Raw genomic sequence first — 230,686 nt, 5'->3', positions numbered from 1 at the left:
GATCAACAAAAACATTACTGGTTTATAGAAGCTAATGTTCGCCCAACCTTTAAAGGATTTAAAACATTGGATGATGACATCTACCGGCGGATATGTTACGAACCCATTCTTTATTCAACTTCTATTGCCGGTTTTGGCTGGGAGGATAGCGATGAATCCGAAATATAAAATCATTCCGGACCTGCAGGCTCAAGACTGTTTGACGATCCATCCGAACACCGCGAAACAAAAAAATATTTCCGCCCTAAAAAAATGGTTTCTTCGTTTTGGCATCCAAGCGTTAGAAATTAAGCTGAAAATATCTTCTAGGTTAAACGAAAACGAAATGAAATTATCGATTGGGGTGATTGAGTCCTTAAGGATTCCTCTCAGCGGCCGTTACGAAATCCGGCGGGAGGGAAATGAAATTCTAATCGGGCCTTATATAGGTATTCTGACCGCATCAAAGAAGAGCATTTTGGATGATACCGTGCAATATTTATCCAACTACTTATACGATTATGACCGCATTGGCGGAGCGATTGTTGCTTTTTCGCTGGAAGGCATGGATCCTTTCAAATATACAATAGAGGGATATATGTTTAACCCGGACACGAAAGAATGGGAACAAGGCGTTTATTCGTATCCAGCCGCCGTGTTTAAAACGATTTATCTTAACAAAAGCTGGAGAAATCATTTTCAAACGATTTTCGGCAACCGGCTATTTAACAGTTATGTATTCAATAAGTGGGAAATGTATAAATGGTTAAGTCAAGCATCTCACTTAAAGCAGTATTTGCCTGAGACGATTCTCTACAAAAAGCCAGAGGATCTTGAATCTTTTTTGAACCTTCACCGGCAAATTTATGTAAAACCGCTTCATGGCAGCATGGGTGAGAGAATTTTCAAGGTTTCCAAAAGTGAGGAACATGGCCTGAAATTGCAGTATCATCAAGATGGCATCCCTTATGAGATGATCTTTTCCAATCTCTTTAGCCTGGCTGATTTCTTCAAAAGCCAATTCAAGGGGAAAAAGTATATTTTGCAGCAAGCTCTTGACCTGATATCGTTCGAAGAAAAGAAAATCGATTTCCGCATCGTGATGGTAAAAGACCAGGCAGGTGTGTGGAATGATATGTGCATGGTGGCCAAATATGGCCAGCAAGGCAGCATTGTGACAAATATTTTAGCGGGCGGCACTGCCGAAATTGGAGAAATTACGCTGCAAAAAATATTTGGCCTTTCCACTGAAGAGGTCTTTAAATGGCGAAAAGAAATATCGCGCATCGTACATGAAGCCGCACAAATTATTGAACAATGTGGGGTGCATTGCGGAAATTTAGGCATTGATATCGGCATAGACACCCAAAGAAGGATGTGGATCATCGAAATGAACAATCTAAACCCTAGTCCGTTGTTTGCTCTTGATATCAATGATCGTCCGCTGTTTTATCGAATAAAGCTTCTGAATATGCTTTATGCCAAGAGACTTGCTGGGTTTCCGGAGGGGGTATTATGAAGCGGTATATTCAATGGATTCCAGAGAAAAAATCCAACACGATTTTTCTTCCCGAATCAATCATAGAAGAAAGGGAAGTTATACCTCGGCGGATGATCTTACAAGTTGGCATATGGAAACAGGAAGTCGAAGTGGAGATTCATAGCAGCATACCTGAAAATACGGTTGGCTTATCAAGCGCAATAAAACTGCCTTTCCAATTGCCGGAACACCTTCCATATGAAATAGAAATGAAAGGAAGAAAACTGCATCTCGGCCCGGTGATTGCCTTTATGGCCTTCAAGGAAGAACGGGATATCACGCCTGAGTCATTAAATGCATATAAGGAATACTTAAGCAGCTACTCAGACATAGGGGGACTTATTTATATTTGTGCAGCCAATAGAATCCATTCATCCGCCCAAACTGTTGAAGGTTATTACTATGACCCAGCTGCGAAAGAAGATGAAACTCCATGGAAGTATGGTTTCTTTCCGTATCCGGATGTCATCTACCGGAAAATAGATGTAAAAAAGCCAGTATATGATCAAATTATCTCTAAAGTTGGTGAGAATATGTTTAATTCCCATTTATTTAATAAATGGGAATTATGGCAATGGCTCTCCCCATATCCTTATTTGCGCGAACACTTGCCATATACCCAGCAGTTGGAAAACGTTCAAAGCTTGGATCATATGTTGTCTTTGTATGGAGAAGTCTATTTAAAACCGATAGAAACAAAAAATGAAAAGGGACTTTTCAAAGTGGATCAAACATGCGGCGGATATCGTTTTCTTGACGAATCTGCGGGGGAAAGATGTTTTCATTCCAAAGAAGAAGCAGCGGAATTTCTTAACAGCTTAATAACGCATGAGGACTATCTTATACAACAGGCAGTTTCGGCCATGAGATATGGAGATCGCCGCCTTGATTTCCGAGTCATTCTGCAAAAAAACAGTTCTAAACATTGGAGCTGCTCGGGCATCATTGCCCGTTTGGGAGACACAACAGGAATTACTGCCAACTTTGACCGGTCAGGAATCTTTTTAACCGGAAGGGAAGCATTAAGGAAAGTTTTTCAAATGAACGAAAGGGAAGTATTTTTAAAAGAACAGGAAATGATTGATCTTTGCATCTCAGCCGGTAAAACCCTTGATCAATGTGGAGGGGATTATGCGGATTTGGCTATTGATATGATCATCGATGAAAACTTAAAAGTATGGCTAATAGAAATCGATCCACTGCATGACCACAAATTGCCTCTCTATTCGATCCAAGATAGGCAAATGTATTTAAAAGTAGTCACCACTCCCTTCGAATATGCGAAATCTCTGGCTGGTTTCAGTTAATGAAGGCCGCTCCCTTGCATGCTTGACGGCGGTGCGGCAACTGTCATTGTTAAACTGGGGAAAGTTGGCGGTAAATCCTATCCGGATGAAACTGGCACCTGTTATATCAGTATTTTTAAACTAAAGTTGTTATAATCCGAAGTTATCTTTCTACCTTGACAGGAGAGAGGCCGATCACTTCGTTCAACCGGAACATCAATGTAACAGAAGCCTGTAACTCTTATTTATCAAGGGTTGAAGGATTTTGGTATTTTATGAAACAGATTCACTTTAACACTTTTCCCGAGAAATCTCCCTTTCTCTAAACGGAGTGAAGGGGGGGAGATGAATCGGGAAGTTTTTGATCCCTAAAAACGAACATATATTCTATAATCAAGCCATCCATAGACAAAGTAAAGAAGTATCTCACTTTTCTTCTTGTGTAGGAATATTGCCTGCGATGAATGTTTTTTTAACGATAATGCGCCAAATGGGAAGCTGTAATAAAAATATTGTCAATTTTGTTTTATTATATCATACGCTTTACTAAACCACTATTCATGCTTCCAAAAGCCGAAAAGAGGGGGAGCTTATGTACAAACATATTGTCAAACGAGGAGAAACCATCTCTTCCATTGCGATGGATTATCGCACCTCCGTGCAAGCGTTGTTAAGCGCCAATCGTTTAACCATATCTTCTATCCTCGTTCCCGGCCAGGCGATTATTATTCCTCATCTTCCCACAAAAGGTTCTATTCCATATACAATCCATATTTCTGTCAGCCGCCGGCAGTTAACGTTAAAAAGGGAGGAAAGAGTCATTCGTACGTATCCGATTGGTGTTGGAAAAATGGTGACCGCAACACCTGTTGGCGACTTTGTCATTGTCAATCGCCAACCAAATCCTGGTGGGCCTTTTGGCGCTATGTGGTTAAGTTTATCGAAGATTCATTATGGTATTCACGGCACAAATAATCCATCTTCCATCGGAAAATATGTATCAAAAGGATGCATCCGAATGTACAACAAAGATGTATTAGAATTAGCTTCGATGGTGCCAAACGGAACAGAAGTTTTCATCCGGCCATAAGATCAAGAAAGAAAGTAAGATTAATAGGAAAAATTTACAAGATATTTATCCTATCTTAGCAATAGGTAAATAAAAAAATGTTATCTTAATAATCGTTGATGGGATGGCTATCCCAATAATACAGAAATCAGGAGGGGAGCAATGCAATGAAAAACTTGAAAAAGAAACTAGGTTTATCTCTAGCTGTTGTTTTGTCTTCATTAACGATTGCCACAGCGTATGCCACAACTTTCACCAATGTGGTTTATTTAGATTATCCATCTATAGAAGAAGCACACAAAGTATCGAAAGATGAAATGCTTGTGATCTACCGTGACCTGTTTAGAGTTTCTGGAATTTGGCAATATCCTGGACTTCAAAGATAAACGAAAATTACGAATCTGCAATCAAAAAACCTCGGATCTATTCCATCCGAGGTTTTTTAACGCTAATAACAAGATATCGCCACAGTCATAAATAAATACAACCCACGTTTTTGTAATGCCCAAATTTTAGAGGTGTTGCACGAGACCCTTTTTTTTCTTGTTATATTCGCTGTTTTTTTCTCTTTCGTTTCTATTCATGAAAGAAAATGTGGCAAGCAGCAATAATATGGCAAGGCAAACGGCAGAACCGATTATATTATTTTTATTAAATATAAAAGAGATGAAGATAATCAGTAAAGATACAATGGCTAATATCGTTGTGTATGGGAACCATTTTACCTGGAAGAACGGTTTCTCCTTATATTGGGAACGGAGCTTTAGCTGAGCTAAACAAATGCTCATCCAAACCAAAAGAACCGTAAAACCAGGTATCGTCATTAAATAGCTGATGACTTGTTCCGGAGTCATATAAGCTAAAAATACCCCACACAATATACATATTGCTGTTATGATAATACCGTTTATCGGTATTCCTTGTTTGGAAATCTTTAATAGCCTTTTTGGAGCTTCACCGCTTTGGGCCATTGAATATAACATTCTGGAAGTCGCATATATCCCAGAGTTTGCCGCTGATAAAACGGCTGTTAAAAGAACAAAATTCATGATATGAGCTGCTCCGGGCAGCCCAGTGATGTTCAATACCTGAACAAATGGGCTTTCTTCCCCCGAAACTTTATTCCATGGCATTAAACCGCATATAATAAGAATAGGAAGAATATAAAAAAGAATGACTCTCCATACGGTTCCCTTGATTACTTTGGGCAATACCTTCTCTGCGTCTTTTGTTTCTGTAACAGTGACACCAATTAACTCCGCCCCGCCATATGAAAACATGACGACTAAAAAGGCGCTCAACATTCCTCCGATTCCATGAGGAAAGAACCCGCCGTGTTCCGTGTAGTTAGACAAAGGATCATCAATCGTGCTTGGAATGATGCCTGATAAAATACAAAAACCTAAAATAATAAAAACGGTTAATGCGATAATTTTAATTCCCGCGAACCAAAACTCAATCTCCCCATAGTACTTTACTTGAAACAAGTTAATTCCGATGATCAAGCCGGCGCAAAGGAGACTTAAAAGCCATAATGGTACGGATGAAAACCAATATTTGAGGAAGCTTCCTGCCGCTAAAATTTCGACAATGATGACAATAGTCCAATTGATCCAATAAAGCCATCCTACGATAAAGGATATATGAAATCCAAAAGCTTTATATACAAGATGCTGGACGTTTAAGTTGGGATAGACAATAGCCATCTCAGCCAATGCCGTCATCACAATAAATAATAATAGGCCTCCTAATAAATAAGCAAAAACGACACTTGGCCCCGCTATATTTAACGTGTCTGAACTTCCTTTAAAAATACCTGTCCCAATCATGCCTGCTAGAGCAATAAACTGGACATGCCTAGGTAATAAACCTTTCTTTAAATTTTGATGATTTTTTTCCATGTTGCTCCTGCCTTCCTGTCGTAATATTAATAGAGTTATAAAACTAAAATAAACTTACTAGCGAGAAAAGGTAAAATAATGACCAAAGATGGTTAAGATGAAAGCGGCTTTTTTATTTTAATAAATTTCCTTTTGAAACTTTTCTGCTTAAACGCTTTTAAGCTTTTGTGCTTTTACGCTTTTGTGTAGTTAAGTATTAAAATACATTTTTAAAATATAATGATTTTCTTCTGTTTGTCAATAGCGTGTCGCAAAACTCATTGTTATACAAAAATGTATTGTCGAAATCGGAGCGACGATTATGGGAAGCGCTATATAAAACAACGAAACAGTTTGTCGACTGGTGCCTCGCTTAATCGATGTCTGACTTGTACATCGGGAAGGTCAAGGGAGTTCAGTGAAATACAACAAAGAAAAAGCGAACGAACCGCAACCAAACCCAACGTTAACACCTAAAGGATTCCCAGTCATTAAAAACAGGAGGAACAAAATTTGCTGAACCTACTACACTTACAAGCAAATTGTTATTCGCATCAACTGCTTCTTGATTAACATTATTTCGATATATTAACTTTCTATCGTTATCGGAAACAACGCATATTTCGTTCGATTATACACAGTGCCTGGACACACCATGCAAGGAAATGTCCGCGTTAAAGATCTATCGCGTTTTGGATGTATGCAAAGTAAAAATCACACAAAGAAAGATTGTGGCATATTATTTATTAATAAGAGTTTTTCTTTTTTACAAAAATTTTTCACAAAAAGAAAGATTTTAAGATGGAAACATGTTGTAAAATATAGTTGTTGTTGTACAATAAACATCTTTTGGGCAAAGGAGAGATAGTAGATGAAAGCAGCGGTTATGGAGGATTTTGGAAAACCTTTAGTAATCCACGAAAACTTTCAAGATCCGGATTGCGGTCCAAATGATGTTATCGTAAAGGTGGAAGCGAATGGAGTTTGCCGAAGTGACTGGCATGCGTGGGTCGGAGATTGGGAATGGATCGGATTGAAGCCTGAACTCCCTCACATTCTCGGGCATGAATTTGCTGGTGTTATCGAAGAAGTAGGAAAAGATGTCAAGCGGTTCAAAAAAGGAGACCGAGTTGTAGTTCCTTTTAATTTGGGTTGCGGACACTGTGAGCATTGTCAAACAGGACACCAAAACGTATGTGAAAACTTAATAATCTTCGGATTTAATTGTAACGGGGCTTATGCCCAATATGCGAGAGTGCCGTTTGCGAACCAAAATCTAGTTCATTTGCCTGATTCTATCGATTTTACAACGGCTGCCTCCCTCGGATGTCGATTTATGACGAGTTTTCATGCCGTTGCCGATCAATCCGGGGTACAAGCAGGTGATTTCTTTACCGTTTACGGTGCGGGCGGCGTCGGTTTAGCAGCGATTCAAATTGCAAATGCACTTGGAGCTAGGGTCATCGCTGTTGATATCGATGATGCCAAACTGGAAAAAGCGAAAGAACTAGGCGCTTTTGCAACCGTGAATTCAAAAAGGGACAATCCTGTTGAAGCAGTCATGGAAATCACCAAAGGCGGCAGCGATATTACGTTAGATGCACTAGGTATTGCTGAAACATGTCGTAATGCGATTCTTAGCTTGCGAAACCGCGGAACACATGTGCAAGTTGGATTAACGTCGCAAGAAGAGGGCGGGATGATTCCTCTTCCAACGGATTTGATCGTAGCAAAAGAGCTGCAAATTAGAGGATCGCTTGGTATGCAGCCACATCGATATAAGGATTTATTGGCGATGGTGGAAAGTGGGAAGTTACATCCGGAAAAATTGATATCAAAAACGATTTCTCTTGAAGAAGCGAGCGGAGTGCTTGAATCGATGTCTCAATATGGTACGTTAGGATCCATTGTTATTAACCGTTTCTAACAGCAATTGAAAAATAAAAGCAGAGAGAAGATTTCCCGTGTGGAATATTTTGCTAGATACTGGGATTAAGGCGGATACAAAATGGAGCAAGAAATAAATATGTTCATCTCAAAAAGTAGGCCGATTGAGGGCTCTAAAAAATGAATAAAGTCAATGTTCAAAAAGAGGCTGACTCAGAAACAAAGTGTCAGACCCCACACGCAATATATGGGAGCATGAACATTAGATTCATATGTGAAACGCGTGTGTGGTCAGACATTTGTGGGTCAGCCCCTTTTGTTTTTTCATTGATGGGAGAGGTTTAATGCTGAGAGTGGTATTAAGTAAATGAAGTAGATAGATAGAGTTTTTACTCGGGGGAGTATGATAGAGTTGTTCATCCATTTAATAGTGATGGATGATTGAGTAATAGAAGACAGGAAGAAGTCATGATTCGCTGAATCTCCTATGTTGAACGGAGCATGCGATGTATAAGAGGACGGGGGATTATCCCTCGTCCTCTTTTTCATTCGAATATTTTTACCTTTTTTAATAATGATAAAAGTCCCCACTTTTTGTTTTCTAAATCTTCTTCAACAGATTCATCTTCTGCTTTAAGAAAGGTTGTTTCATTTTTTAGAACCTTATCCTGCGTTTGGGAAGATGTTTTTGGAGGTTCGTCATGAAAGGTTGGTTCTGCTGACGGATGTGGAGGTGCTGCTTGAATTTCTTGGCTAGAAGAATCATTTGTTTCTATCTCTAGTGTTTCTTGCACATTCTCTACCATTATGGAAACAGCGGCGCTCTCTATTGGAGATGATACGTTTGTTTCGTCTAAACCCTCGCTTTCTGTTTCTGGATTTTCAGATTTTATCTCTTCAAAAATTTCGCGGTCGTCAATATTTTCGCTTTTTTCTTCTTGTTGAACAGCAGTGGGATTTTCATGTTCGATAAGAATTATATCATCATGAATTTCTTCTTCAGCCTGTTTGGACATAACTGGATGTGTTATCCATTGCTCAGCTGCCTTTTCCTCTATATGTGTGATTGGCTCTTCCTCTGTTGCTGCTTTCAGTTTGGTAGTTGATTCAAGTATATCGTCACTAACTAATGTATGGGTAAGGCTTTGGATGTCTGAAAGATCATCTTGAGGGTCTGGGTATAATAGTGTTGGTGTTACTGGATTGGGTGATTTATCATCATCCTTTCCCGACTGCTTATGTTGAAATGGTTGGCGAGTGCTTTGGAAAGGTTGTTCAACTCGTACATTTTTAATCTGGCTGGATTTCTGAGGATATACATTGGACGTTTGCGGATTCATTTGGTTTTGACCTTTCTTTTTAACCGGGGATACAACGATTGATTGCTGTGTTTCATCAATGAATTCCTGTAATTTTAGAAAGCTATTGGTAGGTGGTGGTGTGGCGTTTTCTATCTGTTTCTTTATAACAAGACTTTTTTGCGAAGGAGTTATTTCTTTTGGTTTCTCTTTAACAGGAGGAACTTCTTGTTGAGTTGCTAACAGTTGTACTAATTGTGACAACATTTCTTTCATTTCGTTCGTTTCTGAGTTTGGAGAATCCTCGTTTTTCTGTTCCACTATTTCTGTTAACTCGGAAAGCTGCTTTGATATTTTTTCTATCTCTGTCGCAAAATGAGATGTCTTTTCGAGAAGGGTTTCAATTTCAACATATTGATGTAAAATATGTTTTTGTAAAACCGCCATATCTTTTTGTTTTTCCGTGTCTAACTCTGATAACATTTCTTCGATTGTATGAAATTTTTTGGTTAATACACGGACTTCTTCTTTTAAATCTTCTGTTTCTTGTTTTTGTGTAAAGAAAACGTCTTTCAACTCTTCAAAATCCCTTAAAACCTTATCGATGTTTTCTTTCAAAAAATCGTCATTTTTTTCCATCGTCTTGATCCTTTCTGTCCAAGATGCAAATGATTCTAATTGTGATTTGAATGAAAGATATTCATTCATAAGAGCGCGGTGGGAAGAGAGTTCTCTCTCCAATGCCTGTGTTTTCTCCCCCATGATCTCTTTTTCTTTTTCCAGTTCAGCTTGCCTTTGTTTATAGTTAGATAAGTCACTTAATAAGGATTGGATTTTTTCTTCATTTGCTTCTACTTTTTGCTGAAGAACGAGATTTTCATTTTTTAATTCTTGAATCTCATTATGCAATAAGCGATTTTCTTTTTTTGTTTCCTCCAACTCTGTGGATAAGCGGTCAATCTCATGATTTTGAGTGGAAATCGTTTCTTCATAATCATGGCATTTCTCTTTAAGCTGGGCGTTTTCGGTTGTTAACTGTTCCATTTGTTCTTGGAGATGGTTCCGTTGTTGATCAGATTGAAACGAAGCAAGCAAGGTTTTGTATTTTTCCAGTTCTGATTTGAGGTGGATAATTTTTTGTTCCAACTGAATGCTTTTATGTTCTTCGTTCACGACCTCACCACCTTTTTTTGGCGATTTTTCACATAGGAAATGCCCATTTCTTTACAATTGTATGCAAGAGCCTAATAAAGGTTGACATGGAAAACCATTTGCACATATTAGGAAATTTAGGCATTGATACTGTCACTCATGATGGCGAATTACATAGTATAGAGTAGCCTGAAAAAATCATGAAAGGAAGGTTGCTCGATGGCAATTAACTTAGAGCAGTTTGCCCAAGAATTTCGCCCTGAGTGTATTCAAGTATGTAAAGTATATGACTGGACAACAAACGTTGTGGCGATCACACGAGATATCACATTTACTTTCCCTGCTGGTTCTCTTGCTGGTCTAACAAATCTTACAGCTGATTGTTCACTGACGCTTTTAGAATGTACGGAAGAGGGTCGCCGTGATATTGAATGTATGGTAGGAGATGAAACAGTCGAACTTCAAGCCGTTACATTAACCAAAACGATTTCCGTTACTTTAGAAGTGACAGGAACAAACGCAGCTGGCGCACAAGTGACTGTAACCAGCAGCCCAGTAACGATTACAATAACTGAAGAAGTGATTCTTTGCGCACCAGAAGGCACAACCGTATGTTGTACATCTACATCAGATACTTTCAACGGCTGCCGAGTGATTTCATTTACACCGCCAACAGCAGGTGTGGATACGATTACTGCGACAATTTTTGCGAGAGTTTGTCAAAATATTGTCGTCACATTTGAAGTTATTTTAGAAGTGTTTGCGAAGTTTTGCCAACCTCGTCCGCAAATTATTTGTGAGGACGAATGTCCAGTCGATGTATTTCCACCGCAATGTCCAACTATCTTTCCGCTTAACCACGAATAATTTTGCAAATGAGGAGAGTTCCAAACTCCTCGCTATTTGGAAAAAGAGGGGATTTCCTCCTCTTTTTTTCATACATATAACATGGAAAGAAATCTTTATTTCGCAAGGAGGAAGAAAATGAGCGATCAGCTTTTGGACGTGGAAAAAAAAGTTCGCGCGCTGGAACGTGACGTTCAGGCGGTCAAACAAACGTTAAACGAGATAAAAAAAGCAAAAGAACGGGGGAAAGGGATTGATCAAATAAGTATCATTCCCTATTTCACGTATTCGCTATTATTGCCGAAAACGGAAGAGCAAAAGGGAACTGTCGTCGGAAACTTTGTCATTTACAATACCGGTTCGGTTCCGCTCGAAAACCCTATTATATGTCTGAAAGTGATGCCAAAAGAACGTGCCATATTGTCCGCTAAGCTTGGTGAGGATGTCCAATATGACCGCCATTTGAATCCATTAGTGATGGAACCGTGGCAATATATTGATGAGGAGGCGAATAAAATCGTGGAGGAAAAAGGAGAATTTTGGTTAAAGCCTGTCCACATTTCAAAGATCGAAGCTGGACATAAGTTATCTTTTTCTAATTTCCAGCTAAAGTTTGATATCGGTGAAGAACAAACGACTTATAAAGTGGAAGGGTTTTTTTATTGCAAACAACTTCCAAATGGCATTCGGGCTTTGAACAATATTGTCATTCATGCGTAGCAAAAATGATTTGACCGAAATTGGAATGTTCATAGAAAAATGAAGACGAGAGAAGTGAAATGGATTTGCTAGCAACGTTAGTGAATGGAAAATGACATGTTTTCCATTAGATAAGGAAGGCTGACTCAATATCTACTTTGTCCTGTTTGAGTCAGCCATTGTTTATTTATGCTTCTCGAACGACAAGAGCGTTTAATGCGCGAGTTTCTGCACTAAAAGTAATGCCAGCTATAGTTGGAACGTTTATAACGACACGGTAAGTGTGTGTTCCGACGCCTGGTACGTCTACCCAAGTAAGGTTCGGATATAAAGTAACCGTAGCAACACCAGTTATTTGAGTGTCTATATCAAGCTGAGCCAAATCCACGAACGCTCCTCCGTTTGTAGAGCGCTGTAGAATATAAGTTGCACCTGTTACGTTAGTTGTTTCTGCGTTAGCGGATGTAATTGCTAATTCAACGATCGAATCTAATTTTACCTCATCTCCGCTAAGGGTAACGATTGGCCCAAGAGTAAGCACTACATTTGGATTAGTAGCAGCTGTTAGCGCTTGAGGGGTTAATGATTGTGTAAAAAACAATTGCGGAAATAAGCCTCCATTACATAAGCAAGCCATTATGCATCTCTTCCTTTCAGATGGTTTTATGCTTTCGCACCTATTGTATTAAATGAAAAAAATAGAAAAATGTTTCGGACGAATAACTATTTCTTTCACCTGTTTTGATAAATAGGAGAGTAACCAGAAATTTAGTTAAAAAAAGTGGACACACCAAAAGAAACGTTATTATAAAACAAATTGCATGGAGGGAGCGCCAACGTGGGAAAACGTGTGATAAAGAACGGAAATTTCATGCAGTCAAACTTTTCGTGGAAAGAGGAAATACCAGCTAAAAAGGCTCAACCATTGGTTGATCACCGATCTTTCCTTCAGAGAAGCCCTATTTATCTTACATTTAAACAAAATTCTTGACGGTACTATAGTTTTTGTTTATATATTGTCATAAAATTATAATAATTAAGTTTTTATGAGCGTTTTTATCGTTTTTTATAACCGCAATATGATAAGTTATAATTAATCACTTGTTAGGGGGAAACAAAATGAAGTTTTTGTACATTCTTTTAGCCTTGTTGGGCGGGATGATGGCGGGGATTCAGGCGCCTATAAACGGAAGTCTCGGCAAAAAAATTGGCAGCGTTGAAGGAGCGTTTACTTCCTTTTTTATCGGAACGCTGTTTTTAACATTTTTCGTCTTGTTTTTTGGAAAAGGGCAGATCGCTCATTTGTTTCAAGTGCCTAAATGGAATTTGCTTGGCGGCTTGTTAGGGGCCCTTTTTGTGACGTTTGTCATTCTTTGTGTACCGAATGTAGGGGTGGCCTTAACGATTTTCGCGGCAATCGTTGGCCAAATGGTCATCAGCATTATCATTGACCATTTTGGTTTGTTCGGTGTGGAAAAAATTCCGATGAATGCAAGCCGCTTGCTTGGTCTAGGACTTATGTTGGCGGCTCTGTTCTTTATTTATCGGGGCAGTGTTTCATCATAGAATACGTGCTGCCTGAAGCTTGCTGAAAGATGAATAGGATAAAAAAGGAGAACCTGAACGCCGAAAGAAAACAGCCCTCCTTTTTTCTTTATCGCAAATAAAACGCTCTCTTATCATAATTTTTATACGAAAACCGCCATTCTAATGATCGTAAGAAGAGTGTAAAGATAAATTTACAATAAATTTATGATAAATTCAATTGTTTGATTTTCTATGAATAAAATGTAATAATTTTTGTTACAGAAGGCGTGTTCCCAGTTGCGAGTCTTTTTTAAAAGATATTACAACACTTTAAGTGGTGGTGAATTCAATGGATAGAATAAGTAATTCGCCAGTGGAAGTAGGGGATTGGGTAAAAGGGAAAACAAAAAATGGAGAGTTGATATACGGCTATATTGAAGCAGTAAATTCATTACAAGGAACTGTCAAAATAAAGGTGATGGATTGTGATAATGAGCAAATCATTGGAAAAACCGTTGAAACACTAAAACACTGGGTGAAAAAACTGCCGATGTCGACCTTTGATGGCGAGGAACCGATTAAGGCATTAATTGATTTGGCTTTATTAACTAAGGATGAAAGCTGGTTTATGGAGCTGTCCGCCAAATTAAAATCAATAAGACAAGTTGCAAAAGAAAATGAAAGGAAGAATACTGCCCATCCTTCTAAAAACAGATTGGGAACATGCGGCATGAGAGATGAATGATGAAAATGCTCATGATGCGCGTCAAAATCGAATAACGTATGTTATTCATCTAAACAAAAGAATGGAATCAAGATGAAAATGATCGGTTAACATGAAAAAACGCTTCATCTGTTTCCTTTTCGGCGATCCATCGTGGAAACTCATGTAATCAGTTGTTTGCGCAAGCAAGAGAGAGTCCTTGTTTTAATAACTCTTTATCTGCTAAAGCAGAGAAATCTCGTGTATATAATGAAGGTGCTCTTGCATGGGAAATCTCTCCTCATGTAGAATGACATTTTCATCTTGATGAGATTTCTTGTGCAAGGGCTATTTTGTGTTCCACAAAAGAATAAAGAAGCGACCTGTCAAATACCAAGTCGATATTATGGCTGATGAAGGAACCGATGCTGGAAAGTTTCATTTACATAAACAAGGGGTTCCATCTATTGTAATTGGCGTAGCCGCTCGATATATTCACAGCCGCGTGCAAGTAAAAAAGGACATCGATAACGCAGTAGCATTGCTGCTAGAGGCAATCAAATCCTTGGACAAACAGGCGCTACAAAAAATAATTGACTTTTAAAACAGAAATTGACCGATCCCGCCATCTGGATCGGTCAATTTTTAATTTAGGCTGTTAATGAGGAAAAAGGATAGCTGGTGGAAAATGGCCAAAATCTAAATAAATTGGCTTACGTCGTCTTTTTTCAATGCCCAAATAAATTCTCTAAAGGAGAATGCAAAACCGGAAGCGATTCATCCGATGTTCTCTGTTTTACTTTTTTTGCTTTCGGGAGCCTGGATATGGATAGTTTATTTCTTTAGCCACACGTTTAATCGCTCTCGATCATCTACTTATTGCCTGCTTTGCGGCTTGAAAATAGAATGGGCCGCTGGGCTGGGGGTGAGCACCAGTATAACCAGGCTTTGCTCTAAGGCTTTGAGCGAGTGCTCTACGTTTTTTTCCAGGCTTGCCATGTCTCCCGCTTGCAATGTCACTTCTTCATTTGCGGAAAACTGAATTCGACCTTGCAGGACAAACACGAGAATATCACTAGATGTCTTATGTTTTTGCAATACCTTGCCTTTGGGAAAGGAGAATTGAACTACTTTTGACACGCTGTTATCCAAAATAGGCTTTACAAATTGTTCTTCGAATTTTAATGGATATACCTTCACTTGAATTCTCTCCTTAACGGTTGGTCTGCGGATGGTTATTTTGCATGGGTCTCGTTTTCCTCGGCATAATGCAATGGTTCATCAGTGAGAGACCAGCCGGTTTTGAGGCCAAGGATAAACCAGCCGAGTACCAGCGCGCCAATCGCAAAAATAGTGTCACCAATCACCCGCAGCCATACGAAGTTGTGAATGATCTCCTGCGACATGAACTCGGCTGAACGTGCGTACCACATACCGTGCTTCACGCTTGCCCATGTCTGCATCAGGCCAATCGGAAGCAGGCTCAGCAGAACCATTAATGCCAGTCCGATATTGATCGCCCAAAACGAGAATGAGAGAGCCTTTGTTTTCCACTTGCGCCGTTTGGTCAACCCCCGCAAGCAAAACAGCATGAGCCCAATTCCCAACATGCCGTATACTCCGAACAGCGCTGTATGTCCATGTACTGGCGTGGTGTTAAGCCCTTGCATGTAGTAAAGCGCAATCGGAGGATTGATAAAAAATCCGAACAATCCAGCACCTACAAGGTTCCAAAATGCAACCGCTATAAAATAGTAAATCGGCCACTAGTAAGCCGCTACCCAAGGACGGGCACGGGAAAGGGTCAAATTCTCGTACGCTTCGAATCCGACTAGCACCAACGGAACGACCTCAAGTGCACTGAAAGTAGCGCCGAAGGCTAACACCCCGATCGGAGTTCCGCTGAAGTATAAATGGTGGAACGTGCCGATAATCCCGCCAAACAGAAAGATAATGGTCGAAAAAAGAACCGAAGTGGTTGCCGTTGATATTCGCAGCAATCCCATACGTGTGAACAGGAATGCGATTACCACAGTCGCAAATACTTCAAAGAATCCTTCTACCCACAGGTGCACCACCCACCAGCGCCAGTATTCAGCAATGGCAAGATGTGTATGCTGCCCCCATAATAGTCCCGGAATATAAAACACCGGAATCGCGGTAGAAGCGATCAAAAACAGAATGAGCAAGTGTCTGTCGTCTTTTGCCTTCCTTAGCGCAGGCCAAATCCCCCGTACCATCAGGAACAGCCAGAGGAAAAGCCCGACAGTCAGGAACAACTGCCAGAATCGTCCAAGATCCGTATACTCATACCCCTGGTGCCCAAACCAGAAGTTTGTGTCCAATCCGAGACGCTGCCGTACGGCAAACCACTGGCCTGCCATGGAACCGACAATGATAATCAGCAAACACACAAAGAGAACGTTTACGAAAAATCGTTGGTATTTCGGTTCATGGCCGGAGACTGCCGGAGCTACAAACAACCCGGTGGCAATCCAGGCAGTAGCAATCCATAAGATCCCTAATTGAGTATGCCACGTACGTGTTATCGAATAAGGCAACCATTCTGCAAGTGGTATTCCGTAGAAACCGCTTCCTTCCACTTGATAATGAGCGGTGACTGCTCCCAGGCCAACCTGCACCACCCACAAAGCGGCGACTACCCAGAAATACTTGAGTGTTGCCTTCATGGAAGGTGTGGGTGACAAGGCAAGCAACGGGTCTTTTTCAGGATAGGTTTCCTCCAATTCGACGTGTTTTTGTTTGGCATAATACCAAGCCAAAGCTCCAATGCCGGCCAATAGCAGAACAAAGCTGACCACAGACCAGACAACCATAGATCCAGTCGCTACATTATCAATTAAAGGTTCATGCGGCCAGTTGTTCGTGTATGTGATGTCGCTGCCTGGACGATTGGTCGCACAGGCCCAAGTTGTCCAGAACAAAAAGGCGTTAAGGGCTTTCATCCGCGCTGGATCCTTGATGGTTCCGCGAGGGATCGCGTATTTATCACGCAAATCATCCATTTTTGGATCGTTGCCAAATAAAGCGGAGTAATGCTGGCTGATGGCTGCAATTGCCTGCGCTCGTATAGGGGAAACCACCAAATCTCCCGTGTCCGGCTGATAAGTATTCGTTCTGATTTCTTTTTTCAATCTCGTTCGCAACATTGCTTTTTTTTCCTCATCGAGCTCATCGTAAGATTTTCCAAATTGATCGGCTGCATATTTGTTGAGAATCCATATAGCTTCCCGATGCAGCCAGTCGGCGTTCCAGTCTGGAGCTACATATGCGCCATGTCCCCAGACGGATCCAACCTCCTGCCCGCCCATTGACTGCCAAACATTTTGGCCTTCCTTAATCTCTTTTTCGGTAAACAGTACGGTACCCGTACTAGTCACCACACGTTTGGGAATAGGGGGCATCGTTTGGTAAATCTCTCCCCCATAATATCCCAAAATGGCAAATGAAATGACGAACACGAGTGTTAAGCTTACCCAAAGCCTAGTAAGACGCATAATTAGACCTCCCACTTTTTCTATTATAAGGATATTTTTGTCTGCGCTATCGTTTTCTATTCAGAATTTACATAATCACAATGGGAAAATAAAAGAGGAGGGCAGATGTTGTTATATTACGTATAGGGACATGGAGCATCTAGGTAGAAAGTACGGGAAGAATAGTTGCGGATAAACGGGCAGGGTGTCTTTTTAAACTGAAATGGAGCATGCTGTTAGCGCTCCATTTCGTTTGTTCATTGTCAATTTTTTTTTGAAAAATATTCATATAACGTTCAAGAACATGACGGGTTCATAATCGTTTATTTTCTTACAATAATCTAGTGGCGTTGTATACAGCCAGAATGGTCAAAAGGATGTGTGTCATGTGATATACGTAACAGACAAGAGGCTTCTTTCCTTATATGATTTTACAAAAAGGGTGTAGGACGATGAGTAACATGAAATGGTTTCCATCTCGATTTAATGCGATTTCACAAACAGAAAGCGGTGAACTCATTCTTTACAATAGTTATACAGGGGCGATCGGCGTTGTGGCAGAGGAAGAGAAAAAAGCCGTGTTGCAAGCATTAAAACGGAGCGGCATTGATCATGATTTATCGCCTATCGAAAAAACGCTTGCCGAGTGCGGGTTTCTTGTCTCAGAGCAAACAAACGAGGAAAAGCGTGCCCAATTTTTGCACCAAACTTTACATCGAACGGATACGATGCATCTTATCGTACTTCCTACAGAGGCATGTAATTTTCGCTGTACATACTGTTATCAAGATTTTTTGAGCGGAAACATGAGCCGCGATGTTATCAACGGGTTAAAGCATTTTTTAAAAAATAAAATTCCTAAACTGGAACATCTTACTGTCAGCTGGTTTGGTGGAGAACCGTTATTAGCGTATAACATCATCGAAGAATTAAGCGAAACGATCGTACAATGGGCCGATCGTCATGGCGTAACCTACCAAGCGGAAATGTCGACGAACGGCTATTTTTTATCTAAAAAAACATTTCAAAATTTGTTGAAATATAAAGTGAACCGCTTTATGGTGACACTTGACGGAAGCAAAGACGTGCATGATTCGCGTCGGGCTCTTACGAATCGAGGAGCTACATACGAGACGATCATAAGCCATTTGCTCGATATACAAACATTAGATGATTCTTTTGAAATTTACATCCGTATTAATTTCGATGAAGATAATCTTTCACACATTCCGCGTTTTTTAGAAGAGTTAGCTGGTTATTTTGCTGGAGACTCGCGCTTTCAAATTTTCTGCCGTCCTGTTGGAAAATGGGGCGGAGCGAACGATGAAAATTTACCGATATGCGATCATCGTACAGCGGAAACGAAAATATGGGAGTTTACGGAATTTGGCATTCATCGTGGGCTAAATATGAGTTCGATCATTGAGTCGATGTTAATGCCAAGCGGGGCGGTTTGTTATGCGGCTAAGCCGCATTCGTTTGTCATTGGCGCCAACGGCCAAGTGTATAAATGTACTTGTTTCCTTCATGAGGAATATAACCATGTTGGCTGGCTTCATGCCGATGGAACAATGGAAGTCGATTTCGATAAATTAGCCTTATGGGTCACTTCGGGAGAAGAACAAGACGAACATTGCCAAGCTTGTTTTTTTCGCCCCGCATGTCAAGGAAATCATTGTCCATTGTATCGCATACGTAAAGGAAAGCGTCCTTGTCCTTATGAAAAACGAAAAATTAAAAAAGTATTGCGCTTAATTCATGCCCAACAATCTAAAATAAAGTAACGGTGTTGCGATGATTTGGCGATACAAAACAGATGATGTTCGGCTTAGAGTAGCGTAACACCAACAATGGGAGGAGGTGATTGGTATGCGGATTTTACGTCCAGCTGTATCTCCAGTCGCAGCGTCTAACTCGGGGAGACTTTCTAAATCTGTTCCGGGCAACTTAAAATAATGTATTAAACAAGTTTTCTATCACTTGCCGATTTTGCCTTCAAATCGGTTTGCCAAATTGCCGATTCCTCGAAAGATGTGCGTGTAACCTGTCTTTTGCCGATAAAATGAAGGAGGGGCTGAGTCCCATAGTTTGGGATCAGCCCCTTCATCATTGTTTGGAGCAAACCTCAAGATCGCTTTGGTGCGAAGGCGGTTGATTCCCTTTTAATTAGTTTAGAGGAGAGCAGGATTTCTTGGAACGGTTCATTTTTGTTTTCCATTCTCCAGAAAAGCAGTTCGACCGCTCTTTTCCCGTAAAGTTCCAAGTCAATGTCAACCGTCGTTGTTTTCGGTGTAGAGATTTTCGATAATTGACCATTACCGTAACTGCATATGGATGCTTGATCGGGAACTTGAATGCCTTGCTGCCTTAAGCATGAGTTGACTAAAAATCCTAATGCATCATTGACACAAAACCAAGCAGTCGGTTGCCGCTCTAATTGCTTAATGTACTGAAGTATCAATTCTTCTTTTTCTTCCGCATTTTTGAAAATAAACTCTTCATTTGGTTCAATGCCATATTCCCGCAATGCGAGCAAATATCCTTCATAGCGTTCTTCATAGCTAGGAGAATATTCCACATTGCCGACAAAAGCAATGTCGCGATGATTTAATTCAATTAAATGCTGTACGGCCAAGTAAGCGCCAAAGCGATTATTCGTTAATACGGCATCCGCGTGGATATTAGGATGATGATGGTCAACAAGAATGGTTGGAATGCCAGTTGAAATCACTTTATTAATGTATTCCGTACTGATGTGAGAAAGAATTAAGATTCCGTCTACCATCTTATTTTCGATAAATGAAGGCAAAATAAGCTGTTCTTTTTGTTCTTGATTAACCGATTGGATGTGTAAGTTCATGCCTCGTTTTACGACTTCTTTTTCGATGCTCAAGTAAATTTCGCCAAAAAAATTTTTTAAGGAAAATGTTAAATCCGAAGCGATTAATCCGATGTTCCCCGTTCTTCCTTGTTTCTTTTTCTTGCGCGCTCCTGGATATTGATACCCCATTTCTTCGGCCACACGTTTAATTCGCTCGCGAGTTTCTTCGCTCACCCCTTCTTTTCCTCTTAAAGCTTGGGATACCGAGTTTTTTGATATATTTAATCGATCGGCAATATCTTGCATTGTTACTTTCTTTTTCATATTCCACACCCATTATTCATTTTTAGGAAAGCATTAAAATATCAAACATTTGTATCACAAAAACAAGTCATATGAATAAGTTGGCATGATTACAATTGTATAAAATCTAATGAAAAAGGAAAAGAAGGTACTTTGAAATACTGTGATTGATAATGCCATAAAATCTGGGGAAGAGTGACAATTAATATTGTAATATGAAATGAACAGAATTGGAATGATAATGGACTTGTTGAATTTTTTAGGTAAAGTCCTTTTTATTCAGTAGAGGGGCAAATTTCATTACATTATTTTTTCATTTTAAAAATAGAAAATCAAGGTCTTTTTTTAATGTTACAAAAATTAAATAATGTATGTAATTTTTGGTTAACATAAGCTTTTTACATGTGAGAAAAAGTTTTTAATGAAAAATTCTTCTTCACTATTTTCTATGATTCCTGCCCAATCCTAGGATTATGATAGCTGGAGGGAAATACCCATCAGATGAATTTTTTCTTTCGCTTACAAAGCATTACATCCAAGCATTATTTCTGGGGGGTGTAAGCGTTTTTTTCTAAATTATAAATGTGATGATGAACCTAACAAATCTATTGACTATAAAAATGAAAGATGGAATAATTTACTTGTAAAGATTACAAATTGATAATTAAAAATGATATGTAACGTTACAAATATATTTGGTTTTTACATAAATAATCTTAAAATGTTTTCGCTGGGATGTACATCTAATCAGAGTTTTCCGACATTATTGGAAATACATTAAAAAGATAAAGCCGCAATCTTTTCTAAGTAACTGATGAGGTAATTAGCTTTCGTTCCATTATTCTAGTGAAAAAAGAGGGAATTATTATGGAATGCATATTAGAAGTTGGAGGAGATTTACTGTGAAAGTCAAGCGGTTTCCGGAAAATCCGTTAATTACTCCTGGCGATGTAAAACCATTTCATCAAGATCATGAAGTGATAGGAGTTTTTAACGCTGGTGTCGCTCAATACAATGGTGAAATTTTATTATTGCTTCGTGTAGCTGAACGTCCCATTAGTGAAGATCCGAATATTGTCAGAACGTCTGTTATTGATTTTTCAAGAGGAGAAGGAAAGCTGAAAATTATTGATTTACATAAAGATGATTCGAGATTTGATTTTTCTGATCCGCGAGTCATTTTTTACAACGATTCTAATCGAAGAGTCGCGTATCTTACGTCTATATCTTATATTCGTATTGCACGCAGCAAAGATGGACGCAACTTCACCATTGATGAGAAACCTTTTATTTATCCCGAAACGAAACGTGAAGCATGGGGGGTTGAAGACCCGCGCGTAACTCAAATTGATGATACTTATTATATTCAATATAGTGCAGCATCAGCAGAAGGCATTGGTGTAGGACTTATATCAACAAAAGATTTTGTGACTTACGAACGCCTTGGTTTAATTTTTCCTCCTGAAAATAAAGATGTGGCAATTTTCCCTGAAAAAATTAATGGAAAATACTATGCGTTACATCGTCCTGTGCCAAAAGGAGTTGGCAAGCCTGAAATTTGGATTGCAGAATCAGATAATCTTCGTTATTGGGGGAATCATCAATATTTGTTAGGCCTTAGTGAAAAGGGTTGGGAAAGCGGGCGAATTGGCGGAGGTGCTGTTCCGTTTAAAACGGATAAAGGCTGGTTAGAAATTTATCATGCTGCTGATAAAAATGATCGCTACTGCTTGGGAGCCGTTCTTTTGGATCTCAATAACCCCGCCAAAATTCTGGCCAAAACGGAAGAGCCTATTTTAGAGCCTGAGGAAGATTATGAAAAAAGCGGCTTCTTCGGTAATGTTGTTTTTACTTGTGGTTTAGTTGTAGAAGGAGATACCGTTAGAATCTACTATGGCGCGGCAGATGAATCTATTGCCGGCGCGGAACTTAGTCTGCAGGAAATCATGTCAAAATTAAAGTATTTATAAATTAAATTAATGTGGGAGGGAGTAAACATGAAAAAGAAAGGTTTTGCGAAACTCATCGCCTTATTGCTGGCAGCCGTTCTTGTTGTTACTGGTTGTCAAGGGCAAAATGGGAATCAAGAGAAAAACGCAAAAGATGATGAAGCTGGCAAAGTTGTTCAATTTGAGTTCTGGGCTGCGCCAAACCCTACACAACAAGCTTTCTGGAAAAAGATGGCCGAGGCTTATATGAAAGAAAATAAAAACGTTAAAATTAAGGTTACGCCAATGCCGGAAAGCCCTACTTCTGAAGCAGGGATTCAATCAGCGATTGCATCAGGGAAAGCGCCTGCGGTCTCTGAAAACATTTCCCGCGGTTTTGCAGCTCAGTTAGCGGCGAGCCGCGCTATTGTGCCATTGGATGAATTTGAAGGTTTTGATGAGTTAATTGATAAACGTCAAATGAAGAAAACCATTTCAAGCTGGAAGTTTGCAGATAACCATCAATATGTTTTGCCGATTTATTCTAATGCCATGTTGTTTGGTTGGAGAATCGATATTCTAAAAGAACTTGGATACGATGCACCGCCAAAAACATATAGTGAAGTCATTGAAGTTGGAAAGAAATTGAAAGAAAAATATCCTGATAAGTTTCTTTGGGCGAGAGCTGATTTAGTAAAACCGACATGGTGGGCAAGATGGTTTGACTTCTTTATGTTGTACAATGCAGCGTCGAATGGAAATAACTTTATTAAAGGAAACAAATTTATTGCGGATGACGAAGCCGGTGTAAAAACACTCCAATTCTTTAATGATTTAAGCAAGAATAAATTGCTTTTGACTCGAGAAGCGACTGACCCGTTTGAAACAGGTACATCCATTATGGTGGATCTTGGGCCATGGACATTCCCATACTGGGCTGAGAAATTCCCGGAAATGAAGTTTAATGAAACTTATGTATTATCGTTGCCGCCTGTGCCTGACGGCGTAGATCCAGCAAATTCTAAAACATTTGCAGATACAAAAGGTCTTGTCATCTATGCTTCTGCAAGCAAAGAACAACAACAAGCAGCCTTTGACTTTATTAAATGGGTATTTTCAGATGCGAAAAATGATTTAGCTTGGTTCAAACAAACAAACTTGCCACCTGCACGTGATGATTTATCAACTAATGAAGCTTTTGCATCCTATCTTGAAGAAAACCCTCAATTAAAACAGTACGCGGAAAACATTCCAAACGCAATCCCACCTGTTGATAACGAAAAAACGGTAGAAATTCAAGAATTGATTGGTAAAGAGGCCTTAAATCCTGTTGTCAAAGGCCAAAAAGATCCTGAAACAGCTTGGAAAGATATGAAAAAGGCTGTTAACGGGGTGTTAAAGTAAATGAATAAAAAGACAACATGGTTGGGGTGGCTTTTTGCCAGCCCCTACCTTATCTATACACTCATATTCTTTCTGTTTCCTTTGCTATGGGCTGTTTATTTAGCTTTTACAAATTGGAACATCATTGCTCCTGATTATGAAATGGTCGGATTTCAAAATTTTATCGAAGCTTTTTTTAGCAAAAGCGTACGGGCCGCATTTTTGGTAACTTATAAATTTATGCTCATGTTTGTTCCCATCGTTATTGCGGGTTCACTCCTTTTAGCTTTAATTGTTCATTCTTTGCCTAGACTTAAAGGGTTGTTTGCTGTAGGATATTTCCTACCTTACTTGGCATCAGGAGTGGCTTCTTCCATTGTTGTCAATGGGGTGTTATCTTATAACAGTCCATTAAACGTTTTTTTTCGTAAGCATTTAGGTTTAGATATTGATTGGTTAGGTTCTCCAATTTTAGCGCCACTAATCATTGCCCTTATGATGGCGTGGAAATTTGTGGGCTATTATGCGCTGCTGTTTTTATCAGGTTTAGAAAGTATACCTAAAGAAATCTATGAAGCAGCCGAAATGGATGGTGCTGTTGGTTGGAAAAGATTTTGGTACGTCACCATACCGATGTTGCATCCAGCGTTTTATACCGTCACCATTTTAGCAGTAGGTCTAATGTTTGGGATTTTTACTGAACCATATGTATTAACTGGTGGAGGACCAGATTATTCCACGCATACATGGCAGTTAGAAATTTATAACCAGGCATTTGAAAGATTAAATGCAGGATATGGAACGGCAATAGCAATCATAAACTCTGTTGTCACATTCGTTTCTATTCTAGTGTTTCGAAAGCTTTTGGAAAAGTGGGGTGCCAGACATGGTTGGGAGTAAGAAATTAAAGACCACGCTGTTGTATATTTTGGCTTTTGTTATCCTTATCATCATGGTGTTTCCTTATTTATATATGGTCTTAAGTTCTCTGGCCCCATGGGATCAAGTGGACCGTAAAATGATTCCAACTAAGTTGACCTTGCGTTCATATGAGTGGTTATTTACTGGTGGGGATGATGTTGTTCCTAGACCGTGGCTCCGAGCCTTTTTTAACAGCTTTGTTGTGACTTTATCTTCCACTTTGCTAATGATGGTGACAGCGATCCTAGTAGGATACGCTTTAGCTAAATTAAAGTTTAAAGGCAGCCGTTTGATCAACAATATTATTTTGTTTCAAATGTTTTATCCAGCGGTTATCCTATTAATTCCACTTTTTTTAATCATCCGCTACTTTGGGATGTACGACACCTATTGGGCTATGATTTTGCCAAAGGCCGTTAATTTGTGGGCGATATTTATGTACACTAACTTTTTCCGCAGTATACCTGATGAATTAATTGAAGCTGCCAAAATGGATGGAGCAGGACAATTAACCATTATTGCTAGAATTGTCTTGCCAATGTCTAAGTCGATTACAACCATTATATTCCTATTCCTTTTTATGGAAAGATGGGTAGAACTTTTATGGGATATGCTGGTGGTTAACAGTGAAAATATGTTAACGTTAAACGTATTGCTCGCTCAAATGTTTGGTCCATATGGAGCGTTTCCAGGACCGATGTATGCGGCTTCGGTATTACTGACATTGCCAATTCTCGTCCTATTCATTATCTTTAGCAAAAACTTTAAAGAGGGAATGCAGTTTGTATTGAAGTGATGGTTTGTTGGAAAAATATAACTGATGCCGAAAAAAGTTTTTTATAGAGACCGCCTGTGAACGATATGAAACAAGGTTTGGTCTCTTTTTCTTTACAGGAAGGAGGAATGAAGAATGTTGATCAATAAAAATTGGAAGATACAGCATTTTGATGTAGGACAGGTAAGGGATTTAACGATTGCAGATCCAAACTATATTGATCACTTTTGGATACCAGCAAAGGTGCCAGGAGATGTACATTCGATTTTGCTAGAAAAGAAATTGATTGATGATCCCTTTTTCGGCTACAATGATTTGAAATCGAAATGGGTGGAAGAAAAGGTTTGGTGGTATCGTACGGAATTTACATTTGATAAAAACAATCTAGACAAAGATGAACGGTTAGAGTTGATTTTTGAAGGCTTAGATACCTTTGCGACTGTTTATTTAAACGGAGTGGAATTAGGGACTACGGAAAATATGTTCATTTCTCATACTTTTGATGTTACTAGAGAAATAGTGGATGGAAGAAATGTTTTGGCAGTGAAATTTAATCCCGTTTCCTATCAGTTAAAGGAGAAAGAGAAAAATTATTGGGCTGGATTTGGAAAAGATCGCATATGGGCGCGCAAGGCTCAATATCATTTTGGCTGGGACTGGGGTCCGCAAATTCTAACGGTAGGAATTTGGAAAGAGGTGCGTTTAGAAAAAAGAAAAATTGCCAAAATCGAAAGTGTTTACGCAAGAACACTTGACTTGAAAGATTCTCGGGCCGTTGTTCAAATCGATATTTACACCAAAAACTTTGTTAAGGGAAAAAGTTTACAGGCGGAAGTGACGTTAAAAGATCGAGAACAACAATTTTTCCAAACCGTAAATATTGATCAAAATCGAGCAACACTCACTTTCAACATCGACAATCCAAACCTTTGGTGGACGCATGATTTAGGAGAACCGAATCTTTATCAGCTATCTGTCATTTTAAAATGTGAAGGTGAAGTTCTAGACACATATCAAACAGAAATTGGGATTCGTACGGTGGAAGTAATGAAAAGAGATCGCAAAGGGAATCCGCGGTTTACCTTTGTTTTAAATGGTGTAGAGATATTTGCGAAAGGAGCGAACTGGATTCCTATTGACAGCTTTTTAGGATCTGTACCGGAATCACGCTATCGTCATCTTATTCAGCTTGCGAAAGAAGCAAATATGAATATGCTGCGTGTATGGGGTGGTGGGATTTATGAAAAAGACTTTTTCTATCAGGAATGCAATCGCCAAGGGATTTTAGTTTGGCAGGACTTTATGTTTGCCTGTGCGTTATACCCGGATTACAACCGCGATTATATGGAAAACGTCCGCGAAGAAGTGATTTCGGTGATTAAGCGGCTTCGTAATCATCCTTGCATCGCTTTATGGTGCGGAAATAACGAAAACGATTGGTTGTATGAAGTGGAGCATGCTGCTGGAAAAATTCACACTCCTTTTTATGGGGAAAAAATATATCATGAGTTAATTCCTGAACTACTGGAAGAATTAGATCCTTCCCGTCCATATTGGCCAAGTTCGCCATATGGCGGCAATGATCACAACTCACAAGAGGAAGGCGACCGCCATAATTGGCAAGTTTGGCACGGGAATGTAGAACCTCGAAAATTCGGGGAGAATTTAGGACAGAACATCAGTGTGGAGGGGCTTTCTTTTCGAAATTATAAAAAAGATCGCACCCGGTTTTGCAGCGAGTTTGGCATACATGCATCTGCCAATCGTTATACGCTGGAAAAAAATCTGCCTGACGGAACTTTTTCTTGGGGCAGCGATGAATTGGCATATCGCAATAAAGATTTTCATCATGAAAAAGGGCTCTTATTAATGGAAGGGTATACCGGCATTCCCAAAAATGTTGAGGAATACGTGAATTATTCGATGCTTACGCAGGCGGAAGGTTTAAAGTATGGAATGGAACATTACCGCCGCAATAAACCGCAAACAAGCGGAGCTTTAATCTGGCAATTGAATGATTGCTGGCCTGGCACGAGTTGGTCGATGATCGATTATTACTTGTTGCCAAAGGCTTCATATTATTATAGTAAAAAATTTAATGCCCCTCTTTTATATACGCTTGAACATGACCCTGGCGATGATTTACATCTATGGGTTGTGAATGACCGATTAGAAGATGTGAAAGATACGCTGGTATTCGAAGTGTTTCGATTTAATGGCGAGTTAGTGTATTCGAAAGAATTTTTGATCCATGTGAAAGGAAATGCTTCGGTTCAAATTGCTTCCTTAACAGAAGCGGAGGTTTTACAAGGCAATCCTGCTGAACAAGTTGTCGTCCGCTTAAAATCGTTGAATAAAAAAGCAGAGGAAAACTATTATTACCTAAGAAATCATAAGGATCTTCAGCTGCCTAAGGCGAAATTGCAAGTAAAAGTGATGCCGGAAAAACAAGAAGTAGAAATTCGGACGGATTGTTTTGCGCGTTTTGTTAAACTGGAACTTCCAGCAGAAAAGATTATTTTTTCTGATAATTTCTTTGACTTACTTCCATCGGAGCGAAAGATCATCAAGATTAGACATTTAGATGGCAAGACCATTTCTTTAGACGGTTTAAGCGTATCAGCCATCAACGGAAGTGCTTGATCGGATGATTTTTTATCTAAAAAAGTATGATGGAGGGAAAATCATGAAAGCGGCGGTTTTATTAAAAAAGGGGAAAATCGAAATACAAGAAAAAGAAGTTCCGATTCCGGCTTCTGGAGAAGTTTTAGTGAAAGTAAAAGCGTGCGGCATTTGTGGAACAGACCAACATATTTTTCATGGACATCCAGGTTCAGCGGATGTGGTCACTCCGATTGTATTGGGACATGAATTATCAGGTGAGGTAGCCGCAGTTGGAGATCGTGTTCCATTTTTAAAGCCAGGAGACCGTGTGACGATTGACCCTAACATTTATTGCGGAATTTGCGAGTATTGCCGGCAAGGCCGCCGGCATTTATGTGACCATCTCGAAGCGATTGGGGTCACTCGCGATGGCGGAATGGCTGAATATGTTACAGTCCCGGCAGAAAACTGTTACTTATTGCCTGACTCTTTAACGTATGAAGAAGGAGCGCTTGTAGAGCCGTTAGGTTGTGTCATCCATGGGATTGAGCAAATAAAAATATGGCCAGGCGCTTCCGTGTGTATTATTGGGGGCGGATTTATTGGTCAAATCATGCTTCAGCTTGTCAAAATGTATGGGGCATCCCCAGTTATCGTGAGTGAACCAGATGAAAGCAAGCATCAAACATTGCTTGATTTTCAAGCTGATTTCGTGATTAATCCGCTGAAAAAAGATCTGAAGCAAACGATTGCGGGCGGTGTTGATATTGTCATTGAGTGCGTCGGCCGCCAGGAAACAATGGAGCAAGCGGTTGCGCTAGCTAAGAAAGGCGGGCAAATTTTGCTTTTTGGCGTATCTTCCCCGCATGTAAAGATTCAAGTCTCGCCTTATGAGGTGTTTTCGAAAGAACTAGTGATTCGCGGTTCGTTTATTAACCCGAACACTCATCCAATGGCCATTTCCTTGATTGAAAAAGGAAAAGTGAAAGTACAACCTTTAATTAGCCATTATTTTACTTTGCAAGACATTCCGAAGATTATGCCGAAATATGGAGAATTAAAAGTAACAAAAGGGATATTGAAGTTTGAATAGGGGAATAAGCATTGCCAATCCCCTTTCTCTTTTAAAAACTATGGTGTAAATTCCCGTGATTTGATATATCTTTCTGATTTATGTGGCATCCATAGTGAAGAAATAAGCGCCCTTAGCTTGACTGAAAAGCTAAGGGCGCTTGGCATGAAGAGATCAGCTGACAACAAACTCAAAACTTCCGAATATTTTTACTTCTTTTCCGATAAGAAATCCTCCTGTTTCAAGGGCCGCGTTCCATGTTAAGCCATAATCTTCGCGATTAATTTTTCCTTCTACGTCAAAGCCGGCTACGATGCTTCCGGTTATCGGATTTTTGGATTGTCCGTTAAATTCGACTTTGAACGTCTCTGTTTTTGTAACATCTTTAATCGTTAATTGACCTGTTACTTCATATTCATCATCTGAAACCTTTTTAACAGAATCGCTGATAAACGTGATGGTTGGATAATGTTCTACATCGAAAAAGTCGGCTGAGCGAAGGTGGTTGTCTCTGTCTTCGTTTTTTGTATCAATGGAAGCTGCTTGGATGGTCACTTTCACTTTGGAAGATTCCAGCTGATTGACGTCGCCTTCCACTTCAATATCAAATTCGTTGAACTCTCCTTTTGCCTTAGCAATCATCATATGTTTTACTTGAAAAGATATGGAACTATGAATTTTGTCTAATTGAAAATTTGTCATGGTTCCTTTTTCCTCCTTTTGTTTTGATATAATCATAACCGAAAAATATTTTGAATTCAAATATTTTTATTTAAATTTAAACATGGAGAATGATTGGCTCATTCTTTAAAGGCAAAAGGAAAGCGTGCGTGATTTGATTATGAAGAATGCCGCAGGTGCTTAGAAATTGAAAAGAAACATTGGCAGCAATCTCAAATCAATGGAAGGAGATTCATTCTCCTGGTTCATAATGTTCAACGATCTAGATGGAACTCATCCATCGATAGAACTTCCAAACGATGATCATAAAAAGCAAATACCCAAAAAAGGAATAAATATGTTCCCACTGATTACTGTGAGTAAACCACCCGATTGCTTCTGCCAGATTTTCGCCAAGCGCCATCACGAGGCTAGCTGTGACGATGAAAACGACTTTTTTCCAAGCTTGCATTTTTTCCATAAGATAAAGAAACAGAGTGGTTAGGATTGGCAGTATGATCAGTGTAAACAAAATGTTAATGGTGAAGATATCCGGATATGGTATTTCCAGAAATATATACCATTGTTTTCCTGTAAAATAAAGATCCAAATAAGTTCCAATCCATGAGGCAAATAAGGCAGTAGAAATATAAGCAGAAATATGTTGTTTACTTTGAATGGAAAATAGCTTTTTTCGCGATGACCGCAAGTTCGATTTTTTCGAGTGTTTCACAATATTCATTGACAATCTCTCCATTTATCTCTTCCTCTTGTTTGTTGAAGTAATCGGTAACCGTCCAGTCATTGAACCAATCACCTATGTCTGCTTCTTCATGTGTAACGTTTTTCCATGCGTACTCTAATCTTGGACTATATATTCGGGGGACTCCTTGTTGTATTTGACAATTTTTGATGCGGCGTCTATAGGGGCGCCCTGGCACCGATTCATAAACGTCATTAAATAGGTGAGGCCAGTAATCTTTGCGTGATCCAGTATGAGAGCAAGAAGCGGCCCATCGCACCACCTTAGCTAACATATCTTTTTTATGAAAAAGCAAGGAATATAACCTCTTTCCTAACAATATGCGTTCATGAAGCGAACCAAAATGATGCAGCGTCTGTCCGATCAGTCCTATCCTGCGCTTCTCATGTTCGTCATAGTAAGGAAAAAGAATATGATTTAAAGAGAGAAGATCTTGAAGCTTAAACTCAATGGTATGAAATACTTTCTCTTGAAAAAGAGGATTTTGTATGACTCGTTTTTCTAAATAGCTTTGTTCATTAATTACAAGAGCAATGGCAAGTATATAAGGATCGCCATATTTCCAAAAGTGGTTCCAGATGGTTTCCATAAATGTGGATACATGAAAAACAGGAAGAAGGTAAAAAAGCGGTCTTTTTCTTTTCAAGCTTTCTTCATAAAGTAAAAATTGCGGATATACATCCTGAAAAATAAGCCAATTTCCGCGCTCTAAAAAGGAAAAGAAAGACTGCTGTTCTTGTTCGGTTAACAAATTGGATAGCATCTCTCCTTTTAAGTCGGTCATATTCCAGCCGCCATTTCTTGATACCATATGCCCCAAAAGCGCCCAGTGAATTTTGGGATGACGCCGGTAAAAATCAAAGTACGCTTTTGTTCTTGTGACATTGTTTTCATTCTTCATTTTTGTTTGAGCGAGTATTTGTTGGGTTAGATTTTTTTCCTCTTTGGTTAAATCGGATTGTTTCATTGCTTCTATATTGTAGCCTTTGCACTTTCTCTTTAACTCCTCATTTATTTCATGAAGAAATGGAGGCATAACCACTTTTTTCTTTTTCTTTATTAGCCAAAAAATGCCTACCACTCCCTTAATGAATCGTTTTCCATATATGTGAATAAGTATTAGGTAAGTGCTCATTTTTTAAATGAAAGGAATGGCGAGCGTGAGGTTTAGCATCCAAAACGAAATCAACCGAATTGTGAATAAATTGAAAAATGAGCAATCTCCGGATGGATCATGGCGTTACCCTTTTGAAACCGGCATTTCAACAGATGCTTATATGATCATCTTATTACGTACGTTGGAAATAAATGATGAAGACTTAATCAAAGCGTTAGTGGAAAGAATCGAAAGCAAGCAGCAAAGTAACGGAGCATGGAAACTCTTCTATGATGAAGGTGAAGGAAATTTAACGGCAACGGTTGAAGCATATTATGCGCTTCTTTATTCGGGATATCGCAAGAAAAGCGATAAAAACATGCAAGTTGCAAAACGGAAGATTTTGGAAATGGGTGGGATAGAACGTGTGCATATGTTTGCGAAATTTATGCTTTCTTTAACAGGGCAATATCCATGGCCAAAATTTTTTCCTATCCCTGTTGAAATCATTCTTTTGCCGCTTTCGTTTCCTATCAACTTTTGGGATTTCTCCGTCTATGGAAGGGCAAATCTTACACCGATTCTCATTCTGGCTGACAACAAATATCGTACCAAAACGAGAAGAAGTCCAGATCTTTCCGATTTATTTGTTTCAAGATGTAAAGACGATGATTATTGGAGATGGCTGCAAACAGATCGGCCTTTTTTTTCTTATATAAAGCAGGGACTCAAAAGTTTCATTGGTTTATCGCAATATATTCACTCTGCGGCCATTCATCATGCCAAACAATATATGTTAAACCGTATAGAACCAGACGGAACATTATATAGTTATTTTAGTTCTACTTTCCTTATGATTTTTGCTTTATTATCGCTTGGATATCCAAAAAACCATCCCATCATTATAAAAGCGGTTGACGGATTAAAGTCTTTTGCTTGCCGAATTAATGGCTACCCTCACATGCAATATACCACTGCAACCGTTTGGAACACTTCCTTAGTGAGCTATGCTTTACAAGAAACGGGAGTCCCCTCTACAGATCCCGTCATTGAAAAAGCAAACCGCTTTCTCCTTTTACGGCAGCATGATCGATATGGCGATTGGGCAGTTCGCAATCCGTACAGCTTGCCGGGAGGATGGGGATTTTCCAACATGAATACAATCAATCCCGATGTCGATGACACAACCGCTTCTTTAAGAGCGATTCATAAATTTGCTATAAAAGAACCTTTATTCCGTCAGGCATGGGATAGAGGGCTAAATTGGCTGCTTTCTATGCAAAATGATGATGGAGGTTACGCGGCATTTGAAAAGAATGTCAATAAGCGCATTTTACGCCATATTCCGATTCAAGGGGCTGAGTTTATACTGACAGATCCATCTGCCGCAGATTTAACAGGAAGAACTTTGGAGTTTTTTGGTAAATTTACTAATTTGTCTAAACACCATCCAACTATTCAACGCGGAGTAAAGTGGCTAGTAAATCATCAGGAGAAAAACGGGTCTTGGTACGGCAGATGGGGTATTTGCTATATATATGGAACGTGGGCTGCCGTTACGGGAATGATTTCGGTGGGAGTCACCCCGAAACATCCGGCCATTCAAAAAGCGGTGAAATGGCTGTTAAAAATCCAAAACAACGATGGTGGATGGGGAGAATCGTGTAAAAGTGATATCGAGAAAACGTATGTTCCGTTAGGAGTAAGTACGTTAATACATACATCTTGGGCATTGGATGCACTCATTGCTATCTTTGATGAACCGATACCGGAAATTCAAGCTGGAATCCAATTTATTCTCCGATCTGCTGAAAGGAAAGACTGGACAACTTCTTATCCAACAGGGCAAGGAATGGCAGGAGGGTTTTATATTCATTATCACAGTTACCAGTACGTATTTCCTTTACTAACATTAAGTCATTATCAAAAGAAATTTGAAAATTTCTATGTGTGAATTTATATCCATACCCATTCTTCTCTTTTCTTTTCGCTGCATTGCGAAATGATGATTCGAAAGAAAAGCGAAATGGATCATAAACACGTGCATTTCGCTTTTTGTTGTTGAATGTTAATTGATATCAATGAAACATATCGCTGCCAATCCTTTTTTATTATTTTTAAGATGATGGTATGATTGATTTAATGGGATTGGTAAAGACAGCGAGGAAGGGGAAAGTGGGATGAAGCAGTTAAGTATTCTATCAAAAATTCAAAACCATATGGAGCGATTTTCACCAGCGGAAAAAAAGATTGCCACGTATATTATGGAACATGCGGAGCTTGTGCCAAATATGACGACGAAGGAACTGTCGAAAAATGCAGGATCTAGTGAGGCGAGTGTCGTTCGCTTTTGCAAAACGATCGGCATTGGCAGCTTTACCGCCTTAAAATTGGCGCTTGTCCGTGAATTGACGATTGTCGATATGAACATTAACGATTTTTCGATTATTGAAAAACAAGATGCTCCGTATGATTTATTTAATAAAGTGACCTATGTCAACAAAGCGGCGATCGAAGCGACAACAACGACGATTGATAAACGGGAATTGGAAAAAGCAGCGGAAGTGATTGCCAATGCGAAAAAAATTTTATTTTACGGAGTCGGAGGATCAGCTTCTTCGGCGATGGATGCATGCTATAAATTTACAAAGCTAGGCTATGTGTCGATGATGTCTCCTGATTTTCATACGATGCTTCCGCTTGCGGCAAACTTAGAGAAACATGATGTATTTGTCGCGGTTTCCACATCGGGAAGAACAAAGGATGTGTTGGAAATTGCCCGGTTTGCGAAAAAACAAGGCGCCACGGTGATTGCAATTACAAAACTCGATCCATCTTCGCCATTGTATAAGGAAGCAGATATCAAACTATGTCTTCCAGATGTCGAGCAAGATCATCGGATCGGAAGCATGGCATCGCGAATGACGCAGCTGAATATCATTGATGCGCTTTATTTAATTACGTTCCATCAAGTGGGAAGCCGTGTGCTGGAAAAATTTCATGAAACGAGAGAAGAAGTAGTTCGGTTGCGGAGATAAGTATTTATGGAAGCGAGCAGTCAATGCTTGCTTTTCTCTTTTTATGGAACTTTTTTTGAAAATGGAAGAATAAAATTGATATTTTATTTCATATATATATAATTAAAATAAGAAATAAAATTTCAAATCTATAAGAAGGTGACAAGATTGCTAGAACGTTTAACAACCGAACAACGAAACAACAAAACGCAGAACTTAGATGAAATGACGACGAAAGAAATTTTACAGGTGATGAACGAAGAAGACCAAACAGTGGCCATTGCTGTTTCGAAAGAATTAGAACACATCGAAAGGCTTGTGCAAAAAGTGATTGCGTCTTTCCGGCAAGGCGGTCGGCTCATTTATATAGGGGCTGGTACAAGCGGTCGTCTCGGAATTTTAGATGCGGTGGAGTGTCCGCCGACATTTGGGACGGAAAAGGAGATGGTGCAAGGATTAATTGCGGGCGGTTTGGAAGCGTTTACAAACGCGGTGGAAGGAGCGGAAGATAACGAAGAACTTGCAGTAAAAGATTTACAGTCAATTGGGCTGACGGCAAAAGATACGGTCATTGGCATTGCGGCGAGCGGGCGAACACCGTATGTGATCAGCGGGCTCCGATACGCAAAGCAAATCGGTGCCACAACTGGGAGCATTGCTTGCAATAAGGGAGCGGAAATTAGCAAATACGCTGATGTCAGCGTTGAAGTGGAAACAGGCCCGGAAATCTTAACAGGTTCCACGCGCTTAAAAGCAGGAACAGCACAAAAGATGGTATTAAATATGATTTCCACCGCTTCCATGATTGGAATCGGAAAAGTATATAAAAACTTAATGGTCGATGTGCAGGCGACAAACTTTAAACTAAAAGAACGAGCTAAACGAATTATTATGGAGGCAACCGATGTAGATGATAAGACGGCGGCGCGTTATTACGAAGCGGCGCGGGGACATGTGAAAACGGCGATTGTCATGATTTTATTGCAATGCAGCTATGAAGAAGCGGCAGAGCGTCTGCAAAAAGCGAATGGATTTGTTCGCCAGGCGCTTCAATAAAATATGTGAATAAGGGGAGAGGTTGAAATGAAAAGGGAACAACAAATGGCCGTTGAAATATTGGAACGGCTCGGAGGGAAAGAAAACATTGCACGTATTGCTCATTGTATGACGAGGGTGAGAGTGTCATTGCGCGCTCATCAAAAAGCCGATATCGCAGGTCTTAAAAATATTGAAGGTGTCATGGGCGTTATTGAAGATGAAACATTGCAAATCGTTGTCGGCCCTGGAGTCGTTAACAAGGTAGCTGCTGCGCTTTGCGAATTAACAGGGCTACAACTTGGGGAAGTGATCGAAGATACTGCAACACAGAAAAAAGCCGAGATTCAACAACGCAACCAAACGCCATTTAAACGATTGCTGCGCAAAATCGGCAGCATTTTTATCCCGCTTATTCCAGGTCTTGTCGCATCGGGAATCATTAACGGAATCGCTAACTTTGCGAAAAACGCCGGGGTCGATCCAACAGAAACATGGCTGCAGCTATTATTGCTCATTGGCGGCGGCATTTTCGCTTCGCTCGGCGTTTTAGTCGGATACAATACGGCAAAAGAGTTTGGCGGTACACCTGTGTTAGGAGCGATTGCTGGAATTTTAGTATTTAACCCAGCGCTTGCCGATATTAAACTGTTCGGGGAAGCGTTGACGCCGGGACGGGGCGGATTGTTTGCGGTGATGTTGGCCGCATGGCTCATGGCGGTCATGGAAAAGCGTGTCCGCAAATTCGTTCCGAATGCGATTGATATTATTGTGACGCCGCTTTTAACCGTGTTAATGGTATGTTTATTTACGCTCATCGCCGTTCAGCCGATTGCCGGATGGTTATCTTTAGGTATTACAAGTGGAATCAAAGCAGTGTTGGATATTGGCGGTGCGGTTGCTGGCGCCATTTTGGCAGGTACGTTTTTACCGCTTGTGATGGTTGGATTGCATCACGGTCTGACACCAATTCATATGGAGTTTATTAATAAAATCGGTTCAACTCCAATTCTTCCGATTTTAGCGATGGCAGGGGCAGGCCAAGTAGGAGCGGCGATTGCGATTTTCGTCAAAACGAAAAACAAACGGCTTCGCAACATTATTAAAGGGGCGTTGCCAGTTGGATTTTTAGGAATTGGAGAGCCGTTGTTGTATGGGGTAACGCTGCCGTTAGGAAGACCATTTTTAACCGCGTGTCTCGGCGCGGCAGTCGGCGGTGCGTTTCAGGCAGTTGTGAAAACAGCCGCGCTCGGAATTGGCGTATCTGGTTTATCGCTCATTCCGTTAATCGCTGACAATAAATATATTCTTTATTTCTTGGGATTGGTCATTTCGTACACGTTTGGTTTCCTTTTTACGTATTTCTTTGGCTTTAAAGAAGAAATGGCGGAAAACATTTAATTCTAGGTGGTTTCGATGTTCTATCTATCTTTCTACTTATCAGAACAAACGGATCAAATCGAAAAAAGATTTGCACAGGCAAATTTGTTCGGATGTCGGGAACTATTTACATCGCTTCATATTCCAGAAGACGATCTTACCTTTTATCGCAAGCGATTACAGGAGATCGGGCAGTTAGCGAGAAAATACGAAGTCGGGATCATCGCTGACGTTACCCCGGCTTCTTTATCCAAAATTGGGGTGAATGGAGACAATCTTGATTTGCTTTTTGATGGGGGAATTATTGGACTGCGGCTTGATGATGGATTTTCTATGAAAGAAGCAGCAACGTTTTCTCACCGGATGAAGGTTGTTTTCAATGCGAGCACGATGACGGAAGAAGAATGCGACGATCTTGCTTTTTGTGACGTGAACTGGAATCAAATTGAAGCGTGGCATAATTTTTATCCACGTCCAGAAACAGGATTATCAAAAGAATTAGTCATTCAAAAAAACAAGATTTTACGCCGAAAAGGAATTCGAACGATTGCCGCGTTTATTCCGGGAAATAAAGAAAAACGAGGTCCGCTCCATCAAGGGCTTCCTACGCTAGAGGCTCATCGGTATATGGATCCGCTTTGCGCGTACGTGGAATTAGTGCAGGATTGTGAGGTAGATAAAGTATTTGTGGGCGATGGCGGGATGACAGATGATGTGCTTGCGCGAATGAAGGAGTTTCGGGATGGGGTTATTCCGCTGCGCTATCGGCCGCTTGTGCAACAACATGAACTGCTTTCCATGGTGGAAACAGTTCAAACGAATCGGCGTGACGTGGCAAGGGATGTCATTCGATCACTGGAATCCCGCTTATCTTTCTCATGGCCAAAGCATTTATTAGCACCAGCATGTACGATAGAGAGACAAAAGGGAAGTGTTACGATTGATAATATTAGATATGGAAGATATGCCGGCGAACTGCAAATCACATTAACCGATTTGCCAGCAGATGAGAAAGTCAATGTGATTGGACGAATTTTCGAAGACGATCTTCCTCTTCTTGCGTATGTCAAAGGAGGACAACAGTTTCGCCTTGTGCGGATCACATAAAGCCTATGGCCACCGAATTCGGTGGCGTTTTATTTATCTGTTTATGATAAAATTACATAATAGTAAAAAGTTTACAGTTAACGTTAAACAATGGATGCGAAAGAAAGGAACGTTTGATGCACCAACGATCAGAGTAAGCGTTACGCTTTTTTTAATTCCATATAAAAAGCGGTTAAAAATTTTCTTACATTAATGCGGCATTTAGTTGTTTTTTCTCCTGCTTCGAGCTCTTTCATACGTTTTCGGACTTCTTCAAAATCAAAAAGACGGGGAGCGAAGTGTTCGAACGTGGGATTGGTATAGTCCGTGAGCCCGAGAGAAGATAAATGGGTAAATGCTTGTAACACCATACGGCGAATGCGTTGTTCCATGGCACGCACTTCTTTTTGAATGGTGGATTCATGATGATGGTGTGTTTGTCGCACAAGCTCGGTGTATAATTCTTTTAAAGACGGCAATTCGTGAATCGTCTGTCCCAATTTCTCTTTTTCTGCTAAGTGGCGCATGATCAGTAATAAATCTGCCGCTCCTGCTTCTCCAGCAATGCCTAATAGAAGAAGAAGATGTTGCACTTGGTGTTCCAGTTGCGTTTGTTCCTTTTGATGTAAAGGGGAAGCGGTTGTTGCAGTTTGATCTAATGCTTTCAGCAGCTGGCGAATTGAATCAAGGGAATGGGAGATAGAGATATGTTCCGCTACTCGCCTCAATACTGCCACCACTTCGTAACGATTAATTGGCTTTTGAATGTATGTATCGACGCCGTGAAGGTATGCCTGTCCAATCATTTCTTTATTTTCCACCTGGGAAATCATCACAAATTGCCCTTTAAACCCTTCTTCTCTTAATTTTTTCATCGTTTGAATCCCATCGCGACCGGGCATCAATAAGTCAATGAGCACCACATCGACCGAATACAATTGGTCTGCAGTAACGTTTAAGCCGTCTTCTGCTTCTCCAACAACCTCGCCGAGCTGGTTTTCTGTAATAATTTTTTCAAGCATTTTTCGTACGACGGCGTCGTCCTCAATAAGAAAAAAACGAAGCGGCATGAATTACATTTCCTCCTTTCGCAGCAACTGGCTGGTAGGAATGGTTAGCCGAAACGTTGTTTGTCCTGGATTGCTGCTTACAAGTTGTATATGTCCATGAAGACTTTGTACGATATCCCGCGCGTGGGTAAGGCCGATTCCTGTCGACGGATTTCCTTGTTGATCGTATTTTGTGGTAAAGCCGGGTTGAAAAATCCAGTCGGCATCTTCCTTGGCAATGCCTATCCCAGAGTCTGTCACCTCTACAATGAGATTGCTTTGTTGCAATTCTACTTGCAGATGAATCGAACCGGATGTCGGAATGGCTTCCACGGCGTTCGCCACTAAGTTGTTTAGTACAGAGAGTAAGGCATAGACATGGTCGGTCGACAAATCGACATGGCACGTTTGGGCAAATTGAATCTTTTTTCCTAATAGCTCGGCGTATTTTTCATTAGCGCGTACCACCATTCCACAAAGTTCATTGATAGGAAGCCTCCGCCGCAACGGTTGTTGCCCGATTAATTTCGATAAGCCTGCAAAAATACGCTGTACATCTTTTTTGACTTCATGAATATGTTCGGCGATATAAAGCGCGGCATGTGGCTTCACTTTTTCTCCTTCCATCAAATGCGAATATAGCTCATAACTTTTTCGTGTAATCTCTTCTAAGTATGTCATCGATTTTTGCAAGTAAAATGTTTCCTCATACAGCCCCGTATTAATCATCATTAGACGTTCCAACTCTTGTTGTCGCGCTTCCCCTAAGGTGCGAAGATGTTTCATTACGAAAATATTATATAATCCGATGACGCAGAAACTTCGTAAAATAGCGAATAACAACATTACCATCATCACTTGGTATGTCACGATGAACGACTCACCAAGGAGATAACGAAAGAGCAATTCGCATGAATTAGACGAAAAATCAAGAACTGCGCCGAGCAGGCCAGCGCGGATGGGAAATTCCAGCAAGCGGCGGAAGCGAGTGATTTGTACGATCAAGGCAAAATTAATATAGTAACACGCGGCTGGAGCATGCGTAAAAAAACTATCTAATAACGCAGCTTGCCCAGTCAGCATGTCAAGGGCGATACGGAATACGACGACAAAACACCCCGCGCAAATTCCGATAAAAAGCGGGGAAATCATCTCAAATGAAATAAGTCCGAAAAAAAAGATAGCACTCCCTAATGAGAAGCGGAACGGGCTATTAAACGGATTAATTTTCATTTCCCCAAAAAAAGCGGTAGCCAATATTAGAATGGTCACGATCAACAGGCGTTCACGCATCGTTTTTCCTTTTTTCACACACCTTTTCACCACCCTAGTTTCTATTATATAACAGATGGGGTGGAAATAGTTTCATATTTTTCAAGAAAAGAATCATTATATGAGTCTAACGTTGTCGATATTCGAGCCTTCTAGAAACAAGAGATAACGAATAATTGACAACAAAATACATAAGCGCAACAAGAATAAAAATCGGTATCACATAATTGACATTTCTTCCGTTAATAATTTGTGCGTGGTTCATCAATTCTGGGAGGGAGATCACGATCGCTAGCGATGTATCTTTCAGCAATGAAATAAATTGGCTGACAATCGGCGGCACCATTCGGCGCAATGCTTGTGGCAAGATAATATACCATAATGTTTGTATATAGGTTAGTCCGGACGAACGCGCCGCTTCGATTTGGCCTTTGTCAATCGAGTTTAATCCGCTGCGAACGATTTCCGAAAGCATCGCCGATTCAAAGACAACTAGGGCGACAATAGCGGCATAAAATTTATCCAGTTTTAATCCCACTTCCGGCAGCGCGAAATACGTAAAGAAAATGATCAAGAGCAGCGGGAGGTTACGAATCGTTTCCACCATAACGGCAAAAATTTGTGAAATGCCAGGGATTTTTGTATAGCGTATTACACCAATGATAATTCCAAAGATAAAACTAAAAATAATGGATATAAACGCAACTTCCAACGTGACCAAAAATCCTTGCAGTAAAAAGGAGAGATGTGCTGGAGCGTATGCGCCGATAAAGTCCATATGTCCTTACCTCCTCGATTACCGACTTTTTGCCAAACGTTGTTCCAAATATCCAACACCTAAACTTAACGGTATAGTTAGCACAAGGTAAAACAACGCGACGAAGATATAAACATCAAATGTAACAAACGTTTCGGATGAAATTAAATCACCGAAATACATTAGGTCAAGCCCGGCGATGACCCCTAAAACGGACGAGTTTTTCACAAGGTTAATAAATTGGTTGCCAAGCGGCGGAATAACAATTTTGATCGCTTGCGGCAAGATGATATAGCGCATGGTTTGCAAGTATGTCAATCCAGAGGAACGCGCCGCTTCCATTTGGCCTTTTGGAACAGCAAGGATTCCAGATCGGATTACTTCCGCAATAAATGCAGCGGTATATACCATAAGGCCTAATGTTCCTGCTGTAAAGGAATCAAAACGTATACCGATAGCGGGAAAGCCGACAAAGAATACAAAGACGATTAAAATAAGCGGAATGTTGCGAATAAATTCTACATAGACAGTTCCGATCCAGTTTAGCGGGCGAATTGGCGCGATGCGGAAGATCGCGATAATGATGCCAATGACCAAGCTGCCGATAAGAGCTAGAACGCTTGCTTTTAACGTGTTGGCAAACCCTTGCAAATACATATCCCAATGTTCTAGCAAAATCGAATATCTTAACATGATGATTCCACCTCTTTCTTAACCTAAGATGAAACAGATGAGCGAAACAGGCTTCGCTCATCTGTTCTTTCATGATTTATTGTTGCGGTTTTTTCCCAATCCATTTTTCATAAATTTTGTCGTATTCGCCGTTTTCTTTAATTTCTTTTAAGTATTCGTTAATGACTTGCAAAAATTCTTTGTCTCCTTTGCGGACGGCGATGCCGTATGGTTCTTCGGTAAACGTTTCGTCAAGAACGCGGTAGTTTGGATCTTGTTTTGCCATTCCCCAAAGCAAAGCATTGTCCGTTGTGAGCGCATCGCCTTGTCCAGCTTTTAGCGCTGTAAACGCTTCAGCATAGTTTTCAAATTCTAATACATTGACTTCTGGCGCTACTTTGCGGATGTTTTGCGCAGATGTAGAACCTTTTGCTGTTAACACGGTCATTCCTTTTTTCAAATCTTTTACGCTGTTAATTTTGCTGTCTTTTTTGACAAGTAACGATTGTCCGGCCATGAAATACACATCGGAGAAATCAACCTCTTTTTTCCGCTCTTCCGTAATGGTCATCGTCGCGATAATCGCGTCGATTTCTCCGTTATTGAGCATTGGGATGCGTGTTTTGGATGTCACTTCTTTTAGTTCGATTTTATTTTCATCACCAAGAATTTTTTTCGCTAATCCTTTGGCAATGTCAATATCAAACCCTTCTACTTTTCCGGTTTCTGGATTTTTTAAACCGAACAAGTTCAAGTCATACTTTACTCCAACAACGAGTTTGCCGCGTTTTTTAATTTTTTCTAACGTGTTCGTTCCGCCCGACGTTTCCGTCGATTTTGCCCCATCCCCTTTGTTGGATGTTGACGATTCGCTGCTGCATCCGGCTAAAGCAGTGATGCTTAATAGTGCGATAAGCGCAAGCGTGATCCACATTTTCCAAACTGTTTTTCCTTTCATGAAAAAACCCCCTTTGTTTGATTTAAAACATTTTTTGCTTATTAATGGTTGAGAATGCGGCTCAGAAATACTTTCGCCCGCTCTTCTTTTGGATTGGCGAAAAATTCCTCTGGTGGCGCTTCTTCCAAAATACGGCCTTGGTCCATAAAGACGATGCGGTCCGCGACTTCACGGGCAAATCCCATTTCGTGTGTCACAACGACCATCGTCATTCCTTCTTTTGCCAATTGTTTCATGACATCAAGCACTTCCCCAATGGTTTCTGGATCGAGCGCCGATGTCGGTTCGTCAAATAGCATAATTTTCGGCTTCATCGCCAGTCCTCTGGCGATAGCAACGCGCTGCTGCTGCCCGCCGGATAGCTCGGACGGATAGGCGTTCGCTTTGTCCGGAATTCCTACTTTCTCTAAATAGTACATCGCGGTTTCTTTCGCTTCTTTTTCCGGAATGCGAAGCACTTTCATCGGTGCTAACGTAATGTTTTGCAATACAGTCATGTGTGGGTATAAATTGAAATGCTGGAACACCATACCGATATTGCGCCGCAATTGGTTAATGTCGATGTTTTTGTCATTGACTTTGACGTTATCCACGATTAATTCGCCGCTTGAAATCGTTTCCAAACGATTGATGCAACGAACTAACGTGCTTTTCCCAGAACCGGATGGACCAATAATGACGACAACTTCCCCTTGATGAATGGTTAAATTGATATCTTTTAGTACGTGGAAATCGCCGTAATATTTGTTCACTTGATGAAAATAAATCAATGAACCCCCTCCTTCCCGAATAATATGAATAGTTTGTTTTTTTTAAGATTTATTGTAAACATTATCTACTGAAATCTACTGAAATCGACGATAATTTTTTCATACAGATATAATGTAATATTAGGAGGTAAGTGGATGGAAAGATATATTTTAGTGAATAGTATTAATTATTTTTTTAAACGAATATAGAACTAACCAATCTCTTAACCAAGAAGCTACTTTAGAAGGGTTTATAATTAGGAAAGAAGGCGAAGTATATTTAGTTGAAGATCCAGATTTTGTTCAGGAAGACGCGAACAAATTAACAATACAGGAATTAAGAAGAAAATATAATATGGAGTAAATTATTAATTAAGGGGGTGGTACTTTAAGGGGAATAGAAAATGGACAAAAAGTAAAAGTTTGGTATTCAGAGATTTTAGAATCGTATCTAGGTAAAGTCGAAGTTTTAAAGATTGAACCTATGTAATTTATGTGTTTGTCATGAATTAAAAGGAAAATCGGCCATTGCCAGCGAAGATATGGAAGAGAAAGACTACTTCCTTGGGCGGGTAGTCTTTCTCTATTTTCTGTTAAGGGAGAGATAGCATCAAGCTCCAAACGCGGCTCATTATCATTTTTTATTTCAGAACATACCCGGAACAAATTTTGTAATAAAAAGATAGGAGGAGGGGAAGTGGATATTTTTCTTCTTATTTTACTCCATGTGATACTGCCATTATTTTTTCTTGTCGGCCTTGGGGCGCTTTTGCATCGCATTTTCCATTTTGACATGAATACCTTGTCCAAATTAAATGTCTATGTGCTACTACCGGCTGTTGGGTTTACAAATATTTATGAAAGCAACATGAACGGCGATATTCTGTTGGGCGTACTCGCGTTTTTACTGCTGCAAAATGGAGTGCTAATCGCCATTAGCAAAGTCATGGCAAAATTCATGAAGCTGGACCGTAGTTTAGCGGCAACGTTTCAAAATACAATCGTTCTTAATAATTCCGGTAATTTCGGCATTCCAGTAAGCCAACTTGTGTTTCACCAGCAGCCGTTAGGGCTGTCGATTCAAATTGTCGTGACGATTTTCCAAAATTTCCTTACGAATACATACGGTGTGTTTAATTTTATATCTGCTAGTGAAAAGAAGGGGAAAATGACGGCAGAATTTTTGAAAAACCCGATTATATACGCACTGTTGCTTGGATTGCTTTTTCGGTCGGTGCATATTCCGGTTCCATCGTTTATTTGGAATCCTCTTCAAAATGTCGCCAATGCATTTTTGGCCATTGCTTTACTGACGCTGGGAGCGCAAGTGGCTTATATTAATCTGAGACAGCTGCCGCCGTTGTTGTATCTTAGCGTTTTCAGCCGTCTGCTTCTTTCACCGGCGGTTGCCGCTGTTATTATTTTTGCGCTGCATCTTGAGGGAGTGACCGCTCAAGCTTTATTCATCGCAAGTTCGTATCCTTGTTCGAGAAACACCGCGCTTTATGCGCTCGAATACGGCCACCATCCGGATTATGCCGCCCAAGCGGTATTTGTGTCAACGCTGCTTAGTTCGGTGACGGTGACGATGATCGTGTATCTTTCCAAGATTTTATTCTAAAAATCAAAAGGCGCGAATGATTGTTTCGCGCCTTTTGATATACTATCGAATTTGTTGAAAGAGCTTGATCGCATGTTTTGGAACCCAAAACTGGTCCGCGCTGTAAACGACAAGTCCTTCTAATTCATACGTTTTGTTTCCAACGGTCATGATGTTTTTGTTTACAGGGAGTTTCGCCGTCGTATTTCCTTTCTTTACGATGAGGGCAGGATTTTGTGCGTCCGTTTGGTCAATCGTAACGGTTGCCCCTATTGCTTCGAATTCTTTTTTGGCGTTGACAAATAACCGTTTATTTAAATCTTTCAAGTCAAAGCCCATCGCTTTTGCCATGATGCGGGCTAAATCCGTATTTTCAAAGGTGCCAATTGGACGATTCGGACCGTAAGCATAGAGAAATACATCTTCCCCTGTATGTCCGCCTGTTGTAAATCCGAGATTAGCACGCGCGGCAAGCAATTCCGAGAATGTTTTGCGAAGATTCGTCGATTCGCTTAATCTTTTCTTCTCTTCGGCTGTTAATGAATCTAATCCGTATAAACGAGCAACTTCTTCTAGGTTTGATTTGTCTGCCTTTAATTGACTCATTGCTCCGTCTAATGTCATTTTCGCTTTTTTCAGCGGGTCGATATATGCGGAAACAGGGGTTTCAGGATATGATTGATCGGTGTTGCGGTTTCCGATTGTAATACCGCTGTTGCCATGGTCTGTCACAGCAATTACAAGCGTGTCGTTGCGTTTTTTCGCAAAGGAAAGCGCTTCTTTGACCGCTTTGTCAAACGCTAACACTTCGCTGATGATGCCGACAGGATCGTTCGCATGCGCGGCCCAGTCGACTTGGCTTCCTTCGACAAAAAGGAAAAATCCATCTTTATCTTTTGACAGAGTATCGATTGCTTTTTTCGTCATTTCCGCTAATGTCGGTTCATTTGGTCTTATATATGGACGGTTCATATCTTGCGCAAGCGCGTCATCCGCAAACACGCCCCAAATTTTGTTCGATTTTGAACGAAGCAGCTCTTCGCGCGTTTCTACGATGTCATATCCTTTTTTCTTAATAACTTCTAGCATGTTTTCGTTGTCTTTTCGGTTGTTTGTTTTGTTTCCAGGGAGCAATGCATCCTTTCCTCCGCCTAAGACAACTTCTATATTTTGGTGCACTTGTTGTTCAGCGATGTCTGGAAACAAGTTTCGGTGTGGAACATGTGCGGAGAAACCAGCTGGCGTCGCATGTTGAATGGCGGATGTTGCGATAATTCCCGTTGCTTTTCCCACTAGTTCGGCTCCTTCGAGTACATTGGCTGCCGGCTTAAGCGCTTGTTCTTTCGGAATCGGCTGTAATCCAGGTGAATTGACGACACTTGGGAGGATCCCGATATACTTATCATTTGATTTGAATCCGGTAGCCATTGCTGTTGCGGCCGGAGCTGAATCGGTAATTGCCGATTCCGCTGAGTACGTACGGACAGCGCCGCTTGCCATTTCGTCTAAAGCGAGCGGTTCCCCTTTGTACCATCTTGCTAATGTCGTAGCTCCGGCGCTTGTCCCATCCATCACCATCATAATGACATTTTTAATCGGTTTTTGTTTTTTCTCTTGTTTTGCTTCCTCGCGCGCAGCGAAAGCAAAAGAGCCAGCTGTGAGGGATCCGATTAACGCAAAACTGATAATTTTCTGGCCAATATTTTTCAATTTTGCTTCCTCCTTACAATAATTATTAATTATGTGCTTATTATGATCATAAAATTGATTTGTTAATATATTTTTTAAATAATATAAATATTTTGTTAAATATGTTTACTTTTTCTTTTAAAATATAGTTGTAAAACGTTTTCAATTTGTTTTATAATTCTACTAAACCGGTTTATGAAAGCGTTTCTAAATACTAAATCGATTTAGTAATGAAAGGGGGATCCCCTTGAAGAAAGTAACGATGGCCGACGTTGCGAAGTTAGCCAATGTTTCGAAAAGCACCGTATCGCAATATTTAAATAAACGTTATGAATATATGAGCGAAGAAACGAGAAAACGAATTGCTCGAGCAATTGAAGAGCTAGGATATCAACCGAATATTATTGCTCGCAGCTTAAAACAGAAAACAACAATGACAATAGGAGTCATTGTCTTCAATATTTTGCACATGCTTACGACGCAGGTGCTGCATGCCATTGAGGAAGCATGTCAAGAGCGCGGCTTTCATGTCATTGTCTGCAATTCCGATGACAATCCGGAAAAAGAGAAAAAATATATTGAGATGTTGCGCGCGAAACAAGTCGATGGCTTGATCGTTTTCCCAACAGGAAAAAATGCCGATATATATCAAAAAATGGTCAAAGAGCGATTTCCGCTCGTGTTTGTGGACCGGATGGTTCCGGGGATTGAAGCGGATGCGATCTTGCTTGATAATAAAAAAGCTGCCGCTTTAGCGGTCGAATATTTTGCCGACCGTGGCTACCAACGCATCGGAGTCGTTGCTCCTCCGCTTGTTTCCCATGTCATTCCAAGGGTGGAGCGCATTGAAGGATTCCGGCAAGCGTTAATGGAAAAAGGGCTTCCAGTTGTTGATGATTATTTTATCACAATGAAAATCACATCTATTCAGAATGGATTAGCGAAATTATTTGCTTCTAGTCGTCCTCCGGAAGCGTTGTTTGCGATTAATGACTTAACGTTGATGGAAGTTTTATATTTTATTAAAGATAATCATATTAAAGTTCCTGATGAACTGGCCATCATTAGCATCGACGATGTTCCGTTTGCCCATGTCTATACACCGACGCTGACGACAATCGCACAACCGACGTTTGCGATGGGAAAAAAAGCGGCAGAGCGCTTGTTTCTGCAAATCACAAAAGAAAAAAAGCATCAACCGCAAATTTTTCGCTTTCCGCCTACGTTTATCGAACGAGGATCGGTAAAAGAAAAAACGTAATAGGAAAGAGGGAATAAACATGAAAGAAGGACAACGAATTGTGATTGGCGTCGATATCGGAACGACGAGCACAAAAGCGGTAGCGTTTGGAGAACAGGGACGAGTGCTTGCCTCCCATGCGATTGATTATCCGATTGTACAGCCCCATCCAGGCTGGGCGGAACAAGATCCAGAGGCGATTTTCTCGGCTGTTGTCCAAACTGTAAACGCTGTCATATCCAGATTGAATATTGCTTCTAATCAGGTGAAAGCGATCGGATTTAGCGCGGCGATGCATTCTCTAATGGCGCTTGATGCCTCAGGATGCCCGCTTACCCGCTGCATCATCTGGGCGGATAATCGCAGTGTTGAACAGGCAGATCGTCTTTTGAATGAAATGAATGGATTGGATATTTATAAGCGGACAGGAACGCCGATTCATCCGATGTCCCCGCTTCCGAAATTGCTTTGGCTAAAAGAAGAACAGCCGGATTTATTTCATCAAGCACATAAATTTGTGTCCATGAAAGAATATGTGTTGTACCGATTATACGGTCAATACGTTGTCGACTATTCGATCGCTTCAGCAACGGGGCTGTTTCGTTTAGATACGCTTGACTGGGATGCGGATGTTCTCGAGTTTCTCGGTATCACAAGAGCGCAGTTGTCAAGCTTAGTACCAACGACACACATATTGCGAGGGATGAAAAAAGAATGGGCGCAGCAAATGGGCTTGGATCCGGACGTACCTGTCGTTGTCGGGGCTAGTGACGGGGTGCTGGCCAACGTTGGTGTCGGGGCGATTTTACCGGGGGAAGCGGCGATTACGATCGGAACGAGCGGTGCGGTGCGTACGATTTCTTCTGTTCAGAAAACAGATGAAAAAGGGAGAACGTTTTGTTACGCGCTGACACCAAACCATTGGGTCGTCGGTGGACCGACGAATAATGGCGGTATTTTGCTAAGATGGCTCCGTGATGAATTTGGCGGCCAGGAACGTGAAGTGGCGAAAAAGCTCGGCATTGATCCGTACGATTTGCTTACAAAATATGCGGAACGGGTTCCGGCAGGTTCGGAAGGGCTTTTGTTTCTGCCGTTTTTATCCGGTGAACGGGCGCCGTACTGGAATGCGAACGCAAGAGGGACATTTTTCGGCATCAGTCTTCATCACAAGCGGGAACATTTTATTCGCGCGGTGATGGAAGGAGTGTGCATGAGCGTCTTTTCTGTTGCCTTGGCGATTCGTGATGTTACGGGACCGCTGTCAGAAATTCGTGTATCAGGCGGTTTTGCGAAATCACCGTTCTGGCGGCAAATGCTTGCGGATATGATGGGGAAAGAGCTGCTTGTCCCAGAAACGCACGAAGCTTCCGCATTAGGAGCCGCAGCGCTTGCTTTGTATGCGCTTGGCGACATTCCATCACTAGATACGGTGAAAACTTGGATTCAAATTACATCACGCCATGTGCCAAATCAAGAAAATACTCTTATTTATTCAGAACTGTTTGATATGTATATGCGGTTATACGATCGATTAAAAGATGAATTTGATGTTATTGCATCGTTTCAACGGAAGGATTCATAGCTATGTATCATTACTAAATCGGTTTAGTTCACATCAAGAACAACAGAGGGGGAACAAACATGGGAATTGCTATTGTCATTGCAGCCATTGTTGTATTGCTGCTATTGATTACGGTTGCGAAAATGCATCCGTTTGTCGCCTTAATTTTAACGTCCGTTGGTGTCGGGCTTGCGATGGGCATGCCGCTGATCGCGCCATCACCGGAAACGCCGGGAATTATTGATTCGATTAAAACCGGTCTTGGAAATACGCTTGGCTTTTTAGCGATTGTTTTGGCGCTCGGGACGATGCTTGGAAAAATGATGGCAGAGTCCGGAGGTGCGGAACGAATCGCGAAAACGTTGATTGATCGTTTTGGGAAAAAACGCGTCCATTGGGCAATGATGGTCGTCGCGTTTTTAGTAGGTATCCCTGTATTTTTCCAAGTAGGGTTCGTACTGTTAATTCCGCTTGTATTTACGATTGCAATGGAGACGGGGATTTCGCTCGTGACGATTGGAATTCCGCTTGTTGCTGGATTGTCGGTTGTACATGGGCTTGTGCCGCCTCATCCAGCTGCGATGGCCGCAGTCGGTATATTTAAAGCAGATGTTGGAATGACGATTCTTTACTCGATTATTGTCGGGCTGCCGACAGCGATTATCGCCGGCCCGCTCTTTGGAAAATGGATTGGGTCGCGCATGCATAAAAAAGTGCCGGCAGAAATTGCCGAACAGCTTGTACAGCATAAAGAAACGAAAGATTTGCCTGGCTTCGGAAACACATTATTCACCATCTTGCTTCCGGTTATTTTGATGTTAATCGCTTCTGTTGCCAATGTAACGTTGGATCAAACGTCACAAGCGTCTAAAGTGTTGCGCTTTATCGGGGATCCGATTGTTGCATTGTTAATCGCAACGATTTATTCATTCTTCAGCCTTGGGTATGCGCGCGGATTTAATCGCGATAAAGTGTTAAAATTTGCGAACGACTGCCTTGGTCCAGTTGCGAATATTTTACTAGTTATCGGCGCTGGGGGAGCGTTCAATAAAGTGCTCCTTGACTCAGGCATTGGCGAGCAAATCGCCGATTTAGCGAAGCATTCCCATTTGTCTCCGCTCCTATTAGGATGGGGGATTGCCGCGCTTATCCGGATCGCGACAGGTTCTGCGACGGTATCGATGATGACTGCAGCTGGCATTGTCGCCCCAATTGCCGCTAGCATGCCTGGTACGAACACAGAATTGCTCGTATTAGCGACGGGAGCTGGATCTCTCATTCTATCACATGTCAATGACTCTGGCTTCTGGATGATTAAAGAGTATTTCGGAATGACTGTCAAAGAAACGTTGATGACATGGACCGTGATGGAAACGATTATTTCTGTAGTGGCATTTATCTTCATTCTATTGTTAAATGTAATTGTTTAACATATTTACCGAGAAGTCTCCCACCTCTTAACAGAGTGTAGGTGGGAGATGAATCGGTTGTTTTTCTTCCAAAAACAGAACATATGTGCTATACTATTCTTATCCATGATTTGGTGAAAGGAGGATCCACCATGCTTCGTGGGCAAAAAGTGGCCTTCCGGGCATCGAAGGCGAACCTCGAGCGGCTTCGGGCCTGCAACCGGGAGTCGGCTCGTGTCTGGAATGAGTGCCTCCGATTGGCCAAAGAGCATTTCCTTCCACACGGCCGCTGGATCTCGAAAAGCGAGCTGCAAAAACAAACGAAAGGGCGATTCCATCTTCACAGCCAATCGATTCAGGCCGTCTGCCACAAATACCTCTTCGCTAGACAATCTGCTCACCACGCGATCCAACAAGGACATCCTGCCCGCTACCCCTACAAGAAAAAGAAGTACTTCCCAACGAAATGGGCGAAAGACGGTTTCAAGGTTTACGAAAACGGAAAAATCGAACTGTCGATGGGCATTCATCACGGAAAACGGGAAAAGCCAATTGTCGTGTATGCGTCTCATCTGCCCAAGGGAACGATCAAAGAAATCGAATGCTGCTGGGATCAAGGTCTTTATTTGGCCGTGACGTATGAAGATGGACAAAAGGAAAAAGCGTATAAACCGGGGAAGGAAGTTGGAGTCGATCTTGGGGAAGTACACACCATCAGCGCGTTTTGCGAAAACGGGCAAGCCCTCCTCATCACGGGAAGAAAAATACGCTCCCTTCACCGGCTGCGGAATAAAAAACTGGCAGAAATCCAGCGGCATCAATCGAAGTGTCAAAAAGGATCACGCCGATGGAAAAAGTACGAACGGGCGAAACAATACGTGCTATCGAAATCCGAAAGACAACTGCGGGATGCGCTCCATAAAACGACCAAACAATTTGTCGACTGGTGTCTGAAGCAGTCCGCCTCCGATGTGTATATCGGAAACGTCGAAGGAGTGCAGCGGAACACGAGAAAGAAAAAACGGGCAAGCCGCAAACAAGCGCAAAAACTCTCGAATTGGTCATTCGGGAAAGTGAAGCAGTATCTCACTTATAAGCTGGCCCAACATGGCGTTCGCTTGCATGAAATCGAGGAGTCATATACGAGTCAGACATGTCCTGTCTGCCAAAAGAGAAAAAAAGTATCTTCCCGACTGTTTGTGTGCCGGTGTGGGTATGAGGAACATCGTGATGTTCACGGCGCAAGAAATATCTTAAGCAAGGCGCTGCATGGTACCTTTGTTCATTGGGACGTACAAACGAAGCTGACGTATCTACGGATTGCGTAAGCAAGAAGTAGTAGAAGGGTTGGACCGCCCCACCGGACGAAAAGCCGGTGTTGCTTACCAAATCGCCTAGGAAGACTTCCGATGCGTGCATCGAGCCAAAGAAGCCAACCTTCTTCGGCGCCGAAGCTTCTTCGGGCGAGTGGTAAGAAACTCCCACCTCTTAACGGAGTGTAGGTGGGAGAGGTTCATCAATCTGGTAACCTCATTTTTGATAAAAGCGCAATGCGTGCAAATTATCGTTCGTCGTGATTAAGCGGATTGTGACACATCCATGCTGCGCGGCGAATGTTTCCGTTTGTTTCAAAAGAGCACTGCCGATTCCGTGGTTTTCGATTACGCTGTCTAGCGAAACAATCTCGCATTCCTCACCACGGATGGCAAAGGTGATTATATTTCCCCGTTGTCTTGGAGAGCGGCAAAACCGCCCAGCTCGCTGCAATCATACACTCCCGTTGAAACAGCCATTTGCGGACTTCCCCAATGGGCAATAAAAAACTTCTGAGCTGTCGAACGGTCAGCAAGGTGAGTAGGATAATGTTTATATTAATCTACCTTTCATGTCTGATTGATGTATATCCTAATCTTCAAACTCTATGGCGACCGCTCTTACTGGAGAACCATCACTTTCCGGCAAATAAAGGGGAAGCGCAATAATGTACGGATCGGCAAAGTCGATTTTATCAAAGTTCGTAAAATTTTCCCCGATCACTCCATTTACAGTGGTAATCGCTTCATGCGCAGGGAAGGAAGAGCCATCAGGCGGATCGATATTTAACGCATCGATGAAAAACGTGCGGATTCCTCTTCCCAACATTGCCTGGATGACGTCCAAGGCAATGTACGGGTGGCGAAAATAGCGCTCCGTTTTTGCGTATTGGGACCAGCCGGTATAAAATAAAACAATCATTCCCGGTTTGAGCCGCGGCAAGTGAGCATTGACATCGTCTAGTGTAACCGCTTCTCCATCGTTTTTTCCCGTCACATCAATGACAATTCCTTTGCCAAGAAAATACGTTAACGGAACCTCATCGATTCGCAGTCCATCTTCACGAAAATGAAAAGGGGCGTCCACATGTGTGCCGGTATGTGAACTAAGAACAAGCCGGCTGACATGATAGCCGTTTTCGGCGAATGTTGCCGCCGACTCGATATGCGGTTTTGGATCTCCCGGGTAAATCGGGGTTTGCGCGGTAATGGGCATCGATAGGTCAATGATTTTTTTGATGTTCACGTTTATTCCACTCCTTCGCTACGGTTTGACCAACTTTATCATACAGGCAATTTCATTTCTTTGTCCTCTCTTTCTATGATTCAAGTACATATGATGATGAACGAAGCCGCAAAAAGAAATGATAAAGTTTAGTGTTTTTAATATAGTCTATGTTTCGGCACAATGGTGCTTTTGCGCGTTTAGTCCAAACGAATTTTGCAGATAAGAAGACGCTGGTGATGAAGATGAACGTGTTTTTTCTTATAATAATATAAAAGCGACATACCATTTCATAGGAATATGCGTTCTGTTTTTGTGTGCAATGAAATGTAAGCAGCGTAAGTTTTTCAAGGAAATAGGAAGCCCTTGGAACTGGATGCCATATAATTTGGAGAGGATTCCGTAACAAAATGCCGAATTAATAGTTTTGTGTATCATCAAGATGGAGTGTGCGGTATATACGGTAAATACCGCCTGTTTGCTAGTCTTGTTGTCATTATGGATAGCTACGGCGAAAGCGATTGCCAATTAGCGCCATGTTACAAAGGAGAGACAAGAAGAAAGGATGGGAAAAATGATGAAAACAATGGTGGATAAAAAGAAACTCTATATTAATGGTGAATGGGTGGAAGCAAAATCGTATACCACATTAACATCTCCTTATTCGGGTGAAGCGTTGGCAGAAATTCCTGTGGCGACGGAAGAGGAAGTCGAAGAGGCGATTGCTGCAGCGTATGAAGCGAGAAAAGAAATGGCCAGCATGCCGGCATACAAACGGGCGGAGATTTTAGAAAAAGTAGTCGCACAGCTGCAAGAACGAGCAGAAGAAGCAGCGCGGATCATTGCTCTCGAAGCGGCAAAACCGATTACGACGGCAAAAGGAGAAATAGCGCGGACGATTCAAACGTATAAATTTGCCGCGGAAGAAGCAAAACGAATTCACGGAGAAACAATTCCGCTTGACGCTGCGCCAGGCGGGGAAAATCGCGTTGCTTTCACCGTTAGAGAACCGATTGGGGTTATCGGCGCGATTACGCCATTTAACTTTCCAATGAACCTTGTTGCCCACAAACTAGGTCCAGCGATTGCTTCCGGAAATACCGTTGTGTTAAAGCCGGCAAGCCAAACGCCGCTTTCCGCGTACTTTATCGCGGAACTATTTGAAAACGCAGGGCTTCCAAAAGGAGCATTAAACGTCGTAACGGGAAGCGGAAAAACCGTTGGAGATAAAATGGTGACAGACCCGCGCATCAGCATGATTACCTTTACCGGCAGCCCGGAAGTGGGAATCGGCATTCGCAATAAAGCGGGGTTAAAGCGGGTAACACTCGAACTTGGCTCCAATTCCGCGGTCATTGTCGATGAACAAGTGGACATCGATCGAATAATTCCACGTTGCGTCTTTGGTGCATTTTCGTTCCAAGGGCAAGTATGTATTTCGCTTCAGCGCATTTACGTGCATGAAAAGCGGTATGAGGAGTTTGTCGAAAAATTTATCGCTGCGGCGAAACAATTGAAAGTGGGCGACCCATTGGATCCAAACACCGATGTTTCGGCATTAATTACGCCAAAAGACGTCGAGAGGGCATTAGAATGGATCGAGGAGGCTAAACAAGGCGGAGCGACCGTTGCGCTTGGTGGCGAACGGGATGGAAACATCTTGCTTCCAACGGTGATTTTAGACGCAAAACCAACGATGAAAGTATCGTGCCAGGAAGTATTCGCGCCAATCGTTCTCATTAACCGCGTTCGTTCGATCGAAGAGGCGATTGAGCTCGTCAATGATTCACGCTACGGATTGCAGGCAGGTGTATATACGGATAACGTACATGTCGCATGGGAAGCGGCAGAAAAATTGCATGTCGGCGGTGTACTCATCAACGATATTCCGACCTTCCGTGTCGATCATATGCCATACGGCGGCGTCAAGGAAAGCGGAGTCGGCCGCGAAGGGCTTCGTTATGCAATTGAAGAAATGACGGAATTGAAACTCGTTATTTTCAATCGCAATCGTTAATCATCATCCGTATCACCTTCGATGGTGGTACGGTTTTTTTCTGAAAAAAAGGAATTTTAGGATGCAGTGAGGAATTTAATAAAGGGAAATTGGTCAAACAAGGGGGATGAACATGGAAACAGTAGTACTTTCGTTTTCAGGAAATGTAGCCGTATTGGAACTAAATCGCCCAGATTCGTTAAACGCGATGAATGAGCAAATGCTAAATGAATTACTAGAAGCGCTGCGTGAAATTGAACAAAGCGATGCGTTGATTGTTCTCATTCGCGGAAAAGGGAGAGGATTTTCCGCCGGTGGCGATATTAAAACGATGCTAAGTGTAGATGACCCAGAAAAATTTCCTGAAATTATGAACACCATTCAAGAAGTCATTATGACATTATACAACTTGCCGAAAATCGTCGTTTCCATTGTCCATGGGCCAGCGGCGGGGTTAGGACTAAGTTTTGCTTTGGCAAGCGACTATGTCATCGCGACAAAAGAAGCACGCTTAGCGATGAATTTTATCGGCATTGGTCTCATCCCAGACGGAGGCGGGCATTTTCATTTGGCGAAACGAGTCGGTGAAGTGAAAGCAAAACACATTATTTGGGAAGGAAAGCCAATGAACGCCGAAGAAGCGTACCAGCTTGGCATCGTTGACTTTGTTGCCGAAGATGAAAAACAAATCGAACAAAAAATCGCTGAATGGCAAGCAAAACCGCTTCAGGCAATGATCGCCACGAAAACGTTGTACGCCAAGTTGACAAAAGATGAATTGTTAAAAGTGCTTCAGCTTGAAACAGAGGCGCAGCAAAAAATGCGGCAAACCGAAGACCATCGCGAAGGCGTCCGCGCATTTTTAGAAAAACGGAATCCGAAGTTTCAGGGGAAATAATAGGGCTTGTCCTTGTCTAAAATCTTTTAGACAAGGGCTGTTTTCTGTTAAGAACGTCGCTTCATAAAATGATTAATGATGTAGAAGATTCATTGTTTTTTTGTAAGTATTTGAAAAATTATTGACGGTACGAGGCTATCATTTAGCTAAGAATATATACCTTGCCAGTAATGGAGTTGTTGTATAGGACAGAAAAAACCGGCCTGATATTAAGGTCGGCTCTTAATTTATTCATTTGAAAAGATCTTCTAAGTTGATTTGAAATCCTTTTAGCACCTCGGATCGAGCTATCCCTTTTTCCTTCAACGCATCCAGTTGTTGATATTGCCCCTCATCATTTAGGGAATAAATTTGAACAATATTTAGCATTGGATTGACGATCCAGTATTCGTTTACGCCATATTGCATATATAAGTTCAGTTTAAAAACGAGATCGTGGGATTGGTTAGAGGGGTTTAATATTTCGATGATGAGTGTTGGAACTCCAACAAATTTATTTTCCATCAATCCGCTTTTATCGCATATAACCGATAAATCAGGGACCACTATTTTCGTTCCTTCCATTTTATCGTTTTTTAGTTCTATGTCAAAAGGTGCGTGGAACACTTCACAATCTTTGCCTTCTAAAAAATTGAATACTTTAGCGTGAAGTCTTCCTGAAATTCGTTGATGTTTAGTAGAAGGCGATGGTGACATAAAGACAATGCCGTCAATATATTCTAATATCCTTTCAGTATTTTCTCTCATTTTGTAAAATTCTTCGAGAGAGACAAAATCTTGTTTGGGGAAGCTCATAACAACATCCACCCCTTTGTTTTTGCTTCTTGCTTATATTATAAACGACGATTATTCGTTTTAATTATGTTTTTTCAGAACATGGCATTGTTTTTTCAAAAAGTTGATCGCAAAAATGATTTACTAGCATTGAATCATGGATAAGACTCTTAGACATAATTTTTTCTGCAGGAATTTTGTGGATATATTGTGAAGACTTATATGAAGTTACTTTATGGAGAAAGGTGAGGAAAATGCTGCATACACTTTCAGTTCCCATTATCCAAGCACCAATGGCTGGAGGAGTTTCAACTCCAAAGCTAGCCGCGGCTGTATCGAATGCAGGTGGGCTCGGATTTTTAGCTGGAGGTTATAAAACGGCGGAAGAGATGCGAAAGGAGATTATGATGATTCGCACACTAACGGATGCCCCGTTTGGTGTCAATGTGTTTGTGCCAAATGAAGAGGATGTTGATATGGAAGCGCTTCTTCGCTATCAACAAGTATTGGAAAAAGAAGCAGAGCGTTTTAGTGTGACGCTTGGGGAAGCAAAATGGGATGATGACGATTGGGAAGCGAAACTCTCTGTTTTGTATGAAGAAAAAGTCCCTGTCGTTAGTTTCACATTTGGCTGCCCTTCGTCTGATATCATCGCAAAACTGAAAGACAATGGCTCCTTTGTCATTGTCACCGTTACCTCTAAAACCGAAGCGCAAATCGCGGCACAGGCAGGAGCGGACGCGTTATGTGTGCAAGGGCCGGAGGCGGGAGGACACCGCGCAACGTTTCGCAATAATGAAAAGGCAGATGAGAATGTAAGTTTGCTTGTGTTGCTGCAGCAAATTCGCGAGGCAGTAGACCTCCCGCTCATTGCCGCTGGCGGCATCATGCATGGACGCGATATTGCCGCGGTGCTTGCGGCCGGAGCGAGCGCTGCCCAATTGGGCACAGCATTTTTACGCTGCCCTGAAAGCGGGGCGAATCCGTTGCATAAAAACGCGCTCATTGACCCGCAATTTCAAGCAACTGCCGTCACCCGTGCGTTTACAGGACGTCCTGCGCGCGGATTAGTAAATCGTTTTCTGATCGAATATGATAAACTGGCCCCTGCGGCGTATCCGCACATTCATCATATGACAAAGCATCTTCGCAAAGCAGCCGCCCAAGCAAGCGATCCGCAAATGATGTCCTTATGGGCGGGACAAGGATATCGTTTGTCGAAAGATATGCCAGCTGGGGAGCTTGTGAGGTTGTTGATGGATCAAGTTAAAGAAGTTACGGAAGAGAAATGAGAGAGGGGAATTTGATATATAATATATTTTTATGGAATCACAACGAAACTACATGAAGATCATTTACTTAACGTTATTGTGATGGAAGAATGACAGATTTTTAACATAGTATCTTAAGCAGAATTAGGTTGATATTTAACAATCTAGCATATTATGTGTATAACATTTCTTATCTCATTAGCCCCCTAATGAATTTGGACACTCGATAAGGTTGTTTTTTATCATCCGAGTGACCAATGAAGGGGGCTTTTGATATAACATGAGACGGAGAAAACATTCTAAGGGATTTTAAGATGCAAAAAGAAGCATTAGAAGTTGGAAATAAAACATATAGAAATCAGATGATATATTGTTCCTATTTATAAACAGACTGAAATTTGTCATTTTTTAAAATTGACAAATTTTTGACATCTTTAACTTTAGTGTCATGTTTTTTGTCCTTATAATTAATTTAGGTTTAATATTCAGAAAATTCAAAGAAGGGAGAAGTTGATATGAAGCAGCGGATTAGGTTGAAGATTATGGCTCTTATTGGAATTGTATCAATGCTATTTGCAGGATGTTCCTCAAAAGAAACCCAACAGTCTGCTAAAACAAAAGAAACAAATGTTGATCCTAATGTGCAGGTGGAGGCACCTTTTGAAGGGTGGGTGGAAGGACTGCCGAAAATTACTGCTCCTAAAGGGTTCGATTGGAAGCAATTCCAAGGGGTCGAATTAAATGTAATTTCAGAAAATACACCTCCTTCATCGGCACTTGCTGCAAATATAGATCAATTTGAAAAAGTAACAGGAATTAAGGTGAACATTGAGCAAAGCGATTTAGGAACAGTTGTGGAGAAGGTGGGCCTTGATTTTAATGCAAAGTCTGCAAAATATCATGTTATTTACGCAGATCCATATCAGATTTTAGCAAAATACTCCCAACATTTTGTCAATCTATATGATTTTATTAATGATCCAACACTTCCGCCTATTCCAGGAGGACTGAAAGATTTTATCGAAAGTCAACTTGAAGTTGACGGATACATGGGAAGCAAAGATGCGTTATATGCTTTACCTTATGATGCTCCAACAATGGTATTAGCTTATCGTAAAGATGTTTTTGAAAAATACAAAAAACAATTTATGGCTGAAAAAGGATTTGATTGGACTCCAGGACCAAATCTAACGTGGGAACAATATTATGAGATTGCAAAATGGATTACGGAAAAAGCAAAAGAAGGTGTGATTAAGGAAGTCAAATATGGTACAGGACACCAAGCAAAGCAATACGACTCTCTGATGTGCGATTTTAGTAATATTCTTGCAGCAAATGGTGGAGATTATTTTAAAGCAACTGACTTGGGAAGCGTTGGGAAGACGAACCCTGGAAAATCTGCAATGAACTCTGATGTAGCGATTGAATCTGCAAAACTATATAAAAAGATTTTAGAAGTTGCCGCGCCGGGAAGTACTTCATGGGACTGGTCAGGATTAGCAGAAGCTTTTGCTGCAGGTGAGATTGCAATGGCGCCTGAATGGCATGAATTCTCATCTATGTTTGAGAATCCTGAAAAATCGAAAGTGGTAGGAAAAGTCGCTTGGTCAGTATTACCAAAAGGAAAAGTTAGAAACGCCCATATTTTCGGTGGAACAGGCATCGGTATAAACAAGTATGCGAGTGAAAAAGAGAAGAAAGCTGCATGGTTGTTCCTTGTATGGGCTACTTCACCACAATCCCAATATATGATCTTAAAATCTGAGTTAGGTGGTTCTACTCCAACCCGTCATTCTGTTTACGAATTACCAGATGTACAGAAAGGTATGAAACCGGGAACAGAAGAATCGAAACAAATGCCTAATTTGTTACCGATGGCAGCGACACTAGAAGCTTGGAAAAAAGAAAACGTATACATGCGTCCGAAAATTCCTCAATGGTCACAAATTGATACATTTATTTTTACTGAACTTTCCAAAATGTTAGCAGGCAAACAAAGCCCAGAGAAAACAGTAAAACGAATTGCAAAACAAAGTGATCAAGCAACAGGAAACTGAGTTTAGAAAAAAGAAAGGGAGGACCATCTCCCTTTCTTGTCTAACAATGGAAGGAGTGGTGTTGTGAATACGGAATACTCAAAAGTTTATGATAAAGAATCGTTACCTAAAACTAAAAGTTTTACCATTTTTTTTAATAGGAAGTTTAAGACAGAACATTGGATGTTATTACCTTCTATGATACTATTAGCACTCATTAGCATCTTTCCATTTATTTACTTAGTTTATGCTAGTTTTATGGATTTTATGTTGTCTATTGATCACCCTACTTTTAATGGGATTGTAAATTGGAAGAAAATCTTGTTTAGTGATACTTTTTGGCATTCTTGGGGAAGGACAGCAATTTATGCTATTGTAGGCTTATTAATTGAGCTTGTTATTGGAGTTGGAATGGCTTTATTGATTTATGAATTGCCCAAAGGCAAGAATTTGATTATTACACTTTGGATGCTCCCCCTGTTTGTTGCTCCGGTTGTCGCTGGGTTATTAGGCCGATTCCTTTTGAATTCCACTTACGGGCTATATGCTTGGTTATTAGGCCTTATTGGGATAGATGCCCAAATTTTAGGGAATGTAAAAACGGCATTGCCAGCTGTTATTTTAATGGATGTCTGGGAATGGACTCCTTTAATCACCTTAATCGTTCTTGCTGGTCTACAGTCGTTACCTATAGAGCCGCTTGAAGCAGCGCAGGTAGACGGTGCAGGATATTTTCAGAGATTATTTTACATTATATTTCCATTGTTATTACGAACAATTGTCGTTGCATTACTAATTCGTTCTATGGACATACTTCGTTTTGTTGACACAATTAAAATTACAACAGAGGGAGGCCCGGCAGACTCTACGAAGGTAATTGGCTACTATTTAATGGAGGTTGCTTTTAAATTTCAAGATTTTGGGGCGGCTGCAGCCCTTGGGTTAACTATGTTATTTGTAACTATTTTTCTAGGGAAAAACTTTGTGAAACTTATGACGAAGGGGGGAGAGTAGCGATGGGGAATTCAGGGAATTTAAAACATATTGTCAAATATTCAATTCTATACACAGTTGTAACTTTAGCATTAATTTGGGCTCTTCTACCAATTATTTGGATGGTTATGTCTTCTGTTAAAACAGAGGCGGGAATGTTCTCGATGCCACCTAAATTTCTTTTTAAACCAAATTTTGAAACGTTCAAATTTATGTTTTCTGAGAAAGGGAACTTTGTTAGCTACTTGATCAACAGTTTAATTGCGTCAGTTGCTTCTACAGGGATTTCCTTAATATTAGGAACATTGGGAGGTTATGCATTAGCGCGCGGAAAATTTAAAAATGAACAAGGGATATCTTTTTGGATTATTAGTACACGAATGGCGCCTGTGCCGGCTGTTATTCTGCCGCTTTATTTAATGTTTGCTAAGTTTGGCTTAATTGGTAAGATGTCGGGTTTGATTTTTGCTTACACTACTTTTAATCTTCCATTTGCATTGTGGATGATGATGGTATTTTTTAAGGAGGTGCCAGTTGCATTAGAAGAGGCAGCACTAATTGATGGTTGCAGTCGTTTTCAGGCTTTTTGGAAAATTGCTCTTCCTCCAGCTGCGCCAGGCCTAGTAGCAACAGGAATATTATGCTTAATGTTTTCTTGGAATGATTTCATGTTTGCATCTGTTTTTTCTGGCCACGATACCCAGACAATTCCAGTCGCTGCTTCTTTATTAATTACGCAAACAGGAGTTGCGTGGGGACAGGCGATGGCAACTGGTACAGTAATTATTACGCCAATGGTGATTGCCGGACTAGCGGTAAAAAAATATCTTGTTCGAGGTTTATCAATGGGGGCAGTTAAATAAGAGATATTGAGGAATTTATTCTGAGAAGGGAGAAAGTTTTATGGGTATTCAGGGTGAGAAATTGCAAACTAAGGTTAATGTTCCTACAATGATGAAAGCGGCGGTGCTGAATAAACCTTTTGATATTGAGATTACGGAAATTCCAGTTCCACAAATTGAAGATGATGAAGTTTTAGTAAAAGTAATGGCAGTAGGTATTTGTGGTTCAGATATTCATTACTATGAGCACGGGAGAATTGGTCGATATGTTGTTGAAAAGCCAATTATTTTAGGTCACGAGTGTTCTGGGATTGCAGTAGCAGTCGGTAAGAATGTCACAAGAATAAAAATTGGAGACCGCGTGGCGATCGAACCAGGGATCACCTGCGGTCGATGTGAATACTGTAAGGGAGGGCGTTATAATCTTTGTCCAGATGTGAAGTTTCTAGCTACCCCGCCTATAGATGGAGCATTTGTTCAATATATTAAGCACCGAGAGGATTTCTTATTTCCAATTCCGGACGAGTTATCATTTGAAGAGGCAGCATTAAATGAGCCATTTTCAGTGGGGATTCATGCATCTAAACGCGCGAACCTTCAACCAGGTTCTATCGTTGCCATTATGGGAATGGGGCCAATAGGATTAACAGCAGTTGCTGCTGTGAGGGCTTTCGGTGCTTCAACTATTATCGTGGCTGATCTAGAACAAAATCGATTAGATGCTGCAAAGAGACTAGGTGCAACTTATACCATTAATATTTTAGAAAATGACCCGATTGAAGAGATTAAACGGCTTACTGGTGGAAAAGGGGTGGATGTTGCTTTTGAAACTGCAGGAAATCCTAAAGCGCTGCAAACGGCGCTTCAAGTAGTAAAACGCGGAGGAAAATTGGCGATTGTTGGTCTTCCACCACAGGACGAAATAGGGCTTAATATTCCATTGATTGCTGATAATGAACTTGATATTTTCGGAGTTTTCCGATATTCCAACACCTATCCACTAGGAATAAAACTTTTAGCATCAAAATTTTGTGATTTTAAGAACTTGATTACTGATCGTTATTCTCTAGAGCAAACAAAAGAAGCAATGGAACGTGCGAGAACAAATAAGAAGGAAAGTTTAAAGGTCGTAGTGTATCCTAATGGCATTATTGAAGAATAAAAAGATAACAAGGAGGTTTTCCAATGTCTGTAACAAACAATGTAAAAACGATGAAAGCGGCTGTGTATAAAGGTCCTCACCATATGGCAGTCGAAGAGTTGCCTTATCCAAAACCAGGATACGGAGAAGTGACTATTCGAGTTCATTGTTGTGGCATATGTGGAACTGATTATCATATTTTAGAAGGTGATTTTATTTCACCATATCCTTTAGTCGGTGGCCATGAGTTTTCCGGAACAGTTTTTGAAGTAGGAGAAGGCGTAGAAGATTGGAAGATAGGTGACCGTGTTGCCGTTGATCCATCTGTTTATTGCGGAAAGTGTTATCACTGTCGAAATAATCAATTTAATCATTGTAAAAATTGGAATGCTATTGGGGTTACGATGAACGGTGCCTTCGCAGAATATGTAAAAGTTCCCGCCAAAAACCTTTATAAAATGAGAGATACGATGACGTTTGAAGAAGGCGCATTAGTTGAGCCGATGTCTTGCGTGGCATATGCTCTTGAACGAACAAACGTCAAATTTGGAGATAAGGTTGTTATTTTCGGCGGAGGTCCAATGGGAATAATGCTTGTTCAAGCAATGAGGATAAGCGGAGCTTCAGAAGTGGTGCTGGTAGATATTGCTGAACAAAAACTTGAGTTAGCAAAGCAATTTGGAGCAACTTCTGTATTCAAAAACGACAATCGTTTAGATAGTTTTATTGGAAAAGAAAAATATCCAAATGGATTTGATGTAGTCGTTGATGCGACAGGTATTCCAGCGGTGATTGAAGGAATGTTCAGATTTGCTGGGCCTGGCGCGAGAATATTACAGTTTGGTGTTGCACCTAATAATGCCAAAATTACAATTAGTCCTTTTGACATATATCATAAGGATTGGAACTATCTCGGTACGATGGCATTGAAATTTAATTTTAATCAAGCCCTATTTATGATAGAGGAAAAACGTGTAAATGTTGGATCATTAGTTACGAAAAAATTAGGGTTAGAAGAGTTTGTTACATACATGTCAAAACCAAAAAGTCCTGATGATTGCAAGGTATTGGTTTATCCTTCTTGGTAAATTCGGATGATGTAATTATATGTAATTATAAAAGATGTATGTATCTCAGCGCCGTTTCATGTAAAGGAAAAGAAGGGGGACTAGGAGCGGCTTTAATTACCGTGTTAGTTTAAGGAGAAAATTCCCTATCGTAAAGGAGAACCAAAAGTTACAGAACTAAATTCTACAAATATATATAACTCTTTTTCCCTTCCAGTTAGAGATTTTAATAATAGTTGTTTTATTCTAGGATTTTGCTATACAATAGTTTAATAGAATGAATATTCTGTATTTTGTTGTTTTAAGGAATGAAGGGGAAGAGGAGGAATTAATTTTGCATACTCCAATATTGAGTACAAGACAAGAAGAATTATTACGTACGCTTTTATTTTCCCCCAAACCAATTTCCTATAAGCAACTTTCTGATTTATTTAAATTAAGTACAAGAACAATCCGACGTGAAATAACCTCTTTAAAATCTATTTTAAAAAATTATAATTTGAAAATTACAAAAAAAATCGGTTCAGGGATTTTTATTGATGGGACAGTGGAGGAAAAAAGGAAACTTGAGAGAGACCTGAAGAGTTCTAAGGCGTTTGTAATTTTTTCTCAAGAAGAAAGACGGGATGGTATACTTTATGATTTATTAATGGCGAGTGAACCAATTAAGTATTTTTTTCTTAGTAATAAATACGGCGTAACAGAGGCAACAATCAGTAACGACTTGGAAAAACTGGAGCCATGGTGCAAAAACTTAGGATTAACTATTGTCAGAAAACCGGGAATGGGAATTTTTATTGAAGGACCTGAGCATAAGAAAAGAATGGCAATATCGAGACTTCTTCACAAAGATATAACGTTTGAAGAATGGTTCGAACTATTTCAGCTCTCAAAGCAGGAGGAATATACAATTGATACATGGAAATTAGGAAATATTATTCATAAGCGGTTGCGCAAATTTATCCATACTCCCAATATTTTAATAGTGGAACAAACCATTAAAGAAGTACTAGAGTCTCAAACAACAATAAATTTATCTGATCGAAACTATGTCAATTTGGTTATCCATCTTTTATTAGCGATAGAAAGAATTAAATTTAAGAAATCAGATAGGTTGGAAGAACACAATATTATTCCAAATATCGAAAACATTGAAGAATATGCCATTGCCAAAAAGATTGTACACAAGTTAGAAGAAAAACTGCAAATCTCGATTCCAAAAGTAGAAATTAGTTATATTACTTTGCATCTTTTAGGTTCTCGTTTTAATCGCCATTCTTTACTGAATGGTATAAACCAGACAGATATAGAATGGTTTGATCTAACAAAAAGTTTTATTCGAACAGTAGAACGTTATCTTTCTATTTCAATCAGAGAGGATTCGATATTGTTTGACGGTTTATTATCCCATCTTGTTCCCGCTATAAGTCGTTTAATGTTGGGATTGCAAATTCATAATCCAATGTTGGAAGAAATTAAAAAACACTATTCTCAGGTTTTTTTGGCTTGTCAAAAGGCAGCACAGGTTTTGTCTAATAAAATAGGAAGGGACATTCCTGAAGATGAAATAGGTTACCTAGCAATCCATGTAGGCGCTTCTATCATCCGCGTGAATGAAAATTCAAATAAAATTTATAAAGCAATAATCGTATGTGCCAGTGGAATGGGGACGTCGACTTTTTTATCATCTAAAATTAGTAAGGAAATTCCAAATTTAAAAATCGAAAAAGTTTTATCTGTAATAGAGTTAAAAAAATGGATAGAACGGAATAGAGAAAATAAATCAGTCGATATTGTTATTTCGACAGTCTCTTTGCCATTCATGGACCCTGATCAATATGTAGTTGTCAGTCCGTTTTTGCATGAGGATGAATTAAGATTCATTCAGAAAAAATTGAGTCAGTCGTACGAACTAAGAAAAGAAAATGTTGAAGAAAAGGATAACAATTTAAGTTCTATATCTACAATCGTATCTGCAATGCATGGTGAGGCAATGGTTCAGATTCTGCGTAACCTAGTTGTATTAAATCATGTCGAATTAGATCGTATCGAAGTTTCTTATTCAATCTTACAAACTTTAGTAGACCACATTAAGCATTTAGCAATTATAAATAACGAGAAACAGTTTCTCAATGATTTAGAAAAGCGGGAAAGGCAAGGACATTTTATTTACAATGGATTAGCAATGGTCCATGCAAAATCATCAGGAGTAGAGGAATTGTTGGTCTCTTTGTTTCGTTTAAACCATCCAATTGAATGGGGAGGACAACAAGTTTGCGCATTTTTACTATTGGCAGCCCCTATGGATGCACCGAAAGAACATATTGAAATGATTAGTGAAATAAGTTCCAATTTAATTGAAGAATCATTTCTTAATGTTTTGATAAATGGCACAGAACGAGAAGTAAAAAAACAACTCGAAAACCTTCTATCCGAAGCATATTTGTCAAAGGTGAGGGCGCTTTTAAAGGAGCCTGACATTTAATGAGGAAATTCGGACAACTATTAAGTGCAATGATTTACCAAAACATTGCAGTTATCATTGTAGTTGGGATTATACGTGGAATATTTGGTATATACGGTTATTTTTATAATGATCGAATCTTGCTTCTTGTTAATCCCATCTATCACACCCTTCTTCCGATTTTATTAGCTTATACAGGGGGGAGATTGCTAGGAGGACAACGCGGTGCTGTCATCTCAGCAGTTGTGACATATGGGTTTACGTTAGCAAGTTCTGTCCCAATCATCATTGGTGCAATGATGATTGGGCCGTTTGTAGGCTGGATGATTGACTATATAGAGAGGAAAATTAAGGACAAAATTCCGGTAGGATATGAGTTGTTGATTTTAAATATCTTAACTGCAATTGTAGGAGTAGTTTTAACAATTGTTTGCTTTTTATATGTTGGTCAGATACTATCATTTGCGATCAAATCAATAAACAATTTCATACAAACAATTATTAACTCTTGGTGGCTTCCTTTCTCAGCCTTTTTAATAGAACCAGGCAAGGTGTTGTTTTTTAACAATATAATAAACTATGGAATACTAAGCCCGTTAGGTATCCAACAAGCAAAAGAGATTGGAAAATCTATCTTTTTCCTGCTTGAATCAAATCCTGGTCCAGGGCTTGGAGTTTTGCTAGCGTATTGGTTAAAAACAAGGAATGAAAAGAGAAAAATAGTAGGACTTTCCATGTTCATTCATTTTATAGGCGGAATACATGAAATTTATTTTCCATTTGTATTACGAAATTGGAAGTTAATGCTTGCAGTAATAGGCGGGGGGATAACTGGAAACATAATATTCCAGTCGTTTGATGTTGGATTGGTTTCGCTGCCATCGCCAGGCAGTATTGTAACTATTATTGGAATGAGTCCTCAAGGAGATGTGCTATTTGTTCTTCTTGGAATCTTTGGCTCAGTGTTGGCTTCTTTTTTTCTCTCTTACTTTTTATTGGGAAGAGCGCCAATTGATGCGACAGAAAAAGAATATAAAAAACAGTTGGAGGTAATTAAGGAATTACAAAATATAGAAAAATTCCAATGGCTAAAGAAGCCTATACCCCAAGATCTCTCGCTGCAGGATAACATTAACAAAACAAAAGCAGAAGGATTCAATAGACCAGTCCGAAGCATTGTATTTGTCTGTGAAGCTGGTATGGGTTCTAGTGCTGTAGGGGCAGCGATGCTTAGAAAAAAATTAAAAGAGTTAAAATTAAATATTAAAGTAAGCAATTCCTCTTTACAGGAAATTCCTAAAGATGCTGATTTAATCATTTGCCATAAAACGTTTTTAAAAAGTGTGCAAGAAGCAGCTCCTAATAAGGTCTACTATCCTCTGCAGTCTTTTACAAACTTTCATGAATATGATGAGTTAGTTAATAAAATAAAAATATCTAAAGAGTTTACACAGTAATAAAATATGGTCGGTTTCCATATAAGCCACAAAAAGAATGAAAGCAAATAAAATTTGTCTCAAATTAACAGCACATGCTTTGCAACTAGGAGAAATCCAAAATCAATCTGATAGACAAGAGCGGCTAAAAACATTACTGAACCAATACTTGCTTGAAGTTTGCGCAACCCGTTAATGAAAAGAGGGATGGTCTTGGATCACGTCATTGGTGTGGATTTAGGGACAAGTGCGGTAAAGGTGCTGCTTGTGGATCGGAATGGGAATGTAAAGGGAGAGTGGGCAGAAACTTATCCCTTATATCAGCCCCATTCCGGATATAGTGAACAAAATCCCGAGGATTGGGTGAAAAAAACGATTGTTGCTTTAAGAAAGTTATTAGAGGTTTCCAATATTTCTCCTGACTCTGTTTGTGGATTGAGTTTTTCGGGCCAGATGCATGGGCTTGTGCTTTTAGATAAGGAACGGAACGTACTACGAAATGCCATTCTGTGGAATGATACGAGAACAACGGAAGAATGTCGGGAAATCGAGGAGAAAGTGGGAAAAGAAACGTTATTATCGATTACGAAAAACCGCGCGCTAGAAGGATTTACGCTACCAAAATTATTATGGGTGAAAAAGCATGAGCCACATCTTTACCAACAAGCATACACGTTTTTGTTGCCGAAAGATTATGTCCGGTTCCGTCTTACTGGACAAATTGCAATGGAGTATTCTGATGCGGCAGGGACGCTGTTGTTGGATATAGAAAAAAAGACGTGGAGCCAGCATATTTGTGATGTTCTCGGAATTGATATGCGCTTGTGCCCTCCTTTAGTCGAATCAACGGCATATGTCGGAACATTGCTTCCGGAAATCGCCGCAGAAACTGGATTATCTACAAATGTAAAAGTTTTTGCCGGCGGTGCCGACAATGCTTGCGGTGCAGTTGGCGCAGGAATTTTATCGGAAGGGCATATGATGTGCAGCATCGGTACATCCGGCGTCGTTTTGGCGTACGAGCAAACAGGAAATAAAGATTTTGCCGGGAAAGTCCACTATTTTAACCACGCCAAGCCGAACGCGTATTATATTATGGGTGTGACATTAGCCGCTGGATACAGCTTTGATTGGTGGAAACGTACGTTTATGACAGATGTATCGTTTGCCGATATTGTCAAACGGGCATATGAGTCGCCGATTGGCGCCAATGGATTGTTGTTTACTCCATATTTGGTAGGGGAACGAACTCCTTATGCCGATGCGGATATCCGTGCATCGTTTATCGGCATTGACTCGTCGCAAACGAAATGGGATTTTGCACGCGCGGTGATGGAAGGAATTACTTTTTCGTTAAATGAGTCTGTCGAGATTATTAAAGCAAGCGGGAAGTCAGTAAAGTCGGTCGTATCGATTGGCGGAGGAGCGAAAAGCATCGAATGGTTGCAATTGCAAGCGGATATATTCGCTACTCCGGTAGAAAAGTTAAAAAATGAGCAAGGTCCGGGAATGGGAGCGGCAATGATTGCCGCATATGGCTGCGGCTGGTTCAACTCGTTAGAGCAATGTTCGGACGTGTTTAAACAAGTAGAATTGGTTGTTGAACCAAGAAAAGAAGTCGTCGAACGTTATCAGGAGTTGTTTGCCATCTATCGAGAAATTTATCCGCAAACGAAAGAGATTACGAAAAAGTTAAAAGCATTTCGGAACTAATTTTTCTGTGCGCGCCGGTGCACTTCGTGCCGGCGCATTTGCTTTGAACGAAAACTCTCAGCGCATTCTTTTTTTATCATGCGAAGCATTTAGGCGGGGAATAAAACCCAATAGCCTTTGATGAAAAGCAAACCTCACTGTTCTATTTTTAGCAGGAATTTTACTGATATATTGTGAAATTTTTTATTAGGAAGCAAAAAATATACAAGGAAAGAGGAAAAGCGATGTTACACACCCTTTCTGTTCCTATTATTCAAGCGCCAATGGCCGGCGGGGTTTCGACGCCAGCATTAGCTGCGGCGGTATCTGAAGCAGGAGGACTTGGCTTTTTGGCCGGCGGTTATAAAACGGCGGAAGAAATGCGTCGGGAAATTGCCGCGTTTCGGGCGCTGACCGATCGGCAGTTTGGCGTAAATGTATTTGTACCGGGCGAGAATGATGTAGACGAGAAAGCGGTGCGCCGCTACAAAGAGGTGCTGGAAGAAGAGGCTAAGCGATTAGGAGTATCCCTTGGAGAGCCTAAATGGGACGATGATGACTGGAAAGCAAAACTTACGGTTTTATATGAAGAAAAAATTCCTGTCGTTAGTTTCACATTTGGCTGCCCTTCGTCTGATATCATCGCAAAACTGAAAGACAATGGTTCGTTTGTTATTGTGACTGTTACATCAACGGAAGAAGCATTGATAGCGGCACAGCAAGGAGCGGACGCGTTATGTGTGCAAGGACCGGAGGCGGGAGGACACCGCGCGACGTTTCGCAATGATGAAACGGCAGATGAGAATGTAAGTTTGCTTGTGTTGCTGCAGAAAATTCGCGAGGCAGTAGACCTCCCGCTCATTGCCGCTGGCGGCATCATGCATGGACGCGATATTGCCGCGGTGCTTGCGGCCGGAGCGAGCGCTGCCCAATTGGGCACAGCATTTTTACGCTGCCCGGAAAGTGGGGCGAATCCGTTGCATAAGAACGCGCTCATTGACCCGCAATTTCAAGCAACTGCCGTCACCCGTGCGTTTACAGGACGTCCTGCGCGCGGATTAGTAAATCGTTTTCTGATCGAATATGATAAACTGGCCCCTGCGGCGTATCCGCACATTCATCATATGACAAAGCATCTTCGCAAAGCAGCCGCCCAAGCAAGCGATCCGCAAATGATGTCCTTATGGGCGGGACAAGGATATCGTTTGGCGAAAGATATGCCAGCTGGGGAGCTTGTGAGGTTGTTGATGAAAGAGGTTAAGGAAGTGGTAGAGGGGATGAATAGATTGTTATGATGATTTATATGGATACAATTTAACATTTTTCCCGAGAAGCGGCAACGCGCCGGTGCATTAGCACCGGCGCAACGTTTTTTCATCTTTCTTCCACTTTTTAAGTTTTTTCACGAGTGTGGAATGATCGATTCCTAATTGTTTCGCTGCTTTACGCAGCGATGTATGTTTTCCAATTGCTTCTTGGATGAGGCGTCTTTCAAACTGTTCGACGCGTTCTTTGAGCGTGAGAGGGGGCGTATCTGTCGTTTGGTCATAAATGTGCAATGGAAGGTCGTGAGGTTCGATGAGTTGGGATGGGATGGAAACGACCATATTTTCCATAAGGTTTTTCAGCTCTCTTACATTTCCAGGCCAGTGATAACGTTGCAAAATCTCTTTTGTTTTAGGAGATAAATGTTTATTGATGCGATATAGTTTGCAATAAAATGAAAAGTAATGGTCAAGCAACGGCTCGATATCTTCAGGTCGTTCAGCCAATGGAGGAATATACATTTCGATGACCTGTAGCCGATAATATAAATCTTCACGAAATTTTCCTTGTGAAATAAGCTCTTTCAAATTTTGGTTTGTTGCGGCGATAATACGCACATCTAGTTTTTTTGTTTTATGGCTTCCGATTCGTTGAACTTGTTTTTCTTGCAATACTCTCAGCAGCTTTACTTGCAAGGATAATGGCATTTCCCCGATTTCATCAAGCATAATGGTTCCTTTGTCTGCTAGTTCCAGTAGGCCGATTTTTCCGTCTTGTCGCGCTCCTGTAAATGCTCCCTTTTCATAACCGAATAATTCGGATTCAAGTAATGGTTCTGGTATAGCCCCACAGTTTACTTTAATAAACGGTTTATTTTTTCGCGGACTTAGATGATGAATCAAGTTGGCAATGACTTCTTTCCCTACGCCAGATGGACCGGTTAGTAAAACAGTAGTAGGGTAAGGAGCAACTTGTTCGACTTTGTCAAAAAGCTGTTTCATAGACGGGCTGCGAAAGACGATTTGTTCCTTTGAGCCATCGACGGAAAAAGTATAGCGGTGTTGGCTCATTTCCGAGAAACTTTTTGCTTTTTCTAATTCTGCTTTCATTTGGATGAGATGAGAGATGTCCCGAACGCTTGTCACGACCATTTCAATATCTCCCTGCTCGTTGAAAACAGGGTTTCCAGTGACAATGACATCTTTTTTTCCACCTATTTTTTGCAAAATGGAAATTCGTTTTTTTTGTTGTAAAACGAGAAGAGAAACGGATTGATCAAAATATCCCTTTTTCACTAGATCATACATATGCTTCCCGACAAGCTCTTCTCGACGGAAACCTGTAATGGCTTCATAAGCAGAGTTTACCATTGTCGTTATACCGTTTTGGTCGACAACATAAATGCCATCTGTAGAAAATTCAATAATTGTTTCCATTTGCTTAAAAAGAGTATGGTAGTGTTCCATTTGCGATATATCTTCGAGGACACCGATCGCTCCAATTAGTTCGCCATTTCGGTACAACGGAGTTCGATTGACGAGACATTGGCGTCCCGCGATGTTCATCTTTACTCCAATCGAACTTGTTCCGTTCTCTAACACATGAGGAAGCTGAGTAGTTGGAATAAGATCTCGAATATCTTTTCCTTCCCAATTTTCGTTTTCTATCTGGAGAAGTTTTTTGGCAGAAGCGTTGATTAATAAAATTTTCCCGTTTCGATCTACAACAATGACCCCGTTATGGATAGAGAAAAAAATGCTCTCCCATATATGCGGATCGATGATTGTTTGTTTCATACAGAGGACCTCCTTATTTTTTGTTAATGGTGAAAAAATTCAACATGTGGTGAAAAAAATCACTACTAATCCTATTCGATGTTTTTTCAAGCTTTTCCTTTTTTACGGTGATTTTTTTCACCATATTTATTGTTTATATGTTAAAAAATTATTTATTTTATGGATATATTAAGTCTTGGCACGGTATTTGCATTATTATTGAATGAACAAAAACAAAGGAGGGGAAGCGAATGCTCGAAGAAACAAAAGGATTATTTATCGATGGAAAATGGGTAAAAAAGCAAAGAACGTATGAATTATGCGCTCCTTATGATGGACAATTATTAGCGCGCATCAGTATGGCAGATGCGGGCGATGTGGAAAAAGCGATTTCAGGGGCGTATCGAGCTTTTCAAACGATGAAGAATCTACCTGCCTATCAACGTTCGGAAATTTTATTCCGGGTTGCGCAGTTATTGAAAGAACGCAAGGAAGAGTTGGCGCGGATTGTTGCTAAGGAAGCAGGAAAGCCGATTCGTACTGCCCGAGGGGAACTGGAGAGAACGATTGTTACATACCAATTTGCGGCGGAAGAGGCAAAACGGATTTATGGGGAAACGATTCCAATGGATGCCGCTCCCGGTGGAGAAGGCAGGATAGGAATGACATGGCGTGAACCATTAGGGGTTGTCGTGGCCATTACTCCTTTCAACTTTCCTTTTAATCTAGTTGCTCATAAACTTGGTCCGGCGTTTGCCGCGGGGAATACGGTAGTATTAAAGCCGGCGGAACAAACCCCTTTAAGCGCGCTGGCGATCGCTGAAATTTTTCAAGAAGCAGGTCTCCCAGATGGGGCATTGCAGGTCATAACAGGCAGCGGTAGTGAACTTAGTGATGCCTTGTTAATGGATGAAAGAGTGAAAAAAATTACGTTTACCGGCAGTGCGTCAGTCGGAAAACTCATTAAACAAAAGGCAGGATTAAGAAAAGTGACGCTAGAGCTTGGCTCAAACGCGGCATTAATCGTGGAACCGGACGTTGCGTTAGACAAAATCATTCCGCGATGTGTAGAAGGGGCGTTTTCTTACGCCGGTCAAGTGTGTATTTCGCTCCAACGTATTTATGTACATGAAACAATTTATGTGGAATTTTGCAAACGTTTTATTGAACGTGCAAAGCAGCTAAAAGTCGGCGATCCTTTAGATGAAAATACGGACGTGAGCACAATGATTCATCGAAGGGAGGCGGAGCGAATTGAATCATGGGTAACAGAAGCGATTCAGTCCGGAGCGAAAATTGGATTAGGCGGCATACGAAATGGTTCAATCTATTCACCGACGGTGTTGCTTGACGTAAAAAAGGATATGGCAGTCTCGTGCCAGGAAGTTTTTGCGCCGGTTGTTTCGATCGTTCCGTATCGAGAATTGCAAGAGGCTATTGAAATGGTCAATGATTCTGTATACGGACTGAATATCGGGATTTACACAACCAATATTCATCGCGCTTTATATGCAGCGCGGAAGATTGAATCTGGTGCCGTGATTATCAATGACATCCCTACGTTCCGCGTCGACCATATGCCGTATGGAGGGGTAAAAGAGAGCAGTTACGGACGTGAGGGAGTTAAATATGCTGTACAAGAAATGACGGAATTAAAGTTTGTTTCAATAAAAACAGATTTTTAAATTAAAAAAAGAAAGGAGAGTTCCTATGTCCAACATGATAAAATCGCGCCCAAAGCTTTATGTAATGGATAACGGGAGAATGAGAATGGATAAAAACTGGATGATCGCTATGCATAATCCAGCGACGGTTCATAACCCGAATGCGCAAACGGAGTTTGTGGAGTTTCCGATTTATACAGTTTTAATTGATCATCCAGAAGGAAAAATCTTGTTTGATACAGCTTGTAATCCAAATTCGATGGGGCCTCAAGGGAGATGGGCGGAAGCGACTCAACAAATGTTTCCGTGGACGGCAAGCGAAGAATGCTATCTTCACAATCGGCTAGAGCAGTTAAAAGTAAGACCGGAAGATATTAAATATGTCGTTGCTTCGCATTTACATTTGGATCATGCAGGATGCCTAGAAATGTTTACAAACGCGACGATCATTGTACATGAAGACGAATTCAATGGCGCTCTTCAATGTTATGCTCGTAACCAAAAGGAAGGTGCATATATTTGGGCCGACATTGATGCATGGATTAAAAATAACCTCCAATGGCGCACAGTGAAACGTCATGAAGATAATATTATTCTCGCTGAGGGGGTCAAAATTTTAAACTTTGGAAGCGGCCATGCGTGGGGAATGCTTGGATTGCATGTGGAGCTTCCAGAGACGGGCGGGATCATTCTCGCTTCGGATGCGATTTATACGGCAGAAAGCTACGGGCCGCCAATTAAGCCGCCAGGCATTATTTATGACTCTCTTGGTTATATGAATACGGTTGAACGAATCCGGCGAATTGCACGGGAAACGAACTCGCAAGTATGGTTCGGTCATGATTCTGAGCAATTCAAAAAGTTCCGCAAATCTACGGAAGGCTATTACGAGTAAGAAAGGAGAGAAGTGAAATGAGTGTTTCGCGAATTGTATTTACATCGCTGAACTATGTCGGCTGGGGGGCATTGGATAACTTGCTTCCGGAAGTGGAGAGATTTTCTCCGAAGAAAATATTAGTCGTAACAGATCCAGCGTTAGAGAAAATCGGCCTTGTTCAACGTGTGACAGATCCGCTTGCACAACGTGGGTATGACGTTCAGCTTTATACAGATGTAGTGCCGGAACCTCCGCTGGAGACGGGAGAGAAATTAGTTTCCTTTACGAGGGAAGGAAAGTTTGACCTCATTATCGGCGTCGGCGGCGGAAGTGCGATGGATTTGGCGAAACTGGCGGCGGTTTTGGCTGCACATGAAGGGAAAGTAGCCGATTACCTTAATTTAACGGGAACGAAAAAAGTTGAGAAAAAAGGCCTGCCGAAAATATTAATTCCGACTACATCAGGGACCGGGTCAGAAGTGACAAATATTTCTGTGCTCTCTTTGGATACGACAAAAGATGTGGTGACACATGATTATTTATTAGCGGACGTAGCGATTGTCGACCCACAACTAACCATTTCTGTTCCACCGCGCGTCACAGCCGCGACAGGCATTGACGCACTGACTCATGCAGTAGAAGCATATGTGTCTGTCAACGCAAGCCCGACGTCAGACGGTTTAGCGCTACAGGCAATTCGTTTGATTGCGCGATCGCTGCGGAAAGCAGTGGAAAATGGCGCGGATAAACAAGCGCGGATCGACATGAGCAACGGCAGCTATTTGGCTGGATTGGCGTTTTTCAACGCGGGCGTCGCAGGAGTTCACGCGCTTGCCTATCCACTCGGTGGACAGTTTCATATCGCCCACGGCGAATCGAATGCGGTATTGCTTCCGTATGTGATGGGATATATCCGCAAAAGCTGCACGAAACGGATGGCTGATATTTTAAATGCGCTAGGGGGAAACTCAAGTTTTCTTTCCGAAGAAGAAGCTTCCTACCGGTGTGTCGAAGAGCTGGAGCGAATCGTCCGTGATGTCGGCATCCCGAGAACGCTTGGCGGATTTAACATTCCAGAGAGCGCATTGGAAAGCTTAACGAAAGATGCCGCTCAGCAGAAACGACTGCTTGCACGTAGTCCGCTTCCATTGCTTGAGGACGATATACGGACGATTTACCAATCCGCTTTTCAGGGTGTGGTAACAGAACCGAAATAATAGGGTGCGTTTGGATTTGCGTAAATACATGAGTATTCCACGCTTGTGAGCAGGTAAAGAAATTTTCTGCTCTATTTGGCGATTCGAGTTGAGAAAAAATAACTTGCTTGATATCGTTAAGCGGCGAAGGGAAGCAGACAGCTTCCCTTCGCTCTTATTTGAGCGTCATATGCGGTTTTGTATGAAACGCAGCACTTCATAAGCGCGCTCACCGATTAATTGAATCAGCTGCTCAAACATCGCGTCGCGCTGCAAATCAAGTTCTACGATCCGTCTGGCCAGTTCAAGAGCTTTTGGGTCCATGTTCATTCCCCCCGTTTCTTCATTCGTATTCCGTACTGTTCATATTCGCGCCGCAATTCACTCACCGTCCATTGTTTTAGTGCAGCAGAGTCGTGAAACAAGCCAGTTTGCAGCAGCTTATCAATATAAAATCGCTTTTGTTTCGTAATTGCTGCGTGCATCAGTTTTCCCATCTTTTTCCCTCCGCGTATTTATTTCTTTTAATATTACGATGTTTTTCTTCATACTACATTAATTTTGTTAAACCACTTTACAATAAAATTAAAAAATATGTTAATTTTCTTTACAAAAATAATTATGAATGGCGAAAAATCAGTATAATTATGTTAGAAGATATAACATAGCGGGGTGGAGAGGGTGACGAATAAAGATGATTCCTATAAATTTAAAAAAGTGATCTCTATCGGCATCGTTAGTGAATTAACCGGGTTATCGCAGCGGCAAATCCGCTATTATGAAGAGCGGAAGTTGATTTTTCCTGATCGTTCGAAAGGAATTCGCAAATATTCGTTCGCCGATGTCGAACAGTTAATGCAGATTGCCAATAAGCGGGAAGAAGGGGTTTCGACATGGGAAATCCGCCAAGAAATGACAAAAGAACTGCGGGAAAAAATGTTAAAAGGACAGATGAACGCCCATTTCCGTTTTCGTCCGTAAAACCATCCCCCTCTTTTTGTAAAGGAGAGGGATTTTTTAAACAATGATTAAAAAACTAACAAAATATCCTTGTAATATTCGGCGATAAAAAAGCTTGTCATATCGAGGTGTCCCCTTGAATCATTCTTTGTTGTCGAAAGAAGCCAGCTTCGAGTAAAGCAATGTTGCCGGACGATCCGGAGAGAGCTGGCGGTGGTATTCCTCCACTTGGTTGAAATAATGTTCGATCTGCGGAGAGTGAAGAATATGAAGGAGCTTATAAGAAATATTAGAGAAGGCTTTCCAATTTAAAAAATTGAAAATGAGATCGTATTGTTTCAATATACGAAAATTCATTTCCTCTTGTCCAGGAAGAGTATCATAGATAAAAATAGGCAATCTTTTGTATAAACATTCGCTAATGGTAACACCGCCTGGCTTTGTTAAAATAAAATCTACTTGATCATAAAGATCGTTCATCTCCTGACGCGACGAAATATAAGGAAGAGGGATGAAGCGCGGGTGGTTTTCGTTTTGCAGTTGTTTGTATATTTGCTCATTTTTCCCGCAAAGAACGTAATAATCAATCGGATCGTTAGGAGAAATTTTTTTTAACAATTCGGTAAAAGCGCCAATTCCTAAACTGCCGCCGGATATAAGGCCGGAGTAGCGAAGACGCTCCGTCTGCCCTTTCCGTTTACTTATCGTTATGTATGGATGAATCGGAATTCCGGTCACAAAAATGCGGCTTTCCGGAACTCCTTTTTCCATTAGCTTCGTTTTCATATACGGATGGCCGACGAAATGGTAATCGATCGCTTCGATTCCCCATAAATGATGAATGAAATAATCGGTATATACGTTGACGACTGGATTGGCGATTTCTTTGTTTAATTTGAGCTTGTTTAATAAATAGGAAGGAAGGGCGTGGGTGCAAACAATGAGATCGGGCTGTATGCGTTGGACGACATTTTTTATGTGACGGCGAAAAAGAATTTCGTAATACCGGAATGATAGATGCGCCTTTTTTTGACGGATTACCGCTTGATCATACAATATGCTGTATGTCTTAGGAAAATGGCGAATCCATTGTAAGTAAACAGAAGAGATAAGTTTTTCCGCTTGTCCTAACCGCGATGATAGCAGCTCAACTTTATGGCATTGCCATTGCGGGGCCATCGCTAATAAATCTTCTTTCAATGCGTCTGCCGCTTGATGATGCCCCGATGGAATTTGTAACAAAGGAAGAAACAACACCGTTTTCACGTCGATCACCTAATGGATAAAGTTATTACCGAGTATATGTAAAGGATGAATTTTTATACGCTTTTGCTGATCTCCTTTTTTATCCATTTATAAACAACGGGCAAATGTCTCACAATGTAAATGTAAATGTAAATCAACAATAACCGGAAGAGGGGAGCATATGAAAGCGAAAGCGAGGCAGTATGCTTTGGCGGTTTGGGGCGCATTTGACCCGATTTATTATGCATGTTCAAGGCTTGAGTACGTTGAAGATACATGGAACGGCTTTCGGTCTATTTTTCGTGTTCGTGTAACGAAGTATAAAGGAAGAGAAGTTGTGCTATCAGATGGCACGAAAATTCAAAAAAACGACCTGCTACTAAAAATTCATTTGCATAATATTCGTTTAACTCGTGAACTTCTTCATTTAAACAGCGAAATTAAAAAAGGTCGTTACATTTATGAACAAGTGAAAGAAGGGCTTCCTTATATTGCAAATTACTTGCGCAATCATGAACAGTTTTCTGAAATTAAAGGAATTATTGGGATTACAATGTTAAACAAAGGGTGTGAGCGATTAGGTTTTGAAACATTTTCGATTGTGAATCCGTTTTACAAATGGTTTAAAACAATCGTATTTATTCCTATGATTGTCGTTTCTCAGCTCCGTTTTTCCTCCATCCGGCGGCCGCCTAAATATTTATTTATGTCAAAAGATAAACTGCTGACATTGTACGGTTACCAGCCAATCCATTAACTCCCTCTTTTTTCTCTCTTCCCATTTACTATAATGGTAAAGAGGGAGGAGAGACAGATGGTATTCTTTTTAACAATCATTGCTATAACTTTTGCGCTATTAGTCTATAAAGCGTACCGCAATACGTACAAAGCGGTTTTTCATAGAGTAGAAGTGCGTTGTAGTGGGAACGATCAAGATGTCGTCCGTATTTTGCATTTATCAGACCTTCATTTAGAAAACTTATCGATTTCCCCTGATTATTTATATAAGAATCTAAAAAATGAACAAATTGACTTGATTGCCTTAACCGGAGATTTCCTTGATCGTAAACGAAGTATTCCAAAGTTAGTTCCGTACTTGAAGGTATTTCAAAAGCTAAACCCAGCATATGGCATTTATGCCGTGTTCGGCAATCATGATTATGTGTTAAAAGGGGAACATTTCCAAGCTTTAAAAACAACTTTGGAAAAACATGGGTGCATTGTATTGCAAAACGAAGCAAAAACGATTTCTATTAAAGGAAAAACCGTGAATGTGATTGGCATTGATGATTTTTGCACAGGACGAAGCGACTTAGAAAAAGCATATGCTCATATAAAAGATGGTTTAAATCTGGTGCTGACGCACGACCCGAATATCGTTTTGCATATGCGCCGTTATCATTTTGATTATTTGCTTTCCGGTCATTTTCACGGCGGACAAATTCATTGGCCAAAGCCGTATCATCTGGTGAAAATGGGAAAATTAGTACGAATGAATATCATTAAAGGCTACCACGAACTGGACGGCAAGCCGTTTTACATTAGTGAAGGGTTAGGACAAACGGGAGTAAACATCCGCGTTGGCACCAAACCGGAAATTACGCTTCACACATTGTCATTAACGCCATTACAACGTGAAACGGAGAAGGCTGTCTGAATAGAGACAGACTTTCTTTTTTAGAAGAAGTTATTTATGAAGAGAGTTCATCGTCTTTTATAATCCCTTTGCTCGTTCCAATTAATACTTCTTTACCGTGCTGATTTCGATATACGGTTTTCATCGCTACTCTTTTATATCCGTCCATGGGAGTGACATCGGTAATCGTCAGTTCACATGTAATCGTGTCACCTGTAAACACAGGGCGAATAAATTCAACATTCATTTCTCGAACTAATTTAAATCACCACCGATTTTTGTGCCGATGCTAGCGGTAAATAACCCGTGAACCATAAGTCGCACTTTCTCATCGCGTTCCATATGATGTCTTCCCTTGTCGCCAGATAATTGGGTGAATTGCAATATTTCTTCTTCTGTGAACGTGCGCTGCCAAGTAAATACATTTTCAGGCTTCAAATTTATTTCTTATTCCCCTTTCATTTATTCATTGTTTTGGATTATATTTTGTTTAATTTTCTGAATAATATAAATAATACAGTGGCCTTATGCACGATTTTGGGTTTGCAGGTGATGAAATATGCGCGTACAAAATTAGTCCCTGCGTTTATGCGGCAGGGATGGCTGCTGTTCTTTTTGCGTCATGTTGTTTGTGATGTGCGGTAAGCTTCATTAAAAAAGTTCGCCGAAATAAAAAGGGAGAACTTTATTTTTTGGATAACCAAACGAAAGCGTCCATGGTAAACTGTATACAAAAAGAGAAAAGGAACAGGGAGAGGAAGTAGGGTGGAACGGTGGAAATACGGAAACAGTTGGAAGAACTCCAGCAATGGCAAGGAGATGACCGTAGTGAACAAATAGCGATATTGCAAGAAAACCAGCAATATATCGAAGTTAATGAGAATGTGTATTATGATGAACAAGAAGATCGCCAAGTGATGGAGCGATATTATCGTCGTGTACCTGTAGATGGGGATGGACTAACGTTATTTGTTATGTATCATAGGCTGGTGTCACGGACGCATAAGCGAAGGCTGCCTTACTTTTTCAGCAAAGATGAATATTTGTATACATGGGTTGATTTGCATCCAGATGGGTCAGTAAGAAGCATATATTCGGGGGAGAGAAAAGATCCGAAGATATTAATTATTCAAGATTACGACACGATGAAAAAACGACATGACGAATTTCGGAAATTACTGAAAAAAGCGAGAGAATGGGAACAAATAGAAATTAGGCGAATAAAAAAAATCGAACAGCAATGGAAGTTTAACGCTGAACATGTCGTTCCGCAATCGTGGTTTGGAGCAAGAGAGCCGATGAAAGGGGATTTGCACCATCTCTTTGTCTGCCATCCTAAATGCAATACGTTACGCTCTAACTTTCCATACGCCGATTTTTCGTTTTACAAGCCGGAGTCACCGGAAGAAAAGATTCAAAACCGCTGCGGCGTTGCGGAAAACGGTTATTTCGAACCAGAATACGGAAAAGGAACGGTGGCGCGGGCAATGCTGTATTTTCTGCTTCGCTATCCAAACACAATCGCAAAAGCGTTTCGCCACAAAATTGACGTTCCCCTTCTTGTTCGCTGGCATCAGGAATTTCCCGTTACCATTTATGAGAAGCATCGCAACCGCGCTATTTTTCTCATTCAAGGAAATCGCAATCCGTTCATTGATATCCCATCGCTTGCGGAACGAATTGTGTTTCCGATCAAATTGGTGCCATAAAAAACGGTTCCCCGTGGGGAACCAGTTTTTATGCCGAAAACGTCGATTGTTCCGCTTCTTCCTTCTCGCTTTTTTTACGGAAATAGGTTGCGGCAATCGGACCGGAAATGTTATGCCAGACGCTGAAAATAGCGCTTGGAACAGCAGCAAGCGGTGAAAAATGAGCGGTCGCTAACGCCGCGCCAAGCCCGGAATTTTGCATGCCGACTTCAATGGAAATCGCTTTTTGCTTTGGCGCTGACAAACGAAATAATTTTGCAAACCAATAGCCAAGCAATAATCCAAGCCCGTTATGAATGACGACGATTAAGAAGATGGCAAGCCCGCTTTTTGCAATTGCCTGCTGGTTTTGCCCGACGACAGCCGCGACAATGGCGACAATCGCAATGACAGAAACGAGTGGCAGGACTGGGATGAACGTTTTCACTTGCTTTTGGAAAAGGGTTTGTACAATCAACCCCAAAATAATCGGAATTAGGACAACTTTTACAATTGACCAAAACAATGCCGCGGCAGAAACGGACAGCCATTTTCCGGCAAGTAGCAACATCAGCGACGGCGTCAAAATCGGTGCCAGTATCGTAGAAACGGATGTCACGGCGACCGACAGCGCGGTATCTCCTTTGGCCAAATAGGTCATCACGTTAGATGCTGTTCCACCCGGACAACAGCCGACGAGAAGAATGCCAAGAGCGACTTCCCGCGAAACCGGCAAATAACGAGCAAGCAAAAAAGCGACAAGCGGCATAATGAGAAATTGGGCGGCTACACCGATCAGCACCTCTACCGGGCGTTTGAATACTTCTTTAAAATCATTGGGTGATAAGGTAAGACCCATGCCAAACATGACAACGCCAAGCAGCGGGACTATGTATGGAGCGATCCATGTAAAAGCGTTTGGATCATAAAAAGCAAGAGCAGCAAAAAGAAGCACCCAGACAGCAAAGGTGTTTCCAACAAAATTGCTGAATTTAGCTAATGTTTCCATTGTTTGTCCTCCTTTATGTAGTGAGTATAAAAATATTATATATATTATTCTGAAAAATTCAATTATAAACAATTTTTTGTTTAGTGTAATTAGCCTCCTCCTTCCTCTAGACAGGTACATACATCTCATTGTATTTATGAATTTATTGTGACGAGTGTGAAAAAAATCACTTCTAAAATTTCAAATTGTGATATTATATCAATTGAGAAAAATAATCATTATTGTTCTATACAAAACACCACTTTATTAAATATTGCTGATTGAAAAAAAGAATCATTGTTGTCTGGGGGACGGAAAAAATGGTTTTGACTGATCTTCAACAAGGGGAACGGGCCGTTATTACAAATCTGGCAGTAACCAATGAAGTAGTGAGACAACGTCTTCTTCATATGGGGATGCGTGAAGGAGAAAAAGTTTGTGTCAAATGCATGATGCCGTTTGGCGGCCCAGTAATGGTAGAAGTAGATGGCCAGTATATTTGTCTTCGACGTAAAGAGGCGGCTTGTATTGGGGTGAAATAATCGATGTCATCATCTATCGCGTTATTTGGCAATCCAAATACAGGGAAAACTTCACTATTTAATAATTTAACAGGATCTTATGAATATGTCGGAAATTGGAGCGGGGTAACGGTAGAAAAAAAGGTTGGCATGCTTCGCCAGCACGGTATTCCCGTCGTTGATCTCCCAGGGATATACTCGTTGCAACCGCTTTCACGTGATGAGGGCGTAGCGACCGAATTTTTATTAACGGAATCGTTTTCAGTGATTGTCAACATTGTGGACGCTTCCCAATTAAAGCGGAATTTGCATTTGACTGTTCAGCTGCTTGAGTTTGGCAAACCGTTGATTATGGCATTAAATATGATTGACGTGGCAGAAAAGCGCGGAATAAAAGTAGATGCAAAAAAGCTTTCTCAATGCATCAGCGCCCCGGTGATTCCGGTTATTGCGCGGACGGGAAAAGGGACAAAAGAGCTTGTTCGCGCTATTTTGTCTGCATCCGAACAAAACGAACATCAATTTTCTATTGATTACGGGGTCGATGTTGAGGTTGCTGTTCAAAAAATAGGCGAACAACTTCCTGATAATTTACCGGTTTCGAAGCGATGGCTTGCGTTGCAATTTTTAGAAGGAAATAAGCGAGTTCATGAATATTTACAGACATATGTAGATATTGCTCCGCTTATATTGATTCGCGATGACGTACAACAAACGCTTGGCTGCACTTTAGCAGAGCATATTTATAAAGTGCGCGACAAATGGATTACGAATGTGATCAAAAAATCGACGGTTGCTATTAAACAAAATCCGCTTACATTAACGGAGAAAATCGATGCAATTGTAACGAATAAATATTTAGGTTTGCCGATTTTCTTATTATTTATGTATATCATGTTTATGCTAACGTTTGACTGGCTTGGCACACCGCTTGCCGATTTGCTTGATCAGTTTTTTTCCGGCCCATTAACCGATTGGCTGTCAAAACTGTTATCGCTTATAGGAGCATCGCCATTTATTAAAGAGCTTATACTTAGCGGAATTGTCTCCGGTGTTGGCGGGGTGCTTGTATTTGTACCGCAAATTTTCATTTTATTCTTTTTCATTTCTCTATTAGAGGATTCCGGATATATGGCGCGTGTCGCAATGGTAATGGACCGCTTTATGGAAACGATCGGTTTAAATGGAAAATCGTTTATTCCGATGATTATCGGTTTTGGTTGTAACGTCCCGGGCGTGATGGCAGCGCGGACGATTGAGCAGCCGAAAGAACGGTTGTTGACGATTTTATTATTGCCTTTTATGTCTTGCTCAGCGCGCCTGCCGGTATATGCGTTATTTGCTGGTACATTTTTTGCAAAAAACCAAGCCATTGTCGTGTTTTCGCTATATGTATTAGGAATTGTTGTCGCACTCGGTCTTGCAAAAATATTTTCTTCCACCTTATTCAAAAATGAAAGTTCTATTTTCGTTATTGAACTGCCGCCGTATCGAATGCCGCAAGCATTGACGTTGTGGCGGAGCACATGGGATAAAGGAAAAGGATTTATACGAAAAGCGGGGACGTTTATTTTCGGAGGATCGGTTGCGATTTGGTTATTGACGTATGTTGGGCCAAAAGGAATTGGTGTTTCCATGGATGATAGTTATCTCGCGGTGATAGGAGGTGTGATTGCACCGATTTTAGCGCCGCTTGGTTTTGGAACATGGCAAGCCGGTTCATCGCTTATAACGGGATTTTTAGCAAAAGAAGTCGTTGTTTCGACGATGAATATTATTTATCATGCGAAAGATATGAACTTGTTACAAGGAGTAATGGCACAACATTTTACGCCATTATCTGCGCTTAGCTTTATGACGTTTGTTCTTCTTTATGTTCCTTGTTTAGCAACCGTTGCGACCATTCGCAAAGAAACAGGGTCGCGAAAATGGACGTTTATTTCGATCGGTTGCGCGTTAAGTATTGCGTACGTGATTTCTTTCGTTATTTACCAAGGTGGAACGTTGCTTGGATTTTCATGAGTCTATAGTCTTGAAGACTAGTAATATTATTTGGAAAAAGAGGCGAGAACGATGATCGCAAATATTGTAATCGGTGGTGTTATTTTTAGTTATGCCGGTTGGATGCTTGTCCGCCATATTAAGAAAAGTTCAAAGGGAAAATGTGCTAGTTGCTCTCTTGCTGATAATTGTCAAGGTTCTTGCGTTCCTTACAAACAAGAAAATCGTATATAAAATATATGAGGATTCTCTATTAATAGTATAGAGAATCCTCATTTTTATGCTTGCAGATAAGAGTGTCGAATTTAGTTGGAAAGAGCATCTAATAACCACGAATTTTAGGGGAAATAGAAAAAAATTACTATAAATAGTCAAAAAGTACTATTTACATTGTCGAAAAAAATCGATATTAATGAAGTATAGAAGAAAATGGTTTTGAAAACATAGAATCTTCTGTGTATGCAATAATGAGGAGAAAACATAATGGTTTATGATGGCATTTTATTATCGCTTGTGATCGGTTTTTTTCGTGGAGGAAGTTTGAAAGGGCTTGCGCATATGAAGCTGCGCGGGGGATGGCTGTTTCCATTATTGTTGGTGGTACAGTTCGTTATTTTTGCCTTGCAAGATAAAGTTGCGATTATTGCCAAACTAAGCAACGCCTTATTTCTTCTCGTATATGTGATTGGTCTTCTTTTTCTTTGGCTTAACCGAAACCAGCCTGGATTTATTGTTATTTTTGCGGGAGTTCTATTAAATTTTATCGTCATGGCTGTAAACGGCGGAAGGATGCCTGTGTCGGTTGAGGCTGCACAATTTCTCGGTCGTGAATACATAGATGCATTGCAAGCGGGAGTATATGGCAAACATCAGGCGATTACGCGAGAGACGTTGTTGCCGTTTCTAGGTGATATTATTCCGCTTTCACCGCCATATCCGCGCCAGCAAGTCATCAGCATTGGCGATGTTGTGATAAATGTCGGGGCGTTTTTATTTATCCAGCATCTGATGCTTAGCGCACCTAACAAAAACACATCTACCGCTCCTGCGAGTAGATAAATTATAATATTATAAGGAGGAAAAAGCATGAGTGTGAAAGTAAAACAAGTACTTATTAATCTATTTATTATCGGTTCTGTTATTGTTGCGTTGACGTCAGGATTTAGACTAGGAGGCTAAATGTTTTTTGTGTTAGGGGGGTATGCATTAAGCTTCTCCCCAAAATTATATAAAATGAGAGTGATTATCCAATGTTTTTAAAGCCAAAACTATATGCAAAGATATATTTAACAATTATTTCTTTCATTGGGATTTTTATATTTTTGGTAGAGAGTGATTTTACTGCTCAATCCTTAGAGGATTGGGTTTTCATTTATATGCTATCCGCCTCGATTCTTCTATTAAGTTATTTTTCCATCAACCTTCCGCCTAAGGATAACTCATTTTCAATGGATTCGGCGATTTATTTAGCCGTGACGTTCTTATACGGCATTGATTTAGCAATGAATGTCTTATTTATTAGTATTTTAATTGAATCTTTATATAAACGTAAAATGTTGTGGTGGAAGCACTTATTTAATTTTTCTATGTATTCCATTATGATTGTCGGTGCCTATTATTCATTTTTATTTTCCGGTGGGCATGTTGGTGAAATAAATACTCAAAATTTGCTTCCGTATATGATTAGTCTAGTTGTGTATTTTAGTTTGAACATTGCTTTAATGTTTTTGTTTTTTGTCTTCTTTAATCGTATATTTAAAGGCACATTTAACATAGGAGTACTCAAAGAAGCTTGTATCAGCTATTCCGTTACGTTACTACTATCGCTTGTTTTAGCGATTTTATTAAATGAACAACGGTATTTCGGTCTGTTTTTATTCACTGTGTTAGTCGTTATTTTATCGGTGGTGTTTCGCAAATTTCTTTATTTATATCAGGAAGTATCAGAGCGTGCCAATAAGGATCATTTAACAGGGCTTTATAATCATGGTTATTTTAAAGAGACATTGCAAGAACAGTTTGCCGACGCGAAAAAATTAAAACAACCATTCAGTTTAGCATTATTGGATTTAGATGATTTTAAAAAATATAATGACCGCAATGGACATTTACAAGGAGATAAGCTGTTGCAGTTTTTTGGTGAGATGCTGAAAAAAGCGGTAGACGGAACAGACTTTGTAGCGGCGCGGTATGGCGGTGAGGAGTTTGCCATTTTAATGCCCAGTACAACAAAGGAAGAAGCATTTTTGTTTTTAGACCGATTGCGGAAAGAAATAAATGATACATACTTTTCAGGGGTGGAGCATGTTCCTTACCGCTGTCTTTCGTTTTCTTGCGGAATTGCTGAGATGGAAAGGAGCATGTATGACAGCGGTGAACTAATTCATAAAGCAGACCAGGCGCTTTATTACGCAAAAGCACAAGGAAAAAATAATGTACAAGTATACGAAGAACATAACCTTTGCTTTGATGAAATAAAATTTAAAGAAAATCTGGATATGCTTGAGCAGCAAGTAAAGTTTTTTTTATCGAAAGATGTTTATACATATCGTCATAGTAAACGGGTATTCAAATATGCATCCGAATTCAGCCAAATGCTTGATTTAACCGACCATGAAAGACAAACGCTTGTTTTAGGAGCGTTAATTCACGATATTGGAAAAATCGAAGTGCCAAGGGATATTCTAAACAAAGAAGAAAAATTGGAACGGCATGAATGGGAGATTGTGAAGAAACATGTAACATGGGGAAAAGAAATTATCGCAGCGGAAAAACAGTTTGATGATTTAATTCCCCTTGTCGAACTTCACCATGAGCGCTATGATGGAAAAGGATATCCATATGGACTTAAAGGAGAAGAAATTCCAAAACTTGCTCGTATTTTATGTATTATTGATTCGTTTGATGCGATGACGACAGAACGGCCGTACCAACGTACGAAAACGTTTGAAGAGGCAGTATCCGAAATTATGCGTTGCGCAGGCACTCAGTTCGATCCCTTTTACGCTAAATTATTTACAAAGTTTATTCAAGAAAAATATTTATCGCGTGTTCATGAACAATCGGAGAAATATCATGATAACAAAGCTGTCCAATGAGGCAGCTTTTCATTTTTGCGAAAATGATTGAATTTGAATGTTTTTTGATTATATATGACTTAATTTGAAAGATTTTGATTGAAAATGATTGATTTTTAAACCGCTTTCGTTTATGATAAAAGTATAAAATGATCATTTCCATCCGAGGAGGTGGAATAGTTGCTCACAGAAGAACGTCACCGCATTATATTGGAGCTTCTTGCAGAAAAAGAAGTAGTGAAGCTGCAAGAGCTAGTCGAGGCGACCAATTCATCAGAGTCAACGATTCGCCGAGATTTAACGCAGTTGGAAAAAGAGAAAAAATTGCGGCGTATTCATGGTGGAGCAACACTGCTTCAAAAGAAGCGGGAAGAATTAAGCGTCTTAGAAAAATCAACAAAACATATACAAGAAAAGAAGCGGATTGCTGAGTATGCGGCAAGTCTTGTGCAAAACGGTGATTGCATTTATTTAGACGCTGGGACGACGACGTTCCAAATGATTCCGCATCTGCATGGCAAAGATATCGTTGTCGTGACGAATGGTATTATGCATTTGGATATGCTTCTGGAATATGACGTTCCGACATATTTACTTGGCGGTTTTATGAAAAAGAAAACGAAAGCGCTCATTGGCCGCGGCGCATTGCAATCATTAAAAAGCTATAGTTTTGACAAATGTTTTATCGGCGCCAACGGCGTTCACTACGAATATGGGTACACAACGCCTGATCCGGAAGAGGCGATGGTAAAATATACAGCAATGCAGCTATCCCAAAAAGCGTATGTGCTTGCCGATCATTCAAAACTTAATGAAAGCGCGTTTGCCAAAATCGCTGAACTGCATGAAGCGACGCTGATTACGAATGAATTAGCTGAAGAATGGCTAGAACCATATAAAGCAAAAACAGCAGTAGAGGTTGTGACAAAATGATCTATACATGTACATTAAATCCATCTGTTGATTATATTGTGCACGTGGACGAGCTTCGCATTGGCGAATTAAACCGTGCTGTGAAAACGTTGACATTTCCCGGTGGAAAAGGGATCAATGTCTCCCGTGTTCTTAAGAGGCTTGGTATAGAGAGCACGGCGTTAGGATTTATCGGCGGATTTACCGGTGCGTTCATTATCGAACAATTACAAAGCGAAAACATTACCTGTGATTTTGTCGAAGTGCCAGGGAATACGCGCATTAATGTGAAGCTAAAATCAGGAAAAGAAACGGAAATTAACGGTCAAGGGCCAATGATTCAGCCGGAACATGAAGCGGAATTCATGAAAAAAATTCGTGCATTAACGGAAAATGATATCGTCGTTTTGGCAGGAAGTATACCGTCTTCTTTGTCTCCGGACGTTTATGGGAAAATCATTGACGAAGCAAAAAAAGTGAAAGCAAAAGTCGTCGTAGATACAAGTGGTCCGGCATTAAAATCATTGCTCATGCGGAAACCATTTTTGGCAAAGCCAAATCATAAAGAATTAGCCGAGCTGTTTGATACGACCTTTCACTCGAAAGACGAGATCATGATGTATGGCCGCCGGTTAGTGGAATTAGGTGTAGAAAATGTCATCGTTTCGATGGCAGGAAATGGCGCTTTCTACTTTAATAGAGAAATGACATTATTTGCTGAGGCACCGAAGGGAACAGTAAAAAATTCCGTTGGTGCCGGTGATTCGATGGTGGCGGGATTTCTTGCGGCGTATACAAGCGGAAAAAGTTTGGAAGAAGCGTTTGCTTATAGTGTCGCATCTGGAAGTGCAACTGCATTTTCTGAAGATTTATGTACAAAAGACTGTGTCGAACAGCTAGTACATGAAGTAAATGTCATGCGTTTCTAAGGGCATATGAAAAAGGGGGACCATTTTGATGAAAATTACCGATTTGCTTACAAAGGAAACAATTATTCTCCATCTGAAAGCGAAAACAAAAGAAGAAGTAATTGACGAACTTGTCGCGAAACTGCAAGAAGCAGGAGTGTTGCGTGACGCACAAGCGTTCAAAGAAGCGATTTTTGCGCGTGAAGCACAAAGCACGACCGGTGTCGGTGATGGAATTGCCATTCCTCATGCGAAAACAGCCGCGGTAAAGCGGCCTGCCGTAGCGTTTGGCCGTTCTGAGAGCGGCATTGACTATGACGCGCTTGATGGAAAACCGAGCCACTTGTTTTTTATGATTGCGGCGCCAGAAGGAGCGAATAATACACATTTAGAAGCGCTTGCCCGCTTATCGTCTATGCTAATGGATTCCTCTTTCCGCGCGCGGATTGAAAGCGCTTCAAATGAAGAGGAATTTATTCGGTTGATTGCAGAAAAAGAGGCAGAGGAAACGAAAGAAGCAGAACATACGGCATCTTCAACTTCGAAGCGCAAAAAAGTCATTGCCGTTACTGCTTGCCCGACAGGAATCGCTCATACGTATATGGCGGCAGATGCTTTAAAAGCAAAAGCAGCGGAAATGGATGTGGATATAAAAGTAGAAACAAACGGTTCTAGCGGAGTGAAAAACGAATTAACCAAGCAAGATATTGAGGAAGCGGTTGCGGTCATCGTTGCGGCGGATAAGCAAGTGGAAATGGAGCGGTTCAAAGGAAAACATGTGATTCAAGTACCGGTTGCGCAAGCGATTCGTAAACCGAAAGAGCTAATCGAGCAAGCTCTCAGGCAGGATGCGCCGATTTATCAAGGAAGCGGCGCGAAAGAGGCGACAACGGTAGGAAAGCCGCGTACAGGATTTTATAAACATTTAATGAACGGAGTTTCCAACATGCTTCCGTTCGTTGTCGGCGGCGGTATTTTAATTGCCATATCGTTTATCTTCGGAATTAAAGCGTTTGATCCGAAAGATCCGTCGTATCATCCGATGGCGAAAGCACTCATGGATATCGGTGGGGGAAACGCCTTTGCGTTGATGATTCCAGTGCTTGCTGGTTTTATTGCCATGAGTATTGCGGACCGGCCTGGTTTTGCGCCAGGAATGGTAGGCGGTTTCATGGCGGCAAACGGCGGAGCCGGCTTTTTAGGCGGGTTAATCGCAGGCTTTCTTGCTGGGTATTTAGTGGTTGGGTTGAAAAAAGTATTTAGCCATCTGCCACAGCCACTTGAGGGAATTAAACCAGTGTTGCTTTATCCGCTTTTTGGCATTTTCATTACGGGACTTATTATGATGTATGTCGTTATCGATCCAGTGAAGGCATTAAATGAGGCAATGAAGCATTGGCTTGAAAATATGGGAACAGCAAATTTAGTTTTACTTGGTGCGATTCTTGGCGGCATGATGGCGGTTGATATGGGCGGTCCGATCAATAAAGCGGCATTTACGTTTGGAATTGCCATGATTGATGCTGGCAATTATGCTCCGCACGCGGCGATCATGGCCGGAGGAATGGTGCCGCCGTTAGGGCTGGCACTTGCGACGACATTCTTTAAAAAGAAATTTACAAAAGCGGAACGTGAAGCTGGAAAAACATGCTATATCATGGGAGCGACGTTCATTACAGAAGGGGCGATTCCGTTTGCGGCAGCCGACCCGGTGCGCGTCATTCCATCCATCATTGTCGGTTCTGCGGTCAGCGGGGCGCTGACGATGTTGTTTCACATTGGCCTTCCAGCTCCGCACGGTGGAATTTTCGTTATTCCAATTGTAAAAGGAAGTTCTTTATTATACGTATTAGCGATTTTGATCGGTTCGATCATTACTGCCTTGATGGTTGGTCTATGGAAAAAAGAAGTAGAAGAATAATGTAAAGAAAGCTGAGCGGCATTTGTCGCTCAGCTTTTTTGTAGAACGAAAAGGAGAGCCTATTGATATAGATAAATACGATATTCATTAGTATTTTATATATAATTAAGTTTTTTAGAAAAATTATAAATTTTTCTTTTGATATCGAAATATAGAAGAAAATGTGATACGTTATATCACAAAGGAGGATTGATATGAAAGCAAAATTTCAAAGTTTAAGTATGAAAATTTCTTTGTTAATTGTTAGCTTAATGATTTTTTTACTAACTTTTAGCGTTATTTTATTTTTGGAAATGATAAAACTTTCAGTAGAAAATACCATTTCCTCATACAGCATTGAAACTGCGAAAAATATGGTGAAACATATCGACGTTGAGGAATATCAAAAATTTTTACAGGAAAAGTCAGAAAACGATACATATTGGGCTTTGCGAAATAAATTAAATGATTTAAGAGAGAAAACGGGGGCGCTTTATGTTTATACGGTAGAAGTTGACGAAAAAGAAAAGCAGCCAAAAATTTTAATTGACGGACAACCAAAAGGATCGGATGTCGCGTCTGAACTTGGGCAACCGACTAGTACCACAACTTATGATGACGTGTTTCCGGTGTTAAAAGGAGGTACAAACAGCACGAAAATTCTACATGATTCCGAATATGGAGATTATCTCTCGGCTTTTGCTCCGATCAAGAATAATGGAAAAGTAATCGGGATTCTTGGAGTGGATATTGATGCAAAAAAGGTTGGTTTGATTCAGCAAAAAGTAGTAAAAGAACAATTAATGATGTTTATATTTTTATTTGTAATGGGAATCGGACTCATTAGCGGCATTTCCTTTTTCTACGTTCGTAAACGATTAAAATCTCTGGAAACATTAAATGAAGTGGCCGAAAAAATCGCTGCAGGGGAGCTGAATGAAGCGCAAAATCTATTAGAAAAAATACGAATAAAGGGGAAAGATGAGATTGCTAGTCTATCTTATTCATTTAAGCAAATGATGGCTGGAATGCGCGAGATGGTAACAGATATTACAGAAAGCACATATGAAATGCTGGAAACTTTTAAAGTATTAAGTCAAAATATTGAGAGTGCCAAACATTCTAGTGAGCAAATCACAATGGCCATTAGGACGGTGTCTTCGAACGCACAACAGCAGGAGACGAGTATAAATGAAACAGCTCATGCGGTCGAGGAAATGGCTATTGGCGTTCAAAAAATTGCCGAGTCATCGTCTCTTATTGCGGAATCATCAAATGATGTAATGAAACAAGTGGAAAGAGGAAATGAAGAAATTGAGAAAGCAATCAAGCAAATGGATGACATGCGACAGGCTGTTATGGAAACATCCATGAAAATCACGGAGTTAGGCAATCGGATTGAAGAGATTGAACAAATTCTTACGGCCATTACGGAGATTTCCGAACAGACAAACTTGCTTGCGTTAAATGCAAACATTGAAGCGGCACGTGCTGGAGAACATGGAAAAGGATTTGCCGTCGTTGCCAACGAAGTGAGAAAGCTTGCTGAGCAAACGAAGCATTCGGCACAAAAAATTGCTGAATTGATTCAACAGTTCCAAATCATGACGAAAGACGCGGTTCGTGAAATGGAGTCGGGAACCCAAGAAGTTGAAAAAGGGACAAAAGATGTCCATAAAGTAGGAGAAGTGTTCCGATCTATTTTTCATGCGGTTCACCAATCCAATAATGAGATTCAAGAAGTGTCTGCGATTACGGAGGAAATGGCCGCTGGATCTGAACAAATATCTGCTTCCGTTGAGCAAGCGGCCTTCTTAACTAAAGAGGCTGCATCAAACGCTGCGAAAGTCGTGGAATCTGTGGAAAAACAAATGAAAGCAATGGAAGAAATCGCTGCTTCGACGGAATTGTTAGGGGAAATATCAGAAAAACTTGAAAAATCGGTAAGAAAATTTAATTTATAAATATAAAGTTGTCTGGGGTCTCCGGACAACTTTTTTTGGTGCACTTGGCATGGGTGCTGTCTAAGGATGAAAGTCCCGAACTGCGAAGGCAGAAGTAGCAGTTAGCTTAACGCAAGGGTGTCCGTGGTGACGCGGAATCTGAAGGAAACAGACAGCAAACTTCCGGTCGGCAGTGTGCGAGGACGAGGGTTAATCATCCTCTCCTACTAGATTACATAAGAATTACCATAAAAATTTCATGAATAAAAGAGTAATTCATGGTACAATAAACGTTTGTAATGTTAGAAAAGGAGATTTTATCGATATGATGAAGACATTTCTTCAGCTCAATACGATATTTATTAGTATTTTAATAGAATCGTTGCCGTTTGTTGTACTTGGTGTGTTTATTTCAGGGATTATTCAAATGTTTGTAACGGAAGAAATGGTCGAAAAATGGGTGCCGAAAAATAAAGCGCTGGCCGTGATCTATTCAACGCTGATAGGGGCGCTATTTCCTGCCTGCGAATGCGGGATTGTGCCAATTACACGGAGATTGGTAGCAAAAGGAGTACCTTTGTATGCGGCGATACCGTTTATGTTAACAGGACCTGTCATTAATCCGATTGTATTGTTTTCAACGTATATTGCGTTTGGAAGCAGTTGGACAATGGTATTATATCGGTCTATTTTTGCTTGTATCATTGCCATCATCATTGGTTTCATCATATCCGTGCAATTTAAAGACAACCAGTTGCGAAAGGAAGAAACAATTCATACCGTTTTGCCGAAATCATGGAAAGAAAAATGGATCGGGACGTTGTAACATACGATTGATGAGTTTTTTACGACGGGCAAATATTTGATTATTGGCGCGTTTTTCGCATCGGCGATGCAAACATTTGTGAAAACGTCGACATTGCTTGCGGTTGGCCAAGGAAGTGTGTCTTCCATTCTTGTTATGATGGCGCTTGCCTTTGTGCTGTCATTATGTTCAGAAGCGGATGCATTTATTGCGGCGTCGTTTCAAAATACGTTCTCGTTTGGAGCGCTCGCCGCCTTTCTTGTGTACGGACCGATGCTGGATATAAAAAATACGTTGATGCTGTTGCAGTCGTTTAAGACTCGCTTTGTGCTTGTGCTTATTATGTATATTACGATATTCGTGTTTATCGGTTCCTTGTTCATTTAAAGGAGTGAAATAGGATGATACGAATGTATATTTTGCTTGGTTTTTCGTTTTTGTTTTTTCATTTACACATTACAGGAGAAATTAGCAAATATATTAATATGCGTTATTCCTATATATCGTTTAGCGCCATTTTCGTATTCGCTTTTTTGACCATTGTCCAGCTTTTTTTCGCCAGCCGGGAAGGGAAGCATGAACACTGCCATGATGATTCATGTTGCCGCCATCATGAAGAGCAAGCGCGATGGAAACGGGTCGTTAATTATATGATATTTATTTTTCCAGTTGTGTCCGTGTTGTTTCTTCCACCAGCAACGCTTGATTCGGATATGGTAAAAGCGAAGGGCTTTCACATACGGGGATTTACAACAAAAAGCGATGATCCATTTGTCCAACGGCAACTTTTGCGGCCGGATACGAGCATTTATTACGACGAAGATGACTACGATAACTTGATGAGAAAGGAACTGAATAAATTTTCAAAAACATCACATCTCGTATTGAATGAGGAAAATTATTTAAGTGCGATGGAAACGATATATCAATTCCCAGGACAGTTTGATGATCAAGTCATTGAATTTGACGGGTTTGTCTATCATGATGAGACGACGAAAAAAACACAGCTGTTTGTTCTGCGCTTTGGCATTATCCATTGTGTGGCCGATTCAGGAGTATTCGGGCTTTTAACGGAGTTCCCGGACAATCCTCATTTAGCGAATGATGAATGGATTCATGTGAAAGGAAAGCTTTCAACGATGTATTATCAGCCGTATAATGCGACAATTCCTTATGTAAAAGTAACATCATGGCATAGAATCGACGAACCAAAAGAACCGTATGTATTTCGAAAATATGACCAATAGAAAAAAGAAGGAGCCGATTGCCAAGGCTCCTTTTCTTATGAACGTATATCACAATCGAGCACTTCTCCAAGTTTTAGACATTTTAGCCTGCTCTCGTCCAGACCGCGCCGCTTCCATTCAGCAAGCAAACGGTCAAGCGCTTCCTTCGGAGTGTCATCGGCAAGACGAAACGCGCCATAATGCATTGGAATAAAGTAGTCTGCTTGACAGTCGACAAAGGCTTGTACCGCTTCTTCAGGAGTGACGTGCTGCGGACCCATAAACCATTCCGGCTCATACGCACCGATCGGAAGAAGCGCATAGTCAATCGAAAAGCGTTCGCCAATATCTCGGAATCCACGGAAATAGCCGCTATCGCCAGCAAAGTATATCGTCGGTTTTTCCTTTGCCTGCATGACCCAGCCGCCCCAGTGGGACGTATTCATATCCCATAACGTTCGTCTTGTCCAATGCTGCGCCGGAACGAACGTAAACGTGACGCCGTTAAACGATTGCTCTTCCCACCATTCGAATTCCGTCACTTGCTTATATCCTTTTCGCTCGAATAGACGGCCAAGCCCAACAGGAACGAATATGTGTGGTGTTCCTTTTAATTTGCGGATGCTTGGAAAATGTAAATGATCATAATGGCCATGAGAAATAAGCACGACATCGACTTCAGGCATTTCATTCAGTGAAATGCCAGGCTTCGTAAGCCGTTTTGCTGTTCCCATGCGCGTTGCCCATACTGGATCGGTGACGATGGTGATACCGTTTAGTTGAATCACAAACGTAGAATGCCCGACCCAAGAAAGCAATGTGCGAAAATGGTTCGCATGAAGAAGTGGATATTGCGGCGGGTCGGCATGTGGAACTTGGTAAGATAAATCTTTCTTTTTGTTTCTCCGTTCCTTTTGCCAGCGGCGAAAATCGGCAAATGTTTTGTTCGTTGATACTCCATCTAAGTTTTCGTATCTCTTCATCTGTTTTTCACCTTTTTTGCATACGTTATAATATAAGAGTAGCAAAAATGATTTTTCGGTAACAAACTTTTGCTTGGTGGTGAAAAAATATGTTGCAATCATTTACGATTCGAACAACAAAGCGGGATGAAATGGTTGACGTCACTTCATTCGTCGAACAAACGGTTCGTCAAGCTGGAGTGAGAGAAGGATTCGCGATTGTTTATTGTCCGCATACAACCGCCGGAATTACGATTAACGAAAATGCCGACCCTGATGTGAAGCGGGATATGATCCGGCGTTTTGATGAAACGTATCCGTGGGAGCATCCGCTTGATCGTCATATGGAAGGGAATACAGCGGCACATATGAAGGCAAGCACGGTCGGTGCGTCACAACATGTCATTATTACGCATGGAAAGCTGCTTTTAGGAACATGGCAAGGAATTTATTTTTGCGAATATGACGGCCCGCGCCAACGGACGTTTTATGTGAAAGTGGTCGAAGGGTAAACAACTGGCATCCTTCGTCACTAATATTTTTTAGATGCATGTAAAGGCCTAAGATCGATCGTCACGATGAGATTTTGTTTTCAATAGCTGGTTCATCGCATTGATGAAACTAACATAACTATAATAATATTATGTAAACTAAAATGCGCCGATTAGAAAAAGGACTAACGAAACCGTTAGTCCTTTTCTGTTTGGTGATTAGGAAAGAGCCGTTAAAATGAGCGGACCGTTTTTCGTAATGGCAATCGTATGCTCATATTGTGCGGAATAAGAACCGTCAACCGTTCTTGCCGTCCAGCCGTTTTGATCCATTTTGCTTTGCCATGCGCCGATGTTTACCATCGGTTCAATCGTAATCACCATTCCTTCTTTTAGGCGCAATCCTTTTCCCTTTTCACCAAAGTGAGGAATGTACGGTTCTTCGTGAATCGTTGGCCCAATTCCGTGTCCAGTAAAATCACGGACGACAGAAAAGCCGTTTGCTTCGACATATGTTTGGATCGCATGGCCAATATCCCCGATGCGATTGCCGATAACAGCCTGTTCAATCCCTTTATATAGAGATTGTTCTGTTACATAAAGCAATTTTTTCACTTCTTCGCTTACATCTCCAACCGCATATGTCCATGCGGAATCGGCAAGCGCTCCGTGCAAATTAACAACAAAATCGATCGTCACAATATCCCCGTTTTTTAATGGCTCATTACGAGGAAAACCATGGCAAATTTCGTCGTTGATCGAAGCGCACGTTGCGTAAGGATAGCCTCGATATCCTTTTTGTTCCGGTTTTGCGCCATGCTTTGCTAAAAATGTTTCTACAAAGCGGTCGATTTCCATTGTGGTAATTCCTGGCTTAATTAACTGGGCGATTTCTTGATGGCAAGCTGCCAATAATTTTCCTGCTTCGTGCATCAATTTAATTTCTCTTTCTGTTTTTACATGAATCATGGAAAATCTCCTTTTCATTAATGATTTTGAAATGAATATCATGATATATATGCCGTAATGCAACAAATCTAATGTGTATTGTAACAAAAAATAGTATAGAGATAAACGAAAGGGAGTCTCAGCAAGGTGATTTCCAATTTGCGTAATTTTCTGAAAAAATAACTCAAACACTCTGTTTTTGATGAAAAAAGAAAGTATGTAACAAATTGCACCGGCTTCTAGAGATAGAGCGTTCTTTAGGTCTTCGATCATGTTGACGTTTTATAATGCTGCAGAAACCTTTTTTTCTTCGTTTGTGAGATCGTGAGAATTTGATGAAGAAAGTGGAAGATAAATCGATACTTCAGTTCCTTTATGTATTTCACTTTTAATATGAATCGTCCCATTCATGGATTCAATAATGCGGTATACTACCATCATACCGAGGCCAGTGCCTTTAATTCCTTTTGTTGTAAAATACGGTTCTCCTAGCCGATCGATTTGTTCTTTTGTCATGCCGACTCCCGTGTCAGAGATTCGAATAAGCACGCGCTGTTTTTCAATAGAAACGTAAATTTGCAGCACACCGCCGTTTGGCATTGCCTCGATGGAGTTTTTCATAATATTGAGCAAACATTGGCGAAATTTTTCGCGCTCTCCAGTTATCGTAAACGGCGCTAATGTTGTTTTTACTTCCACACTGTTCATGTTAGCAAACGGGCGTAAAAGGTCGATCACGCGCTCAATTTCTGTTTTGACATTCAGCTTTTCTACCGATTCGGGGGCTGGTTTCGCAAAAGTTAAGTAATCGGTAATGATCGCTTCTGCACGATCTAACTCTTCAATGGCGATTTGTATGTATTGCTTCCGTTTTTCAGGAGAAAGATGGTGTTGCTCCAACAATTGCATAAACCCGCGCGCAGCGGTAAGCGGATTTCGTATTTCGTGGGAAATGGATGCTGCTAGATGACTCACTACTTCCATTTTTTCCGCACGGATAATTCGTTTCCGCAATTCCATATTTTTATATATCATTTCTTTTAATGAGCAGACAATCAGCATAAATATCGGTTGAACAAGCAAATAGGTAAGTGACATGATAGAGGACGATGATGAAATACCTTGAAACATTTGGGCCAGTTCGAGGGATAAAGATCCCGAAAACGCGCATAGTGCAGTGGCAAGCAATATACGATGCTTAGATGATAGCAGCAAAAATTTTTTCGATAAAGTCATGCTTGTTATCATAATAAATATTGAGGTAATGACCGTAACGAGAAATCCGGCCCCTCCAAACAACGAGCGGCAACCAATGGTTACTAAACATAAAAACAAGCTTGTTGCTGGCCCTTTATATAGACTCCCTAACCAAAGAGGTATTTGCCTCAAATCGAAAATGAAATCTGGATCCGAGCCGACAGGAATGGTGATACATAAAATAATGATGAGTGCCAAACAAACGGTGAACAAATGTTGTTTGATATGTCTAGGTATATTTCTTTCTTCCACCCATAAAGGAACGATAAAAATCGGAATAAGAATAAAGAACAAATTTAGTAAAAAATCTTTTAAAATAGCAAGCATAGCAGCACCTTCTTTCGTGTAATACGGTACATTAGAAGCAAATCAACAATGACTGCTAATATATTACATTGTAAACAAAAAACGTGTCGGATGTTAAGAGTGAATTCATAGTGTTTTTTTGACATAAATCTTTGTTTTTCAACAAAAAACAGATAGTTATTCTATACTATTTTTTAACTAAAAATATAACTTAAGAGAAATCGTTTGGAAAAAGAGGTCTATCTTTCAGCTGCACTGGCGTTGAAGAAGGGGATAGGGTTATGGAATGTGCTCAATGAAACAGCACCGAATGTGTGGACAAAAGAGCCAGCTGTACATACGGCAAAGAAAGGAGGATCTGTCGATTTAGAGATTGCAGGCGAAGAAAAGTTAGTAGAAAGCTTAAAAAAGCGGGAAAACGTCTGTAAATGCATACCAGCTGAAGCTGAAAAAGCTGTATGCGCCTTTCTAAAAGAGAAAGTGCCGCACTCCATCGAGTGAAACAGGAACAAACGTTAAACGGAAAAATTTATTATATCGTTAAAGGTTTAGGCATGAGCGCTTCTCATGTTTTTTTGTTGTCGACAAAATGTGATATGTAAAGATAACAAAAAGATAATAATTTGTTGATTTTTCTTCGTTCTTTCTCCCGCGGTTTATTTTTATAATGGTTAATGAAAGGGGGATTTTCCTATTATGCGGGAGTCATATAAGCAGTTAATGATTTGGATTGAGGAAAAACAGCCGGTAAAAATTAAAACTGATCAAGGAGAGGCTACGTTTTTGCCTGTCAAACTTTATAAAGATGTCCATAAGTTGTTTGCATATAATCGGAAAATGACGCTTATCAATATTTCTTTAGATAAGGTCATTTCCATTGAACCGACCCGAATTTATGGATCGTTTGATATAAGAGAAGAACAAGTTGTACATATGTATTAAGTGAAAAGGAAGGGAGCGGACTCATTAAAAAAGAGGACGCTCCCTTTTATGTATTGCAGAGCGGAAAGACGTTACCTTAAAATGAAGGTAATTCATATTGCGAGAGGGGGAGGAAACATGCGTGGCAAACGCATCGTCTTATGCGCGTCAAGAAAATTAGAAGAAATGACAACACTCATTGAAAAACAAGGTGGAATAGCGATCGTGCGCCCGGCGCAAGGGATATTATTTTCAAAGGAAGGGGAGCTGGAAGATGAAATTCGTGCTGTTATTGCAATGCGCCCGGACTGGTTTATTTTTACAACAGGCATAGGAGTGGAAACGTTACTAGAAGCGGCAGAGAGAGGGAAAGTAAAAGAGGAATGGCTGAAAACGATTCAGCATGCGAACGTAGCGGTTCGGGGGTATAAGACGGCTGCGGCATTAAAGAAAATTGGAGTTGCTCCTGTTGCTGCCAGTGATGATGGAACAACAAAGGGACTTATTCGCTCACTTAATGAATATTCCTTTGCGGGAAAAAAAGTGATTGTCCAATTGCACGGAACCACGTCTCCGACATTAAAGGAGTTTTTGGAAGAAAATCATGCGATATATACCGAGCTGCTTCCGTATCGCCATGTTGCCCCAGATCCCGAAGTGCTCGAAAAGCTGTACGAGGAAGTGATTCACCGAAAAGTAGATGCTGTTTGTTTTACGACGGAGGCGCAAGTTCGTTTTTTATTTTCATTTGTAAAAGAACAAAAAGATATTGAGTGGTTCCGGCAATCATTTAACGAACATGTTATTGCGTGTGCGGTCGGAAAAGTTACGGCTGAAGCGCTTTATGAAGAGGGGATTGTCCGCGTTGTTGCTCCGGAGCTAGAACGAATGGGCGCAATGATTGTTACGTTATCGCAATATTTTGAACACTAATGTTAAAAACACTTAGGGATATTGTTCCCTAGGTGTTTTTATGTTTATTCTGTTATAATACATATAAATATCTGTTATATAATTGATAGGTTTATTTTAATCCTATTAATTATAGGGGTGTTGGATTGTATCCATATGTGTACTATTAATAAAAATCTGAGTGTATGATTTTAATCACATCTCTTTTATTGTTTCTCTAGTAAAATATAGGAGATATAAGTTACTATTGTTAACTATGGGAGGGGTTACATGTCAATTTTACCAAAAACAAATGACTTAGGTTTTTTTGAAATACGTCTTGAGTCGATTGGAGGACTTGGCGCTAATTTAGCAGGAAAAATGCTCGCTGAAGCAGGAGTGCTGGGACATGGTTTAAATGGGTCGAACTTTTCGACATACGGCTCAGAGAAAAAAGGCACTCCTGTGAAAAGCTTTATACGTTTTTGTGAGCCAGATGTAGAGATTCGCGCCCATAGCCCGATTGAAGAACCGCATGTCATCGGGATATTTCATGAAGCGCTTTATAAAACGGTTGATGTTGTAAGTGGTTTAGTGCCTGATGGAATTGTTGTTGTTAATTCGACAAGAGATTTTGCAGATATTAGACGCGATTTACGTTTGGAATATGGGACGCTCGCTGTCGTAGATGCACTTGGGATTGCTGTAGAGGAAAAAACAAGGGTAAATACAGCCATGCTCGGGGCCTTATTCCGTGTTTGTGATTTTCTTGATCCTAACGCGATGAAAGAAGTAATTCGAAAAACGTTTTCAAAAAAATATCCACATCTAGTAGAACAGAATATTCGTACATTTGAACGAGGATATCATGAAGTTCGTTTTCAAACATATGAAGTATCGGAAAATGTTCGTGGAAAAGCATTTTCTCGCCCTGAGCCGCTTTTAGGATATGAAACACAAGAAATAGGTGGAATCATTGTTGCTAACGGAAATAGTATTTTCAAAGATTTAAGTGGGTCGCGTCAAGGATTTTTGCCGAAATGGGAAGCGGAAAAATGTATTCATTGTGTGGCCTGTGATAATGTTTGCCCTGATTTTTGTTTCGTTTGGGAAGAAGGCTTAGATAAAAAAGGCCGAAAACAAATGTTCTTAAAAGGTATCGATTACCAATATTGTAAAGGCTGTTTAAAATGCGTCGAAGCATGTCCGACAGATGCGTTAAGTGTTGAGAGAGAAACACTTGGGTTTGCTGATCAACATATGGTGAAACATAAATTCCCATTCGTAGCAGGGGGGACAAACTGATGGCAATGTTAGAAGAAAAAGTAGGAATGACAACAAAAGCAGAACAAGTGACAGCGTTTGAATCGGGGAATGAAATGGCGGCGCTTGCGGCTGCGCAAATTAACTATCATATTATGGGGTATTTTCCAATTACACCGTCTACAGAAATTGCTCAGCTATTAGATCAGATGAAATTACGAGGAGAGCATACGATTGAACTCATACCAGCCGATGGAGAACACGGTTCTGCCGGTATTTGTTATGGAGCGTCCATCATGGGGGCACGTGTGTTAAATGCAACGAGTGCAAACGGTTTAATGTACATGCTTGAGCAGTTGCCGGTACAGTCTGGGACGCGTTTTCCAATGGTGTTGAATTTAGTTACTCGCTCGATCAGCGGCCCGCTCGATATTCGTGGCGATCATTCTGATCTTTATTTTGCCTTAAATACTGGATGGGTTATTTTGCTCGCCCGCACTCCACAGGCGGTATATGACATGAATATTATGGCGTTGAAAATTGCTGAGCATGCCGATGTCCGTCTGCCTGTCATCGTCGCGTATGACGGCTTTTTCACATCACATCAAAAACGAAAAGTACAATATTTTAAAGACCGAAGCGTCGTACAATCCTTTATTGGTGAACGGCCAACGAATTTCCCAAATGCGTCCGACCCGAAAAAGCCGATTACCATCGGAGCTCATATGAACGGGGATGATTTAATCAATAATAACTATCAGCAATCAGAAGCTTTATACCGTGCAGGAGAGGTGTTCAAGCAAGTAGCGCGCGAGTATGCTGTGTTATCAGGCCGCGAATATCCGGTACTCGATTTATATAAAATGGAAGACGCGGAAGTAGCGTTATTTTTACTAAACTCAGCGGCAGAAACGGCAAAAGATGTCGTTGACAAGTTGCGGGCAAAAGGCATTAAAGCGGGAGTCATCAGCCCGAATATTATTCGTCCATTTCCAGTCGAAGAAATTCGCAAAGCATTAAAACATGTTAAAGCACTTCTTATCGGAGAACGGGCGGATTCGTACGGAGCACATGGGCCGAACATGACACATGAAGTGAAATCAGCTTTAAAAGAGGATAAAGAAAATAAAACGATCGTGTTAAGCCGCGTGTTTGGCGTTGGTGGGAAAGATTTTTATGCGGAAGATGCGGAAGCGTTTTTCCAAATGGCGATCGAGGCAATGGAAAAAGGATACGCAGAAAAGCCGTTTGATTATTTTGGACATGTGCCGGGCCGCCCTGAAAAGCGGCAAAAGCCAGTAATCGAGCCAATGCATGGAGATTCGTTTAAAACGGGATTAATTCAAGTTACTCAAGATGAAGAAACGAAGCGGCTAAAAGTAAAAATCCCTCCACTTCGTGCATTAACGGCGAAACCGAAACGACTTGCTCCGGGGCATGGCGCTTGTCCAGGATGTGGAATTTTCCCAGGGTTAGAGCTATTTTTTAAAGGAATTGAAGGCGATGTTGTCGTCTTATTCCAGACTGGGTGTGCTTACGTTGTAACGACTGCTTATCCATATAGCTCGCATAAACAAACGATGGTCCATAACTTATTCCAAAACGGGGCGGCAACCTTGTCAGGAATGGTGGAAGCATTTTTCGAAATGAAACGCCGCGGAGAACTCAATGTTTCTGATGATGTGACATTTGTGATGGTCACAGGCGACGGCGGCATGGACATCGGAATGGGATCCGCCATCGGAACTGCCCTGCGCAACCACAAATTAATTATTATCGAGTATGATAATGAAGGATATATGAACACCGGCTCCCAAATGTCCTATTCAACACCGATGGGACATATGACAAGCACGACGGGAGTTGGAAAAACGCAGCGCGGAAAGGCGTTTCATCATAAAGACACGCCGCAAATTATGGCGGCGACGAACATCCCTTACGTGTTTACGGGAGCAGAAGCGTTTCCGCAAGATTTAGTGAAAAAAGCGGCGAAAGCGCAATGGTATGCCCAGCATGAAGGAACGGTATACGGCAAGCTGCTTATTACATGCCCGCTAAACTGGAAATCGGAAGAACGATACGGAGAACAAATTTTGAAAGCGGCGGTAGATTCTTGTTTCTTCCCGCTATATGAAGTAGAACGTGGAAAAACAACTATTACGTATGATCCGGAAGAAAAAAATCGGCGCATTCCGTTAAGCGAATGGCTAAAATATATGGGAAAAGCGAAACATTTATTAAAAGAAGAAAACCGAGATCTTTTGATGGAACTGGAAGAAGAAGTTGAGCGAAGATGGCGCATACTAAAAGCAAAGCATGAACATCCGGATTTATAAAAAATGCGGAACAATCACGCAGGAGGTTTTCTTGTGTGATTGTTTCTTTATATTGGGGTGTGATATCGCTCACAACGTGTTTGCGAAAAACAAGGTACAATCATGACAAAGAAACAATAGGAGGGAATGGATAATGCATTCATTTTGTCATATGGTCGGGCACGAAGAAGTGGAGTTATGTTCAGGTTTAGAGCGTTTAAAGCAGGAGCATGAGCTATTGCGTGAACAAATGCATGATCTTTTTGAACTGGCACAGACTATTGGCAACAATGATGAAGTGCAAAATTGGAAAGAACGCTTGCTTGCATTACGGAAAAATGTTCTAGCATTTATTTATGAGTTAGATCCGCACTCAGAGCGGGAAGAAGGTGTGTTGTTTCCAATGATGGCTCGATATATCGGAAGAACATCCGGTCCGATTGCGGTCATGGAGTATGAACACGAACAAGCGAAACAACGAATCGCATCTTTTTTAACAAAAACAGCGGAGCTTCCAGAAGCGGTCGATCGGGAAAGCGCCATGGAGCTTGCCGATATGGTTAACCAAGCATATCACATTTTGTCGGAACACTTTATGAAAGAAGAAAATGTGTTATTCCCGATGGCTGAGCGGCTATTCTCGGATGAAGAAAAAGAAGAGCTGTCCGAAAAAATAAGCAAAATATAGAAAAAAAAAACGGGATATCTCCTCATAAAAATAGGAGTATCCCGTTTTTCTATTTATGCGAAAGGGGGAAGCATATTAATGAATGTTGTTTAGTTGTTCCGTTTGCTTAGGCATGCGTTTACGATAAACGACATAGTTTCGTTTAAGATAACGGAGCGGCAAGCTAAACACGTGCACCAATCTTGTAAATGGCCAAACGGCAAAAATGCCTAATGCTGCGATAATATGAATTTGAAACCAGATTGGCACTTGTTCCATATAAGCTGGATTTGGCTGGAACATTAGGATGCCGCGGAACCATGGACCGATTGTTGTTCGGTAGTCAAAGCCGTTAGAATCGATATTAAGCAGCGTAGAAGAAAATCCGGTTAGGATGACAATCGCGAGGAAAAGGAGAGCGATCCAATCTCCACGGCTGCTTGTTACTCTAACGCGTTTTACTGCTATGCGGCGGCGGATCAGAATGATTAGTCCGGTCAGAGCAGCCAATCCTGCCGGAATACCGCCAGCAAGGGCGATGAGGTGGTATGCTTCTTCCGAAATGCCCATCGTTTCGTAAACGGCTTCAGGAATCAGAATTCCCATGACATGTCCGATAAAAACAAATAAAATTCCCCAATGGAAAAGAAGGCTGCCGAGGCGCAACTGCTTTTTTTCCAATACTTCGCTTGATTTGGACGTCCAGCCAAACTGATCGTATTGATAACGCCAAATATGGCCGCCGATAAAAATCGTTAGGACAATGTAAGGCAAAATGACCCAAAGAAATTGTTCCAACATATCACACACTTCCTTTCGGGATTGGCTTCACACCAAGTTCTTCGAACGCCAGGAAAATAGCGTCGAAAATAGCGGTATAAGGACTTTCAATGGCTGCGAGCTGTTTTCGGATTTCATCGATATTGTTTGCATATGTTTCAAAGAGCGGAACAACATATTGTTGTTCCGCGTAGGCGGCAAACTCAAGCATTAGCGGCAAATAATCAGGGAGTTCTTGGTCGGTCGTATCAAAACCGGCCGCTTTATAACGCTGTTTTAGTTGCAAAAGCTCCAAACCGCGCTCGCGCTGCTCGCCTGTATTCATATAGGTAACATACAAATTTGTTTTTTTGCCGAAATCGAACGTTTCGACATATTGTTCCATGCGCTGCTGAGCAGGGATTGTTTGTATGTGATGAATAAAAGTCGAGATATTATTGACGATTGCATCATTTTGTACAGTATGGATTGCTTCTAGGCAGTCATCTAGCAAGTTTGCCCATTCTTCATCAGGATATGACAATAAATGGGATATGCATAAAAACACGGTTTGCATTTGTTCTTGATCCATCATTTATCACCTCGTATTAAGAGAGCGTGCCGCAAGCACCTGGACCGCCGGCAAATGATAAACCGCAGCTTCCTTGTTCCGCGTATAATTCGGCGACTTCTTCGCGATGGGATGCCGGAATCACGAAGCGGTCTTTATATTTGGCGATCGCTAATAAACGGTACATGTCTTCGATATCTTGTTCGCTTAAATCGAGCTCTTCTATCATGCTGATATCGGGTTGTTTGTTTGTTTGACGCGCGCGCATATAGGAACGCATCGCCGCCATTTTTTTCAACGTAATACGGATGTGTGTTTCATCTCCAGCTGTTAATAAATTTGCTAAATATTGAATTGGGATGCGCATTTCATCAATCGCTGGGAAAATGTCTTCCGCATTCGCTTTGCTTCCTTTTCCTTCAAACATGTTCATAATCGGGCTTAATGGCGGAATGTACCATACCATTGGCAATGTGCGGTATTCCGGGTGAAGCGGAAGCGCGATTTTCCAATCGACAATCATTTTATAAATCGGCGAACGCTGCGCCGCTTCGATCCATTCATCCGGAATACCTTCTTCTTTTGCTTTTGCGATCACTTCCGGATCGTGCGGATCGAGGAAAATGCCAAGCTGTGCATGATACAACTCTTTTTCGTCTTCTACGCTCGCCGCTTCTTTCACTTTGTCGGCATCGTAAAGCATGACGCCGATGTAACGAATGCGGCCGACACACGTTTCCGCGCAGATCGTCGGCATGCCCGCTTCAATGCGTGGGAAGCAGAGCGTGCATTTTTCCGCTTTATTTGTTTGCCAGTTGAAATATACTTTTTTATATGGACAGCTCGTTACGCAATAACGCCAGGCGCGGCATGCGTTTTGGTCAACGAGGACGATGCCATCCTCGTCGCGTTTATACATCGCTCCTGACGGGCAGCTCGAGACGCACGATGGATTGATGCAATGTTCGCAAATACGCGGCAAATACATCATAAAGACGTTTTCGAACTCCGCTTGAATCGACTGCTCCATTTTGACAACGTTTGGATCTCTCAATCCGGTAATATGGGCGCCGGCAAGGTCGTCTTCCCAGTTTGGCCCCCAAGATAGTTCCATAAACTCGCCGGTGATCGCCGATTTCGGGCGAGCAACCGGCTGATGGTGTTTTTCGGGGCTAGTGGTCAATGTTTCGTAATCGTAATTCCACGGTTCATAATAATCATCAATCGTTGGCTGGTATGGGTTGTAAAACAAGTTAAGCAGACGGGTTGCTTTCGAGCCGGATTTCAACTGGAGTTCCCCGTTTTTGAGCTCCCAGCCGCCTTTATATTTGTCTTGATCTTCCCACTGTTTCGGATAACCGATCCCTGGTTTTGTTTCGACGTTGTTGAAATACATATATTCTGCACCGGGACGATTTGTCCACGTATTTTTGCAAGTGACGCTGCACGTATGGCAGCCGATGCATTTATCTAAATTCATAACCATGCCGACTTGCGCTTTAATCTTCAAGCCAATCGACCTCCTCTAATTTGCGAATAATGACATACAAGTCGCGTTGGTTTCCAGTTGGACCGTAATAGTTAAATCCGTAGCTTAATTGCGCATACCCACCAATCATATGGGTCGGTTTCATATGAATGCGTGTCGGGCTGTTGTGCGTGCCTCCGCGGTTGTTTGTCAGTTTCGTACCAGGAACGTTAATGTGTCGGTCCTGGGCGTGGTGCATAAATGCCATACCGCGCGGCAAACGGTGAGAGACAACAGCGCGTGCGACAACGACGCCGTTGCGGTTGAAGCATTCAATCCAGTCGTTATCGCGAATGCCGGCTTCTTCGGCATCATCTTTGTTGATCCAGACGGTCGGACCGCCGCGGAACAGCGTAAGCATTGGCAGCGCATCAAAGTACATGCTGTGAATCGACCATTTGTTATGTGGTGTTAAATAATTCAGAACGATTTCTTTTCCTTTGACGTCCGGACGTTTTTTCGAAAATGGGCGATGCTGCAAGATTGGTTTAAACGTTGCCATTGCTTCGCCAAATTCATGCATTAATTCGTGATCCAAGTAATACGACTGACGTCCTGTCAATGTCCGCCAAGGAATGAGCCGTTCGACGTTCGTCGTAAACGGTGAATAACGTCTTCCGCCTTTTTCTGAGCCGCTAAACGCCGGTGAAGTGATGACTGTTTTTGGCTGTGCGGTAATTTGCTCGAACGTAAAGCATTCTTCTTCACGTTCTTTCGCTAAATCGACAAGCGACAAGTTCGTCTTTTTCTCGAGCGCTTCCCATGCTTTGACCGCAACTTTTCCGTTTGTTGTCGATGATAGCGCGAGGATCGCTTCCGCCGCATTTTTCGCATCGCTAATATCTGGGCAGCCGGCGGCAATCGACGAGCGTTTGATCGTGCCTAACGTCTTTTTCAATTTTTCGTACTCCTCTTTGACCGACCAAGCAATGCCTTTTGTGCCCATTGGTTGTTTGGCCACGTTCGGTCCAAGGGAGATCATTTTATCGTAAATAAGTGTATAGTCGCGCTCGACGACATGAATGTTCGGCATCGTTTTTCCTGGGATTGGTTCGCACTCGCCTTTACTCCAGTCACGTACTTTGCCGAAAGGCTGTGACAATTCTTGCGCCGTGTCATGAAGAAGAGGAGTCGCCACCACTTCTTTGACCGGCTTCATGCCGATTTGTTTTGCGACATCAGAAACGGCTTTTGCTAATGACTTGAAAATATCCCAGTCTGAGCGTGCTTCCCACGGCGAGGAAATCGCTGGATTAAATGGATGAACAAACGGATGCATATCCGTGCTGCTTAAGTCGTGTTTTTCGTACCATGTTGCAGCAGGAAGAACGATATCGGAATATAGCGCCGTTCCCGCCATGCGAAAATCTAAGTTGATTAATAAATCGAGCTTTCCTTCCGGTGCTTGTTCGCGCCACGTGATTTCTTGCGGACGCAAACTGTCTTGATCATCGTTCATCAATCCGTGTGTGGTGCCTAGCAAATGTTTTAAGAAATACTCATGGCCTTTGCCCGAGCTAGAAATTAAGTTTGCGCGCCAAACGATTAAATTTCTTGGGAAGTTGGCTTCATGATCCGGATCTTCAATCGCAAATCGCAGTGTTTTTTCTTTTAATTGTCGAGCGACATATTGCGCGATTTGTTCCGGTGTCGAAGCGCCGGCGGCAACGGCTTCTTCATACAAGTCAATGCCGTTTTTGTTAAATGTCGGATAAGAAGGCAGCCAGCCAAGCCGTGCTGCAAGAACGTTATAATCAGCATAATGTGAATAACGTGCTTTTTTCACAAGCGGAGAAACAAGTTCATCGACTGGTATTTCTTCATAGCGCCATTGGTCAGTCGCAAAGTAGAAGAACGATGTACCATTTTGCAATTTTGGCGGCATCGTCCAATCGCGCGCTGTCATAATCGTTTGCCATCCTTCTGCCGGACGCAGTTTTTCTTGTCCGACGTAGTGCGCCCATCCGCCGCCGTTGACTCCTTGCGCGCCGACGAACAAGACAAGATTTAATACGGCGCGGTAAATCGCATCGGAGTGGAACCAATGGTTAATGCCAGCGCCGACAATAATCATTGAGCGGCCGTTGGTGTCAATCGCGTTTTGCGCGAACTCGCGCGCGATTTTAATCGCTAGCTCGCGTTTGACGCCGGTAATCGTTTCTTGCCATGCTGGCGTGAATGGAACAAGATCATTGTACGTACGGGCGACGTTTCCACCAATCCCGCGGTCGACGCCGTAATTGGCAAGGACAAGATCATAGACGGTCGTTACATACGTTTCGCCATTTTCGGTTTGTATTTTTTTTGCCGGGACGACGCGTTCAATCGTTTCCCTTCCTTCATTAGTAAAGTACGGAATATGAATCGTAACGAGCTCATCTTCGCTCCCTAAAAACGATAGACAAGGTTCAATCGGCTGTTCCGTTTCTTCATCCACCATATGTAAATTCCATTTTCCTTGATCGTCCCAGCGCGAACCGATTGTTCCATGCGGAATCGTAAATGTTTTTTTATTTTCATCGTAAACGACCGGCTTCCATTCGGCGTTGGTGACGTTGCGGCCGAGATCTTTTGCCTGCAAGAAGCGGTCGGCCACCCATTTGTTGCCATCTTTTTTCAAAGTGACGACGAACGGAAAATCGGTGTATGTTTTGGCATATTGCTGGAAGTAAGGAACTTGCCGATCGACGTAATATTCTTTTAAAATGACATGGCCCATGGCCATGGCGAGCGCGCCATCTGTTCCTGGTTTCACGCTGAGCCAATCATCGGCAAACTTTGTCGATTCGGCATAGTCTGGGCTGATTGACACGACTTTTGTACCGCGGTAGCGAACTTCCGCTAAAAAGTGGGCGTCTGGCGTCCGGGTGAGCGGTACATTGGACCCCCATGTAATAATGTAGCCGGAGTTATACCAGTCACTCGATTCCGGAACGTCGGTTTGGTCGCCCCAAATTTGCGGCGATGCAGGCGGCAGGTCCGCATACCAGTCGTAAAAGCTAAGCATCGGTCCGCCTATCAGCTGCATAAAGCGTGAACCGGCCGCATGGCTGACCATCGACATCGCTGGAATTGGCGAAAAACCAACATTGCGGTCCGGACCGTATTTGATAACAGTATATAATAGTGATGTAGCGACAAGCGTTAACGCTTCATCCCAGCTGACGCGGACAAATCCTCCCTTTCCGCGCGCTTGTTTATACCGTTTTGCTTTTTCCGGATTTTCGACGATGCTTTTCCAAGCGTCAAGCGGATTTTTATGCTCTTGTAACGCTTCCCGCCACATATCCATCAACACGCCGCGCACGTATGGATATTTCACGCGGAGCGGGCTGTAAATGTACCAAGAAAAGCTTGCGCCGCGAGGACAACCGCGTGGTTCAAAATCAGGCATATCCGGTCCGGTTGACGGATAATCAATTTGTTGTCCTTCCCATGTGACGATTCCGTCTTTTACGTAAATGTTCCAGCTACATGAGCCAGTGCAGTTGACTCCATGGGTGGAACGGACGACTTTATCATGCTGCCAACGGCGGCGGTAAACATTTTCCCAATCGCGGTCGCCGTAGGTTACCTCACTATGGTCATTAGCATATCGTTCGATCGGTTTCATATATTTGAAACGATTCAATAACGGAGATCGTTTTCGTTTCATTTTGTTTCACTCCTTCATCAATTTGTGTAATTTTACTATAGCCATAATGAAAATAAAGGGATGTTAACTTTGTCACAATTGGTGCGTTTGTCACAAATCTGTCAAATGGTGATCGAAAACGAACAAACATTCTTTTCTTGTGTTATAATAGAGAAAAAGTTTTACATAATGAGGAGGTCGCATTGAGGTATCATAGTCATATTGTTACGTCATTATGTTTTGGGGCAGCGGTCGCTGCGCATACATCACTTTCGTTTAGTGTAAGCTATACGGCGGGAATTGTCGTCGGCAGCTTACTTCCCGACATTGATGAACCGAAGTCGTACGTTGGACGGCGCTCAATGGGGGTATCCAATAAAGTAAAAGAAGCGTTTGGCCATCGCGGCATGACCCATTCGCTTGTTGTATGGGGAATCATCGCTCTTGTTATGATGTGGGAATCGTCTTCGTTATTTGCCGCCGGTTTTGTGCTCGGCTATTTGTTTCATATTCTCGAAGACTTTTTCTCTGTCCAAGGTGTGCCGCTCTTTTGGCCGTTCACTTTAAAGCGATTTAAAATTCCCATCTATCGCACAGGCAATTTCATCGAAAAAGCGCTCTTTTACGCGGCGTTTGCCTTGCTTGTCTATATAGGCGCAAAAGAACAGCTGTTTTTCGAATGGTGGCGTTCTCTTGCTTTATTTCGATGAGAAAAAAAAGGAAAAAAGTTTGTCTGCGGCGAATTACAAAAAATAATTGATCGAATGAAAAGATTTGTTTCGGCGAGTGCCGGGCAAATCTTTTTTGTTAAAAAATAAAATTCATCATTTTTGTTCTTTTATCTATAAATCTATAGAGTTCAATTATAAATCCGTTTTACATTAGTGTTATATATTATGTTTGTCCACAAAGCGGGATTGTATGGCAAAACATTATGCTACGTGATATTTTGAAAGAAGAAAAGTAAAGGGGTTTCGCACATGAATATAGAACGAATCGCCACATATATCAAAGAAAAACGTATCATGAAGGCATTGAATGAAATCAAGCCGGTGCTTGCGGAAACAGAAAAGCGCTTGTTTTTTTATTGGAGAACACAGCTGCGTTCGTTTGAAACGGTAGAACCGTTTTATCATTTAATTCGTCTATTTGATTACGCATTAATGTATCGCCATAGCGCGGTGCTTGCGCGCTACGCCCACCGCCGTTTTTCCACATTGCAAACGTTAACGTGGGTATGTGATGAGTGGCTCGAAGAACGAAGACCGCTCGATATCGAGGAAGCACTGCGGCCGCGGTTGGAAGCGATCGAAGTAAGTGAGGAAAACCGGGAACATGTGGCGCGCGCCGCTTTTACTCTCGTACGAGCGTTGCTTGAAATGAGACGGATCGAAGAAGCTCGTGAATGGATGCAAGTGGTCGAGCAGTATGAAACATTGCCGATGTATGATAAGTGGGGATACTTTTACATAGAAGCCGGCGATCGTGACAAAGCGGAAGAAGTGTTGCGAAAAGGGCTAGCGGAATGGGAACGCGGCGATATGTGCCATTTGCTGCTTGCGGATTTATACGCGTTAAACGGGCAGCACCAAAAAGCGCTTGAAATCGTGGAACGTGGCATCGAACGGTTTCCACAAGTTCCCGCATTATATGTGGAAAAAGCGCGGCGTTTGCGAGATTTGCATGAGTACGAGGCAGCATTGGCAGCGATGGACGAGGTTGATCGGCTAGCTCCTTATCATGTACACCGCCGCTATTTTGCACATGCGCGCGCGCAAATGTACTATAAGCTCGGCAAAATGGACGAGCTTGCAGCGCTCGTTCAGACGGAGAAATCATTGGCTTCTTCGCCATACGCTAGCGTGTTTGAACGCGCCTCCGGTGCCCAGGTGATGTTACCGATTGTGCCTGTTGTGCAAAAGCATAATTATTGCGTGCCCGCGAGTTTAGAAATGATGCTTTATTTGTTGGGCAAACCGCTTACACAAGATGAAATCGCCGAGCATATTTTCGATGTGCGCGGCTCAAAATTATCGACGACCGTTCATTATTTGGAAACGCTTGGATTTTGGTGCCGATTTTTCATTGGCTCTGCGGAGCGGTGGAAACGGTTGATCGATGAAGGGCTTCCGGTGTTGTTAAGCGTCGATTACGAGCATTCGTCTCACGTTCAAGTGTTGTTTGGCTATGATGAGCGCCTTGGGGCGTTCTATGTGCAAGACCCAAACATGCTTGAGCCATTGGTTGTTGCTTATGATGAAGTCGAAAAATGGTATGCGGGAACACATTATTTGTCGATTGTTGCGATTCCCCGGGAAAAAGAAGCGATCGCTATATCGCTGCCGGAAGCGGAAGATCAATATTTCCGTCAGCTTCATGCCTTCGCCGAAAAAATGGATGAAGATGAGCAAGCGTATATGGCGCCGTTTCTCGCTTTTTTGCGCGAACATGGCCATATTCCGTATACATGGCTGTATGTCGTCAAACATTTTGGCACGGAAGAAGCAAAAGAGCTGCTTCTCGACTATACCGAGCGGGTGCTTGCCCAATACGGCGATATCAATGATTTGCTGCTTGTAGCAGCGAAAGCGTATGTGTATGTGAAAGAAATCGAACGTGCCGAAGCGGTGCTGGCGCGGGTGAAAGGAAAAGACCGCAGTCCGCTCTACCACTATTTGCGGGGACGGATTGCGTTTTACGAAAGCCGGTACAAAGAAGCAAGCAGACATTTCCGTTCTTCCCTTCAGCTTGACCCTGACCAGCCAGATGTATGGAGTTATATGGCACTTAGTGAAACGTATTACGGAAATGAAGCGAAAGGAGTTGAATTATCGAAAATCGCTTTATCCCTACAGCCTGATGGCCCATTTGTTTGCACCAATCACGGCATCATTTTATTCCACACGGAACAGTTTCAGGAGGCGCGAGCCTTTTTTGATCAGTTGTTGCGCCGTCACAAACGCGAAGCGCATTTATGGTATGAACGGGCAAGATGCGACGAAAAGTTGGGGAAAACTCGCAAAGCGGAGCGCGGTTTTCTCATTGCCAAAGCACTCGAAGAACAGGAGCCGTATCCGTATTTGGCGTTAGCTGATTTATATGAAGGACAATTAGATTGTCCGGAAAAAGCCGAAGCCATTTTATTAGAAGGAATCGAAAAAGCCGGACATGCGTCCATCTTATACGTCCGTCTCGGCGACTGGTATATGGAACAAGAGCAGATAGAAAAAGCGGAAGCGCAATATAAAAAAGCGCTCGCACAGGACGAGACAGATGTATTTGCCCATCTCGGCATGGCGTACGTGTGGGTGCAAAACGGGCAGGGTGATAAAGCAAAGCAGTATTTGTTTGAGAAAAAACAACTCTTTGCCCAAAATAGCGAGTTTTTATTAAACGCGGGGAAAATACTCTTTACAAATGGATTAGTAGCGGCATCGGAGGACCGAGACGTTACGTTTTCGTTTCTAGAAGACGGGCTGCGGTTTGCGCAATTTGATGCGGCCGAAGCGTACGAATTTTATATCGAACGACTGATTGACTATTCCCTTGTCGAACGGGGAATTGCCTTTCTGCAAAAGTTAGTAGTCGAGCGTCCAACCGATATCAACGCGCTTTGTTATCTCGGTGTACTCTATGAACAAATGGGCTTGTTTGCCAACGCCATCCGTTTATACGAACGAGCGAGCGAGGTTCGCAAAAGCACGTTTCCACTCTATCGTCTTGCCGAAACGTATCGTACGTTGGAACGGTTTGATGAAGCAAAACGATATTACGAAGCGTGTCTCGCGATAGACGAGACGTTTACGGTTGCTCATCTGCGGTTAGCCGTTCTTTATGAAATCGAAGAAAATGCGGACAAGCAGCGGTTTCATTTGAAAAAAGCGCTTGAGCACGATCCGCTTCACGTCCATGTAGAGAATGCCGTTCGATTGTTTGACAATCCCACCTCGCTAATCGAGACGATAGAAGCCGCACGCGCCCAAGCAGGAGATATTTGGTATTATGACAGCCTTGGCTACGTATACGGAATGCTCGGTGAGCTTACTAAAGAAAAAGAAGCAGTTGAACAAGCGCTTCGCATCGATTCCGATCATGCGGAGTTGCTGCACCATTATGCGAAAGTATTAATAAAGGAAGGAAAGATAAACGAAGCCATAGCCATTATCGAACGGCTCATCGAACAAGATGTCCGCAATGAAGAATTATATGACACGTATATTCAAGCATTTTTGCATACTATCAAAGGATTAGTGCAGATTAGCGAACGGCTGCGTAAATGGAAGCTGGAAAACAACGATAAAAGTTTGGTGTACATGTATGTCGCTTCTTCTCTTTCCTCGTATGTTATGAACGCACAGCGTCAGGAAGAGGAAGGTTCGCTCGCAAAACGAATATGGACACGAGCAAAGGCATGGACGAAACAGTTTTTCTCGGCTGCTTCCGTCATCGATTTATATGAAACAGCGATTCGCCTAGACCGCGGCAACATGGAAGCGTATGAGCGCCTTGCTGAGTTTTACGAAGCGGGGGAATTGCTCGACGATGCGATGAAAACGCTTCGTAAAGCGCTAAAATACGAATGGAATACGGGAGTCGCTCGAAAGCTTGTCACGTTGCTAGTCAATGCGGACAGCAGCAAGTTAAGAAAAGAAGCAAAAGAGTGGATCGAGCGGCTTTTGGAGGAGCAACCAAACGATTTGTCGATGCTGGAGTTAAAGGCGTTATTGCTTCTCAATGATGGACAGGAAGAGGAAGCGGAGCGTATCTTTCTTTCATTAATCGAAACCGATCCGCTGCTATATCGCAGTATTTTGGCGTTAGGAACACTGTATAATGACAAGCAGCGCTATGACGAAGCGATTCATGTGCTTGCGAACGGTCTTTGCCATCATCCGAACGACCCAGAGATGATGAGTGAGTTGGCGCGGGCATATGACGAACGTGGGCAAACAGAAAAGGCGCTTTCGGTAGTGGAAGAATGGCTTCGTTTCGATGAAGTGGATTTATCGGCGCATTACCAACGGGCGTGTTATTTGGCCAAACTCGGACGAATGCAAGAAGCGGAAGCCGAACTAGCGTATATCCTTGGCGAAGATGAAACTGGTTATTTTTCAGAATTGGCAAAAGAAGAGAAATTGTTTGCGTCCTTCACGCGGCCATAAGTCGAAAAAAATCTTGTGAAAAGTTGGCATCATTTGAATGAATATTTTTCTTTTCTTTCTCGGTGGAATTTGCTATGGTTAAGTACGAGAAAGTTTTCCCGATAGAAAAGAGGTGGGAGAGTGGAAGCCCCCTTTGATTTGCTGACGTATGTGTCGCTTGTCAGCGCACTGCTTGTCGTGATGCGATGTTATATCACCGAATACCGGCAAACGAAAGCTTTTTTATATGACGTTACACTTGCGCGTGCAGAGCGGGAAAAAGATCATGTATATTTTACGCGTGCCATGATCCCTCTTCGCCGGATTTTCACGCCGCAAAAGCGGAAAATTCCTGTACGGGAACATTCCTATCAATCCGATGAAGAAGGAAGGAGACCTCTTTTATTCTTCGCACATTGATGAAACAATAAGGAGGTCTCTTATGAAAAAATGGATTTTTACATTACTAGGAATGGTTGTTTTATTAAGCGGATGCAATCGCAACGCGCCGATTGACGAACATAGCCAAGGAATTTGGGATCATTATTTTGTTTACCCAATGTCGAAATTGCTTTTAATGCTTGGGCATCTATTTGGAGATAACTATGGGATTGCCATCATTGTGTTAACGTTAATCGTTCGTTTTTGTTTGCTGCCGCTTATCTTGAAGCAATTTAACACAACAATTGCGATGCAAAAGCTTCGCCCGGAATTGCAAAAGCTCCAAGAGAAATATAAAGGCAACGATATCGAGACACAACGAAAACTCCAGCAGGAAATGATGCAGCTGTATCAAAAACATGGCATCCATCCTGCGAGCGGCTGCTTGCCGGTGTTTATTCAAATGCCGATTTTTATGGCGCTCTATTACGCAATTTCACGCACCCAAGAAATTAAGCTCCATTCGTTTTTGTGGGTGCAGCTCGGCCATCGCGATCCTTACTTCATTTTGCCGATTTTAGCAAGCCTCACGACATTCATCTCAGTGCGGTTGTCGCCATCAATGACGGAACAACAAATGCCGCAAATGGCGATGATGTCGTATATCATGCCAATTATGATTTTTATCGGAGCAAACTCCGTTCCGTCCGCATTATCTTTGTACTGGGTTGTCGGCGGCTGCTTCTCGATCATTCAATCATTGATTCTACGCACGCAACTAAAAGCGGTCAAAGCCGCAGAAAATGGACGGTCAGGATAAACAGATCCGCCGCTTTCCACCTAAGGAAGGCGGCGGGTTTTTGTTTGGTCTATCGCCTTACACGTATTGATGCTATCTATATATTATTACCTTTTCTTCTGTATTTTTCTATTTTTTGTTTTGGTTTTCTGATCATCCTCTTTACCGCCATCGTTCCCCGCATGAAAAAGCTTGTTTCATAAACAAGGCAATTTTCGAAGGAATTTTGACAGTTTAGCATAGCAGAATAATAGATAAGGAAAAAGTCCCTATCGTCATCTGGAAAAATAGGATATATCATGATTTATTCTTATTTTCCTTTTATTACGATTTAAATAGTGTGTAAATGGGGGGAGGAAAAAGAGGTGTCGTCTTTATTGGAATTCATCGAAAAAGAAGTGAAACGCAGGATCTACGAGACGATGATCGATTGCTTTCAGTTCGATCAGGGGCAGGTTGAAGAAGCGATCGAGGAATCTCATCATGGTTCTCATTCCTTTTACCGTGCGAATGATGAGTATGTCCCATATTGGCGGGGAGAGTCGAGGGAAACGTATGAATTGGTATACGGGGACTTGCGACAAATCGAGGCACATATTGATGTGACCGAAGACGATCTTCTTTATGAAATAAGCAGGGAAATCGCCCGAATAGAGCGAAAGATAGAGGTGCTGCAATGACTGCGATTCGAGTTCAGCCGGAAGATCTGGAAGCAGTAGCAAAGCATGTCTCCGATGCGGAAGACGCCTGTCAGCGCGCGCGGACCACGCTTTCCTGGGAACTTCCCTCTTTAGTGATGGAGATTCCCGGAGTTGGCTCTGATGCCATCAATGAGCTCAAAGACGAACTTTTTCATTGGCTCCAGCGATATGAAGAAAAGCTGAATGAAGCGGAGGAACTGCTTTATCGAACAGCCGCGGTAATGCGCCAGGCGGAATGAATATCGTTGGCAATACTGGGGATAAAGTAGTTGGAAAGGGGAAGGGAAAAAGTAGAAATAAACCGAAAGAATATGGCGTACCTAATTCAACAGAAATAGTAAGAGATAAGAATGGAAAATGTTAATGTTAAATCGGATTTAAAAACTGCACTTGCATTTGCGAAGTTTTTTTATCCGGACGTTCTTGAAGTAGAGGGATGTCTAATATTAAAGGATAAGTTTTCAAGAGAAATTTTTGAATTATGGAAAGAAGATTGTCAAAACGATAAAGTATGTATCGAAAAAATGATGAATCTGTACCAAGTTAGAGACTTTTTTCATATTAATGTTGACGAAAAGGAGGATATAGAAGAACAAATAAAGGTTTTAGGTAATGTTCTGAAAGTATTTTGGACACTTAGTTTGAAAGATCGATTCCCGGAACGGAATATAGTCGTGGAAGTGTTTGAAGAAGATGATGGAGAATTATTTATTACCGTATACGAAAAAAAGTGAGTGATAAACCTTAATTACCTTGATTGGCTACAAGCCTTTCAAGTTTTTTTATTTTAAGACTAATCGCTGTGCAAAATAAAGCGTGTTTATAAGAGAATGTAAATTCGGGCTTATTTTTTCATTCTGTCCATTCTTTGAAACTGCGCTACGCATCCGTCGTCATATTGACATTGCACAGACACTCCTTTATGAAATGAGAGGGGAAATGGTCTGAACTTAGTGAAAGATAGACAAACTTCATCATAACAAAGCGATTTGTTCGAAAAAAACCCCTAAACTCGTGAACTCAAGGCAGAAATATCGATTTTTCTAAGAATATTGATATATAATTGTATTTGTATTAGTTGAAAATTTAAATCGCGTTTATTCGACACTAAGAATGATATACTGCTAAAGAAAGTGTCTCTGCGCCAACATATGCCGCGTCTTAGAGCATAATCTTGCGCATTATTCGCACGTGAAAATTCGGATAATGGGGGAGCTGCGTATGAAAAAAGCATTGATAAACATCGATTATACGATTGATTTCATTGCCGATCACGGCGCGCTTACTTGCGGAAAGCCCGGGCAGCAAATCGAATCAGAGCTTGTGCGGATTACGAAAGAGTTTATCGAAAATGGCGATTATGTCGTATTTGCGATCGATCTCCACAAAGCCGGCGACACGTATCATCCAGAAGCGAAACTGTTTCCGCCGCATAATATCGAAGGCACAGAAGGCCGGAAGCTATACGGAGAGTTGGAAGCGGTTTATCAGGCGAATAAGCATAAAGATAACGTATATTGGATGGATAAAACGAGATACAGCGCATTTGCGGGCACGGATTTAGAAATTAAACTGAGGGAACGAGGAATTACAGAAGTTCATTTGGTAGGCTGCTGCACCGACATATGCGTGCTTCATACAGCGGTCGACGCGTATAACAAAGGATTTCGCATCGTCGTACATAAAAAAGCGGTTGCGAGTTTCAATCCGGCCGGGCACGACTGGGCGCTCAATCATTTCAAACAATCGTTAGGTGCGGAAGTAGTGGAATAAAATAAGTGTTGGTGTTGGACAAGCGGATTAAAACTGACTAGTTTTTGGAGGTAATGCAATGCATCAAAAATATACAGATGATAGTTTTACTCTTCATACGGATTTGTATCAAATCAACATGGCAGAAACATACTGGGAAGACGGTATTCATCAGCGCAAAGCCGTATTTGAAGTGTTTTTTCGAAAACTTCCTTTTGGAAACGGATACGCGGTGTTTGCGGGCTTAGAAAGGGTTATTCAATATTTGCAAAATTTCCGGTTTACAGAAAGCGATATTGACTATTTGCGCTCGGAATTAGGGTATCGGGACGATTTTTTGGAATATTTGAAAACCGTTCGTTTTACAGGCACGTTGCGCTCGATGAGAGAAGGGGAGTTAGTCTTTGGCAATGAACCGATTCTTCGCGTCGAAGCTCCATTAATTGAAGCGCAATTAATCGAAACAGCGATTTTAAACATTATCAACTTTCAAACATTAATTGCGACGAAAGCTTCCCGAATTAAACAAATCCTTGGCGATCAAATGGCGATGGAGTTCGGCAGCCGCCGGGCGCACGAAATGGACGCTGCACTGTGGGGAGCGCGCGCCGCTTACATTGGCGGCTTTGAAGCGACTTCTAACGTGCGTGCAGGAAAACTTTTTGGCATCCCGGTTGTTGGCACGCACGCTCATGCGTTGGTTCAGGCATATCAAGACGAATATGTCGCATTCCACAAATATGCGCGCCGCCATAAAGATTGCGTGTTTCTCGTAGATACGTATGACACATTAAAATCAGGCGTGCCAAATGCTATTAGAGTGGCCAAAGAACTAGGCGATCAAATTAATTTTATTGGCATACGCATCGATAGCGGCGATTTAGCGTATTTATCAAAAGAAGCACGAAAAATGTTAGATGAAGCTGGGTTTAAAGATGCGAAAATTTTTGCTTCGAGCGACTTAGATGAGGAAACGATTCTTAATTTAAAATCCCAAGGGGCGAAAATCGATGTATGGGGAATCGGCACGAAATTAATTACCGCTTACGACCAGCCAGCTTTAGGAGCTGTCTACAAATTAGTCGCTATTGAAGATGAAAACGGGAACATGGTCGATACGATTAAAATCAGCGGCAACCCGGAAAAGGTGACAACTCCTGGGTTGAAACGGGTGTACCGCATTATTAATAAAATCAACAAAAAAGCGGAAGGAGACTATATTGCGCTTGAAAGCGAAAATCCGCAAAAAGAGGAACGGCTGAAAATGTTCCATCCTGTTTATACATTTATTAGTAAATTTGTGACAAATTTTGAAGCGCGAGATTTGCATCATACCATTTTCCAAGATGGAAAACTCGTATATACTTCTCCTCCGCTAAAAGAAATTCAACAATTCACGAAAGAAAATTTAAAATTGCTTTGGGATGAATACAAGCGGACGATGAATCCCGAGCAATATCCCGTCGATTTAAGCCAAGCATGTTGGGATAACAAAATGGAGAACATTCGGAAAGTGAAAGAGAAGATTGAAAAGATGGGAGATACGGAGCATTAATTTTCGATAGGCATGATGAAAGATCACCGCAAGACTACATGCGGTGATCTTTTTTGGCTTATCGGTAATGATTGGAGGAAATATCCACAGATGCAAATGATGAGCTTACAAGATATAGGGGAATTTTATGTGCTTTGCTTATGAGTTGTAACATCTTTTGGGAAACGCCGTCTAATAAGTAAATGGCATAAAGGGAGAGTGGCGGCCATGAAAAAATTTTTCGCCATATTGATGATCACAAGTTTATGCAGTTTAGGAGCATACTTTTTTGCGACTGCCAGCTCCAAACCTCCGGTGCCAGACATATCGGCGGCAGGCAAAAAAATTCCGGTTGCACAAGGCTCTTACTGCTGGAAAACATTTTTCTCGGCAAAATGTGTCGATTGGGCATATGCGCCTCCAGCGAAAGTAGGAGACGTACACGAACCGGTTGAGGTCGCTCCTCATTCAAAAATAGCAATACATTTTGAAAAAGAACCTGTTTTTTTATCAGCAAAGCGAAGGATGAATGAAGGAAAAGAAATAAATGTAAAGATGATCGGCAAAAAAATTACTGCGCCAAGTGGAAGCGGGATGTATGTTTATCATCTTATGGCGAGCTGGAAACAAGGAGACGGAAGCTATGTTTTCCGAATTAAAGTAAAATAAATGTTGTTTGTCGATTGGATCAAAAAGCGCTGGCTCGAAAAGGCTCGGAAAATAACCTTTTGGAGCCAGACTTATTTCCGGTTACAGTCTTCCTTGTTTTTTCAACAGCTGTTCCATTTCGCGGACGAGCGAATCGAAATAAGAAAGCAGGTCCTCGATTGGTCTCGAGAATGTCATATCCACTCCCGCTTTTTGTAGGAGACGAATTGGGTCATCCGATGTGCCGGAGCGCAAAAACTGCAAATAGCGTTTAGTCGCCTCTCCGGTTTCATCCGCTTTCATTTGTTTGACAAGCTCGAAAGAAGCGGCGAGCGAGGTGGCGTATTTATAGACGTAAAACGCGTCATAAAAATGCGGGATGCGCAGCCAACCGCGCGCGGCTTCCGGATCGGCTGCGTAGGCGGGACCGTAATATTTTTTCAACAGGCGAAGCCAAAGTTTGTTCAGCTCGGCTGCGGTTAAGCTCCCGCCTTGCCGCACTTTGTCGTGAATCGCTTGTTCGAATTCGGAATACATTACTTGCGTATATAACGTACCGCGAATTTGATCGATTTGCTGGTTGAGTAAATACAGCTTCTCTTCGTCCGTTTTTGCTTGTTTTAGGAAATAATCCATCATCAGCCATTCGTTTGCGGTTGAAGCGACTTCCGCGGTAAAAATCGATTGGCCGGAATAATGGTACGGCTGCGTTTTGTTTGTGTAAACGGAATTCATCGCATGCCCGATTTCGTGGGCGACCGTCAGCACGCCATCGAGCGACCCGTCGTAGTTGAGCAAAATAAACGGATGGGTGTCGTACGCTCCCGTATTATAGCCGCCCGTATATTTTTTCGGACGCGGATAGACGTCAAGCCAGCGCTGTTCGAAAGCGCGCCGCACGTTTTGGATGTAGTCGTCTCCGAGCGGTTTCAGTCCCTCAAGGATGAGCGCTTGCGCCGTTTCGAACGGAAACTTCATTTTTTTCGCGATGGTCTCGTCAACGAGCGGCACAGACATATCGTAAGTGTGGACACGGTCGACGCCGAGCGCCTTTTTGCGCAGTTCGACATAGCGATGCAGTGACGGCAAATGAGTATTGATGGTAGAAATGAGATTGGTAAACACTTGTTTTGGCACATCATCGGCCGTTAGTGCCGCATCGAGGCCGGATTTATATTTTCGCGCTTTCGCGTACAGTTCGTCCGCTTTCACAGATGCGTATAACGTGGCAGCGGATGTGTTTTCGATCGCTTCATAGCTTCGAAAACGCGTTTGAAACGCCCGCTTGCGATAGTCGCGATCCGGGTGTTCAAGCGCTTTTGTATAGTTTTCATCCGTCAGCGAAACCGTTTTTCCGTCCGGCGTGCGCACAGAAGGCGGGTTATAATCGCCGCGCGCGGCATTGTTATAAATGTTTTCCGGATCGCTCATGATTGGAGAGAGCTTGGCGAGTAGCTGTTCTTCCTTTTTGGAAAGAGTATGCTTTTTCCGTTCGCGCAGTTCTTCAAAATAATAGCGGTACGGCTTAAGCGGCTTGCTTTTTTGCAGCTTGGCAAGCGTCCGCTCGGAAAGCGACAGCAGTTCCGGCTCGATAAACGCCTTTTTGGCCGCATAGTCGGAAATAAGTATTTCCACTTTTGCTTTCAGGCGGGCGGCGGTTTCGTCTTCAATATTTAAATCTTGTTTTAAGTGAGCATAAAGCGACAATTTTTCAAGCTTTCGTGCTATCCTTTCATTAAGGGCAAATAGTTTGGCGACGTTGGAAGCGCGTGCAAGCTTTCCTTCATAGGCGGACAGTTTCGGCAACGCGGCGACGACCGCTTGATAGTCGCGGTGAAACTCTGTTTCTGATGAATAAATGTCAGCTAGATTCCATTCGTATTTTGCGTCGATTTTCGTTTCTTCCGCATCAGTTCGAAGCGGAACGAGCAGCAGCATTACGATAAGCCATACATACGATCGTTTTTTCATCATCGTCCTCTTCCTTTCCTGTTTTTTCCGTTGTTACGTAGTATGCGCAAAAACGAAAAGATTACTCGATGCAAGGAAAGGAGTGGCGGAAACGATGTGGAATGTATATGTGTACGATAAAGAAGAGGAGGGGCCTTTGTGGAGAGAATACGTTTAGCAGAAGATTTAACCTTCTCCCGCATTATTCACGGATCATGGAGACTAGCGGAGTGGAATTATTCCAAAGAACAGATACTTGATCTTATTGAATTTTGCCTCGAACAAGGAATTACGACGTTTGACCATGCTGATATTTACGGGAATTATACATGCGAGGCATTGTTTGGCGAAGCATTGGCGCTCAAGCCAAGCTTGCGCGGACAAATCGAAATTGTTACAAAATGCGGGATTAAACTTGCGTCGAAATACGGCTTGAAGCATTATGATACAAGTAAGGAGCACATTATCGCGTCCGTCCATCAATCGCTAAAAAATTTCCACACCGACTACATTGACGTGCTGCTTATTCATCGTCCGGACCCATTTATGAATCCGGAAGAGGTGGCAGAGGCGTTCACCCAGCTGAAAAAAGAAGGGAAAGTACGCCATTTTGGTGTGTCCAACTTTAAACGTTCACAATTCAACATGTTGCAGTCATACTTAGATTTTCCGCTCGTGACCAACCAAATCGAGGTGTCAGCTTACTGTTTGGAAAATATCGAAGACGGTACGATCGATTTATGCTTGGAAAAGCGGGTTCCGCCGATGGTGTGGTCTCCGCTAGCGGGCGGGAAACTATTTACCGCGACAGACGATAAAGCGGTGCGCCTGCGTGCGACGCTTGAACGAATTAGAAACGAGCTTAGTGCGGAAACAATCGATGAAGTGCTATATGCGTGGCTGCTTGTCCATCCAGCGCGGATGATGCCGATTGTCGGTTCCGGCAAAAAAGAGCGCATTATTCGTGCGGTGAGCGCACTTATGCTGCCGCTTCGCCGCGAGCAGTGGTTTGACATTTTGCAAAGCTCGATGGGACATGAAGTGCCGTAATCCACAACGAACAACAAGGAGTAATTCATCATGAAAGTGATTATCGCCGAAAAACCAGATCAAGGCGCCACATTGGCGTCGATTTTTCAGACGAAAAAACATCAAGGATATATTGAAATTTTTCCAAATGAGTTGTTCCCGAAAGGAGCGTATATGACATGGGCGATCGGGCATCTTCTTCAGCTCGTTCCGCCCGAACGGTATCGTCCGGAATGGAAACAATGGAAGCTCGAGACGCTGCCGATCATTCCGGAGCGTTTTCAATATGAAGTGGAAAAAGCGAAAGCAAAACAGTTTGCGATTGTGAAAGAACTGCTTCGCAAACCGGAAGTGACGGAAATTATCCATGCCGGTGACGCTGGAAGAGAAGGGGAATTGATCGTCCGCAATATTATTCAAATGAGCGGTGTGAAAAAGCCGATGAAACGGCTTTGGCTTTCGTCGTTAACGCCAAAAGCGATTTACGAAGGATTCCGCCAGCTGTTAGATGAAGCCGAAACAAGAAATTTATATGAAGAAGCATACGCGCGTGCCTGTGCCGATTGGCTTGTCGGGATGAACGCTTCTCGTGTTTACAGCATTTTGCTGAAGCAAAAAGGGATGAATGATGTCTTTTCTGTAGGAAGAGTGCAAACGCCGACACTCGCGTTCATCGTGAAACGGGAAAAGGAAATCGAGCAGTTTTGTCCCGAACCGTTTTGGGAAGTGGTGGCGAAGTTTCACATTGATGGCAAGCAATACGAAGGGAAATGGGTGAGCGAAAAAGGGGAAACGCGTATCAAGGAGGAGTTGCTGGCGCAAAAAATCGCGCAGTTTTGCCGAAACAAGTCGGCCGAAGTAAAAGAGGTTCAAACGGAAAGAAAAACGTTTCATCCGCCATTGTTATTCAACTTGTCCTCCTTGCAGGCAACAGCCAATAAGATGTACCAATTTTCCCCAAAAAAGACGCTCGATATTTTGCAGAAATTGTATCAAAAAGGAGTCGTGTCGTATCCGCGTTCTGATTCGAACTATGTGACCAAAGGAGAAGCGGAAACATTTCCGGACATTTTGCAAAAATTGCGGGCGTTTCCGGAGTATCAACCGTTTTTTCCGTTGCCGAACACGTCCATTTTACATAATAAACGTTATGTCAATGAAAAAAAGGTGACCGACCACTATGCCATCATTCCGACGGAGCAAGTGGCCGATCCGGCGAAATTATCGGCGGATGAGCGGAAAATTTACGATTTGGTTGTGCGGCGTCTCATTGCCGCTCATTACGAAGCGGCGGTGTTTGACTATACGACCGTTATCACGCTTGTTGATGGACGCGCCCGGTTTATTTCGAAAGGAAAGCAGCAAATCCAGGAAGGATGGCGGAAAGTCATCATCCAGCGGGAAGAGGACGAGGAAGCGATTCTTCCCTCGCTCCGTGAAGGCGAACAAGGCGATGTGCTGGACGTTCGTATAAAAGAAGGAAAGACCCAGCCGCCAAAGCGGTATACGGAAGGTCAGCTGATTACACTGATGAAAACGGCGGGGAAATTTTTAGATAACGAAGAATTGGAAAAAGTGCTCGCCAAAACGGAAGGTCTTGGCACGGAAGCGACGCGCGCCGCCATCATTACGACGCTGAAAGAGCGAAATTATATCGAAGTAAAGAAAAATCAAGTATATGCGACCGATAAAGCGAAAGTGCTCATCGAAGCGATTGGCGATAAAATTTTAGCCTCTCCGGAAATGACGGCGAAATGGGAGCAGCGTCTAAGCGAAATCGGCGAAGGGAAGGCGTCAGCGGCCCATTTTATGGAGCAAGTAAAAAAATTATCGAAAAAAATCGTCGAAGACGCGCTTGCCTCGTCGCAGCACTGGAACTTTGCCGGATTCGATACGGCATCAATTCAGCGCACCACATCGAAAGCGACGTTAGGAAAACCAGTCGGCATCTGCAAATTATGCGGCGGAACGGTCATTGACAAAGGCGAGTTTTATGGCTGCGCCAATTATGCCAAGACGAAATGCTCATTTACGATTTCAAAAAGAATTCTTGGCAAAACGATTTCGCAAGCCAATGTAAAAAAGCTTTTGCAGCATGGGAAAACGAACGTCATCAAAGGGTTTAAAAAAGGAGAGAAAACGTTTGACGCCGTTTTGGTGTGGGACGACAAGGAGAAAAAGATTTCGTTTTCGTTTGTAAAAAAATAAACTTTCCTCTTATCATGCATCTCCTTCTTTATGGATGAAAGAAAGGAGGTGCGATTAAGAAACAATAAGGCCAAAAATATTGCTAAAAGATTACGGCATGAGCTAGGAATACGGCGCTCATGCCGTATCATTGATGAGATCGTTTTATGCCTGCGGGTTTATTTTTTCCATTAGCCGCTCGGGCTGCATTGGCGGTTGAAATCCAAACTGCTGATACAAGCCATGCGCGTCTTTCGTCGCTAATAAAATGCGTCTTACCGAAGTGATATCAGGGTGCTGCAACACACATTCCACGAGCCATTTGCCAAGCCCCTGCCCGCGGAATTCCTCATCAATAAAGACATCGCACAAATAGGCAAAGGTCGCTCCATCGGTAATGACTCGCGCTAATCCGATTTGCGTCTGTTCGTAAAACAGCGAAAAGCATAAGGAATGTTCGAGAGACTTTATAATCGTCGCGCGATCCCTTGTATTTGCCCAATAGGAGCGGGCGAGAAACTCACAGACGCGGTCGATTTGCACAAACGCTGGATCGGTAGAAAGCAGGAACGGTCCGTTTTTGTATTGTACGATTTGCAGCAAGTTCGTTTCCCCCTCATATTTTTTTGTCATTATAATTGATAAAACTAGAAAATGGCAATTAGCATATTTACGAATAGATCCCAAAATTGTAAGATTACACTTGTAAGGTAAATTTTTTAAGTAACAGTAATTATATTACGTAAACAAAAGAAGGGAGAACAATGGATAAACAAGAAGTAATCGATCTTCTCTCCAGCAAAATGAAGTTAATTCGCGTTGAAAAAGGATATACGCAAGATAAGATGGCGGAAGTGTTAGGGATTTCGAAAAAAACGCTCGTGCAAATTGAAAAAGGGCGGACGCAGGCGAACTGGACGCAAGTCGTCGCGCTATGCGCGCTATTTCGTGATAGCGAAATTATCGAATCGGTGCTTGGCGATAGCCCGCTTGAAGTGATTGAAACGATCGCACATGAAGAAATTGATGCGCCAAAAGGAAAGACTCTCGGCGGAAAAGTATGGTGGAGAGAAATTAAGCGGATGGGTCCGTTTCGCCTTCAGCAAAACATTATCAGCAAGCATTACCGCATTTTAGATGTGTACAATGATCGATGGTACAGTTCTTTCGATAAGGAGGAAGCGTTAAAGCGGCTCGAGGAACTCGCGAAAGGGGCTAATGCGTAACCACCTGCCCTTTTGATGCGACTAATATAAAAAAGGTGGTTTAATGAAACGATGCTGGTGTTGGGTTCTTGGCATTGCTGTCCTTTTTTGCCTGTATGGGGGAGCGCGGACGTATGCGTGTGACTGCGTCCCGCCACGTTTTCCGTCGGAAGAGTTTACGAAAAGTGACGCGGTGTTTTCTGGGAAGGTCGTTCGTATTTATGAAACAACGAGAAAAGAACCAGAAATCAGAGAGCCAGTTTCGCAGCGCGCGGTTGTTTTTTCGGTCGATCGTACGTGGAAAGGGATAAATGAAACACATGTTGTCGTGTACACCGGCTTCGGTGGGGGAGATTGCGGGTATCCGTTTGAAGTTGGAAAAGAGTATCTTGTATATGCGTACGACGATACGGACTGGGTCACAGGAATTTGTTCACTTACAAAACCGTTGTCGCTCGCCCAGGCGGACATCGAAGCGTTTGGAAAAGGAAAGCCGCCGACGCAGCGCATAGCTGCGGAAGAGTTGCAGGAAGATGGATGGAATCAATTCTTTCTTTATATGACCGTCATTTTCGTGATTGGCTTTATCGTATTTCTCTATGTTGTCCAAACACGCCTGCAGAAATAAGGACATGATGATATCGTCCACAATAGGTGGTTTCCCAATCTTAATGGCGGCGGAGATATCCTTTTGTTGAAACCTGAACTTTTGTATCGCCTTATGATTACGATGACGTCATCGGAGCGCTTAACGATTGATGGGGCGGGAGGACATGTTTTCTTTCAAGATAGTTTACGATCGAGCAACAAATAAGCGAAGATGGAACGTGTTTTGGCAAGCATATTGGGAGAGGACAGCAGCGAAAAAAAGAGGCTGAAGCAAAAGTAAACGCCCCCCTTTGCTTCAGCTTTGTTTATATAATGTGATTATTACGGTTCAATTGGAAAGTCGATATGAAAATGGACGCGTCCATTTTCATCGCGAATTTCGGTAGTTATTTGTTTGCGTTCTGGATTAATTTTGATCACACCGAAATTAAAAAATCCTCCCTCGGCATACAATCGCTTCGGTCCAAATGTAGGGTCAAGCGCTGACGGCTGGCCCATCGCGGCCCCAATCGGTCCACTTATCAGTTCTCGATAATCGATGGTTCCGTTATGGTCAGGATCGTATTCGATGATATCCGCAAAATGCACATCGGCTGTGACAAAATAGACGTTCTTTATCTTGTTGTCTGTAATAAATGTAGAAAGTTTAGCAAATTCATGCTCATATCCAGTTTGGTCATTTGGATCGATATGGTTGCCGTTTGCCCATCCATCACGCGCATGCGGTTTTCCTGTTGGAATCGAAATAGGAACGGAAGAAGCAATAAGCTTGACTTGAGCATCCGAATTGGCCAACTCCCGTTTTAACCATTCCAATTGCTCTTTACCAAGCATCGTTTTTTCATGGCTGTCCGGCTGTGTATTAGGATCACGGTAGCCGCGATTATTTAAGATGAACAAATCGAGCGTATTTCCCCATGAAAATTTATGATAAAGCTTGCCGGATGTACTCCGCTCTGTTAACATCGGCCAATAATCGGTGAACGCCCGAAATCCCGTCGAAGTGAGGGGCTCAATCGGTCCAGAAAAATCATTGGTGACCTCGTGATCATCCCAAATCGCATAAACACTTGTTGATTGAAGCAGCTTTCGCAAGTTGGGATCTGTGCGGTTTTCCTTATATTTTGCCCAGAAGTCTTCGATGTTTTTTGACGGCGGGGCTGGAACCGCCGGAGTCGCATTATCCGCGTAAATCGTATCTCCACTGAATAAGAAGAAATCTGGTTTCAATTCTGCCATTGCCGCAAAAGAACGAAATGGAGGAATTTTCCCCTGGCCTCCTGTGTCACCACCCCAGACGATTGTGAGGGGCTTTATGTCATTGGACGTTGGGGCTGTTTTGAAACTTCCTGTTACTTGATAAGAGCCTGGAAGAGCCTGTGCGCGATAGTAATAGGTGGTGTCCGGTTTCAATCCTGTTACATTTACCTGTACGGTGAAATCGTGTTTCGAAACCGCTTTGGCCTTTTTTATTATTTTGTGTTGAATGGACGCATTTTCGGAAATTTCAAATTGTACGGTTGCAGGTTTGTTTGTCCGTGCCCATAATACGGCGGAAGTATCCGTTACTTCCCCGCTTGCTATTCCATGGGAAATATAAGGTTTTTTGTTTAATTCTACTAATTTATCGGGATAGTCTGTAAACATGCCGTCAACGCCCAGAGATAATTGTTCGATCATTTTGTCTTGTGTATCCACCGTATACGGATGGACGATCATGTTGCGTTCGTGGGCTTCCTGCATCAATGTTGGGGTAACGAGAGAGTAATCCGGCCCAACTCCTTCTGCGTATTCGGCCGTTCGGTTAAAGACATCGTCAAGATTTTTGCGTTGAATCATTTTGGGGCTAAAAAGCTGGATAAGCGGAATGTCCTCTGGAACGATTTCCTGCAGTTTTCTTAAGCTTGCTTCGCTGAATGATTGGAAAATTACTTTTCCTTTTTTTAAATATCCGTTCTTTTTTAATATATCGACCAGTTTTTCTTCCATTCCTGGATATACATCCGGGTCCTTCGTTTCTATGTACAGAGCTACTTTGCGATCTTTCTTTTTAATGAAGTCAATGACTTCTTGAAGGGTTGGAATTTTCTCTTGTGCATACTGTTTTTTGGCGTATTCAGGATGTGTCTGATTAAACCAAGATCCAGCATCCAGCCGTTTGATTTCGGCAAGCGTAAAGTCTTTTACCTTCCAAGGGGCACGGTTGGGATACACTTCTTCCACGTTCGTTGTTCTTGTTAATGTGGAATCATGAATCGCAACCAATTCCCCATCTTTCGTCATATGCAAATCTAACTCTACATAATCCGCTTTCATCTGAATGGCTTTTTCATACGCAACCAATGTATGTTCAGGTGCATAGCCGGAAGCGCCGCGGTGGGCGATGACTTCGACGTTCTCGACGATAGGCTGCAATGTGGATGGATGGCGGTTCTGTTCAGCAGCACTGGCTTCTGTCGAAAAATAGGTGGCCAGCAATCCTAACGACATAGAAAGAGACAAACCGATTTTTGTTGATTTTTTCACTGATTCTTCACTCTCCCGTTCTAAAATGGGTTTCTTTCGACATGGTTATTGTAAAAAATAAGGGTAAAGTGAATATGGAATTAAGTTTAAAAAACTGTAAAAATAAAAAAATTATGATTAAAAAACATACGCTATCAAGCGTTTTGATTGTACTTTATTGAGAAAAATGCCAGGATAATGTCCACGAACAAAGCACGGTTGTTTATTAAGGAAAAGTGTGGTCCTATTTTGTAACGGCCAAACGTTTTTAATGATCTGCCAACTACATCAAGATAAATATATTATTTGAAAAAAGGATTTTGCCCATACTGAAATGAGTAAAAAATGAAAAGCGGATGAAACTTAGATGTTTTTATACATAGAGACAAAAACTTCTGGATATACTACAAATGTACAAATCATCTCATAAACAGTTTGGCAAGAACATGATAATATTGGGCTATAGCCAAGCGGTAAGGCAACGGACTTTGACTCCGTGATGCGCTGGTTCGAATCCAGCTAGCCCAGTCTCTAACAGACAAGCAATGTCGCTTGTCTGTTTTTTTTTGTTGAAAAAGAAGGATTTTTGACAAAGGATGTCAAATATAAGACATAGCAAGGAGGAGATTGTGATGAAAACAGCTGATTTATGCGATGAATTTTTAAGCGAATTGCAAGTATGCCAGCTGCCGATGCAATCTTACGGCGGCAAAGCGGAATTTTCCGGACCAATCGCGACGGTCGATGTATTTGAAGATAATGTGCTCGTTCGTGAGGCGCTCGAAACTGTTCCAGCGGGCACCGTATTGGTCGTAGACGGAAAAGGTTCGCGAAATTGCGCGCTGCTCGGAGACCGTCTTGCCCAGATCGCTTGTGAGCGCGGGCTTGCCGGGGTGATTATTCACGGATGCATTCGCGATTCCGCAGAAATCGCCAATATGCCGCTTGGGGTGATGGCGATTGGCACTTGCCCGGTGAAAAGCAAAAAAGAAGGAAAGGGAAAACGGGACGTTGCGCTCGAATTTGGCGGCGTTCGTTGGGAGCCAGGCGCCTATGTGTACGCTGATCAAGACGGGATTGTATTGGCGAAAACGGGCTTATTGAAAAAAAGTGGTTGACGATATTTGAAAATTTGTACTACTATGAATAACAGAAATGTTCTTTGAAAAATCGACATTATATGCCAAACAAATAAGGTGCCTTTCTCATTAGAGAATAGGCTTAAAAGGGAAGTACGGTGAAAATCCGTCACGGTACCCGCCACTGTGATGGGGAGCTTTGTTGCATAATGTCACTGAAGGAAACTTCGGGAAGGCGCAATAAAGCGATGATCCTAAGTCAGGAGACCTGCCTTATTTGTTCGGACGGATACCTACGGGATTATAGGTAGACGTGCGGGAGAATGGTATACTTTTTTTGCTATATTTGTATGCATTTTTCTGCACCTCTGCGTATAGAGGTGCTTTTTATTTTGCAAAAAAGGAGAGATTTAACATGACAACATGGAACTTAATCGGAATGAAACATCATGTGCTGATTTGCAATGGAGGCAGCTGCATTCGTAAAGGGGGAGAAGAAGTAACGCTTGCCATCCGCGAAGAAATCGCGATGCTGGAGTTAGATGGCATTGTACATACGACGCGGACTCGCTGCAATGGTCGTTGCCAAGACGCGTGTGTAGTCATCGTTTACCCTGAAGGCGTATGGTACAACGGTGTGACGCCGGAAAAAGGAAGGGAGCTTGTGCGAAGGCATTTGCGAGATGGGGAATGGTTGGAAGAAATGATAACGTACCGTTATGAAGAGAAACAAGGATTGATGATGTCAAAACAATCAAACGCCCCTCTAGGAATCTCGAAATTATGTAAAGCAACGGGAGGAACGAAAGCATGAGAAAATGGAAATCCGCCCTTTTCCTTTTTGGCCTAGTTGTCTATTTTACTTTCTCTGAAAATTCATCGGCATTTGCGATGCATATTATGGAAGGATTTTTGCCAGTTGGATGGGCGATTTTTTGGTGGCTTGTGTTTTTGCCGTTTTTGATCATCGGTATGCGTTCACTTATTCGTATTACTCGTGAGCGTCCGGAACTAAAGCTGCTCATTGCGCTGTCGGGGGCATTTGCGTTTGTGCTGTCCGCCTTAAAAATTCCATCCGTTACTGGAAGCAGCTCACATCCAACGGGGGTGGGGCTCGGCGCGGTGCTGTTTGGTCCATGGACGATGGTGGTGATGGGAAGCATCGTATTGCTGTTTCAAGCGTTATTGCTGGCACATGGCGGATTGACGACATTAGGAGCGAATGCCATGTCCATGGCGGTCATTGGCCCGATTGTGGCGTATGGCATTTATCGTTTCGGGAAAAAGTGGAATATACCGCGGCGTTGGACGATATTTTTTGCCGCATTTTTCTCTGATTTGGCCACATATGTTGTCACTTCATTGCAATTAGCGTTGGCGTTTCCGGACGCGTCAGGCGGGGTTTTCGCTTCGTTTGCCAAATTTGCCGGCATTTTTGCTGTCACGCAAATACCACTGGCGATTACAGAAGGGCTGCTTACGGTCGTCGTTTGGAATTTCTTAACCACTTACAGCAGCCGCGAACTAAATCAGTTAGAGAGGGGAGTGTAATATGAAGAGAAGTCTTTTTCTTCTTGCTATTGCTGTTTTACTGGTAGTAGCGCCGTTATTGTTCATTCGTCACTCTGATTTTGGCGGCGCGGATGGCCAGGCGGAAAAAATGATTCAAAAGATCGCTCCTCATTATCAACCTTGGATGGAAACCATATTTGAGCCGCCGGGCGGAGAGGTGGAAACGTTGCTGTTTTCTGTGCAGGCGGCAATCGGCGCTGGAATTATTGGCTACATTATCGGCGTCTATAAAGGCCGGGCGAACCGAAGAGAGGAAACAAAATGATCCGGCAGTTTGACACCATTGCTTACAATAACCGCCTGCGGACAATACGTCCTGAACAAAAAGTGATATTTGCGTTCATATTATTAATGATGGCCATGATAGGTAGTTGGAAAATGCAAGTAATGATGACGATTTGGCTTGCCGCATGGATTATCGGGTATGCTCGTGTTTCGTGGAAAGTGTACGCCAAAACACTCGGAGTCGTGGCATTGTTTCTGATGGTCAGTTTTCCAGCTTTGCTTGTTTCCATTGACAGTTCTTTTCATGTTTCTATTGATCGTTCGCAAATTTCCACTGTGATGTCTTTACTATCTCGTTCGGTCGCAGCGTGGTCTTGTTTATTTTTCCTGCTAGTGACTACCCCGTTTCCAGAGATGTTGTATGTGCTCAAGCGAATGAAAGTACCATCCATCATCATTGAGTTGTTATTTTTTACGTATCGGTTTGTATTTGTTTTCGAGAAAGCAGCAGAAGATCTATACGTAGCAATGAAAGCAAGAAATGGAGGAAGCCATTGGCGGCATGGCGGGATGTTGGTGTTCCAGCTTTTTCAGAAAATATGGCATTCCTATGAAGCGTTGCGCCTTGCTTTATGGGCACGCGGAGTTTCCAATGAAATTGTCTATGTTCATGTGGAAACATATAACGAAAAAAATAAACGTTATCTGTGGGAAGCAGCCATCGGCATAAGTTTGCTTCTATGGCTTGGATGATAGGAGGGTAGCAGGCGATGTTGAAAATGGACGAAGTATATTATACGTATCCGAACGGACCATGCGTGTTAAAAGGATTAAGCCTTCATGTTCCCAGTGGAAAAAAATGCGCGCTTATCGGTCATAATGGATGCGGCAAGACAACGTTATTTTTACATGCGAACGGGCTGTTGCGGCCCGACTCTGGCGACATCTATTGGAATGGAGAGAAGATGGATTATCGGCGTCCAACATTGCAAAAATGGCGGAAAGAGGTCGGCATCGTTTTTCAAAATCCGGAACACCAGCTTGTGGCGCCGTTGGTACGTGATGAGCTGGCGTTTGGCCTGCACCATTTAGGAATGAAAAAACATGAGATGGACGAGCTCATTGAAAAAGCGCTGGACGAGTTTGGATTGCGTCCATGGTTGGACAAGCCCGTTCATCATTTAAGTCTTGGCCAAAAAAAATGGCTGACGCTTGCCGCCGTAATGGTGATGAACCCGAAATTATTAGTTCTCGATGAGCCGACAGCGTATTTAGACCGCCTGCAAATCGAGAGGTTTGTCGAGAAGATCAACGATATTCATCGAGCTGGCACGACGGTTTTGATCGCTACTCATGATTTTGATTTTGTCTTAGAGTGGGCGGATATCGTATTTGTCATGCATGACGGACAAATTGTCATGCAAGGATCGCCGCAAGACGTATTTGCTAGACAGCATCAATTGCAAAAATGGCGTCTTGGTGTTCCGCTGCTTGCTTCTGTATGGAAAACGTTGTTTCCACACGAGACACGCATCCCGCGGAATGTGGAAGAAATGAAACAATGGATGAGAATGAATGAGCATACAAGCCTCTATATTAGTGAAAAAGTGATATAGTGTTCAAGTTTTTTCGACAAATGAGCCCAGTTAACATGGACAAGGAAGATGGAAATTGAGGTGAGACAATGAAAGGGAAATTGCTGATTGTCGGATTTGGTCCAGGTAGCGAAGAACATATGACAAAGCGAGCGCGGGAAGCGATTGAAGAAAGCGATATTATTATCGGTTATAAAACATACATTGACCTAGTTGCGGATTTAATTGGCAATAAACAAGTGATTAGTACTGGAATGACGGAAGAAGTAAGCCGCGCTCAAGAGGCGGTGAAATGGGCGGAACGCGGAAAAACGGTCGCCGTCATTTCAAGCGGGGACGCGGGCGTGTACGGAATGGCAGGGCTTGTGTATGAGGTGCTCATTGAAAAAGGCTGGACGCGAGAAAGCGATATCGAGGTGGAAGTCATCCCAGGCATTTCTGCCATTAACTCGTGTGCCGCTCTTTTAGGTGCGCCGATTATGCATGATGCGTGCACCATTAGCTTAAGCGATCACCTAACGCCGTGGGCGCTTATTGAAAAGCGCATTGAAGCGGCGGCCGCTGCCGATTTTGTCATCGCTCTATATAATCCAAAAAGCGGACGACGCACGCGTCAAATTGTCGAAGCGCAGCGTATTCTTTTGCGTTATCGCTCGCCAAATACTCCGGTCGGATTAGTGAAAAGCGCTTATCGCGCGCGGCAACATATCGTATTGACGGATTTAGCGCATATGCTCGATTATGATATCGGAATGTTAACGACTGTCATTATCGGCAATTCTTCGACGTTTGTATACGACGGGCTGATGATCACACCACGTGGATACCAACGAAAATATACATTAAGCGCCTCCGAACAGCCGCTGAAACCACATGAACGGCTTCGCAAAGAAGCGGAACCGTGGGCGCTTGATCAAACGAAACGAGAACCGGTAAGAGAAATGGCAGAAGAAGCGTTGCAAACATTGGCGATTGGCCACCAAGACACCACGACGTTTGCGCCGGCGATTTTCGAAATCGCAGTTAGCCCAGGAGTAGCGAACAAAAATTTTACGCCAAAACAAATGATGGTACTAGCTGACATCGTCGGCGAAGACGGAACGATGATGTATACCCCGGATCATTATTTGAAGCTGGAAGTGCCTGCTTCTGATCCAGACCGTATCATCGCTAGACTGAAAGAAGCGGGACTGACCGTTGCCCCTGTTGGTGATGTACTGACGGTGAAAGCGTGTGATTTTTGCGACGGGGAGAAAAAAGACGCGATTCCATACGCGGAAGAGTTATACGATCAGCTTGGCGGAATGGCGCTTCCGAAAGAATTGAAGCTTGGTGTAAACGGCTGCGGCATGGCATGTTACGGAGCGGTGCGGGAAGATATCGGAATCGTCTATCGGAAAGGAGCATTCGACTTATTTTTAGGAGGAAAAACGGTCGGAAGAAACGCACATCCTGGGCAACTTGTCGCTGAAGGAATTCCGCCTGGCGAGATTGTGTCCGTTGTCACCCGCATTATTCAAGAATATAAGGAACGCGCGCACCCGAACGAACGGTTTCATAAGTTTTTTAAGCGAGTGAAACAAGTCGGCGGGTTTGTGAATCAAGAAGCGAAGCAAGAGGCAAAAATCGAAGTGCCTGCTTGTGGTGAATAAGGGGGAAGAAAATGAATGAAAGCAGTATTATTTGTCGGGCACGGTAGCCGTGACCCGGAAGGAAACGACCAAGTCCGGCAGTTTGTCGAGCAGCTAAAACCGCACATTGCAGCATCCTTATATGTCGAAACGAGTTTTTTAGAATTTGGACTGCCAACGATTCGCGAAGGGATTGACCGTTGTGTCGATGCCGGGGCTCGCGAGATTATCGTTATTCCGATTATTTTGCTGGCAGCGGGCCATTCGAAGCTGCATATTCCAGCGGAGATCGATGAAGCAAAGAAGCATTATCCGCATGTGGCGTTCATCTATGGCCGACCAATTGGCATTCATGAGCAAACGTTTTCGATCTTAAAAACGAGATTACAAGAAATCGGTGAAAATATAGAAAGCCCTGATCCGGAAACAGCGGTAGTGTTGCTTGGTCGCGGGGGAAGCGATCCGGATGCCAACAGCGATTTATATAAAATTTCCCGCTTATTTTGGGAACAAACGAACTATTTCCTTGTAGAACCAGCATTTATGGGAGTAACGACGCCATCGTTAGAAGATGGAGTGGAACGGTGCGTGAAGCTAGGGGCGCGGAAAGTGGTGGTTTTGCCATACTTTTTGTTTACCGGCGTGCTTATCAAGCGTTTGGAAGAAAAAGTAAAACAATTTCGTTTTCAGTATCCGCAAGTCGATTTTGCGCTAGCAGGCTACTTTGGATTTCATCCGAAGCTAAAAACGATTGTGCTTGACAGATTAGAAGAAGCGCTTGGCAAGGCGGTTATGATGAACTGTGATATGTGTCAATATCGGCTTCATGCTGCGGAGCATCATCACCATCACCATCATCATTAAGGGGGAACAAGCATGATTATTGTATTAGCGGGAACGAGCGATGCCCGAAAGCTGGCGCTTTGCATCCAACAAACAGGCTATGATGTGTTAGCGACGGTTGTTACAGAACATGCGGCGGATCAGTTGCGTGCTTCCGGCTTAGCGGTGCACCTTGGACGGCTGACGGCGGAACAATTGGCGGAGTTGATCCGCGTAAAGAAAGCGAAAGCAGTGGTGGACGCGAGCCATCCGTTTGCCGAAGAAGCGTCGAAAAACGCGATGCAAGCTGCCGCAGAGGCGGGGGTTCCGTATATCCGTTACGAGCGGCAAGCGGCTCACGTTGCTTATGAACGCGTCACGTTTGTTGACAGTTATGAAGAAGCAGCTGAGCTCGCTGCGAAAAAACAAGGCGTCATTATGCTAACGACCGGAAGCAAAACGTTATCCATTTTCGCGAAAAAGCTGTTAGGACTTCCGAATACGCGCGTGATTGCGCGCATGCTGCCGCGCAAAGACAATATGGAGAAATGCGAACAACTCAAGTTTCCGCAAGAAAATATTGTTGCGATGCAAGGACCGTTTACGAAAGAACTCGATAAGGCGCTTTTCCAACATTTTGGCGTTACGTTGCTCATTACGAAAGAAAGCGGAAAAGTTGGGTTTGTCGATGAAAAAATCGCTGCCGCACAAGAGTTAGGGATTGAGACGATGGTCATCCGCCGTCCATCGATTCAGTATGGCACAGTGTATTCCCAGTTTTCCGATGTCGTTAAGGCATTACAACAAATGGTACAGTCATGAAAGAAAGGGGTTTTACCATGGATTTTCGCACGAAATTTCGTCCGATTACAGTCCAACCGCAACAAATTGAAGAAAGAAGTTTTCAAATCATTGATGAAGAAATTGGTGAACATCATTTTACGAAAGAACAATATCCGATTGTACAGCGCGTCATTCATGCTTCTGCCGATTTTGAGCTTGGAAAAAGCTTGTTGTTTCACCCTGATGCCGTCCGTGCGGGAATCGAAGCAATACGCAGTGGCAAAACGGTCGTCGCTGATGTGCAAATGGTACAAGTCGGGGTAAATAAAGCGCGCATTGAAAAGTTTGGCGGCAAAGTGAAAGTGTATATTTCCGACGAAGATGTCATTGCGGAGGCGAAAAGGCTCAACACGACAAGAGCGATTGTCGCGATGCGAAAAGCGGCTAAAGAGGCAGAAGGCGGGATTTTTGCCATTGGCAACGCGCCAACGGCATTGCTGGAATTAATTCGTTTAATTAAAGAAGGAGAAGCACGTCCGGGATTAGTGATCGGCCTGCCGGTCGGGTTTGTGTCGGCGGCGGAATCAAAAGCGGAATTGGCGAAATTGGATGTTCCATTTATTACAAATATCGGCCGAAAAGGAGGAAGCACCATTACAGTGGCGGCGCTAAACGCGCTGTCACTGTTGGCAGAGCGAGGGTAAACGAATGGAAACGAAAAAAACGTTACGCGAGGGATATACGACAGGGGCGTGTGCCACAGCGGCAACGAAAGCGGCATTAACGGCGCTTATTACCGGCATCATACAAACGGAGGCAACCATTTATTTGCCAGTCGGACGATGGGCGACATTTGCGATCGAAGCGTGCGAGATTTATGGTGAGTCGGTGAAAGCAACGGTGATCAAAGATGGCGGGGATGACCCTGATGCGACGCATGGAGCGGCGATTGTATCAACCGTCTCATGGGCGGAGCAACCCGGCATTCACTTAGATGGCGGAAAAGGGGTAGGGCGCGTCACGAAACCGGGCTTGCCGGTGCAGGTTGGCGAAGCGGCAATTAATCCAATCCCGCGGAAAATGATTCACGAAACAGCGCGCGAAGTATTGGAACAATACGGCATTTCCCGTGGAGTGAACGTCATTATTTCCGTTCCTAACGGGGAAGAAATCGCCAAAAAAACGTTAAACGCGCGCCTTGGCATTATCGGCGGCATTTCGATTTTAGGGACGCGCGGCATTGTCGTTCCTTTTTCGACGTCCGCCTACCGCGCAAGCATCATTCAGGCGATTCAAGTGGCAAAGGCAAACGGGTGCGACCATGTTGTGATTACGACGGGGGGACGGAGTGAAAAATTTGCGATGCGACAATATCCTCATCTTCCTGAGGAAGCGTTTATTGAAATGGGAGATTTTGTCGGCTTTACGCTGAAACAATGCAAACGGCTCGGCATCCGAACCGTTTCCATGGTTGGGATGATGGGGAAATTTTCTAAAGTGGCGCAAGGCATTATGATGGTGCATTCGAAAAGCGCTCCCATTGATTTTTCGTTTTTAGCAGCCATTGCTGAACAAGCCGGAGCTTCGCCGGAACTCGTTGCCGCTGTTCGCGAAGCCAATACGGCATCACAAGTTGGCGAGATGATGCAGGAAGCAGGGAATGAGCGCTTTTTTGAAATATTATGTGACCATTGTTGTTTATCCGCGTTACGTGAAGTGGGCGGCGGCATGACCGTGGAAACGTCGCTATACACAATGGGCGGTCAATTATTAGGAAAGGCGGTACGAAACGATGCAGGCGATTAAACTAATTGGCATTGGCGCCGATGGGAAAGCGAGCCTCCCGCGCCTTTATGAACGTTGGATTTATGAAAGTGAGTTATTGGTCGGAGGAGAGCGTCATTTAGCCTTTTTCCCTGATTATCAAGGAGAAACGCTCACGATTCGAGGAGGGCTATCACAGCTTGTCGAGCGGCTTCGCCATGAAACGAAACGCACCGTCATTGTCGCGTCTGGTGATCCGATGTTTTATGGAATCGGCAGCTATTTATCTAGCAAACTGCCAATCGAAGTGTATCCAGCAGTCAGTTCGATTCAATGGGCGTTTGCGAAAATGGGAGAAAAATGGCAGGACGCCAAATTTATCAGCGTCCACGGCCGCAGCATGAAAGGACTTGCCCAGCGCATTGACGGATGCGACAAAGTAGCGATATTAACAGATGAAACGAATTCTCCTAATGCCATTGCGAAATATTTGCTTTCGTACGGAATGACCGAATACCGTGCGTTTGTCGGAGAAAATCTTGGCAGTCAAGATGAACGGTGCCGCTTTTTCGAATTAGAAGAGATGGCAGATGCCGAGTTTTTTCCATTAAATGTGGTTATTTTACAAAAAACAAAAGAAGGTCCGATGTGGCCATTAGGAATTGACGATGACGAATTTTTGCAGCGTAAACCAGAGAAAGGACTGATTACGAAAAAAGAAATTCGCGTGTTAAGCATTAGCGCGCTCCGTCTTCATGCTAAAAGCGTCGTTTGGGATATCGGCACATGCACCGGTTCCGTCGCGATTGAAGCGGCGAAAATCGCACGCGAAGGCGCCGTGTTTGCGATTGAAAAAAATGCCCATGATATCGAATTTTGCAAGAAAAACTTAAAAAAATTCCGCGTTGACATTACGCTTGTGCACGGCAAAGCACCTGAGCATTTAGACGAATTTGCTGATCCGGATGCGATTTTTATTGGCGGAACATCAGGAGAAATGGAGCCGCTTCTTGATGTTTGCTGCCGGCGCTTGAAACGGAACGGACGCATCGTTGTGAATGCAGTTACGGTTGAAACGCTGGCGCAGGCGGTGGAAGGATTAAAGCAGCGCGGCTTTCAAGTAGACGTTACGCTCGCGCAAATCTCAAGAAGTAAGCCGATTTTAGAGCTGACGCGGTTTGATGCGCTTAATCCGATTTATATCATTACGGCAAAGAGGGAGGAAGACGAATGAGCGGAACATTGTATGGCATCGGCGTTGGTCCGGGCGACCCGGAGCTGTTGACGGTGAAGGCGTTTCGCCGCCTGAAAGAAGCGCATGTCATTGCCTATCCGAAAAAACAGCGCGGCAGCAAAAGCTATGCCCAACAAATTATTGAAGCATATTTTTCTCCAGCGGAAAAAGAGATGATTGGTCTCGTCTTTCCAATGACGAAAAATATGGATGTGTTAACAGAAAAATGGAATGAGACGGCAGAAGCGATTTGGGAACAGCTAAGCGCAGGAAAAGATGTCGCGTTTGTGACGGAAGGAGATCCGCTTTTATATAGCACGTTCATCCATCTGATGAAAATCATGAAAGAGCGGTATCCAAATGTCACGATTGAAATTGTTCCGGGAGTTTCCTCCGTCAACGCAGCGGCAGCGAGACTGCAAATCCCGCTTGCTGACGGGGATGAACAGGTGGCGATTATTCCAGCGCGCGACGACTATGAAGCAATGAAAAAGGCGCTTAGAGACCATGATTGCGTCGTTTTTTTGAAAGTGGCGAAAGTGATGGGCATGATGATCCGTCTTCTTCGCGAACAAAATTTATTGCAAAACGCTGCCGTGGTGACAAAGGTGACGTCAAAGGAAGAAATCATTTGGAATATCGAACAGCTTGAAGGAGTAGAGTTGGAATATTTAACGTTATTGGTGGTGAGAAAGTGAAGCTGTATATTATTGGCGCGGGCCCGGGGGCTCCGGATTTGATTACGGTGAAAGGCGCGCAACTGCTTCAGGAAGCGGACGCAATTTTTTACACCGATTCGCTCGTCAATGGCGAACTGATCGAGCGCTATCGAAAGCCGGAAGCGGAAGTATTTCATACGGCAGGAATGCATTTAGAGCAAATGGTTGAAGCGATGTTAGAACAGCTTAAGCAAGGAAAAAAAGTCGTGCGCATTCATACGGGAGATCCATCTGTTTACGGAGCGACGCTTGAACAAATCGCGCTATTCAAAAAGCAAGGGGTGGAAGTGGAAATCGTCCCTGGCGTCAGTTCGGTATTTGCGGCGGCAGCGGCTGTTCAAGCGGAGCTGACCGTTCCGGATTTAACGCAGACGGTTATTTTAACGCGGGCGGAAGGGCGGACGCCGGTTCCAAATAGAGAAAAACTGGAAGATTTAGCAAAACATCGTTGTACATTAGCGTTATTTTTAAGCGCTGCATTAACGAAAAAAGTAACAAAGGCGCTAAGGGATGCGGGATGGAGCGATGATACCCCCGTCGTGATTGTGTATAAAGCGACATGGCCGGATCAAAAAATTGTCCGTTCGACGGTCGGCACGCTCGATGAGGATATGCGCGCAAACGGCATCCGAAAACACGCCCTCATTTTAGCAGGATGGGCGTTAGACCCTGCAATTATCGAGCGCGACTATCGCTCGAAGCTGTATGATAAAACGTTCACACACGGATATCGACAGGGGGTGTGAGGAGTTGTATGCGATTGTTGCGATTACGAAGCATGGTGTTGATATTGCCCGCTGCGTCGGCGAGGAGCTTCCGAACGCTCATGTGTATTATACGAATAAGTTTGCGAGAGGAGACGAAGATGAAAAAGGCATTCGCTTGTTTGAAGGAAACGTGCGGTTATTATTGCCGTCGCTTTTTCAAACATACCGTGGGCTTATTCTCATTATTTCGCTTGGCGCGGTCGTGCGGATGATTGCACCGCTATTAAAAGATAAAAAAACCGATCCGGCGGTTGTCGTTATTGATGATAAAGGGGAACATGTCATTAGCGTTCTTTCCGGACATCTTGGCGGAGCGAACGAACTGACGCGGCAAGTCGCGGAGATTTTACATGCCCATCCCGTCATTACGACTGCGTCTGACGTACAAAAAACGATTGCCGTTGATTTATTTGGTCGTTCCTTCGGCTGGGAGTGGGAATCCGACGAAAAGCTGACTCCCGTCAGCGCCGCCGTCGTCAATGAGCAACATGTCGCCATTGTACAGGAATCAGGGGAGCGAGAATGGTGGAACTATGATGCCCCGCTGCCAAACAATATCCGTATTTATCATTCGATTGATGAAGCGCTAGCGGCGAAACCGGACGCCGCGCTTGTCGTTACTCATCGTTTATTAACGAAAGAGGAAGAAGCGATTTTACAAAACGGCGTTTTGTATCGTCCAAAAGTAATCGTGCTCGGTATCGGCTGCAACCGCGGCACAGCGGCGGAAGAAATTGACGCCGTCATTCGCGATACATTAGAGGAGTTGCGCTTTTCAATGAAAAGTGTGAAAGCGGTATGTACGATCGAATTAAAAAAAGACGAGCCAGGGCTGCTTGAAGTGGTGCGAAAATACGGATGGGAATTCGTCTATTATACCCCTGAACAACTGAATCAAGTAAACATCGAACAGCCTTCTGAAACCGTGTACCGCTATACAGGAGCTTATGGTGTGAGCGAGCCAGCAGCGAAGCTTTATAGCGGTGCAGAGAAATTGGAATTAGTGAAGAAAAAAGCAGGCAATGTCACGATTTCCGTGGCACTTTTACACCATTAAGGGGGAAAACAACATGAGAAGAATCGTAATCGCCGGGACGGGAAGCGGCGTTGGCAAGACGACCATAACGATTGGATTGATGGCGGCGTTAAAACAAAAAGGCTACATTGTACAAGGGTTTAAATGCGGCCCAGATTATATTGACCCAACCTATCATACCGCTGTCACGGGCAGACCGTCGCGCAATTTGGACAGCTGGATGGTTGGGCACGAAGCGGTTCAAGCGATTTGCGCAAAAGGCTGTGAAGGGGCAGACATCGCTATTATTGAAGGAGTCATGGGGATGTTTGACGGGAAGCGGCCGACAACAAACGAAGGAACGACGGCGGAAATCAGTGTATTAACGAATAGCCCGGTGCTATTGGTCGTCGACTGCGCCGGCATGGCACGGAGCGCGGCAGCAGTTGTCCGCGGCTTTCAAACGTTTGATAAACGCGTGCGCATTGCGGGAGTGATTGCCAACCGCGTCGGTAGCGAAGGGCATTTTCGTCTTGTGAAAACGGCAATTGAACAAGAATGCGGCATTCCCGTGATCGGATTTTTAACCAAAGATGATGCGCTTCACATTCCAGAACGTCATTTAGGGCTCATTCCATCGATTGAGCGCGGGGAATTAGATCACTTTTTTATAGAATTAGGCGAGCGCGTTGCCAAGACGGTGGATCTTAACGCGTTGTTAGAGCTGGCGGAAGCCCCAGCATTAAATGTTCCACAATCGTATTTCGATATAAGTAAATCGTATGATGTACGGATTGCGGTCGCAAAAGATGCGGCGTTTCATTTCTACTATCCGGAAAATTTAGAGCTGTTACAAGCATATGGCGCCGAGTTAGTCTTTTTCTCCCCGCTTGCCGGCGAGCCGCTGCCAAATGGGGTACATGGGATATATATCGGCGGCGGATTTCCCGAAGAGTTCGCAAAACAGCTGTCCGAGCAACAAAATGTCAAACAGTCGATCAAAACCGCGATCGAAAGCGGGCTTCCGACATTGGCGGAATGCGGGGGGTTTATGTTTTTAACCGAAGGCATTGAAACGACGGACGGTGTGCATTATGACATGGTTGGCGTCATTCCGGGACGGATTGTCATGCATCCGAAGCTTGTAGCGCTTGGATATCGTGAGGTGAAAGGAGAACCAGGAAACTTTTTGCTTCCGGAAGGTCTGCGAGCGCGGGGGCATGAGTTTCATTATTCCACGTACGAAGCGCGCGGCGAGATTCCGTTTGCCTATGAAACAACGGGGTTGCGCGGTGCGAAAAAAGATGGCTATCAGCATCGAAACTTAATTGCAGGATATGTCCATTTTCATTTTGCGTCTTGTCCGCAAATGGTCGAAAATTGGCTAACGAAATGCAAGAAGGTGAAAGACCATGGCTAAAGCGTTGCCGATTATGTTTCAAGGAACGCATTCCGATGCGGGAAAAAGCATTATTGCCACGGCGTTTTGCCGAATTTTCGCACAAAATGGCTGGAAAACGGCGCCGTTTAAATCGCAAAACATGTCTCTTAACTCGTATGTGACGGTTGATGGAAAAGAAATCGGGCGGGCGCAAGGGATACAGGCGGAAGCGGCCGGAGTTGTCGCGACGACGGATATGAATCCGATTTTAATTAAACCGAGCCGTGAGCATGAATCGCAAATCGTTGTGCATGGAAAGCCGTATAAAAATATGCAGGCGTTCGCGTACCGCGGCGAATTTTTTGAAAAGGGGCTGGCGATTATCCGCGAGTCGCTCGATGTTTTAATGAATGAATACGACCGGCTTGTAATCGAAGGAGCGGGAAGTCCGGCAGAAATTAATTTAAACGACCGCGAACTTGTCAACATGCGCGTCGCTCGGATGGCAAACGCACCGGTCGTGCTGATTGGCGATATTGAACGCGGTGGAGTGTTTGCCAGTTTAGTAGGAACATTGCAGTTGCTTGACAAAGAAGATCGCAAGCGGATCATCGGCGTGATCATTAATAAGTTCCGCGGCGATTTGGCACTATTGAAACCGGGGCTCGATTGGTTCGAACAATATACCGGCGTTCCGGTGTTAGGCGTCGTTCCATATTTAGAAGATTTACATATTGACGCGGAAGACTCCGTTAGTTTAGAACAAATGTCCACAGCCGTAAATCCGGATAAAGACATTGATATTGCTGTTATTCGATATCCGAAAATATCTAATTTCACAGATGTTGATCCATTTTTGACCGAACCGGACTGCCACGTCCGCTTTGTGACGACGGCATCACAGCTTGGGAAGCCAGATTTGTTGATTTTGCCGGGCAGTAAAAACACCATTGAAGACTTATTATATATGAAGAAAAACGGGATTGCGGAGCAAATTGCACAGCTCAACAAACATCACCGTGTGACGATTATCGGAATATGCGGCGGTTATCAAATGTTAGGTGCTCGTATCCGTGATCCATTTGGTGTGGAAACACCGCTGCGGGAAATTGCCGGATTGAATCTCCTTCCGATTGAAACGACGCTTGAGCGCGAAAAAACGACGATTCTATCGGAAGGAATCGTAACATTTTCCGGCGAGCGGTTTGCTGTGAAAGGATATGAGATTCATATGGGCCGCTCTGAACCGTTAGCAGGGCATATTTCTCTTATTGAGATGCACGGGCGGAAAGAAGGCGGTAAAAGCGAGGATGAACGGGTGATAGGTACCTATTTTCACGATCTTTTTCATAACGATGCGTTTCGTGAGGCATTATTAAACAAAATTCGCCGCGAGAAAGGATTAGCGCCTATTTACGGGCGCCAGTCATTCCGTACTATAAGAGAACAAGCTTTTGATCGTCTTGCTGATCATGTGAAGCGGCACGTCTGCATCGAAGAAATCGAAGAAAAAATGTATATGTTTCAAAGGAGGGATGTGTAATGTTATTTTCGATTCCAAAGCTTGATAAAAAAACAGGAAAAGAGGTATGCGCTCACGTCGACCAATTGACAAAACCGGCTGGCAGCCTTGGCCGTTTGGAACAGTTAGCGGTGGAGCTGGCGGAAATGACAGGGAACAAATTTCCTGATGTTTCGCCGCCGGGTATCCTTGTGTTTGCGGCTGATCATGGTGTTGCGAAAGAAGGGGTGTCAGCGTTTCCGCCAGAAGTGACGGCACAAATGGTGTGGAATTTTGTTCAAGGCGGTGCGGCGATTAACGTATTCAGCCGGCAAATTGGCGCAATATTTGCCGTTATTGATGTTGGGGTCGCTTCACCAATTGAACATGAAGCAGTAGTTTCCAAGAAAGTGCGGTACGGGACAAACAATTTTTGCAAAATGGAAGCGATGAGCAATGCGGAAGCGGAACAAGCACTAAAAGTTGGTTACGAACAAGCAAAGGAAATAATCGGCAAGGGAGCGCGTACTCTCATTGTCGGTGAAATGGGCATCGGCAATACGACTACTGCAAGTGCGATTTTAGCGGCGGTGAGCGGCAAGCCAATTGAACAACTTGTCGGAAGAGGAACAGGCATTTCGGAAGAGAAGATTGCGCATAAAGTCAATGTCATTCGCCGCGCGTTGTCACTTCATCAGCCTGATCCGTCTAAACCGATTGATTTATTATCCAAAATCGGTGGCTTGGAAATCGCCGCGATGGTGGGGGCGATGCTAGCGGCAGCGGAGCGGCGCGTTCCGATTTTATTGGACGGATTTATTTGTACCATTGCTGCACTTGTAGCTAAGCTTTTTGCTCCGAATGTTGCCGATTATATGATTGCCGGTCATCGTTCTCAAGAAATTGGCCATCAAATTGCTCTTGAATTATTAGGGAAAGAGCCGCTTATCGATTTAAGCATGCGACTTGGCGAAGGCAGCGGTGCGGCTGTTGCATTTCCGCTGCTGGCATTTGCGACAGCGATGATAAAAGAAATGGCGACATTTGCTTCTGCCCATATTTCAAATTCTGTAGAAGGAGCAGGAAAACAATCATGACAAATGGAAAAGTATATATCGTTGGTGCCGGTCCCGGTGATGAAAAGCTAATCACTGTCTATGGATTGGAATGTATTCAACAAGCTGACGTCATTATTTACGACCGGTTGATTAATAAAAAATTACTGAAATACGCCAAAATCGGCGCTGAGTTAATTTACTGCGGAAAAGAGCCGGGAAAGCACGCGCTCATTCAAGAGCGGATTCACGAGCTGTTAGTCGAAAAAGCAAAACAAGGAAAAATCGTCACTCGTCTAAAAGGAGGCGATCCTTGCGTCTTTGGACGGGCTGGGGAAGAAGCAGAGGTGCTTGCGCAGCACAGCATTCCGTTTGAAATCGTTCCTGGCGTGACGGCGGGAATCGCAGCTGCCGCTTATGCCGGCATACCGGTTACACACCGGGAATATGCTGCTTCGTTTACCATTGTTACCGGTCACGGCCGTCAAGAAAAGGGAGATGACCGTCTTCATTGGGAAGGGTTGGCGAAAGGAAGCGATACGATTGCCTTTTATATGGGTGTCGGCAATTTGCCGTATATTTGCCAAAAACTAATCGAACATGGAAAGCCGTCGAATACTCCTGTGGCGGTGATCGAATGGGGAACGACACGGAGACAGCGAACGGCTGTCGGCACGCTGCAGACGATTGCCGATATCGTCAAGAAAGCGAATCTTTCCCACCCAGCGATTATTCTTGTCGGAGAGGTCGTTCGGCTTCGTGAAACGATTCAATGGTTCGCTGAGATGGACCGGGGTGAGACGGTTGCCACCATATAAAAAGAAAGGGCGCATCATCGTTTACACGGGGGATGGAAAAGGAAAAACGACCGCCGCTCTCGGATTGGCGATACGAGCGGCGGGAAGAGGGAAAAAAGTCGCCGTCATTCAGTTTATTAAGTCACCGGAACGAACGTATGGAGAGCATCTTATATTTCAAAAACTCGGGATCGAAATGTATCAAATGGGCGCCGGGTTTACGTGGACGAAAACGCCCGAAGTGCATCGTCAGGCATTGAAAGCGGCATGGGAATTTACGAAAGAAAAAGTGTTATCGGGTATGTACGACTTGATTGTTTTAGATGAACTGAACAATGCGCTTGCGATTGACCGGTTTCCGGTCGATGATATCGTCTCCGTTCAAGACGTACTTCGATTGATGGAAAAGCGTCCACCTGATCTTCATTTAGTTATTACCGGCCGTTCGGCGAATAGGAAATTAATCGAGGCAGCTGACATTGTTACGGAGATGAAACTGATCAAACACGATTATGAGAAAGGCGTTACGGCAATGAAAGGGATTGAGCTTTAGCTCATCCCTTCTCTGATTCATTCATAAAGATCTGTTTTGTCGTTTTGCGATTTATTACGTTTATTTCCTTTGCTGTTGTCGCCTGAGATTGGACTGTTTAAGAGCGACATTTCGTCTTGTGTCGGTGCGTTCTGATTTTTGCTTCCTTTATTCGGTCTTTTTGTCATGTGCTAGCACGTCCTTTCCACAAATAAGTATTAGGAAAACGTAGGAAGTTGATCAAGATTGTTGGAGGCATCTCTGTCGGGATTGGAGCGTATATATTGTTCTCCATCGTGTTCGGTAACGACATGGACACCGGTAATCGCACCGTTTTCCACTTCCATTAATGCTTTGCGATACGATAATACGCGCCCTTTGGATGTTTTAAATCCAATGATGTCTCCTTGATGATTTTTTTGGACAGCGACAAATGTTTCTTGTCCGTTCATGAACAATCACTCCTTCTTTCAGCATTATTATTTTTTGTAAAAGGACAATTTTTATTCGAACGAGGTGTTACGATGGTCATTTTTGACTGGCATAAAGAAGCGGAAAAACAGTGGGACGAAAGAGCGGATTTTTGGCATCAAAGCAGTGAAGAGATGTGGGAGCGGGGAAGCCGGAAAACGATTATTCCGTTCCTTTCATCATATATTCCAAAAGGAAGCAATGTCATTGATTTAGGGTGTGGGGATGGTTATGGAGCGTGGAAGCTGCATCAAACAGGATACGATGTTATCGGCATCGATTTGTCGAGCGAAATGGTGGAAAAAGCGAAAGCGCGGGGAGAGAACGAAAGGCTGCGCTTTATTCAAGGCGACTTAACGAAATTGCCGTTTGCTGATGAAACGTTTTCCGGAGCGATGGCAATCAATTCGTTGGAGTGGACGGAGCGGCCGCTTGAAGCGCTAAAAGAAGCAAAGCGGGTGTTGAAGCGAGGTGGCTGTTTTTGTGTCGGCATTCTTGGGCCGACCGCTGCGCCGCGCGTCAACAGCTATCCTCGTTTATACGGAAAGCCGGTTATTTGCAATACAATGATGCCGTGGGAGTTTGAACAATTAGCGAGGGAAAACGGCTGGGATGTTGTCGATGGACAAGGTGTTTATAAACGGGGAGTTCCCGAAAAGCTGGTCCAGCAGTTATCCATCGAACTAAGACAAGCACTGACGTTTATGTGGTTATTTATGTTGCGTAAGAACTAAAAAAACAAAAAATGCCGATTCATCCCCCACCTATGCTTCGTTTAGAGGTGGGGAGCTTCTCGGCAAAAAAGATAAACAACACAACCATTCACGCAAAGCTGTTACTAATGCCGTTGTAACCTATTTTCCGTACATTTCCTATCAAAAGCTGCCGTATTGTATGAAAATGCATGGGACAATCGTAAGAAAGAAAGTGAAAAAACCTTGGTGTACTACCAAGGTTTTTTAGCTCGCCGTATATTTTTCTTCCCATTTTTGTCGCCATTTATTGCGGCGTTCTACTCGGGCACCTTTATATAAATGTTTGTATTTGCGCCAATGCGTTTTCCATTGCTTTCTCCGTTCCGCTCTCATGTGCCACTCATTCCTTTCTAGATGTGTCTTATTCTATGTTGTTAACTTCGTTCTAGGGGCTGTCGAATCCTTTGACTAGTTTTGTCGAGGAATAGGAAGTTTCCGTGAACAATCGCGAATTAGGATAGTTCTTTTTTTTATATTTGTCAATAGGAAAAATCGATCATCTCCAATTTTCACGCTTGGGGCGTCCCACTCAGGATAAGACATACTATTTTTCATGTAAATGCCCCCACGCATAACAATAGCAATGCAATCTTAGTTTTAACATGAAATGTAGTCGGTTTAATTTTGAAATGTTGCTTTTATATTTGTGGAAACATACATTTGCCTATCATCCGGTATATACTGTGTGTGGAGGTGAACCAAATGAAGAATAAAACACAGCAAGAACATGAGAATATGCCAATCGCAGCTCAGAACGCTAATGAAGCAGATACAAGTGAGGAAAGAATTACAGACGAAATGTGGCAAGCGATCGTGAACAACGATTCGTCTTATGATGATAAATTTTTTTATGGCGTAAAGATTACCGGTATTTTGCTCAGAAATTGCAAATTATATTCAAAAACCGGCTTCGGTGCGTGCCGTTGGAGCCGCTATTGGCGCCAATCCAGTTTTAATTGTGGGCCTTGCCATCGGGGTATCGGTAAAAATGGAACACTGACAGGATATCGGGGTGGTTTGGAAATGAAGAAACAGCTGCTGTAGCTGGAAAGTTTGCTTATAGAAGGAGCCCCTTGCACACCTAATAGCATCACGGAGTGTATGTAAAACCTCTGGAGGGATTCAGCGTGAAGGTTGAGTTTTTTTATAAATACCCAAAAACGCTTCTTAATAAAGGAACAGGGTTTCTTTCCGGTTATAGTCATTCTCTGAATCCATATACTGGTTGTGCATTTGGTTGTTCATACTGCTATGTACGTCAAATGCCTGTTTCGATGTTTCGTAAGGAGGAATGGGGAACCTGGGTAGACATAAAAAAGAAAGCGGCAGACTTACTGCGCAAAGAACTTGAAAAAGCAAAAAATAAAGGAAAAGTGACGATTTTTATGTCATCTAGCACAGACCCTTATCAGCCTATCGAGTATAAGGAGAAAGTAACAAGATCGTTGTTGGAAGTAATGGTGGAAAATCAACCGGATTTTTTATTCGTACAGACCCGGAGTCCTCTAGTAAGTAGAGATATTGACTTATTTCTTCTTTTAAAAGATAGAGTCCGAGTTAGCATGACCATTGAAACAGACAGAGAAGATATACGTAAACACTTTACTCCTTATGCTCCACCGATCAGCGCTAGATTTAAGGCGCTCGAGCTTTTGGCAGATGCAGGTGTGCCGACTCAAGCAACGATCGCCCCTGTGTTGCCTAGTAGTGAAGAGTTTCCGGAGAAATTAAAGAAATTAGTCGATCGTGTCTGTGTGGATGATTATTTCATGGGAGACGGCAGCGGAGGGAAACGAACCAAGAATTTAGGCATTTTTTCTATGTACAAAGAATTGGGTTTGGAAGAATGGTATGATCCTTCCGCATATCGTATCGTGTATGACAGACTAAAAAAAGTATTCCCCGATGAACAAGTCTATTTGAGTCAGAAAGGGTTCTTGCCTTAATGGGGAATATTTGCAAGTAGGGAGCGTCGAAAACTTCTCTTCCCGAACCTGATGCACGATGCAACGGAAAAAGAGTATCATAAGTGGTTATTTGCTTTATGCAAGGGAAAAAGGAAAGTTATATGTTGACCATGCTGTTTTATCGCGAAAATGGCAGCACCATCGAGTGTAAGAATAAAAAAGAAGGCGGAGTCATCCTCCTGCCTTCTTGGCCACATTTTGACCACGCAATTATTAGGAGAGATAAGTGAATTATAGCTGTTTTGTTCAAAAGAATATACTTATTCCCACTCATATGGCGTTTCTTGATAAACGTAATAGTTCAGCCAGTTGACAAACAATAAATTCGCATGAGAGCGCCAAGTGTTAAGCGGCTCTTTCGTTGGATCGTCGTTTGGAAAATACGATTCTGGAATGTGAATTGGAAGCCCCTTGGCTAAATCGCGTTCATATTCCTCTTTCAATGTTGTGGCGTCGTATTCTGGATGGCCGGTTAAAAAGATTTGTTTTCCATCATTGGACGCAACCAAACATACGCCGGCTTTTTCGGAAACGGATAAAATCGTCAGTTCTGGCACTTTTTCAATATCTTCGCGTTTGACGTCGGTATGACGTGAATGCGGCATGCGAAACACATCGTCAAACCCGCGCAATAGTTTGACATTTTTTACTTCAAGCGAATGCTCGAAAATACCGAAGCATTTTTGGGGAAGCGGGTATTTCGGAATCCCGTAATGATAATAAAGCCCCGCCTGCGCTCCCCAGCAAATATGTAGCGTTGATGTCACATTTGTTTTCGTCCATTCCATAATTTCTGTGAGTTCGCTCCAATATGTTACTTTTTCAAACGGCATTTGTTCAACCGGAGCACCGGTAATAATCATTCCATCAAACTTACGATGGCGGATATGTGGAAAGATGGTATAAAATTGCTCGAGATGATGCTTGCTTGTCGTCTTCGGTTCGTGTGTTGCCGGGCGCAAAAACGTCACATTCACTTGAAGCGGCGAATTGCCAAGAAGACGCAATAACTGTGTTTCCGCTTTTTCTTTTTCCGGCATTAAATTTAAAATGACTATATTTAACGGACGAATGTCTTGAGAATACGCTCGTTCTTCATCCATTACAAAAATATTTTCTTGTTCTAGTATTTCTTTTGCCGGTAAATCTTTTGGAATATTGATTGGCAACAGTCTCACCCTCCATTCTGTTTTAAATAACTTAATTATAAAAACATTACAAATTTTATTCAACGAATTTTTTTCCATTTGCGCAAATGATAAAATGTATATGTTTACGCTCATTAAATTGATGGGGGAGCAGATCATGGCAGTAATGGCGAATCAGATGACCGATTTGGAAATCGCACAACACACGAAGTTGAAGCACATTCAAGACATTGCCGAAAGCTTAGGTCTTCAAGAAGACGAGTGGGAGCCATATGGCCGCTACAAAGCAAAACTTTCCTTGAACATTATGAACCGGTTGACAACGAAGCCGGACGGAAAAGTGATTTTAGTAACATCCATTAATCCAACACCGGCCGGGGAAGGAAAATCAACCGTAACGGTAGGATTAGGACAAGCATTGCAGCGGCTTGGCAAAAAAGCGATCGTTACAATACGAGAACCTTCTCTTGGACCGACGATGGGAATTAAAGGTGGAGCAACAGGCGGCGGTTACTCGCAAGTGCTGCCGATGGACGAGATTAATCTTCATTTCACTGGGGATTTTCATGCGATCACAACAGCGAATAACGCCTTAGCCGCTTTCATCGATAACCATCTTCATCATGGAAACGAATTGCGCATCGATCCGCGCCGCATTGTATGGAAACGTGTCGTTGATTTAAACGACCGGGCGCTGCGTCATGTCGTTGTCGGCTTAGGCGGACCAACGCAAGGAGTGCCACGGGAAGATGGATTTGATATTACGGTTGCCTCGGAAATGATGGCGGTATTTTGTTTAGCGACTGACTTGCAAGATTTAAGACAGCGCCTCGCTCGTATCGTTGTCGCATACAATATGGACAAACAGCCGGTAACGGTCGGCGATTTAGGCGTAGAAGGGGCGTTGACGCTGTTATTAAAAGATGCATTTAAGCCAAATTTAGTACAAACAGTCGAACATACTCCGGCGTTAGTACATGGCGGTCCATTTGCCAATATCGCACACGGCTGCAACAGCGTTATTGCGACGAAGATGGCGCAAAAGCTCGCCGATTACGTCGTAACCGAAGCGGGATTTGGCGCTGATTTAGGGGCCGAGAAATTTTTGAATATTAAAGCACGCCTTTCCGATATTCATCCAGAAGCAGTCGTCATTGTCGCGACCATTCGCGCGTTAAAAATGCATGGCGGAATGTCGAAAGACGAATTGCATGTGGAAAATGTCGAGGCATTGCAAGCTGGATTAGCAAACTTACAAAAACATATTGAAACGGTGCAAGCGTTCGGCTTGCCGTTTGTGATTGCCATTAACCGTTTTACGAGTGACACCGACCGCGAAATAAAAACGCTTACAGATTTTTGCAACGGCAATGGATATCCTGTTTCATTAACAGAAGTATGGGCAAAAGGCGGAGAAGGCGGCATTGATTTAGCGGAAAAGGTTCTGCAAATGATCGAAAGTGAAGCGAATCATTTTGCGCCTTTATATGACGTGAGCGAACCAATTCCGGAGAAAATCCGCAAAATCGCCCAAATCGTTTATGGGGCGAAAGATGTCGAGTTTTCTACAAAAGCACAAAAACAAATCAAACAGTTTGTGGAATTCGGCTGGGACAAGCTTCCAATTTGCATGGCGAAAACGCAATATTCGCTTTCTGACGATCCGACAAAACTCGGTAGGCCGACAGATTTTACGATTACGGTGCGCGAATTTAAGCCGTCGATTGGCGCGGGGTTTCTCGTTGCATTGACAGGAGATGTGATGACGATGCCAGGATTGCCAAAACAGCCAGCGGCGCTTCACATGAACGTCGATGAAAACGGAAATGCTGTCGGCTTATTTTAAAGGGGAGATTGGATGTTTGATCCAACTGTATTTGATAATTTGAAAACAGTGCTCGAAGGAGCAGTATATGACCTTGATTTAGCGGGAGAGATCATTGTAATAGATAGACATGATATGGTTGATTTGGCTCACTTTTCGCGTACATATACGATCACATTTTGTTTGTCATCTGATCATAAACAAAATATATCATGTACGATTCGATTGGAAATGGACTTAGAACAAATTGCGCAAGAACTGCTTCAGCGCGCAGTCCGCCCAGGATGCAAGCTGATGATTACGTTTTCTTTGCCGATCCGACGGCATATAACATGTTCTCTTATTGAGAGCACGTTGCTTCGCATTTGGGGAGACAAGCGAATTATTCGGCAAACTTTAAGCCATGATTTTCCTAATGAAGAATCTGCATATCATAACGAAGTGACGATCGAATTTGGCCGCCTTATTTATGAAGACAATGTCGATGATTTGCAGGCGATGATCCCGTATATGCTCGATTCCCTTGAACAGCTGCAGCCATTTTATAAGGCCTAGAAGTGGAAAAACGCCGGAAAATTCATTATGATGAAAAGAGAGGTGAAAATGATGAGCGTTTATGATTTTACTGTAAAAACGATTCGCGGGGAAGAACAGTCGCTGGCAGATTACAGAGGGAAAGTGCTGTTGATTGTCAATACGGCAAGCAAATGCGGCTTTACTCCGCAATATAAAGAGCTGCAGGAGCTGTATGAGCAGTACCGCGACCGCGGTTTTGTCGTTCTTGGTTTTCCGTGCAATCAATTTGGCCATCAAGAGCCGGGCACGGAAGAAGAGATTGAGCAGTTTTGCCAAGTCAATTACGGGGTAACTTTCCCGATGTTTGCCAAAGTCGATGTCAATGGTGAAAATGCTCATCCTCTTTTTCAGTATTTAAAGGAAAAAGCACCAGGTGTGTTTGGAACAAAGGCGATTAAATGGAACTTTACGAAGTTTTTAGTGGATCGAAACGGAAATGTGGTCGCCCGTTTTGCTTCACAAACGAAGCCGAGCGAGTTAAAAAGCGAAATTGAAAAATGGTTATAAAAAAAGGAGGAAAACTGTCTTTCCACTGTGGAAGACGTTTTTTTGTCCATAGCGAAAGAAAACGGAAGCGGTAAGCGATGGAGAAGTTTTTCTTGTGGCTTCGGTACGCTAGAAAATAGAAAGTAATGGCACTTTTTTATAGTGTACAATGCCACGCTCCGCCGCATTCCGCGCCTGAAGAAGCAGAAGCGAGAGTGGGATGGTTGCCATGAAAATGTTAACGGTGGAAAATATCGCAAAAAGCTACGGAGAAAAAGTGTTATTTCAACAACTGTCTTTTACGATTAAAGAAGGGGAGCGCATTGGCATTATCGGCGTCAATGGCGCTGGAAAATCAACATTATTGCGCATTATTGCCGGGGTAGATGTGCCTGATGAAGGGCAAATTGCTTATCCAAAAGATTTCACGATTGGTTATTTGCCGCAGCAGCCGGAGTTTCGTCATGATTTTACTGTGTTAGAACAAGTATTCCATCGGGATACGCCTCTTATTCGCCTGTTGCGTGAATATGAGTTGGCGCTTGCCGAGCTGGAAGAACATCCCCTTGATGAAAAGCGTCAGGCTCGCCTGTATGTCCTCTCGCAACAAATGGATGCGCAAAATGCATGGGATGCGAATGCCAATGCAAAAGCGATTTTGACAAAGCTAGGCATTTCTGATATGACGAAACGAATCGGCGAGCTGTCAGGAGGGCAAAAACGGCGGGTAGCGCTGGCGCAGGCGCTCATTGAATCACCGGATTTACTGATTCTTGATGAGCCGACAAACCATCTTGATTATGAAGCCATTCGTTGGTTAGAAGAATATTTATCACGTTATCAAGGAGCGGTGTTGTTTGTCACGCACGATCGCTATTTTTTGGACCGCGTCACCAATCGCATTTTTGAACTGGACCGTGGCAAGTTATACACGTATGTAGGGAATTATGCTGCATTTTTGGAGGCAAAAGCCCTTCGGGAAGAACAAGAACGTACTGCCGTGGAAAAACGGCATCATTTATACCGCCGTGAGCTCGAATGGGTAAAACGCGGAGCAAAAGCACGGACAACGAAACAAAAGGCGCGTCTGAAGCGGTTTGAGCAGTTAGAATCGTCGCTTGTTACAGAAAAAAGCAGCCAACTTGATATCGCGCTAGGCGGCAGCCGGCTCGGCAAAAAAGTCATTGAGCTAAAGCATGTAAGTCAATCGTACGGCGGAAAGCAGCTTTTTCGCCAATTTAACTTTTTAATCAAACCAGGCGATCGAATTGGCATCGTCGGACCGAACGGAAGCGGAAAATCGACGCTATTAAACGTGATCGCCGGACGACTGCAGCCGGAAGAAGGAGAGGTGGAAATCGGTCCGACTGTCAAAATTGCCTATTATACGCAAGAGCATGTGGAAATGGACGAACAGAAACGAGTCATCGAATATATTCGCGAAGCGGGCGATGCGATTCGCACCGTTGATGGAACGGTTATTTCCGCCGCACAATTATTGGAGCGGTTTCTGTTCCCGATGCATATGCACGGAACGCCGATTCGCAAACTGTCCGGAGGGGAAAAACGCCGTTTATATTTATTGCGCTTGTTGATGACGGAACCGAACGTCTTATTGCTCGATGAGCCGACGAACGATTTCGATACGCAAACGTTGACCGTGCTTGAAGATTATTTGCAGTCATTTCCTGGCGTTGTCGTTACCGTATCACATGACCGCTACTTTTTAGATAAAGTAGCTGACCAGCTTTTGATTTTAGAAGGAAACGGACGAATATCTACTTACTTTGGCGAATATTCCGCATATTTAGAAGAGCGGTTGCAGAAGAAATCAACGCAAAAGCAAGAAAAACAAGCGCCAAAAGAAACGAAAGCGCCAAGGAAACAAACGAAACGCCGTTTGACGTTTAAAGAACAAAAAGAATGGGAAGAAATTGAAGCCAACATCGCTGCACTTGAAACAAAATTGCAGCAAGTAGCCGAAGAGATGGAAACATATGCGAGCGATTATGAAAAAATTCAGCAGCTTTCACAAGAATATGAAGAGCTTTCAGCAAAGTTAGATTCGCTTTTAGAACGTTGGGCGGAGTTATCAGAACTCGTAGAATCGTCATAAAAAGAAAAGGAGGGAACGTTGTTGAAAATTAAATCGATTGAACCAACTCCGAGTCCAAACACGATGAAAGTATTGTTGGATGAGGAACTGCCGTCTGGCACCAGAAATAATTATAAACCGGACAACGTCGATACGGCACCTCCTCTTATTCAACAGCTAATGAAAATTGAAGGGGTAAAAGGAATTTATCATGTCGCCGATTTTTTGGCCATTGAGCGCAACCCGAAATACGATTGGAAAGGAATTTTAACGCAAGTGCGTGAAGTGTTTGGAGAGGAGGTGGAAAACGAGCAAGAAGAAACGAAAAAGACAAATGAACATTTTGGTGAAGTGAAAGTATATGTACAAATGTTGTACGGTTTGCCGATGCAAGTAAAATTAACGGATGGGGAACGAGAGCATCGCGTTGGGCTTCCGAAACAGTTTATGGATGCGGTCATTGAAGCGCAGAAATATGCGGGCAATATCGTGTTAGAACGAAAATGGGTGGAAAAAGGCGTGCGTTACGGCACCTTTGAAGAAATCGGCAATGAAATGGTCGAAGAACTTTCCGCAGCATACCCGCCGGAACGATTAGAGCGCATTGTTCAAATGTTTCGCCGCGGCGAGCAAGAAAAAACGGTGCAAAAGCGCCAAAGCGTGAAAGTTACCAAGGAAATGCTAGATGACCCGGATTGGCGGAAACGGTATGCGGCGCTAGAACAAATGGCCGATCCGAGCGAAGACGATATTCCGGTGCTGGCGAAAGCCCTGAAAGATGAAAAGGTGGCGATTCGTCGCTTGGCAACTGCGTATTTAGGAATGATCGGCGGTAAAAAAGTATTGCCGTATTTATATGAAGCGCTAAAAGATAAATCAGTGTCTGTCCGCCGCACCGCAGGTGACTGTTTGTCCGACATCGGCGATCCGGAAGCGATTCCGGTGATGATTGAGGCGCTGAAAGACCCAAGCAAGCTTGTCCGTTGGCGCGCTGCCATGTTTTTATATGAAGTCGGTGATGAATCGGCATTGCCAGCGCTAAAAGCAGCGGAAAACGATCCGGAATTTGAAGTGAGCATGCAAGTGAAAATGGCGATCGAGCGCATTGAAGGCGGCGGGGAAGCGAAAGGATCGGTTTGGAAACAAATGACGGAAAGCAGAAGAAAAGGTCAATAGTAAACAGTGATAAAAATTGGAAAAGGAACGCTACACATGATCGCACCTTTTCTTTTTACGCCTTTATGTGTAATGTTTGCATCATTTATAACGTAAGTACGATCGTATCAGTTATTTTCATTGATTTTTTGGAAATAAAATAGTATTCTGATGCCAGCGAAAATGGTTTGGAGGGATTGTGTTATGTCCATGGCTTATGAAGAATATATGCGCCAGCTTGTGCAGCCAATGCGCGACGAATTGGTGAACGCCGGATTCCGCGAACTTCGCACGAGCGAAGAAGTAGAACAATTTATGGAAAACGTCGAAGGCACGACGTTTGTGGTGATCAACTCCGTCTGTGGATGCGCAGCGGGATTGGCACGGCCAGCGGCAACACAGGCTGTTTTAAACAGCGAGAAAAAACCAGATCATTTAGTGACGGTGTTTGCCGGTCAGGATAGAGAAGCAACGGCAAAAATGCGCGAGTATTTCGTTGGGATTGCACCATCTTCTCCATCGATGGCTCTGTTAAAAGGAAAGGAAGTCGTTCATTTTATTCCACGTGAGGAAATTGAGTTTCAATCGATGGAAGCCGTAATGGAAAACATTATGAATGCGTTTGAAAAACATTGCGATTAAGGATGCTTGTCGGCATCCTTTTTTCTTTCTTTCGTATGGTTGTGGCGGGGGTTAGCGGCCTGGCGAGAAAGGAATAGAAACAGGCGGAAAAGGAAACGTTAAAGGCGGAGGTGACATGTGATGCCGAAACGGAAGAAAGATCCGTCCAAAGCGGGATTAAGCGCTCCAAACGTGAAAGGACAAGGAACAACGCAAACAGAAACGGGCGCATATGAACTTGACTCCGCCCGCAAGAAAACAAAAATCGATTAACAGAAAAACTCGCAGTCAACCTGCGAGTTTTTCTTATGCATTTGCAATACAGCTATAAATAAAATAAAGAATCGTAATAATGCTTGCCGCCAAAAAGATCGTGTTCATGTTATTTCCCGCCTTTCTCTATATGTTTTCTATGGTAAAGTATGATACACTATTTATATAATTCTTTATATATTCATAGTATATATCATTTAAAGCGGAAAAAGAAAGCGTTTTTCCATGCGTAAGTTGGGGGAGATGGAGCAATGAAGTTGGCAACGCGTATGAAAGCTTTTTCCACATCGATTTTTAGCGAACTATCAATCTATAAAAAACAAAAATGCAGTGAAAAAAATGATATGATTGATTTAAGTATCGGCAGTCCAGATTTACCGCCGCCGCCATTTGTCATGGAAGCGCTTAGCCGTTATGCGAGCGATCCAAAGGCATATGGATATACGCTGAAAGGTACACGCGAATTACATGAAGCAGTGGCGTTTTATTATCAAACAGCACATCATGTATCGCTTCATCCGGAAACAGAAATCATGTATGTCATCGGTTCACAAGACGGCCTTGTTCACCTGCCAATGGCATTTGCGGACCCAGGGGATATTATTCTTGTTCCTGATCCCGGCTATCCGGCATATGCAACAGGTATTGCGATGGCCGAAGCAGTTCCTTATTTCATGCCGCTTCGAAAAGAAAACGATTTCCTGCCAAATCTGCGGGAAATTCCGCAAGAGATAGCAGAAAAAGCGGTGCTTATGTTTTTAAACTTTCCGGGGAATCCTGTTCCTGCGTTGGCAACGGAACCGTTTTTCCGGGAAGTGGTTGAATTTGCAAAACGATATAACATTATCGTTGTCTCCGATTTTGCTTATAGCGAACTGTATTACGACGGACAAAAGCCGATCAGCTTTTTATCGGTGCCTGGTGCGAAAGAGGTTGGCATTGAAATCAATTCGTTATCGAAAAGCTACAATATGGCCGGCTGCCGCATTGGCTATATTTGCGGAAATGAAGAAATCATCCGCATCCTTAGCAATTTTAAATCGAATTTGGATTACGGCATATTTTTGCCGATTCAGCAAGCCGCGATTGCGGCGTTAACAAAAGGTGCGTCATTTTGCGAACAAAACCGGGCTATTTATCAATCCCGCCGCGATTGCTTCGTAGACGGCCTTGCTTCGATTGGATGGCATGTCGACCGGCCGAAAGCGGGCATGTTTATATGGGCGGAAATTCCGAAAGGATGGAATTCCCTTGATTTTACCTATGCGTTAATTGATCGTGCTGGTGTCGTCGTTACGCCCGGTCATGCGTTTGGACCGAGCGGAGAAGGGTATGTGCGTATTGCGCTTGTAGAAGAAGAAGACAAACTATTGCGGGCAGTAGAAAAGTTGAAACAAAGCGGAATTTTTTCTACAAAGTGAGGTGAAAATGCGTGAAGCTGCCAAAATGGTTAAGAAAAACGCTCGTTGTCGCGATCACGGTATGTACGTTTGGTCTTGTCACACCGCCTTCTTCATTAATGGCTGCTGATGAACCAGCGTCAGATGATTCGCCGTCTTCTGATTGGCAAAATAATCATAGCGAATCGCAAATTACGTCCGTTACAGCTGAGCAGGAAATGCAAGCGCCGGTTTTGACTCGGCAGCAATTTATTGAGCAGACGATGGAGAAAGCTGCTAGGCAATCGTACGAAAAGTTCGGGAGTAAAATCGCCCCTGTTATTGAAGGCGAGTTTCGCGATGTGATTTTGCCGCGCATTGAGGAAGTGATTGCGTCGCTTGCTGAGCAATACCCGGAAGAACAGCTGCAGTATTTGGCGGTGACGGAAAACCCATCGGGCGGAATGGGAGAGCGCATTTTTCATATTTACCGCATCGACACAGGAGAGGATATTATCCGTTTTCACGTCAGGCGCGAGCACCCGCCGCAAGATGGGTATTGGTTTCAATTTCATTACCATACGTGCCACGACAATTTCCAAACCCATTACGAGCTAGGAAAAATTTATTGGGATAAAAATACGCCGCCGCAATGGCGGACGTGAACAGCTTTTTGCTCCGTTTCCATGAACGTTTCTCGCTGATCCCGCTTCCTTATTTTACACATTTGTCCCCGTTTTTTTGTGTGTTACAATTTAATAGAAAAAGAGATTTTCATATTTGTAGCAATAGAAGCGGGGGAAAGGATCATGAAACGGATTCTTTTTTGGATCATAACAATGTTGGCGATCGTTCCGCTGCTTTCGTTTTCCCCGTATCCTGCCGCACACGGCGTTTTGCTTGATGATAGCAATATGGACATAAAACATACCATGCCGTACGATATATTAAGAAAGATGATCATTGTTCCGGAAACGAACTTTTCCCATAATGAGGCGAAAAAAATGATTGATACGATTGCTCATATAGACCCATCCATATTACAAAAAGCGGCGGATCATCATATTTACATTCAGCTGTTGGATGGGAAGATTACCGATGAACCGTCGGCGAAACACTTACGCGGGAAAACGCCGCGCGGGTATTTATCCTCTTCGGCAACGTGGGACGATGTCCCAGGGCTTGGCGGCTCACATTTAGTGCTCGTTAAAATCGGCCACAGCGAGAAGGGAAAAGGGCACGGTTCGGTCAATTTGGAATTGCATGAGTTTGCTCATTCCGTCGATTATATCGTGTTCGATCATATTCACGAAACGGCGGCTTTCCGTTCCATTTGGCAGGAAGAAGCAGCAAAACTGTTTCCACGTCACTATTATTTCCTTACGTATCCGGAAGAATATTTTGCCGAATCGTTTGCTTATTATTACTACAATGAGAATACGCGCAAGCATTTACAATTTACCGCACCCAAAACGCATCAATTTATCCATGATCTAGAACAAAGAGCTCGACAATGAGCTCCTTTTTTATCGCTTTTTATGTACGAATTTGCTCCACAAATAGGTAGTTTTCCTTTTACATATCATAAAATTTTCAATTGAAAAAAAAATATATTAGCAATAAAATAAAAGAAGCATACGGAATGAAAACAAAAGGAGATGACACCATGTTTTCCAATATCGGTGTACCTGGTTTAATTTTAATTCTCTTAATTGCGCTAGTTATTTTTGGACCGAAAAAACTTCCGGAAATTGGACGAGCTTTTGGAGAGACGTTACGCGAATTTAAAAAATCAACCAAAGGACTGAGCGATGAGGTGTTAGAAGAATTAGATGACAAAAAAGAAGTGCGTTAAATAATATCGGCTGGATGAAACGGCAACATCTTTCGTTGCCGTTTTTCAATCTAAAATGAAATAAAAGGTTGGTGCTTGTATTCGTGAAAGAAAAGCAATTATATGATCAGGAAATGCCGTTAATGGAACATTTAAATGAATTAAGAAAACGGCTCATTATTGTAGCTGCGGCGTTTATTGTTTTTTTGGTGTTAGGGTTTGTTTTTGTACAAGACATTTATCGTTGGATGATTCAAGATTTAGGGGTTAAATTAACCATTTTAGGACCAACGGATATTTTATGGATCTACTTTATGTTGGCTGGCGTTGTTGCGATTACATTAACCATTCCAATATTTGTTTGGCAAACATGGCTATTTGTGAAGCCTGCATTGACGCCAAAAGAACGAAAAATTACGCTCTCTTATATTCCAGCTACGTTTATCTTATTTGTATTAGGGCTTTGTTTTGGATATTTTGTTGTTTTGCCAATTGTGTTTCGTTTTCTTGTCGGATTAGGAAATGACATGTTTGCAACGATGTTTACGACCGAAAAATATTTTCGTTTCGTTCTGCATATGACATTGCCGTTCGCTGTTTTATTTGAGCTTCCAGTCATTGTTATGTTTTTAACAAGCATTGGGCTCATTAATCCATATGCACTGCAAAAAGTTCGAAAGTATGCTTATTTCGTTCTCATTGTTGTCGCTGTGTCCATTACGCCGCCTGATTTTATTTCCGATTTTCTTGTGACGATTCCGCTTTTACTGTTATATGAAATCAGTATATCGATTTCGAAATTTGTTTATAAAAAAAAGGAAAATAGCGTGTAAACAAAAGTGCCTTGATTATGTAAGGCACTTTTTTTGTATTTTCAATATAAACACTATGTTAATATAATTAAGAATATTTTGTTACAATACTTCTGTGTGTGTCACAAAAATGTCAAAAATATGTTATAGTGAGGTGGAAACGCTATCAAAGAAAGGGGAGGAATTGCGTGAAAAGAAAAACAATTTTAGAAGCCGTTTTAGATCGCGGGCTTACAAGACGCGATTTTGTAAAGATGTGTACGGCGCTAGCTGCAACAATGGGGTTGGATTTCTCGGAAACAGATAAAGTTGTTGCGGCAATGGAAAAAAGCGCGCGTGTTCCAGTCATTTGGTTGCAGTTTCAAGACTGTACAGGATGTTCGGAATCATTTATTCGTTCTACACATCCAAAAGTGGAAAGTGTGCTTTTTGAGATGATCTCGCTTGAATATACAGAAGTTTTGTCTGCTGCTTCTGGACATCAAATTGAAGAAGCGAGAAAACATGTGATGAAAGACTATTATGGAGAGTACATATTGGCGGTGGAAGGAAGCTTGCCAATGGATGATGCGTTTTTGACCGTTGGCGGTATGTCGGCAAAAGAAACTTTCATTGAAGCGGCAAAAGGCGCAAAAGCGATTATCGCTTACGGAAGTTGTGCATCATGGGGAGGGATTCCAGCCGCTCATCCAAATCCAACGAATGCAAAACCAGTTACGCGCTTTGTAAAGGACAAGCCGATTATAGTCGTTCCCGGATGTCCGCCGATTGCTGAAGTGATGACAGGGGTTATTGCCCATATCATTACATTTGGTACATTGCCGGAATTGGATCATCTAAGAAGACCGAAAGCGTTTTACCGTCATCGCGTTCATGATAAATGCAATCGTCGGGCGTATTTTGACGCAGGGCTGTTCGCGGAGTCGTTTGATGATGAAGGTGCAAAACAAGGATATTGCTTGTATAAACTCGGTTGTAAAGGCCCAACTACATACAACTCTTGTGCGGAAATGCGGTGGAACGGAGGTGTGAGTTATCCGATTCAATCTGGCAATCCATGCATCGGCTGTTCGGAGAAAGGATTCTGGGATAACGGACCATTTTACGTTCGTCGCGCAAAAATCCCAGCATCACAAACGACGATTAATCCAGAAACGGTTGGTGCGATTGCAGCTGGTGTAACGGCGGCAGGAGTTGCCGTACATGCAGCGGTCACAGCGGTAAAGAAAAAAGATCAAGAGAATCATAACGATTGAGGTGAACGGAAATGGCAGAGCGAATTGTTGTAGATCCAGTAGCGCGAATTGAGGGTCATTTACGCATTGAGGTGGATGTTGATGAAAATGGAGTCATTCAAGATGCATTCAGCTCTGGTACAGCGGTGCGAGGAATTGAACTGATTGTCCGCGATCGCGATCCTCGTGATGTATGGGCATATGTGCAACGGATTTGCGGTGTCTGTACAACGGTACATGCGTTAGCATCGATTCGCGCCGTTGAGGATGCCCTTGGAATTAAAATCCCAAGAAACGCCCATCTTATTCGCGACATTATGAACGCAGCTATTATTTTACACGACCATGTTGTTCATTTTTATCATTTGCATGCATTTGACTGGGTGGATGTATTAAGTGCATTAAAAGCAGATCCAAAGGAAACGAGTCGCATTGCGCAATCCATTTCGGACTGGCCAAAATCATCACCGGGATATTTCAAAGAAATTCAAACGAAAATCCAAAAAGTCGTACAAAGCGGCCAGCTCGGTATTTTCGCAAACGGATATTGGGGACATAAAGCTTATAAATTGCCGCCAGAAGTCAATTTGTTGGCGGTTGCACACTATTTGGAAGCACTTGATTGGCAAAAAGAAATTGTTAAAATTCATACGATTTTTGGCGGAAAAAACCCTCATCCTCACTATGTTGTCGGTGGAATGGCGACACCGATCGATATTAATAGCGACAATGCGGTTCATGCGGAACGATTGATGCATGTTTCGCAAATTATTGACGGGGCGATCGAATTTGTTAATAAAGTGTATATCCCAGATTTGCTTGCCATCGGTTCTTATTATAAAGATTGGACATACGGCGGTGGCTTAAATAGCTACTTTAGTTATGGTGATTTCTCAACAGGAGATATCCGCGATGTGAATCGTTACCGCTTCCCGCGCGGTGTGATTTTGAACGGAAACTTCCATGAAGTGCTAGATGTTGATTTAAAAGATCCAGAGCAAGTGAAAGAGTTTATTGATCATTCATGGTATACCTATGACGGAAAAGAAGGCGGAATCGGCAAACATCCGTGGGAAGGGGAAACATCGCTCCGTTACACAGGTCCAAAACCTCCGTTCAAAACGTTAAATACAGATGAAAAGTACAGCTGGATTAAATCTCCGCGTTGGAAAGAGCATCCGATGGAGACAGGACCGCTCGCGCGTATGCTTATCGGCTATGCGTTAAAACGAGACGAATTTGTCAGTTTAATAGACGACACATTAAAGAAATTGAATTGGTCGTTTGAGTCGATGCAATCAGCGTTAGGAAGAACGGTTGCCCGTGGATTAGAATCGATTCTTGTTGCAAAATGGATGCGCGATGATATGGATGCATTATTAAAAAATATTAAAAATGGCGACCAAATCACCTTTGACCGGACAAAATGGGAACCAGAAACGTGGCCGAAGAAAGCGAAAGGAGTAGGCTGGATGGAAGCGCCTCGCGGGTCTTTAGGCCACTGGGTTGAAATTGAAGATGGAAAAATAAAGAACTATCAAGCGGTTGTACCAACAACGTGGAACGCTTCACCGCGCGATCATAAAAATCAAATGGGGGCATATGAGGCTTCTTTAAAAGGCACACCTCTTTTAGATAAAGAAAAACCGTTAGAAATTTTACGCATTATTCACTCGTTTGACCCATGTTTAGCGTGTGCCGTTCATTTAACAGATGTTGTTTCAAAACAAACGACTAATATTTACATTGGGTAGGGGGGAAGCATTATGTCGATCCCGACAAATCCAAAAATCGAAAAAGAAACAGTAAAAGTAGTTTGGAAAAAATCTCGGCGCAAGGCTAAAACGATTCCGATCAATGATCAAATGGTGAAAGTGTACGTCTGGGAGTTGCCTGTTCGCCTTTTCCATTGGATTAATGCGTTTTCCATTTTCATTTTAATGATTACGGGTGTGTTTATCGGCCGCCCGTTTGCTTCCGCTTCCATTCCAGAAGAAGCGTATTATTCCTATTTAATGGGGTGGGCGCGGTATATCCACTTTTTTACCGCGTTTGTCTTCACCATTAATTTGGCAGTGCGCTGGTATTGGGTGTATAAAGGAAACGAACATGCGACTTCGAATTTGCTTCGTCTCTCTTTCTGGAAAGAAACATGGGAAACTATTAAGTATTATTTGTTTTTAAAAAATAAAAAGAAACATTATATCGGTCACAACCCGCTTGCCCAATTAAGTTACTGGATTTTTATCGGTCTTGGCTCCATCATTATGATTCTCACAGGCTATTATTTATTATTTGAACCACAGCCGGAGTCGATTTACGGAAAAATGTTTATGTGGGTTGCCCATTTGTTTGGCGGGGACAGTTTCTCTGTTCGATCATGGCATCATTTAGTCGCATGGGGGTTTGTGATCTTTACCATCGTCCATGTCTACATGGCGTTTCGTGAAGACTATTTACAGCGAAACGGCACAATGTCTTCTATTGTCACAGGCTACAAGATTGAGCGTAAAAAAGAAACATTGGGTGAATAGGATGAAAAGCAAACGCAAGATTACGGTTCTTGGCATAGGGAATTTACTCTATTCGGATGAGGGAGTTGGCATTCATATTTTGCCTTTATTAGAAGAACTGCTTTCTCCCTACGAAAACGTGGAAGTGATAGAAGGTTCAACAGATGGAATAAGATTGTTAGGAATCATTGAAGAAACGGATTATTTAATTGTCGTTGATGCGGTGAATGCGGGAAAGGATGCAGGGACGATCGTGACGCTTGTCGATGATGAAATTCCTGCTTACTTTGGAATTAAAATGTCGATTCATCAATTAGGATTTCAAGAGGTTCTCTTTGCAGCAAAAATTCGGGAAACAAGTCCCAAGCATATGATTTTGTTTGGCGTCCAACCCGCTTCACTTGAGCTTGGATTACAATTATCACCTATTGTTCAAGCGCAACTTCCTCAGTTGGCAGAAAAAGTGGTTGAACAAGTGAAAAAGTGGTGTGAAGCTTTATGAATCGCCTACAGTTTTTAAAAGAAATGCGGAACAGTTTAGTTCAAACCATTAAAGAAGCTTCGGCCCCATTATTAGAAGATGAAGTAAAAAAAATGAAAGAAATTTTCTCATCCGTTTATCATGAGTGGCATCTTCTAGGGATATACGATGCTAATGAATTAAAAGGGGCGGAAGTGAAGTACGTTCATCATGTTCCTGTTGCTGTTTATGCAAAAAATGGCGAGATAAAAGCGAGAAAAGCCATTTGTTCCCATTGTCATGTCATGCCGCATTATATCCAGTTAGAACATCGTTTTATCTGCTTATATTGTGACCGTGAATTGGATTTAGCATCGGAAACGGGGACGCTAAAGTTGCCGTTGCTTGTGACAAAAAAAATAAAAAACCAATGGTACGTCCAACTAGAAAGGGATTAATATGCATGAATTGGCTCTAATGGAGGAAATTGTCCGTTTGATTGAACAAGATGCGGCCAAACGAAACATCAGTTCTGTTACAAAAATAGAATTGCTTGTAGGGGAGCTTAGCAACGTGCTTCCTGAAGCTTTAGAAATGGCGTTTGATGCTTATAAGTTGCAAAAAGATAACCGATTAACCAAAGATGCGCAGCTGATCATTCATTTTGAACGGGCGAAAGCGTTTTGTCCAATTTGTGAACAAGAGTATGAGCCGCAATCGAGGATCGTTCAATGTCCGTCGTGTTTGTTGCCAAGCGGCCGAATCATTGCTGGAGAGGCATTTCGAGTATTGTCATACGAAGGGAGTTCAACATCATGAAAGTAACGCTAGAGGTAGATGTTTTAACAAATAACAATCGCGCCGCAGAGTTTAACCGTCGTTTGTTTGAAGAAACGAAAACGCTTGTCATTAATTTGATGAGTTCCCCAGGAGCGGGGAAAACAACAATTTTGGAAAAAACGATTGAAGCGCTGGCAAAAGATTTTCGAATCGGTGTCATTGAAGGAGATTTAGCAACGGAAAAAGACGCCGAGCGAATTCGCGCGCTCGGCGCGCAGGCAGTACAAATTAATACACATGGCGGATGCCATTTAGACGCACGAATGATTGCTGCGGTTTTGCCGCAATTCGATTTCAATGAAATCGACCTTTTGTTTATTGAAAATGTTGGCAATCTCGTCTGCCCTTCCGGTTACGATTTAGGACAACAGCATAAGGTCGCTGTATTAAGTGTTCCCGAAGGAAATGATAAAATTCCAAAATATCCGACGATGTTTATGCGCACCGAACTTGTTTTGCTAAATAAAATTGATTTATTGCCTTATCTCGATTTTGATGTGGAACAAGCGAAAGAGGATTTAAAAGGCATTAACCCGCAATCTTTGCTTATCCCGTTATCTGCGAAAACCAATGAAGGAATGGACCAATGGTTCGATTGGATTCGAGAGGGGATTGCGCGATGCAAAAATCAATAAAAGTGACGATTAGGGGGCGGGTTCAAGGCGTCGGGTTTCGCCCCTTTGTCTTCCAACTCGCTCATCGCCATCACATAAAGGGAACGGTTCAAAACAACATGGACGGTGTTACCGTTTTTGCAGAAGGAGAAGAGAAGGAGCTGCAGTCATTTTTATTTTCATTACAGACGGAAGCCCCTCGTCTATCTCGCATTGATCAATTGAACGTTTTGGAGGTAGCCTATCAAGGTTTTCAACAATTTTCCATTATTGAAAGTGAGCGAAAAGGGGCTTCTTCCCTTGTCATTCCAATCGATACAGCTGTTTGTGATGATTGTTTGCAAGAAATGAACGATCCCAATGATCATCGCTATCGCTATCCGTTTATTAATTGCACCCAATGCGGACCGCGGTATACGATTATTGAGCAGCTGCCTTACGATCGCCCGTATACGTCGATGAAATCTTTTCCAATGTGCGAACGTTGCCGGAAGGAATATGAAGACCCTCTGAATCGACGCCATCACGCTCAACCGATTGCTTGCCCGGTATGCGGTCCGCGTGTTATGCTCATCGATCGCAATGGACAAACGCTTGATGGGGATGCGATTGAAAAGGCGAAACAGCTGTTGTTATCGGGAGCGATTGTAGCGATTAAAGGATTAGGAGGCTATCATCTTGCGTGTGACGCAACAAATGAACAAGCTGTGCAACAATTACGAATAAGAAAGCGACGGCCGAATCGCCCATTAGCGGTAATGGCCGCCTCACTCTCCGTTGTAAAACAAATGTGCGAGGTGAATGAAGAGGAAGAGCGGATGCTAAAATCACCTGAAGCACCGATCGTTGTTTTAAAAAGAAGAGCAACGTATCCACTTGCTCCGTCGCTTGCTCCTGGATTACAAACGGTTGGAGTGATGCTGCCTTATACACCGCTTCATCATTTGTTGCTAGATGAAAAACATATGCCTGTATTAGTGATGACAAGCGCGAATCGGTCGGGTGTGCCAATCTTGTATAACGATAAGCAAGCTCTTCAAGATTTAAAGGCGATTGCTGACTATTTTCTTGTCCATAATCGGCCAATTGTCCATCCGATTGATGATTCGGTTGTTCAAATTAAAAATGGCAACGTTGATTTTCTACGTCGAGCGCGTGGGTTTGTCCCTGATCCATTTTTCACGACAAGCGATGTTCACGAAGTGGCCGCTTTAGGCGGACAACAAAAAAATGTATTTGCTTTTGGACGAAACGAACAAATCTTCCTCGGACCACATATTGGAGATTTGCAAAATATAGAAGTCATTGAACATTTTCAACGCGAATATGAACATTTACGAACATGGATGGGAGTAGAGCCGAAAGTCGTTGCTGTTGATATGCATCCAAACTATGAAACATGGAACATTGTAAAAGAATGGGATGTTTCCGTTATTCCGGTACAGCACCATCATGCACATATGGTGTCATGCATGGAGGACAATGGTATAAAAAGCAGCTGTTTCGGGCTGATTTTAGATGGAACAGGGTATGGAGAAGATGGGCATATATGGGGATTTGAACTTCTGTATGGCGATGCTTCTCATTATCAACGGCTTGGACATTTAACGTACACCCCGCTGCCGAGTGGGGAGCGATGCATCAAAGAACCGTGGCGCACTGCGGTCGGCATGTTAGGGTTTTATTTAGGAGAAAAAGGATATGAATTAGCTACAGAGCGTTTTCCTGATAAACAGTATGAAATTCGAATTTTAAGACAGATGATGGAAAAGAATATCCACACCCCGAAAGCTGGAACATGCGGGCGATTATTTGACGCAGTGAGTGCTTTTCTCCATGTTTGCACGCATTCCACATATGATGGAGAAGCAGCGATTCGTCTGTCAGAATTGGTGGATGAAGAGCATATATATGAACCTTACCCGTTTGAATTAAAAGAAAACAATTTGATGGAAATCGATTTAGCAGCGATGTGGCTTGCGATTGCAGAAGATGTAGAGCGAAATAAAAACATCGAAACCATTGCGGGGCGATTCCATCAAACCGTTGTATCTGCTTCCATTGAGATGGTTCGAAAAGCGATGGAGAAACACCCGGAATATCCTCGTGAAATTGTTTTATCCGGCGGCAGTATGCATAATCGTTATTTGGTTAAACATCTGATCGAAGGTTTGCGAAAATTAGGTTTTATCGTTTATACCCATCAAAAAGTTCCGTGCAATGATGGTGGATTAGCGCTTGGTCAATTAATTATTGCCGCAAATCGAAGGGAGAGAGAATAATGTGCGTTGGTGTTCCTGCCAAAGTGATTGAAATCAATGGTTTTTCTGCATTAGTCGATGTTATGGGGTCGCAAATGAACGTAGGGATTATTTTTGTACCGGAAGTAAAAATCGGCGATTATGTCATTGTTCATGCTGGACAAGCGATGTCTATTATCGATGAAGAGTACGCAAAAGAGAGCATGGAAGAATGGAGGAAGCTAGCCGATGCATGGGCTGATTGATCCATCTACGAGTTCGAAAATTAGTCGGGCGTTATTAGTTGAAGTAAAAGAGTTGGCGAAACAATTTCAAAGAAAATTTCAACGCATCCCTGCATTTATGGAAGTATGTGGTTCACATACGATGTCACTTGCAAGAACAGGAGTAAAGAAAGCATTACAGGATGATATTCGGCTCATTTCAGGGCCGGGGTGCCCGGTTTGCGTGACAGACCAGGCTACTATTGATGCGATGATTTCTCTTACCGATGGAGATGACCGCATTATTTGTACGTTTGGAGATATGATGCGTGTTCCAGGTTCTTACGGAACGTTGATGCAAGCAAAAGCAGAGGGAAAAGATATTCGTGTTGTGTATTCGCCAGTCGATGCCGTGCGCATTGCAGAGCAAAATCCGCAAAAAGAAGTGATTTTTCTAGGGATTGGTTTTGAAACGACCATTCCGACGATAGCGGCTGCGCTGAAAGAAGCGGAGGAAAAGGGAGTTTATAATTTTTCCATCTGGATGACTTCCAAATTAACAGCACCGATTTTACGCCATCTTCTCAATAACAAAGAAGTGGCGTTAGATGGCTTTCTTCTCCCTGGTCATGTTTCGATAGTGATGGGACGAAAACATTGGGAATTTTTAGCGGACGAGTATCATTTGCCCGGGGTGATCAGCGGCTTTGAGGCGGTTGATGTCCTGAACGGCATACGCCGGCTGCTGATGCTGGCGTTGGAACAAAAGGCGCTGGTGCTGAACGAATATCGGAGTGTCGTGCCTGAAGAAGGCAACAAGCATGCGAATTTTTGGATGGATCACTATTTTACTTTGTCCGATGAACCGTGGCGCGGAATTGGCATCATCCCTCAAAGCGGGATGGATATTCGCGAGGAATATCGTCCATTTAATGCAAAAGAAAAGTTTTCTGTTCCAATGCGAAGTCCACGAAAAACAAAATGTCGTTGTGGAGAAGTTATTCGTGGGTTAATCGATCCACCTGAATGCGTCTTATTTGGAAAAGCGTGTACACCAATGAATCCAATCGGACCATGCATGGTTTCATCCGAAGGCAGCTGTGCGGCTTACTATCAGTATATGAGGGAGGAATAAAGATGGATCGTATAACGCTTGCCCATGGAGATGGGGGGGAGTTGGCGCATCAACTCATTCAGCAAGTATTTGTTGCCTATTTTCATAACGACGCTTATGCAAAGTTTGATTCGGCTCTTTTTCCTATCGAAAAAGGCCAAATCGCGATGACAACCGATAGCTTTGTTGTGAAACCGATCTTTTTTCCAGGGGGCAATATCGGAAAACTTGCCGTAGCGGGAACGGTAAACGATTTAGCTGTATCAGGAGCAATTCCCAAAATGATGACATGCAGTTTTATCATTGAAGAAGGTTTTCCGCTAAACGATTTAAAACAAATTGTTCGTTCCATGGCGGAAGAAGCGAAAAAAGCGGATGTGCAAATCATCGCAGGCGATACGAAAGTGGTCGAACGCGGATCCGCGGATGGCATTTATATTAACACAACAGGGCTTGGTGTTGTCCCGCAGCCATTAACCGCTTCTATTCAAGAAGGAGATTCCGTCATTATTAGCGGTTCGGTTGGCGATCACGGCATTGCCGTTTTGACTGCCCGTGGGGGACTTGGATTAATGACAAATGTAGAAAGTGATTGTGCCACTTTGTATCCAATGATTTCAGCCGCGATGGAGGCATCAAAGAACATTCGAATCATGCGTGATCCAACTCGGGGTGGTTTAGCGACTGCTCTTGTTGAAATTTGTGAAGATTTTCAAGTGACGATTGAATTAGAAGAAGAAGCGATTCCTCTAAAAAGAGAAGTAGAAGGGGCATGTGAGTTGCTCGGATTTGAACCAATCTATTTAGCGAATGAGGGAAAAGTAATTTTCATCGTCGCTAAAGAAGATGAACAAAATGTTCTTGATGCGATTCGTTCGTTTCCAGAAGGAAAAGATGCCGCTGTCATTGGTACTATACGTTCGACGGACAAAGGCCAACTATTATTGAGAACACCGCTCGGAACAACGCGAAGATTATATCGATTATCGGGACTTTTATTGCCGCGCATTTGTTAGTCACGGGATTGCTCCCGTGATTTTTTTCTAGTGTTTACGCCTGCTTTTATATATAATATTTGAAAGTAACATGTCAGAAAGGATGAAGCTGTGATGAGGCAGTATTTAGATTTACTTCAAGATATTTTAGAGAATGGCGTACATAAAGAAGACCGAACGGGAACCGGGACGCTTTCCGTATTTGGGAGACAATTGCGTTTTAATTTGCAGGAAGGATTCCCACTCTTAACAACTAAAAAATTACATATCCGTTCGATTATTTACGAATTATTATGGTTTTTAAAAGGAGATACGAACGTTCGATATTTGCAAGAAAACGGTGTGACGATCTGGGATGAGTGGGCGGATGAAAACGGTGATTTAGGCCCGATATACGGTGCGCAGTGGCGTTCTTGGAAAGGGGCTGATGGCAAAACGGTGGATCAAATCAGCTGGGTCATTGAAGAAATTAAACGAAACCCCAATTCCCGCCGCTTATTAGTAAGCGCGTGGAATGTAGCAGAGTTAGATAAAATGAAATTGCCTCCTTGCCATTATGCGTTTCAATTTTACGTCGCTGACGGGAAGCTCTCTTGCATGTGGCAGCAACGTTCCGTTGATACGTTTTTAGGTTTGCCGTTTAATATCGCCAGCTATGCGCTGTTGACGCATATGATCGCCCAGCAGTGCGATTTAGATGTCGGTGAATTGATTTTTAGCGGCGGCGATGTACATTTGTATAAAAATCATCTTGAGCAAGCCAAACTACAACTGACGAGAGAACCGCGACCGCTTCCGAAGCTGGTGATCAAGCGGAAACCGGCATCAATTTTTGAATATGAATTTGAAGATTTTGAAATTGTCGACTATGACCCGCATCCGCATATTAAAGCGCCGGTTGCCGTATAAAGGAGAGATACAATGATTTCACATATTGTTGCCATGGATCAAAACCGCGTCATTGGCAAAGACAACCGCCTGCCGTGGCATTTGCCTGCTGATTTAGCGTATTTTAAAAAAGTCACGATGGGCCACGCCATTATTATGGGGCGTAAAACGTTTGAATCCATCGGGCGGCCGCTTCCCGGAAGAGAAAATGTCATTGTAACGCGGAATCGGTCGTTTCAGGCAGAAGGATGTACGGTGATCCATTCGATCGAAGCGATTCGTCAGTTTGCCGCTAAGCGCAACGATGAAGTGTTTGTCATTGGCGGTGCGGAATTATTTCAAGCGACATTGCCGTTTGCCGACCGTCTCTACATAACGAAAATTGAGGCGAATTTTCCAGGCGATACGTTTTATCCGGATTTCGAAGAGTCAGAGTGGCAGCTCGTTTCCTATACGAAAGGAATAAAAGATGAAAAAAATCCATATGATTATGCGTTTATCGTTTATGAACGCAAACGTTAACGTGTTTCGCTTTTCGGCGGAACACGTTTTTCTTTTCAATCGAATAGAAGCAGCGCAAAAAAGGAACGATAACAGTAAAAGATGATGGAAATGGAGGAATACGATGAAGCATATCGTTCCATTATTGGTGAAATTCGTTGGCTGGAGCATCGCGCTGCTTTCCATTTTTGCAATTTTTAACGCCCCGCCGCTGCTGGTTTTGTTCATGGCGGCAGGAACCGCGCTTGCTTCTTATATCGTCGGCGATTTATTGATTTTGCCTCGTTTTGGCAATTTTGTCGCTGTTATTGCCGATCTTCCGTTCACGTTTTTATTGATTTGGCTCACAAGCTATGCGCTCATTGAACCAACGATAAACATGGCGTATGCTTCCTTTTTCTGTGCACTGGCCATCGGCGCCATTGAATCGTTTTTTCATTTGTTTATGGAAAACCATATTCTTGAAGAAGCGAGAAAGGAAGAGAAGTACCGCTGGTATGACGAAGGAAGGTGGGCGACGGAGTTTGCTGAGGAATATGATCAGGAGAAAGACGACCGCACGTAAGAGGGTCGTCTTTTATTGTTATACGTAAAAAAGCACGCCAAAGATTAATTCTATTCTACTTAAATGCCATAATCATAAACAAGAAAAAAAGTGGAGGAATGTTTTTGTAAACTTTTCGAAAATTCTCTTTCTTTTTTAAAAATTTGTGCTATAATTTACAAATTAAAAAGACAACTTAGAAAGAAAGGGAACGAAAGCATGGAACAACAACTTAAACGAAAACAAGGAACCGTTTATGTTGAAGATATTTTAATCGCTTATCATACGCTAAAAGATGTTGTACACCATACTCCGCTGCAAAAAAATCCGTTATTATCAGAACGTTACGAATGTAACGTGTACTTGAAGCGTGAAGATTTACAAGTCGTACGCTCATTCAAAATTCGTGGCGCATACAACCGGATGAAACATTTAAGCGAAGAAGAACGGAAAAACGGCATCGTCTGTGCTAGTGCAGGCAACCATGCGCAAGGAGTAGCGTATTCATGTCGGGCGCTAGGCGTGCATGGAAAGGTGTACATGCCGGCGACAACGCCGAGACAAAAAGTATCGCAAGTACAGCTGTTCGGAAAAGATATGGTCGACATTGTTTTAGTAGGCGATACGTTTGATGATTCATTTAACGAAGCAATAGAGTGTGCCAAAAAAGAAGGCCGCACATTTATTCATCCGTTTGATGATGAATATGTCATTGCCGGACAAGGAACGATCGGCGTAGAAGTGTTGAACGACTGTGAAGAGCCGATTGATTTTGTGTTTGCGAGCATCGGCGGTGGCGGATTGATGTCGGGGGTTGGTACATATGTGAAAAGCATTTCTCCAGCTACAAAAATTATTGGCGTGGAACCAGAAGGTGCACCATCGATGAAAACTGCCCTCGAGCAAGGACATGTTGTGACATTAGAAGAGATTGATAAATTTGTGGATGGAGCGGCAGTCAAAACGGTTGGCGAAAAAACGTACGCGCTTTGTAAAGAAATCATTGACGATATTGTTGTCGTACCGGAAGGAAAGGTATGCACAACGATCTTAGAGCTGTATAATGAAAATGCAATTGTCGTTGAACCGGCGGGGGCGCTTCCGATTGCAGCACTTGATTTTTACAAAGACAAAATCCGTGGAAAAACGGTTGTCTGTATTGTCAGCGGAGGAAACAACGATATTGATCGAATGCAGGAAATTAAAGAGCGTTCGATGATTTATGAAGGACTGCAGCATTATTTTATCGTCAATTTTCCACAGCGTGCTGGCGCGCTTCGCGAATTTTTAGATGAAGTATTAGGACCTACCGATGATATTACTCGTTTTGAATACACAAAGAAAAATAACAAGGAAAACGGTCCGGCGTTGGTCGGCATTGAATTAAAACGCCGCGAAGATTACGCGCCGCTCATTGAGCGCATGAAGAAAAAGGGGTTTCCGTTTCAAGAAGTGAATAAAAATCCAAACTTATTCCATTTACTCATTTAGTAAAAAAACGCGAAAAAAGTCGTAAATATTTCGCACATTTCTGACATGCTTTTTTACCGATTTGGTGTATAATAAAAGTAAATCGGTGAAAAAGAGGATTGATATTTTGCTATTCAAAAGCCTAGAGTTCAAAAATGCTTATGGGCAGAAGGTGAAGATTATCGAAATTCCTGTATTGGAGGAAGATAACACGTACCGATTTATGATTCAATTGCGTTTAGAAACGTTTATTGCCAAAGTATATCGATCCCGTAATGCTCGTTCTGTTTACTCGTTTCGGGAATATTTGAAAAAAGTATTAAAATGGCCTGTTTATGAGCAAATTTTTAAAACCGATGTTTTAAAAAACAATGCTTAAACCTAGAAAAGTTGTTTTGCTTCGGCAAAACAACTTTTTATTTAGTTATTACTATTTTGTGACTGTCGCACATAAGTTCATATGTCTTTCGATATTTTTTCAAACTTTCCACACATATTATTGATATGATAATAAAATGAATAGACGTAGAAAATTCCATCGCTTTTTTGGTTTTATCTCTTTATTATGCAGTTCACCCCCTTTATGAAAAAAAGCTTCACATTTCTTCAGGACATTCTAGATTTTTATAGGAATTTTCCTCTTTTCATTGTATAATTGTACATATGGCTTAAATATTGGGAGTGAATTCATGAAAAACGTGAAAGTTGTAACGGATTCAACGGTCGATTTGCCGAAAGAGGTGTTGCAAGAGCATGGGATTGAGGTAGTCCCGCTCAGCTTTACGATTGGTGAGGAAGCGTTTATCGACCGCGTAACGATTACTCCGGATGAGTTTATGAAAAAAATGAAAGAAGCAGAGGAATTGCCAAAAAGCTCTCAACCTTCTGTCGGCGAGTTTCTCGAAATCTATAACCGCCTTGGTGAAGATGGAAGCGATATTATCTCGATCCATATGGCTGGTGGGCTAAGCGGCACTGTTCGCTCCGCGCAGTATGCCGCGACATTAGCGGAAGCGAATGTGACAGTGGTAGATTCGGAGTTTGTTTCGCTTGCTCTGGGATTTCAAGTGCTGGAAGCAGCGCAACAGGCAAGACTGGGGAAAAGTGTGGCGGAAATTGTAAACCGTCTGCGCGACGTCCGTCGCTGTACGCGATTGTACGTCACAGTCGATACATTAGACAACCTCGTAAAAGGCGGTCGTATTGGCCGTGGAAGAGCGTTGGTCGGTTCGCTTTTAAACATTAAACCGATTGCAGCGCTTGTCGATGGAATGTATACACCGATTGCGAAAGCGCGCAGTTATTCACAAATCATCAAATATTTGACCAATCAATTTAAAGAAGATATATCGAATAAAACGATTCGGGCTGTTGGGATCGCCCATGCCGATGCGCTCTCATTAGCAGAACGGCTGAAACAATCGATCGTGGAAGCGACTGGATATCATTCCATCGATATTGTCGCGACAACGCCGGTGATTTCGATTCATACCGGACCGGGCGCCATTGGCTTCATGTATTATGCAGAATAGAAGAAGATAGGTGAAGAGAAAGGTGAAAGGAAAGATGAAGCGATTCGTCGTTCTACTTGTCATCGTACTTCTTGTTGCATGTGGAAAAACCATTCCTGATGCAAAAAATTGGCCGGTTGATGATTTTACGTATACGGATCAAAATGGGAAGCCATTCGGTTTAAAAGATTTAAAAGGAAAAGTATGGGTTGCCGACTTTATTTTTACCAATTGTGAGACTGTTTGTCCGCCAATGACTGCCCATATGGCCAAGTTGCAAAAAAAGGCGAAAGAAAAAGGGCTTGATGTTGAATTTGTCTCATTTAGTGTCGATCCGGAAGTAGATACACCGAAAAAGTTAAAAGAGTACGTGAAAAAGTTTAACGGTGATTTATCAAATTGGCATTTGCTTACAGGATACAGCCAGCAAGAAATTGAGAAATTTGCCGAGAAAAATTTTAAAACGATTGTAAAAAAGCCGAAAAACGAGGATCAAGTGATCCATGGAACAGAGTTTTATCTTGTTGACCAAAACGGTACGATTGTTCAAACTTATAGTGGGGTGCAAGATGTTCCGTATGAAAAAATTTTAGAGCATATTGAGATTTTGCAATCATCATAGAAGGCAAAAATGTAGATACATTTTTGCCTTTTCGTGTTTTCTTCATGTGTGTTTACAAGTAAGGCAGGTGTAGAATAATGAAAAAATGGGGATTGCTTTTTTTATTGTTGCTCTATTGTGCGGGCTGTTCTTCCGAGCAGGCAATCAACGCTGCCAGCTTGCCTGAACGGCAAGTAAAGCTGACACCGCTTACGGTTGCCAATGATTTTTTTCCAAAAGATATTCGCGTGCTCGCCCTTGGCGATTCGTTAACAGAGGGAGTAGGAGATCATGAACAAAAAGGAGGATATGTTTCTCGGTTGCGCCAACAATTATTACAGCATAAAGGGGTGCGGACGCTCTCGGTCATCAATTTTGGAAAGCGAGGATTACGGATTTCCAAGCTCGATGATGTTGTCCATGAGCACGCAAACGAGGTCCGACAGGCGGATCTTATTTTCATTACCATCGGCGGCAATGATATGATGAAAATTGTTCGTTCCCATTTTTTTGATTTATCGTACACTTTATTTGAGAAGGAACAAAAACGATTTGCCGAGCGGTTGGATCATCTTTTGGCAATGATTCGCACATATAACCAACATGCTACTATTGTTCTTGTCGGCTTATACAATCCATTTTCCAACTTGCTTCCAAATATTCCGGAAATCAGCGATGTCATTGAGCTATGGAATAATGGGAGCAAAGCGGTGTTGGCGCGCTATGATCGAACGATTTTTGTCAATGTGAAAGATTTGTTTGATGGCCGGGATGATGTGTTATATAGCGACCAATTTCATCCAAATGAAGTAGGTTATGAATTAATCGCAAGACGTGTGTATGAACAATTGCAGCAACACGAAGAAATGTGGTTAGGGAGTTTGGAAGAATGAATTGGAAAAAATGGTTTTGGGCGTTGGTGGTATTGGATATTGCTGTTGTGATGCTTTTTGCTGTTTGGTTGTTTCAGCCGGCTAAACCGATATCGGTGCCGTCTCCAAAAAAAGTAAAAGGTGCCACGTTTACGGTATATTCGAACAAAGAGCATCTGAATACGGTGATCAATGATTATATTCGTAAAAAAGCAAAAGACCATCCCGTGCAATATCGAGTTTGGCTTGATGATCGAGTGTATGTGGCAAGTAAGCTCCCTGTATTTGACCGGGAAATTGACCTTGTCGTTTCCTTTATTCCGAAAGTGGTTAAAGGCGGAAATGTAGAGCTGGAAAGTCCGGAAATATCGCTGGGCGATTGGGAGCTTCCGGTCACGTACGTGTTAAGATATTTACGAAAACACGCGCCATTGCCAGATGAAGTGATCATTGATCCGAAGGTTAACCGTGTGTATGTGGCGCTCACCGATATTCGTTTCGGCAACGGTTATCAAGTTTCCGCCCGGAAAATTGATTTGGCAAAGGATGAAATTGTATTTACGCTGACGATTCCGACATCGGCAAAACAATAAGGGCCGCTTGTAAGCGCGCCCTTTTTCTACACCATTCGCAATCCTTTCGGATAAAAGTTTTTCACTGTGCCTTTTACCTCTTTTCCCCAGCCGAGAGGATAACCATCAACAGTCACAAGCAGCCAGCCGCGGTCTTCTCCCGTCTGAATCGTTTCCCCGCGCAAATATTTTAGACATTCTACGCTGTCGCTTGACAAGTCAAGGGAGTAACGAACGTCTTGCGGCTTTAGCGATAAGGCAAGTGCATGGTTCGGCTCAAACCGCTGCTTTTTCGCTTCTCCTAAGTGAAGACCTGCCCGCACGACTTTCAGGCCATCGAAGTTCGGGCAGTGGTCAGGTAGGGCGAAAAGATGGTGTTGAAAGGCATACATCGGTTTTTCGATTTCTGTTTGCAATACTTCATGTTCAAACTGCCGATACTCACGAACCATTTGTTTAGAGGCGTTTGGCTTGGCATAGCGTCCATTCCACGAAGGGGACGGGCCTGTTTTTTTTATTTTGGCGACAAAATGGCCTTCCCCTTTTAACGAATGCGGCCATAGCCGGACCGTCCTCTCTATTTCCTCTAAGTTGGTGTTTGTCCATTCCTGTCTTCCCGGTTGAATGCCATGGACTTTTTCAATTGATAGCAATTCAAGATCATCATATGTTTGTAAAAAAGCTTCTATGGTCTGTTCGTTTTCTTCCGGAGAAAACGTGCAAGTGGAATAGACGAGAATGCCGCCTTCTTTTAACATCTCGTATGCACAGTCTAAAATATGCCGTTGTTTGATGGCGCATTGTTCGACGTGCGCTTGGCTCCAAAATTGCACAGCTTCTTCGTCTTTTCGAAACATGCCTTCCCCCGAGCATGGAGCGTCTACTAAGATTTTGTCAAAAAACCCAGGGAAATATTTCGCGAGTTTTTCCGGTGTTTCATTCGTAACAAGCGCGTTTGTAATACCAAACCGCTCGATATTTTCCGATAGTGCTTTGACGCGTTTCGGATGAATTTCATTGGCAATAATCAGCCCTTGATTTTTCATCATTGCCGCAAGCTGCGTCGTTTTTCCGCCAGGTGCGGCGCAAAGGTCAAGAACAAACTCCCCTGGATTTGGCTTTAACACTTCAGCAACAAACATCGCGCTCGGCTCTTGGATATAATAGAGCCCTGCCGCGTGATACGGATGCTTTCCAGGTTGTTCGTGTGCATCATAATAAAAACCAGTTGGACAAAAAGGAACAGGGGAAAGCACAAACGGGACGAGCGTTAAAAACGTCTCGCGGTCGATTTTCAATGGATTGAACCGCAACCCGTTTGCTTTTTCTTCATGATAAGTGGAAAAAAAACGAGAAGCTTCGTCTTGCAAAAGCCTCTCCATTTTTTCGATGAATTCGCTTGGCAATTTCAATGACCAAACTCCTTTCCTGCAGATCAAATGGCTTGTTTTTATTATGCGCTTGATCGTGTTAACGATTTTTTCCACCCAGCCATTTGATTTTTGGTTCCGTTTTGTTAAGGATGCGTTTTATATTTGCGCGGTGGCGGTAAAAGATAAACGCCGTTAATAACGATACTGCGATCATGAGTGGAACGTCATCCGTAAAGAAGACCGTATAAATAACCGCATATACCCCGGCTAACATAGAAGATAAGGAAACATATTTGGAAATATACAAAACAATGAAAAAAACAACAAGAAGGGAAATGAAAAAGAACGGTGAATAAAACAACATTACACCTGCCGATGTTGCGACCGCTTTCCCGCCGCGGAATTTCGCGAAGACCGGGTAAATATGTCCGAGAACCGCGCACACTCCTGCTAAAAGCGGATGTATGTGCACGGAGAATAATAAAGGCAAGCTTGCCGCTAATGTTCCTTTCAAAATATCTCCGCATGTGACAATCAGTCCTGCTTTTACTCCAAGCACACGAAAGGTATTTGTCCCTCCTAGATTTCCGCTTCCATGCTCACGAATATCGATTCCGTAGCCGATTTTCCCGACAAGAAGCGCAAACGGAATCGACCCAAGAAGGTAAGCTGCGATCAAAATAAGTGCTTTTTCCATCAATCTCCTTACACCCTTTACTCATCAAATTCGTGCATGCTTTTATTTTACCATGCATGAAAAAAAACGCTAGATCAGAAAATAGAAACATATCAACGGAAAGGTATTTTTTTTGCATTTATTTTTTTGGCAAAGTAAACTAGATGATAACATGGTTGTTTTATCACTGGAATTGAAAGAGGAGGAAGAAAAAGTGCAAGCAAAAGTGAAATGGAACGGACAAATGTCGTTTACAGGGATGAGCGCATCAGGAGTGCAAATTCCGATCGATGCATCCAAAGAAGCAGGAGGGCAAGATTCCGGAGCGCGGCCGATGGAATTGATTTTACACGGGCTTGCCGGATGTACAGGAATTGATATCATATCGATCTTGACAAAAATGCGGCTTGAAGTTCGATCGTTTTATATAGAAGTGGAAGGAACCCGTGCGGACGATCATCCAAAACGGTTTACGGATATTCACATTCATTATGTGTTAGAAGGGGATTTGCCAGAAGACAAAGTCGTCCGCGCTATTCAATTGTCGAAAGAGAAGTACTGTTCTGTATCCCATTCGTTAAATGCCAACATTACGGCAAGCTACTCGATTAATGGTGTGAAGGGGAAAAACCACTTGTAAAAACAAGGAGGGACAAAAACGAGTGAATCACAGGAGCGCATTGACGAATTACGGCGCATTACCGATTCGCGTTGTCCTGTTTACACGACGCTAAAGGCGGCGGGCGTTCAGTTGCAATCTACATGGACAAAAGCATAACGATACCCCCTTGGGCAACCAAGGGGGTATTCCAATGGAAGTAAAGTGACTGGGAAATGACGCGGCAATACGATTTGACAAAAGGTAATATTCCTAAACAGCTGATCGCTTTTTCGTTCCCTATTATGTTTACGAACTTATTGCAAGTTTCCTATCAATTTATCGATAGTTTTTGGGTTGGCAATTTGATAGGAGAAAATTCCCTTGCGGCGGTCGCAGTGGCAAGTACGGTCATTTATACGATTTTATTGTTTATTATCGGCATGAATAACGTCACCTTGACGATTTTTTCGCAACAAAAAGGAAAAAACGACCAATGCGGCAGCCTTTCTGTTTGCACGCCTTAAAACGGACGAAAAACCGTATGAGTGTGTGCAGGCGAAATGTAAAAGGAGCTGATTTGAAAGCATTTCTGCTTTACGGTCAGCCCCCTTTTTTCTTTGATTACTAAAACGGATAGCGGCGATACTCTTTTTGAATCGATACCCATTTTGTCACCGTAAACTCTTCCACAATCCACGGGTTTCCGAACCGTCCGATACCGCTGGCTTTTGTGCCGCCAAACGGAACGGTTGGGCTATCATTGACCGTCTGATCGTTAATATGTGTCATACCACTTTCAATTTGTAAGGCCAATTGTTCGCCTTCGCTTAAATCTTCGGTGAAAATCGCTGAACTTAAACCGTATTCGGTATCGTTCGCCATCGTGATCGCCTCGTCATCGGATTCGGCTTTAATAATGGTCGCGATCGGGGAGAACAATTCGGTTTGTGCAAGTTTGCTGTTATTATCGACATCGACAAATACAGTTGGCGTTAAAATGTTGCCGATTCGCTTTCCTTCGAGCGCCACTTTGGCGCCTTCTTTTTTCGCTTCTTCAATGATCGCCAATGCTTTTTCGATTTGTTTTTCGTTAATCAGCGGACCGATGATCGTTTTCGGATCGCGCGGGTCGCCATACGGAAGCGCTTTAGCCCGTTCGACGAATTTTTCGACAAACTCATCATAATGGTTTTTATGGACAATGATGCGGTTAATAATCATACAAATTTGCCCTTGATGGATAAACTTACCGAATATTGCTGCGTCAACGGCACGATCAACATTGGCATCAGCAAGAACGATAAACGGGTTGTTACCGCCAAGCTCTAGCGCGACGCGTTTTAACATTCCGCCCGCAATCGCTCCGATATGTTTGCCGACAGCAGTCGAACCAGTAAAACTAATAAGCTGTGAATTCGGATTCGTTAACATATCGTCGCCGATTTCATCGATATCGGTGAGAACGACGTTTAAAACTCCTTTTGGCAATCCAGCATATTCAAAGGCTCTTGCGATGATGGAGCCGCCTGTTAAGCATGTTTGGATATCCGGCTTATGTACGACGCTATTTCCTAACGCAATCGCTGGGGCGATCGTTCTCATCGACAAATTCATCGGAAAGTTAAACGGAGAAATCGACGTGATGACCCCTAATGGCAGGTGATAAATCCGGTTGATTTTCCCTTCTGTTTCTGACGGGACTTCCCTCACTTTTGTCAATTCATCCACCATGTTGATTGCTTCTTTGACAAGTCCAATCGATAGATCGACTTCTACGTTCGCCTTAATGATGCTGCCACCTGTTTCGCGGGCGATCATATCAATAATTGCATCCCGATTGGAACGTAAATATTCCGCCGCTTTACGGAGCACTTCCTTTTTCTCTTCTTGGGATGTTTTCGCCCATTCTTTTTGTGCTTGTTTGGCGACGTCAAACGCTTCGGCAAGCTGCGTTTTCGTTGCCAGACGAATGGTTGTAATAACGGAATTGTCATACGGGTTTAAGTTATCATATGTCCGTTTGCTAAGTCCATCGATCCATTCGCCGTTGATGAAGCTTTTGTTGAATTGTTCATATCGTTCCATTAGAGACACCTCCTTTTGATACACAACACTAGTTTTTACGTGGATGATCGCCATTATACGGCGTTTTTCCATTAATTGTTTGTTTTTTATTCATTGTTTGTATAGCAACGAGGGGATAATGGAGAAGAATTTCTCTGTTTAGTAGGATAGGAGAGAGGAAACGAATAAACTCTATGAGAAGTTTTCGTTATTAACTTTATAAAAAAATCCCCTGTTTGAAGTTTATTTTCCTTGAGAAAAGAGATACCTAGCTGCTCATAACTACAGATGATGTATAAAATTTTGTGTAAAGCATTTTATTAGAACAAAAGAAAAAAGGTAGGGTATTCTCTGATTTGGACCACAACACATTCCAGAGAAAGGAGTACCCTACCTATGTCTAAAAGAAGTATACCGAATGTCGACTGGGCAAATCAACTGGAAAATGCCATTCGTCAGTTTGTAAAAGAAAAATTAGAACTGATTATGCGGGAAGAAATCAAAAATTTCCTCGAAATCGAACAGGCTGGAACGCCGAATAGGAGAAACGGCTACTATCAGCGAAATCTAGATACGCAATATGGCCGGATTGAGGGTCTTTTGGTTCCAAGAGACCGAAACGGGGAATTTCAAACACAGTTGTTTGCCCCTTACCAACGGCACACGGGCTGGCTGGAGGAAGCAATCATTAGGATGTACCAAAGTGGCATGAGTACGCGTGAAATTGGCAAGTTTATCGAACGAATTCTAGGAAGCACCTATTCTCCTGCGACGATCAGCCGGATTACCGATGTCGTGAAGGAAGACATCGAGAAATGGCACGCTCGTCCACTACACCAGCGTTATTCGGTCTTATATTTGGACGGCTTGTACGTGAAACTTCGCCGGGATACGGTAGAGAAAGAAGTTATTTATGTGGTATTGGGGGTGAACGAAGAAGGGTATCGTGAAATTCTTGATTTCTTCGTAGGAGGACAAGAAAGCGCCTATGTATGGCAGGAGATTCTCCAACAGCTCTACCAAAGAGGCGTCAAGGAAGTGCTTCTTGGCGTCTTCGATGGCCTTCCGGGGTTGGAGGAAGCCTTTAAGGCGGTGTATCCGAAAGCCGATGTGCAGCGCTGTGTCGTGCACAAAGTCCGCAGCACCCTAAATCGTGTTCGGAAAAAAGATCAATTCGAAATGGCGGAGGACCTGAAACTCATTTATCGTTCTCCGAATAAAGAAATCGCATTGGAGATGTTTCAACAGTTTCAATCCAAATGGTCTCACAAATACCCAAGGAAAGTCCAATCGTGGGCAAATGAGTTGGATGTCCTTCTCACCTTTATGGACTATCCAAGCAGTATTCGAAGTGTGATTTATATGACCAATGCCATCGAACGAACGATCAAGGAGATTCGGAAACGTCTAAAGCCGATGAACAGTTTGAGCAGTTTAGAAGCCGCTGAAAAAGTCGTATATTTGACCATTCAAGATTTTAACGAGAAATGGGCAGGAAGAAAGTTGCGAGGATTTGCCGAAGCGCAAGAAGCCCTTCAACGAATGTTTGAAGAACGTTATCATTAACCAAATAATGTAAATAGATGAGATGAGGGGGATTCTTCCCATACCCGTCAAGTTAGCGGTATAAAATTTTTTAGGATGATACGCATGTTCGAAAAATCAATCAAAGGATGAAGAGAAAACCAAATGCTGGGCATGCCAAATAACCCTCAAGAAGAGGGGTATTTGGCATTTATATCCATAACCCACACTACCATATCCCCAATTTCTTTAAAAGATCCGATACCGTTTCCTCTCCTTTCCTTCGGTCTTTCCTCGCGTGTTTCCTTAACAGAGACAGGAGAGATGGAAGGGCGGTTTCCATCGCTTGGGGATGCAAAAGAAACCGATGCCAATACGATTGGAGGATATTAAGCGCTTTCCATTCACTGATCTCGATTCCCTCCCGTTGATGCCAATACCTTCGGGCTTGGAACAGAAGAGTCTGCGTGACTAAAATGGCAATCAATGTCCCATATAAGTGGCATTCGAATCGTTCCTTCTTCATCTTTTTGACACGGTCAAGGTCAAATAAGGATTTCCAGCCCTTAAATAACAGCTCCACTTGCCAGCGCAGCGAATACAGCTCATAAACTTGTTGCGCATCAAACGATTCTTGTGGTAAATTGGTCAGTAAGATGTGATATTTCTTTTGTTCAAGGGTTTGGCGTGACAGCGCCTTCCCTTTCTTTTTTTCCTTTTTCCGCACGTACGCCAGCCGTTTTTCCCATTCTTCCGCCGTGAGACGGCGAAAAATCAGACGCGGAACATACAGGCGTTGGTGTCCGATATACACGTGTTCCACTTCCACGGCTTCCCCCTCGCCCAATCGATTTCCTATCGATTCCCAATCCCATTCGTGCCACTCCCCGTCCTGTTTGATATAGACTTTGATATCGGAACGCAACCGGGTAATATAATAAGCACCTCGAGCATCGATCTTCGCCAGCGTGGCGAGTGAAAAAAACCCCAGATCCCGAATGCAAAGGTCATTCGGTAAAATCGTGTGCTGGGTATGATAAGCAAAGCGGGCATCGGAATCATTGGCCTGTTGGACGCACAGCTGAAGACAGGTGCCCGATAACAGCTCATACTCAAATTGGATTTTGGCGCCAGATGAAACCGAACCTTGATAGTCCTCACCATAGTCGGCCGGAAGTAAAAAACTGGTAGAGTCTAAGATCCGCAGACGGGTGAAACAAGCGCGATACGTCTCGGTGATGGAAGAGAGTGCCGGACGTTGATGCATCAGGAGAGTAAAAAAGACCTCTTTTAAAAACGCCACGGCACGAGGCGTAAACCGCTGATTCAGTCCTTCATTCGAGAGAGAGCAATCATGCCAGAGCGCCAAATCGGCACACAACCGCTGAAGCGACTGACAGGCGAGCGATCCGTCTCCCCAAGCACATAGCGTCAGAAAGGCTTCCGCTGTTAATGAACGCTGCCGCTGAATGAATCCGACTTTCCGTGCCAGACGGGTCAGTTCTTCAGAGAAGAAGAGTTGACGAATCGTTTTTATCCATGCCTTCATCTTTTTTGCCATCAAAAAATAATCCTTTCCAACGATGATTTTCGTTAGAAAGGATACCATGTTTTTGGCGCTGAAAAAAGATCAAATTCTTAACTTGATGGCTATGGGGAACCAGTCCCCCTCTATTCCAAATCTATTTCAGAGATACCCTATCTATCTTACATTACACAAAATTCTTGACGGTACCTGGTAGAAAATCTCCATATAAAAATTTATATAAAATTTACAATATTTTTAGAAGAAAATAAGTATTTTGGCTCTATTATTACTATGAAACGAAATCTATGATAATGACAGGAAAACGAGGAAAGGAGTTATGAATATGAAACTTTCATCCAAACTGGTTAAAACGACTGTATCTGCGCTTGCCTTGTCCGCTGCTCTGTCTTCAGCAAGTGTATTTGCGGCTGGGCAACCTGACCATCTAGGGAAAAAGCAGCAGACGAATTCCTATTCATATCGTTATATCGATGTACAATTGCTAGGAATTAACGACTTTCACGGACAGCTTGATGTAACAAGAAACGTTGGAGGAAGAGCGGTCGGGCGAGCGGATTATTTAGCTGCGTATTTAAAACAACGGGAAAGGGAAAATAAAAATACGCTTCTTGTCCATGCGGGAGATGCTGTTGGGGCTAGTTCACCTGTATCGGCACTGCTGCAGGATGAGCCAACGATAGAATTTTTAAATAAACTAGGTTTTGATGTAGGAACACTCGGAAACCACGAATTTGATGAAGGGGTCGACGAAATGCTTCGCCTCATTAATGGCGGAACACATCCAAAAACCGGCTATTTTCGCGGCGCGGACTTTCCATACGTAAGCGCGAATGTAATCGATAAAAAGACGGGAAAACCGATTCTTCCGCCTTATGTTATTAAAAAAGTGAAAGGGGTGAAGATTGGCTTTATCGGAGTAACTTTATCCGATACGCCAAGCATCGTCATTCCAAGCGGTGTGGCGGGAGTTACATTCAAGGATGAAGCGGAAGCGATTAACGAAGCAGTGAAACAGTTAAAACGGCGTGGGGTGCGCGCGATCGTTGTTCTTGCGCATAATCCAGGGGTTTCTAATATAGATGGTTCCAATGCGAGTGGGGAAATCATCGAAATCGCAAAAACAGTGGATGATGAAGTCGATGTTATTTTTGCTGGTCATAATCATGCGTATTTAAACGCCGAAGTGGACGGCAAACTGCTTGTTCAATCATATTCTTATGGAACTGCTTTTTCGGATGTGGATTTAACAATTGATCGGCGGACAAAAGACGTTGTTGCGAAAAAAGCGGAAATCGTGACCACCTACCAAGATAGCATCAAGCCTGATCCAAAGATTACGAAATTCATTGACAAGTATGAAGCAAAGGTATCTCCAATTATTAACCAAGTCATCGGTATGGCAAAAACGACGATTAGCGCTGAGCAAAATGCAAGTGGTGAATCAGCGTTAGGAAATTTGATTGCGGATGCGCAGCGGACAGCGATGAAAACCGACTTCGCCTTTATGAACCCTGGCGGCATTCGCGCCGATATTGAACAAGGGGAAGTGACATGGGGAGAGCTGTATAACGTGCAGCCATTTAGCAATCAGCTCGTAAAAATGACGCTCACGGGCGAGCAAATCCGTAAGCTATTGAACCAACAATGGCAGTCGAATCAAACACGCATGCTGCAAATTTCCGGTCTCACATATACTTGGGACGCAAGCAAACCAACAGACAAAGTCGTCGATATTTATTTGCCAAACGGCGCAAAACTCGATCCAAATGCAGAATACACCGTTACAGTAAACAGCTTCCTAGCTGATGGAGGAGATAACTTTACGGTATTTACGGAAGGGAAAAGCCGCGAAGTAGGACCAGTCGATTTAGAGGCGCTCATCCATTATATTCAACAGCTTCCTCAGCCATTTGATGCCCAAATCGAAGGCCGCATTCAACAGCTTCGCTAAATATGAAAAAGCTGGTTCCAAAGCGCCGTTGGAACCAGCTTTTCTGTTACGCTTTTTGCTCGAACAGCTTAATAATTTCAATAATGACGTTTGTTGCTTTGATCATGTTGTCGACGGAAATGTATTCATAGCGGCCGTGGAAGTTTTCGCCGCCCGTGAAAATATTTGGAGTCGGCAGCCCCATGTACGAAAGTTGCGACCCGTCCGTGCCGCCGCGGATCGGCGAAATTTTCGGTTCAATATTTAAGTTTTTCATCGCTTCATAGGCGATATCGACAACTTCACGGACAGGTTCGATTTTTTCTCTCATGTTATAATATTGGTCTTTTATTTCGATCGCGATTCGCTCTTTTCCGTATTTTTCTTGCAGTTTTGCCGCGATTTCCCGCATTTTTGTTTTGCGCGCTTCAAATTGTTCGCGGTCAAAGTCGCGGATAATGTAATGAAGCGCTGTTTCTTCGACATTTCCTTGGAAGGAAAGCAAATGATAAAATCCTTCGTAGCCTTCCGTATGTTCCGGCGCTTCGTTGGCAGGAAGCTGTGCGTGAAATTCCATCGCGATTTTCATCGAGTTAATCATTTTGCCTTTGGCGGTGCCTGGATGAACATTTTTTCCTTTAAATTTGATTTTTGCTTCCGCGGCGTTAAAGCTTTCATACTCTAATTCGCCAAGCGGACCGCCATCGACTGTGTACGCATATTTAGCACCGAACTTAGCGACGTCAAACTTATGCGGCCCTCTGCCGATCTCTTCATCTGGCGTAAACGCGACGCGCACTTTTCCGTGTTTAATTTCCGGATGCTGGATTAAGTAGGCCATCGCCGTCATAATTTCCGCGATTCCAGCTTTATTGTCCGCGCCAAGCAGCGTCGTGCCGTCGGTGGTGATTAACGTATGGCCTTTGTAGTTTGCAAGTTCCGGAAAATCTTTCGGCGAAAGCACAATATGTAACGCTTCATTTAATATGATATCGTTGCCATCGTAGTTTTCGACAATTTGCGGTTTTACATTGGCGCCGGTAAATTCAGGAGCCGTATCCATATGGGCTAAAAAGCCAATGGTTGGCACATCTTTATCGGTATTTGCGGGCAATGTTGCCATGATATAGCCGTTTTCGTCTATTGTTACTTCTTCCATGCCGATTGCTTTTAATTCTTCTACTAGCATTTTCGCTAGCGTCCATTGACCCGGAGTGGAGGGACAAGTGTCACTGTTCGGATCAGACTGGGTGTCAACTTGAACATACTTCGTAAAACGTTCAATGATTTCATGTTTCATGATAGTCAGCTCCTTATTATTTACTATCTTTTTCCTTCTTTATTTTATCATAAAAATGAAAAATCATGTTGGTGTGAGAAAAAAGAGCATTCATATGCACTGTATTGATGATAGACATAACGCATAAAGAAATTATATAATAATATTAAAAAAATATAATACGATTCATCTTCGGGGCAGGGTGAAATTCCCGACCGGCGGTGATGAAGCAATTTGCTTCTCAGCCCGCGAGCCGCATAGGCACGATCCGGTGCAACTCCGGAGCCGACAGTATAGTCTGGATGGGAGAAGATGAAGGTTTGCCGGCGTTCGAATGTTGCGCGATCGAACGTCTATTTGAGCATGCCCTTTTTCTCCCTTAAGTGTGAACACTTAAGGGTTTTTTATTTGACGCTCAAAGTTGGCAGCCTTCTTCTTGTGAGGATGGATCACGAGAAGGAGAGGAGAATCGACATGAGAAAAATGAATATCCGCGCGCTTGTCTTAATTGGAGTGTTTAGTGCCATCTCGTATTTGCTGATGCTGTTAAACTTTCCGCTTCCGCCATTTCCAAACTTTCTATTGGTGGATTTCAGCGACGTTCCTGCATTGATCGCCGCGATTCTGTACGGGCCGCTGGCGGGAGTGTCCGTTGAATTGCTGAAAAATGTGTTGAATTATTTCATGGTCGGCAGTCCTACCGGCGTTCCGGTCGGGCATATCGCCAACTTTATGGCCGGGATTACGTTTATTTTGCCGACATATTACGTATATCATAAAACAAAATCAAAAAAAGGAATGCTGGCTGGTTTAGTCATTGGTACAGTTGTCATGGCGGTGATGATGAGTGTATTAAATTATTATGTGTTTCTGCCGGCGTATACGATCTTTCTAGGCGCACCGGCGATGAGCGCACCGGAAACAAGAGCATTGGTTGTTTCGGCTATCTTGCCGTTTAACGCGGTAAAAGGCACGATGATCACGATTGTATTTATGCTATTGTTTGTCCGTTTGCACCAGTGGATGCAAAAACAAGCGGCAACGAATCATGCATAGTGCATATATGCAGCGAGGCTGCCTCAAAAGGCCGTTGAATCGACCTCTTGAGGCAGCCTCTTATTAAATAACCATGCTAAAGTTATTTTTTTCTGATTCTTAATATTCGCAAATATCAAGAAAGGGAAAAATTAGAATTTTTCGACTTCTTATCCCAATTACCTGAATTTTCAACCAAAGGAATGCAAGAACCACCTTTAAACAGCCATATACACATTAAATAGGTTTTCTAATGAAAATATGTGCTAAATGCAAAAAAAGTAAAAACCTCGAATGATGCCAAGACAATAATGAAAAACTGGATAGAGTGTATAAAAAGGACAATGTAAATGTTGAGAATGGGCAACATGGCAGTAAAAGAAAATCATTGTGTGCCCGTTTCTTCCGTGTATGAAGAGTGCAAAAAATAAAAAGAGATTGTCTTAGAAAAGACTCTTTCTCAGCTTGTCGACTTTGTCGGCAAGCTGAGAGGAACTCTAAAAAAGAAGCTCTCGTTTTTTAGGGGTGAATACAATGAACTTTCCAAAAAAGTTTTACATATCGTTTGGATCGGCAAAGCGCTCTTCCTTAAACGGATTGGCGGTCATCGAGAAGCCGCGTTGTTCCCAATATCCCGGCTCGTCTTTTTTCATGAACTGGATTCCAGATACCCATTTCGTTCCTTTCCATAAATAAAACGATGCAGGTGGAATAAAGCGGAGCGGATAGCCATGTTTTGGGGAAATATTCTGCCAGTCATGACGTTTGTCTTTCCAGCGGTACACAAATAGCGCGTCATCGCCCATCAGCGCCTCGAGCGGCAAGTTCGCCGAATAGCCGAAGCGGTCTCCTTTTAAGTAGCCATAAATTTTCACGTATTTCACATCTGGGGCCAGTTCAACAAAGCGCAAAAACTCGCGAAAGGCAATCCCTTCAAATGTCGTATCAAACTTCGACCATGTCGTCACACAATGCATATCGATCGTCGAGATTGTTTTTGGCAGTTCCATTACTTGCTGATAGGAAAGAGAGACTTCTTCTTTTACATCCCCAAATAAGCGGAATTCCCATGTTGATTCATCAAATTGATAAACATCCCCATCATGGAGAATCGGCCATTTTTCCGTTTCAAATTGGCCTGGCGGCAGTTGTTTTGTCAATGGCGAGCCCCCCTTCTATGTATGAATTTATATAAAATGATACGGCGAAAAAGTGGTGTACGCAACTATATTGGCAGGAAATAATCGGATAGAGAAAAGGGCCGGGCCCTACACAGATTCACGGATATTGCTCAAAGAGTTAGGAATACATGCTGAAAAAGATGTTTTTTCATCGAGGGTTTTTTACGATTCAAAGGGATCTGCCGTCAGTGTTCAGTACGAAACTGATTGGATACTCCGATCTAAGCTTCTTCAGGCAGGATTTAATTTAGCTGCCACGAGGTTTCAACGTCTTCGGTAAAAAAATTTACAACCGGTAAAGGTAATGCAAAAAAGATAAATGGTTCTCTGGGGATTTGAGCACAGTGGCGAGCGATAACGTCTGTGATGCGTTTATGCTGGCGCAAATCGCCAGAGCTTTGAGTGGGCAAGTGGAATGAACAAAGTTTCAAAAAGAAGCTTTAAATAAATTTTCGTAAAACCGAAGGCGGCAGTTCTTTTTGAAGTTTTGGAATGGCGCTGCTCGCTTTCTTGGATGGTTCCATTCTGAAGTTAGAAACATAAGAGTAATTAAGTTACATTGGTGAGAAGGAAAAGTGGTTCGTGTATAGCGTTATATTTCGTTATTATGGTTATCTTTCCTTTTCGGTGGGATGAATCCTTTTATGTTCCGTTTCAGCAATGTACCTTGGTTTTTTTGCTACTGCTGCTAAAGAAATAATAAAGCTAATCCCTAAGATTGCTGATAATATCCATGCGAAAAGTTCAATTGATGTCATTATCTCATACCCTCCTTCTTTAGTGTTATGTAAAAGATATGCCGTCATGCTCGTCCATTTTCTTACCCGTTATATTTAGATACAACCCTATGAATAGACGAGTAGATAAATAAAGAAACAAAATAGCGTTCAAATTATTTTATGAGCATTAAAATCTTAAAAAAGATAAAAAAGCATGGGTGATTAAACAAACAAACTGTAATAAATTTTCATTAATATATTGTATGGCGAGAGAAACGATTTCCGTGTTCATTTACCTATTGGATGTTCATGAAAATGATCATCCGGATCAAGATCTTTTCTGATGAACTCATCATAAAGGGGGTGTGATATATGGATTTAAATATCGACGTAGAAGGCTTGTTACAAAAATTGGAACAACAATATAAAGAGCATGAAACTACTAGTAGAGAAATTGAAGATTTACTAGACGAACAACTAGGATTACTTAAAAGCATGCTAGAAAAATTAAAGCCTATTTATAGTTGGTATTTTAAAAAAGGGCTTGTTTTTACACATCCAACCATAAAAGTTCGTTCTCCACTCGGTCCTATATTAGGATATGATCGGAAAGAAAATGAAGTTATTGTGTTTAATATCCAGAAGAATCATCCAGAGAAAGTATATTTATTCGACAACAAAATGCGAAAGTTTTATAGTTTATACGAGCTTGTTAGAGACGGGTTTTTTAGTGATGCTGCAAATGGGCTTCAATACCTTGGGAAGATGTTGGAAAATTATGTGAACGAGAACAATGAATATATAAAAGAGCTGAAAGCACAAATTGAGGAAATAAATTTAATGAACAAATGAAAAAATGACAGAATATTTTTATTTAGACGTGTTATGATGGTATCGTGGAAATGTTGAAACAGAATGTCGCTCCGGTTGGGGTGGCGTTTTTTATTTTAAATGCTCGATTATTAAAGAGTGTCGTTGATTTTCTTATTCAATGAAAGGGCGGTTTAGTTGAAACATTGTTCATACCAAGCCTTTTAGATTATTATAATTATATTAAAAAATTTATCAAGAGAGATTTAATTGATCAATTAATGAACCATACGATTATGAAGCCTATAACGAAATGAGATCAGTGAATCAAAGTTTTATCGTATTCGTGAGAAGGTGTTTTATGAGAATTGAAGTGTACAAAGAAGAGCCGCCGGTGTAGTTTGTGGAATAAAAAGTATAGGTAGTGCTAAAAAATAATTCATTTCATTAACCAGAAGTTATTAATAGGCATTTAGAGGCGAAAAGATAATAATACAAGCCGATTTTCCCTTCGTTGAGGAAAAATCGGCTTTTTCCATTTCTCTTATCGTCTGACTCCGATATTGATAAATTAGCTGGGAACATAAAGTGTAATCAAACGGCCAAGTTGCTTGTTATGTCCGTTTCCGAACTACTGACGAAATTCCAATTAAGACTAAATAAACAACATAACTGATCACTTGCAAACTTGTTGGCTTATCGGTGTAGCCTACTAATGCGTGCAACAGGTTCCCCACTGTACTTTCACTGCTCAAGATTGAACTTGTATCCCATAAGGTTTCATTGCCGAATGGCAGCCAACCGAGTTGCTGAAATTCCCCGATTCCGCTTACTAAAAATCCCGCAGCAAATATGACAAGCAAAAAAGTGGAGAGATTGAAAAAGCATTCTACATTGATCTTTTTCCCAAGTACATAGATTAAATATCCAGTTACACTTCCTAATATAATCCCTAATACACCGAGTACTATATTTAGGACCGGATTGGTTATTGACGTTAACGGAATCATAAACACGACCATCTCAAGCCCTTCTCGGAACACTGCCAAAAAGGTAAAACCTACAATAGCAAATTTAGATCCTGTTTTGATTGCTGAATCTATCCTTGATTCGAGTTCTTCTTCTAGATTTCCGTTCTTTTTCATCGAGGCTGCCATGTACGTTAGCATACCAAACGCAAGAAAATAGGATATACCTTCAATTTGCAATTCCAGAGGGGTGCCTTCGTAATTATGAACCGTCGAGTAAATTGCAACACCAGCGATGAGTGATGCAACGATGGCTGCAAATACGCCTGTCCAAATATCCCGGATACGATCACGCTGTCCGATTAGAATGAGATAGGTAGCCAAAATCGAACATAGCATCGAAGCTTCAAAAGCTTCACGGAAAAACATTAAAAAGGCTGCCACTTCCTCACCACCTTCTTTTTATGGATTAAAGGAACTCGGCTACAGACTATAATTGGTTATGTTTCGTTATGAAATAGTTGCTGTAGCTTTGGTTTATAGTATGAAAAAAATTCAAAATAGAAACGAACAATCCCCCATTATCAACGGTAAACAAACGTTTGAAATAGCAGGTATTATGTCTGCACTCACTAGAACTCTATAAAACAAGAAAACCTCCTTGATAAACAAGGAGGCTTTTATTCCATTAAATAAAAATCCAAAAACTGAATTAGATCTAAGCTTTTTATTTTCTCTAACGCATGTTATGCCACAAAATGAAGGGAAAGTGACAGAATATTTCTATTTAGACGTGTTATGATGGTATCATGGATGTTTTGTTGAAGAAAGATGTCATTTCGATGGGGGAGGCGTTTTTTCTTTTAAGAACTTCTTAGTGCTAGGTGAATGTTAGAAAAATAGACTCAGGCAAGAGCCTGAGTCCATAAAATTTATTTACCTGCTAGGGCCATTATTCCTTTAAATATGAGTATTAATGAAAAAACAAGAACAGCTACAATCCCAATTAAGGATGTTATTGGTTGTATACTAGCTAAAGGTGAACCGGCTAAAGGAAGGTTAATTAGTGCAAAGCCAGCAAGAATGCAAGCTAAGAACAAGAACACGAATTTATCCATGCTTCTTCCTCCTTTCAATGACAATATATGTATAAGTAGGAGAAATCGTTCATGAAGAGTGAACAATGGATAATTCTAGGGTATCCATTTTTGGATGCCTTTTTGGTGAAGTGATATGTTGAATAAGCAACAAAAAAGGAAGTTGACACAGATCAAATGAAAAAATGAGGAACTGGTATAGAATGATTTGCTGGCTTTAAAGGTTGTTCATAGAGATACGTACAAGAGAGTAAGAGGGGAGGTTAGGAGGAAATGACATTTAAAAACTTTCGTGAGTTGTGACGTGTCACCAGTGACAAGTTTTATGGATTTATTAGATAAAAATGGATTTTTGTGGATTGTGTGATGGGAATGTATTTATAATTGTTTTTGAACTGTTTTAATTTGATATTTCTGTATTGTCCGCAATCGATCATTGCAGCGTATCGGGCAAAAAGCTAGACCGAATCGAAATTTGCTTGAGAAAGAAACGAATTCGAGACAGTAAGGGGGATCGAGGTGAACATTCACGTCTATAGAGATTTATCCAAGGCGAATTGGCAAGAGATGAAAGATGTGTACGAATCCGTTGGATGGACGAAACATTCCAAGGAAATCATTCAACAGGTGTTTGAAGCAAGCAACGTGATTGCGATTGCGGTCTATAACGGACGCATCGTTGGGTTTGGCCGTGCGCTTTCCGATGGGGTGTTTAATGCGGCGATTTACGATGTCGTCGTTCATCGTGATTTCCAAGGTCATGGCATCGGAAAAACGATTATCGAGGATTTGCTTGAGCAGCTTAAGCACGTCTCTTGCGTGCATTTAATTGCCACTACCGGAAAAGAGGAGTTTTATCAAAAAGCAGGGTTGAAAAAACTGAAAACCGCTATGGCGCGATATCGAAATTTTGACTTGGCGCGGGAATATTTGGAGGAGGATAGATAAGATGAACGTAAGGCATGTAACGGTAGACGATGCGGAAGAATTGGCGCATCTTATCTTGCAAGTAGAAAAAGAATCGGATTTTTTGCTGTTTGAGGCAGGGGAACGAACGCTCACTCCAGAGCTGCAGCGAAGCCAAATCGAAGCGATGCAGAATGAGGAAAACTCCACGATACTGGTGGCAGAGGCGGACGGAAAGCTAGTTGGGTATCTAGTGGCAAGAGGAGGGAGCGCGAGACGAAATAAGCATACGGTATATATCGTCATTGGCGTGCTGGCTTCGTATAGAGGAAAAGGAATCGGTACGATGCTGTTTGCTAAATTGGAGCGTTGGGCTCGCACGAAAGGCATTCATCGGTTGGAATTAACGGTAGTCGTCAACAATCAACGCGCGGTATCGTTATATCGCAAAATGGGGTTTGAACAAGAAGGGATCAAACGGCATTCTCTGTTGATAAACGGAAAATATGTTGATGAATATTACATGGCCAAATTGTTGTAATTAGGAGGAAACAAAATGGAACTTGTTCATTTTTTAGAGCAAAGCCATTTTCACGAACAAGCAGAAAAAACATTTTTGGAACAGAAGGAAAAAATTTTGCGTCTGTTGCCGGAAGCGGATATTCAGCACGTTGGAAGCACGGCGATTCCCAATAGCCTCACCAAAGGGGATCTTGATATTCAAGTGCGGGTTCCTGCGGAAATATTTACTGTTGCTGTAGAGAAACTGTCCGCTTTATATGCAATCAATGAGGGAAGCGTGCAAACGGACTATTTCCGCGCATTTCAAGATGATACGACCGATCCGCCATTAGGTGTCCAACTAACCGTTATCGGTTCTGAATTAGACATCTTTTGGAAATTCCGTGAAGTGTTGTTGGCGAATGACACATACAGAGCGGAATATGACGAATTGAAAAAGGCATACGAAGGAAAAAGTATGGAAGCGTACCGGGAAGCGAAACAACGGTTTTTCGCGCGCCTGATGGAAACGCCGGAATTTCAGCGGTTGTAAGGACGATAGGAAAATGGAGCGTTGCTGTGCGAATGAAACTTTTTCCACTTCTCTTTCGTCTACTGCTATTTGGAGAGGAGAGAGAAATTTTGGGGAGATTGTGGTTATTTTTCGTTGTTGCATCGATTGGGATGGCATTGCGTTTTTTGGTTTTAGGAAAATTTGAATGGGGACAGCTGCTTATTGTCTCGGGATTTCTAGCCGGGGTGCTGTTGATTTGGGGAATCGAACGCTGGCAGGCTTGGCGTGATGCACGTTATGAAGCGGCGGAAGACGAAGATGTTTGGCATACGCATATGGCGGAACGATTTTGGACTGGAAAAAAGCACTTGTTTAAGGGAACGAAAAAGATGGGGGAGTTTTGGCGCTTCTTTCCGCTTCCATGGCAACGCATTATCAATAGTATCTTGTCCGACCAAAATCAGTGGTATTTAAATTTGTCTTTTGCATTTGCGGACGGAACTTCGGTACAAATCATAGAGCAGAGGGAAAAACTGTTTCGTGTGAATGATACGTGGCATATCGTGCAAAATGGAGCGGTTGTCGCAGTGGCGCGTACGGATTATTCATGGAAAAATAAGGTGAAGCTGCGCGAGCGCATGATCGTAGAGATACAAGGAAAAGCGCTGTTTTTTCAGTCGCTGGAAATGGTTTCCCGCACGGAAGTCTGGTTAGATGGAAAAATGATCGCCGAAGGGAAACGGTCGCGGTTGTTGCGCTGGCGTTATACGTTTCGGGTGAACGAAAGCTATGAAGAATGGGAACGATTGCTTGTTGCGGTCTATGTGCTATTCAATTACGCGTATCACCAGTAAAAGTGGCGCCTCCCGGCTGTTTGCGGAAGGCGAATTCGTTATTGAACATATTTTCCATAATCCGGCATGGCGATTTGGTCAAACTCGCGCGCTAGCTTCGCTAATCCTTCCCGCAGTTTTTCACCTGATACTGGCGCTCCATGTCCTGTAATAGCCGTTTCTGGCTGCAATGCCGCCAGCTTTCTTACTGATTCGCGGGCGGCGTTCCAGTCGGTCGTATAGTAGCGCGGCGGCCCGCTGATTTCCATTTCTTGTGTGAGCACTTTATACAAGGAATCTTGGCGGACGGTGACAAACGCATCTCCAGCAATTAGCGTACGGTCTCTGTCGCGAAACAGTGATACATGGCCAGGCGTATGAATCCAGCGGAAATCCGGCAAGTGCGGCACCGTGCCATCGCCAGGCAGCGGTTGAACATGACTGCCTAAATCGATCGGTTCATTTGGGAAAAACGCTGACATTTTCGCCACCATTCCGCCTTCCACCGACGGGTCTGGCTCCGGATAGCGCGCTTTTCCGGTTAAATAAGGCATCTCCGCTTCATGAGCATAAACAGGAACGTTCCAATGTTTCACCAGTTCAATAATCGCCCCGACGTGATCAAAGTGGCCGTGCGTTAAGATGATCGCCTGCGGACGGCTGTTGGCGCCAAACCGCTTTTCGGTGACAGCGATGATATCGTCCGCTGTTTTTGGCATTCCGGCATCCATAAGGACAAACTCTTTTTTGTCAGGACTACCTACAAGGCAGATATTGACGATTTGAATCGTATGGCAATATAAATCCGGCAGCACTTCCACGCTCACTCCGCTCGCGACCGACGTGGCGGGGATAAATTTATAATCTTCGCCGTAACGGATTTCTTCCTTTGGCATTTCGTTTGACCTCCTTCCATCAAATGTCAATGATACTATTCCACTTCTTTTCATTCACTATACGGAAAGATGCTTTGATGCAGCAGGTTGCGCTCAGCGAACGGCTGCTTGAAGAGCTTTTTCGATGAATTAGCGGCGATGGCATCCGCTTTTGTTTTGATGTAAAAAAGGTTGAACAAACATAGGTATTGACAAACTATACGTTTCCGTATAGATTAAATAACATATAATAAACTCTGAATGTTCCGCATTCGGTAGACTTTCAAACAGTCCGTTTAGAGCGGAGTGGTTGAAAGTAAGCCGAAGAACTGAATACGTGCATTTGGTAGATCTTCAAAAAGCCTTCATAGGCTCGTTGAAGATAAACCGGCTATGTGCACTCGACGCCATTCGTGTACCCTTTTGATGGAAAAGGGAAAACACGGTGGATAGAGGACGACATAGCCGGTTTTTTTGTTGCGGAAAAGAGAGAGGGGGATTCGGTTGGTTTGGTTCATCTTGTTATTCGCAACGGTTGGAATGGCTCTCATCAGTTCTTTATTGCTTCTAGATCGGCGCATGCCGCTATATTATGTGCAGGTGCATGTGGGCGTGATGGTGTTGCCGATTGCTGCGGCGTTAGCGGGGCTGATTTTCGCTGATCATCATGCCGCGGCCGGATTATGGCGTTCTGATATTCTCGCCTGGTTTATGGCGCTGTTTATTTTGACGCTCGGATGGATGATAGCGCGTTTTTGCCTCCGTTATTTGTATGGCGATCGTGCGTATCGGAAGTATTTTTTCCTGCTTACTTTTACGGTCAGTGCTGCGGCGCTGACTTGGCTGAACAATGATATCCGTTTGCTTATTCTCTTTTGGTGCTTGCCGCTATTGGGGCTTGTGCAGCTGACACGGTTAAAAAAGGAATGGCGTCCGGCACGAACAGCGGCAGCGAGCATGGCTATGGTATTTTCACTAAGCTGGCTTGCCTTGTTTGCTGCTGGTTTGTGGTTATGGAGTGCAACCGGACATTGGCAGCTGTCGCTCGTCTTGTCCTTAGAAAGCATCCGCCATCTCGAATGGTGGGAAAAAACAGGGGTGAATGTGCTGCTTATATTGGCAGCGATCATTCCAGCCGGGCAATGGCCATTTCAGCGCTGGCTGTTAGAGTCGGCGGTTACACCAACCCCGATTTCAGCAGTAATGCATGCTGGTTTGATCAATGCGGGCGGTCTTTTGTTGACAAGGTTTTCTCCATTGTTTAGCGGTGATATATCGCAAATGTTGCTGCTGGTTCTCGCCTCCATTTCGGTGCTTATCGGTACAGGAATTAGTTTTGTTCAAGTCGACTATAAGCGGCAATTAGTTGCCTCTACGATGGCGCAAATGGGATTGATGCTCATTCAATGCGCGTTAGGCGCTTATGCCGCGGCAGTCATTCATTTAGTGTTGCACGGTTTGTTTAAAGCGACGTTGTTTTTACAATCTGGTTCGGTCGTGCCGAATCCGAATAAAAACATCCACCGATCACGAAACTTGTCCAAAACACAGCTATTTGCTGGAGCGGCGGTTGGTCTTGCCGTGGGAGCAATGTTTTGGATTACGTCACCAGAAGAAAACGCAAAATTGTTAAGCGCTCTTATTCTTGGATGGTCGCTTGCGTTTGTCTGGAGGGGGATCGCTGTTTTCGAAAATGGACGAACGATCGGATTAATCGTATTGGTAGGATTAGCCTTAGCATCTGGGGCGGTGCACGTTAGTTTCATGAAGCTATTGCATACGTCGGTGCCGTTATTTGGGACATCTATCATCACAGAAATGGCAGCTTTCTTTATCTTAACCGCTGGCGGATTGGCGAGCATATGGTTTTCCGCACATCGTTCATCAGATTCATTTGCGCGATTGTATATGTGGCTTGTCCATATTGGCGAACCGCGTTCCGAGTCGGTGGAAAGCCATCCGCATTATCTTGCAGATTATTTAAAAAAGGAGAGGATTTAGTGAATGAATACGACAACCGTATCACTCGAACGTCCTAATGTGCATGAGCGACGGAGAAAAAATGTCGCAACAGATATAAATGTAAACGCGCTTGTCAAAAACGCCAGCAAGGCAATTGCCCCTCTTTGGCCGATTGCCACGTTTGTCGCGCGTCATCCGTGGATGGGGCTAGAACATCTTTCGTTTGAGCAAGTCGCGCATCGCTTAAAATTATTGAGAGATATTGACCTTTACCCAAGCATGTCCATGTTTCGCGAGGCTCAACGGAAAGGGGAACTGAATCCGAAGTTTTTGGAAATGCGTCTTCAGCGCTGGCTTGATGAGCAGCCGCTGACGATGCCGCGTGAGGAAGCGGAACGTTTTTGCCGCGCTGCGCTTTTACACGAAGAAATTCCTAACGAACTGTTAATGTCTTCATCATTAAAAAGTTTGGCAGCGAAAATGAAAGACATGCGATTACGATACGACTTCAATTTACTAATCCGACCGTTAAGCCTTCTCCTTGAAGAGCAAGGAGAAGAGAAATGGGCGCATATGCTTGACCATCAAATGATCAAATGGTGCAAATTATTTTTAGATGAATCGCAAGCTTCATGGACAATGCCATATCGAGAAAAAGGATTTTATTACGCATGGCGGAAGCTTGTGATCAACGATCCATCATTACACGAACAGCAGCGCGAGAGAATGCAAAATTTGCCGCATGATGCCGAAGAAGCATTGCGACAAGCGTTGATGTTGCTCGGCATACCGCATGGCGCGATGAAAGACTACTTGGAAGCGCATCTTCTTTCCTTGCCTGGTTGGGCAGGAATGCTGCTGTGGCGTTCGAAGCAGTCCGGCCAAGCGCATTTGCTGCTTATTGATTATTTAGCAATTCGTCTTTCGCTTGAGTGGGCATTGATCGCTCCGTATTTGCCATTTGCGAAACAAAAAGATGACGACGAAACGTTTCTCCTTCCGCTTCTAGCCGCATGGATGCATTGGGGAGGGTTGACGCCAAAAGAGTGGCTGCAATTGCCACAGGCTGAGCAGAAAGCACGTTTATCATTTGCTTATCGTTTCGACAAAATCGTTCGCGGCAAGCTTTGGCTGGAAGCATGGGAAGACACGCAAGAGGCGCAACTAAAGGAGATGATTGCATCCCATTCCCAAAAAAATGAGCCAAAACAAGCAGCCGCGCAGCTTATCTTTTGTATGGATATTCGTTCTGAGCCTTTCCGTCGTCATTTAGAGCAGGCAGGACCATTTGAAACATACGGGTGCGCTGGTTTTTTCGGTCTTCCCATCAAAACGCGCGAACTAGACAGCAGCCATGCACACGCTTCTTGCCCGGTGATTGTAGAGCCGCGGCATGAAGTTCAAGAATTTACATCGGCAGAGAATGTAAAAAAATATCGCGGGCGGCGGAACGCGCTGCTTTCGGTCAGCCACACGTTTAAGAAAATGAAGCAGCATTTGCTTGCTAGTTTGTTGCTTCCGGAGGCAAGCGGACCGTGGCTCGGTTTGCATACGCTTGCCCGAAGTATAGCGCCAAGCGGAGCGGGACGCGTATTTCGCCAGCTTCAAGACAATTGGGCGCAAAAGCCGGAAACAGAACTTTCGCTCAATCAGGAATCTTCTTTAGAAACAACAGACATAACGGATCTTCCAGTAGGTTTTTCTACCGAGGAAAAAGTACGATACGTATATCAACTATTCAAAGGAATGGGGCTTACGAGTCGATTTGCGCCACTTGTTGTTGTCTGTGGCCATGAAAGCACAACAACGAACAATCCTTACGCCTCTTCGCTTGATTGCGGTGCGTGCGGCGGGGCAGCCGGAGGATTCAACGCTCGTGTGTTTGCCGCGCTATGTAACCTGAAAGAGGTGCGGGAAGGTCTTGCAAAGGAAGGTATCGTTATTCCAGAAGACACTGTTTTTGTTGCTGCCGAGCATATGACAACGGTCGATGAACTTTGCTGGCTTTATGTGCCAACGCTTTCGGAAGCGGCTCAAAAAGCGTTTGATATGCTGCAAGGCAAGCTAGAAGAAGTGAGCCGCAATGCGAATAACGAGCGATTGTCGAAGCTGCCGGGCTTAGAGGGCAAGAAGAAAGATCCGCTTGCCGAAGCACATCGCCGTGCGGAAGACTGGAGCGAAATCCGTCCGGAATGGGGGCTTGCCGGCAACACAACGTTGATCATTGGCCGCCGCGAGTTAACAAAGCATTGTAATTTAGAAGGGAGAGTATTTCTCCATAGCTATGACTGGCGCAAAGATCCATCCGGCGAGGCGCTCGCCAACATCATTGCCGGACCGGCGACAGTGGCGCAATGGATTAATTTGCAATATTACGCATCGACTGTCGCCCCGCATTATTACGGAAGCGGAAACAAAACGACGCAAACGGTCACGGCTGGGATCGGCGTCATGCAAGGAAACGCAAGTGATTTGCTCGCCGGGCTTCCGTGGCAGTCGGTCATGGCGTCTGACGAAGAAATATTCCATTCTCCGCTTCGGTTGCTCGTCATTATCGAAGCACCGCAGCAAAATATCGAGCGTTTGTTCGAAGACGATCCTCATTTCCGCAGAAAAGTGAAAAACGGCTGGCTTCGTCTTGTTTCTATCGACCCGGACAGTGGTGAGTGGAAAGCTTGGAGATGATGGATTTGTTGATGGAGGCACTGACTTTGCAAAAAAGTCGGTGCTTTTTTATATAAACAGGTGCGTTTTTCTTATTGAAACAGAAGACAAAGCTTGATTCATAAAAAGACAGCCTAAAAGGAAAATTAACAAAAAAGACATCTTGGGAGGAAATCTATAAAAAGCGGGGAAATGTTTTATTGGTCAATGGGAGGGGCGCTTTCACGGAGAATAGGAGCGCTCGACACAACGTTGTGAAAGTGATATCATGATGTAAAAACTTAAAGGAGGCTGCAAGCTTATGGGCATTCTTAAAAAAGGACTGGCGTTTGGACTCGGATTAGCGTTAGCGAGCAAGGAGCAAGTGGAAAAATTAATTGATGAGTTGGTGAAAAAAGGAGAATTGTCGCTTGAAGAATCGAAGGATATTATTGAACAGTGGAAGCAGCAAACAGACGAAAGAAAAGCAGAATTGCAACGCATCGTGCGCGAACAGATCAAACAAGTGATCGATAAATTGGATTTGGTGACAAAGGACGAACTGCAACAATTAGAACAACGAATCCGCCGCTTAGAAGAATTAGAAGAAAAAGAAGATTAGTAATCGAACAGGGGTCCCACGGGGGCCCATGTCCATTAAGGGGGCTGGACGGATTGATTGGAAAAAGAATGCGCCATATAAGCCGTTATCGCGATATTGCTGTTGCATTGCTCCGCCATGGCTTTGAAATGGTGGTTGAGGAAATCGGCTTTTCCCAGTTTCTTTCCCTTCCGCAACGGCTGCGTGTAGGCAAAAAGAAGGATGAAAAAACGATTGGCGAGCGCATCCGCCTTGTGCTCGAGGAACTAGGCCCGACCTTCGTGAAATTAGGTCAGCTGGCTAGCACGCGCCCCGATTTAATTCCAGAACACATTATTCGTGAACTGGAAAAATTGCAAGATCAAGTCCCGCCTTTTTCGTTTGCCGATGTTCGCCGCATTATCAAGGAGGAGCTGGGGGAAGAGCTGGACCATATTTTTCGTTCTTTTGAGGAAACTCCGCTTGCCGCCGCCTCGATCGGGCAAGTTCATCGGGCGGTCCTTCATTCCGGTGAAAGGGTAGCGGTGAAAATTCAGCGGCCGCATATCGCATCGACTATAGAAACAGATTTGGAAATTCTTCAAGATTTAACCGCTCTCGCGGAACGCCGCTTGGAGTGGGCGGTGCAATATCAGATACGCGATATATTGGACGAGCTATCAAAATCGCTTCGCCTAGAGCTCGATTACACCGTAGAGGCGCGCAATGCCGAGAAATTTTCCAAACAATTTCAAAGCGATCCAACTATTTATGTGCCAAAAGTGTTTTGGGACTATTCAACAAAAAAAGTATTGACGATGGAATATGTAGAAGGCATCAAATTAGGGGAACTGGAGCGGCTGAAACAACACGGCTATAACTTAAAAATTCTAGCGGAGCGGCTGGCGAAGGGAATGTTTCAGCAAATTTTTATGGAAGGCTTTTTTCATGGAGATCCCCATCCGGGAAATGTGTTAGCTTTGTCGGGAGACGTGATTGCGTTCATTGATTTCGGCATGGTAGGGAGAATCACTCCAGAAATGAAATATCATTTATCTTCCTTAATTATCGCTTTGATGCGCCAAAGCACCGATGGAGTCATGAAAACGATCGGAGATATGGGCTTGGTGCCGGATGAGGTAAATGTAAGCCAGTTGCGTGAAGATATCGAGCAATTGAGAGAAAAATATTATCATATTCCGTTGAGCAAAGTCAGTCTCGGCGAGGCAGTTCAGGATTTGCTTCATGTTGCATTCCGCCACTCGATCCGCATCCCAAGCGATTTAACGTTGTTAGGGAAGGCGCTGCTGACGGTGGAAGGGATCGTGGAAAAATTGGATCCCGACTTTAGTATTATCGACTTTGCCGAACCGTTTGGCCGCCAGCTGCTAAAGGAGCGGATGCGGCCGAAAAACGTAGCGGAAATGGCATGGAAACGCTTTTCCGATTATGGGGAACTGCTTGTGGATTTGCCGAAAAATATAAAAGAATTAACGAGACTGATGAATCAAGGGAAAGTACGCCTGGAGATCGGCATCCCTGACCTGGATTTTCTATTGAGAAAATTAGACCAAATCAGTAACCGTTTATCGTTTAGCATTGTTTTGCTTTCCTTCAGCATCATTATGGTTGGCATTATTATCGGCTCGTCGATGGGAAGACAATCGACATTATTGTGGAAAATTCCGGCGATCGAGATTGGCTTTTGCGTTGCTACCTTAATGTTTTGCTGGCTTTTATATTCGATTTTTAGATCGGGAAGATTTTAAATGGAACTACCCCCACTTACCGACTAACGCCGGTGAAAGCGGGTGATTCTTAAATATTTCGATTGAAGTGTGCGAAATTAAAATGAGTGGTGGAAAATGAGTGACGGAGGAGAAGTGTTTTTCGTTGTAATCTTTGGAGTAGTTGTTCTGTAAGTACAAGTACAATGGTGGATAATGTAGAGGAAAGAGAAAATATAAACAATACATATTATCTTCAGTTAAAAATATAAAAAGAAGAAAAAAGACGGGGACGACCTCCTCTTGGACATTCCAATAGTTGTGGTCGCCCCGATCCCCTAAGACCTTTCCATCTTAAACTTCATCCGTGTTTATTTTAGTTTTATTTTTCTCGACTAAATCATTCTCTCCGCCATTTTTCGCGATCTGTCCTTCTTGGTTTGCGTTTTGTCCACCTTCTTTAGCAATCTGTCCGCCCTGGTTTGCGTTCGGCCCTTTTCCATTGATCTGTCCGCCGGTTTCTGCTGCTTGTTTAGTACCAGCTTTACCGCCTTGGTTTGCAAGATTATTGTTGTTATAAATATTGATATAAATGGTAAGACCATCTTTGTCGTGTTTAACAGAGACACTTTCTCTTAATTCTTCCTGATCATCATGGTAATTTTCTTTATCATGTTTCCCCATAAGAATATTTCCTCCTTTTTTCTTCTGGTACCAGTACTATATGTTTCGCTTTCAAATGTGATTATGTACTTGCCCCTTATCAATCATCTATTTATTTTACGAATTTCGCCGTAATTTTGTAACACATTTGTCAAACTGTCAAAGAATTTATGATCGTTTCTTTGTTATAGTATTAGTAAGTTTCTCGTTCATAGAGCTGTTTTTGTCACTTCAGAAAGTGGCCAGTTTTTTGTACAGTTTTTATGTTACTCATGTTAATAATGTTTAATTTTGTGAATTTATGAACATCATATCACCTCAGATCATGCTCTAATGAATTCTTAAGGGAGGAATGCGATCGAGTAAGTGCTAGTTATGTGAAGTTTTGAACATATAGTTAGTTATGTGAAATTATGAACATGACATCGCCTCAGGCCAATTCTGAGGAAATACTTAACTTAAAGGAGGAACTACGATGGATCCAGTAATGTTGGCAAGGATACAATTTGCCTTGACTACCATCTACCATTTCTTCTTTGTGCCGCTTACCATTGGCCTAGCATTTATTGTCGCTTTGATGCAGACATTATATGTAGTGAAGAAAAATGAAATTTATAAAAAAATGGCGAAATTCTGGGGGCATTTGTTCCTGATTAACTTTGCGGTAGGGGTTGTAACAGGAATTATTCAGGAATTCCAATTTGGGATGAACTGGTCGGATTATTCTAGATTTGTCGGTGACGTCTTCGGGGCGCCATTGGCCATTGAAGCATTGCTTGCCTTCTTTATGGAATCTACCTTTATTGGCCTTTGGATTTTTGGCTGGGATCGTTTGCCTAAAAAAGTACACCTGGCAAGCATTTGGCTTGTATCTATTGGGTCTATGCTTTCCGGTTTTTGGATTTTAACAGCTAACTCCTTCATGCAAGTGCCTGTTGGTTATGAAATTAGAAATGGCAGGGCAGAAATGGTTGACTTTCTTGCGCTTATAACGAATGGACAATTGTGGGTGGAGTTTCCGCATGTCATCACAGGTGCATTGTGTACCGGAGCGTTCTTCGTTGCTGGCGTAAGTGCCTATAATCTATTAAAAAAGAAACATATTGAATTTTACAAAAAATCCATGAATATCGCCTTAATTATTGGTTTAGTCGGCAGTTTGGGTACTGCCTTCAGCGGACATGCACAAGCACAATATCTTGTGAAAACACAGCCGATGAAGATGGCAGCTGCAGAGGGCATTTGGGAAGATACGCCTGATCCTGCACCATGGTCAGTATTTGCTTGGATTGATACAAAGAATCAAAAAAATAAGTTTGAACTAAATATTCCTTATGCATTAAGCTATTTATCTTATTCTAAATTTGAAGGCAGTTTAAAAGGAATGAAAACTCTCCAAGCTGAATATGCGAAAAAATACGATCCAATCGTTGGCGAAGGTACGAATTATATCCCTCCAGTCAAAACGACGTATTGGAGCTTCCGTTTAATGGTTGGCTTTGGCACGGCGATGATATTATTATCAATGATTGGTCTGTATCTGTGGAAAAAGGGACGCCTTCTGCAAAGCAGTAGGTTCTTGAAAATCCTTGTTCCGGCTATCTCGTTTCCGTTTTTGGCAAACACTTTCGGATGGATCATGACCGAAGTGGGTCGTCAGCCATGGACAGTATTTGGATTGATGACGACAGCTGACGCTGTATCACCAAATGTTTCTGCAGGGACCGTTTTATTTTCCATCATTATGTACACACTGATATTCACGATTCTTGCAGGTGTGATGGTTTATTTGATGGTTCGCGAAATTAAACGAGGACCGATAGAACATCAAGATGCAAATTCAACGGCATCCATAGATCCATTCAGTAAGGCAGGTGTTTAAGATGGAATTGAGTGAAATTTGGTTTATCTTAATCTCTGTACTCTTTATCGGCTTTTTCTTTCTTGAAGGTTTTGATTTTGGCGTAGGAATGTCGACTCGGTTTCTAGCCCGTAATCAAAAAGAGAGGACCGTAATGGTGAATGCAATCGGTCCTTTCTGGGACGCGAATGAAGTATGGCTAATAACTGGAGCGGGCGCCATTTTTGCCGCATTTCCGCACTGGTATGCAACGATGTTCAGCGGCTATTACTTACTGATGCTGGCAGTCTTGCTGAGCCTAATTGGACGCGGCGTTGCTTTTGAATATCGCCGCAAAGTTGAAGATGCGCGCTGGACGAATGTTTGGGACTGGGTGATCTTTTTCGGAAGCATGCTGCCCCCGTTCCTTCTAGGCGTTCTGTTTACAAGCATGCTTAAAGGTGTGCCGATCCATAAAGATATGAATATGGAAGCCGGGTTCTCGGATATTATTAATATCTATTCCATTTGGGGCGGCTTTACGATTACATTGCTGTGCTTATTGCATGGTTTGACTTTCCTATCTTTAAAAACAGAAGGAGAGATCAGACAGCGGTCGGCTGCATTGGCTAAAAAATCGGTGTTGGCCGTATTTGGATCACTTGTCATCTTTGTAGGACTTTCTTGGTCTATGACAGATATTTTTGAGGTTCGCCCTATCCTTGAGCTTATTATTGCCGTATTAATTGTGCTTGCTGTTGGATTATCATACTTTTTCATTTCCAATAAACGCGAAGGAATGGCATTCACCATGACAGGGCTTGGGATCGTGTTAACGGTATCATCGATTTTCATTGGACTGTTCCCAAGGGTGATGGTCAGTTCCTTGAACAAAGCTTTTAATTTAACAGTCTACAACGCATCCAGCGGGGCATATTCCCTGAAAATAATGACAATTGTAGCCGTAACTATTTTACCGTTTGTTTTAGGATATACTATTTATAGCTATTACGTATTCCGCAAAAGAGTATCTGACAAGGAGCATTTAACGTACTGATGGATAAGGCGTTGTTCTCTTACAAAGGAATCAAGCCGGTTTTAGCTGGTCTGGCGGTATTAACGGCTGTTCAAGGTGCTATCATTATTATTCAGTCTTATTTTTTGGCAGACGCAATCTCCTCCCTTTTCGGGGGAGATTCGTTTGCCAATGTCTTTATAAAGTTGATTATTTTCTTTCTTGCGTTAGTTGTCCGCCAACTGCTTACCGTTTGGAAAAGAAATATAGCCTACCATTTTGCTGCCAGAACGAGTAAAGAGTTCCGGGAATCATTGCTGCAAAAACTTTTTCAACTTGGCCCTCGTTTTGTAAAAGAAGAAGGCTCCGGACAGACAGTCACCTTGGTTATGGAAGGGATTATGAAATTCCGACGATATTTGGAGCTTATTCTTCCGAAACTAATGAATTCGGCAATGATCCCTGCCATGATCTGCATCTTTATCTTTTTTATAAATATCCGCTCTGCTGTCATTTTAGCCCTAGCCGTTCCGATACTTATTGCCTTTATGATTTTGCTTGGATTGGCGGCAAAAAGAAAGGCCGATCGCCAATATGCATCCTATCAAATGCTGTCCAATCATTTTGTCGATTCTTTGAGAGGATTGGAAACACTCAAATATTTAGGATTAAGCCGGCAGCACATCAACCAAATTATCTTAGTCAGCGAAAGATATCGACGGGCTACAATGGGAACTTTGCGAATTGCCTTTTTATCTTCGTTCGCATTGGATTTTTTTACAATGCTTTCTATAGCGACCGTCGCCGTTTTTCTTGGAATAGATTTAATCAACGGGAAGATGGAGCTGCATCCAGCATTGACTATTCTGATCCTGGCGCCGGAGTATTTCCTGCCAATCAGGGAGGTGGGGGCCGATTACCATGCGACGCTTGACGGCAAAGAAGCAGGCAAAAAGATTCAGGAAATCCTCGATAAAGAATCATTGCAGCAAAAACAGGATCCAATCCCTCTTTGGAAATCAACAAGTACATTTTCGGTTAAAGGAGTAAGTGTACATTTTCCTGAGAGCGGTCGTCCAGCTTTGCAAGATATCCAATTTTCTGTTTCAGGCTCAAAAAAAATTGGAATTATTGGAGCCAGCGGTGCAGGAAAGTCTACATTGATTGATATTTTAAGCGGATTTTTAACACCAACATCAGGTGAATTTCAGATAAACGGCAAGAAGCTAACGACTTTATCTCAGTTGAATTGGCAAAGTCAAATAACGTATATTCCCCAACACCCTTATATATTTCACGATACCATTTTAAACAATATTCGTTTTTATCATCCAGAGGCAACTGCAAAAGAAATAGAGAAGGCCGCAGAGAGAGCGGGCCTTACTGAAGTGATTCGATCGCTTCCACAGGGACTTGAGACAATCATAGGGGAAGGCGGCCGAAGCCTAAGCGGCGGACAAGAACAACGGATCGTCCTCGCGCGTGCATTCTTAAGCAACCGTCCTATCATCATGCTTGATGAGCCAACTGCCCATCTTGATATTGAAACAGAATACGAATTAAAAGAGACGATGTTGCAATTGTTTAAAGGCAAACTCGTATTTTTTGCCACCCATCGCTTGCATTGGATGCTGGATATGGATTTAATCATTGTTCTTGATCAAGGCAAAATAGTCGAAATCGGAACACACGAACAGTTAATAAGGAAGAATTCTACTTATTATCAGCTTGTTAAAACACAGATGGAGGGCATCTAATGGAGAATTGGATCTTCCCGTATTTGCGTCAATATCGCGGCTTGTTTGCGTTGGCTATTCTTCTTGGTTCGCTTACCATTCTCTTTGGCGGAGCATTGATGTTTACTTCGGGTTATTTAATTTCTAAAGCGGCGACACAACCTGAATCCATTTTAATGGTTTATGTGCCGATTGTCGGTGTCCGTGCATTCGGAATTGGCCGGGCTGTGCTTAGCTATGTGGAGAGACTGACGGGACACCAATTCATTTTGAAAATACTTTCCGAAATGCGCGTCCGCTTATATAAAATCATTGAGCCGCAGGCATTGTTTTTTCGTTCCCGCCTACGCACGGGCGACGTTCTTGGTGCACTCGCCGATGATATTGAACATTTGCAGGATTTTTACTTAAAAATACTGTTTCCTTCGATTGTTTCATTAGTCATTTACACAGTGGTTATTATTTGTGCAGGACTTTTTTCGATTCCATTTGCGATTCTCCTGGCTGTATTCATAGGGTTGTTGATTTTTGTCGGTCCAATTATTTCATACATTTATATGAAAACAAAAAATGAACAATGGAAAAGGGGAAGACACCAACTTTATCAACAGTTCACCGATACGATTTTCGGCATCAGCGACTGGATATTCAGCGGGAAATACGAGACTTATATTCGGCAATACGAAACACAAGAACAAAAACTGCTTGAACTTGAAACGAAGAAACGTTCGTTTGTGAATTGGCGGGATGTTCTGAATCAGATTGTGCTTGGCGCCATTGTCGTTACAGCCATCTATTGGGCCAATGAGCAAACGCTAAGTGGAGAATTCTCGCCCACAATGATTGCCGCTTGCGGTCTTGCAGCACTGTCTTTAGTAGAATCATTTTTACCGATTGCGGGGGCTGTTAGTGAAACATCATCCTATCAAGATTCATTAAAGCGTCTTGAAGCCATTCAAGCACAGTCCTCTCAAACTAAGATAGAAGCAGATGGATGGAAAGAGTTGTTGGACTTATCTCAAGCAACGATTGAAATAAACCATTTATCATTTGGATATACTTCTGAAACACCGCTGCTGGACGATTTTAGTTTAAAAATAGGGCAGGGGGAGAAGATTGCCATTATCGGGCGAAGCGGATCCGGAAAATCAACGTTGTTGAAACTAATTCAAGGAGCGCTTGTACCGACTCATGGGGAAGTGCTCATAAATGGAATGAATGCACATGAGTTGGGTTCAACTGTTCCAAAATTAATGGCTGTTCTTAACCAAAAGCCTTATTTATTCAATACATCCGTCATGAACAATATCCGCCTTGGCAACCCGGAAGCAACGGATGAAGAAGTATATGAAGCAGCCAAGATGGTTCAATTGCATGAGATGATTATGCAATTGCCTAAAGGATATGAGACGAACATGCATGAAACAGGTTCCCGCTTTTCTGGCGGTGAACGGCAAAGAATAGCACTAGCACGGATATTATTGCAAAATACCCCGATAGTCATTATGGATGAACCGACAGTTGGGCTTGATCCAATCACAGAAGCGAACCTATTGGCTACCATTTTCGATACACTGAAGGGAAAAACGATCATTTGGGTAACGCACCATTTGATGGGCGTGGAGAAAATGAATCGCATCATTTTCCTTGAAAAAGGAAAAATCACCATGGATGGCAGCCATCAACAACTGCTAAAAAATGAGGAAAGATATCGACGATTATATGCGCTGGATCGTCCGTTATACAGGAGTTAGTGGGAAGGGAATAGGTGGCTATGATTCACAGCCTCCAACTAGAGTAAAAAGAAGGGATTAACACCTCATTGCTTCTGTTCACGCTTAGCAATACTGCGAACAGATAGAGGGTAAAGATGCTAGATCGGCAACAATTATTATCCAAAAAATCAGAAGAAATGTGTATGGAGTACTCTTCAGCAACTTATAGAAGGAAAACTCATTTACTTATTTTCTCCTCCCAAATAAAAGGGTGTTTTCTCGGCGAGAAAACACCCTTTTCGCGTTGCTTTCTATCAATAGCTACAAAATTTATTGTGCAAAAACTTTGGAGATTATGGGTTTCATTTTATTTCCACTAAACCCGTTAAAACCTAGAGGAAGCCCCATCATTTTTTAACAGTCTGTTATGTAGTTTAGAAAAGATGAGCAATGCAACAATAGATCCGATCAAGCAGCATAACATGTCCCATTGTGTATCCCAAATATCTCCCTGGATTCCTAAAAAGTCTTTTGACGCTTCTCGACCCTTTGATATTTTAGAAACTAATCATTTTTCTTCTTCTTTTTGACCACCCATTTGAATTCCCAATTGTAATAATTTATCTTTGCAGTAGTTTCAGATGTGGCATGTCAGTCATTTATTTATCCGCATGGGATTAGGATGATAAATTCTTCACATAAAAAGGAATGTCAGCAAAAGGGTTGTGAAATAGAGTTAGGTTGTCTAACAACTTCACGTTTACTTTATTTTTTCTATTGAATATTCTCATCGTTATATTTTGAATCGATACCTTGGATCATCTCTAAGTTGTTCTTGTTTTCCCGCAGTCGTTAAACTACTAAAATAACTCTGCTAACTTGATGAAGTCAAAGATTCTGGATTAAATGCTGAATAAACATTACTTTCACACTGTTTTAAAACAGTTGACAATTCTGAATATTTATTACTATAATAATATTTGCAAAGATCACCTCAGATTCTTGCCTCATTGTTAATGAATGTATCCCTTCAACAAGTTTTGAGCAATCTTTATCACCAAAACAGCGAAGCTACAAAATTTGACATCAGAAAGGGGGTTAATATTTTATTTAAAACCGAATATATCTTGCATTAAGGCTACTATCGCTAATACACATATTCAATTTACTTCTATCTATCGATATAAACGCTTTCTTTATTAGAAAACAAAGGATCATAGTTCAGTTTGAAACCTTCATGCGCGGGTTGATTCAAGTGATATGAAATATGAAAGCGCATTCTTTTGTAACTAAGAGAATACGCGCGGTGATCAGTTTAGCTGTGTTCGGGTCAGAACCATTTACAAATCTATATGCCACGACTGCTCGTGACTTAAGTCATTGGCGACGAAGTGGAAAGCGATTTTGAGCCGAGCCGACAGGACGCTAAACACCAGTGGGATGTTTGTCCAGGAAAGCTTGGAGGAACAATAGTAAGCGTTTGCACGTAGGTGCAGAAAAAACTCTAGTACGCCAGAAACTGCCGGTTTTAGTCGTGTGGAGATTCAAGTGATAGTTCAAACATTGAAACGAAATTCTTAGTCAGACGAGAGATGGTGAGAGGGAATCCAACAATTAGAGAAAGCGCGAGATGCGTTCATCCAAAGAAGACTTGTTCACAATGCTCTCGTCATTTAGACAAAAGGGGGTTTCTAAATGTTTCCCAATGCATTCAAATACGAAGCACCGACATCTGTCGACGAAGCGATCCGCCTAATGGATGAGTATGGCTATGACGGCAAAGTATTGGCGGGCGGCCAAAGTTTAATACCAATGATGAAATTACGGGTCGCGGCTCCCGCTGTAATTATTGATATTAATAATCTCAACGAGCTTAAAGGATGGAGCAAGGTTAACGGAAAATTGCGGATCGGTGCGGTGACACGTCAAGCCGAATTGGAGCATGCGACAGAACTCCGTGAACAATTTCCGATTCTGTCTCGCACTGCCCACTGGGTTGCAGATCCATTGGTTCGCAACCTCGGGACGGTTGTTGGTTCGCTCGTTCACGCAGACCCTGCCTCAGATTGGGGGACAGCGATGATTGCTGTAAATGCGGTGGTAGAAGCTCGGGGACCGAAGGGAGAACGGTTGATTCCTATTGACGAGTTTTTTGTGGATACATTTGCCTCATCACTGGACGAAAATGAACTTGCCGTTGCGGTGCACCTCCCGATTCCAACTAAACCTGTGGCCGCTCGCTATATGAAGCTTAAACGTAAAGCTGGCGATTTCGCAATTGCAGGGCTGGCTGTGCAGGTCGCACTTGATAGTGACGGTCGCGTGTCTGAGGCAGGCATCGGCATATGCAATTGCGGGCCGATCCCTTTGCGAGCTGTTAAGGCAGAGGAGGCTCTCATCGGAGAACGTTTGACAGCGAAGACGATTGAGAACATATCAAAACTTGTGCCGGAAGATGCTGATCCAGTTAGTGATCTACGGGGCAGCGCAGACTATAAGAAGGATCTTTTACGTGTGTTTGCTGCACGAGCACTCCGCGAAATTGCGGAAGAGTTGCAAGGAAAGGTGGAGGTCCAATGAAGATCCGTGTCAAGGTCAATGGGCAACTATATGAATCAGATGTTGAGCCACGTACGCTGTTGGCTTATTACCTGCGTGATGAACTAAAACTAACGGGCACGCATATCGGTTGTGATACAACCAGCTGTGGCGCTTGCACAGTGTTGTTGGACGGGAAAGCCGTCAAGTCGTGCACCGTATTTGCTGTGCAAGCAGATGGGCGTGAAGTGTTGACGGTCGAAGGATTGGAAAAAGACGGCGAAATGCATCCGTTGCAGAAAGCATTTTGGGAGGAGCATGCGCTGCAGTGCGGCTACTGTACACCAGGCATGCTAATGGCTTCCTACGCACTGCTTCAGGAAAATCCAGCGCCGACTGAGGAGCAAATTCGCGAGGGACTTTCCGGCAATATTTGTCGCTGTACAGGATACGTGAATATCGTGAAGGCTGTCAAGTCCGCTGCCCGCAAGATGGCGACTCAAGAATCATTAGAGGAGGTGGCCACAAGTGGCACTTCAACAGACTGAGTTGCGCCCAATGGGCAAATCGATTGCCCGCAAAGAGGATCCGCGGTTTCTTCGCGGGAAAGGTCGCTACGTGGATGATGTGATTCTTCCGAATATGCTTTATATGGCAATTTTACGCAGTCCGTACGCACATGCCCGCATTCGTCGGATCGATACATCAGCTGCATTGGCCGCGCCCGGCGTCAAATTGGTGCTCACAGGTGAGGATCTGGCCAAAATGAACCTTGCATGGATGCCGACTTTGAATGGCGACCAACAGATGGTGCTGGCTGTAGACAAGGTTCTGTTTCAGTACCAAGAAGTCGCCGCCGTCGTTGCTGAGACGCGCGCCCAAGCGGAAGACGCTCTGCAGCTGATCGAAGTCGATTACGAGCCATTGCCGGTCGTGGTGGATCCGTTCAAGGCGCTTGAGCCGGATGCTCCTATTCTTCGTGAAGATCGGGAGAAAAAGTCGAACCACATCTGGCACTGGGAGTCGGGAGATCGAGAAGAAACAGAGAACGTCTTTCGTGATGCACCGGTTGTCGTCAAGCAAGATGTGCGCTTCCAGCGTGTCCATCCTTCGCCGCTTGAGCCGTGTGGGTGTGTTGCAGATTACAATACAGCGACAGGTCGGTTGACGTTTTATGTTACTTCCCAAGCTCCTCATGTCCATCGAACTGTAATCGCGATGTTAAGCGGTATTCCTGAACATCAGATTCGAGTTATTTCGCCTGATGTTGGCGGAGGTTTTGGGAACAAAGTAGGTGTCTATCCGGGATATGTCGTTGCGGTTGCTGCTTCGCTGAAGTTGGGTGTGCCTGTTAAATGGATTGAAACACGAACAGAAAATATCGCAAGCACTTCATTCGCACGCGACTTCCACATGACATGCGAGATTGCTGCGCGCGAGGATGGCAAAGTGCTGGGATTGCGGGTCAAAACCATCGCCGACCATGGTGCCTTTGACGCGGCAGCTAATCCGTCTAAATTTCCGGCTGGTCTGTTTAACATTGTGACAGGTTCGTATGATTTCAAGGCCGCGTTCGTCGAAGTGGATGCCGTTTATACCAACAAGGCTCCTGGAGGTGTGGCGTACCGCTGTTCCTTCCGTGTCACAGAAGCATCATACCTAATTGAACGGACAATGGACGTATTGGCGCAAAGGTTGAAGATCGATCCGGCCGAACTGCGCTTCCGTAATTTCATTCGCAAGGACCAGTTCCCATACAAATCTCCGACCGGATGGGTGTATGACAGCGGAGACTACGAAAAAACGTTGAAACTTGCCTTAGAACGGATTGGGTATGAGGAATTGCGCAAAGAACAGGCAGAAAAACGAGCACGTGGCGAATTCATGGGTATTGGCATCTCCACTTTTACGGAAATTGTTGGTGGAGGACCAAAAAATACATTCGATATTCTCGGAATCAAGATGTTCGACAGCGCGGAGATCCGCATCCATCCAACTGGCAAGGTGATTGCACGGCTCGGTGTGCGGCACCAAGGCCAAGGTCATGAGACGACATTCGCCCAAATCATCGCGGAAGAGCTCGGATTGAGTGCGGATGATGTGTTGATTGAGGAAGGAGATACTGATACTGCCCCTTATGGATTAGGAACGTACGCAAGCCGCTCTACGCCGACGGCAGGTGCTGCTGCAGCACTCTGCGCGCGCAGAATTCGCGAAAAGGCTCGCAAAATCGCCGCTCATCTTCTAGAAGTCGGTGAAGATGACGTTGTATGGGACGGCACCGCCTTTTCCGCAAAAGGTTTGCCAGGAAAATCGGTGACGATGAAAGATGTGGCTTTTGCTGCCTATACGGATGTGCCTGATGGCGTGGAGCCTGGTTTGGAAGCGACTTACTACTATGATCCTCCGAACCTCACTTTCCCTCACGGGGCCTACATTGCGGTGGTCGATATCGACAAGGGAACGGGAGCTGTCAAAGTGCGACGGTTCTTGGCTGTTGACGATTGCGGCAACGTGATCAACCCAATGATCGTTGAGGGACAGGTGCACGGAGGACTAACGGAAGGGTTTGCTATTGCGTTCATGCAAGATATCCCGTACGATTCGAACGGCAACTGTCTGGCGCCAAACTGGATGGACTATTTAGTCCCGACAGCTCTTGACACGCCACATTGGGAAACAGATCGGACGGTGACACCGTCTCCGCATCATCCGATTGGCGCGAAAGGCGTCGGAGAGTCGCCGAATGTCGGTTCTCCAGCCGCGTTTGTCAATGCGGTGGTGGATGCTCTGTCACCACTTGGCGTAGAGCATATTGACATGCCGCTTTATCCATGGAAGATATGGAAAATTTTAAGAGAACACGGTATTAACGAATGATTCAGTACCTAGCATGCTAAGATTAACATCGATTAAGGAGGGGAAAGCCCGGTGGCGTCAACGCCGCCGGGGCATACAAAATGGATTTTGTTTGGGAAACAGCAAAGGACATGGATGAACGAGCTGAACCGTATGTCATGGTGACAGTTGTTCGCCGTGTTCGGCCAAGTTCGGCGGCAGTTGGCGATAAGGCGATTGTGACGGCGGATGGAAAAATGATAGGTTTTGTAGGTGGGCATTGTACGCGGGAGTTGGTTATCAATCAAGCGCAAGAGTGTCTTAGAACTGGAGAAAAAAGACTTTTGCTTGTAACCCCGCAGCCACCGGCCCATGTGGAGGAAGGAGTCACAGTACTTTCAATGACTTGTGCATCTGAAGGAACAGTTGAACTTTTTTTAGAACCGAAACATGTTGATCCTTTGTTGATCATTGTAGGGGATTCCCCGATTGCGCATGCTCTTGAAGAAATGGCGCCCCGATTCGCTTTTGTGCCACACCGGATCGCATTGGAAAAAGCGGAGGATAGCAGTTCGGGAGAACCGTTGGAGACATTACGCAGTCAACTTGCTGCTTTCAACAATAAAACGGCTTATGGTGTCGTGGCTACGATGGGTTTGTATGATAGTGAAGGCCTGTTGGCACTTGTCCATTGTAAGTTGCGGTATTTAGGGCTGGTCGCCAGTCCGAAGCGTTGGGCGACTGTAAGTGACGGATTGGAAGCGGCTGGGGCCCAAAAAGAATTTATTGACTTTATCACTGCTCCTGCGGGGTTAGACATTGGTGCTGTAGGAGCACAAGAGATTGCCCTTAGCATCCTTGCTCAAATCGTGGAACGCCGTCGCCGAGATTTCAATGTGCAGTGGGAAGGACAACCAGAAAAGGGAATTTCGAAGTCCGAAGCACTATCTGCAAACGGCGATCATGCCACAGTATCTCAAATAGTGGTGGATCCGGTTTGTGGCATGACTGTAGACTTGGAGAAAACCCAATTCCGTTTGGAACTCGATGGCACTATCTATGGTTTCTGCTGCTCTGGCTGTCGAGACCGCTTTGCCAAAGATCCGAAAGCATTTCTTAGTCACACATGACAAGATAACACATTCCGATGGGGCACTGAACTGAAATGAAACTTTTGCTCTTCTCAGCCTGATCAGCTGCTGACTGAGGAATGATGTACTAAATTTATAATAGAGGAGGAACATTACATGTTAAAATATGGAGGAGAATATACGATTAAGTTACCAAGGGAGGAAGTATGGAAGTTTATTACAGATCCAAATAAAGTAGTGCCTTGTATTCCTGACTTGATTGAATCTAGCATAGAGGGCGATAATCGTTTTCAAGCTATTGTAAAGGTTGGAGTAGGACCTGTTCGTGGCAAGTTCAAACTCGACTGCGAATTGTCACCTATTGAACAGGGAACTGCAATGGCTATGCCGATCAAAGGTGGAGGAATGGGAAGCGGAGTCGAGATGAATGCGCAAGTAAAACTTAGCGACACTGACGATGGCACCCTTTTGAAATGGGAGTGTGAGGGAGCCATCAGCGGGCCGATCGCGAGCCTTGGTGGCCGTTTGATTGATAACCAGGCAAAGAAAATCATACAGCAAGTATTTGAGAATCTTGAGAAGGCATTCGCTTCTGTGTAGAAGGGAAGATTGACTGAATGAACGAACAAGTACGCAGGCTACAAGAGGAATTGCATCGTTCTCACTATGTAGCAGAAGAAGGGCTAGCAACGGTAGTGCACTTGGCACAGCGGCTAGCCCGTCCGCTGCTTTTAGAAGGTCCTGCGGGTGTAGGAAAGACGGCATTGGCGAAAGCGCTCGCTGCTGTTCGTTCCGTAAACCTCGTCCGCTTGCAGTGCTATGAAGGATTGGATGCGAGTCAGGCTCTGTACGACTGGGACTATCCAAAACAGCTGCTGACTGCACGCACGGCCTTTACCGATGGTGCCGTAAAACAAGAGGCGCTTTACAGTGAGTCTTTTCTCATTGAACGGCCGCTTTTACGTGCACTACGAGAGAGACCGGCACCAGTACTACTGATTGACGAAGTAGATCGCGCCGACGAGGAATTTGAGGCATTACTGTTGGAATTTCTGTCGGAATTCCAAATTACTATTCCTGAGATGGGAACCTTTCGCGCCTCAGAACCACCTATAGTTATTTTAACGTCTAATCGCACGCGTGACTTGTCAGACGCCTTGCGCCGTCGTTGTCTGTACTTTTGGGTCGATTATCCGACATTTGAACAGGAGGCGGCTATCATCTCACTGCATGTGCCGCAGATCGCGCCTAATCTCGTGAAGCAAATTGTGTTTAGCGTGCGGCGGCTGCGCAAGTTGTCGCTACTCAAGCCGCCTGGATTGGCAGAATCGATTGACTTTGCACAGGCGCTGACGGAATTGGGAGCACAGGAGCTGAACGAAGAAGTGATTAGACATACCCTTGGGTGTCTGCTGAAGACGCAAGAAGACATCGACTTGATAAAGGAGAGGGGATTCGATCTGCTATGGAACACATGACGGCTGGTGAGATAGGCCGCTTGACAGGCAGCATTGTGAGGCAGGTGGCAGATTTTGCGCCTTGGCTGCGAAAACGCGGATTTCGCGCAGGAGTTCCCGAAACATTGACAGCACTTGCTGCCTTGGCTGAATTGAACCTTGCTTCCATTGATGAGGTTTGTAGCGCCTTTCGCTCCATCTATGCACGGACACCGGCAGAATGGGGCATTTTCCCGACTTTGTTTGAGCAATATTTTGGCATACGGGAAGCGCGTTTGGAGGAGAAACGCCGCTTGCAACCAGAGGATTTGATGGGCGGAACCGGTCCCGGTGAAAATACGGAGCGCCCGCCGCTAGAGATCACACAAGGTATTCTCGCCGGCTATCATCCTAACGATGGAGAGCGTTTTGCTTTACGGGCGGACGGACAAGTTTTGAAAGATGTTGTTAAACTGACCCAGTTGGCAGTGCGTACGATGGATGCACCTCGCGGTCGCAAGTGGCAGTCACGAGGCAGAGAGAAAATTGACCTGCGTCAAACTATAAGAAGTGCGTTGCGCCAGTCAGGAGAACCGTTTGAACTCAAAATGCGCCGACGCAGTCCCGACAAGCCGCGAATTGTCCTAGTTATGGACATTTCCGGATCAATGAAACCGTATGCACCTTTCATTACTTCACTTGCCTGGTCATTTACGCGGGTGCGTGCACGCGCGCAAATCTTTCTTTTTTCCACACGCCTGTTGCGGGTGACGTCGCTTATTGCTCGAAAAGGGTTGTCTGGTATTCCCTATAGCGATTTACCGGGATTGCGGGGCGGAACCCGGATTGGAGATGCGTTGGCACAATTACTTCATCGTTACTCTAGTCTTTTGCAACGGCATACGTGCGTCATTATCATATCGGATGGATTTGATGCCGGCCATCCAGAGCAAATGCATGTTTCCATGCGCGACTTGGCTGATCGCGTTGGACGAATAGTGTGGATAAATCCGTTGCTTGGTGAACCTGGTTATGAACCAACTTCGGTGGGGATGTCGATAGCATTGCCTTATATTGATGCGTTCGTCGATGTCCATGATGTAACAACTTGGAAAAAGGCAGTACATAGCGGGGTGCTGCGAGCAGCACCCTAAGTCATCATTTGTAAACCTAGATTAAGGAGGTGAAGAAGTTGGAATCAATTCAATATATAGACAAAACTATCTTAATATTTACATTTTTCTTTCTTGTTGTATATTTATTAACGCTTGTTAGGGTCGGTCAGTTTAATAAAATGATAGTAAAAAAAATAATATGTTTTGTATTGGGGCTTGTTTTGATTAATCTTTGTTTTGGAAGTGCCTTAAACTTTTATAGCCATCTTTTATTTAGTGTACATATGTTTCAAATGAGTCTTCTTTTCTTTTTTATTCCTGTGCTTATCCTTTCTGGGCTGTCGGAAATTAAGGAGCATCCTCGATTTCGTTTATTGGTTAAGCTCCGTAGCAGCAAGAATTTTCATCATGCTATATTAGGTCTCTTTGCTTTTATGTTCTCCTTTTACCATTTTCCAGTTGTATTTAACACTGTCATGGGTCATAAAACCTTGCATGATTTTTCAAAAGGTTTCTTAATGGCGCTATCTTTTCTTGTGTGGTGGCCAGTGGCAACATCTTCTTACGGTGAGAAGTCAAATAAACTAAAACGCAATTATATTTATAAAATGCTTATATTGTTGATGCCGGCCTGTTTATTTCTAATTATTGCTAATACAGGATTATATAAAGTTTATAGTGACCCAATTTTTTTTAGAGAAACATTACATGTATGCTTTTCGCCGAATATTGATGTGAAACAATATTTTATAAAGTTTAATTTTTTATCAACTATCGAAGATCAGAGATTAGGTGGTACGATTATGATTATTTCGCATAAGTTAGCTTCTTACTGGTTGTTGAGAGAATGAGAGTTTAAGGAGTGAGTCAACCTTGGTGTAATAAATAAACAAATCGGTTCTTAACTTGGAACTGAGTGGAAATATGTTTCATAGTTTTAAATAAGGACTCTCACTCGAAGCAAAGACATTAATTGAAACACCATAAGTTATGGTAAATTTTGAGTAAACGCTTTCGTATATTGCCCTGCCTCTGTGGCTCTTCTTCCAGTCAGTATAACATCGACTGTGAAGTGAGCTCACCTCCTGCAACATCAGAATCACATCATGAAAAAACTGCACATGCTTTAAGCTGACCTCTAAAAATAAAGAAGGAGAGGATAAGTTGTGTCACGTATCGATGAAGCGCGTGATGTGTTTGCCCACATTGAACAAGCTTGGTCAAAAGGGGAAAGAGCTGCTCTATTGACGATTACCCAGGTACAAGGCTCCGCATACCGCCTTCCTGGTTCCAAAATGATGATGACGGAAAAAGGTAATATGTTTGGCACACTCAGCGGGGGCTGTCTCGAATCGGACCTTTATGGATGGGCGGAAAAAGCAATAGAAGAAGGCGAACCCCGACTCGTAAATTATGACCTCAGTGAAAACGAAATATGGTCTCTTGGGATTGGTTGCAAAGGAACGATGGAAGTCGCCATCTTTCCTATTCATTCCGAAGATCCTTTCTGGCGATCGGTGCGGGAAGCTATCGCCCAAGATCGTGCCATCTCACTGGCCATTGAATTGCCAACTGGTATCCGTGTTGTATTTGACGAGAAAAATCCTATTGCCGGCGATATTGACAAGTTGCCAGAAGCTGTTGCACGGCAGTTGATAAATCGTGTCGAAAGTCGTACGAGAGCGGAGATAGCTATAGTCGATAATCGACGTTTTTACATTGATACGATGCGGCCAAACGAACATTTGATCATTTGCGGCGCAGGTCACGACGCCGTACCAGTGGCGGATCTCGCTGTTAAATGCGGATTCCGTGTAACTGTGCTCGATCCACGCAAAGAATTTAATGGAGCCAAACGCTTTCCTATGGCCAACCACCTAGTCGCTGAACCCGACCAAGTTGATCCAGCACAACTGGAAGGGAACTGGTGGCTGATCATGAACCACTTGCAAATGCGGGACGAAGCTGCGCTTCGTCTGGCACTTCAGGCAAAACCAAAATTTATAGGTATACTTGGTCCTTTGGCGCGTACTCGGGAGATGTTTCAGAATATCGGCGCTGACATGAACAGTGCACCGATTCATGCACCAGTTGGACTGGATGTGGGGGCAGAAACGATCGAAGAAGTAGCTGTTTCCATCGTGTCCGAATTGCTCGCAGTGCGAGCCGCCCGTCCGGGACAGCCATTGCACGGTAGAGAAAAAATTCACGTTTGACGGCTGGGGCGCCTCTACTTGTAGCGCCCCACTAAATAATGCCCTCTTCTAAGTTGTTACATCTTGAACATCGGCGAACATGTCAATGTAAATAATGGCATCGACAAATCTTTCAAGATCTCAAGTGAAGGCGGCAGACAAATCGATCTGAAAGTATACATACGCTTCTAATGGCTGGCATCAAATTCATTCGAATTAGGCGGATTCGCATGTCCTT

At 42.7% G+C, this 230,686-nt stretch carries 206 protein-coding genes, 1 tRNA gene, 10 pseudogenes and 2 riboswitches (1 of these 219 running past the window's edge); of the genes and pseudogenes, 166 read left to right on the top strand and 51 right to left on the bottom strand.

All coding sequences use genetic code 11. The features are described from left to right. From QSJ37_RS03870 to QSJ37_RS03850, 5 genes are all read left to right on the top strand, one after another. Positions 1-168: the 3' end of a YheC/YheD family endospore coat-associated protein gene (locus tag QSJ37_RS03870; RefSeq protein WP_285753867.1), read on the top strand. Its footprint begins 1,209 nt before the window's first position; only the last 168 of its 1,377 coding nucleotides appear in the window; its start codon lies beyond the left edge, outside the window; it ends in the stop codon at positions 166-168. Further along, positions 152-1,498: a YheC/YheD family endospore coat-associated protein gene (locus tag QSJ37_RS03865; protein ID WP_285753865.1), complete on the top strand. Its 1,347-nt coding sequence runs from the start codon at positions 152-154 to the stop codon at positions 1,496-1,498. Before QSJ37_RS03870 ends, QSJ37_RS03865 begins: the two co-directional genes overlap by 17 nt. Further along, on the top strand, positions 1,495-2,826 hold the full coding sequence (locus QSJ37_RS03860; protein ID WP_285753863.1) for a YheC/YheD family endospore coat-associated protein: 1,332 nt from the start codon (positions 1,495-1,497) through the stop codon (positions 2,824-2,826). Before QSJ37_RS03865 ends, QSJ37_RS03860 begins: the two co-directional genes overlap by 4 nt. 571 nt (positions 2,827-3,397) lie before the next feature. Next, complete coding sequence (locus QSJ37_RS03855) at positions 3,398-3,895, top strand: L,D-transpeptidase family protein (RefSeq protein ID WP_285753861.1); 498 nt, start codon at positions 3,398-3,400, stop codon at positions 3,893-3,895. Between the two features lie 146 nt (positions 3,896-4,041). Further along, positions 4,042-4,260, top strand: a complete 219-nt coding sequence (locus QSJ37_RS03850; protein WP_285753859.1) for a hypothetical protein — start codon at positions 4,042-4,044, stop codon at positions 4,258-4,260. Between the two features lie 126 nt (positions 4,261-4,386). Here the strand turns inward: QSJ37_RS03850 and QSJ37_RS03845 are convergent, their stop codons facing one another. Continuing rightward, positions 4,387-5,775, bottom strand: a complete 1,389-nt coding sequence (locus QSJ37_RS03845; protein WP_285753857.1) for an amino acid permease — start codon at positions 5,773-5,775, stop codon at positions 4,387-4,389. 850 nt (positions 5,776-6,625) lie between these two features. Here QSJ37_RS03845 and QSJ37_RS03840 point away from each other — a divergent pair. Next, on the top strand, positions 6,626-7,681 hold the full coding sequence (locus QSJ37_RS03840; protein WP_285753855.1) for a zinc-dependent alcohol dehydrogenase family protein: 1,056 nt from the start codon (positions 6,626-6,628) through the stop codon (positions 7,679-7,681). 505 nt (positions 7,682-8,186) lie between these two features. Here QSJ37_RS03840 and QSJ37_RS03835 read toward each other — a convergent pair. After that, complete coding sequence (locus QSJ37_RS03835) at positions 8,187-10,112, bottom strand: coiled-coil domain-containing protein (RefSeq protein ID WP_285753853.1); 1,926 nt, start codon at positions 10,110-10,112, stop codon at positions 8,187-8,189. Positions 10,113-10,310: 198 nt separating this feature from the next. Here QSJ37_RS03835 and QSJ37_RS03830 point away from each other — a divergent pair, with 198 nt between their 5' ends. Together QSJ37_RS03830 and QSJ37_RS03825 are read left to right on the top strand one after the other, a co-directional pair. Further along, the gene (locus QSJ37_RS03830) at positions 10,311-10,958 is read left to right on the top strand and encodes a BMQ_0737 family morphogenetic spore coat protein (protein WP_285753851.1); all 648 of its coding nucleotides are present in this window, start codon (positions 10,311-10,313) and stop codon (positions 10,956-10,958) included. A 117-nt stretch (positions 10,959-11,075) separates the two neighbouring features. Further along, positions 11,076-11,657 (top strand): hypothetical protein, encoded by a 582-nt coding sequence (locus QSJ37_RS03825; RefSeq protein WP_285753849.1) that lies wholly within the window; start codon positions 11,076-11,078, stop codon positions 11,655-11,657. 166 nt (positions 11,658-11,823) lie between these two features. On the opposite strand, the gene QSJ37_RS03820 is transcribed toward QSJ37_RS03825, so the two are convergent. Then, a complete protein-coding gene (locus tag QSJ37_RS03820; RefSeq protein ID WP_285753847.1) occupies positions 11,824-12,273 on the bottom strand; it encodes a hypothetical protein in 450 nt (149 codons plus the stop codon). 482 nt (positions 12,274-12,755) lie between these two features. Between QSJ37_RS03820 and QSJ37_RS03815 the strand changes: the two genes are divergently transcribed. The 3 genes from QSJ37_RS03815 to QSJ37_RS03805 all read left to right on the top strand — a co-directional run bounded on the left by QSJ37_RS03815 (position 12,756) and on the right by QSJ37_RS03805 (position 14,470). Continuing rightward, positions 12,756-13,202, top strand: a complete 447-nt coding sequence (locus QSJ37_RS03815) for a DMT family transporter (RefSeq protein ID WP_062754323.1) — start codon at positions 12,756-12,758, stop codon at positions 13,200-13,202. A 310-nt stretch (positions 13,203-13,512) separates the two neighbouring features. Beyond that, positions 13,513-13,908, top strand: a complete 396-nt coding sequence (locus QSJ37_RS03810; protein WP_285753843.1) for an IDEAL domain-containing protein — start codon at positions 13,513-13,515, stop codon at positions 13,906-13,908. 313 nt (positions 13,909-14,221) lie between these two features. Continuing rightward, positions 14,222-14,470 (top strand): hypothetical protein, encoded by a 249-nt coding sequence (locus QSJ37_RS03805; protein WP_285753841.1) that lies wholly within the window; start codon positions 14,222-14,224, stop codon positions 14,468-14,470. Positions 14,471-14,742: 272 nt separating this feature from the next. Here QSJ37_RS03805 and QSJ37_RS03800 read toward each other — a convergent pair whose 3' ends face one another. Beyond that, a complete protein-coding gene (locus tag QSJ37_RS03800) occupies positions 14,743-15,066 on the bottom strand; it encodes a cupin domain-containing protein (protein WP_285753839.1) in 324 nt (107 codons plus the stop codon). A gap of 35 nt (positions 15,067-15,101) precedes the next feature. Continuing rightward, a pseudogene (locus tag QSJ37_RS03795) lies at positions 15,102-17,291 on the bottom strand (nitric-oxide reductase large subunit). A 524-nt stretch (positions 17,292-17,815) separates the two neighbouring features. Between QSJ37_RS03795 and QSJ37_RS03790 the strand changes: the two are divergent. After that, positions 17,816-19,147, top strand: a complete 1,332-nt coding sequence (locus QSJ37_RS03790; protein WP_285753837.1) for a radical SAM/SPASM domain-containing protein — start codon at positions 17,816-17,818, stop codon at positions 19,145-19,147. A gap of 341 nt (positions 19,148-19,488) precedes the next feature. Here the strand turns inward: QSJ37_RS03790 and QSJ37_RS03785 are convergent, their stop codons facing one another. After that, the gene (locus tag QSJ37_RS03785; protein WP_285753835.1) at positions 19,489-20,508 is read right to left on the bottom strand and encodes a substrate-binding domain-containing protein; all 1,020 of its coding nucleotides are present in this window, start codon (positions 20,506-20,508) and stop codon (positions 19,489-19,491) included. An 851-nt stretch (positions 20,509-21,359) separates the two neighbouring features. On the opposite strand from QSJ37_RS03785, the gene QSJ37_RS03780 reads away from it, so the two are divergent. From QSJ37_RS03780 to QSJ37_RS03755, 6 genes are all read left to right on the top strand, one after another. Beyond that, complete coding sequence (locus QSJ37_RS03780) at positions 21,360-22,457, top strand: BtaManbiosPhlase (RefSeq protein WP_483313576.1); 1,098 nt, start codon at positions 21,360-21,362, stop codon at positions 22,455-22,457. Between the two features lie 27 nt (positions 22,458-22,484). After that, a complete protein-coding gene (locus QSJ37_RS03775) occupies positions 22,485-23,819 on the top strand; it encodes an extracellular solute-binding protein (protein WP_285753831.1) in 1,335 nt (444 codons plus the stop codon). Then, a complete protein-coding gene (locus QSJ37_RS03770; protein ID WP_285753829.1) occupies positions 23,820-24,698 on the top strand; it encodes a carbohydrate ABC transporter permease in 879 nt (292 codons plus the stop codon). It abuts the gene before it with no gap. Continuing rightward, a complete protein-coding gene (locus tag QSJ37_RS03765; RefSeq protein WP_285753827.1) occupies positions 24,685-25,515 on the top strand; it encodes a carbohydrate ABC transporter permease in 831 nt (276 codons plus the stop codon). Before QSJ37_RS03770 ends, QSJ37_RS03765 begins: the two co-directional genes overlap by 14 nt. A gap of 114 nt (positions 25,516-25,629) precedes the next feature. Next, entirely contained in the window at positions 25,630-28,137 is a 2,508-nt protein-coding gene (locus QSJ37_RS03760; RefSeq protein WP_285753825.1) for a beta-mannosidase, read from the top strand. A gap of 43 nt (positions 28,138-28,180) precedes the next feature. Then, a complete protein-coding gene (locus tag QSJ37_RS03755) occupies positions 28,181-29,191 on the top strand; it encodes a zinc-dependent alcohol dehydrogenase family protein (protein WP_285753823.1) in 1,011 nt (336 codons plus the stop codon). 153 nt (positions 29,192-29,344) lie between these two features. Here QSJ37_RS03755 and QSJ37_RS03750 read toward each other — a convergent pair whose 3' ends face one another. From QSJ37_RS03750 to QSJ37_RS03740, 3 genes are all read right to left on the bottom strand, one after another. After that, on the bottom strand, positions 29,345-29,872 hold the full coding sequence (locus QSJ37_RS03750; protein ID WP_285753822.1) for a YceI family protein: 528 nt from the start codon (positions 29,870-29,872) through the stop codon (positions 29,345-29,347). 241 nt (positions 29,873-30,113) lie between these two features. After that, positions 30,114-30,572, bottom strand: coding sequence for a CBO0543 family protein (locus tag QSJ37_RS03745; protein WP_285753819.1), 459 nt, complete (start codon positions 30,570-30,572; stop codon positions 30,114-30,116). After that, positions 30,499-31,629 carry a DUF2515 domain-containing protein gene (locus tag QSJ37_RS03740; protein ID WP_285754749.1) on the bottom strand — a complete coding sequence of 377 codons (1,131 nt, stop codon included), beginning with the start codon at positions 31,627-31,629 and terminating at the stop codon, positions 30,499-30,501. Before QSJ37_RS03740 ends, QSJ37_RS03745 begins: the two co-directional genes overlap by 74 nt. A gap of 115 nt (positions 31,630-31,744) precedes the next feature. Between QSJ37_RS03740 and shc the strand changes: the two genes are divergently transcribed. The 5 genes from shc to QSJ37_RS03715 all read left to right on the top strand — a co-directional run bounded on the left by shc (position 31,745) and on the right by QSJ37_RS03715 (position 38,228). Then, complete coding sequence (shc, locus tag QSJ37_RS03735; RefSeq protein WP_285754748.1) at positions 31,745-33,643, top strand: squalene--hopene cyclase; 1,899 nt, start codon at positions 31,745-31,747, stop codon at positions 33,641-33,643. Positions 33,644-33,869: 226 nt separating this feature from the next. Then, positions 33,870-34,727, top strand: coding sequence for a MurR/RpiR family transcriptional regulator (locus tag QSJ37_RS03730; protein WP_285753817.1), 858 nt, complete (start codon positions 33,870-33,872; stop codon positions 34,725-34,727). A 147-nt stretch (positions 34,728-34,874) separates the two neighbouring features. Next, a complete protein-coding gene (gene murQ, locus QSJ37_RS03725; protein WP_285753815.1) occupies positions 34,875-35,762 on the top strand; it encodes an N-acetylmuramic acid 6-phosphate etherase in 888 nt (295 codons plus the stop codon). Positions 35,763-35,789: 27 nt separating this feature from the next. Continuing rightward, positions 35,790-37,142: a PTS transporter subunit EIIC gene (locus QSJ37_RS03720; protein ID WP_285753813.1), complete on the top strand. Its 1,353-nt coding sequence runs from the start codon at positions 35,790-35,792 to the stop codon at positions 37,140-37,142. Positions 37,143-37,157: 15 nt separating this feature from the next. Beyond that, entirely contained in the window at positions 37,158-38,228 is a 1,071-nt protein-coding gene (locus tag QSJ37_RS03715) for a DUF871 domain-containing protein (RefSeq protein WP_285753811.1), read from the top strand. A 140-nt stretch (positions 38,229-38,368) separates the two neighbouring features. Here the strand turns inward: QSJ37_RS03715 and QSJ37_RS03710 are convergent, their stop codons facing one another. The 6 genes from QSJ37_RS03710 to QSJ37_RS03685 form a co-directional block, all read right to left on the bottom strand. After that, on the bottom strand, positions 38,369-39,277 hold the full coding sequence (locus QSJ37_RS03710) for a response regulator (protein ID WP_015863744.1): 909 nt from the start codon (positions 39,275-39,277) through the stop codon (positions 38,369-38,371). Between the two features lie 3 nt (positions 39,278-39,280). Further along, positions 39,281-40,549 (bottom strand): sensor histidine kinase, encoded by a 1,269-nt coding sequence (locus tag QSJ37_RS03705; RefSeq protein WP_285754747.1) that lies wholly within the window; start codon positions 40,547-40,549, stop codon positions 39,281-39,283. Between the two features lie 106 nt (positions 40,550-40,655). Further along, a complete protein-coding gene (locus tag QSJ37_RS03700; RefSeq protein WP_015863746.1) occupies positions 40,656-41,306 on the bottom strand; it encodes an amino acid ABC transporter permease in 651 nt (216 codons plus the stop codon). Positions 41,307-41,324: 18 nt separating this feature from the next. After that, a complete protein-coding gene (locus QSJ37_RS03695) occupies positions 41,325-41,978 on the bottom strand; it encodes an amino acid ABC transporter permease (RefSeq protein ID WP_015863747.1) in 654 nt (217 codons plus the stop codon). 76 nt (positions 41,979-42,054) lie between these two features. Beyond that, positions 42,055-42,915: a transporter substrate-binding domain-containing protein gene (locus QSJ37_RS03690; RefSeq protein WP_285753806.1), complete on the bottom strand. Its 861-nt coding sequence runs from the start codon at positions 42,913-42,915 to the stop codon at positions 42,055-42,057. A gap of 41 nt (positions 42,916-42,956) precedes the next feature. Continuing rightward, positions 42,957-43,685, bottom strand: coding sequence for an amino acid ABC transporter ATP-binding protein (locus tag QSJ37_RS03685; protein ID WP_015863749.1), 729 nt, complete (start codon positions 43,683-43,685; stop codon positions 42,957-42,959). A gap of 676 nt (positions 43,686-44,361) precedes the next feature. Here QSJ37_RS03685 and QSJ37_RS03680 point away from each other — a divergent pair. Further along, on the top strand, positions 44,362-45,285 hold the full coding sequence (locus QSJ37_RS03680; protein WP_285753802.1) for an AEC family transporter: 924 nt from the start codon (positions 44,362-44,364) through the stop codon (positions 45,283-45,285). 42 nt (positions 45,286-45,327) lie between these two features. On the opposite strand, the gene QSJ37_RS03675 is transcribed toward QSJ37_RS03680, so the two are convergent. After that, a complete protein-coding gene (locus QSJ37_RS03675) occupies positions 45,328-46,974 on the bottom strand; it encodes an alkaline phosphatase (RefSeq protein ID WP_483313575.1) in 1,647 nt (548 codons plus the stop codon). Between the two features lie 226 nt (positions 46,975-47,200). Between QSJ37_RS03675 and QSJ37_RS03670 the strand changes: the two genes are divergently transcribed. The 4 genes from QSJ37_RS03670 to QSJ37_RS03655 all read left to right on the top strand — a co-directional run bounded on the left by QSJ37_RS03670 (position 47,201) and on the right by QSJ37_RS03655 (position 52,494). Next, on the top strand, positions 47,201-48,214 hold the full coding sequence (locus QSJ37_RS03670) for a LacI family DNA-binding transcriptional regulator (protein WP_285753800.1): 1,014 nt from the start codon (positions 47,201-47,203) through the stop codon (positions 48,212-48,214). Positions 48,215-48,233: 19 nt separating this feature from the next. After that, positions 48,234-49,778 carry a gluconokinase gene (gene gntK, locus QSJ37_RS03665; protein WP_285753798.1) on the top strand — a complete coding sequence of 515 codons (1,545 nt, stop codon included), beginning with the start codon at positions 48,234-48,236 and terminating at the stop codon, positions 49,776-49,778. A gap of 59 nt (positions 49,779-49,837) precedes the next feature. Next, positions 49,838-51,187, top strand: coding sequence for a GntP family permease (locus tag QSJ37_RS03660; RefSeq protein WP_285753796.1), 1,350 nt, complete (start codon positions 49,838-49,840; stop codon positions 51,185-51,187). Positions 51,188-51,318: 131 nt separating this feature from the next. Beyond that, positions 51,319-52,494, top strand: coding sequence for an RNA-guided endonuclease InsQ/TnpB family protein (locus QSJ37_RS03655; protein WP_285753794.1), 1,176 nt, complete (start codon positions 51,319-51,321; stop codon positions 52,492-52,494). Between the two features lie 205 nt (positions 52,495-52,699). Here QSJ37_RS03655 and QSJ37_RS03650 read toward each other — a convergent pair. Together QSJ37_RS03650 and QSJ37_RS03645 are read right to left on the bottom strand one after the other, a co-directional pair. Then, positions 52,700-52,959: pseudogene (locus QSJ37_RS03650) on the bottom strand (GNAT family N-acetyltransferase); the annotation flags it as partial. Positions 52,960-53,071: 112 nt separating this feature from the next. Then, positions 53,072-53,725, bottom strand: a complete 654-nt coding sequence (locus tag QSJ37_RS03645) for a cyclase family protein (RefSeq protein WP_285753792.1) — start codon at positions 53,723-53,725, stop codon at positions 53,072-53,074. A gap of 556 nt (positions 53,726-54,281) precedes the next feature. Here QSJ37_RS03645 and QSJ37_RS03640 point away from each other — a divergent pair. Together QSJ37_RS03640 and QSJ37_RS03635 are read left to right on the top strand one after the other, a co-directional pair. Next, positions 54,282-55,721 (top strand): aldehyde dehydrogenase family protein, encoded by a 1,440-nt coding sequence (locus QSJ37_RS03640; RefSeq protein ID WP_285754745.1) that lies wholly within the window; start codon positions 54,282-54,284, stop codon positions 55,719-55,721. Positions 55,722-55,833: 112 nt separating this feature from the next. Further along, positions 55,834-56,598: an enoyl-CoA hydratase gene (locus QSJ37_RS03635; protein ID WP_285753790.1), complete on the top strand. Its 765-nt coding sequence runs from the start codon at positions 55,834-55,836 to the stop codon at positions 56,596-56,598. 231 nt (positions 56,599-56,829) lie between these two features. On the opposite strand, the gene QSJ37_RS03630 is transcribed toward QSJ37_RS03635, so the two are convergent. Further along, complete coding sequence (locus tag QSJ37_RS03630) at positions 56,830-57,393, bottom strand: Uma2 family endonuclease (protein WP_285753788.1); 564 nt, start codon at positions 57,391-57,393, stop codon at positions 56,830-56,832. A gap of 233 nt (positions 57,394-57,626) precedes the next feature. On the opposite strand from QSJ37_RS03630, the gene QSJ37_RS03625 reads away from it, so the two are divergent. The 10 genes from QSJ37_RS03625 to QSJ37_RS03580 all read left to right on the top strand — a co-directional run bounded on the left by QSJ37_RS03625 (position 57,627) and on the right by QSJ37_RS03580 (position 71,609). Beyond that, the gene (locus QSJ37_RS03625) at positions 57,627-58,664 is read left to right on the top strand and encodes a nitronate monooxygenase (RefSeq protein ID WP_285753786.1); all 1,038 of its coding nucleotides are present in this window, start codon (positions 57,627-57,629) and stop codon (positions 58,662-58,664) included. A 494-nt stretch (positions 58,665-59,158) separates the two neighbouring features. Continuing rightward, positions 59,159-60,700 carry an extracellular solute-binding protein gene (locus QSJ37_RS03620; protein WP_061579631.1) on the top strand — a complete coding sequence of 514 codons (1,542 nt, stop codon included), beginning with the start codon at positions 59,159-59,161 and terminating at the stop codon, positions 60,698-60,700. A 63-nt stretch (positions 60,701-60,763) separates the two neighbouring features. Next, a complete protein-coding gene (locus tag QSJ37_RS03615; RefSeq protein WP_285753783.1) occupies positions 60,764-61,693 on the top strand; it encodes a carbohydrate ABC transporter permease in 930 nt (309 codons plus the stop codon). A gap of 2 nt (positions 61,694-61,695) precedes the next feature. Beyond that, the gene (locus QSJ37_RS03610) at positions 61,696-62,535 is read left to right on the top strand and encodes a carbohydrate ABC transporter permease (protein WP_061579632.1); all 840 of its coding nucleotides are present in this window, start codon (positions 61,696-61,698) and stop codon (positions 62,533-62,535) included. A gap of 40 nt (positions 62,536-62,575) precedes the next feature. Further along, the gene (locus QSJ37_RS03605) at positions 62,576-63,676 is read left to right on the top strand and encodes an NAD(P)-dependent alcohol dehydrogenase (protein WP_285753780.1); all 1,101 of its coding nucleotides are present in this window, start codon (positions 62,576-62,578) and stop codon (positions 63,674-63,676) included. Between the two features lie 23 nt (positions 63,677-63,699). Continuing rightward, a complete protein-coding gene (locus tag QSJ37_RS03600; RefSeq protein WP_061579633.1) occupies positions 63,700-64,743 on the top strand; it encodes a zinc-dependent alcohol dehydrogenase family protein in 1,044 nt (347 codons plus the stop codon). 313 nt (positions 64,744-65,056) lie between these two features. After that, positions 65,057-67,207 (top strand): BglG family transcription antiterminator, encoded by a 2,151-nt coding sequence (locus QSJ37_RS03595; protein WP_285753776.1) that lies wholly within the window; start codon positions 65,057-65,059, stop codon positions 67,205-67,207. Continuing rightward, positions 67,207-68,643, top strand: a complete 1,437-nt coding sequence (locus QSJ37_RS03590) for a PTS transporter subunit EIIC (protein ID WP_061579257.1) — start codon at positions 67,207-67,209, stop codon at positions 68,641-68,643. Before QSJ37_RS03595 ends, QSJ37_RS03590 begins: the two co-directional genes overlap by 1 nt. A gap of 192 nt (positions 68,644-68,835) precedes the next feature. Then, a complete protein-coding gene (gene xylB, locus QSJ37_RS03585) occupies positions 68,836-70,335 on the top strand; it encodes a xylulokinase (protein ID WP_285753771.1) in 1,500 nt (499 codons plus the stop codon). 224 nt (positions 70,336-70,559) lie between these two features. After that, positions 70,560-71,609, top strand: coding sequence for a nitronate monooxygenase (locus tag QSJ37_RS03580; RefSeq protein WP_285753769.1), 1,050 nt, complete (start codon positions 70,560-70,562; stop codon positions 71,607-71,609). 57 nt (positions 71,610-71,666) lie between these two features. Here QSJ37_RS03580 and QSJ37_RS03575 read toward each other — a convergent pair whose 3' ends face one another. Continuing rightward, complete coding sequence (locus QSJ37_RS03575; RefSeq protein ID WP_285753767.1) at positions 71,667-73,376, bottom strand: sigma-54 interaction domain-containing protein; 1,710 nt, start codon at positions 73,374-73,376, stop codon at positions 71,667-71,669. 230 nt (positions 73,377-73,606) lie between these two features. Here QSJ37_RS03575 and QSJ37_RS03570 point away from each other — a divergent pair, with 230 nt between their 5' ends. From QSJ37_RS03570 to QSJ37_RS03560, 3 genes are read left to right on the top strand one after another with little or no spacing between them, the layout of a single operon-like run. Then, the gene (locus tag QSJ37_RS03570; protein ID WP_285753765.1) at positions 73,607-75,040 is read left to right on the top strand and encodes an aldehyde dehydrogenase family protein; all 1,434 of its coding nucleotides are present in this window, start codon (positions 73,607-73,609) and stop codon (positions 75,038-75,040) included. Between the two features lie 25 nt (positions 75,041-75,065). Continuing rightward, positions 75,066-75,914 (top strand): AhlS family quorum-quenching N-acyl homoserine lactonase, encoded by an 849-nt coding sequence (gene ahlS, locus QSJ37_RS03565; protein ID WP_081189701.1) that lies wholly within the window; start codon positions 75,066-75,068, stop codon positions 75,912-75,914. 17 nt (positions 75,915-75,931) lie between these two features. Further along, complete coding sequence (locus QSJ37_RS03560; RefSeq protein WP_285753762.1) at positions 75,932-77,113, top strand: iron-containing alcohol dehydrogenase; 1,182 nt, start codon at positions 75,932-75,934, stop codon at positions 77,111-77,113. A gap of 165 nt (positions 77,114-77,278) precedes the next feature. Here the strand turns inward: QSJ37_RS03560 and QSJ37_RS03555 are convergent, their stop codons facing one another. Both QSJ37_RS03555 and QSJ37_RS03550 read right to left on the bottom strand, forming a co-directional pair. Beyond that, the gene (locus tag QSJ37_RS03555; RefSeq protein ID WP_162839692.1) at positions 77,279-77,416 is read right to left on the bottom strand and encodes a hypothetical protein; all 138 of its coding nucleotides are present in this window, start codon (positions 77,414-77,416) and stop codon (positions 77,279-77,281) included. A gap of 2 nt (positions 77,417-77,418) precedes the next feature. Continuing rightward, on the bottom strand, positions 77,419-77,589 hold the full coding sequence (locus QSJ37_RS03550) for a Fur-regulated basic protein FbpA (protein WP_285753759.1): 171 nt from the start codon (positions 77,587-77,589) through the stop codon (positions 77,419-77,421). A 184-nt stretch (positions 77,590-77,773) separates the two neighbouring features. On the opposite strand from QSJ37_RS03550, the gene QSJ37_RS03545 reads away from it, so the two are divergent. Next, the gene (locus tag QSJ37_RS03545) at positions 77,774-78,073 is read left to right on the top strand and encodes a MerR family transcriptional regulator (RefSeq protein ID WP_015863767.1); all 300 of its coding nucleotides are present in this window, start codon (positions 77,774-77,776) and stop codon (positions 78,071-78,073) included. Between the two features lie 120 nt (positions 78,074-78,193). On the opposite strand, the gene QSJ37_RS03540 is transcribed toward QSJ37_RS03545, so the two are convergent. Continuing rightward, positions 78,194-79,318, bottom strand: a complete 1,125-nt coding sequence (locus QSJ37_RS03540) for an MGDG synthase family glycosyltransferase (protein ID WP_285753753.1) — start codon at positions 79,316-79,318, stop codon at positions 78,194-78,196. 160 nt (positions 79,319-79,478) lie between these two features. On the opposite strand from QSJ37_RS03540, the gene QSJ37_RS03535 reads away from it, so the two are divergent. Then, complete coding sequence (locus QSJ37_RS03535; RefSeq protein WP_285753751.1) at positions 79,479-80,054, top strand: YkoP family protein; 576 nt, start codon at positions 79,479-79,481, stop codon at positions 80,052-80,054. A 57-nt stretch (positions 80,055-80,111) separates the two neighbouring features. Next, complete coding sequence (locus tag QSJ37_RS03530) at positions 80,112-80,954, top strand: metallophosphoesterase (RefSeq protein ID WP_285753749.1); 843 nt, start codon at positions 80,112-80,114, stop codon at positions 80,952-80,954. 34 nt (positions 80,955-80,988) lie between these two features. Here the strand turns inward: QSJ37_RS03530 and QSJ37_RS03525 are convergent. Further along, positions 80,989-81,377 (bottom strand): annotated as a pseudogene (locus QSJ37_RS03525) (MaoC/PaaZ C-terminal domain-containing protein). Between the two features lie 329 nt (positions 81,378-81,706). Here QSJ37_RS03525 and QSJ37_RS03520 point away from each other — a divergent pair. Continuing rightward, the gene (locus QSJ37_RS03520) at positions 81,707-82,642 is read left to right on the top strand and encodes an endonuclease I family protein (RefSeq protein WP_285753747.1); all 936 of its coding nucleotides are present in this window, start codon (positions 81,707-81,709) and stop codon (positions 82,640-82,642) included. A gap of 28 nt (positions 82,643-82,670) precedes the next feature. On the opposite strand, the gene QSJ37_RS03515 is transcribed toward QSJ37_RS03520, so the two are convergent. Then, positions 82,671-83,630, bottom strand: a complete 960-nt coding sequence (locus tag QSJ37_RS03515; protein WP_285753746.1) for a bile acid:sodium symporter family protein — start codon at positions 83,628-83,630, stop codon at positions 82,671-82,673. 299 nt (positions 83,631-83,929) lie between these two features. Here QSJ37_RS03515 and QSJ37_RS03510 point away from each other — a divergent pair, with 299 nt between their 5' ends. The 11 genes and pseudogenes from QSJ37_RS03510 (at position 83,930) to QSJ37_RS03460 (ending at position 96,923) form a co-directional block, all read left to right on the top strand. After that, positions 83,930-84,151 (top strand): FeoA family protein, encoded by a 222-nt coding sequence (locus QSJ37_RS03510; protein ID WP_285753744.1) that lies wholly within the window; start codon positions 83,930-83,932, stop codon positions 84,149-84,151. A 3-nt stretch (positions 84,152-84,154) separates the two neighbouring features. Next, entirely contained in the window at positions 84,155-86,152 is a 1,998-nt protein-coding gene (gene feoB, locus QSJ37_RS03505) for a ferrous iron transport protein B (RefSeq protein WP_285753742.1), read from the top strand. Between the two features lie 51 nt (positions 86,153-86,203). Beyond that, entirely contained in the window at positions 86,204-86,365 is a 162-nt protein-coding gene (locus tag QSJ37_RS03500; protein WP_143415682.1) for a FeoB-associated Cys-rich membrane protein, read from the top strand. A 249-nt stretch (positions 86,366-86,614) separates the two neighbouring features. Next, entirely contained in the window at positions 86,615-87,190 is a 576-nt protein-coding gene (locus tag QSJ37_RS03495; protein WP_285753739.1) for a DUF5317 domain-containing protein, read from the top strand. A 191-nt stretch (positions 87,191-87,381) separates the two neighbouring features. Beyond that, positions 87,382-89,229 (top strand): diguanylate cyclase, encoded by a 1,848-nt coding sequence (locus QSJ37_RS03490; RefSeq protein ID WP_285753737.1) that lies wholly within the window; start codon positions 87,382-87,384, stop codon positions 89,227-89,229. A 159-nt stretch (positions 89,230-89,388) separates the two neighbouring features. Continuing rightward, complete coding sequence (locus tag QSJ37_RS03485; protein ID WP_285753735.1) at positions 89,389-90,141, top strand: DeoR/GlpR family DNA-binding transcription regulator; 753 nt, start codon at positions 89,389-89,391, stop codon at positions 90,139-90,141. Then, positions 90,138-91,049, top strand: a complete 912-nt coding sequence (gene pfkB / locus QSJ37_RS03480) for a 1-phosphofructokinase (RefSeq protein WP_285753734.1) — start codon at positions 90,138-90,140, stop codon at positions 91,047-91,049. Before QSJ37_RS03485 ends, pfkB begins: the two co-directional genes overlap by 4 nt. A 28-nt stretch (positions 91,050-91,077) precedes the next feature. Further along, on the top strand, positions 91,078-92,949 hold the full coding sequence (locus tag QSJ37_RS03475; protein ID WP_285753732.1) for a PTS fructose transporter subunit IIABC: 1,872 nt from the start codon (positions 91,078-91,080) through the stop codon (positions 92,947-92,949). 194 nt (positions 92,950-93,143) lie between these two features. Beyond that, the gene (locus QSJ37_RS03470) at positions 93,144-94,892 is read left to right on the top strand and encodes a methyl-accepting chemotaxis protein (RefSeq protein WP_285753730.1); all 1,749 of its coding nucleotides are present in this window, start codon (positions 93,144-93,146) and stop codon (positions 94,890-94,892) included. Between the two features lie 304 nt (positions 94,893-95,196). Then, positions 95,197-96,063, top strand: a pseudogene (locus tag QSJ37_RS03465) (permease). Positions 96,064-96,077: 14 nt separating this feature from the next. After that, positions 96,078-96,923 carry a TIGR03943 family putative permease subunit gene (locus QSJ37_RS03460; protein ID WP_015863781.1) on the top strand — a complete coding sequence of 282 codons (846 nt, stop codon included), beginning with the start codon at positions 96,078-96,080 and terminating at the stop codon, positions 96,921-96,923. 35 nt (positions 96,924-96,958) lie between these two features. Here the strand turns inward: QSJ37_RS03460 and QSJ37_RS03455 are convergent, their stop codons facing one another. After that, a complete protein-coding gene (locus QSJ37_RS03455) occupies positions 96,959-97,885 on the bottom strand; it encodes an MBL fold metallo-hydrolase (protein ID WP_285753728.1) in 927 nt (308 codons plus the stop codon). Positions 97,886-97,974: 89 nt separating this feature from the next. On the opposite strand from QSJ37_RS03455, the gene QSJ37_RS03450 reads away from it, so the two are divergent. Further along, complete coding sequence (locus tag QSJ37_RS03450) at positions 97,975-98,376, top strand: secondary thiamine-phosphate synthase enzyme YjbQ (protein ID WP_285753725.1); 402 nt, start codon at positions 97,975-97,977, stop codon at positions 98,374-98,376. A 198-nt stretch (positions 98,377-98,574) separates the two neighbouring features. Here QSJ37_RS03450 and map read toward each other — a convergent pair whose 3' ends face one another. Further along, complete coding sequence (gene map, locus QSJ37_RS03445) at positions 98,575-99,324, bottom strand: type I methionyl aminopeptidase (protein WP_015863784.1); 750 nt, start codon at positions 99,322-99,324, stop codon at positions 98,575-98,577. 261 nt (positions 99,325-99,585) lie between these two features. Further along, positions 99,586-100,887, bottom strand: a complete 1,302-nt coding sequence (locus QSJ37_RS03440; protein ID WP_285753723.1) for an ATP-binding protein — start codon at positions 100,885-100,887, stop codon at positions 99,586-99,588. Between the two features lie 204 nt (positions 100,888-101,091). Here QSJ37_RS03440 and QSJ37_RS03435 point away from each other — a divergent pair, with 204 nt between their 5' ends. From QSJ37_RS03435 to QSJ37_RS03410, 6 genes are all read left to right on the top strand, one after another. Then, positions 101,092-101,367: a hypothetical protein gene (locus QSJ37_RS03435; RefSeq protein ID WP_015863786.1), complete on the top strand. Its 276-nt coding sequence runs from the start codon at positions 101,092-101,094 to the stop codon at positions 101,365-101,367. 195 nt (positions 101,368-101,562) lie between these two features. Then, positions 101,563-101,808 (top strand): hypothetical protein, encoded by a 246-nt coding sequence (locus tag QSJ37_RS03430; protein WP_285753720.1) that lies wholly within the window; start codon positions 101,563-101,565, stop codon positions 101,806-101,808. 117 nt (positions 101,809-101,925) lie between these two features. After that, on the top strand, positions 101,926-102,720 hold the full coding sequence (locus QSJ37_RS03425) for a uroporphyrinogen-III synthase (RefSeq protein ID WP_285753718.1): 795 nt from the start codon (positions 101,926-101,928) through the stop codon (positions 102,718-102,720). A gap of 249 nt (positions 102,721-102,969) precedes the next feature. Further along, the gene (locus QSJ37_RS03420; protein ID WP_285753716.1) at positions 102,970-103,983 is read left to right on the top strand and encodes a 2-oxoacid:acceptor oxidoreductase family protein; all 1,014 of its coding nucleotides are present in this window, start codon (positions 102,970-102,972) and stop codon (positions 103,981-103,983) included. Beyond that, on the top strand, positions 103,983-106,277 hold the full coding sequence (locus QSJ37_RS03415) for a thiamine pyrophosphate-dependent enzyme (RefSeq protein WP_285753714.1): 2,295 nt from the start codon (positions 103,983-103,985) through the stop codon (positions 106,275-106,277). Before QSJ37_RS03420 ends, QSJ37_RS03415 begins: the two co-directional genes overlap by 1 nt. Positions 106,278-106,410: 133 nt before the next feature. After that, on the top strand, positions 106,411-106,944 hold the full coding sequence (locus QSJ37_RS03410; RefSeq protein ID WP_285753712.1) for a hemerythrin domain-containing protein: 534 nt from the start codon (positions 106,411-106,413) through the stop codon (positions 106,942-106,944). A 75-nt stretch (positions 106,945-107,019) separates the two neighbouring features. On the opposite strand, the gene narI is transcribed toward QSJ37_RS03410, so the two are convergent. Genes narI through QSJ37_RS03390 form a run of 4 tightly spaced genes read right to left on the bottom strand, consistent with a single transcriptional unit; the run spans position 107,020 to position 113,436 of the window. Continuing rightward, positions 107,020-107,724, bottom strand: a complete 705-nt coding sequence (gene narI, locus QSJ37_RS03405) for a respiratory nitrate reductase subunit gamma (RefSeq protein ID WP_285753710.1) — start codon at positions 107,722-107,724, stop codon at positions 107,020-107,022. Position 107,725: 1 nt separating this feature from the next. Next, positions 107,726-108,274, bottom strand: a complete 549-nt coding sequence (narJ, locus tag QSJ37_RS03400) for a nitrate reductase molybdenum cofactor assembly chaperone (protein ID WP_285754744.1) — start codon at positions 108,272-108,274, stop codon at positions 107,726-107,728. 16 nt (positions 108,275-108,290) lie between these two features. Next, positions 108,291-109,763 (bottom strand): nitrate reductase subunit beta, encoded by a 1,473-nt coding sequence (gene narH, locus QSJ37_RS03395; RefSeq protein WP_285753708.1) that lies wholly within the window; start codon positions 109,761-109,763, stop codon positions 108,291-108,293. Then, a complete protein-coding gene (locus tag QSJ37_RS03390) occupies positions 109,753-113,436 on the bottom strand; it encodes a nitrate reductase subunit alpha (protein WP_285753707.1) in 3,684 nt (1,227 codons plus the stop codon). Before QSJ37_RS03390 ends, narH begins: the two co-directional genes overlap by 11 nt. A 182-nt stretch (positions 113,437-113,618) precedes the next feature. On the opposite strand from QSJ37_RS03390, the gene QSJ37_RS03385 reads away from it, so the two are divergent. The 11 genes and pseudogenes from QSJ37_RS03385 (at position 113,619) to QSJ37_RS03335 (ending at position 124,392) form a co-directional block, all read left to right on the top strand. Then, positions 113,619-114,125 carry a metal-dependent hydrolase gene (locus QSJ37_RS03385; protein ID WP_285753705.1) on the top strand — a complete coding sequence of 169 codons (507 nt, stop codon included), beginning with the start codon at positions 113,619-113,621 and terminating at the stop codon, positions 114,123-114,125. Positions 114,126-114,395: 270 nt separating this feature from the next. Next, positions 114,396-118,577, top strand: a complete 4,182-nt coding sequence (locus tag QSJ37_RS03380; protein ID WP_285753704.1) for a bacteriocin-processing peptidase family protein — start codon at positions 114,396-114,398, stop codon at positions 118,575-118,577. Between the two features lie 120 nt (positions 118,578-118,697). Beyond that, the gene (locus tag QSJ37_RS03375; RefSeq protein WP_285753702.1) at positions 118,698-118,976 is read left to right on the top strand and encodes a hypothetical protein; all 279 of its coding nucleotides are present in this window, start codon (positions 118,698-118,700) and stop codon (positions 118,974-118,976) included. A 22-nt stretch (positions 118,977-118,998) separates the two neighbouring features. After that, positions 118,999-119,757, top strand: a complete 759-nt coding sequence (yidC, locus tag QSJ37_RS03370; protein ID WP_285753701.1) for a membrane protein insertase YidC — start codon at positions 118,999-119,001, stop codon at positions 119,755-119,757. A gap of 344 nt (positions 119,758-120,101) precedes the next feature. Next, entirely contained in the window at positions 120,102-120,416 is a 315-nt protein-coding gene (locus tag QSJ37_RS03365) for a DUF5082 domain-containing protein (RefSeq protein ID WP_285753699.1), read from the top strand. After that, positions 120,413-120,673, top strand: a pseudogene (locus QSJ37_RS03360) (WXG100 family type VII secretion target); the annotation flags it as partial. The gene QSJ37_RS03365 and the pseudogene QSJ37_RS03360, both read left to right, overlap by 4 nt. Further along, a complete protein-coding gene (locus tag QSJ37_RS03355) occupies positions 120,673-120,801 on the top strand; it encodes a hypothetical protein (RefSeq protein WP_285753697.1) in 129 nt (42 codons plus the stop codon). The pseudogene QSJ37_RS03360 and the gene QSJ37_RS03355, both read left to right, overlap by 1 nt. Beyond that, positions 120,788-121,171 (top strand): hypothetical protein, encoded by a 384-nt coding sequence (locus QSJ37_RS03350; RefSeq protein ID WP_089097558.1) that lies wholly within the window; start codon positions 120,788-120,790, stop codon positions 121,169-121,171. Before QSJ37_RS03355 ends, QSJ37_RS03350 begins: the two co-directional genes overlap by 14 nt. A gap of 487 nt (positions 121,172-121,658) precedes the next feature. Beyond that, on the top strand, positions 121,659-122,210 hold the full coding sequence (locus tag QSJ37_RS03345; RefSeq protein WP_285753694.1) for a cysteine hydrolase family protein: 552 nt from the start codon (positions 121,659-121,661) through the stop codon (positions 122,208-122,210). A 58-nt stretch (positions 122,211-122,268) separates the two neighbouring features. Then, positions 122,269-123,744, top strand: coding sequence for a nicotinate phosphoribosyltransferase (locus QSJ37_RS03340; protein WP_285753693.1), 1,476 nt, complete (start codon positions 122,269-122,271; stop codon positions 123,742-123,744). A gap of 207 nt (positions 123,745-123,951) precedes the next feature. Then, a complete protein-coding gene (locus tag QSJ37_RS03335) occupies positions 123,952-124,392 on the top strand; it encodes a hypothetical protein (protein WP_285753691.1) in 441 nt (146 codons plus the stop codon). Between the two features lie 81 nt (positions 124,393-124,473). Here the strand turns inward: QSJ37_RS03335 and pepF are convergent, their stop codons facing one another. After that, positions 124,474-126,345 carry an oligoendopeptidase F gene (gene pepF / locus QSJ37_RS03330; protein WP_285753689.1) on the bottom strand — a complete coding sequence of 624 codons (1,872 nt, stop codon included), beginning with the start codon at positions 126,343-126,345 and terminating at the stop codon, positions 124,474-124,476. 135 nt (positions 126,346-126,480) lie between these two features. Between pepF and QSJ37_RS03325 the strand changes: the two genes are divergently transcribed. Continuing rightward, on the top strand, positions 126,481-127,371 hold the full coding sequence (locus QSJ37_RS03325) for an aldo/keto reductase (protein ID WP_285753687.1): 891 nt from the start codon (positions 126,481-126,483) through the stop codon (positions 127,369-127,371). A 30-nt stretch (positions 127,372-127,401) separates the two neighbouring features. Then, on the top strand, positions 127,402-129,558 hold the full coding sequence (locus tag QSJ37_RS03320) for a DNA topoisomerase III (RefSeq protein WP_285753685.1): 2,157 nt from the start codon (positions 127,402-127,404) through the stop codon (positions 129,556-129,558). A 144-nt stretch (positions 129,559-129,702) separates the two neighbouring features. On the opposite strand, the gene QSJ37_RS03315 is transcribed toward QSJ37_RS03320, so the two are convergent. Continuing rightward, the gene (locus QSJ37_RS03315) at positions 129,703-130,140 is read right to left on the bottom strand and encodes a GNAT family N-acetyltransferase (RefSeq protein ID WP_285753683.1); all 438 of its coding nucleotides are present in this window, start codon (positions 130,138-130,140) and stop codon (positions 129,703-129,705) included. Between the two features lie 161 nt (positions 130,141-130,301). On the opposite strand from QSJ37_RS03315, the gene QSJ37_RS03310 reads away from it, so the two are divergent. The 3 genes from QSJ37_RS03310 to QSJ37_RS03300 all read left to right on the top strand — a co-directional run bounded on the left by QSJ37_RS03310 (position 130,302) and on the right by QSJ37_RS03300 (position 131,556). Then, positions 130,302-130,763, top strand: coding sequence for a helix-turn-helix transcriptional regulator (locus tag QSJ37_RS03310; RefSeq protein ID WP_081188711.1), 462 nt, complete (start codon positions 130,302-130,304; stop codon positions 130,761-130,763). Positions 130,764-130,806: 43 nt separating this feature from the next. Continuing rightward, entirely contained in the window at positions 130,807-131,370 is a 564-nt protein-coding gene (locus tag QSJ37_RS03305) for a hypothetical protein (RefSeq protein WP_285753679.1), read from the top strand. A gap of 63 nt (positions 131,371-131,433) precedes the next feature. Next, positions 131,434-131,556: a hypothetical protein gene (locus tag QSJ37_RS03300; protein ID WP_285753677.1), complete on the top strand. Its 123-nt coding sequence runs from the start codon at positions 131,434-131,436 to the stop codon at positions 131,554-131,556. 116 nt (positions 131,557-131,672) lie between these two features. Here QSJ37_RS03300 and QSJ37_RS03295 read toward each other — a convergent pair whose 3' ends face one another. Next, entirely contained in the window at positions 131,673-133,877 is a 2,205-nt protein-coding gene (locus tag QSJ37_RS03295) for a glycerophosphodiester phosphodiesterase family protein (RefSeq protein ID WP_285753675.1), read from the bottom strand. Positions 133,878-134,312: 435 nt separating this feature from the next. On the opposite strand from QSJ37_RS03295, the gene QSJ37_RS03290 reads away from it, so the two are divergent. From QSJ37_RS03290 to cobO, 21 genes are all read left to right on the top strand, one after another. Continuing rightward, positions 134,313-134,384, top strand: a tRNA-Gln gene (locus QSJ37_RS03290). A gap of 104 nt (positions 134,385-134,488) precedes the next feature. Next, positions 134,489-134,974, top strand: coding sequence for a ribonuclease E activity regulator RraA (gene rraA / locus QSJ37_RS03285; protein WP_285753673.1), 486 nt, complete (start codon positions 134,489-134,491; stop codon positions 134,972-134,974). Between the two features lie 59 nt (positions 134,975-135,033). Beyond that, a riboswitch (cobalamin riboswitch) is annotated at positions 135,034-135,225 on the top strand. A 125-nt stretch (positions 135,226-135,350) separates the two neighbouring features. After that, on the top strand, positions 135,351-135,749 hold the full coding sequence (locus QSJ37_RS03280; RefSeq protein ID WP_285753671.1) for a (2Fe-2S) ferredoxin domain-containing protein: 399 nt from the start codon (positions 135,351-135,353) through the stop codon (positions 135,747-135,749). After that, a complete protein-coding gene (locus QSJ37_RS03275; protein WP_285753669.1) occupies positions 135,746-136,486 on the top strand; it encodes an energy-coupling factor ABC transporter permease in 741 nt (246 codons plus the stop codon). Before QSJ37_RS03280 ends, QSJ37_RS03275 begins: the two co-directional genes overlap by 4 nt. Before the next feature lies 1 nt (position 136,487). Then, positions 136,488-136,772: an energy-coupling factor ABC transporter substrate-binding protein gene (locus tag QSJ37_RS03270; RefSeq protein ID WP_285753667.1), complete on the top strand. Its 285-nt coding sequence runs from the start codon at positions 136,488-136,490 to the stop codon at positions 136,770-136,772. Then, a complete protein-coding gene (cbiQ, locus tag QSJ37_RS03265; RefSeq protein ID WP_285753666.1) occupies positions 136,769-137,485 on the top strand; it encodes a cobalt ECF transporter T component CbiQ in 717 nt (238 codons plus the stop codon). Before QSJ37_RS03270 ends, cbiQ begins: the two co-directional genes overlap by 4 nt. A gap of 17 nt (positions 137,486-137,502) precedes the next feature. Then, the gene (locus tag QSJ37_RS03260) at positions 137,503-138,348 is read left to right on the top strand and encodes an energy-coupling factor ABC transporter ATP-binding protein (RefSeq protein ID WP_285753664.1); all 846 of its coding nucleotides are present in this window, start codon (positions 137,503-137,505) and stop codon (positions 138,346-138,348) included. A 68-nt stretch (positions 138,349-138,416) separates the two neighbouring features. Further along, positions 138,417-139,979 carry a precorrin-3B C(17)-methyltransferase gene (gene cobJ / locus QSJ37_RS03255; protein WP_285753662.1) on the top strand — a complete coding sequence of 521 codons (1,563 nt, stop codon included), beginning with the start codon at positions 138,417-138,419 and terminating at the stop codon, positions 139,977-139,979. Positions 139,980-139,994: 15 nt separating this feature from the next. Further along, on the top strand, positions 139,995-140,822 hold the full coding sequence (locus QSJ37_RS03250; protein WP_285753660.1) for a sirohydrochlorin chelatase: 828 nt from the start codon (positions 139,995-139,997) through the stop codon (positions 140,820-140,822). A gap of 12 nt (positions 140,823-140,834) precedes the next feature. Beyond that, on the top strand, positions 140,835-141,602 hold the full coding sequence (gene cobK / locus QSJ37_RS03245; RefSeq protein WP_285753658.1) for a precorrin-6A reductase: 768 nt from the start codon (positions 140,835-140,837) through the stop codon (positions 141,600-141,602). Between the two features lie 17 nt (positions 141,603-141,619). Then, a complete protein-coding gene (locus tag QSJ37_RS03240; RefSeq protein ID WP_285753656.1) occupies positions 141,620-142,267 on the top strand; it encodes a precorrin-8X methylmutase in 648 nt (215 codons plus the stop codon). Positions 142,268-142,271: 4 nt separating this feature from the next. Next, positions 142,272-143,369 carry a cobalt-precorrin-5B (C(1))-methyltransferase gene (locus QSJ37_RS03235; RefSeq protein ID WP_285753653.1) on the top strand — a complete coding sequence of 366 codons (1,098 nt, stop codon included), beginning with the start codon at positions 142,272-142,274 and terminating at the stop codon, positions 143,367-143,369. Then, complete coding sequence (cbiE, locus tag QSJ37_RS03230; RefSeq protein ID WP_285753652.1) at positions 143,356-144,561, top strand: precorrin-6y C5,15-methyltransferase (decarboxylating) subunit CbiE; 1,206 nt, start codon at positions 143,356-143,358, stop codon at positions 144,559-144,561. The genes QSJ37_RS03235 and cbiE overlap by 14 nt, the downstream gene beginning before the upstream one ends. Then, entirely contained in the window at positions 144,558-145,259 is a 702-nt protein-coding gene (gene cobI / locus QSJ37_RS03225; protein WP_285753650.1) for a precorrin-2 C(20)-methyltransferase, read from the top strand. The genes cbiE and cobI overlap by 4 nt, the downstream gene beginning before the upstream one ends. Then, positions 145,256-146,026: a precorrin-4 C(11)-methyltransferase gene (cobM, locus tag QSJ37_RS03220; protein ID WP_285753649.1), complete on the top strand. Its 771-nt coding sequence runs from the start codon at positions 145,256-145,258 to the stop codon at positions 146,024-146,026. Before cobI ends, cobM begins: the two co-directional genes overlap by 4 nt. A 4-nt stretch (positions 146,027-146,030) precedes the next feature. Next, positions 146,031-147,104, top strand: coding sequence for a cobalt-precorrin 5A hydrolase (locus tag QSJ37_RS03215; RefSeq protein ID WP_285753648.1), 1,074 nt, complete (start codon positions 146,031-146,033; stop codon positions 147,102-147,104). 13 nt (positions 147,105-147,117) lie between these two features. Further along, the gene (locus tag QSJ37_RS03210) at positions 147,118-148,482 is read left to right on the top strand and encodes a cobyrinic acid a,c-diamide synthase CobB (RefSeq protein WP_285753647.1); all 1,365 of its coding nucleotides are present in this window, start codon (positions 147,118-147,120) and stop codon (positions 148,480-148,482) included. Then, complete coding sequence (locus QSJ37_RS03205) at positions 148,475-149,986, top strand: cobyric acid synthase (protein WP_285753646.1); 1,512 nt, start codon at positions 148,475-148,477, stop codon at positions 149,984-149,986. The genes QSJ37_RS03210 and QSJ37_RS03205 overlap by 8 nt, the downstream gene beginning before the upstream one ends. Next, the gene (gene cobT / locus QSJ37_RS03200; RefSeq protein ID WP_285753645.1) at positions 149,986-151,041 is read left to right on the top strand and encodes a nicotinate-nucleotide--dimethylbenzimidazole phosphoribosyltransferase; all 1,056 of its coding nucleotides are present in this window, start codon (positions 149,986-149,988) and stop codon (positions 151,039-151,041) included. Before QSJ37_RS03205 ends, cobT begins: the two co-directional genes overlap by 1 nt. Beyond that, positions 151,038-151,817: a uroporphyrinogen-III C-methyltransferase gene (cobA, locus tag QSJ37_RS03195; RefSeq protein WP_015863818.1), complete on the top strand. Its 780-nt coding sequence runs from the start codon at positions 151,038-151,040 to the stop codon at positions 151,815-151,817. The genes cobT and cobA overlap by 4 nt, the downstream gene beginning before the upstream one ends. Beyond that, on the top strand, positions 151,804-152,349 hold the full coding sequence (gene cobO, locus QSJ37_RS03190) for a cob(I)yrinic acid a,c-diamide adenosyltransferase (protein WP_062678665.1): 546 nt from the start codon (positions 151,804-151,806) through the stop codon (positions 152,347-152,349). Before cobA ends, cobO begins: the two co-directional genes overlap by 14 nt. A gap of 17 nt (positions 152,350-152,366) precedes the next feature. Here cobO and QSJ37_RS03185 read toward each other — a convergent pair whose 3' ends face one another. Then, a complete protein-coding gene (locus tag QSJ37_RS03185) occupies positions 152,367-152,516 on the bottom strand; it encodes a hypothetical protein (protein ID WP_285753644.1) in 150 nt (49 codons plus the stop codon). Between the two features lie 30 nt (positions 152,517-152,546). Further along, a complete protein-coding gene (locus QSJ37_RS03180; RefSeq protein WP_285753643.1) occupies positions 152,547-152,780 on the bottom strand; it encodes a DUF3892 domain-containing protein in 234 nt (77 codons plus the stop codon). Between the two features lie 72 nt (positions 152,781-152,852). Here QSJ37_RS03180 and QSJ37_RS03175 point away from each other — a divergent pair, with 72 nt between their 5' ends. Next, a complete protein-coding gene (locus tag QSJ37_RS03175; protein WP_285753642.1) occupies positions 152,853-153,533 on the top strand; it encodes a class I SAM-dependent methyltransferase in 681 nt (226 codons plus the stop codon). A 225-nt stretch (positions 153,534-153,758) separates the two neighbouring features. On the opposite strand, the gene QSJ37_RS03170 is transcribed toward QSJ37_RS03175, so the two are convergent. Next, the gene (locus QSJ37_RS03170; protein WP_255265189.1) at positions 153,759-153,887 is read right to left on the bottom strand and encodes a hypothetical protein; all 129 of its coding nucleotides are present in this window, start codon (positions 153,885-153,887) and stop codon (positions 153,759-153,761) included. A 402-nt stretch (positions 153,888-154,289) separates the two neighbouring features. Between QSJ37_RS03170 and QSJ37_RS17920 the strand changes: the two are divergent. The 3 genes and pseudogenes from QSJ37_RS17920 to QSJ37_RS03155 all read left to right on the top strand — a co-directional run. Continuing rightward, positions 154,290-154,445: pseudogene (locus QSJ37_RS17920) on the top strand (Ada metal-binding domain-containing protein); the annotation flags it as partial. After that, positions 154,432-154,598 (top strand): annotated as a pseudogene (locus QSJ37_RS03160) (methylated-DNA--[protein]-cysteine S-methyltransferase); the annotation flags it as partial. The pseudogenes QSJ37_RS17920 and QSJ37_RS03160, both read left to right, overlap by 14 nt. 83 nt (positions 154,599-154,681) lie before the next feature. Further along, the gene (locus QSJ37_RS03155) at positions 154,682-155,500 is read left to right on the top strand and encodes an SPL family radical SAM protein (RefSeq protein ID WP_285753641.1); all 819 of its coding nucleotides are present in this window, start codon (positions 154,682-154,684) and stop codon (positions 155,498-155,500) included. 281 nt (positions 155,501-155,781) lie between these two features. Here QSJ37_RS03155 and metA read toward each other — a convergent pair whose 3' ends face one another. Then, the gene (metA, locus tag QSJ37_RS03150; RefSeq protein ID WP_285753640.1) at positions 155,782-156,690 is read right to left on the bottom strand and encodes a homoserine O-acetyltransferase MetA; all 909 of its coding nucleotides are present in this window, start codon (positions 156,688-156,690) and stop codon (positions 155,782-155,784) included. A gap of 136 nt (positions 156,691-156,826) precedes the next feature. On the opposite strand from metA, the gene QSJ37_RS03145 reads away from it, so the two are divergent. The 32 genes from QSJ37_RS03145 (at position 156,827) to QSJ37_RS02990 (ending at position 184,940) form a co-directional block, all read left to right on the top strand. Then, the gene (locus QSJ37_RS03145) at positions 156,827-158,515 is read left to right on the top strand and encodes a formate--tetrahydrofolate ligase (RefSeq protein ID WP_285753639.1); all 1,689 of its coding nucleotides are present in this window, start codon (positions 156,827-156,829) and stop codon (positions 158,513-158,515) included. 12 nt (positions 158,516-158,527) lie between these two features. Continuing rightward, positions 158,528-159,049: a hypothetical protein gene (locus QSJ37_RS03140; RefSeq protein ID WP_285753638.1), complete on the top strand. Its 522-nt coding sequence runs from the start codon at positions 158,528-158,530 to the stop codon at positions 159,047-159,049. Positions 159,050-159,100: 51 nt separating this feature from the next. Then, on the top strand, positions 159,101-159,577 hold the full coding sequence (locus QSJ37_RS03135; RefSeq protein ID WP_285754743.1) for a glutathione peroxidase: 477 nt from the start codon (positions 159,101-159,103) through the stop codon (positions 159,575-159,577). Positions 159,578-159,785: 208 nt separating this feature from the next. Further along, on the top strand, positions 159,786-161,672 hold the full coding sequence (locus QSJ37_RS03130) for an ABC-F family ATP-binding cassette domain-containing protein (RefSeq protein WP_285753637.1): 1,887 nt from the start codon (positions 159,786-159,788) through the stop codon (positions 161,670-161,672). A gap of 21 nt (positions 161,673-161,693) precedes the next feature. Continuing rightward, entirely contained in the window at positions 161,694-162,827 is a 1,134-nt protein-coding gene (locus QSJ37_RS03125; protein WP_285754742.1) for a conserved virulence factor C family protein, read from the top strand. A 183-nt stretch (positions 162,828-163,010) separates the two neighbouring features. Beyond that, complete coding sequence (locus QSJ37_RS03120; RefSeq protein ID WP_285753636.1) at positions 163,011-163,448, top strand: BrxA/BrxB family bacilliredoxin; 438 nt, start codon at positions 163,011-163,013, stop codon at positions 163,446-163,448. Between the two features lie 120 nt (positions 163,449-163,568). After that, positions 163,569-163,700, top strand: a complete 132-nt coding sequence (locus tag QSJ37_RS03115; protein WP_015863829.1) for a YuzL family protein — start codon at positions 163,569-163,571, stop codon at positions 163,698-163,700. Positions 163,701-163,951: 251 nt separating this feature from the next. After that, entirely contained in the window at positions 163,952-165,121 is a 1,170-nt protein-coding gene (locus QSJ37_RS03110) for an LL-diaminopimelate aminotransferase (RefSeq protein ID WP_285753635.1), read from the top strand. Positions 165,122-165,132: 11 nt separating this feature from the next. Continuing rightward, on the top strand, positions 165,133-165,744 hold the full coding sequence (locus tag QSJ37_RS03105; RefSeq protein WP_285753634.1) for a YpjP family protein: 612 nt from the start codon (positions 165,133-165,135) through the stop codon (positions 165,742-165,744). Positions 165,745-165,888: 144 nt separating this feature from the next. Next, positions 165,889-166,596, top strand: coding sequence for an anthrax toxin lethal factor-related metalloendopeptidase (locus tag QSJ37_RS03100; protein WP_285753633.1), 708 nt, complete (start codon positions 165,889-165,891; stop codon positions 166,594-166,596). Between the two features lie 149 nt (positions 166,597-166,745). Next, positions 166,746-166,934 (top strand): twin-arginine translocase TatA/TatE family subunit, encoded by a 189-nt coding sequence (locus QSJ37_RS03095; RefSeq protein WP_285754741.1) that lies wholly within the window; start codon positions 166,746-166,748, stop codon positions 166,932-166,934. 113 nt (positions 166,935-167,047) lie between these two features. Then, positions 167,048-167,746, top strand: a complete 699-nt coding sequence (tatC, locus tag QSJ37_RS03090; protein WP_285754740.1) for a twin-arginine translocase subunit TatC — start codon at positions 167,048-167,050, stop codon at positions 167,744-167,746. A 167-nt stretch (positions 167,747-167,913) separates the two neighbouring features. Then, a complete protein-coding gene (locus QSJ37_RS03085; protein ID WP_285753632.1) occupies positions 167,914-168,981 on the top strand; it encodes a hydrogenase small subunit in 1,068 nt (355 codons plus the stop codon). Positions 168,982-168,992: 11 nt separating this feature from the next. Further along, on the top strand, positions 168,993-170,714 hold the full coding sequence (locus QSJ37_RS03080) for a nickel-dependent hydrogenase large subunit (RefSeq protein WP_285753631.1): 1,722 nt from the start codon (positions 168,993-168,995) through the stop codon (positions 170,712-170,714). A 12-nt stretch (positions 170,715-170,726) separates the two neighbouring features. Beyond that, positions 170,727-171,494, top strand: coding sequence for a Ni/Fe-hydrogenase, b-type cytochrome subunit (gene cybH, locus QSJ37_RS03075; RefSeq protein ID WP_285753630.1), 768 nt, complete (start codon positions 170,727-170,729; stop codon positions 171,492-171,494). 1 nt (position 171,495) lies between these two features. Then, positions 171,496-171,975: a HyaD/HybD family hydrogenase maturation endopeptidase gene (locus tag QSJ37_RS03070; RefSeq protein WP_285753629.1), complete on the top strand. Its 480-nt coding sequence runs from the start codon at positions 171,496-171,498 to the stop codon at positions 171,973-171,975. After that, positions 171,972-172,391, top strand: a complete 420-nt coding sequence (locus QSJ37_RS03065) for a 2Fe-2S ferredoxin (protein WP_285753628.1) — start codon at positions 171,972-171,974, stop codon at positions 172,389-172,391. The genes QSJ37_RS03070 and QSJ37_RS03065 overlap by 4 nt, the downstream gene beginning before the upstream one ends. Position 172,392: 1 nt before the next feature. Beyond that, positions 172,393-172,752, top strand: a complete 360-nt coding sequence (locus tag QSJ37_RS03060) for a hydrogenase maturation nickel metallochaperone HypA/HybF (protein ID WP_285753627.1) — start codon at positions 172,393-172,395, stop codon at positions 172,750-172,752. Beyond that, a complete protein-coding gene (hypB, locus tag QSJ37_RS03055) occupies positions 172,749-173,408 on the top strand; it encodes a hydrogenase nickel incorporation protein HypB (RefSeq protein ID WP_285753626.1) in 660 nt (219 codons plus the stop codon). Before QSJ37_RS03060 ends, hypB begins: the two co-directional genes overlap by 4 nt. Further along, entirely contained in the window at positions 173,393-175,669 is a 2,277-nt protein-coding gene (gene hypF, locus QSJ37_RS03050) for a carbamoyltransferase HypF (protein ID WP_285753625.1), read from the top strand. Before hypB ends, hypF begins: the two co-directional genes overlap by 16 nt. After that, on the top strand, positions 175,669-175,893 hold the full coding sequence (locus QSJ37_RS03045; RefSeq protein ID WP_285753624.1) for a HypC/HybG/HupF family hydrogenase formation chaperone: 225 nt from the start codon (positions 175,669-175,671) through the stop codon (positions 175,891-175,893). The genes hypF and QSJ37_RS03045 overlap by 1 nt, the downstream gene beginning before the upstream one ends. Beyond that, positions 175,877-176,986 carry a hydrogenase formation protein HypD gene (gene hypD, locus QSJ37_RS03040; protein WP_285753623.1) on the top strand — a complete coding sequence of 370 codons (1,110 nt, stop codon included), beginning with the start codon at positions 175,877-175,879 and terminating at the stop codon, positions 176,984-176,986. The genes QSJ37_RS03045 and hypD overlap by 17 nt, the downstream gene beginning before the upstream one ends. 2 nt (positions 176,987-176,988) lie before the next feature. Beyond that, entirely contained in the window at positions 176,989-177,981 is a 993-nt protein-coding gene (hypE, locus tag QSJ37_RS03035) for a hydrogenase expression/formation protein HypE (protein WP_285753622.1), read from the top strand. 93 nt (positions 177,982-178,074) lie between these two features. Continuing rightward, positions 178,075-178,869, top strand: coding sequence for a thymidylate synthase (gene thyA, locus QSJ37_RS03030; protein WP_285753621.1), 795 nt, complete (start codon positions 178,075-178,077; stop codon positions 178,867-178,869). Between the two features lie 12 nt (positions 178,870-178,881). Beyond that, positions 178,882-179,370, top strand: coding sequence for a dihydrofolate reductase (locus QSJ37_RS03025; RefSeq protein WP_285753620.1), 489 nt, complete (start codon positions 178,882-178,884; stop codon positions 179,368-179,370). A 103-nt stretch (positions 179,371-179,473) separates the two neighbouring features. Then, on the top strand, positions 179,474-179,914 hold the full coding sequence (locus QSJ37_RS03020) for a YndM family protein (RefSeq protein WP_285753619.1): 441 nt from the start codon (positions 179,474-179,476) through the stop codon (positions 179,912-179,914). Between the two features lie 198 nt (positions 179,915-180,112). Continuing rightward, a complete protein-coding gene (gene ilvA, locus QSJ37_RS03015; RefSeq protein ID WP_285753618.1) occupies positions 180,113-181,384 on the top strand; it encodes a threonine ammonia-lyase IlvA in 1,272 nt (423 codons plus the stop codon). Between the two features lie 106 nt (positions 181,385-181,490). Continuing rightward, a complete protein-coding gene (locus tag QSJ37_RS03010) occupies positions 181,491-181,742 on the top strand; it encodes a YpmP family protein (RefSeq protein WP_285753617.1) in 252 nt (83 codons plus the stop codon). 310 nt (positions 181,743-182,052) lie between these two features. Continuing rightward, on the top strand, positions 182,053-182,895 hold the full coding sequence (locus QSJ37_RS03005; RefSeq protein WP_285753615.1) for a DegV family protein: 843 nt from the start codon (positions 182,053-182,055) through the stop codon (positions 182,893-182,895). 34 nt (positions 182,896-182,929) lie between these two features. After that, positions 182,930-183,496: an SCO family protein gene (locus QSJ37_RS03000; protein WP_285753613.1), complete on the top strand. Its 567-nt coding sequence runs from the start codon at positions 182,930-182,932 to the stop codon at positions 183,494-183,496. Positions 183,497-183,573: 77 nt separating this feature from the next. After that, the gene (locus QSJ37_RS02995; RefSeq protein WP_285753611.1) at positions 183,574-184,368 is read left to right on the top strand and encodes an SGNH/GDSL hydrolase family protein; all 795 of its coding nucleotides are present in this window, start codon (positions 183,574-183,576) and stop codon (positions 184,366-184,368) included. Further along, positions 184,365-184,940 carry a YpmS family protein gene (locus QSJ37_RS02990; RefSeq protein ID WP_285753609.1) on the top strand — a complete coding sequence of 192 codons (576 nt, stop codon included), beginning with the start codon at positions 184,365-184,367 and terminating at the stop codon, positions 184,938-184,940. Before QSJ37_RS02995 ends, QSJ37_RS02990 begins: the two co-directional genes overlap by 4 nt. A gap of 26 nt (positions 184,941-184,966) precedes the next feature. On the opposite strand, the gene QSJ37_RS02985 is transcribed toward QSJ37_RS02990, so the two are convergent. Both QSJ37_RS02985 and plsY read right to left on the bottom strand, forming a co-directional pair. Beyond that, entirely contained in the window at positions 184,967-186,331 is a 1,365-nt protein-coding gene (locus QSJ37_RS02985) for an RsmF rRNA methyltransferase first C-terminal domain-containing protein (RefSeq protein ID WP_285753607.1), read from the bottom strand. 58 nt (positions 186,332-186,389) lie between these two features. Then, positions 186,390-186,989, bottom strand: coding sequence for a glycerol-3-phosphate 1-O-acyltransferase PlsY (gene plsY, locus QSJ37_RS02980; RefSeq protein WP_285754739.1), 600 nt, complete (start codon positions 186,987-186,989; stop codon positions 186,390-186,392). 223 nt (positions 186,990-187,212) lie between these two features. Between plsY and QSJ37_RS02975 the strand changes: the two genes are divergently transcribed. The 3 genes and pseudogenes from QSJ37_RS02975 to QSJ37_RS02965 form a co-directional block, all read left to right on the top strand. Continuing rightward, a complete protein-coding gene (locus QSJ37_RS02975; RefSeq protein WP_483313588.1) occupies positions 187,213-187,608 on the top strand; it encodes an OsmC family protein in 396 nt (131 codons plus the stop codon). Positions 187,609-187,623: 15 nt separating this feature from the next. Continuing rightward, positions 187,624-187,746 (top strand): annotated as a pseudogene (locus QSJ37_RS02970) (OsmC family protein); the annotation flags it as partial. Positions 187,747-187,802: 56 nt separating this feature from the next. Continuing rightward, positions 187,803-188,069, top strand: a pseudogene (locus QSJ37_RS02965) (MATE family efflux transporter); the annotation flags it as partial. A gap of 124 nt (positions 188,070-188,193) precedes the next feature. On the opposite strand, the gene QSJ37_RS02960 reads toward QSJ37_RS02965, so the two are convergent. After that, positions 188,194-189,654: an aldehyde dehydrogenase family protein gene (locus QSJ37_RS02960; protein WP_285753602.1), complete on the bottom strand. Its 1,461-nt coding sequence runs from the start codon at positions 189,652-189,654 to the stop codon at positions 188,194-188,196. A 375-nt stretch (positions 189,655-190,029) separates the two neighbouring features. Between QSJ37_RS02960 and QSJ37_RS02955 the strand changes: the two genes are divergently transcribed. Next, positions 190,030-191,199, top strand: a complete 1,170-nt coding sequence (locus QSJ37_RS02955) for an IS256 family transposase (RefSeq protein WP_285753601.1) — start codon at positions 190,030-190,032, stop codon at positions 191,197-191,199. Positions 191,200-191,386: 187 nt separating this feature from the next. On the opposite strand, the gene QSJ37_RS02950 is transcribed toward QSJ37_RS02955, so the two are convergent. Next, positions 191,387-192,718 (bottom strand): IS4 family transposase, encoded by a 1,332-nt coding sequence (locus tag QSJ37_RS02950; protein WP_285753599.1) that lies wholly within the window; start codon positions 192,716-192,718, stop codon positions 191,387-191,389. A gap of 310 nt (positions 192,719-193,028) precedes the next feature. Here QSJ37_RS02950 and QSJ37_RS02945 point away from each other — a divergent pair, with 310 nt between their 5' ends. Continuing rightward, positions 193,029-194,657: a bifunctional metallophosphatase/5'-nucleotidase gene (locus QSJ37_RS02945; RefSeq protein WP_285753598.1), complete on the top strand. Its 1,629-nt coding sequence runs from the start codon at positions 193,029-193,031 to the stop codon at positions 194,655-194,657. Between the two features lie 46 nt (positions 194,658-194,703). Here the strand turns inward: QSJ37_RS02945 and pepT are convergent, their stop codons facing one another. Continuing rightward, on the bottom strand, positions 194,704-195,936 hold the full coding sequence (gene pepT, locus QSJ37_RS02940) for a peptidase T (protein WP_285753597.1): 1,233 nt from the start codon (positions 195,934-195,936) through the stop codon (positions 194,704-194,706). 163 nt (positions 195,937-196,099) lie between these two features. Next, positions 196,100-196,233: riboswitch (FMN riboswitch) on the top strand. Between the two features lie 156 nt (positions 196,234-196,389). On the opposite strand from pepT, the gene QSJ37_RS02935 reads away from it, so the two are divergent. Beyond that, positions 196,390-196,971, top strand: a complete 582-nt coding sequence (locus tag QSJ37_RS02935; protein WP_205423763.1) for an ECF transporter S component — start codon at positions 196,390-196,392, stop codon at positions 196,969-196,971. 533 nt (positions 196,972-197,504) lie between these two features. On the opposite strand, the gene QSJ37_RS02930 is transcribed toward QSJ37_RS02935, so the two are convergent. Both QSJ37_RS02930 and QSJ37_RS02925 read right to left on the bottom strand, forming a co-directional pair. Continuing rightward, positions 197,505-198,110, bottom strand: a complete 606-nt coding sequence (locus tag QSJ37_RS02930; protein ID WP_205423762.1) for a sulfite oxidase-like oxidoreductase — start codon at positions 198,108-198,110, stop codon at positions 197,505-197,507. A 632-nt stretch (positions 198,111-198,742) separates the two neighbouring features. Next, a complete protein-coding gene (locus QSJ37_RS02925) occupies positions 198,743-198,889 on the bottom strand; it encodes a hypothetical protein (RefSeq protein WP_167317829.1) in 147 nt (48 codons plus the stop codon). Between the two features lie 333 nt (positions 198,890-199,222). Here QSJ37_RS02925 and QSJ37_RS02920 point away from each other — a divergent pair, with 333 nt between their 5' ends. After that, complete coding sequence (locus QSJ37_RS02920; RefSeq protein WP_285753589.1) at positions 199,223-199,702, top strand: hypothetical protein; 480 nt, start codon at positions 199,223-199,225, stop codon at positions 199,700-199,702. 572 nt (positions 199,703-200,274) lie between these two features. Here the strand turns inward: QSJ37_RS02920 and QSJ37_RS02915 are convergent. Continuing rightward, entirely contained in the window at positions 200,275-201,072 is a 798-nt protein-coding gene (locus tag QSJ37_RS02915) for an FTR1 family iron permease (protein WP_285753587.1), read from the bottom strand. A 488-nt stretch (positions 201,073-201,560) separates the two neighbouring features. Beyond that, positions 201,561-201,746 carry a hypothetical protein gene (locus QSJ37_RS02910; RefSeq protein WP_285753586.1) on the bottom strand — a complete coding sequence of 62 codons (186 nt, stop codon included), beginning with the start codon at positions 201,744-201,746 and terminating at the stop codon, positions 201,561-201,563. 546 nt (positions 201,747-202,292) lie between these two features. Here QSJ37_RS02910 and QSJ37_RS02905 point away from each other — a divergent pair. The 4 genes from QSJ37_RS02905 to QSJ37_RS02890 all read left to right on the top strand — a co-directional run bounded on the left by QSJ37_RS02905 (position 202,293) and on the right by QSJ37_RS02890 (position 204,500). After that, positions 202,293-202,673 (top strand): GNAT family N-acetyltransferase, encoded by a 381-nt coding sequence (locus QSJ37_RS02905; protein ID WP_483313587.1) that lies wholly within the window; start codon positions 202,293-202,295, stop codon positions 202,671-202,673. Between the two features lies 1 nt (position 202,674). Continuing rightward, positions 202,675-203,172 carry a GNAT family N-acetyltransferase gene (locus QSJ37_RS02900; protein ID WP_285753582.1) on the top strand — a complete coding sequence of 166 codons (498 nt, stop codon included), beginning with the start codon at positions 202,675-202,677 and terminating at the stop codon, positions 203,170-203,172. Between the two features lie 15 nt (positions 203,173-203,187). Beyond that, positions 203,188-203,685: a GrpB family protein gene (locus tag QSJ37_RS02895; protein WP_015863852.1), complete on the top strand. Its 498-nt coding sequence runs from the start codon at positions 203,188-203,190 to the stop codon at positions 203,683-203,685. Between the two features lie 89 nt (positions 203,686-203,774). Then, positions 203,775-204,500, top strand: a complete 726-nt coding sequence (locus QSJ37_RS02890) for a tubby C-terminal domain-like protein (protein WP_285753576.1) — start codon at positions 203,775-203,777, stop codon at positions 204,498-204,500. 38 nt (positions 204,501-204,538) lie between these two features. On the opposite strand, the gene QSJ37_RS02885 is transcribed toward QSJ37_RS02890, so the two are convergent. Continuing rightward, entirely contained in the window at positions 204,539-205,375 is an 837-nt protein-coding gene (locus QSJ37_RS02885) for an MBL fold metallo-hydrolase (RefSeq protein ID WP_285753574.1), read from the bottom strand. 519 nt (positions 205,376-205,894) lie between these two features. Between QSJ37_RS02885 and QSJ37_RS02880 the strand changes: the two genes are divergently transcribed. From QSJ37_RS02880 to QSJ37_RS02865, 4 genes are all read left to right on the top strand, one after another. After that, positions 205,895-207,355 carry an NADH dehydrogenase subunit 5 gene (locus QSJ37_RS02880; protein ID WP_285754738.1) on the top strand — a complete coding sequence of 487 codons (1,461 nt, stop codon included), beginning with the start codon at positions 205,895-205,897 and terminating at the stop codon, positions 207,353-207,355. Between the two features lie 3 nt (positions 207,356-207,358). Further along, entirely contained in the window at positions 207,359-210,001 is a 2,643-nt protein-coding gene (locus QSJ37_RS02875; protein WP_285753572.1) for a DUF2309 domain-containing protein, read from the top strand. Between the two features lie 280 nt (positions 210,002-210,281). Continuing rightward, positions 210,282-210,581 carry a phasin family protein gene (locus QSJ37_RS02870; protein WP_285753569.1) on the top strand — a complete coding sequence of 100 codons (300 nt, stop codon included), beginning with the start codon at positions 210,282-210,284 and terminating at the stop codon, positions 210,579-210,581. 53 nt (positions 210,582-210,634) lie between these two features. Next, positions 210,635-212,308: an ABC1 kinase family protein gene (locus QSJ37_RS02865; RefSeq protein WP_285753567.1), complete on the top strand. Its 1,674-nt coding sequence runs from the start codon at positions 210,635-210,637 to the stop codon at positions 212,306-212,308. 312 nt (positions 212,309-212,620) lie between these two features. Here the strand turns inward: QSJ37_RS02865 and QSJ37_RS02860 are convergent, their stop codons facing one another. Continuing rightward, positions 212,621-212,950 carry a hypothetical protein gene (locus QSJ37_RS02860; protein WP_285753565.1) on the bottom strand — a complete coding sequence of 110 codons (330 nt, stop codon included), beginning with the start codon at positions 212,948-212,950 and terminating at the stop codon, positions 212,621-212,623. A 454-nt stretch (positions 212,951-213,404) separates the two neighbouring features. Between QSJ37_RS02860 and QSJ37_RS02855 the strand changes: the two genes are divergently transcribed. The 4 genes from QSJ37_RS02855 to cydC are packed head-to-tail and all read left to right on the top strand — an operon-like array spanning position 213,405 to position 219,274. Then, complete coding sequence (locus QSJ37_RS02855) at positions 213,405-214,811, top strand: cytochrome ubiquinol oxidase subunit I (RefSeq protein WP_285753564.1); 1,407 nt, start codon at positions 213,405-213,407, stop codon at positions 214,809-214,811. Between the two features lies 1 nt (position 214,812). After that, the gene (cydB, locus tag QSJ37_RS02850) at positions 214,813-215,826 is read left to right on the top strand and encodes a cytochrome d ubiquinol oxidase subunit II (protein ID WP_285753563.1); all 1,014 of its coding nucleotides are present in this window, start codon (positions 214,813-214,815) and stop codon (positions 215,824-215,826) included. Next, entirely contained in the window at positions 215,826-217,541 is a 1,716-nt protein-coding gene (cydD, locus tag QSJ37_RS02845) for a thiol reductant ABC exporter subunit CydD (RefSeq protein ID WP_285753562.1), read from the top strand. Before cydB ends, cydD begins: the two co-directional genes overlap by 1 nt. Continuing rightward, positions 217,541-219,274 carry a thiol reductant ABC exporter subunit CydC gene (cydC, locus tag QSJ37_RS02840; protein ID WP_285753560.1) on the top strand — a complete coding sequence of 578 codons (1,734 nt, stop codon included), beginning with the start codon at positions 217,541-217,543 and terminating at the stop codon, positions 219,272-219,274. The genes cydD and cydC overlap by 1 nt, the downstream gene beginning before the upstream one ends. Before the next feature lie 346 nt (positions 219,275-219,620). On the opposite strand, the pseudogene QSJ37_RS02835 reads toward cydC, so the two are convergent. Further along, positions 219,621-219,803 (bottom strand): annotated as a pseudogene (locus QSJ37_RS02835) (DUF2238 domain-containing protein); the annotation flags it as partial. Between the two features lie 1,127 nt (positions 219,804-220,930). Between QSJ37_RS02835 and QSJ37_RS02830 the strand changes: the two are divergent. From QSJ37_RS02830 to QSJ37_RS02790, 9 genes are all read left to right on the top strand, one after another. Next, entirely contained in the window at positions 220,931-221,815 is an 885-nt protein-coding gene (locus QSJ37_RS02830) for an FAD binding domain-containing protein (protein ID WP_285753558.1), read from the top strand. Beyond that, entirely contained in the window at positions 221,812-222,321 is a 510-nt protein-coding gene (locus QSJ37_RS02825; RefSeq protein WP_285753556.1) for a (2Fe-2S)-binding protein, read from the top strand. Before QSJ37_RS02830 ends, QSJ37_RS02825 begins: the two co-directional genes overlap by 4 nt. A 10-nt stretch (positions 222,322-222,331) precedes the next feature. Continuing rightward, positions 222,332-224,653, top strand: coding sequence for an aerobic carbon-monoxide dehydrogenase large subunit (locus QSJ37_RS02820; protein ID WP_285754737.1), 2,322 nt, complete (start codon positions 222,332-222,334; stop codon positions 224,651-224,653). Between the two features lie 80 nt (positions 224,654-224,733). Next, positions 224,734-225,741 carry an XdhC family protein gene (locus QSJ37_RS02815; RefSeq protein WP_285753554.1) on the top strand — a complete coding sequence of 336 codons (1,008 nt, stop codon included), beginning with the start codon at positions 224,734-224,736 and terminating at the stop codon, positions 225,739-225,741. Between the two features lie 117 nt (positions 225,742-225,858). Beyond that, positions 225,859-226,302, top strand: coding sequence for an SRPBCC family protein (locus QSJ37_RS02810; RefSeq protein WP_062754073.1), 444 nt, complete (start codon positions 225,859-225,861; stop codon positions 226,300-226,302). Between the two features lie 17 nt (positions 226,303-226,319). Next, positions 226,320-227,180, top strand: coding sequence for an AAA family ATPase (locus QSJ37_RS02805; protein WP_285753549.1), 861 nt, complete (start codon positions 226,320-226,322; stop codon positions 227,178-227,180). Continuing rightward, positions 227,177-228,292: a vWA domain-containing protein gene (locus tag QSJ37_RS02800; protein WP_285753547.1), complete on the top strand. Its 1,116-nt coding sequence runs from the start codon at positions 227,177-227,179 to the stop codon at positions 228,290-228,292. The genes QSJ37_RS02805 and QSJ37_RS02800 overlap by 4 nt, the downstream gene beginning before the upstream one ends. Before the next feature lie 38 nt (positions 228,293-228,330). Then, complete coding sequence (locus tag QSJ37_RS02795) at positions 228,331-229,104, top strand: cytochrome c oxidase assembly protein (protein WP_285753545.1); 774 nt, start codon at positions 228,331-228,333, stop codon at positions 229,102-229,104. 315 nt (positions 229,105-229,419) lie between these two features. After that, positions 229,420-230,469 carry an XdhC family protein gene (locus QSJ37_RS02790; RefSeq protein ID WP_285753543.1) on the top strand — a complete coding sequence of 350 codons (1,050 nt, stop codon included), beginning with the start codon at positions 229,420-229,422 and terminating at the stop codon, positions 230,467-230,469. Positions 230,470-230,686: the final 217 nt, after the last annotated feature.

Origin of the sequence: Parageobacillus sp. G301 (genome assembly GCF_030268025.1) — a bacterium.
Classification (GTDB): Bacteria; Bacillota; Bacilli; order Bacillales; family Anoxybacillaceae; genus Parageobacillus_B; species Parageobacillus_B toebii.
Note: the sequence above shows the minus strand (reverse complement) of the source record. Positions and strands in the feature narration are given on the sequence as shown.

Excerpts from the sequence above, each read along its gene's own strand:
- QSJ37_RS03750 (WP_285753822.1), bottom strand. The coding sequence starts at position 29,872 with ATGACAAATTTTCAATTAGACAAAATTCATAGTTCCATATCTTTTCAA.
- QSJ37_RS03625 (WP_285753786.1), top strand. The coding sequence starts at position 57,627 with ATGCTGCATACACTTTCAGTTCCCATTATCCAAGCACCAATGGCTGGA.
- QSJ37_RS03270 (WP_285753667.1), top strand. The coding sequence starts at position 136,488 with ATGAAGAGAAGTCTTTTTCTTCTTGCTATTGCTGTTTTACTGGTAGTA.
- QSJ37_RS03605 (WP_285753780.1), top strand. The coding sequence starts at position 62,576 with ATGGGTATTCAGGGTGAGAAATTGCAAACTAAGGTTAATGTTCCTACA.
- QSJ37_RS03095 (WP_285754741.1), top strand. The coding sequence starts at position 166,746 with ATGTTTTCCAATATCGGTGTACCTGGTTTAATTTTAATTCTCTTAATT.
- QSJ37_RS03000 (WP_285753613.1), top strand. The coding sequence starts at position 182,930 with ATGAAGCGATTCGTCGTTCTACTTGTCATCGTACTTCTTGTTGCATGT.
- QSJ37_RS03690 (WP_285753806.1), bottom strand. The coding sequence starts at position 42,915 with ATGAAAGGAAAAACAGTTTGGAAAATGTGGATCACGCTTGCGCTTATC.
- QSJ37_RS03620 (WP_061579631.1), top strand. The coding sequence starts at position 59,159 with ATGAAGCAGCGGATTAGGTTGAAGATTATGGCTCTTATTGGAATTGTA.
- QSJ37_RS03815 (WP_062754323.1), top strand. The coding sequence starts at position 12,756 with ATGAAGTTTTTGTACATTCTTTTAGCCTTGTTGGGCGGGATGATGGCG.
- QSJ37_RS03450 (WP_285753725.1), top strand. The coding sequence starts at position 97,975 with ATGTTGCAATCATTTACGATTCGAACAACAAAGCGGGATGAAATGGTT.
- QSJ37_RS02995 (WP_285753611.1), top strand. The coding sequence starts at position 183,574 with ATGAAAAAATGGGGATTGCTTTTTTTATTGTTGCTCTATTGTGCGGGC.
- QSJ37_RS03555 (WP_162839692.1), bottom strand. The coding sequence starts at position 77,416 with ATGGACCCAAAAGCTCTTGAACTGGCCAGACGGATCGTAGAACTTGAT.
- QSJ37_RS03490 (WP_285753737.1), top strand. The coding sequence starts at position 87,382 with ATGTTTTTAAAGCCAAAACTATATGCAAAGATATATTTAACAATTATT.
- QSJ37_RS02960 (WP_285753602.1), bottom strand. The coding sequence starts at position 189,654 with ATGGAACGATATGAACAATTCAACAAAAGCTTCATCAACGGCGAATGG.
- QSJ37_RS03335 (WP_285753691.1), top strand. The coding sequence starts at position 123,952 with ATGAAAAAATTTTTCGCCATATTGATGATCACAAGTTTATGCAGTTTA.
- QSJ37_RS03025 (WP_285753620.1), top strand. The coding sequence starts at position 178,882 with ATGATTTCACATATTGTTGCCATGGATCAAAACCGCGTCATTGGCAAA.
- narI (WP_285753710.1), bottom strand. The coding sequence starts at position 107,724 with ATGTTGGAACAATTTCTTTGGGTCATTTTGCCTTACATTGTCCTAACG.
- QSJ37_RS03470 (WP_285753730.1), top strand. The coding sequence starts at position 93,144 with ATGAAAGCAAAATTTCAAAGTTTAAGTATGAAAATTTCTTTGTTAATT.
- QSJ37_RS03500 (WP_143415682.1), top strand. The coding sequence starts at position 86,204 with ATGATCGCAAATATTGTAATCGGTGGTGTTATTTTTAGTTATGCCGGT.
- QSJ37_RS03420 (WP_285753716.1), top strand. The coding sequence starts at position 102,970 with ATGTCAATTTTACCAAAAACAAATGACTTAGGTTTTTTTGAAATACGT.
- QSJ37_RS03305 (WP_285753679.1), top strand. The coding sequence starts at position 130,807 with ATGAAACGATGCTGGTGTTGGGTTCTTGGCATTGCTGTCCTTTTTTGC.
- QSJ37_RS03745 (WP_285753819.1), bottom strand. The coding sequence starts at position 30,572 with ATGAATATTGTGAAACACTCGAAAAAATCGAACTTGCGGTCATCGCGA.
- QSJ37_RS03175 (WP_285753642.1), top strand. The coding sequence starts at position 152,853 with ATGGTCATTTTTGACTGGCATAAAGAAGCGGAAAAACAGTGGGACGAA.
- map (WP_015863784.1), bottom strand. The coding sequence starts at position 99,324 with ATGATTCATGTAAAAACAGAAAGAGAAATTAAATTGATGCACGAAGCA.
- QSJ37_RS03550 (WP_285753759.1), bottom strand. The coding sequence starts at position 77,589 with ATGGGAAAACTGATGCACGCAGCAATTACGAAACAAAAGCGATTTTAT.
- QSJ37_RS02945 (WP_285753598.1), top strand. The coding sequence starts at position 193,029 with ATGAAACTTTCATCCAAACTGGTTAAAACGACTGTATCTGCGCTTGCC.
- QSJ37_RS03575 (WP_285753767.1), bottom strand. The coding sequence starts at position 73,376 with ATGAAACAAACAATCATCGATCCGCATATATGGGAGAGCATTTTTTTC.
- QSJ37_RS03455 (WP_285753728.1), bottom strand. The coding sequence starts at position 97,885 with ATGAAGAGATACGAAAACTTAGATGGAGTATCAACGAACAAAACATTT.
- QSJ37_RS03775 (WP_285753831.1), top strand. The coding sequence starts at position 22,485 with ATGAAAAAGAAAGGTTTTGCGAAACTCATCGCCTTATTGCTGGCAGCC.
- hypB (WP_285753626.1), top strand. The coding sequence starts at position 172,749 with ATGAAAGTAACGCTAGAGGTAGATGTTTTAACAAATAACAATCGCGCC.
- QSJ37_RS03825 (WP_285753849.1), top strand. The coding sequence starts at position 11,076 with ATGAGCGATCAGCTTTTGGACGTGGAAAAAAAAGTTCGCGCGCTGGAA.
- QSJ37_RS03510 (WP_285753744.1), top strand. The coding sequence starts at position 83,930 with ATGGTTTTGACTGATCTTCAACAAGGGGAACGGGCCGTTATTACAAAT.
- QSJ37_RS03810 (WP_285753843.1), top strand. The coding sequence starts at position 13,513 with ATGGATAGAATAAGTAATTCGCCAGTGGAAGTAGGGGATTGGGTAAAA.
- QSJ37_RS02900 (WP_285753582.1), top strand. The coding sequence starts at position 202,675 with ATGAACGTAAGGCATGTAACGGTAGACGATGCGGAAGAATTGGCGCAT.
- cobT (WP_285753645.1), top strand. The coding sequence starts at position 149,986 with ATGTTATTTTCGATTCCAAAGCTTGATAAAAAAACAGGAAAAGAGGTA.
- QSJ37_RS03120 (WP_285753636.1), top strand. The coding sequence starts at position 163,011 with ATGTCCATGGCTTATGAAGAATATATGCGCCAGCTTGTGCAGCCAATG.
- QSJ37_RS03755 (WP_285753823.1), top strand. The coding sequence starts at position 28,181 with ATGAAAGCGGCGGTTTTATTAAAAAAGGGGAAAATCGAAATACAAGAA.
- QSJ37_RS03785 (WP_285753835.1), bottom strand. The coding sequence starts at position 20,508 with ATGAAAAAGAAAGTAACAATGCAAGATATTGCCGATCGATTAAATATA.
- QSJ37_RS03865 (WP_285753865.1), top strand. The coding sequence starts at position 152 with ATGAATCCGAAATATAAAATCATTCCGGACCTGCAGGCTCAAGACTGT.
- QSJ37_RS02860 (WP_285753565.1), bottom strand. The coding sequence starts at position 212,950 with ATGGGGAAACATGATAAAGAAAATTACCATGATGATCAGGAAGAATTA.
- QSJ37_RS02975 (WP_483313588.1), top strand. The coding sequence starts at position 187,213 with ATGTCGTTTACAGGGATGAGCGCATCAGGAGTGCAAATTCCGATCGAT.
- QSJ37_RS03830 (WP_285753851.1), top strand. The coding sequence starts at position 10,311 with ATGGCAATTAACTTAGAGCAGTTTGCCCAAGAATTTCGCCCTGAGTGT.
- QSJ37_RS03705 (WP_285754747.1), bottom strand. The coding sequence starts at position 40,549 with ATGCGTGAACGCCTGTTGATCGTGACCATTCTAATATTGGCTACCGCT.
- QSJ37_RS03410 (WP_285753712.1), top strand. The coding sequence starts at position 106,411 with ATGCATTCATTTTGTCATATGGTCGGGCACGAAGAAGTGGAGTTATGT.
- cydB (WP_285753563.1), top strand. The coding sequence starts at position 214,813 with ATGGAATTGAGTGAAATTTGGTTTATCTTAATCTCTGTACTCTTTATC.
- tatC (WP_285754740.1), top strand. The coding sequence starts at position 167,048 with ATGCCGTTAATGGAACATTTAAATGAATTAAGAAAACGGCTCATTATT.
- QSJ37_RS03740 (WP_285754749.1), bottom strand. The coding sequence starts at position 31,629 with ATGCCTCCATTTCTTCATGAAATAAATGAGGAGTTAAAGAGAAAGTGC.
- QSJ37_RS03430 (WP_285753720.1), top strand. The coding sequence starts at position 101,563 with ATGCGGGAGTCATATAAGCAGTTAATGATTTGGATTGAGGAAAAACAG.
- QSJ37_RS03320 (WP_285753685.1), top strand. The coding sequence starts at position 127,402 with ATGAAAGTGATTATCGCCGAAAAACCAGATCAAGGCGCCACATTGGCG.
- QSJ37_RS03205 (WP_285753646.1), top strand. The coding sequence starts at position 148,475 with ATGGCTAAAGCGTTGCCGATTATGTTTCAAGGAACGCATTCCGATGCG.
- shc (WP_285754748.1), top strand. The coding sequence starts at position 31,745 with ATGGCGAGCGTGAGGTTTAGCATCCAAAACGAAATCAACCGAATTGTG.
- QSJ37_RS02990 (WP_285753609.1), top strand. The coding sequence starts at position 184,365 with ATGAATTGGAAAAAATGGTTTTGGGCGTTGGTGGTATTGGATATTGCT.
- QSJ37_RS03515 (WP_285753746.1), bottom strand. The coding sequence starts at position 83,630 with ATGGAAACATTAGCTAAATTCAGCAATTTTGTTGGAAACACCTTTGCT.
- QSJ37_RS03770 (WP_285753829.1), top strand. The coding sequence starts at position 23,820 with ATGAATAAAAAGACAACATGGTTGGGGTGGCTTTTTGCCAGCCCCTAC.
- QSJ37_RS03275 (WP_285753669.1), top strand. The coding sequence starts at position 135,746 with ATGAGAAAATGGAAATCCGCCCTTTTCCTTTTTGGCCTAGTTGTCTAT.
- hypF (WP_285753625.1), top strand. The coding sequence starts at position 173,393 with ATGCAAAAATCAATAAAAGTGACGATTAGGGGGCGGGTTCAAGGCGTC.
- QSJ37_RS03695 (WP_015863747.1), bottom strand. The coding sequence starts at position 41,978 with ATGTTAAGATATTCGATTTTGCTAGAACATTGGGATATGTATTTGCAA.
- QSJ37_RS03340 (WP_285753693.1), top strand. The coding sequence starts at position 122,269 with ATGCATCAAAAATATACAGATGATAGTTTTACTCTTCATACGGATTTG.
- QSJ37_RS03210 (WP_285753647.1), top strand. The coding sequence starts at position 147,118 with ATGAGAAGAATCGTAATCGCCGGGACGGGAAGCGGCGTTGGCAAGACG.
- QSJ37_RS03180 (WP_285753643.1), bottom strand. The coding sequence starts at position 152,780 with ATGAACGGACAAGAAACATTTGTCGCTGTCCAAAAAAATCATCAAGGA.
- ahlS (WP_081189701.1), top strand. The coding sequence starts at position 75,066 with ATGTCCAACATGATAAAATCGCGCCCAAAGCTTTATGTAATGGATAAC.
- pfkB (WP_285753734.1), top strand. The coding sequence starts at position 90,138 with ATGATCTATACATGTACATTAAATCCATCTGTTGATTATATTGTGCAC.
- yidC (WP_285753701.1), top strand. The coding sequence starts at position 118,999 with ATGAAAAAATGGATTTTTACATTACTAGGAATGGTTGTTTTATTAAGC.
- QSJ37_RS03535 (WP_285753751.1), top strand. The coding sequence starts at position 79,479 with ATGAAAGCGAAAGCGAGGCAGTATGCTTTGGCGGTTTGGGGCGCATTT.
- QSJ37_RS03600 (WP_061579633.1), top strand. The coding sequence starts at position 63,700 with ATGTCTGTAACAAACAATGTAAAAACGATGAAAGCGGCTGTGTATAAA.
- QSJ37_RS03145 (WP_285753639.1), top strand. The coding sequence starts at position 156,827 with ATGGCAGTAATGGCGAATCAGATGACCGATTTGGAAATCGCACAACAC.
- QSJ37_RS03715 (WP_285753811.1), top strand. The coding sequence starts at position 37,158 with ATGTTCTATCTATCTTTCTACTTATCAGAACAAACGGATCAAATCGAA.
- QSJ37_RS02815 (WP_285753554.1), top strand. The coding sequence starts at position 224,734 with ATGGATTTTGTTTGGGAAACAGCAAAGGACATGGATGAACGAGCTGAA.
- QSJ37_RS03570 (WP_285753765.1), top strand. The coding sequence starts at position 73,607 with ATGCTCGAAGAAACAAAAGGATTATTTATCGATGGAAAATGGGTAAAA.
- cbiQ (WP_285753666.1), top strand. The coding sequence starts at position 136,769 with ATGATCCGGCAGTTTGACACCATTGCTTACAATAACCGCCTGCGGACA.
- QSJ37_RS03020 (WP_285753619.1), top strand. The coding sequence starts at position 179,474 with ATGAAGCATATCGTTCCATTATTGGTGAAATTCGTTGGCTGGAGCATC.
- QSJ37_RS02875 (WP_285753572.1), top strand. The coding sequence starts at position 207,359 with ATGAATACGACAACCGTATCACTCGAACGTCCTAATGTGCATGAGCGA.
- QSJ37_RS02920 (WP_285753589.1), top strand. The coding sequence starts at position 199,223 with ATGGATTTAAATATCGACGTAGAAGGCTTGTTACAAAAATTGGAACAA.
- QSJ37_RS03720 (WP_285753813.1), top strand. The coding sequence starts at position 35,790 with ATGAAAAGGGAACAACAAATGGCCGTTGAAATATTGGAACGGCTCGGA.
- QSJ37_RS03850 (WP_285753859.1), top strand. The coding sequence starts at position 4,042 with ATGAAAAACTTGAAAAAGAAACTAGGTTTATCTCTAGCTGTTGTTTTG.
- QSJ37_RS02810 (WP_062754073.1), top strand. The coding sequence starts at position 225,859 with ATGTTAAAATATGGAGGAGAATATACGATTAAGTTACCAAGGGAGGAA.
- QSJ37_RS03530 (WP_285753749.1), top strand. The coding sequence starts at position 80,112 with ATGGTATTCTTTTTAACAATCATTGCTATAACTTTTGCGCTATTAGTC.
- QSJ37_RS03110 (WP_285753635.1), top strand. The coding sequence starts at position 163,952 with ATGAAGTTGGCAACGCGTATGAAAGCTTTTTCCACATCGATTTTTAGC.
- feoB (WP_285753742.1), top strand. The coding sequence starts at position 84,155 with ATGTCATCATCTATCGCGTTATTTGGCAATCCAAATACAGGGAAAACT.
- QSJ37_RS03130 (WP_285753637.1), top strand. The coding sequence starts at position 159,786 with ATGAAAATGTTAACGGTGGAAAATATCGCAAAAAGCTACGGAGAAAAA.
- QSJ37_RS03610 (WP_061579632.1), top strand. The coding sequence starts at position 61,696 with ATGGGGAATTCAGGGAATTTAAAACATATTGTCAAATATTCAATTCTA.
- QSJ37_RS03080 (WP_285753631.1), top strand. The coding sequence starts at position 168,993 with ATGGCAGAGCGAATTGTTGTAGATCCAGTAGCGCGAATTGAGGGTCAT.
- QSJ37_RS03250 (WP_285753660.1), top strand. The coding sequence starts at position 139,995 with ATGAAAGCAGTATTATTTGTCGGGCACGGTAGCCGTGACCCGGAAGGA.
- QSJ37_RS03580 (WP_285753769.1), top strand. The coding sequence starts at position 70,560 with ATGTTACACACCCTTTCTGTTCCTATTATTCAAGCGCCAATGGCCGGC.
- QSJ37_RS02870 (WP_285753569.1), top strand. The coding sequence starts at position 210,282 with ATGGGCATTCTTAAAAAAGGACTGGCGTTTGGACTCGGATTAGCGTTA.
- QSJ37_RS03765 (WP_285753827.1), top strand. The coding sequence starts at position 24,685 with ATGGTTGGGAGTAAGAAATTAAAGACCACGCTGTTGTATATTTTGGCT.
- QSJ37_RS03065 (WP_285753628.1), top strand. The coding sequence starts at position 171,972 with ATGAATCGCCTACAGTTTTTAAAAGAAATGCGGAACAGTTTAGTTCAA.
- QSJ37_RS02805 (WP_285753549.1), top strand. The coding sequence starts at position 226,320 with ATGAACGAACAAGTACGCAGGCTACAAGAGGAATTGCATCGTTCTCAC.
- QSJ37_RS03135 (WP_285754743.1), top strand. The coding sequence starts at position 159,101 with ATGAGCGTTTATGATTTTACTGTAAAAACGATTCGCGGGGAAGAACAG.
- gntK (WP_285753798.1), top strand. The coding sequence starts at position 48,234 with ATGAAAGAAGGACAACGAATTGTGATTGGCGTCGATATCGGAACGACG.
- thyA (WP_285753621.1), top strand. The coding sequence starts at position 178,075 with ATGAGGCAGTATTTAGATTTACTTCAAGATATTTTAGAGAATGGCGTA.
- cobK (WP_285753658.1), top strand. The coding sequence starts at position 140,835 with ATGATTATTGTATTAGCGGGAACGAGCGATGCCCGAAAGCTGGCGCTT.
- cydC (WP_285753560.1), top strand. The coding sequence starts at position 217,541 with ATGGAGAATTGGATCTTCCCGTATTTGCGTCAATATCGCGGCTTGTTT.
- QSJ37_RS03760 (WP_285753825.1), top strand. The coding sequence starts at position 25,630 with ATGTTGATCAATAAAAATTGGAAGATACAGCATTTTGATGTAGGACAG.
- QSJ37_RS03495 (WP_285753739.1), top strand. The coding sequence starts at position 86,615 with ATGGTTTATGATGGCATTTTATTATCGCTTGTGATCGGTTTTTTTCGT.
- cybH (WP_285753630.1), top strand. The coding sequence starts at position 170,727 with ATGTCGATCCCGACAAATCCAAAAATCGAAAAAGAAACAGTAAAAGTA.
- QSJ37_RS02905 (WP_483313587.1), top strand. The coding sequence starts at position 202,293 with ATGAAAGATGTGTACGAATCCGTTGGATGGACGAAACATTCCAAGGAA.
- hypE (WP_285753622.1), top strand. The coding sequence starts at position 176,989 with ATGGATCGTATAACGCTTGCCCATGGAGATGGGGGGGAGTTGGCGCAT.
- QSJ37_RS03280 (WP_285753671.1), top strand. The coding sequence starts at position 135,351 with ATGACAACATGGAACTTAATCGGAATGAAACATCATGTGCTGATTTGC.
- cobI (WP_285753650.1), top strand. The coding sequence starts at position 144,558 with ATGAGCGGAACATTGTATGGCATCGGCGTTGGTCCGGGCGACCCGGAG.
- QSJ37_RS03045 (WP_285753624.1), top strand. The coding sequence starts at position 175,669 with ATGTGCGTTGGTGTTCCTGCCAAAGTGATTGAAATCAATGGTTTTTCT.
- QSJ37_RS03590 (WP_061579257.1), top strand. The coding sequence starts at position 67,207 with ATGAGGAAATTCGGACAACTATTAAGTGCAATGATTTACCAAAACATT.
- QSJ37_RS03640 (WP_285754745.1), top strand. The coding sequence starts at position 54,282 with ATGAAAACAATGGTGGATAAAAAGAAACTCTATATTAATGGTGAATGG.
- QSJ37_RS03440 (WP_285753723.1), bottom strand. The coding sequence starts at position 100,887 with ATGCTTGCTATTTTAAAAGATTTTTTACTAAATTTGTTCTTTATTCTT.
- QSJ37_RS03310 (WP_081188711.1), top strand. The coding sequence starts at position 130,302 with ATGGATAAACAAGAAGTAATCGATCTTCTCTCCAGCAAAATGAAGTTA.
- QSJ37_RS03860 (WP_285753863.1), top strand. The coding sequence starts at position 1,495 with ATGAAGCGGTATATTCAATGGATTCCAGAGAAAAAATCCAACACGATT.
- QSJ37_RS02880 (WP_285754738.1), top strand. The coding sequence starts at position 205,895 with ATGGCTCTCATCAGTTCTTTATTGCTTCTAGATCGGCGCATGCCGCTA.
- QSJ37_RS03845 (WP_285753857.1), bottom strand. The coding sequence starts at position 5,775 with ATGGAAAAAAATCATCAAAATTTAAAGAAAGGTTTATTACCTAGGCAT.
- QSJ37_RS02950 (WP_285753599.1), bottom strand. The coding sequence starts at position 192,718 with ATGGCAAAAAAGATGAAGGCATGGATAAAAACGATTCGTCAACTCTTC.
- QSJ37_RS03730 (WP_285753817.1), top strand. The coding sequence starts at position 33,870 with ATGAAGCAGTTAAGTATTCTATCAAAAATTCAAAACCATATGGAGCGA.
- QSJ37_RS03390 (WP_285753707.1), bottom strand. The coding sequence starts at position 113,436 with ATGAAACGAAAACGATCTCCGTTATTGAATCGTTTCAAATATATGAAA.
- QSJ37_RS02830 (WP_285753558.1), top strand. The coding sequence starts at position 220,931 with ATGTTTCCCAATGCATTCAAATACGAAGCACCGACATCTGTCGACGAA.
- cydD (WP_285753562.1), top strand. The coding sequence starts at position 215,826 with ATGGATAAGGCGTTGTTCTCTTACAAAGGAATCAAGCCGGTTTTAGCT.
- QSJ37_RS02885 (WP_285753574.1), bottom strand. The coding sequence starts at position 205,375 with ATGCCAAAGGAAGAAATCCGTTACGGCGAAGATTATAAATTTATCCCC.
- QSJ37_RS02820 (WP_285754737.1), top strand. The coding sequence starts at position 222,332 with ATGGGCAAATCGATTGCCCGCAAAGAGGATCCGCGGTTTCTTCGCGGG.
- QSJ37_RS03855 (WP_285753861.1), top strand. The coding sequence starts at position 3,398 with ATGTACAAACATATTGTCAAACGAGGAGAAACCATCTCTTCCATTGCG.
- QSJ37_RS03790 (WP_285753837.1), top strand. The coding sequence starts at position 17,816 with ATGAGTAACATGAAATGGTTTCCATCTCGATTTAATGCGATTTCACAA.
- QSJ37_RS03780 (WP_483313576.1), top strand. The coding sequence starts at position 21,360 with ATGCATATTAGAAGTTGGAGGAGATTTACTGTGAAAGTCAAGCGGTTT.
- narJ (WP_285754744.1), bottom strand. The coding sequence starts at position 108,274 with ATGGATCAAGAACAAATGCAAACCGTGTTTTTATGCATATCCCATTTA.
- QSJ37_RS03185 (WP_285753644.1), bottom strand. The coding sequence starts at position 152,516 with ATGACAAAAAGACCGAATAAAGGAAGCAAAAATCAGAACGCACCGACA.
- QSJ37_RS03350 (WP_089097558.1), top strand. The coding sequence starts at position 120,788 with ATGGAAAATGTTAATGTTAAATCGGATTTAAAAACTGCACTTGCATTT.
- QSJ37_RS03070 (WP_285753629.1), top strand. The coding sequence starts at position 171,496 with ATGAAAAGCAAACGCAAGATTACGGTTCTTGGCATAGGGAATTTACTC.
- QSJ37_RS03260 (WP_285753664.1), top strand. The coding sequence starts at position 137,503 with ATGTTGAAAATGGACGAAGTATATTATACGTATCCGAACGGACCATGC.
- QSJ37_RS03635 (WP_285753790.1), top strand. The coding sequence starts at position 55,834 with ATGGAAACAGTAGTACTTTCGTTTTCAGGAAATGTAGCCGTATTGGAA.
- QSJ37_RS02825 (WP_285753556.1), top strand. The coding sequence starts at position 221,812 with ATGAAGATCCGTGTCAAGGTCAATGGGCAACTATATGAATCAGATGTT.
- QSJ37_RS03415 (WP_285753714.1), top strand. The coding sequence starts at position 103,983 with ATGGCAATGTTAGAAGAAAAAGTAGGAATGACAACAAAAGCAGAACAA.
- QSJ37_RS03345 (WP_285753694.1), top strand. The coding sequence starts at position 121,659 with ATGAAAAAAGCATTGATAAACATCGATTATACGATTGATTTCATTGCC.
- ilvA (WP_285753618.1), top strand. The coding sequence starts at position 180,113 with ATGGAACAACAACTTAAACGAAAACAAGGAACCGTTTATGTTGAAGAT.
- cobJ (WP_285753662.1), top strand. The coding sequence starts at position 138,417 with ATGAAAGGGAAATTGCTGATTGTCGGATTTGGTCCAGGTAGCGAAGAA.
- QSJ37_RS02910 (WP_285753586.1), bottom strand. The coding sequence starts at position 201,746 with ATGGATAAATTCGTGTTCTTGTTCTTAGCTTGCATTCTTGCTGGCTTT.
- QSJ37_RS02895 (WP_015863852.1), top strand. The coding sequence starts at position 203,188 with ATGGAACTTGTTCATTTTTTAGAGCAAAGCCATTTTCACGAACAAGCA.
- QSJ37_RS03655 (WP_285753794.1), top strand. The coding sequence starts at position 51,319 with ATGCTTCGTGGGCAAAAAGTGGCCTTCCGGGCATCGAAGGCGAACCTC.
- QSJ37_RS03425 (WP_285753718.1), top strand. The coding sequence starts at position 101,926 with ATGCGTGGCAAACGCATCGTCTTATGCGCGTCAAGAAAATTAGAAGAA.
- QSJ37_RS03380 (WP_285753704.1), top strand. The coding sequence starts at position 114,396 with ATGAATATAGAACGAATCGCCACATATATCAAAGAAAAACGTATCATG.
- QSJ37_RS03700 (WP_015863746.1), bottom strand. The coding sequence starts at position 41,306 with ATGGACTTTATCGGCGCATACGCTCCAGCACATCTCTCCTTTTTACTG.
- QSJ37_RS03660 (WP_285753796.1), top strand. The coding sequence starts at position 49,838 with ATGGGAATTGCTATTGTCATTGCAGCCATTGTTGTATTGCTGCTATTG.
- QSJ37_RS03235 (WP_285753653.1), top strand. The coding sequence starts at position 142,272 with ATGGAAACGAAAAAAACGTTACGCGAGGGATATACGACAGGGGCGTGT.
- QSJ37_RS03840 (WP_285753855.1), top strand. The coding sequence starts at position 6,626 with ATGAAAGCAGCGGTTATGGAGGATTTTGGAAAACCTTTAGTAATCCAC.
- QSJ37_RS02855 (WP_285753564.1), top strand. The coding sequence starts at position 213,405 with ATGGATCCAGTAATGTTGGCAAGGATACAATTTGCCTTGACTACCATC.
- QSJ37_RS03630 (WP_285753788.1), bottom strand. The coding sequence starts at position 57,393 with ATGAGCTTCCCCAAACAAGATTTTGTCTCTCTCGAAGAATTTTACAAA.
- QSJ37_RS02955 (WP_285753601.1), top strand. The coding sequence starts at position 190,030 with ATGTCTAAAAGAAGTATACCGAATGTCGACTGGGCAAATCAACTGGAA.
- QSJ37_RS02925 (WP_167317829.1), bottom strand. The coding sequence starts at position 198,889 with ATGACATCAATTGAACTTTTCGCATGGATATTATCAGCAATCTTAGGG.
- cbiE (WP_285753652.1), top strand. The coding sequence starts at position 143,356 with ATGCAGGCGATTAAACTAATTGGCATTGGCGCCGATGGGAAAGCGAGC.
- QSJ37_RS03355 (WP_285753697.1), top strand. The coding sequence starts at position 120,673 with ATGAATATCGTTGGCAATACTGGGGATAAAGTAGTTGGAAAGGGGAAG.
- QSJ37_RS03060 (WP_285753627.1), top strand. The coding sequence starts at position 172,393 with ATGCATGAATTGGCTCTAATGGAGGAAATTGTCCGTTTGATTGAACAA.
- QSJ37_RS03820 (WP_285753847.1), bottom strand. The coding sequence starts at position 12,273 with ATGGCTTGCTTATGTAATGGAGGCTTATTTCCGCAATTGTTTTTTACA.
- cobA (WP_015863818.1), top strand. The coding sequence starts at position 151,038 with ATGACAAATGGAAAAGTATATATCGTTGGTGCCGGTCCCGGTGATGAA.
- rraA (WP_285753673.1), top strand. The coding sequence starts at position 134,489 with ATGAAAACAGCTGATTTATGCGATGAATTTTTAAGCGAATTGCAAGTA.
- QSJ37_RS03170 (WP_255265189.1), bottom strand. The coding sequence starts at position 153,887 with ATGAGAGCGGAACGGAGAAAGCAATGGAAAACGCATTGGCGCAAATAC.
- QSJ37_RS02800 (WP_285753547.1), top strand. The coding sequence starts at position 227,177 with ATGACGGCTGGTGAGATAGGCCGCTTGACAGGCAGCATTGTGAGGCAG.
- QSJ37_RS03710 (WP_015863744.1), bottom strand. The coding sequence starts at position 39,277 with ATGCCGCTTCGTTTTTTTCTTATTGAGGACGACGCCGTCGTACGAAAA.
- QSJ37_RS03005 (WP_285753615.1), top strand. The coding sequence starts at position 182,053 with ATGAAAAACGTGAAAGTTGTAACGGATTCAACGGTCGATTTGCCGAAA.
- QSJ37_RS02935 (WP_205423763.1), top strand. The coding sequence starts at position 196,390 with ATGAGAAAAATGAATATCCGCGCGCTTGTCTTAATTGGAGTGTTTAGT.
- QSJ37_RS03240 (WP_285753656.1), top strand. The coding sequence starts at position 141,620 with ATGGATTTTCGCACGAAATTTCGTCCGATTACAGTCCAACCGCAACAA.
- QSJ37_RS03560 (WP_285753762.1), top strand. The coding sequence starts at position 75,932 with ATGAGTGTTTCGCGAATTGTATTTACATCGCTGAACTATGTCGGCTGG.
- QSJ37_RS03475 (WP_285753732.1), top strand. The coding sequence starts at position 91,078 with ATGAAAATTACCGATTTGCTTACAAAGGAAACAATTATTCTCCATCTG.
- pepF (WP_285753689.1), bottom strand. The coding sequence starts at position 126,345 with ATGATGAAAAAACGATCGTATGTATGGCTTATCGTAATGCTGCTGCTC.
- pepT (WP_285753597.1), bottom strand. The coding sequence starts at position 195,936 with ATGAAACATGAAATCATTGAACGTTTTACGAAGTATGTTCAAGTTGAC.
- hypD (WP_285753623.1), top strand. The coding sequence starts at position 175,877 with ATGCATGGGCTGATTGATCCATCTACGAGTTCGAAAATTAGTCGGGCG.
- QSJ37_RS03115 (WP_015863829.1), top strand. The coding sequence starts at position 163,569 with ATGCCGAAACGGAAGAAAGATCCGTCCAAAGCGGGATTAAGCGCTCCA.
- QSJ37_RS03100 (WP_285753633.1), top strand. The coding sequence starts at position 165,889 with ATGAAACGGATTCTTTTTTGGATCATAACAATGTTGGCGATCGTTCCG.
- plsY (WP_285754739.1), bottom strand. The coding sequence starts at position 186,989 with ATGGAAAAAGCACTTATTTTGATCGCAGCTTACCTTCTTGGGTCGATT.
- QSJ37_RS03140 (WP_285753638.1), top strand. The coding sequence starts at position 158,528 with ATGTTTGATCCAACTGTATTTGATAATTTGAAAACAGTGCTCGAAGGA.
- QSJ37_RS03460 (WP_015863781.1), top strand. The coding sequence starts at position 96,078 with ATGATACGAATGTATATTTTGCTTGGTTTTTCGTTTTTGTTTTTTCAT.